Here is a 224,442-nt window from a genome sequence, read left to right as displayed (position 1 = left end):
TGGGTGAAGAGCTCGCCGTCCTCGTCGCGCCGGAGCGCCACCCGGGCCCGGCGCCCGTCCGGGACGGACGCGGTGACGACGTGCACGACCGACTGCTGGACGCGCTCGCGGAACGCCTGGCTGAAGGTGCGGGCGGCGGGCTCCTCGGGGAAGACCAGCTGGCTCGTCGAGCCCCACACCCACCGGACCGACAGCGTGCGGGTAGCCGGGTCGAGCGTGCCGCCGTCGATGTCGCACCACGGTGACCGGGCGACCTCGGTGCGGCCGATCACGTGCAGGGCGCGCCGCGACGCGACGACCCACTGCCCGTCGGCAAGCTCGACGCAGGCGAGCACTGCGTCGCCGGGCGACAGGTCGAGCCGTGCCCGTTCGGTGGCGGGGAGGCGTCGTCGGCGGGAGAACACTGGCACCCGATCACGGTACCGGCGGGCGACGGTCGGACCGCGCACCTCCGGCGGGCGTCGGCGTGGACGGATCGCCTGACGCGCGTGCTGAGACGACCGCACGGCGGATCCGTGGTCACCGGCCGAGCGCCGGGGCCACGGGAGGGGTGTCCTGGCGGACGCCCGACGGCGCTCCCGAGGGACGACGCAGACCACGAGGGTGGGGCAGGTGGGGCTTGAACCCACGACCCACGGATTATGAGTCCGCTGCTCTGACCGGCTGAGCTACTGCCCCGAGGACGCCGCTCAGGCTACGGCACACCGCCACCGCCCACCGCTCACCGGTCGCCGACACGGCCGGGGCCTGCCACTATCGGCGCGACCACCGCTGACCGACCAGAAAGGACGCTCATGACGACGCAGGAAGCCACGCAGCGCGCGGCACGCTCGTGGGAGGTCGCCGCCCGGTCCGGGTACGCGGTGAGCGGCGTGCTGCACGCCCTCATCGGGCTGCTGGCCCTGCGGCTCGCGTGGGGCGACACGTCGAAGGAGGCGGACCAGTCCGGAGCGCTGCAGACGGTGGCACAGACCCCCTTCGGTGCCGTCGTCCTGTGGTTCGCGGTCGTCGCGTTCGTGGCGTTGGGCGCATGGCAGGCGGCCACCGCACTGCGCAGGCGGCCGGCCGGCCGGTCGTCGGGCGGCTCGTCGAAGGGTGATCGTGCGAAGGCGGCCGGGAGGGCGCTCGTCTACCTGGCGCTGGCCGGGACGTCCTACGCCTTCGCGACCGGAGGGGGAGGGTCGAGCGACCAGCAGACGACCGACGCGACGACGAAGCTGATGGACGCGCCGGGAGGTCGCCTGCTCGTGGGGGCGGTCGGCGTGGCGGTGGTCGTCGTCGGTATCTATCACGTGGTCAAGGGACTGCGGCAGCGCTTTCTGCGCGACCTGCGGTCGCTCCCCACCGGGACCACGGGGACGGCGGTGCGGTGGGCCGGGATGGTGGGGTACGTCGCGAAGGGTGTCGCCCTCGGCATCGTCGGGGTGCTGTTCGTCCTCGCCGCCGTGCACGCGAACCCGCAGGAGGCCGGTGGGATCGACGCCGCGCTCCGGACCCTCCAGGGACAGCCAGCGGGTGGAGTTCTGCTGGTCCTCGTCGCGATCGGTCTGATCGCCTTCGGCGTCTACTCGTTCGTCCGGGCCCGGTTCGGCCGGGTGTGACGACGCGCTGACCTGCGAGGACACCTGGACGAACGTCCAGGTGTCCTCGCGGAGCATCCGGAGCGTCCGGATGCGTCCGATCTCAAATCACCCGTTTGCCGACGAAACCGGTGGTCGGGTTTGTTGCACAGGTGTCCAGTTTCGGGCATAGTTCCCGGTGTCAGCGATAAACCGGCAAACCCGCTGCAAGGCGGGGACGCAAAGCCACGGGGCCTACATGGCCAGCCGAGCTACCGAACGACAGGAGAACGACATGGCTCTGTCCACCCCCCTCACGGATGCCCCCCTCTCGCAGGGTGCCCTGCTCACGCCCGGCGAGGTCGCCGTGCTCTTCCGCGTGGACCCCAAGACGGTCACCCGCTGGGCACAGGCCGGCAAGCTCTCCGCCGTCCGGACCCTCGGCGGCCACCGTCGCTTCCACGAGTCCGAGGTGCGCCAGCTCCTCACGGGCGTCCCCACGCAGCGCGCGGGCGAGTGACCCTCACACAGCTCTGACTCCCGGTCTGTCCGGGACACGACGCCGCCGGTGGTGACGACCAGTCGCCACCGGCGTCGTGCTGTCTGCAGTTCGTTGCGCCGGCCCGGAACGGGTGTCTCGGTGGTCACAGCCGCACGGACGAGCGGGGACGCGCCCGGTGAGCGGGCCGTCCGTGAAAGGATCGGCCCATGGCCATGCGAGAGATCCGGACCGTCGGAGACCCCGTCCTGCGCACGCCGTGCGACCCGATCACGACCGTCGACGACCGTGTCCGCGCGCTCGTCGAGGACCTGCTCGAGACGGTGGACCACGACGGCCGCGCCGGTCTGGCGGCGAACCAGATCGGCGTGGGCCTGCGCGCGTTCTCCTGGAACATCGACGACGAGGTGGGCTACGTGCTCAACCCCGTGATCGTGGAGATGTCCGAGGACGAGTACCAGGACGGTGACGAGGGCTGCCTGTCGGTCCCGGGCCTCTGGTACCCGACCCACCGTGCCTGGTACGCGCGCGTCGTCGGCACGGACCTGGACGGCAAGGAGGTCGTCGTCGAGGGCACCGAGCTCATGGCCCGCTGCCTGCAGCACGAGGTGGACCACCTCGACGGCCTGCTCTATCTCGACCGGCTCGAGCGCACGGTGCGCAAGAAGGCGATGCGCGCGATCCGCGAGCAGCTCTGATGGCAGGACGTCGTGTCGCTGGCGCAGCGGCCCGGCGTCCGCCATAGTGTCCACAGCACACGGTCCGAACCTGTGTGCGAGCACGCCGCGAGTCCGTGAGTCACTCCCGGGAACGGGTGCGAGGTCGTTGGGGAAGGCGAACCTCGAGCCGTTCAGGAGGACGACATGGCAGGTGCGATCACCCGCGGTGTACTTTTCGTGCACTCTGCGCCGCGCGCGCTGTGCCCCCACATCGAGTGGGCGGCAGGAAACGTGCTGTCCGCACGTGTGATCTTCGACTGGACCCCACAGCCTGCGGGCCCCGGGTTCTACCGCGCCGAGTACTCGTGGCAGGGCGCCCAGGGCACGGGCGCACGGCTCGCCTCGGCACTGCGTGGCTGGGCGCACCTGCGCTACGAGATCACGGAGGACGCGAGCCACGGCGTCGACGGCTCGCGCTGGAGCCACACGCCCGAGCTCGGGATCTTCCACGCGGCGACGGACGTCCACGGCAACGTCGTCGTCCCCGAGGACCGGATCCGCGCGGCGCTCGAGCACGCCGCCGACCCCGCCCGGCTGCGCGCCGAGCTCGACCTCGCGCTCGGGCAGGCCTGGGACGACGAGCTCGAGCCGTTCCGCTATGCCGGCGCGGGAGCACCCGTGCGATGGCTCCACCGCGTGGGCTGACGCCACGATCGAGAGGCATCCCCGCAGTTCCTGAAGCGATTCGGACATGGACAGCCGATACACGGCCCCCACCAAGGTGTGATACCTACCGTCTGGCCCACACGGACCGGGCGGTCGCCCCGGGGACAAAAGGACTTCACCATGACCACGAATCGCAGGATGCCGCTCGCGCTCCTGTCCGGAATCTCGCTCGCCACGGCTCTCGCCGGCTGCGCCGCTCAGGCCGACGCCGGTGCGGGAGACGCCACGACGAACGACAGCGGTTACGCCGACGGCACGTACCAGAGCACCGGGACCTACGAGTCGCCGGCCGGCAAGGAGACCATCGACGTCTCCGTCACCCTCGACGGTGGCGTCGTGAGCGCGGTGGAGGTCACCCCCGAGGCCACCAACCCGACGTCCAAGACCTGGCAGACCGCGTTCGCCTCCGGCGTCTCCGACGAGGTCGTCGGCAAGGCGATCGACGACGTCCAGCTCGACGCGGTGTCCGGGGCGTCGCTCACCACCGGGGGCTTCCAGGACGCCCTCGACCAGATCGCCGCGGATGCCCGCGGATAGCACCACGTTCGACGCGATCGGCACCCGGTGGACGATCAGTGCCGACGGGCCGCTCGACGCCCGCACGCTGGCCCGCGTCCACGACCGTATCGCCACGTACGACGAGACCTGGTCGCGGTTCCGTGACGACTCGCTGGTCTCCCGGATCGCCCGGGAGGCCGGCACGTACCTGCTGCCGCCGCCGAGGGACCGGCCCTGCTCGACCTGTACGACCGGCTCGACGAGCGCACCGGGGGAGCGGTCACCCCGCTCGTGGGGCGCAGCCTGGTACGGCTCGGCTACGATGCCGCGCTCACGCTGCGCCCCTCGGGACCGCCGCTGGCCGCGCCGCGCGACGTCGTGGTGCGGGACGGGGAGGTCCTGCACGTCGCCGAGCCGGTGCTCCTCGACGTCGGGGCGGCGGGCAAGGGGCAGCTCGTCGACCTTGTCGGCGCCGAGCTCCGCGCGTGCGGTGTGCAGCAGTTCCTCGTCGACGCCGGAGGGGACCTCCTGCACGCCGGCGACCGCCCGGCTCGGGTGGGTCTGCGTCAGCCGGGCGACCCGACCTCCGTGATCGGCGTCGTCGAGCTGCAGGACGCCGCGTTGTGCGGGTCGGGCGTGGACCTGCGGAGCTGGGGCGACGGGTGGCACCACGTGCTCGACGCCCGCACCGGATGGCCGGTGCGGGACGTCGTGGCCACGTGGGTGGTGGCGGGGACCGCGATGGAGGCCGACGGTCTCGCGACCGCACTGTTCTTCGCCGACCCCGACCGGCTCGAGGTGGCGTTCGACCTGACGTACGTGCGCGTGCACGCCGACGGGACCGTCCGGTACTCGTTGGGACTGCCCGGAGAGGTGTTCGGATGACCAGGGTCGATGCGTGGCTGGGCCGCGTGACGATGTACCGGACGGTGTCGCTCGCGCTCGGGGCGGTCGTCGCGGTGGCCGCGGTGCTCTCCGCGGCGGGCGTCGTGCACGTGGACCTCGTCGCGCTCCTCGTGTCCGTCGTGGTCGCGGTCGGCGTCGTCCTGCTGCTGAGCCGCGCGTGCGGTGCGCTCTGGAAGACGCGGGTGCACACCGAGTCGTCGGTGATCACCGGTCTCATCCTCGTGCTCCTGTTCCGCCCGGGCCTCGACGTCCCCTCCCTGGGTGGGCTCGCCGCTGCCGCGGCCGTCGCCGCGGTGTCGAAGTTCGTCCTCGCGGTGCGCGCTCGCCACATCGCCAACCCTGCGGCTGCGGGCGCCCTCGTGGTCGGGGTCCTGTCGACCTGGCTCGGTGTCCTGCCCCCGATGTGGTGGGTCGCGACACCGGCGCTCCTGCCCGTCGTCGCGGCCGCCGGGGCCGTCGTCGTGCTGCGCACCCGCCGCGCGCTGCTCGTGGCGACGTATCTCGGAGTCGCCGTGTCGGCGGTCGTGATACGGCAGGTGGCGGACGGCACGGCACCTGTGGACGCCCTGTGGAGCACGATCACGTCGCACCCGCTGCTGTTCGCCGCCGCCTTCATGGTCACCGAGCCCCTGACGCTGCCGCCGCGACGATGGCAGCAGCTCACCGAGGCCGCGCTCGTCGGACTGCTCACCGCCGTGCCGTTCACCCTCGGGCCCCTGTGGAGCACTCCCGAGCTCGCGCTCGTGGTCGGCAACGTCCTGGCGTTCTCGGTCGGGCAGCGACGAGCCGTGCGGCTGAGGGTGGTCGGCCACCGGCAGGTCACGGGCGCCGTCCAGGAGGTGGCGTTCACGAGCGAGCGGGCCCTGCGGTTCCGGCCAGGCCAGTGGATCGAGCTGCACCTGCCGCACGACGGGACCGACGGTCGCGGGTCCCGCCGGGTCTTCTCGGTCGCGTCGCCGCCCGGTCCGCGCCACGGCCCGTCCGGCGGCGTCGCCGTGGCGTTCCGGGTCACCCCGGCACCCAGCTCGTTCAAGCGCACGCTGGTCGCGCTGCCTCCGGGCGGCATGGTGCGAGCCACCGCCGTCGGCGGCGACTTCCTGCTGCCCCGACGCGCCGACGTGCCGCTCCTGCTCGTCGCCGGCGGCATCGGCATCACGCCGTTCGTCAGCCAGCTCGGCGCGCTGGCCCGGTCCGGGGAGCGTCGCGACGTGGTGCTCCTGCTGCTGCTGAGTCCTGGCGACGAGCCGCCCTACGTCGAGGTCATGCAGGCGGCGGGCGTCAAGGTGGTCGTCGTGGCGCCGCACCGTCCCGCGTCGCTGCCCGAGGGTTGGCGGTACGTGGCGGGCCCGCTGCTCACCGACGAGGCCGTGGAACAGGTGCCGGACGCGCACCGGCGGCTCGCTTACGTGTCGGGCCCGCCCCGCATGGTGGTGCACGCCCGGCGCACGTTGCGCCGCGCCGGCGTACGTCGGGTCCGGACGGACGCTTTCACCGGGTACTGACGGCAACGCCCGGGCGACGGCCGCGACGTGCGGTCCAACGGCGAACGACGACGGCTCGGCACCTGGTGCGCAGGTGCCGAGCCGCGTGGCGTCAGACCGAGGCGACGACCAGGGCCACGTTGTGCCCCCCGAACCCGAACGAGTTGTTGACGGCGGCGATGTCCCCGTCACGCAGCGTCCGCGGCTTGTCCCGGACCAGGTCTAGCACCAGCTCGGGATCGGGGTTGTCCACGTTGATCGTCGGGGGCGCCAACCTGTCGTGGAGGGCGAGCACCGTGAAGATCGTCTCGAGGGCGCCGGCACCCCCGAGCAGGTGGCCGGTCATCGACTTGGTGGCCGAGAGGGCGACGTGGTCGGCCTCGTCGCCCAGCAGCCCCCGGATGGACCGTGCCTCGATGAGGTCGCCGACCACGGTCGACGTCGCGTGCGCGTTCACGTGCACCACGTCGGCCCGTGCGATGCCGGACTCCTCCAGGGCCTGCTTCATGGCGCGGACCTGGCCGTCGCCCGACGGCTCGGGGGACGTGATGTGGTACCCGTCCGCCGACAGGCCGACGCCCGCGATGCGCGCGTAGACCCGGGCTCCACGGGCTGCTGCGTGCTCCGCGCTCTCCAGGACGACGACGCCCGCACCTTCGCCGATCACGAACCCGTCGCGGTCGACGTCGTACGGCCGCGACGCGCGCTCCGGGTCGTCGTTGCGCAGCGAGAGCGTGCGGGACGCGGCGAAGGCGGCGATGGGCATCGGGTGCACGACCGCCTCGGTACCGCCGGCGATGACCACGTCGGCGCGTCCTGACCGGATCATCTCCGCCCCGTAGCCGATCGCCTCTGCACCGGACGCGCACGCCGAGACCAGCGCGTGGGCGCCGGCGCGTGCGCCGAACTCGAGGGACACGTACGCGGTCGGGGAGTTCGGCATCAGCATGGGCACGGTCATGGGGAGCACCCGGCGAGCGCTCTGCGGCTTGGCGAGCAGACCCTCCCAGGCGTCCAGGATCGTCTGGATGCCGCCGATCCCCGAGGAGACCACGGAACCCAGCCGGTCGCCGTCCACCTCGGGCGAGCCGGCGTCGGCCCACGCCTCACGGGCCGCGATGACCGCGTACTGCGCGGACGGGTCCATCTTCTTCATCTCGGGCCGCGTCAGGATCTCGGCCGGGTGGACCTTGATGGTCGCCGCGAACTCGACCGGGAGGCCGAAGCGCTCGACCCAGTCGTTGTCGAAGGGCCGTGCGCCGGACTCGCCGTTCAGGGCGGCGGACCAGGTGCTGGGAACGTCACCGCCCAGGGGCGTGGTGGCGCCCAGGCCGGTCACGACGACGTCGGGTACGTGGGTCATCGGTGCTCCAGGTCGGCGGTCAGGACGACGGTCGGGTCCCGGCGGGCGGGGGCTCCGCCGGGACCGACCTGCAGGGTGGGCAGGCTCAGGCCTGTGCGCCCGCGATGAAGGAGACGGCGTCGCCGACGGTCGCGAGGTTCTTGACCTCGTCGTCGGGGATGCGCACGTCGAACTTCTCCTCGGCGAGCGTGACGATCGTCATCATCGACAGCGAGTCGATGTCCAGGTCGTCGGTGAAGGACTTCTCGGGCAGGACGGAGTCGGTGGGCAGGCCCGTCTCCTCGCTGACGATCTCGGCCAGACCGGCCAGGATCTCCTGCTCGCTGTACGCCATGGGGTTTCTCCTCGTATGTCGGGTGCTGCTGATGGGTCGGACGAACGGTACAGCGAGCCGGTCAGGGCAGGACGACGACCTGGGCGGCGTAGACGAGGCCGGCGCCGAAACCGATCTGCAGCGCGAGCGCGCCGCTGGACACCTGGCCCTCGCGGAGCAGTCGCTCGGTGGCCAGCGGGATGGACGCGGCCGAGGTGTTGCCCGTGTCGGCGATGTCACGGCCGACGACCACGGTGTCGGGCAGCTTCAGCTGCTTGATCATCTGGTCGATGATCCGCATGTTCGCCTGGTGGGGGATGAACGCGTCGATGTCGTCCGCGGTCACGCCGGCGGCGTCCATCGCCTTCTGCGCGACGGGCGCCATCTGCCAGACGGCCCACTTGAACACCGACTGGCCCTCCTGGCGCAGCGTCGGCCAGCCGGCGCCCTCGTCGCGCGTCGCGAGCCACGAGTGCGTCTGGCGGATGGCCTGTGCCTGGCTGCCGTCCGAGCCCCACACCGTCGGTCCGATGCCCGGGGTGTCGGACGGGCCGACGATGACGGCACCGGCACCGTCGCCGAGCAGGAAGGAGATCGAGCGGTCCGTCGGGTCGACGAAGTCGCTCATCTTCTCGGCCCCGATGACGAGGACGTTGCGTGCCGTGCCGGCGCGGACCAGGGCGTCCGCCTGGCCGATGCCGTAGCAGTAGCCCGCGCACGCCGCGGAGATGTCGAACGCCGCGGCCGGCGTCGCGCCGATGCGGTCGGCGATGATCGCGGCACCGGCCGGCGTCTGGTGGAAGTACGTGACCGTGGACAGGATCACCGCGTCGATGTCCGCCCCGGTGAGCCCGGCGTGCTCCAGCGCCGCCCGGGCGGCCTCCTCGGCGAGGTCGAGGACGTCGGTGCCGGCGCCCGCGCGGCGACGCGTGACGATCCCTGTCCGCTGGCGGATCCACTCGTCGGACGACTCGATCGGGCCGACGAGGTCGTCGTTGGTCACGACGTTCTCACCGCGCGCCCCGCCGATGCCGAGGATGCGGGTGTGCGCGGGGCCGGTGGCCTGCGTGAGGGTCGGTCGGGTCACGACGGCTGCTCCTGGGGGCTGGCGAGGGAGGACGTTGCGGTGCGGGGGCGGCCCTGCCGCCTGAGCAGGTCGCGCGCCGCGTCCAGGTCGGCGGGGGTCTTGACGGCGACCGTCTCGACCCCGGGCAGCGTACGCCGGGCCAAGCCGGTCAGCACGCCTCCCGGTGCCAGCTCGAGCAGCCCTGTGACGCCGAGGGCCAGCATCGTCTCCTGGCACAGGTCCCAGCGGACCGGGTTCGCCACCTGGGCGACGAGCAGCTCGAGCGCGCGGGCGCCGGACGGTGCGACCGTGCCGTCGGCGTTGCTGAGGAGCGGGACGACGGGCTCGCCCGGCGTGACCGTGTGCGCGGCGGACCGGAGCTCCTCGACCGCCGGGGACATGTGCGACGTGTGGAACGCCCCGGCGACCTGCAGCGCCACGACGCGGGTGCGGGCCGGGGGAGCGGCGGCGAACGCCGCGAGCGCGTCGAGGGTGCCGGCCGCGACCACCTGGCCGCCACCGTTCACGTTGGCGGCCACGAGGCCGTGGGCGTCCAGCGCTGCGAGCACCTCGGCGGGATCGCCGCCGAGCACCGCGCTCATGCCGGTCGGCGTGGCTGCGGCGGCCCGGGCCATCGACGCACCCCGGACCGTCACGAGCCGCAGGGCCTCGTCGTCGGTCAGCACGCCCGCGATCACGGCGGCCGCGAGCTCGCCCACCGAGTGCCCGGCGGTGACGTCGACCGATCCGGCCGCGGACGGCCCGAGCGCCGCGTCCGCGTCGACGTCGAGCACGGCCCGGAGCGTCGCGAGCGCGGAGGCCACGAGCAGCGGCTGCGCCACCGCGGTGTCCCGGATCGTGTCCGCGTCGGACGTGGTGCCGTGCACGACGAGGTCGAGACCGGTGGTCCGGGACGCTCGTTCGATCGATGCGGCGACGGTGGGCAGCTCGAGCCAGGGGCTGAGCATGCCGGGGGACTGTGCGCCCTGACCCGGGCAGACGACGACGAGCACCCGACCACCTTCCCCCGGCCGTCGCACGGTCCGGGCCTACGGCGGGCACCAACCTTCGGCGGCACCCTTGTGCGTGTCCTACAAACCGGTCAGACGGCAGCGGCGCCGTTCGCGCCGGCAGCCTCCAGCCGGCCCAGGGCCAGGGCCGTCTGCAGCACGTACGACTCGCGGGCGTCGAGCGGGTCCCAGCCGGTGACGTCGGCCACCCGCCGCAGGCGGTAGCGGACGGTGTTGGGATGCACGTACAGCGTGCGGGCGGCGGCCTCGAGCGAGCGGCCCGTCCCGAGGTAGGCCGAGAGCGTCTCGAGGAGCGCGCCCTGGGTCGCGGCGAGCGGCGCGTACGCCTGGCTGACGAGGACACGACGTGCGGCCTGGTCGCCGACCAGCACCCGCTCGGGCAGCAGCTCGTCGGCCTGGACCGGCCGGGGAGCCTGCTCCCACGCAGCAGCGGCGAGCAGGCCCGACAGCGCCGCGCGGGCCGACCGCGCGCTGTCCGTGAGGTCGAGGACCTCCGGGCCGATGACGACGGGCCCCGGGCCGAACCGGTGCAGCAGGCTCATCGCCGCCGCACGCAGGTCCCCTTCGCCGCCGAGGAAGATCACCAGCCGGTCGCCCTGGATGCCGACGAGCGCGTCGTCGGCCGCGCGTCGGGTGGCGCGACGCAGGTCGGCGGCCCGGAGCTCGTCCAGCGGTGCGGCGGTGGTGCCGACCATGACGAGCGTCGACCCCCGACCTCCCCATCCGATGGCCGCGACCCGGGAGCGCAGCGAGTCGTCCACGTCACCGCGGACGAGAGCGTCCACGACGAGCGCCTCGAGGCGCGCGTCCCACGCGCCGCGCACCTCTGCGGCCCGGGCGTAGACCTCGGCCGCCGAGAACGCGACCTCGCGTGAGTAGCGGAGCACCGCCTCACGGAGCTCGCGCTCCTCGCCGGGCGCCGCGAGCCGGTCGCTGTGCGTCTCGACGACGTCGACCACGACGCGGACGAGCTGGAGCGTGTGCTGCAGGGAGATCGACCTGGTCAGCTCGGTCGGGGCCGCCGCGAAGATGTCGCTCACGCCGTGCGGCGGACGGGTGGGGTCGGCGAACCAGGTGACGAACGCGGTGATGCCGGCCTGCGCCACGAGCCCGACCCACGACCTGTCCTCCGCCGGCAGTGCCCGGTACCACTCCAGGTCCTCGTCGAGCCGGCGCATCGCCGCACCGGCGAGGAGCCCCGCGCCGTCGCGCACGCGGCGCTGCGTCTCGGCGCCCGTGCGGGCGTCGAGGGGCGCGGTCCGCAGGCGCGCGGAGGAGGACACGCGGGGGGCGGCGCTGGTCCCGGACGGCGTCGCGGCGGTGCTGTCGGCCTCGGGCGGGGTGGTCGGCATGGGGCGAGCATAGGAGGCGGCTTGTGGGAAGTCGACAAAGGCCCGCATCGGGGTGTCCCTTCTCACGAAGGGCGCCCGGGTGCGATCCGGCCTCCGGCGGATAGGGTCTCGACATGGCCTTGCTGCCCCGACTGCGCCAGCTCATGCGGCGACCGTCCTCGGCGTCGCGCGTCGGAGCGCGACGACCGACGAAGGCCGCGCGGCGCGGGGACACCCTGCACGAGGACGCCCTGCGCTCCATGCTCAGCGACGACCCGAACAACGACCGGGCGTTTCGTGCCCTGGCTGAGATCGTGCGCCGGCGTGCCGCCGAGTCGTCGGGCTCGACCGACGACCCGCTGGCGGCCGAGCCCACGCCCGACGAGCGGGAGCGCGCCGCCGACCTCGCCGTCTGGGCGCTCGGCGAGGAGCTCGCGGGCAACCCGCGGGCCTGGTACCCACTGATCGAGATCGCCCGCCTGTCGGTGCGCGACGACCATGAGGGCACCCTCCGCCGGCTCACGACGGCCGTGGAGCGCGACCCGTCGGGCCAGGCGCTCGTCGAGAGTCTGGCGCTCCTGCGCGGCGCCGGTCAGCCGGTCGAGGCCCTCGGGCTCGGCGTCGGCCACTGGCACCCCCGGGACCACGACCCCGAGGTCGCCCGCCACCTCGTGCTCGCCGCGATCGAGGCGGGTCGTCCGCTCGACGCCAAGCAGCACATCATGGCGCTCGACCTCTACCCGGACCAGGCGTCGATCGCCGACCTGCGCACGGAGCTCGGGCGACTGGTCGCCCAGGCCGAGCAGGCGATCCCCGGCACCTGACACCGGGCGGACGAAGGGCCCGCGGCGCACTCGCCGCGGGCCCTCGCCGTCAGTGCCGGTCGACCGTCAGGAGTCGCCGCCCGTGTTGCCGGACGTCCCGGCCGTGACGTCGTGCAGCCGGTACCGCTCGATCGCCTGTGCGGGCGCGTCGCCGGCCACGGCACCCGTGCGTGCCAGCTGCTGCAGCACGCGCACCGCCGTCGACGGGCCGTCGATCTTGAAGTGACGACGTGCGGCGGCACGGGTGTCGGAGAACCCGAACCCGTCGGCCCCGAGCGTCGCGTACGTGCCGGGGATCCACGCGCGCACCTGGTCGGGGACCAGGTGGTCGTAGTCCGACGTCGCGACGAACGGCCCCTCGGCACCGGCGAGCTTCTGCGTGAGGTAGGCCTCACGCGGCGGCTCGCCGGGGTGCAGGAACGCGTGCTGGTCGGCGGCGAGGCCGTCGCGGCGCAGCTCGTTCCAGCTCGTCACGGACCACACCGCGGCGCGGACGCCCCAGTCCTCGGCGAGCAGCTTCTGCGCCTCCAGCGCCCACGGCACACCGACACCCGACGCGAGGATCTGTGCGCGGGGACCGTCTCCGTCGGCGGGCGAGAGCAGGTAGATCCCCTTGAGGATGCCCTCGACGTCGACGTCCTCGGGCTCCGCGGGCTGCCGCATCGGCTCGTTGTAGACGGTGATGTAGTAGATGACGTCCTTGTCCCGGCCGTCCCCCTCGCCGTACATGCGCTCGATGCCGTCGCGCACGATGTGCCGGATCTCGTACCCGTACGCCGGGTCGTAGTGCACGACGTGCGACATCGCCCCGGCGATGAGCGGCGAGTGGCCGTCGGCGTGCTGCAGGCCCTCACCGGTCAGCGTGGTGCGTCCGGCGGTGGCGCCGACGAGGAAGCCGCGTGCCATCTGGTCGCCGGCGGCCCAGAACTGGTCACCGGTCCGCTGGAACCCGAACATCGAGTAGTAGAAGTAGAACGGGATCAGCGGCTCGCCGTGCGTGGCGTACGACGTGCCCACCGCCTGGAACGCGGCGGCGGAACCGGCCTCGTTGATGCCCGTGTGCATGATCTGGCCGGACTCGGACTCCTTGTAGGAGAGCATGAGCTCGCGGTCCACGGCCATGTAGTTCTGGCCGTTGGTGTTGAAGATCTTGGCGCTCGGGAAGATCGAGTCCAGGCCGAAGGTCCGCGCCTCGTCCGGGATGATCGGGACCAGCCGGTGCCCGAACTCCTTGTCCTTCACGAGGTCCTTGAACAGCCGGACGAGCGCCATCGTGGTGGCGACCTCCTGGTGTCCCGACCCCTTGGCGAGACCCTCGTAGATCTTCTCCTCGGGCAGCACCAGTGCCTTGTGCGTCGAGCGCCGCTCCGGCACGAACCCGCCCAGCTGACGCCGCCGCTCCAGCATGTACTGGATCGACTCGTCGTCCGGGCCGGGGTTGTAGTACGGCGGCAGGTAGGGGTTGGCCTCGATCTGCTCGTCCGTGATCGGGATCCGCAGCGAGTCGCGCAGCGTCTTGAGGTCGTCCGCCTTGAGCTTCTTCATCTGGTGCGTGGCGTTGCGCCCCGCGAACCCGGAGCCCAGGCCGTAGCCCTTGATGGTGTGCGCGAGGATCACCGTCGGCTGACCCGTGTGCTCGCGCGCCGACTTGTAGGCCGCGTAGATCTTCCGGTAGTCGTGGCCACCGCGCTTGAGCGCCCAGATCTCGTCGTCGCTCATGTTCTGCACGAGCTGCTTCGTGCGGGGGTCGCGACCGAAGAAGTGCTCGCGGATGAACGCGCCGTTCTCCGCGCGGTACGTCTGGAAGTCGCCGTCGGGCGTCGTGTTCATGAGGTTCACGAGCGCGCGGTCCTTGTCGGCGTTGAGCAGGGTGTCCCACTCGCGGCCCCAGATGACCTTGATGACGTTCCAGCCCGCTCCTCGGAACTGCGCCTCGAGCTCCTGGATGATCTTGCCGTTGCCGCGGACCGGGCCGTCGAGACGCTGCAGGTTGCAGTTCACGACGAACGTGAGGTTGTCGAGGCCCTGCTGCGCGGCGTGCTGGAGCATGCCGCGCGACTCGGGCTCGTCCATCTCACCGTCACCGAGGAACGCCCACACGTCCTGCTGGCTCGTGTCCTTGATGCCGCGGTTGTGCAGGTACTTGTTGGTCCACGCCTGGTAGATCGCGGACGCCGGGCCCAGGCCCATCGACACCGTGGGGAACTCCCACAGGTCCGGCGCGAGCCGCGGGTGCGGGTACGACGGCAGGCCGCCGCCCGAGTGGGACAGCTCCTGGCGGAACCCGTCGAGCTGGTGCTCCGAGAGACGGCCCTCCAGGAGCGCTCGGGCGTAGACGCCGGGGGAGGCGTGGCCCTGGAAGTAGACCTGGTCGCCGCCGCCCGGGTGGTCCTTGCCGCGGAAGAAGTGGTTCAGACCGACCTCGGTGAGCGTCGCGACGGAGGCGTACGACGAGATGTGCCCGCCGACCGCGACTCCGGGCCGCTGCGCGCGAGTCACCATGACTGCGGCGTTCCAGCGGATCCAGGAGCGGTACCGCCGCTCCATCGCCTCGTCGCCGGGGAAGTACGGCTCGTCGTGCACCGCGATGGTGTTCACGTAGGGCGTGTTGAGCGACACCGGGATGGCGACGTTCCGCTGCCGGGCGTGCCGCAGCAGGCTCAGCATCACGTACCGGGCGCGTGGACCGCCCTTGTCGTCGATGAGCCCGTCCAGCGACTCGAGCCACTCACCGGTCTCGGCGGGGTCGATGTCCGGTACCTGGCTCAGCAGGCCGCCGATGAGCGGTCCCGTCTCGTCGATCGAAGCCACCAGAGCTCCTTGCTTCTCGTCCGCGTGCGCGAGGCCGGTCGGCATCGGCGCGCATCTCGGGCCCGGCCGGTCCCAGCGCGCTGCTGCGCGGGCGGGTGCGGGTAGTCGCCCCATTCTCGGACTCTTCCGGCCCGAAAGTCACACCGGGCACCGGTCGACCCACGTGACGTCCGTGACATCCGGGCCCCACGGCGGGCGGGCCGCGGGTCGGCGGGCCCGCTCCGTGTCTTGCCAGGGCCGGTCGGTCTGCGGTGGGCTACGGTGTGCGGACATCAGCAGGTCGCCGCCCTGAGGGCGGCGCGAGGGAAGGGATCGGTCGGGACGTGTCATCCAGCGCGGACGACGCTGCCGGTCAGGCAGCAGCTCGTCTGGGATTCACCGCAGGACAGGTGATCCAGGAGTTCGGCTACGACGACGACGTCGACGGGGACCTGCGTTCCGGGATCGAGTCGGCCACCGGCAACGATCTTGCCGACGAGGACTACGACGACGTGACCGACGGCGCGGTCATCTGGTTCCGGGACGACGACGGAGATCTCACCGACCTCCTGGTGGACGCGATGACGGTCCTCGACGACAACGGCCCCATCTGGGTCCTCACGCCGAAGGCCGGCAGGGACGGGCACGTGTCCCACAGCGACATCGAGGAGGCTGCCACCACGTCCGGCCTGCACGCGATGAGCACGTTCTCCATCGCCGCCGACTGGTCGGCGACCCGCCTCGGCACCCGCGGACGAGGCAAGTGAGCATCGGGGTCGGGGACACCGCCCCGGACTTCTCCCTGCCGGACACGCACGGCACGCCCGTGACGTTGAGCGGTCTCCTCGGTGCCCCCGTGGCCGTGGTGTTCGTGCCGTTCGCGTTCTCCGGTACGTGCACCGGCGAGCTCTGCGACCTGCGCGACAACCTCGAGGCGTTCCAGGAGGCCGGCGTGCACCTGGTGGTCGTCTCCTGCGACCCGATGTTCTCGCTGCGGGCCTGGGCGGCGGCCGAGGGCTTCGCCTTCGACCTGCTGTCGGACTTCTGGCCGCACGGCGAGGTCGCCCGGGCGTACGGCGTGTTTGACGAGGAGCGCGGCCGCGCGGACCGCGGCAGCTTCCTGGTCGGCGCCGACGGCGTGGTGCGGTGGAGCGTGGTCAACCCGGCCGGCCAGGCGCGCGACATCAGTGCGTACCGTGAGGCCATCGGGGCGCTCGCCGCCTGAGCACGGGCGAGCGGTCAGGCCACGGCCCGGCGGCGCCGTGCGCCGGTAGGCTGTGCGCCCGTCGAGCAGCGTGCTCGTGGGGCCTGTAGCTCAGCTGGTCAGAGCGCCGCGCTTACACCGCGGAGGTCGCCGGTTCGAAACCGGCCGGGCCCACCCTGATGGACGCCAGATCAGGCACGCCGTCGCCGTGGGCCGCAGTGGTCCTTCGCCACGCACCGGCCACCCCGGACGTCGAGGGTGGTGCGGCAGCCGACGCGCCGCCCGAAATGTCCGGCTTCGGCCCGTTGCGAATCTAGGTTGGGTCCCACGTCGACCGGGCGTCGACCCGGCGAAGCGGGGACGGGGTGCGTCGCGTGGACCTGAACGACTTTCAGACCTTCCTCTGGTGGGCGGTCGGCGCGGTCGCCGTACTCGCCGCCGCCGGACTCACGCTCTCCTGGCTCCTCCATCGACGTGTGCTCCGGCGAGGCGCACTTCCCGAGGACGAGGCGGCAAGCCTTCGGGAGCGGCTCGTCGGCGAGGTGAAAGAGGCGTCGAAGGAGCCCGGGACCCATGTGAACACCCGGCGGTTCTGGAAGGGTTCCCGGTACAACGCTGCGCACCGGTTCGTGGTCGTGGATCCGCTCATCAAGGACGGGACACTCACCGCACCTCTGTCGTCGGACGGGCTCGAGCGGTTCCTGCAGGCGGTTCAGCGCGAGTTCTTCCATCGGGCGCCGATGACTTTGGTGCTCAACTCCCGGGACTGGACCAGGATGGCGCACGGCACGCCGGCTGGCGTCGTGGTGCACGGTCCGGTCGGAGTCGTCCAGACGGGCCCCGGCCACGTGCACGTGGAAGAGATGACCCTGAGTGTGGAGAGCGATCTTGACCCCGACTTCCTGCTCGCGCTGGTCGCCGCCATCCGGGTCGATGCCTCCGGGATGACCCCGGCCGATGCGGAGCATGCGCTGTCGCGTGCGGACTCCATCGAGAACGACGTGGCGAAGAGCCGGTTCGAGAGCGCCCGTGCGACCGCGAAGGAGGTCCTCGGTCTGGCCGCGACGGCGGCCGGGCTGTGGGCAACCGTGGTGGCGCTGCTGGCGCCGTGACGTCGGGAGCTGCGCGGCTGCGAGGGCATGAGCGGCAGGGTCGCTCAGGTCGGGCGCATGGTGTCTCCCCACCTCGCCGGGATGACCGTCTGTCCGGTGACGTCGTTCGCGGGGCATGCCCTGGACGCGATGGACGTCGAGGTGGCCAGCCCGCAGGGCGACCGGCGGTGGATGATCGTCGACCGGTCCGGGTCGACGATCACCGCCCGCAGCCATCCCCACCTGCTGGCCGCGCGGGCCGCACCCGAGCGCTGCGGTGCCGTCACGCTCTGCTCGTACGGGTGTCGCTGGCCGGCCCGGTCACCGTGGTGGCCTGAGCGGGCACGGTGAAGACGGCGGCCCGACGACCGCGAGCGGCCGGTAGCGTGCGTGCCGTGAGCGCTCCCCGGTTGGCCGACGTCGTGCAGCTGCTCGACCGGCGGTACCCGCCCCGCACGGCGGAGTCGTGGGACGCCGTCGGGCTCGTCGCGGGGGACCCGGACCAGGACGTCGAGCGGGTGCTGTTCGCGGTGGACCCGGTCGCGGCCGTGGTCGACGAGGCCGTCGAGTGGGGCGCCGACCTGCTGGTGACGCACCATCCGCTGCTGCTCCGGCCGGTGCACTCGATCGCGGCGACGACGTTCAAGGGTGCGCTGCTGCACAAGCTCGTGCGCTCCGGCGTCGCGCTGCACACGGCCCATACGAACGCCGACGCCGCCGAGGGCGGGGTCGCCGACGCGCTGGCTGAGGCCGTCGGGCTGCTCGACACCGTCCCGCTGCAGGCGGCGCCCGCGGAGACGCTCGACAAGCACGTGGTGTTCGTCCCGGTCGCCGACGCCGAGCGTCTGGTCGACGCCCTCGCGGCGGCGGGCGCCGGTCGGCTCGGTGAGTACGCGCGGTGCGCGTGGACGTCGACCGGCGAGGGCACGTTCACGCCCGGACCCGGGGCGACGCCGTCGATCGGGCGGCCCGGGGAGGTGACCCGGGTCGTCGAAGCGCGGGTCGAGATGGTCGCTCCACGCCGTTCGCGGGCCGCGGTGATTGCGGCGATGCGTGCCGCCCACCCGTACGAGGAGCCGGCGTTCGACGTCCTGGAGCTCGGCTCCTGGCCGGGGGGTACCGGGATCGGTCGGGTCGGACGGCTCGCCACGCCCACCACGCTCGCGGCGTTCGCAGCGGCCGTCGCGGCCGCCGTGCCGGCCACCGAGCAGGGCGTGCGGTTCGCCGGTCCCCCGGACGGTGTCGTGGAGCGGGTCGCCGTGGTCGGTGGGTCGGGTGACTCCCTGTTCGACGAGGTCAGGAGCGCCGGCGTCGACGTGTACGTGACGGCCGACGTGCGGCACCACCCCGCCTCGGAGCTCCGCGAGCGCGCCGAGTTCGAGGCCCGGGACGGGCGCTCGGCGCCGTACCTCGTCGACCTCGCGCACTTCGCCTCCGAGTGGCCCTGGCTCGCCCGCGCCGCCCGCACCCTGGAGACGGACGTGGCCGGCACGGGGGCTACGGTGGAGACCCGCGTCAGCACGCTGCGCACCGACCCGTGGACGGGCCGTGCCGCCAGCCCGGAGCCGATGCCGACCTCCTGACCACAGCACACCGATCCGCACACCCGATCCGCACTCCGTGCGGTCCCCGGAAGGACCCCCATGGCCACAGCCCCCGCAGCGGACCAGCGCCGCCTGCTCGACGTCCAGGCGCTCGACACGCGGCTCGACCAGCTCGCGCACAAGCGACGCTCGCTGCCGGAGCTCGCCCGACTGCTCGAGCTCGACGCGCAGGTCGCCGACCTCTACACGGCCCTCGTCACGTCCCGCACCGCTGCGGACGACCTGCGTCGCGAGCTGACGAAGGCCGAGGCGGACGTCGAGCAGGTCCGCGTGCGGGCGGCCCGCGACCAGGCCAAGCTCGACTCCGGCCAGGGCTCGCCCAAGGACCTGCAGGCGCTGCAGAGCGAGCTCGTGGCGCTCGGCCGCCGCCAGGGCGATCTCGAGGAGGTCGAGCTCGAGATCATGGAGCGGCTGGAGGCGCACGAGAGCGCGCTCGCCGAGGTGACGGCGGCGCACCAGGCGCTCCTCGAGCAGAAGGAGACCATCGAGGTGGCGCGTGACGCTGCCTTCCGCGAGATCGACGCCGAGGTGGAGAAGGTCCGCGTCGAGCGGGCCGCCGCGGCCGAGGGGCTCGACGCCGGCCTCGTGACGCTCTACCAGAAGCTGCGCACGCAGCTCAGCGGCGTGGGGGCGGCGGCCTTGCGCGGCCGCCGCTGCGAGGGGTGCAGGCTCGAGCTGAACCCGCTCGACCTCGACGGGATCCGTGGCAAGGCCGAGGACCACGTGGTCCGCTGCGAGGAGTGCGGCCGCATCCTGGTGCGGCTGCCCGAGCCCGCCCAGGGCTGACCGTGGCGCACCGGCTGGTCGTCGAGGCGGACGGTGGGTCGCGGGGGAACCCGGGGCCTGCCGGGTACGGCGCCGTGGTGCGGGATGCCGTCACGGGCGAGGTGCTCGCGGAGCGGGCGGACTACCTCGGCCTGACGACGAACAACGTCGCGGAGTACTCGGGGCTCGTCGCCGGGCTGCGAGCGGCCCTCGAGATCGACCCGGCCGCGGAGCTCGAGGTCCGGTTGGACTCGAAGCTCGTCGTCGAGCAGATGCGGGGCACCTGGCGGATCAAGCACGACGACATGCGCCGGCTTGCCGACGAGGTCCGCTCGCTCGTCGACCCGGCTCGCGTCGTGTGGACCTGGGTCCCGCGCGCGCAGAACGCCGCGGCTGACCGGCTCGCGAACCTGGCGATGGACCAGCGGACCGCGCTCGTGACGGACCACGACCCCGGGGGCCGGAGCCGCCCGGTGGCGGGCGGCGTCCCTGACACCGACCCGACCGGTGCGGGTGCCGTTGCCGCGGCACCCGTCCGTGCGCCCCGCCCGTCGGGCGCGGGAGTGCGGTTCGACGAGGAGCAGCCCGTCACCGTCGTCCTGGTGCGGCACGGCGAGACCACCATGACGGTGTCGCGCGGCTACTCGGGCTCGGGCGAGCCGGGGCCGCCGCTCAACGACCGCGGAGTCCGCCAGGCGCACGCGGCGGCCGACCTCGTCGACAGGGTCGGCCGCGACGTCTGGGGCGACGTCGCATACCCGAGCGAGGTCATTGCCTCGCCGATGGTGCGGACCCAGCAGACGGGCCGGATCATCGGGGAGCGGCTCGGCCTGCCCGTCCATACCGACGCGCTGTTCCAGGAGGCGGACTTCGGCGAGTGGCAGGGGCTGACCGCCGAGGAGATCGAGGAGCGCTGGCCCGGGCTCCTGGAGCCGTGGCACACCAAGGCGAACGTCCGCCCGCCCGGTGGCGAGTCGATCGAGGAGGTCGGCGAGCGGCTGCGTCGGGGCCTCGACGGGCTACGTGCCCGGGGCGGTGACCGCACCGTGGTCGTGGTGAGCCACGCGGTGTCGATCCGGGCCGCCCTCGGCGTGACGATGGGCGCGCAGCCGTCGTCGTGGAGCCAGCTGCGTGTCGCACCCGCGTCCGTCAGCATCATCCGGCTCTTCACCGACCGGCGGGACGAGATCGCGGTCGCGGGTGCGCCGAGCGAGGGCTGGTCGTCACGCGCCTGAGGGGCGTCAGCCCACGAGCCAGCGGACCCCGAGCGCCAGGAGGACGACCGCGCTCGCCCGGGTGACGCGCGAGCGCCACGGCCCGGAGCGGGTCAGGCGTCCGGCCGGTCCGAGCAACGCCGTCCACACCGTGAGCCAGGACGCCGTGAGTGCGGCGTGCGTGCCGGCGAGGGCCAGGAGCTGGGCGGTCCTCGAGCCGGTCGGGTCGACGAAGCGCGGCACCACGGTGAGGTAGATCAGCGCCGCCTTGGGGTTGAGCACCGTTCCCAGCAGCGCCTGGACGTAGCTCGAGCGCCGCGACGACGGCGGCCGTCCAGGACCGTCGTCGGCGGCCGGGGCGTCCGCGGACCGCCACATCCAGCAGCCGAGACCCACGAGGTACGCGGCGCCGGCCGATCGCAGGAGCACTCCCAGGATGCCTGGCGGTGCGACGAGGAGGGACATGCCTGCGAGCACGACGGCCGTGTAGACGGCCAATGCCGTCACGGTCCCCGCGACGACAGGCAAGGCCTGCCGGCGGCCGTCCGCCGTGACGCGCTGGACGAGCAGGGTCAAGCTCGCGCCCGGGGTCACCACGAGCGGCACGATCGTCGCGAGGAACGGCACCCATGCTCCGCCGCCGGGCACGGTCAGACGGTGCGGTAGTGCGTGGTGAGTCGGTGCTGGTCGTCGAGCACGTGGAAGGCGACCCCGGGCGGCTGCTCGGCGTCGACGACGTCGTCGCCCTCCCAGGGGAGCCGCAGCGTCCACGTGACGGCCGGTCCGACCCGTACCGGCCGTCCGGCGAACTCCGTCGCGGCGGCGGTGTGCGCGTGGCCGGTGATCAGGGCGACCACGGCGGGGTGGGCGGCGAGCAGGTCGGCGAGCGCGTCCGGGTCCTCCAGCCGGCAGCTGTCGGGGAGCGGGTGGTGCACCGCGACCGGCGGGTGGTGGAACGCGACGAGCGCCGGTGTCCCGGGGTCGAGGGCGCGCAGGCCGTCGTCCAGCCACGCGAGCGTCTCGGGCTCGAACCGGCCGGGATCCTTGCCGGGGATCGTCACGTCGCACAGGAAGACGGCGGTGCGAGGTGCGCCGCGCGTGCCCTCGACGAGGGCCACGGTGTTGACCGGGGTGCCGGCGGGGCGCTCGCCGAGCAGTGACCGGCGGTAGGCCGCGCGCTCGTCGTGGTTGCCGGGGCACGCCAGGACGGGGAAGGGGGCGTCGAGCAGCCCGGCTGCCTCGCGGTACTCGGCGTCCGTGCCGTGGTCGGCGATGTCCCCGGTCACCAGCAGCGCGTCGACCGGCGTCGGTAGGTTCCTCAGGTAGGCGAGGGTGCGGGAGGCCCGTTCGGACGTGCGTGTGGTGCCGTCGAGGTGCAGGTCGCTGATCTGTGCGATGACGGTCATGGCAACCTCCACGGATCGGATCTAACGGAATAAGCAACGGCAACCGTTAGAGACTGTAGGGTAGGACGTGACGGTCGTCCACTACGGCAGAACAGGTCCTGGGAGGCCCGATGACGACGGACGCAGACACTGCCCTGGCGCTCCAGCTCTCGGGCACCATCCGGCACGACGGGAACGGCGGCGTCGCCGACGACCTGACGACGCCCGCGGCGCTGGGCGAGTGGCTGGCCGCGCGCCCGGAGCTGCCGCAGCCCGTCACGTCCGACGGTGTGCTCGCCGACGTCCTCAGCGTGCGGCAGGCCGTCCGTGCGCTGTTCGCCCGCGCCGTCCGTGCCGGCGCCGCCGAGCCGCGCCGACGCCCACCGGCTGATCCCCGTCGGCGAGGCGGTCGAGCGCCTCAACGCCGGAGCCGCCGCGGTCCCCGTCGCACCGCGGCTCCGGTGGTCCGAGGACAACGACCCGGCCGCCTCGCTCGTCGCGGCCGGACGGCCGGCGAGCGCGGCCGACGAGCTGGTGGCGACCTTGGCCCGCGCAGCGATCGGACTGCTTGCCGGTCCCGACCGAGAGCGGCTGCGCGCCTGCCCCGCCCCCCGGTGCGTCCGCTACTTCCTGCAGGAGCACGGTCGCCAGGAGTTCTGCAAGACGTCGTGCAGCAACCGGGCGCGCGCCGCCCGGCACTACGAGAAGCACAGGGCCGGGGCCGGCCCCGGGTGACCGCACGTGCCATGTCGGCGCCGGGTCGGCTGCCGGGTCGGTCGCCGGGTCAGTGCGCGGCGACGAGCGCGAACGTCGCGACCGCCACGACCACCGGGGCGAGCAGCACGCCTTGCCCGACGATGGTCACCGCAGGCACGTCGAGCATCACCTGACGGCAGCGGTGCCACCAGAGCACCGTCGCGAGCGAGCCCCACGGCGTGATCAGCGGCCCGGCACCTGTGCCCACCAGCAGCGCGGCGATCCGGAGCGGACCACCGTCCGTGGCCGGCTCCAGCGCGAGGTAGGCGGGCAGGTTGTTGACCGCGTTCGCCGACGCGGCGCCGACCCCGGCGAGCCGCAGAAGGGCCGCCGGAGAGCTGCCCTGCCCGGCGACCGCCGCCAGGACGGTGCCGAGGCCGTGCGCGTGGGCCGTCTGCACCACCGCGAACAGGCCGAGGACCACGACGAGCGTGCGCCACGGCACGAGCCTGCGCGGCGGCACCGGCCACGGCCGCCCGCGGAGGCGGGTGGTGAGGACGAGGACCGCGGCGGCGGCCAGGGCCGTCGGAGCGGTGGGGAGGCCGGCGACGAACGCGACCGCCATCACCGCGGTGACGACGGCCGCGACGACGAGGAGCGGGCGGTCCGTGGCCGGTCTGCCCGGCAGGACGTCGTAGGTGCCGTGCAGGACGTGCCGGTCCCGGACCGCGAGCAGGGCCACCGTCGTCAGGACCGCCGCGAGCGCAGGCGCCCACATCAGCCCGACGAAGCCGATGCCAGCGGCCCGCAGAGCGTGGTCGGCGAGCAGGTTCGTCAGGTTCGAGACCGGCAGAAGCAGCGACGCGGTGTTGGAGAGGGCGAGCACGGCCAACGCGAACGGCAGGGGAGGCGTGCGGGTGTGCCGGGCGAGCGTCACCACCACCGGGGTCAGCAGCACGGCGGTCGTGTCGAGCGACAGCACCGCCGTGCTGAGGGTCGCGAGCAGGACGACGAGCGCCCACAGCACGGCACGGCGACCGCGTGCCACCCGGGCGGCCAGCCCCGCCGCGGCCTCGAACAGGCCGGCCCCGGCGCACATCTCCGCCACGACGGTCAGGGCCGCGAGGAACACCAGGATCGGCACCGCACGCTGCGCCGCAGCGCTCGCGCGTCGTCGGCCGGCAGCGCGCCCGTCGCCACCACGCCGCCGGTCACCACGGCCGAGACGAGCCACCACGGCACGTGCCGCTGCCACATCCTGGCGCTCAGGGGACGACGACCGAGAGCACCCGGGCGCCTCGGACGGCCGGGCCGAGCTCCACGGCCAGCAGCCCGTGGCCTACCAGCTCGGCCGCCACCCGGGCGAGCGACGCCGCGTCCGCCGGCGCCTTGCCCCGACGGCTCATCAGGTGCCGCGTGAGCACCCCACGGGTGTGCTTGGCGTGGTGCGACACCACGGACCGGACGCCGTCGACCTCCCGCTCGACCCGGACCGTGACCCACTGCGCCGAGCGGGGTGGGTGCCACGCGGCCAGGTAGGCGGCCGACCGGCAGTCGACGACGAGCTCACCGTCCGCCCGCCCGTCGAGCTCGTTCGCCAGGGGACCTCGCCATGCCGCCGACAGGGGACCGATGCCCGGCAGGTCGGTGCCCATCGACAGCCGGTACGCCGGGATCGCGTCCTCGGGCGTCAGCGCTCCCCACAGGCCGGACACGATCCGCACGCTCTCGGTGGCCCGGGCACGCCCCGTCGCCGTCAGCCGGTCGAGCCCCGCGGCGGCGTACAGCACACCCGTGTAGACCCGTCGGGCCGGCGCCGTCGGGGACTCCCGGAGGCGGGTGTTGCGGGCGACCTCGTCGGCCAGGCCGGCCCCGACACCCAGCACGGCCACGGCGTCGTCCCGCGCGCTCACGTCGTGGAGGGCGTCCAGGATCTTCTGGCGCAGCGGCGTCAGGCCGGGGGAGGAGAGGGCATCGAGGTCGAGGGCCGGGCCGGAGGCGCGCGGCGGCGTCTTTCCCTCTGAGGGAGGAAGGAGCACGAGCACGCCCCGACTGTAGGCTCCGCGCGGCGGGTGGGACGCATCGGACGGGGAGGACGGCGATGGCGCAGGTCAAGCTCTACGGTCGGCGGGACGTCTGGGGGTCTCGGCGCCAGGAGGTGTCCGACGCGGTCCATGCTGCGCTCGTCGGGGCCTGGGCGCTGCCGGACGACAAGCGGTTCCACCGGTTCGTCATGCTCGACCCCGAGGACCTCGTCGCGCCACGCTCCGAGGCGTACCTCGTGATCGAGGTGGTCTGCTTCACCGGCCGCACCCGTCGCGCCCGTCGCGCCCTCATCGCCGCGATGTTCGACGACGTCGCCCCCGCGCTCGGCCTGGGCCCGGACGACCTCGAGCTCGTCATCATCGAGAGCCCCGCCGAGAACTGGGGGATCCGCGGGGTGTCCGGGGACGAGCTCACGCTGCCCTACCGGGTCGACGTCTGAGCAGCTCCCGTCGAGCGACTAGGCTGTGCGGCGCGGATGAGTCAGTCAGGCGGCCGCGTCGGACCTCCGGGTCCGCCGAGGAACGTCCGGGCTCCGTAGGGCAGGGTGGTGGGTAACACCCACCCGGGGTGACCCGCGGGACAGTGCCACAGAGAACAGACCGCCTTCCCGGTCCGCCGGGGAGGTAAGGGTGAAACGGTGGTGTAAGAGACCACCAGCGTGCCGGGCGACCGGTGCGGCTCGGTAAACCCCACCCGGAGCAAGGCCAGACAGGGAGCGTTCGAGGGCTGCCCGCCCGAGCTCCCGGGTAGGCCGCTGGAGGCGTGCGGCAACGTACGTCGTAGAGGGATGGCCGCCACCCGCGCACGGGGTGACCCAGCGCGGGGACAGAACCCGGCGTATCGACTGACTCATCCGCCTCGTCCGTGCCGGGCACGCACGGCTCAGCCGACCGGCACGTCGCGCTGCTGGTAGGTGCGGCCGGGGAGCATCGACGCGACGTCCGACGTCCAGGGCAGGGGTGGTTCGGGCATCACGACGAGCCAGGACCCGTCCCGGTCGAAGAACCGCAGGTCGCCGTCGAACGCGTAGGTGTCGCGGACGTGCAGGCCGAGGTCGCTCGCCGAGAACGTGAGGTCGAAGAGCCACGACGACGGGTCCTGCAGCTGACCGTCGCTGTCCAGGTCCCGCGACGTCCACATCCGCACCCAGGCGATGCTGCGTGCCTCATGGGCGGGGATGACGAGGGGGTGCCCCGGCAGCAGCTCCAGCTCACCGCCGGCAGGTTGCAGGATGTCGATCTGGGCGGGGCAGTCGGAGACGTTCTCGAACCACAGCGTCAGGGCGGTGCGGAACGCGTACGCCTCGTCACGGCCCACCTGGAGCTGCCCGACGAGGGGCCGCCAGCGGTCCTGCCTGCCCGCCGTGAGCCGGCAGACCTCGAGGGCCGGTCGTCCGGCGGCGTCGGACACGCTCGGCAGCGCCCGCGCGATGATCGTGGGAGCGAGGGCGTCGAGGCGCGCCTCCTCCAGCATCCGCCGGGAGTGGTCGGTCTCGAGACGGAGACGGTCGGCGTCGGCGCGGGCGTCCCGGGCCTCGTGACGGGCGATGGCGATCGCCTCCCGGGCGATCGCGACCTGCTCGTCGAAGGCCTTGGCCTGTCGGGCGGCTGCGTCGGCCTGCTTGTGGGTCGCGTCGGCCTGCCGGGCGACCCGGCGTACGGCCTTCGCCGCCTGGCGCCACGCGAGCAGGGCGACGAAGAACGTCAGGACGGAGACCGCCAGCGGCAGCCACGTCGCCCAGTCCTCCAGCGGGAGGTCGCCGAGGACCGGGAGAGCGGCATTGGTCATCCCCGCAAGTTAGTGACCGGTTCGTCCGATTTCGACCCCTGGCGTGCCGATGTCACTCGTGCGGGGTAGTGCAAGGCCCTCTCCGGTGGCACGCAGGGGCGGCCACAGGCCACGACGAGCCGGGCTGACAGGCCGCTCCGCGGACGCGGGCACGGGACGTCCGCGGCTCGTCCGGCTGTCAGCTCCCCGCGGACGGCGAGGAGTCGAGCTCCGCAGCCAGCGCCGCTGCGGCCTCGGACACCGTCCGGTGCAGCAGGCAGAACTCGTTCCCCTCCGGGTCGGCGAGCACGTGCCACGGCACGTCTCCCTGACCGATGTCGAGCGGTGTCGCACCGAGCGACAGGAGTCGTGACAGCTCGCTTGCCTGGTCGGAGCCGTCGGCGGGACGCAGGTCGCAGTGCAGCCGGTTCTTCACGACCTTGTCGTCGGGGACGAGGACGAACAACCAGCTCGTCGCCGAGCCGTCGGCCGGGGCGATCTCGAACTCGTCGTCGTCGGGTGCCGGCTCCCACACGAAGCGCCAGCCGAGGACCTCCGCCCACCAGCGCGCGAGCCGTTCCGGGTAGGGCGAGTCGATCGTCAGCTGGGACACCACGAGCGCCATGCAGGCAAGGTAGAGGCACGGTCGGCCATCACGCGACCGGTGGCGGCGGATCGGTCCGGGCGGTCCCGGCGTCGAGGTCGACGGGCGGTGCGGCGTCCCCGGTGTGGTGGATCTCGAGCTGCTGACGCTCCTGCTCGGCGGTGAGGTGCACCCGGCTCGGCTGGAACACCTCGATCAGGTCGCCGAGCATCCCGCTCGCAGCAGGCGCCCCGGCGGGGCGGTGGTCCCGCGGCCGGCTGCGGTCGAACCAGCCCCGAGCGACGGCGCGGTCCAGGGCGAGGAGGACCGCGCCCACGACGACGAGCACGACGACCCAGCGCATGCTCCCATCGTCACACCTCAGCCGCGGACGGCGGCCACCTGACGGTGATGGGCGTCCGCGAGCCAGGTGGACGTGACGCGCGGGTCGCCCGTGTCCTGACGAGCGTCGACGAGTCGGGCGAGGTACTGCCGGTCCGAGGTCAGGCGACGGGAGAGCTCGGCGCCGTCGCCCGGCGAGCCGTGGCCGGGCACCACGACGCGGACGTCGACGCCGGCCGAGAGTGCGGAGAACGAGTCGAGCGCGCTGCGGTAGTCGGCGACCGGGTCCGCCGCGTCGAGGTCGAGCAGCGGGATCTCGACGTCCGAGAGCATGTCGCCCGCGACGAGCACACCGACGTCCGGCACGAGCAGGGCGCTGTGGCCGGTCGCGTGCGCGGAGTGCGTCAGGACGTGGACCGGGCGGGCGGTCCAGGCGACCGGCGTCCAGCCGGGCACGGGGGACGTGCGTGCGACATCGGCAGGGAACGGGACCGGGGGAGCGTCGACGAGGTCCGCACCCCCGTCGCCCGGGTGGGCGCGCAGGTGCGAGGCGAGCTCGTCGTCGCCGTCGCGTTCCGTCGCGGCGGTGCGCGACCACGACGGGCCACGGGCCCACGCGGCCCAGCGGGGCACGCCGTGCAGCCCGGGACCGTCGAGCGCGTGGTCCCAGTGCCCGTGCGTCGACCAGACGGCGACAGGCTGCCAACCGCGCAGGGTGACGGCACGGGCCAGACCGGCGACCTCCCGCGCCGTGACCCCGGGGTCGACGACGAGGCATGAACCGTCGTCGCCGACGACGACGGTCGACGTCGTCGCGTACACCGCGCTCGTCGCGACGTGGACCCCCGGCGCGACCTCCACCAGCGCGCGGGACGGTGCCTCGGTCAGCCGTGGGCCTCCGCGGCGAGTGCGGCCGCCCCGACGATGCCGGCCGCGTTGCGCAGCTCGGCGGGGATGATGCGCGTGCGGATGTCGAGGAGCGGCAGGAAGTCCTTGTGGTGCTTGCTGACGCCCCCGCCGACGACGATGAGGTCGGGCCAGAACAGGTTCTCGACGACCGTGAAGTACCGCTGCAGGCGCTCGGCCCAGGCCTCCCAGTCCAGCCCGTCGCGGTCGCGCACCGATTCGGCCGCACGCGACTCGGCGTCGTGCCCGTCGATCTCCAGGTGGCCGAGCTCGGTGTTCGGGACGAGGTGGCCGTCCACGACGAGCGCGGACCCGATGCCGGTGCCGAGCGTGACGACGAGGACGACGCCGTCGACGTCCCGCGCGGCCCCGTACCGCACCTCGGCGAACCCTGCGGCGTCGGCGTCGTTGACGGCCAGCACCCGGCGACCGGCGGCCTTCTCGACGGCGGCCTCGACGTCGGTGCCGATCCACGACTTGTCGACGTTCGCGGCGGACTGCGCCACGCCGTGCAGGATCACCGCGGGGAACGTCACCCCGATGGGCAGTCCCCGATCCAGGTCGAACGACTCGACCACGGCGGCGACGGTCTTCGACACGGCGTCCGGGGTGGACGGTGTGGGGGTGGGGATGCGCAGCCGGTCGGCTGCGAACTCGCCCTTCTCGAGATCCACCGGGGCGCCCTTGATGCCGCTGCCCCCGATGTCGATGCCGAACGCCAGCGGGTGCTTCTTCGACTTCTTGTGGTGGTGGCTCATGGCAGTGTCAGGATCTCCGCTCCGGTGTCGGTGACCAGCAGGGTGTGCTCGAACTGCGCGCTGCGTCGGCCGTCGGCCGTGAGGACCGTCCAGTCGTCGTCCCACATGACCCAGTCGGGGGTGCCGAGGTTGAGCATCGGCTCGATGGTGAAGACCATGCCGGTCTCGATCACCGTGTCGTACCCGGGCGCCGCGTCGTAGTGCGGGATCACCAGACCCGTGTGGAAGGCGGGACCGACCCCGTGGCCCGTGTAGTCGCGGACCACCCCGTACCCGAATCGGGCGGCGTACTTCTCGATGACCCGACCGATGACGTTGACCTCGCGTCCCGGCACCACCGCCTTGATGGCACGGTGCAGCGCCTCGCGGGTGCGCTCGACGAGCAGTCGCGACTCGTCGTCGACGTCCCCGGCGAGGAACGTCGCGTTGTTGTCACCGTGGACGCCGCCGATGTAGGCGGTGACGTCGACGTTCACGATGTCGCCGTCCTCGATCACCGTCGAGTCGGGGATGCCGTGGCAGATCACCTCGTTCACGGACGTGCACAGCGACTTCGGGAAGCCGCGGTAGCCCAGCGTCGACGGGTACGCACCGTGGTCGACCATGAACTCGTGCCCGAGCGCGTCCAGCGCGTCGGTGGTGACGCCGGGCTCGACCGCCCGGCCGACGACCTCGAGCGCCTGGGCTGCGATGCGGGCCGCGACGCGGACGCGCTCGATCGTGTCCTCGTCGAGCACGTTGTTGCCCCGCCACGGGGCTGGTCCCGGACGTCCGACGTACTCGGGTCGGGCGATGGACGACGGGACGGCGCGGCGGGCGCTCACCGTGCCCGGGACCAGGGCGGCGGAGCGTGGCGCGTGCACGGGCGACATACCTGGCAGTCTACGGAACGCAGTGCGGGGCGGCCGGACGGCCGGGCGCCCCGCGAGCCTCGACGAACGGAGTCCGACATGGCGACCGAGTACTGGTACAACACCGAGACCCACGAGGTCGAGGAGGGCAAGCAGAGCGTCGCATCGAAGCTCATGGGCCCGTACCCGAGCCGCGAGGACGCCGCCCGCGCCATGGAGATCGCCAAGGAGCGCAACAAGGCGTGGGAGGACGAGGACCGCCGGCGCTGAGACGGTCCGGGCCGGCCTCAGCGCCGCACGAGGCGGGCGACGATCGGCCGATGGTCGCTCCCGCCGGTCGGCGGCAGCACCTCGAAGGCGGTGACGCGCCACCTCCGGCCGTCCACGAGGACGTGGTCGATGGGAGCGGCCAGGCCGCTCGGCGCCGACGCGGGCCAGGTGCCGCGCCACGCCTCACCGGCCTGCCGCGCCGCGTCCACGCACGGTCCGAGGTCCTGGAGCCCGGGATGGTCGAGGGTCGCGTTCAGGTCGCCCGCGACCACCGCGCCCGGGGTCGACGCGCACTGGTCCGCGACCCACGCGGTCTCCGAGCGCCAGGTCGGCATCGCGGACCGGTGGCCGGGCGCGAGCGGGTGCGCCGCGACGAGCGTCGGGTCGGAGGGGTCGACCGGGACGGTGCGCACGCCGCCGAGGCGGGTCGGCAGCTCGGTGGACGACGGGTACGTGCCGAGCGCGGGGGAGACGAGGAGCGCGGTGCCCGCGATCCAGGTGCTGCTGCCGTCGGCGCTGTGCAGCTGCATCGGCAGCCCGGCGGCGTCGAGGAGGGCCGCGGTTGCCACGGCGGTCGCGCGCGACGTCTCCGGCAGGACCACCACGTCGGCCCGGAGCCCCTCGATCAGGGCCGCGAGCGTGTCCGCCGGCACGGTGTCCAGGGTGTTGAAGGACAGGACGACGACGCCCTCGTCGCCGGCGGGGCCCGTGGCGGGCGCCCCGCCGCGGGCGAGCACCGCCGCGCCGTCCTGACCGGCCGGGACGGCGCGCGCGGCGAGGACCGCGGCCTGGAGACCCACCCCGAGCGCGAGCGCCACCACCACCGGCACGGTCCGCCGCCGGACCCAGGGCACGGCGAGCAGCGCGAGCGCACAGCCCACGCCCGCGAGCGCCAGCACGGCCCGGAACGCCACGAGCTGAGCCACCGGGAACACACCCGACAGGACCGGGACCGCGAGCCCGACGCCGACCGCTCCGACGACGACGGCCGTCGCCCACGTCGCGACCCGGCGTGCGCTCACTTGTCGAACTGGTGGTCCGCGTCGGGGAACGTGCCCGCGCGCACCTCGTCCACGTAGGCGGTGGCCGCCGACGCGAGCGCCGCACCGACCTCCCCGAAGCGCTTGGCGAAGCGCGGGGACCAGTCCGTCATGCCGGCCATGTCGACCCACACGAGCACCTGCCCGTCGCAGCCCGCTCCCGCGCCGATGCCGATGGTCGGCACCTTGAGGATCTCGGTGATCTGCTCGGCGACGGGAGCCGGCACCATCTCCAGCACGACGGCCACGGCCCCGGCCTCGGCGATGGCGACGGCGTCCTCGCTGAGGTGCTCCGCGGCGAGGTCGCCACGACCCTGCACGCGCGGGCCGCCCAGGAGGTGCTCCGACTGCGGGGTGTAGCCGAGGTGCCCGACGACGGGGATGCCCGCGTCCGTCAGCGCACGGATCTGCGGGACCACGCGCTTGCCGCCCTCGAACTTCACGGCCGCGGCGCCCGTCGCCTTCATGACGCGGACCGCGCTCTCCAGCGCCTGCGTGGGCCCCGCCTCGTACGTGCCGAACGGCAGGTCGACCACGACGAACGCACGGTGCACGGCGCTGACGACGGCGCTGCCCGCCCGCACCATGTCGTCGAGCGTGACGGGCAGCGTCGTCGCGTGCCCGTGCATCGTGTTCCCGATCGAGTCACCGACCAGGAGCATGTCCACGCCGGCGGAGTCGAAGATGGCGGCCGTCACGGCGTCGTAGGCCGTGAGCATCGTCAGGCGCTCGCCGCGCTCCTTGGCCTCGCGCAGGTGGTGCACGCGCACTCGCTTGGGGGTCTGGGTCATCGGGCTGTGCTCCTGGGTGTCGTGCGGGTTGCCGGGCAGGTCAGGGCTCGCGCCACCGGGTCGTCACGGGCAGTCGCCGGTCGCGTCCGAACGCGAGCGCGGTGACCTTGGGCCCGAGCGGGTACTGCCGACGCTTCCACTCGGCGCGGTCGACGAGCGCGAGCACCTTGTCCACGACGGCGGGGTCGAACCCGCGCGCGAGGAGCTCGGCGCGGCCCTCGGCGTTCTCCACGTACGCGTCGAGCACCTCGTCGAGCAGGCTGTACGGGGGCAGCGAGTCCTGGTCCACCTGACCGGGCCGGAGCTCGGCGGACGGCGGCTTCGTGATGGACGACTCGGGGATGGGGGGCAGCTCGTCGGGGCCGAAGACGCCGTCGAGGGCGGCGTTGTTGCGCCAGCGGGCCAGTGCCCACACGCGCGACTTGTCGACGTCCTTGAGCGGCGCGTACCCGCCGATGCTGCCGGCGTCGTAGATCGTCGCGTAGCCGGTGGCGAGCTCCGACTTGTTGCCCGGTGCGATCACGAGGTGGCCCTCACGGTTCGAGATCGCCATCAGCAGGACGCCCCGGACGCGGGCTTGCAGGTTCTCCTCCGTCACGCCCTCGACCTCGAGCTCGCCGCGGAACGCCTCGACGATCGGCCCGATCGGCTGGACCCGGTAGTCCGCGCCCAGGCGCTTGGCCAGGTCCGCCGCGTCGTCCTTGCTGTGCTCGGAGGAGTACGCCGACGGCATCGAGACGCCGACCACGTTCTGGCCACCGACCGCGTCCGCGGCGATCGTCGCGGTGAGCGCCGAGTCGATGCCGCCCGAGAGCCCGAGCAGCACCGACCGGAAGCCGTTCTTGCGCACGTAGTCGGCCAGCCCGACGACGATCGCGCGGTAGACCTCTTCGTCGGCGCCCAGCGGTGCCGCGAGCGGGCCGGGCTGCGGCGGCGCGTCCGGGTCGGGCAGGTCCCACAGCAGCAGGTGCTCGACGAACTGCGGCGCGCTCGCCAGGAGCGTGCCGTCGGTCCCGACGACGAACGAGCCGCCGTCGAACACCAGGTCGTCCTGGCCGCCGACGAGGTTGACGTAGGCGACCGGCGCGTCGACCTCGCGCGCCCGTCGGGCTGCCAGCTCGGCGCGGACGTGCCCCTTGCCCTCCTCGTACGGCGAACCGTTCAGGACGACGAGCAGCTCGACCTCCCGCTCGTCCATCTGCGACACCGGGCCACCGTCCTGCCAGATGTCCTCGCAGACCACGACGCCGACGCGACGCCCCTGCACGTCGATCACGCAGACGTCGTCACCCGGCGTGAAGATGCGGAACTCGTCGAACACGCCGTAGTTCGGCAGGTGGTGCTTGTCGTACCGGTCCTGCACGCGTCCGTGCTGCAGGAGGACGGCCTGGTTGGTGGGGCGACGGGCGCCGTCCGGCGCGTCCTGGTCGCCCGTGGGCGGGAGCACCCGCTCGCCGACCGTGCCCACGATCACCGCGAGCTCGCCCAGCCCTGCCGCCTCGAGCTCCGTCGCCGTGCGCAGCAGCGCAGCCTCGGCGCCACGCCGGAACGACGCGCGCAGCGCGAGGTCCTCGACGGGGTAGCCGGTGATCGTCATCTCGGGGAAGACGACGAGGTCGGCGCCCTCGTCCGCGGCCCGCCTGGACCACCGCAGCACCGCGGCCGCGTTCGCGTCGACGTCCCCCACGCAGGTGTCGATCTGTGCCAGGGCGATGCGTGGTGCGGGCATGGCGTCGAGCCTAGTCAACGCGTGTGCGACCTGCCGCGACGCATCCACGGACGTGCCCTCGCCGAGGCCCCTTCATGAGGCAGGATGTGCCGCATGGACAGGCAGCAGGAGTTCGTGCTCCGCACGGTCGAGGAGCGGGACATCCGCTTCATCCGCCTCTGGTTCACCGACGTGCTCGGGATCCTCAAGTCGGTGGCGGTCGCACCCGCCGAGCTCGAGGCCGCGTTCTCCGAGGGCATCGGGTTCGACGGCAGCTCGATCGAGGGCCTGACCAGGGTGTACGAGGCGGACATGATCGCCAAGCCGGACCCGACGACGTTCCAGGTCCTGCCCTGGCGGGGCGAGCGGCACGGCACCGCGCGGATGTTCTGCGACCTGCTCACGCCCGACGGCGAGCCGTCGCTCGCGGACTCGCGCCACGTGCTCAAGCGCGCCCTGTCGAAGGCGAGCGACCAGGGCTTCACGTTCTACACGCACCCCGAGGTCGAGTTCTACCTGTTCGAGGCTCCGGCGGACCCGGCACTGCCGCTCGTCCCCGTGGACCAGGGCGGGTACTTCGACCACGTGCCGCGCGGCACGGCGCACGACTTCCGGCGCGCGGCCATCACGATGCTCGAGTCGATGGGCATCTCGGTGGAGTTCTCCCACCACGAGGCCGGCCCGGGTCAGAACGAGATCGACCTGCGTTATGCGGACGCGCTGACCACCGCGGACAACATCATGACGTTCCGCACCGTCGTCAAGGAGGTCGCGCTCGAGCAGGGCGTGTTCGCCTCCTTCATGCCGAAGCCGCTGTTCGACCAGCCCGGGTCCGGCATGCACACGCACCTCTCGCTGTTCGAGGGCGACCGCAACGCGTTCCACGAGGCCGGGGGACACCTCGAGCTGTCGAAGACGGCGCGCTCGTTCATCGCGGGCCTGCTGCGGCACGCCGCCGAGGTCACGGCCGTCACCAACCAGTTCGTGAACTCCTACAAGCGGCTGTGGGGCGGTGCCGAGGCGCCGAGCTACATCTGCTGGGGTCACAACAACCGGTCCGCCCTCGTCCGCGTGCCCATGTACAAGCCCGGCAAGGGCAACTCCAGCCGCATCGAGTACCGCGCGGTCGACTCCGCGACGAACCCGTACCTCGCGTTCGCCGTGATGCTCGCCGCCGGCCTGAAGGGCATCGAGGAGGGCTACGAGCTGCCCGAGGGCGCCGAGGACGACGTGTGGGAGCTCACCGACTCCGAGCGCCGCGCGCTCGGCATCGAGCCGCTGCCCACCTCGCTCGAGTCGGCCATCGCCGTGATGGAGAGGTCCGAGCTCGTCGCCGAGACCCTCGGCGAGCACGTGTTCGACTACTTCCTGCGCAACAAGCGGCAGGAGTGGGACGAGTACCGCGCCCAGGTCACGCCGTACGAGCTGCGGCGGTTCCTGCCGGTCCTGTGAGGCGGCTCGTCGACATGGTGACGGGAGCGGCCCGATGAGCGCCACGACCGCCGACGGGCGGGGTGGCAGCCTCGCCGGGCGGCTGACCCGTGCCGGGGTCACCGACGTGGCGCGCGCCGAGCGGATGCTCGCGGACGCCGCTCTGCTCGACGTGCTGCCCGATGCCGCGAGCCTGCTGCCCGGACCGCTCGCCGAGGTGGCGGACCCGGACCAGGCACTGCTCACGCTCGCCAAGCTCGCGGGGGCCGTCCGGTCGTCCCCGGCGGAGCGCGACCTGCTGCGGTCGATGCTGGAGCAGGACGACGAGCGCCGGGCCCGGCTCCTGGCGGTCGTCGGGGCGTCGGTCGCCCTCGGGGACACGCTCGTCGCGCACCCGGCCAACCTGCGCGTACTCGCCGACGACGAGCCGGCCCTGGGCGTCCCGGTCGGCGACGTCCGTGCCGAGCTGCTCGGCGCGGTCGGGGCAGACCCGGCGGATCCGGTGCCCGTCGCCGACCACGGCGGCCGCGACGGCACGGACGCCATGCGTCGCGCCTACCGCACGCGCCTGCTCCGCATCGCCGCGGCGGACCTGACCGCCCCCGACCCGCTGTCCAGGTTGCCCGGGGTGGCGGCGGCCCTCGCGGACCTCGCCGGTGCCGCCCTCGAGGCGGCGCTCGCCGTCGCGCGTGCCGACCTCGACGACCATGGCGCGGACGTCCGGCTCGCCGTGATCGGCATGGGCAAGGGAGGCGGCCGCGAGCTCAACTACGTGAGCGACGTCGACGTGGTCTATGTCGCGGAGCCGGTGGACGGCGCCGACGAGGCCGCGGCGCTCGCCGCCGGAGCACGGCTCGCCGCCGGCCTGGCTCGGGTGTGCTCCACCTCCTCCGGGGAGCCGGCCCTCTGGCCGGTCGATGCTGCGCTGCGCCCGGAGGGCAAGGACGGCCCGCTGGTCCGGACGCTCGCGAGCCACAAGGCGTACTACGAGCGGTGGGCCAAGACGTGGGAGTTCCAGGCGCTGCTGAAGGCCCGGCCGCTCGCCGGAGATGCCGCGCTGGGTGACGAGTACGTCGAGATGACGCAGCCCTTCGTGTGGGCGGCCGTGCAGCGCGACCGCTTCGTGGAGGACTCCCAGGCGATGCGGCGCCGGGTCGAGCAGCACGTTCCCGCGGCGGAGGCGGACCGGCAGCTCAAGCTCGGCGTCGGTGGCCTGCGCGACGTCGAGTTCACCGTCCAGCTCCTCCAGCTCGTCCACGGTCGCGCGGACGACACGATCCGCAGCCCGAGCACCTTGACGGCCCTGGCGGCCCTCGCGGCGGGCGGCTACGTGGGCCGCGAGCACGCCGGACAGCTGGCCGTCTGCTACCGGTTGCTGCGCGTGCTGGAGCACCGCATCCAGCTGTACCGGATGCGGCGCACGCACCTCATGCCGGACGCCGAGGCCGACCTGCGCCGGCTCGCCCGGTCGATCGGCATGCGGGCCGAGGGACCCGAGGGGCTCGTCGAGCGCTGGCGCACGGTTCGGCGGGACGTGCGGAGGCTTCACGAGGAGCTGTTCTACCGTCCGCTGCTCCCGGCGACGGCGCAGCTGTCGGCGGAGGAGGCGAGCCTCGCACCGGAGGCCGCGCGCGCCCGGCTGGCCGCGATCGGGTACCTCGACCCCGTCGGGTCCATGCGGCACATCGCCGCCCTCACCGAGGGTGTCTCACGCCGTGCGGCCATCCAGCGCCAGCTGCTGCCGGTGATGCTCGGCTGGTTCGCCGACGGTCCGGACCCCGACGGCGGCCTGCTGGCCTTCCGCCGGCTCTCCGAGGAGCTCGGCACCACGCACTGGTATCTCAAGCTGCTGCGTGACTCGGGCACGGTCGCCCAACGTCTGGCCCGGGTGCTGTCCACGTCGCGCTACGTGGCCGACGCGCTGAGACGTTCGCCGGAGTCCGTGACATGGCTCGCGGGCGACGGCGAGCTCGAGCCCCGGACGCACGCGCGGCTGTCCGCCGAGGCCGACGCCATCCTCACGCGGGCGCACGAGCGGGTGCCCGCCGTGACCGCGCTCCGTGGCCTTCGGCGACGCGAGCTCGCCCGCACGGCGGCTGCCGACGTGCTCGACGTGGTCACCGGCATCCGCGCGTCCCAGAGCCTCACGGTCGCGGCCGACGTCGTCCTGGCGGGCACGCTGCGGGTCGCGTTGTGGGAGGCCCGACAGGCGCGCCTGCTCGACGAGGACCCGACGCGGATGCTCGTCGTCGCGATGGGCCGGCTCGGCGGCCGGGAGGTGGGGTACTCCTCCGACGCCGACGTGCTCTTCGTGCACGACCCGAAGCCGGGCGTCGACGGGGTGCTCGCCCAGGAGTTCGCCCTGTCCGTCGCGACCGGGATCCGCGCGCTGCTGGGGGCGGTGGGGCCGGAGCCCGTCCTGGCCGTCGACGCCGACCTGCGGCCGGAGGGCCGCAACGGTCCGCTCGTGCGCACGTTCGACTCGTACGCCGAGTACTACGCCCGATGGTCGTCGCCCTGGGAGAGCCAGGCCCTGCTGCGTGCACGGCCCGTCGCGGGTGACGACGAGCTCGCCACCCGGTTCGTGCAGCTCGTCGCGCCGCTGCGCTACCCGGAGGGCGGCATCGACCCGGCCACCGTGCGTGAGGTCCGGCGGATCAAGGCGCGCGTCGAGTCGGAACGGCTGCCCCGGGGGGTCGACCCGGCCCGGCACCTCAAGCTGGGTCGCGGGGGGATCTCCGACGTCGAGTGGACGGTCCAGCTCCTCCAGCTCCTGCACGCGCACGACGTGCCGGAGCTGCAGACCACCGGGACGCTCGACGCGCTCGCCGCAGCCGAGCGCGCCGGCCTGCTCGATGCGGACGACGCACGGGTCCTGGCGGACGCGTGGCTGCTGGCCTCCCGGGTGCGGGACGCGAACGTGCTGTGGTCGGGCCGGCAGGAGGGCGCTCATGCCGACGTCCTGCCGCACGACCGGCAGGCGCTCGCCGGCCTCGCTCGCGTCATGGGGTACGCCGCCGGGTCGGGCGGCGAGCTCGAGGACGACTACCTGCGTACCGCCCGGCGCGCCCGGTCCGTGGTCGAGCGCGTCTTCTACGGCTGAGGCTCGTCCGCAGTCCCCGCCTCGGCGTCCGGCACGTCCTCGGGCCCCGGCTCGTCCTCGGGCCCCGGCGCGTCCTCGGGCACGTCGACCCAGTGGCGCTGGCGTCGCAGTGCCTGCTCATCTTCCTGGAGCAGGGGCGAGTCGACGAGCTCGTGCCGCCGCACGTACGTCGAGGACACCGCCTGGATGGTCGCGGCGACCGGGAGCGCGAGGAACGCGCCGATCGGCCCGAACACCGCCCCGAAGGCGAGCACCGCGAGGAACGACATCGCGGGGTTCAGCTCGAGCGACCGGGCGGACACCTTGGGGGAGAAGATCAGGTTCTCGACCTGCTGGTAGGCGATGATGAACGCCAGGACCAGCAGGCCCTTGACCGGGTCGACCGCCAGGGCGACTGCCACAGGCACGGCGCCGGCGATGTAGGTGCCGATGGTGGGGACGAACTGCGACACCACACCGGTGAACACCGCGAGGGGCAGGGCGTACGGGATCCGCAGGATCTCCAGGAAGACGAACGTGAACACGCTGGAGAGCGCGGCGAGGACGATGCGGGAGTTGATGAAGTCGGCGACCTTCTGCTGCGAGACCTCCCACAGCCGCAGCAGCTCGCGCTGGCGGTGGGGAGCGAACAGGCGCAGCACCGCCGCCCGGAACCGGGGTCCGGCGCTGGCCATGTAGTACACGACGAGGAGCACGGACGTCAGCGTGAACAGCCCGCCGATGATCGACGCACCGGCGCCCAGGAGACCGGGCGCGAGCGACTGCCAGTTCCGCGTGACGGAGTCCGTCGCCTCGTCGACCGTGGGCAGCGCGACGTCGAACGTGGTGTCCACCCACTCGACGAGCTGCGCGTAGTAGGTGGGCAGGGAGTCCACGAGCTCGGCGAGCTGGGCGACGAAGAGGCCGCCGAAGAGCCAGATGACGGCGATGATCACGAGCATCCCCGTGACCATCACGATGCCGGTCGAGCGGGTGCGCCGGACGCCGTGCGCCACGAGCCAGCGGACCAGCGGCTCCATCGCGAGCGAGACGAACCACGAGATGACCACGATCGTGAGCACGTGCCCGAGCAACGACAGGGCCCGCCACGTGAACGCCGCGAGGAACACGGCGACCACGGCCAGGGCCAGCGCCCGGGGGAGCCACGGCGGCGGACGGCGTGGGTCGGCGGCGACCGGGACGGTGCCCTCGGTGACGGTGCGTCGCGGCATGCGCTCCCCTGTGGAGGGCTCGGGACCAGTCGGCTCGTTCGCACCGTACCGCGCCACCTCTCGCGCGCTGACCAGCAACGCTGCCATGCTCGGGGAATCGGGCGTGTCGGACGTGTCGGGAGGACTCTCATGGCGGTGCCGAGCAAGCCGAGCACGGACGACGAGCCGCAGGCGCCCGACCCGGGCGACACCCAGCCCCTCGCAGGGCCAGGGGACCCGGTGCCGGTCCCCGTGCCCGTCCCGGACGACGAGGTCGCGCTCCTGCGGTCGCGGCTGGACGCCCTGGAGGCCGAGAACGCGCGCCTGCGTGCGGTCACCGCCGCCGCGCCGGTCGGGGTCGCGGAGCAGGCGCACCGCCGGCGGCCCGGGCGTGCGACCGCGGCCGTGGTCCTCGTCGTCGTCGCGGCCCTGCTCGCACCGGTGGCCGTGGTGGCCGTGTGGGCCCGGGGGCTCGTCGAGGACACGGACCGCTATCTCGCGACGGTGGCGCCGCTGTCCGAGGACCCGCAGATCCAGTCGGCCGTCACGAACCGGCTCACCACCGCGATCGTCGACGCCGTGAACCTCGACCAGCTCGCGGAGACGGCCACCGGTGCCGTGTCCGACCTGGGGCTGCCCCCGCGCCTGTCGGCCGCTGTCCTGGCACTCCAGGGGCCCCTGGTCGACGCCGCGACGAACTTCATCCGCAAGGGCGTGGACCGTGTGGTCACGTCGGACGCGTTCTCGACGGCGTGGGAGCAGGCCAACAAGGCCGCTCACGAGCAGCTCGTCGCCGTCATGCGCGGCGACCCCGACGCCATCGCGAGCATCGACTCGCAGGGCACGCTCACGGTGGACCTCACGAGCGTCATCGAGGAGGTCAAGACCGCGTTGTCGAATGCCGGCTTCACGATCGTCGACCGGATCCCGACCATCAACGCGAGCTTCCCGCTCGCGCAGAGCGCCGACCTGGTCCGGCTCCAGAACGCCTACCGGATGCTCGACGTGCTCGGGACGTGGCTCCCGTGGATCGTCATCGCGCTGCTCGCCGGCGGCGTGATGCTGTCCCAGAACAAGGCGCGGGCGCTCGTGGTGGCCGGTCTGACGCTCGGGGGCGCGATGCTCGTGCTCGGACTGGGCCTGACGGTCGGACGCTCCTTGTACGCCAACTCGCTGCCACCGGAGGTCCAACGTCCCGACGCCGCGGTCGTCGTCTACGACCAGGTGGTCTCGTTGCTGCGGATCTCGCTGCGCTCGGCGTTCGTGCTCGGGATCGTCGTGGCGGCGGTCGCCTTCGTGTCCGGGAGGACGGCGTCCGCGGTCGCGCTCCGGTCGGCCGCGTCGAGGTCCGCCGCCTGGGCGCGTGGTGCGGGGGAGCGGCGCGGAGTCACCACGGGCCCGGTCGGCCAGTGGCTGGGTGAGCAGCGCGTGCTCCTGCGCGTGGTGGTCGCCGTCGGCGCAGCGCTCGCACTCGTGCTCGGTACACCGCTGACTCCGGGGTACGTGCTCGGTGTCGCGATCGTCGCCATCGTCCTCCTGCTGCTTCTGGCGCTGCTCGCCCGGCCGGCGCTGGACGACGACCGGGTGTCGACGGCCTGACCGGGTGGACGCGGGAGCGGCCGAGCAGCCTCGGCACGTGCGGGCGGCGGCGGAGCCTCGGCCGTTGTCGGCGCGCGCGTGGTGGCTCGCGCGCGACTACGCCTTCGTGCTGCGCTGGCAGGTCGCCGGCGTCGCGACGCGGGTGGGCCCGCGGGACCTGCTCAGGCCCGAGCGACCGGCGGGTCCGCCCGTCGTGCTGGTTCCCGGCGTGTACGAGCCGTGGCAGTTCCTGCTGCCGCTCGCGACGGTGCTGCACGACCACGGCGTCCGGGTCCACGTGCTCCCGGAGCTCGGGATCAACCACCGGCCGATCCCGGACCAGGCGGCACTCCTCGGGAGATACGTCCGCGAGCAGGACCTGCGCGACGTCGTCCTCGTGGCGCACAGCAAGGGCGGCCTCATCGGCAAGCTCGCGATGCTCCGCGAGGACGCCGACCACCGGGTCACGTCGATGGTCGCCGTGAACACGCCCTTCGCCGGGTCGGCGTACGCCCGGTGGTTCCCCGCGGCGGCCGTGCGCGCGTTCAGGCCGACCGACGCGACGATCGTGGCGCTGCAGGCGGAGCGCGCGGTCAACCGGCGGATCACGTCGGCGTTCAGCTTCTGGGACCCGCACATCCCCGCCGGGAGCTCGCTCCACGACGGCCTCGACGTGGTGCTCGACACCCCGGGGCACTTCCGCCCCCTCGCGGACCCGCGCCTGCACGCGCTCCTGCTCGACCAGCTCGGGGTGGAGTGACGGACGGCTCGCCACGCGGCCCTCGGAAGCACGCGGCCGTCAGCACCGCCTGACCGCGTCGGGGGAGATGCCACGCGCACGCTGACCGCCCCACGTCCAGCTCAGGCCGTCGTCCTCGGACGGCACCTCGATGCCCTCGAGCAGGCACGACCGCAGCGGTTCGTCGAGCTGGTCGACGGCCGGGACGGCGTCCGCCGAGAGCCCACGGAGGTAGGACACGTCGAACGGTGTCGTCCGCTCGGTCGCAGTGTTGTGACGCAGGATCACGGCGTCGGGGTTCAGGAGCGCCAGCCCGAGCACCGCACCCGCCGCGACCCACACCGCGGCGCGCGGGAACCACCGGCCCGATCCCCGGGCACCTGCGACCAGCACGAGCGCGAGCACGACGCCCATCGCGAGCTCGCCGACAGCGACGAGCAGCCGCAGCCGGGTCAGCCCGAACGCGTCGACGTACAGGTCGAGCCGGCGCAGCGCCGACGCGACGACGCCGAGCGTCGCCACGCAGAGCACCCCGAGCGCGGCCCGGGTCAGCACCCGGTCGCGGGCGGCCGAGCGCGGAGCCCGTCGTGCGGCGACACCGACGACGACGAGGGTGAGCGCCGTCGCGACGACGAGCTGTGCGAACCCCTGGCGGGCGTACGACGCGAACGTGACGCCCGACGGGAGCACCCGCTCGGGGTCGCCCAGCAGCGTGATCGCCTGCGTGACGAGGAAGGCCACCACGAGCACGTCCAGGGCCAGCACGGGGACGAGCCACTCCAGGCGGCTCGCCGCGGGTGCCTCGGGCAGGCGGGCGCGTGACCAGACCGGCGGCGCGATCGTCAGGTGCGCTGCGGCGGCCGCGGCGAGCGCGAGGACCGTGCCGACGAGGACCTGACCGGGCAGCAGGTCGAGGTGCGGGCGCGGCAGGTAGCCCGCGAACACGCGGTCCGCACTCGCGAACAGCGCCCCGAACACGGCGAGCAGCACCACGGTGACGGCCGCGCTGCGCAGGACGACGAGCGCCTCGTGCCGACGACCGCCGAGCGCCGAACCGGCACCGTGCCGCACCCAGGGCACCGCACGCACGAGCCCGGCGAAGGCCGAGAGCGGTCCGAGCGCCACCGACGGCGCGGTCCGAGCCGACGTCGTCGCCACCACGCCGACCCACACCGCCGCCACGACGCTGAGGGCGACGACCCACCCGGCGGTCCGGACAGCAGTGACGGCGAGGAGCGCGGCACCGAGCCCGAGGAGCGCGAGGTCGCCGAGCCGCCGACGCCGCACGAGGACAGGCACCGCACCGGCGCAGAGGAGCATCCCGACGGCTGCCGCGCCGATCCCCGGCCGCCGCCCGACGAGCACGACACCGCCGACGAGGCCGACCGCCGCGCAGGTGCCGAGCACCCATACGGGTGCGGCTCGGCGTGCGCCCGACCAGAACGCCCCCAGCATGCGGTCGACGGCAGCGGGCGGCCGGGGCGGGAGCAGGACCGCAGGCCCCCCGAGCGCTGTGGGGGCACCCGCGCCGGCGAGCGCGGGAAGGGGGCCTGACCTGGGCCCGGATTGCGGGGACGGGCGCTCGTGATCGTTCATGGGGCGACGCTATGCACCGTCGTGGAACGGCGTCCGGCACTTGCGGGTGGGTCGCGTGCACGTTGTGTGGGACGACGTGCAGGCCTCATGTGCGACCAGCAGAGCCCATGGACCGGCACCGGTCAGACCCCGTCAGGGGCACACCACGCCGACGCACTGCGGCTCGTTGCCGTTGCGGCGGGCGGTGTTCCCCCCGAGGTCCGTGACGCCCGGCGCGTCGATGCCCCAGCCGGTGTTCCGTCGTGCCGTGTTCTGCCCGAGCCGCACGGACGGGTCCCCGTTCTCGACGACGATGCCGTCGCCGTTGAGCCGGAACACGTTGCCGCGCAGGGTGGTCGGCCCCTCGCTCGACTGCACGTGGTGGAAGCCGACGCCGTTGCCGCGGAACGTGTTGTCGTCGAACGTGCCGGCACCACCCGCGACCAGCACGCCCGTGCCGCTCCCGGTGAGCACGTTCCCCGTCATGGACAGCCGGCCGCTCAGCACCGTGGCGGCCACGTCGCCCCCGCGGAACCTGCTGTCGTCGACCGTCGTGCTGCCGACCCCGCCGACGGTGAGGCCCCGGTCGTTGTCCATGAAGGTGGTCCGATCGTCGACGACGACGCTGCTCTCGTAGACCCGGATGCCGACGCCGTTCCTGAGCAGGTCGGATCGGCCCACGTGCGCGGTGGCGCTGCTGACCCAGAGGCCGACGCGGTTGTCCGTGAAGGTCGTCCTCGTGATCGTCGGTGACCCGAACCACCCGGCGACCACTCCGGCGTCGTTGTCGGCGAACGTCGACCGCGCCACGGTCGTCGGCTTCGCGTAGGCGCCCGTGCCGCTCTGGCCGGACGCGTCCAGACCCCACCTGCTGTTCCGGACCGTGACCCGCTCGACCGTCAGCGGTCCCGCCAGCTGGTCCTCGTCGGACACGAACGTGCTGATGCCCGTGCCCCATCCGGCCAGCGTCCCGTTCACGACGGAGACCGTGCCCGCGGACGCCACCGAGACGCCGGTCCCGCGGCCGGATCCGGTGACGGTGTGGCCGCCCAGGTCCAGCGTGACGCCGGGACCGAGCGTGAGGCCGTCCCCGGTGCACTCGAGGTCGTGCCTGAGGGTCGAGTCGACGGTGACCGTCGTGCCGCACGTCGGCTCGGCGACGACAGTCGGCGTGGGGACGGTCGCCCACGGTCCGACGAGCACCGCGAGGCACGGGACGAGGACAGGCAGACGCATGGCTTCCCCCAGGGCGTCGTCGCCGGCGAGGTTCTGGGCCGACGGGATCGACACTGCCCGTCATCGACGGGGACGAGAAGGTCGCGACGAGCTCTGTGCCCTTTCGGGCAGATCGGTGCCCTGCCTTGCGCGCCGGACCCCGGGGGTGGAGGGTCGGACCGACGGCGTCGGCGACGTGGCCCGTGGGCCCGTGCGTCGACACCGTCGTCGTGAGGACACCAGGAAGCGGAGCGTTCTTCGGAGGTCGCCGTGAGGTCGTTCCGGTCGGGTCGAGCGCGCCGGTGGGCATGGCCGACCGTCGCCGTGCTGGGTGTCTCCTTCCTCCTCGGCGGGTGCACCGCGGGGGGGAGCGACGACGGGGACGACCCGACGACGGACCTCGAACGCGCGCAGGCACAGGTCGCCGCGAAGGAGAAGGACCTCGCCGAGGCGCAGGACGAGGCGCAGCGGGCGACCGACGCGTTCTGCGCGGGGAGCGTCGACTACGTCAAGGCGCTGGACCGCTACGGCGACGTGATCACCGCCGAGGCGCCGACCGTCGGTGATGTCGTCACCGGCGGCGCCGACCTGCGTGAGCCGCGAGAGGAGACGCTGGCCGCCGGGCAGACCGCCCAGGAGGCCCGGCAGGGCGTCGCGGACGCGGAGAACGCCCTCGCGGCGGCGCGCGCCGAGCTGGCTGCGCTCGAGGCGTCCGCGTCCGGGGAGCCCGCCGAGCCGGAGGAGTCGCCCACCGCGGAGGCGACGCCGCTCGCACCCGCCGACACCGTCACCAGGGTCAAGCAGGCGGACGCCGACCTCACCGCGACCCAGCAGGGCATCACGGAGGACACCCCGCTCGACCAGGCGTCGCAGCAGTTCAACGCCGCGGTCGTCAGCCTCGAGATGGCGTGGATGCAGCTCGTCGTCCAGGCCGGATGCCTCGACGACGACCAGCGCGTCGCGGCGCAGGAGGCGGCGCGGGCCTACACCACCGCACTGCAGCAGGGACTCGCCGACGCCGGGTACTACACGCTGGCAGTCGACGGGATCTACGGACCCGGCACGGTGCAAGCCGTCGAGGACCTCCAGTCCACGCACGGCCTGCCGGTCACCGGGACGGTGGACAAGGCCACCGACGCGGCCCTGCAGGCGGACCTCGCGGCGAAGGGTGCGACCCAGGCCGAGGCGGCCCTGACCTCGACGGCGGCGCTCCAGCAGACGCTCAAGCTGGCGGGCTACTGGGACGGCCCGGTCGACGGACAGTGGTCCGAGGAGCTGACCGCCGCGCTCGTCCGGTTCCAGACGGAGCTCGGCGTCGAGCCGACCGGTGCCGTGGACGCCGCGACCGTCGGTGCCTTCGAGGCTGCCATCGCCGCGCTCAAGGAGCCGGCGCCGAGCCCGACCGAGGAGCCACCGACCGACGACGAGACCGCCGACTCGTAGTCCGCCGCCTCGGGGGCGCTAGCGGGTCGGCGGGCCCAGCACCCGGTTGCGGCCGTCCTGCTTGGCCTGCAGCAGGCGGCGGTCGGCCAGGGCCAGGAGCTCGATGCTCGTCGCCGCCTCACTGCCGAGCGCCGCGCCGAAGCTCGCCGTGACCGCCAGCTGCGGAGCCAGCGCCGCCCAGTCGTACGACTCGATCCTCGATCGCATCCGCTCCGAGAGTGCCAGCACGGCGGGGACAGATGCGCCGTGCGTGACGAGCGCGAACTCTTCGCCCCCGAACCGCAACGGCGTGTCCGCCCCGCGGCAGCAGTCCCTCAGCAGCTTCGCGATCACCCGCAGCACGGCGTCGCCGAGGAGGTGGGAGTGCTCGTCGTTGACGCGCTTGAAGTGGTCGATGTCGAGCAGCACCACGGAGCAGGACCGCAGGTCGGACGCGAGCAGCTCGTCCAGCCGGCGACGGTTCGGCAGCCCTGTCAGCGGATCCTCCAGAGCCTGCCGGCGGAGGTCCTCGGAGTGCCTGCTGAGCGAGTCGTTGGTCAGCTGGAGCTCGGCCGCCCGGGTCTGCAGCTCCATCGCTCTGGCCTTGGCCTGCGCGGTCTCCAGGCGCACGGCCGCCACGCCTGCGGCTCGCTGGGCCTGCTCGGACATCTGCTGCGCCACCAGCGTGAACAGCCGCTTGTGGTGGTCCAGCGCGCCCCGCAGGTCGCCCATCTCCTCCTGCAGAGCGGCGAGGGCCCGTCGGGCTGCCATCTCGTGCTGCGTGGTCGGTGCCTCGGACACGCTCAGCTCCAGCAGCTCGGCGGCCTCTTCGCGCCGACCCAGACCCGCCAGGGCCACACCGCGGGCCATCCGGTGGTGCACGACGGTGCTCACCGGATCGAGCCTCGGGTCGATCGGCCGGTCGTCGAGCAGTGCCAGCGCCTCCGCGTGCCGCCCGACGTCCGCGAGCGACTCCGCCAGGTTGCCCAAGCAGGTCATCTCGCCCCGCCGGTTGCCCACGTCCCTGGCGATGAGCATCGCCGTCCGGGCCAGCATGACCGTCTCCGCGCTCCGGTCGGCCGCCCGGGCGTGGTCGCCCTGCCCGGCTGCCGCCACCGCCATGCCGCCGTAGACGAACGAGATCGTCTCGATCGCCGTCCCCTCCGCGACGCGGTCGCCGACGAGCCTCGCGATCTCGTGGTAGCGCTCGCCGAACTCCAGCGCCTTGTCCCACTGGTGCAGCGACGCGTAGACGTTCGTCATGGCCCGCATCGCCGACATGGTCGCGGTGAGGTCACCGGACCCCTCCGCTGCCTCGACCGCCTTGAGGCCCTCGTCGAGGGCAGGGCCGGTCTCTCCCACGTCGAGCAGGACGCGGGCGGCCACCTCGTGCGCCTCGGCGGCCGTGCTCAGGTCGCCGACCGCGTTGCTCAGGTCGACGGCGCGCAGGACGAACCCCATCGCCTCGGCGGACTCGCCGCAGACGTAATGGACCCGGGCACGGAGGGCGACGGCACGGGCGTGCATCAGGTCGTCGCCGACCGCGTCCGAGAGCGCCATCGCCCGGTCGACCAGGAGCTTCGCCTCGTCGAGGTCGGAGGCGATCAGTCGGGACTCCGCCTCGGCCAGGAGCGTGCCGGGCGACAGGGTCCGCGTCGCGGTCGATACGTCGGGCATGGGACCCAGGGCCTCCGATCAGGGGATCTGGGTTGTCATATCGACCGACGCCACCCATCCCTGAGCGAGGGCCGTGCAGCGGTCGGGTCGCTACAGCCCCGCCGCCACGAGCTGCTGCACCAGTGCAGCGCCCAGCTGCACCCGGTCGACCGAGTCGACGCCGTCGGTCTGAGGAACCGTGAGCACGATCCGATCGTCGATGACCGGCTCGTCGACGCAGAAGGCGATCCGGTCGGCGGCGTGCCCTTCGACGTCGGACGACGGAGACGTGACACCGATGCGGTCGCCGTGCTTGAGCGGCTGCGGGAACGTGAGCATGCGCGCCATCGTGCCAGCCGGACCCTGAACGCCCTCCGGAGACCTGGCCTGCGCACCGCCCTCACTCCGACCACGCCGAACGTGTGGCAAACGTGCGGCACCCCCGCCACCACGAGGGTGACGGGGGTGCCGTTACTGCAGGTCACCGGCCCCTGGGAGCAGCCAGGGGCCGGGACGATCACACGTCGAAGTAGAGCTCGAACTCCCCCCGCGCGTTGGTCCGCGTTGGCAAGTGGGGGCATTGGCGCCCTGACCTGCGGATCCGTTGCCGGTGGCGTTTGCACGCGTTGGTGTCGGCTGGACACCTTGCGGACTCTCTGCGGACCTGAGGTCGGGATCTGACTGACTCCTCGCGGCTCCACTAAGGATGAAAGGAGGCCCCGCCGATGCGACGCCGATTGTTCCGACTGTTCTGCGGCTGGTTGGGGCGCCACGCGCCGTTGGATCCGAGCTGGGCCGATGTGTCGCGGCTCGACGAACTGGACGGGGTCGATGTCGGACCCTCACGAGAGGCTTGAGCATCGTCGCTCAAGACGAAGGCGGCCCCCGCCGGTGTTGGAGCACCGACGAGGGCCTTGAAACCACCACTGACTGGGAGAGGTGATTCCCGTGAGCAAGAACATCACGACCGCCGCTGGATACGAGATGCCGACTTGGGCGATTGGTTCCTCCGCGGCGGCCGACTACACAGGCACCCAGTCGGGCGAGGTCTGGGACGAGGGGCAGACCATTGGCGACATCGAGGTCGAGAGCTTCGAGCCGCTCCGCCTGACCGTGCGGCGCGTTCAGACCTTCTACGGCGCCGAGGCCAGCCCGATCGCGATCCAGGTTGCCGACTGGGCCGACGGAGGCTTCGCGCGTAGCAGTCTCGAGATGACTGCTGCAGGCGCCCGCGAACTCGCTGCGGCTCTCCTGGCCGGAGCGGACGTCCTCGACGGAATCCAGGCTGCTCCGGCCTGACCTAACTGCAAGGGCGCCCGCCGCTCCCGTGTTGAAGGGGCGGGCGCCCTGCATCCACTCAGCCCATAGCGACGCAGTGCTGACAGCGGCGGTAGTTGTTGGTCCCGGACCGCCGGTTGCGCTCGGGGATCTGCTGTCCCGATGGGCAGTTGCTGTGGTCGTGGTAGACGTCTGGGTCCGTGGGGTCGATCGAGTAGTACGCCGCGACCTTCATGCTCGGCCTCCTTGCCGACGCACCCCGCGGGTGACGGGTCGAACATTGGCCTCGAGTCGGGTCGTCCGCATCCCCCGATGAGGGTGGGATCCGGGCAAGGGGGCTCTGCCATGCTCGAGGCTCTGTCTGGGAGGCACGCTGATGTTCAACCGCATGTACCCGCCGATCCTCTTCTCAGACGAGGACGCCGCCGCCTACATCGGTGTCTCGGTCACCAAGCTCAACCGGCTGCAGGCACAGGGTCGGATCATCCCGAAGGCGATCGATGGCAAGCGCGGGTTCCTCCGCGACGACCTCGAAGAGTTCGCCCGCTCACTCCCGGACTGGACCGGCCGGAAGTGACGGGCACGATCACAGCACAACAGGCGGCCGACGAACTTCACCTGGCCCGCTCGACCGTGATCGACTACCTGCGCACGGGTCGCATCCCGGGCGGGTTCCAGCCCGTCGAGGGCGGCCGGTGGCTGGTGGACGAAGACGTCTACCGGGCATGGCGCGACGAGCGACGGGCCGCGGTCGACCCTCACCGCATCGAGCCCAGGTCTGCCCGGTCCAAGGCCGCGCAGAACCGACGGAGGAAGTGACCAGATGCAAGAACGACCACTGGCGGTGGTGTCCTACTCGATCGACGGCGCCGCGGCGGCGACGGGGATGTCTGCTGACGTCATCCGCCGGGCGATACGCGCCGGCGACATCATCGCGCACTACCCGACGAGCAAGCCGTTGATCCTCGCTGACGAGCTGCGCGCTTGGGTTGAACGTGCTCCCACCGAGAAGCGATGACGACGAGTTCGCTCGCTCCCAGACCGGGAGGGCCGGAAGTGACCGCTCACGTGACGTCGGGCGCCAAGTCCGAGCCTGGCGTGCGCCTGGTCCCGTTGGCCTACACGCGACAGGAGGCAGCGGTCATGCTGCGGACGTCGAAGTCCCGCATCGATCAGGCGATCCACTCAAGCCAGCTCAAGGCCAAGCAGATGGGCCGTCGCATCGTCATCCCGGCCAAGGCGCTCGACGACTACCTCGACTCCCTGCCGGACGTCTGAGGGACGAGTGAACCAAGAGCCGCCCTCGCCTCTCTCCGTTCAGAGAGGGCGGGCGGGCCTCGTCGTATGGATGGGCTACAACTGTGCGAGGTCGCGCTTGAAGTAGCGCGAGTGAGTGCTGCGCACCGTTTCGATCGAGTCACTGGCGAGCGACACGATCTCCACGTCGGCATCCTCCCGCTCCACCTCAAGCTTGAGCCGGTACTGCAACGCCGCCCGATGGCCGTCCGCCGCGGGAAACTCGGTTACATCCGCAGCGCCGGTGCGACGGTTGTACACGATCACGAAACCAGCCATGTCGGTCACCCTATGCCTTGCCACTCGCCAGTGCCCGGAATCTCGCCTCAATCTCACCCAGCATCTCGGTGTACCTCGCCTCTCTGGCGGCAAGCTCCGTCTTCAGTGCACTGACCCGAGCGTGAAGTTGTGCAACCAGCGCGGGGTCCGCGTTCTCTACATCGGCACTCTCGAGGTTCGTCTCGACCTCGAAGAGCTCTTGTCGTGCGCGCTCGATCCCGGCACAGTCCACCGAGATGGCCCGCAGGCGCTGCACGAGTACCCGTGCGCTCGGATCGGCAGGGAGGTCATCGCTGTACCTGATCGATCTGCCGACCGCGTCTGCGGCAGCCTCGTAGGCGTTCGCCCACGCGCCTTGAAGCCGGGTCCGTACCTGCACTTCGACCCTGCCCTGAGGCAAGACAAGCTTCACGTGCACCGCCCGGTAGCCTGCGTGCGGCTTCTTGCGGATGTCATCGATGGCGGCGGGCTCGTCGCCGAATGCCGCTGCGATCGCCGCCGCGACGATGTCCTGCTCTTCCAGGGTCATGTCGCACTCGAACCGGACGCCGGCCACGTCCTGGACCCTGCCCAGTGGACCGTCGGGGAACCGTTGAAGTTTCTCGCGGAGCGTGTCGATCGTCTTGGGGCGCGAAGTGATCCGTGGCGCATCACGTCCAGAGAGGAGACTCTCCCAGTCGAGGCCGCGCAGGGCCTGCTGTACGCATGCCGCAAGGTCGTCGTACCAGACCATCACCGCGTTGTAGCTGGGACCGGCCGGCGGGTCAGGAGCGCCGTCCCGAATGGCCTTGCCGAGTGCGCGCAGCTGGTTCCCCGACCATGGGGGCTCGCCGAGGCTGGAGAACGGCGCCAACTCCTCGAGGCCCATGGCGCCGGATCGTATCGGACGTCACCGGCGAAGTGGGCCGATCTACGGCGGTGCCGGAACGAGCCGCCCGGCTTCGTCAAACGCGACCCACGAGCCGAACGCGATGCCGCGTTCGCGTCGGAGCGCCACCGGCACGAGCCACGCCTGGAACGGCTGGACCTCGGCGCCCTCGATCGCGTCTGCGGCTCGTCCGTGGGGAGAGCGGAACCGGATGCCGCCGTAGTCGTCTTCGTGTCGGGCGAAATGGGCTGCCCGGTCGCGAAGGTACGCAACGACGGCAGCGCGGTCGTCGACCGGCGACTCGGCTACCACCGGCGCGCGCCTAGCCACTACGACCATCCTGCCGAGCCCAGCGCGTCTGAGCGGCGCGGACGTGCCTGGCCGACTTCCCGGCGCCGAGCTCACTCATTGCCACCCCAGAGAGGACCCTGGACAGCGCTACAGCGTGTTGCCGGAGCTCGCCGGCCGCTGGGTGCAGCCGCACGACCCCGGTGGACGACACGACCCGCAGGCCGTCCTCCTCGATCGCTGCCGCGAGGTCGTCCATTCGGTCCCGGAGCTCGCCAGCCGTGAGCAGGAGCGCCGTCTCGCGCGCATCCGGCACCAGGTTGTCCGTCGCCATCTGCGCGACGATCGAGTCGACGAGCTCGCGCCCACCGGCCCCCAGGCCCTCGAAGTCGGCGCTCATGGCCGCACCTCGCTTCCTGAAGGTGCATTGCACGCGGCGGCATCATCCGCACCTCTTCGGTGTCCGCTCCCCGGGGGGCAGGGGGTCCCAGGAGGGGGCTGTGAGACCCGGGTTTCGGCGTCGCCGTTCACGCGTTGACACCCGACCTAGCGAAGGAGCTCAACGTCTGCTGCTCGTTGGGCGTGCGCCAGGTGATGACGATTCCGGGCGTTCGTGCCACGCGGGCCCACCACTCAGCCGAGTAGAGCTTCGTGCCGGCCGTCCGAGCGTTGAGGACGTTCATCGCCGTGTTCAGGTCGGGGAACGTGAGGTAGCGACCGTGGCGGTTCAGGGTGGGCATTCCGTTTCCCCCGCCGAGCCCGGTGTCTACGGGGGGCACGGTCGCCGCCAGAGCGTGGCGGAGGGCGGCGAGCTTCTCGAGTCGGCTCGCGGCGTCGGTGAGGGCGCGGCGGTCGTCGTCGAGGTGGGTGACGTTCGACCACTCGAAGTCCGTGTTGTAGGCGAGGACGTCAAGCGCGGCACGGTAGTCTGTCGCCGCCGTATCGAACGGCTTACGGAACGCCTGGAGGAGGTCCGCGCCGGCTGTGGTCCACGCCTCCAGCACGAGGTAGTCGGCCCGGACTTTGATGGCCTCGGCGGCCCGGGCGCGGTCGGCGTTCGTGAGTCGGGCGACCATCGCGGTGTGGGTCGAGCGGACAGTCTTGGCCGTGAGGGTCTCGAGCGAGGGCTCGGCCTCCGAGTTGATCTCGGCCACGAGGCGGTCTGCCTCGGCCTGCGTCGCCTTCGCGGCGATGACGGCCTTGGGGACTGTCACGTCGAACTGCTCGCACGCGGCTTCGATGGCGGGGACCGTGGTGGCGTCCAGCATGGTCAGGCTCCTTCGGGGTTGAAGAGGTGTTCGAGTCGTCCGGTCTGGCGGAGCTCGGCGATCTGCTCGTACTGGTGGTCTCGGTGAAGCTGCTGGAGGTCGTCGAGTGTGTAGAGGTGGTCTGAGGCGAACGGCAGGGGCATGCCGAGCAGCGCATTGAGGCGGCCAGCGGCCTTCGCGGCGACTATCTCGTCGTCTCGGCCCTCACGACGCAGGAGGGTGACGTCCTCCTGCGTGAGCTGGGGCAGGTCGTCGGTCATGGCTTCGTCCTCTCGGTAGTGAGCGCGTCGGCTACGGCTCGGGCATGGGGGCAGGAGGGATCTGGAAAGCGCCCGCAGGCTTCACAGCGCCAGGCGCGGACGCCAGAGGGGCGGAACCGGACCCGGATGTCCTCAAGCTCTGCGTCGGGCAGCGATACGAACGCGACGCGGTCGAGTGCGTCCGGGCGCCCGAGGAGACGAACCGTCGCGGGCGCATTCACGTGGTCACCTCCCGTCCCCGGACGAGACGCACAGCGCCACACTCGGGGCAGCGCAGCACGTGCCAGCCGCGCAGTGAGGCGGGAGCGGAAGTCCAGCCGGGGAGATTGCAGCCGGGTCGGTGGGTGACGCCGTGCTCGTCGATGATCTCGGGGCGAGTGGTGGTGTTCATGCCGCCTCTCCCTTCTTCGGCCGGCCGACCTTCGGATGACGTTCGGCATCTGTGAGGCCGCCGTACACGCCGACCTCGTCGCGGTGGGCCAGGCCGTAGGCGCGGCACTCGGCTACGGCCTGGCAGGGCACGCAGCGACGGGCGGCGTACTCCTGCTGGGCGGGGTCGTCCGACGTCCAGCAGGCGGTCGTGTCCGCTGGCCCCAGTCGGCAGGGGATCCGGAGGCCGTTGTCGTCGAGCCCTCGGAGGTAGGCCTCGAGCTCGGCCTTGTCCGCACGTCGCTGGTCGTCGGTCATGCCGCCTCCCCGTGGAGCACCCGGCACCGCGAGGTGAAGCCCGGGCCGTCGAGCGGCTCGCCGCACTCGTCGCAGGCGTGTGATGTGGGTGTGGTTTCCGTGGGGGTGTGGGTTTCGGTGACGTCAGATGCCCACACCCCCACACTCCCCACAGGGATGTAGAGCCCACGGCTCGGGTTTCGGATCCGGTCGCTTCCGACCAGACGACCCAGGTACGTGCTCGCCGCCTTCGCCGTGATCCCGACGGCCTCCGCCACGGCACTGGGTCCGACTCCGTCCGGATGGCGTCCGACGAACTCGATGATGTCCGCGGAGCGGTCGCTCAACCCCTCGGTGGCCTTCGCCTGCTGGGCGGCGAGGGCGGCGTCGGCGAGTGAGCTACCCTGGATCCGCCATGATCCGTCGCTGACGGTCAGGGCGTACTCACCCTCGGGGACGTCGCGGCCGGTAACGCGCAGGACGCCGTCCGTGTCGTTGCGCGACCGGGAGAGAGACACGGTGAAGTCGGCCGCTCCGTTGAGGCCGTTCGTACCGCTGGTCGAGTCCATCCAGTCGTCCGAGGTGGCCTTGCGCACGTGGTGCACGACGAGCAGAGCCGCTCCGGGGTGGGCGTCCGTGAGCCGCTTGAGAGCGCCTCCGATGCGGTAGTCGCGGGCGTAGGCGCTCTCCCCGGGCTGCGCCGGCGGCGACACCTTCCCGAGCGTGTCGAGGACGACAAGCGGGCGGGTGTCCGGGTGTTCGTCCAGCCATCCCTCGATGAGCGGGATGATGTCGCCCGGCGTCGCGTTCGTGGCGTAGTCGAGCAGGTTGGGGATGGGCTCGGTTCCGAGCAGCTTGCGGCACCGGCTCTGGAGGCGCCGGTCTCCGTCCTCGAGCGCGAGCAGTAGCACCGGTCGGGGATCACCCACAGGCACGCTTCCTAGTGCGTCGCCGCCCGCCGCGACGGCGAGGACGATGTCGAGCGTCGCCCAGGACTTGCCCACCTTGGGGGGCCCGGTGAACAGGCCGAATCCCTCGGGGATGATCCCGGGAACGGCCCACGAGAGCGCCGGGAAGGTCTGCTCGTCGAGCCAGGCGCCGCTACGGATCTGAGGCGTGCCACTCATGCGGCCACCCCGCGATCTCGCAGGATCGTCCGCTGACGGTCGGCCCGATCGTGCTCACCACGGCGGTCGCACAACTCGGCATACGGGACTGCTCCGGCGACCATGCGGGCCACGGCCGCGGAGACCTCCATACGTCCGCGCCACTCGTCCTCGACCTGCTGGCGTCCGATCGCGATGCCGTGGACTATGCCTGCTTCGTACCAGTCCAGGGGGTCAGCCACGGGGGTCACCGCCAACGAGCGGGGCGACGTCCTGCCGAACGAGGACGACCGTGGCTGCACAACCGCGAGCCACGGCGCGTTCCACAGCCCGATCGGCTGAGCCGATGTTCACGAACGAGCGCGTGAGGATGCTCCCGTCCGGCCGCTTGGTCAGGACGAGTACCGCGAGGCGGTCGCGGATCACGCGGCAGACCTCGGTTGGCGTCAACTCCGGCCCTTCGCCGACCGCCGCCGATACGATGGGGAGTGATCCGGCGCCCACCTGATCGTTGCGGCCCTCGTCCTTCGCCGGGACGGGGGCCGTTCTCTGTGTCGCCACCACTCCCATCTAGGCGACCCGACCGGCGCGGACGTCCTCCAACCAGGCCTCCCAATCGTCGACTGCGTACAGGACGCGTCGGCCGACCTTGAAGCTCTTGGGGCCCTTCCCGATGTGCCGCCAGTACCGAACGGTCTCGACCGGCGTGTGCAACTGCTCCGCGACCTCCGCCGTGGTCATGAACCGAGTAGCCACTGCATGCCCCTTCCACCCGACCGCGTCCGCCGCGGTTCACCGTTGACACTACGTGGAGTAGACCTCTAACATCCCTCTATATAGACGCCCGGTTGGATGGAGGGATGGGTGTGCGGAGTCAGTTCCAGAAGTACCCCGATCACTACGAGCGGCCGATCGCGGTCGCCGGTGGAACAGCGTTCGTCGCGTACTCGTACAGCGGTCCGAAGGTCGAGAGCCCGAACGGCACCGCCGTGCCCGAGCGCTTCTCCTACGTCGAGACGCCGAACGATCCCGCTGCGCCGATCTACGTGATCGAGTGCGGCCATGACGATCAGAAGCGGGTCAGGATCGAGGCCGTTCACGTTCGGCGACGGCCCGACGGTAGAGAGATCTGGTCCTCGGACTTGCGACGGATGCGGTCCCTTGAGGACGTCGTCGAGTCGGCGTGGCTAGCAGCCTCGTTCAGGACCGGCTTCGCGATCGGAGACTCGCTTGAGGAGGTCACGGACGCACTCGAGCGGGCCGTTGCGATCCAGCTCGCAGACGACAAGCGGGCCATCCGCGGTGTCCGACGTCAGCTGCGGCGAAAGGTCACGCCGGAGCTCCTGGCCGAGGTCGCAGAGGTGTACCGCGAGAACCTCCCGACGGGGAAGCCGACGCTTGCGGTTCGAGAGCACTTCGGGCTCGCCGAGTCGACCGCGTCGCTCTATGTGAAGCGAGCTCGCGAGGCACGACTCGACATGGGAGATGGCAACGATGGCTAGCATCACGAAGCGCCCGGACGGCAAGTGGCGCGCCCGCTACCGCGACGCCGCCGGCAAGGAGCACTCCCGGCACTTCGACCGCAAGGTCGACGGCCAGCAGTGGCTCAACACGGTCACGGCCAGCGTCGTCCGCGGCGACTACGTCGACCCGCAGACAGCCAGGACCACCGTCGAGGCGTGGTGCAGCTCGTGGCTCGAGGGTTACGGCACCCGCCGCCGGTCGACAGTGCGGCAGGCAGAGGTCCACGTCGCCAAGATCGTCGAGACGTTCGGGCCCATGCGCCTGGCGGACGTGAAGCCCTCCGCGGTGAAGTCGTGGTGCTCCAAGCTCAAGGCCGAGGGAGCGGCCGACTCCTACGTCTACGCCCTGCACGCGCGACTCTCGCAGATCATGTCCGACGCGGTGCACGATGGCGTCATCCCGCGGAACCCGTGCTCTCGGCGCACGTCGCCGGGCGCAGGCAAGCAGCGGCCGTACGTCGCCACCGTGGAGCAGCTCTGGGCGCTCCACGACGTCGTTCCCGAGCACCTGCGCGCGGCGATCCTCCTGGGCGCCTTCGCGGGCCTGCGGACGGCCGAGGCGTGCGGGCTACGGGTGGTCGACGTCGACTTCATGCGCGGCATCGTCAGCCCCGCAGTTCAGTACCCGGCCGACCCGCTCAAGACAGAGACCTCACGGACGCCCATCCCGATCCCGGCAGAGCTCGCGCTCGCGCTTGCGGCCGGCGCGGACCAGCGGACGTGGATCGTCGAGCAGCCGACGGGGGAGCAGGTCGGGCCGTGGCAGATCGAGCGGGCGGTCCGGTCTGCGCGGGTGGCGCTCGCGGCCGTAGCGGCGGACCTCGCCGACAATCGCAGCGCGGACGAGCGCGACATCGCGGCTGCGCGTGCGCGGGTGCTACCGGCTGCGTTTCGATTTCACGATCTCAGGCACCTGTACGCCTCGCTCTTGATCGCGTCGGGCGCGGACGTGAAGGTCGTCCAGGCGCGGCTCCGGCACGCGTCCGCGACGACGACGCTCAACACGTACACGCACCTGTGGCCGGACACCGAGGAAAGCACACGGGCCGCCATCGGAGCAGCGATGACGGCCCGTGCGGACCAGATGCGGACTGAGGGGGTCTCGTGACAGCGTCGCCGCAGGTGAGAGGCCCCCCATCTGTCACACGTCGAAGTAGAGCTCGAACTCGTGCGGGTGCGGGCGCAGCCGGATCGGGTCGACCTCGGCGGACCGCTTGTAGTCGATCCAGGTCGAGATGAGGTCCGGCGTGAAGACGTTCCCCGCGGTGAGGAAGTCGTGGTCGGCCTCGAGGTTGTCGAGCACCTCGGACAGCGAGCCCGGGACCTGCTGGATGAGGGCGTGCTCCTCGGGGGGCAGCTCGTAGAGGTCCTTGTCGACCGGCTCCGGCGGCTCGATGCGGTTCTGGATGCCGTCGAGGCCGGCCATCAGCATGGCGGCGAACGCGAGGTACGGGTTGGACGACGGGTCCGGCACGCGGAACTCGATGCGCTTGGCCTTCGGGTTGGAACCGGTGACCGGGATGCGGATGCACGCGGAGCGGTTGCGGGCCGAGTAGACCAGGTTGACGGGGGCCTCGAAGCCCGGGACCAGGCGGTGGTAGGAGTTCACCGTCGGGTTCGTGAAGGCGAGCAGCGACGGCGCGTGCTTGAGCAGGCCGCCGATGTACCAGCGCGCCATGTCGGACAGGCCGCCGTAGCCCTTCTCGTCGAAGAAGAGCGGCTCGCCGTTCTTCCACAGGGACTGGTGCACGTGCATGCCCGAGCCGTTGTCGCCGAACAGCGGCTTCGGCATGAACGTCGCGGTCTTGCCCGCGGCGTGGGCGATGTTCTTCACGACGTACTTGAACAGCTGCACCTTGTCGGCCGACTTGGCGAGCGTGTCGAAGCGGTAGTTGATCTCGGCCTGGCCGGCGGTGCCGACCTCGTGGTGGGCGCGCTCGACCTCGAGACCGAGGGCGTCGAGCTGCAGCGAGATCTGGTCACGCAGGTCGGCGAAGTGGTCGACCGGCGGGACGGGGAAGTAGCCGCCCTTGTAGGGCGTCTTGTGGCCGAGGTTGCCACCCTCCTCGACGCGACCCGTGTTCCAGGCGGCCTCGATGGAGTCGATGTAGTAGTACGACGCGTTCTGCTTCGTCTCGAAGCGGACGTCGTCGAAGATGTAGAACTCGGCCTCGGGGGCGAAGAACGCCGTGTCCGCGATGCCCGTCGAGCGCAGGTACGCCTCGGCCTTGGCGGCGACCTGACGGGGGTCGCGGCTGTACGGCTCGTCGGTGTACGGGTCGACGATGTGGAAGTTGATGTTCAGCGTCTTCTCCACGCGGAACGGGTCGACGTAGGCCGTCGTCACGTCCGGGATCAGCTTCATGTCCGACTCGTGGATCGCCTGGAAGCCGCGGATCGACGACCCGTCGAACATCTGGCCCTCGGTGAAGAACGCCTCGTCGACCGAGCCTGCCGGCACGTTGAAGTGCTGCATGACGCCGGGCAGGTCGCAGAACCGCACGTCGATGAACTTGACGTCGTCGCTCTTGATGAAGGCCAGGACTTCCTCGGGCTTGCTGAACATCCGCTGCTCCTCGGTCGGGGGTGCCCGGGGCGGGCACAGGTGACGCTAGGACGGCCCCGTTTCTCTCCCGTGTACCAATTGTTTCCGGCGTGTTACGAGGCGGGTGCTGGTGTAACGATCGTGCGAACTCCTGAGCGGACGTCCGGGTGTCGTGCGCGTCCTACGCTTGATCGGTGACATCACGCGAGGACATGGGGTCGTGGCTCGAGGGCGGGACGCCGTCGTCCGGCGCGGCGCACCGCGGAGCCCGGCTCGGACTTCCGGCGGACGGACCGGGCTCACGCGCGCCGCTCGGTCGCCGGGTCGTCGCGCTGGCGATCGACTGGGTCGCGTGCCTGGCGATCTCGGCGGCGTTCGTCCCCGCGGACGGCGCGTCCGGCTTCTTCCTGTCGCAGGGGGACCCGATGGCTACCCTGGGCATCTTCGCGCTCGAGAACGTGCTGCTCGTCGGCACGGTCGGCAACACCCTGGGCCACCGTCTCCTGGGCATGCACGTCCGCCGTGTCGTGGTGCCGCCGGTCGAGGACGCGCCCCCGGTCCCGCCGACCCTCCTCGCCGCGATCGTGCGCACCGCGCTGCTGGTCCTCGTCGTGCCCGCCGTGGTGTGGGACGGCGACGGCAGAGGCCTGCACGACCGTGTCGCCGGCACCGCCATCGTCCGCCGCTGACGTCCGGGCGACCTCACCCGCGAGGGGCCGTCCACACCAGGCTGTACCGCCAGTAGAGGTGCCGCCGCCAGCGGACGCCCGGCAGGACGTCACGGGCCAGGCGACGCACGTCGCCGTACCCGTGCGCGGGCTGCGCCATCGGTGCCCCGTGGTCCCAGACGCCGCGGGTGCGGTCCACGACGGCCGCCACGGGGAGGGCGGCGACGCTGAGAGCGACGTCTGACGGCGTCCGGACGCCCGCGAGGCCGACGACCACCAGGTGTCCACCGGGAGCCGTCAGCGCCGCGAGGCGCCGCAGACCGGCATCGAGGTCGAGATGGTGCAGCGTGGCGTAGCACGTGACCAGGTCGAACTGCTCGTCCGTGGGGGTGTCGAGCACGTCGCCCACGAGGTAGCGCAGCGCAGGTTCGCCGACCCTCAGTGCGCGGGCCTCGGCGCGGGCGCGGTCGACCTGGGACGCGTCGGCGTCCACCCCGGTCACCCGAGGGGTGCCGGCGGCGTGCAGCTCTCGCGTCAGATGGCCTTCGCCGCAGCCGACGTCCAGCGCGGACCGGGCCGTCTCGGCGTAGCGCACTGCCAGTCGGTGGTAGTGCGTGTTGTGGTTCCAGCGGTGGTCCGCCACCTCATGCCCCCATGCCGGTCGGTGTCGTGTCGTCGACAACCTAGCGGGTGGGGAGAGCCGGGGGGCAGGCCCGACGTCAGCGGCCGCGCATGCCCTTGCGGTCAGGACGGGCGCGCATCGGGTCGACGCCCTTCGGCACCGGCAGCCGCACCCCGCCGAGCGCGTTGAGCCGCTTGCTCACCTCGGCGACCTCCTGCTTGGTCAGCTGGGGGCGCAGCTTCTGGACGGCGCGGGGGAGCTTGCGCAGGGCGACTTGGCCCTCACCGTCGCCGACCTGGATCAGCGTGATCGGGGCGCCCGAGATCACGCGCGCCGTCCGCTTGCGCTCCTGCTCGAGCAGCTTCCCGACACGCGGGGCAGGCCCCTCGCCGATCAGCACCACGCCCGGACGGCCCACCCCGCGGAACACGAGGTCCTGTGTGCGAGGGTCGACGGCGACGGGCTCGTCACCGAACGTCCAGCCGCGCCGGATGGTTCCCAGGGCGGCTCGTGAGGCCCCCGGCTGACCCTCGATCTGCGTGTACGCGGCGGTCTCGGCGCGGCGGGCCAGGACGAACAGCGCAGCGAGGAGCGCGAACGGCAGGCTGAGGATGAGCACGTACAGCCAGTGGCCGACCAGGAGACCGACGATGAGGCCCACCACGACGATGCCGAAGAAGATCGCCAGCAGGATCCAGGTGACCGCGGGATCGTTCTTCCGGGTCATCTGGTACGCCTGCCACACCTGGTGGTACCAGCGGGTCTTCTTCACCTTGCCCGGGGTGCCGGCGGGCGTACCGGCGGGTGTGCCGGCGGATGCGGAGGAGTCACGGGCCATGACCCGGGAGTCTACCGAGTGTGCGCGGTGGCTCAGCGCGCCAGCAGGCTCGCCGCCTCCTGACGGGACGTGGTGGGCTCGCCCAGGTGCGCGAGCGCCTCGGGGATCGGCAGACCACGTCGTCGCATGGCCTGCCCCCACAACCTTCCGGCCCGGTAGGACGACCGCACGAGCGGTCCCGACATGACGCCGAGGAAGCCCAGCTCCTCCGCGTGCACCGAGAGCTCGACGAACTCCTCGGGCCGCACCCAGCGGGAGACGGGGTGGTGCCGGACCGACGGCCGCAGGTACTGGGTGATCGTCACGAGGTCGCAGCCTGCCTCGACGAGGTCGGCCAGCGCGGACTTCGCCTCGTCGAGGGTCTCGCCCATGCCGAGGATGAGGTTCGACTTGGTCACGAGCCCCTGCTCCCGGGCCCGGGTGAGCACCGACAGCGAGCGGTCGTACCGGAAGCCCGGCCGGATCGTCTTGAAGATCCGGGGGACGGTCTCGAGGTTGTGGGCGAGCACCTCGGGACGGGAGGAGAACACCTCGTCGAGCAGGTCGGGCGTGGCGTTGAAGTCCGGGATGAGCAGCTCGACGCCCGTCCCGGGGTTGACCGCGTGGATCTGGCGCACCGTCTCGGCGTAGAGCCAGGCGCCGCCGTCGGGCAGGTCGTCGCGCGCGACGCCCGTCACGGTCGCGTACTTCAGGCCCATCGCCTGCACCGAGGCGGCGACGCGGCGCGGCTCGTCGGCGTCGAAGTCGGCGGGCTTGCCCGTGTCGATCTGGCAGAAGTCGCACCGCCGCGTGCACTGGTCACCGCCGATGAGGAAGGTCGCCTCGCGGTCCTCCCAGCACTCGAAGATGTTGGGACAGCCGGCTTCCTCGCAGACCGTGTGCAGACCCTCGCGCTTCACGAGGCCCTTGAGCTCCGAGTACTCGGGGCCCATGGTCGCGCGGGTGCGGATCCACTCCGGCTTCTTCTCGATCGGCGTCTCGGCGTTGCGGGCCTCGACGCGGAGCATCCGTCGGCCCTCGGGTGCGATCGTCACGTCGGCCAGCGTAACCCGGTGCCCGCCGCGTGGTCGGCCGCGAGGTGCACGTCACAGACCTGGGACCTCGGTCCCGCGCGCGGGGCCAGTTCAGGGACGAGCGTGGTCAGATCGGACACAAGGGGGAGGGGACGACGATGCGTGTGCTGATGACAGTGGCGTCGCGGCACGGCTCGACGCGCGAGATCGGCGCGGAGGTGGCGACAGTCCTGCGGGAGGCCGGCCACGCGGTCGACGAGGTCGAGCCGGACGACGTCGAGCACGTGGCCGACTACGACGCGGTGGTGCTCGGATCAGCGGTCTACGTCGGCCGTCTGGCGGTGGCCCTGCGGGACCTCGTCGAGCGGCAGGGCGCCCAGCTGCGGTCCATGCCGGTGTGGCTGTTCTGGTCAGGACCGGTCGGGGACCCGCCGATGCCGCCGACCGTGCCCGACGACGTGGACGTCGTGGCGCGACACGCCGGTGTCGCGGACCCGAGGTGCTTCGTCGGTCGGCTGGACCGCGTGGGCCTCGACCTGAGCGAGCGCGCGCTCGTCGCGCTGACGAGCGCGCCGGCGGGTGACTTCCGGGACTTCGACGACGTGCGGGCCTGGGCGGTGTCGGTGGCCGACCGTCTGCCACACCCGGCCCCGACGGTCTGACCGCACGGGCCGGCCGCAGGCGAGCGACATGGTCAGACCAGGGCGGTGCTCCCGGCGGCGAGGAGCGGGGCGAGCACCGCGACGAGGTGGCCGCGCACCAGCGGCGTGACCTCCGCGACGGTCACGTGCCGGCCGGTCTCGACGGTCAGGGACGTCACGTCGGCGTCCGCGATGCCGCACGGCACGATCCGGTCGAACGCCGACAGGTCCGCGTCGCAGTTCAGGGCGAACCCGTGCATCGTCACGGCACGAGACACCCGGACGCCGATCGCGGCGACCTTACGGGCGCGCCGGGCACGAGCGTCGCCGGGCTCGTCCGCAGGGAACCACACCCCGCTGCGGCCCTCGACCCGCTCGGCGCGCAGGCCGAGGTCCGCGCAGGTGCGGATGACCGCCTCCTCGAGCGCGCGGACGTAGCGCACCACGTCGATCGGTGCCGAGAGCCGGACGATGGGGTAGCCCACGAGCTGACCGGGGCCGTGCCAGGTGATGCGGCCGCCGCGGTCCACATCGACGACCGGCGTCCCGTCGACCGGCCGGTCCCAGGTCGCGGTGCGACGACCCGCCGTGTAGACGCTCTCGTGCTCGACCAGCAGCACCGTGTCCTCCTGCTGGCCGGCGGCGACGGCCGCGTGGACCTCGCGCTGCAGCTGCCAGGTCGGCTCGTAGGGCAGATGCCGTGTGCCGAGGTCGAGCTCGTCGAACCGCATGCGGTCAGGCTAACCCGGCGGAGCCGTCGGGCCGGGCGACGACCGCGAGCAGGGTTCGGAGCTGGTCGACCTGGGCAGGGGTCAGCCCGCGCGTCACCAGCTGCTCGGCGAGCGCACGGTCGGAGGCGTCGACGAGGGCCCGACGGCCCGCGTCGGTGATGCTGACGACGTGGCGTCGACGATCGTCCGAGTGGCGGGAGCGCGTCGCGTAGCCGGTGCGTTCGAGCCGCGCGACGACCTTGCTCATCGTCTGCTCCGTCACGCCGCACCTGGCCGCCAGCTCCCGCTGGGACAGCGGCGACCGGACCAGATGGATGAGTGCCGGCTGGCTCGCGTGGTTGAGGTCCCACCCGGCCAGATGGGTGTCCCAGTCCCGCTCGACGCGACGAGCCGCGGCGGACAGCAGGCGTCCGACCGGCCAGTGCGCCGGGTCCGTGGACGTCGGGTCGGGCGACGCGGGGTCCGTCGAGGCCGTGCCGATGCCGTCGGGCGTCCGATCTCCCCGGTCCGTCCGCGGCACGCTGTCCTGCTCCACCGTCCGTCCTCTCCGTTTGACGGGTACCACTGACAGCCACACAATACTCAGCATGCTGAGTAATCGTCCGGTGGTCCGGTCCGTCGTCATCGCCGTGGTGCTGCTGGTCTGGCTCGGGATCGCGTCCGCCGGGGGCATGGCCCAGGGGAAGCTGTCCCAGGTGCAGACGAACGACGCCGCCGCGTTCCTGCCGTCGTCCGCCGAGTCGACCCGCGCCGCCGAGGCGAGCAAGGGCTTCGTCGACACGCAGACGCTACCCGCGCTCGTCGTGCTGCAGCCCGCGGACGGCTCGGACGTCACCCCCGAGCAGACCGCCGCCGTCGAGCAGTGGGCACAGGACGCGCCGTCGACGTCATTGCCGGCGGGCTCGTCGGGCACGTGGCAGGACTACCTCGTGGGGCAGCCCGTCGTGATCCCCTCGGAGGACGGGCAGGCGCTCCTCGTCGCCTTCTCGCTCGACGCGTCCCGGGCGAGCGACCTGGTCGGTGACGACCAGCGCGTGACCAACGCGTTCGTCCTCTCGCTCCGGGACTCCCTGGCCGCCGATCTCGGCGCGACCGCCACCTCGGCCGGTGAGCAAGGGCTGCAGGCCTGGGTCACCGGCCCCGCCGGGTTCGTCGCCGACCTGGTGACCGCGTTCGGTGGGATCGACGGCGTCCTGCTGCTCGTCGCGCTCGGCGCGGTGCTGCTCATCCTCGTCATCGTCTACCGCTCGCCGTTCCTGCCCTTCCTCGTGATCTTCACGGCCGTGTTCGCGCTCTGCCTCGCAGGGCTGGTCATCTACCAGCTCGCGCTGCACGGGGTGCTCACCCTGAACGGCCAGGCGCAGGGGATCCTGTCGATCCTGGTGGTGGGTGCGTCCGTCGACTACGCGTTGCTCCTGGTCGCCAGGTACCGGGAGGAGCTGCGGCACGTCGAGTCGCCCCCGGAGGCGATGGGACGGGCGTGGCGGGCGTGCCTCGAACCCCTCGCGGCGAGTGCCGGCACGGTCGTGGCGGGCGTCCTGTGCCTGCTGCTGTCCGACCTGGGGTCGAACCGCAGCCTCGGGCCGGTCGCCGCCATCGGCATCACCTCCGCGTTCCTCGCCGTGCTGACGCTGCTGCCGGCGATGCTGCTCGTGGGCGGGCGGCGGTCCCGCGCGCTGTTCTGGCCCCGGGCGCCGCACCCGGTCCCGGACGAGCCTGCGGCAGATCCGGCCGCCGTGCCGGCGGGGGTCTGGGGCCGGCTCGCCTCCTTCGTCGGCCGGCGTGCCCGCCCGGTCTGGATCGTCACCGCGCTGGCCCTGTGCCTCGGTGCTGCGTTCCTGCCGACGCTCGACGCCGGAGGCACCAACCAGGCGGACGTGTTCCTCACCCCCGTCGACGCCGTCGCGGGCGAGGAGGTGCTCAGTGACCACTTCCCGGCGGGTGGCGTCCAGCCGGTGATCGTCGTCGTCGACGAGCCCGACGCCGGAGCCGTGCTGGACGCGGTGCAGGCGGTGGACGGGGTCGACGCCGTCGCGCCCTACACGGGCGTCGGAGGGGCGCCGGGCGCCACCGACAACCGGCCGCCGAAGGTCGTCGACGGCCGCGTCCGCCTCGACGTGACGACGAGCGCGCCGTCGGACTCCCAGGAGGCGGTGGCCACGGTCGACGACGTCCGCACGGCCGTGCACGGCGTGGCAGCCGACGCGCTCGTCGGCGGGGCAGCGGCCGAGACGCTCGACAGCCAGCAGGCGTCCGAGCGGGACCTGCGGGTGATCGTGCCCACCGTTCTGCTCGTCATCGTCGTCATCCTGATGCTGTTGCTGCGGGCCGTCACCGCCGCACTCGTCCTGCTCGTGGCGAACGTGCTCTCGTTCGCGGCCGCCCTCGGCGTCTCCGCGGTGGTGTTCGAGCACGTGCTGGGCTACCCGGCCGCGGATCCGGTGGTGCCGCTGTACGCCTTCGTGTTCCTCGTGGCGCTCGGCGTCGACTACTCGATCTTCCTCATGACGCGCGTCCGTGAGGAGTCGATCCGGCTGGGCACGCGGGCGGGCGTGGTCCGGGGGCTCGCCGTCACCGGTGGTGTCATCACGTCGGCAGGGGTGGTCCTCGCCACCACCTTCGCGGCCCTCGGCGTGATCCCGTTGCTGTTCCTCGCGCAGCTCGCGTTCATCGTGGCGTTCGGCGTGCTGCTCGACACGCTCGTCGTCCGCTCGTTGCTCGTCCCCGCCCTGGTGCACGAGCTCGACCGGCACACGTGGTGGCCGAGCAGCCTGGGACGGCCCGTGCAGCCACCCGCCCGGGCAGCGGCCGCCTCCCTAGAGTGAGCGCATGGAGTCGTTGCGCGTCGGGCTGGTCGGGTACGGGGGAGCGGGGCGCGGGATCCACTCCCGCCTGCTGCGGCAGGCCGGGCAGCGGGTGACCCACGTGGTCACCCGCAGCCGGGCGTCACAGGTCGAGGCGGACTGGCCAGGAGCGGGCGTGGTGCCCGACGTGCCCGCCCTCCTGGAGCGCGCCGGTGAGCTCGACCTGGTCGTGATCGCGAGCCCCACGGGCGAGCACGTCGCACACGTGCTCGCCGCGCTGGAGGCCGGGGTGCACGTGATCGTCGACAAGCCGCTCGCCACCACGTCGGCGGAGGCGTCGAGCCTCGTCGACGCCTCGGTCCGCGCCGGTGACCGGCTGACCGTGTTCCAGAACCGCCGCTGGGACCCCGAGCAGCTCGCGCTCCTCGGGCTGATCCAGGGCGGTGCGCTCGGCCGGGTCCACCGGTTCGAGCGCCGCTGGGAACGGTTCCGCCCTCAGCCGCAGGACCGCTGGAAGGAGAACGACCCGGAGGCGGGCGGACTCCTGCTCGACCTCGGTGCCCACCTCGTCGACTCCGCCGTCCAGCTCTTCGGTCCTGTCGTGTCCGTGTACGCGGAGCTGGCTGCGCGTACGACCCCCGCGGTCGACGACGTGTTCCTCGCCCTGGTGCACGCCTCGGACGACGGTCCGGGCGTCATCAGCCACCTGCAGGCGGGCGCGCTCACGGGTGCTCCCGGGCCGCGCACCCGGGTGCTCGGAGAGCGGGCCGCGTACCTGGTGACGAGCTTCGAGGGCGAGCCGACACCGTTCGCCGCCCTCGACGACGCCTATGAGGAAGGGCGCCGGCCGGGCGAACCGGTCCACGAAGGCTGGCTGGTCCGCGGTGCGCAGCGCGAGGCCGTGCCGATGCCGACGGGCGGCCACCATGACGTGTACCCCGCCGTCGTGCGGTGGGTCGTCGACGGCGGGCCCGCACCGGTCGACCCGGTCGACGCGCTCCGGACCGCCCGGGTCCTCGACGCGGCACGCACGTCCGCGGCCGAGGGCAGGGTCGTGCGGCTCTGAGCCTGTGGACGACGCCGTCGTCCTCACCGCGGTTCGGGTTCGATGGCGGTCATGGACCGCTATCTCGTGCCGGGCGACGTCGCGACCGTGCTGGCCGGCGCCGGCTACCGGGTTGTCGGCACCGCAGGCCCTGACGGCTCGGGATTCGTCGCCCGACCGGTCGACGGCTCGGACGGTGCCATCGAGGTGCACGTTCTCGCGACTGCCCTCGACGACGTCATGCGGGCCCGGGTCGCCCGCCTGCGGGCCCTCCGCCACGACCACCTGAGCCGCCTCCACGACGTGGTCGAGCTGTCACCGGGCCGTGTCGGGCTCGTCGTGGAGCACGTCGTGGGCCCGACGCTCCACGAGCTCCGTGCCGCCAGGGCCCCGCTGTGCGACGGCGAGGCGGTCACCGTGACCATCCCGGTCGCCGGTGCACTGGCCGCGCTGCACGACGCGGGGCTGGCGCACGGCGCCGTCGACGCGGCGACCGTGGTGGTGCAGTCCGACGGGCGCCCGGTGCTGACGGACCTGCGTGCGGTGATCGTCGGGACCGGGACGCGCGAGGCGGACGTGCGCCGGCTGCTGGCGACCGTGCTGGGACTGATGTCAGGTCCCGACGCACACCTCGCGCCGTCCGCGGCTGGCGGGCCGACCCTTCGCGACTCGTTCGAGGCGCTGCTCGGCGAGCCGGACCTGCTCGCCGCGCAGGTCGTCGACGTGTGCTTCCGCGCGACCGATCCGGAGGCCGTGCGGATGCCGGACGCGGGGACGCAGGCCGCCGTGGACCTGCTCCGGGCCGGCCACCGTGGCGGCAGCTCGGAGGACGGGCGCCGACGGGAACGCCGACGTCGTCACCGCGTCCCTGCCGGCGTCCTCGCCACCGTCGTGCTCGCCGTGCTGGTGGCAGCCGCCGGGCTCCTCCTGCGGGACGGGTGGCGGCCGGGCGACGGCGCGACACCCGCGACCGCCACGACCGTCCGGGACGTGATCCACGACCGGGCCGACCCGGTGGCCGCCGCAGTCGCGCTCAGCGCGCGGCGCGCCGACGTCGTGGCCTCCGCCGACTCCGCGGCCCTGCGGGGCGTCGAGGTGGACGGTGGTCCGGCCTTCGCGGCTGACAGCCGTCTCCTGGCGGGCCTGGCGGGAGCGCAGGCCGAAGGGCTCACGGTCCACGTCGCGGACGCCCGGCTCGTCGATCCTCCTGGCCCTTCGACCGGCGTCGACGCGCAGGTGGTCGTGACCACGTCGATGTCGGCGCACACCCAGGTGTCCGCCGACGGGGCCACGCGTGCCGCTGTGTCGGCCGCCCCCGACCGGACCGTCGTCCTCGGCCTTCGATGGACGGACGACGGCTGGCGGGTCTGGGACGTCACCGCGCCGGGATGACGTCGCGCGCGTCCGCTCCCGTCACCGCGGCACCAGCCACTCCGCGGCCGCGCGCAGGTCCGGATGGTCCGGCCGGAAGCCGCTGGCGTCGAGCACGGCAGGCACCGCCCGGATCGATCCGAGCACCTCGGAGGAGAAGTCGCCGAGCAGGGTCCGCAGTGCGAACGCCGGCACGGGCACGACGGCGGGGCGGTGCATGGCATGCGCGAGGGTGTGGACCACGTCGGCGTTGCGGTCCGCGTGCGCCACGAGGTTCACCGGACCGTGCACGGGCGCATCGAGCAGGTGCGCGACGGCGCGGACCTCGTCCGTCAGCGTGATCCACGGCCAGAACTGGCGCCCCGAACCCAGACGACCACCGAGCCCGATCCGCAGCAGCGGGAGCAGCCGCCCGAGCGCCCCGCCGTGGCGGCCCAGCACGACGCCCGTGCGCAGGTGCACGACCCGGACCCCTGCGTCCTGGGCGGGCGCCGTGGCGGCCTCCCACTGCCGGACCACGTCGGCGAAGAAGGTGGTTCCGAGCGGCTCGTGCTCGTCGAGCTCGACCTCGCCGCGGTCGCCGTACGCACCGATCCCCGAGGCCTGCAGCAGCGCACGCGGGCGGTCGTCCAGACCGGCGAGCGTCCGGGCGAGCAGGTCCGTGGTGCGCAGCCGGGACGACAGGACCTGGCGCTTGCGCGCCTCTGTCAGCGGTCGGCTTCCCGGGTTGACCCCGGCGAGGTTGACGAGCGCGTCCGCCTCGCGGAGCGCCGACGGGTCGAGCCGTCCGGCGTCGGGGTCCCACCCGATCTCGCCGGGCGACCCCGGCTCCCGGCGGACCAGCACCCGGACGTCGTGACCCGCCCCCCGCAGGTGCGGGACGAGCGCGCTGCCGATGAATCCTTGCGAGCCTGCGACGACCACGAGCATGCGGTCACCCTAGGGTGTGCGACGGCCCGGGTCCCCTCGAGGGGACCCGGGCCGTCGTGGTCCGGTGGCCCAGGCTCCGGCCCAGCACGTCTGCGCCGGGAGACCAGGGCCGGCAGATCAGCCGGGATCAGGACCGGAGAGTCAGAGCCCGACCTCGGACTCGAACGCGCCCTCCTCGATCCGGGCCTTGACCGCTGACAGGTACCGGGACGCGTCCGCGCCGTCGACCAGGCGGTGGTCGTACGAGAGCGACAGGTAGCACATCGAGCGGATCGCGATGACCTCGGCCCCGTCCGCGTCCAGGATGACGACCGGGCGCTTGACGATCGCGCCGGTGCCGAGGATGGCGGACGTACCGCCGGGGACGATCGGCGTGTCGATGATGGCACCACCGGAGCCGGTGTTCGTCACGGTGAACGTCGCACCGCTGAGCTCGTCCGGCCCGACCTTGTTGCCACGCGTGCGACCCGCCAGGTCGACGATCTTGCGGGACAGCCCCGCGAGGTTGAGGTCGCCGGCCTCGCGGATGACCGGCACGACCAGGCCGCGCTCGGTGTCGACGGCGATGCCGACGTTCTCCTGGGCGTGGTACGTGATCGTGTTGCCCTCGAGCACCCCGTTGACCTTGGGGTAGGCCTTGAGCGCCTCGACCGCGGCGAGCACGAAGAACGGCAGGAACGTGAGGTTGACGCCCTCGCGAGCCTTGAACTCCTCCTTGGCCCGTGCTCGCAGGCGGGCCACCTTGGTGACGTCGACCTCGACCACCGTCGTGAGCTGGGCCTGGCTGTGCAGGGCCTCGACCATGCGCTCGGCGATGATCTGGCGCAGCCGGCTGGCCTTCTCGGTGGTGCCGCGAAGCGGGGAGACGGACGGGACCGACGCCGCCTTGGCAGCAGGGGCCGCGGCCGTGGGCGCGGCTGCCGGAGCGGCAGCGGCAGCCTTCGCGGCCTCTGCCTTCGCGGCGGCCTCGAGGACGTCCTCCTTGCGGATGCGACCACCGACGCCGGTCCCGGTGAGCGTGGCGACGTCGACACCCTTGTCCGCGGCGAGCTTGCGCACCAGCGGCGTCAGGTAGCTGCCTGAGGCCGACGGGGCAGGTGCAGCAGCCGCGACGGGAGCTGCCGAGGTCGGGGCCGGGACCGGTGCCGGCACCGGCGCAGAGGCGACCGGAGCCGGCGTGGCGGCCTCCTGCTCGGCGGCGGGCTCGGGTGCCGACTGCGGCTCGGGCGCCTGCTCCTGCTGTGCGGGAGCCTCCTGCGCGGGCTCCGCGGGCTCCGCGGGCTGCGCGGCAGGTGCGGCCGCCGCACCGGAGCCGATGATCGCCAGGACGGCGCCGACCTCGACCGTCTCGTCCTCCTGGACGAGGATCTGCTGGACCGTGCCGGCGACGGGCGACGGGATCTCCGTGTCGACCTTGTCGGTCGAGATCTCGAGCAGTGGCTCGTCCACCTCGACGCTGTCACCCACGGCCTTGAGCCAGCGCGTGACGGTCCCCTCGGTGACGGACTCGCCGAGTGCGGGCAAGGTGACCCGTTCGCCCTCGCCGCCCTGCTCGCCGGCCGCCGCGGGGGCGGCGCTCTCCTGCTCCGCCGCGGGCTGCGCGCCGCTCGGCTGCTCGGCGGGTGCCTCGTGCTCCTCGACCGACTGCGTCGAGGCGGCCGCGGCCGCTGGCTCCTCGGCAGGTGCCTGCTCCTCGGCCGCCGCGGGTGCGGGCTCGTCCTGCGCCGGGGCGTCGCCGCCACCCTCGCCGGTGCCGATGACGGCGAGCGACGCGCCGACCTCGACGGTCTCGTCCTCCTGGACCAGGATCTGCTCGAGCACGCCGGCGAACGGCGACGGGATCTCGGTGTCGACCTTGTCGGTCGAGATCTCGAGCAGGGGCTCGTCGACCTCGACGCGGTCGCCCACGTTCTTCAGCCAGCGGGTGACGGTGCCCTCGGTGACGGACTCACCGAGAGCGGGCAGCTGCACGTTGTCGGACATGACCGCGTGTCTCCTTCGATCGTGTGGTCAGTTGTGGGCGTGCAGCGGCTTGCCGGCGAGGGCCAGGTGGGCCTCGCCGAGCGCCTCGTTCTGCGTCGGGTGGGCGTGGACCAGGGCGGCCACGTCCTCGGGGTAGGCCTCCCAGTTCACGATGAGCTGGCCCTCGCCGATGAGCTCGCCGACGCGGTCGCCGATCATGTGGACGCCGACGACCGGGCCGTCCTTCTGGCGCACGAGCTTGATGAAGCCCTGGGTGTCGAGGATCTTGCTCTTGCCGTTGCCGGCGAGGTTGTACTCGAGGATCTCGACGGCGTCCTCGCCGTGCACCTCCCTGGCAGCGGCCTCGGTGAGCCCGACCGACGCGACCTCGGGGTGCGAGTAGGTGACACGCGGGATGCCCGACTCGACGATGACCGGCGGGTTGAGCCCGGCGATCTGCTCGGCGACGAAGATGCCCTGGGCGAAGCCGCGGTGCGCGAGCTGCAGTCCCGGGACGATGTCGCCCACGGCGTAGATGTTGCCCACGCCGGTGTGCAGGCGCTCGTCGGTGATGACGAAGCCGCGATCCAGCGTGACGCCCTGCTCCTCGTAGCCGAGGCCGCCGGTGCGCGGGCCGCGGCCGACGGCGACGAGCAGCACGTCGGCGTCGAACGTCTTGCCGTCCTCCAGCGAGACGTGGACGCCGTTGTCGTCCTGTGTGACGCCCTGGAACCGCACGCCGAGGTTGAACGCGATGCCGCGCTTGCGGAACTGCCGCTCGAACGCCTTGGACAGGGCGACGTCCTCGTTGGGCACCAGGTGCGGGAGCGCCTCGATGATCGTGACGTCCGCGCCGAACGACTTCCACACGCTCGCGAACTCCGAGCCGATGACGCCGCCGCCGAGGATGATCACCGACTTCGGCACCCAGTCGAGCTGGAGGGCCTGGTCGGACGTGATGACTCGTCCGCCGATCTCGAGACCGGGCAGCGACCGCGCGTACGAGCCCGTGGCGAGGACGATGTGCTGGCCGGTGTAGCGGGTGCCGTCGACCTCGACGGTGTCCTGGGCGACGAGCCGGCCGTAGCCCTCGATCACGGTGATCTTGCGGGACTTGATGAGCCCCTGCAGGCCCTTGTAGAGGCCGCCGATCACGTTGTCCTTGTACTGGTTCACGCCGCCCATGGTCGATGCGGTCGAGCGTGGTGTGCACACCGAAGTGCGCTCCCTCACGCGCGTTGTCCGCCAGCTCGGCGGCGTGCAGCAGCGCCTTGGTGGGGATGCACCCGTTGTGCAGACAGGTGCCGCCGACCTTGTCGGCCTCGACGAGTGCCACGGTCTTGCCGAGCTGTGCGGCACGGAGCGCGGCAGCGTAGCCACCACTTCCTGCGCCCAGGACGACGATGTCGAAAGCGGTGCCGGTGTCGGCCACGTGCAACTCCTCATACGCAGGCGTGTGGTCTCGAGCTCGCGGACCATCTTGTCATCCCGACCGGACGGGAACGACCGCGGCGACCTGCAGATCCGTGTGACTCTCGGAACAGTCGTCCCATGACTGACCGCTCGGGGTGACCGATCGGTGCAGGATGCAGCCCGACGACCCCGGCCGCCACAGGTCCGGCGGCTACCCTCGACCGGCATGGGCCTGTTCTCCCGACGACGCCGTCCGACCTCTGCCGCGGTGCCGGACGACCGCGCCGCCAAGGACGCGACGGTCGCGCACCTCACGGACTTCGTCCGGACCCGCGTGGGCGTCGAGGCCTACGTCGAGCCCGCCACGACGGCCGCCCCGATGACGGTGATGCTGGTGGCGACGGACGGGGAGTGGACGCGTCGGCGCGTGCCGGACGAGCGCGCCGCGGCTCAGCTCGCCCGTGACCTGGACATCCCGGTCTACGACGTCCAGCGGGTCGGCTACCCCCAGCGGATGCGCGACTACAACTCGCGCCAGAACATCCTGCGCAAGCGCGGCGTCGTCTGAGCCAGAGCATCCAGCGCGAGCGCGGCGTCGTCTGACCCGTTGTCGGTCCGGCTCCGCGTGCCGGCCCTGTCCGGCTCCGTCTGCGGGTCGGACGACGACGGCTCGCGTCAGGCGGCGGCGCGTGCCTCGATCAGTCGCAACAGCGTCCGCACCCCGACGCCGGTGCCGCCGACGGGGGTGTACCCGTGCGCGGCCTTCTCGTTGTACGCGGGGCCCGCGACATCGAGGTGCGCCCAGGGCGTCTCGCCCACGAACTCCTTGAGGAACACGCCGGCCGTGAGCATGCCGCCGAACCGGTCCCCGATGTTCGCGAGGTCGGCGACCTTCGACTTGAGGGACGCGCGCAGCTCGGCGGGGAGCGGCATGGGCCAGAACTGCTCGCCGGCCGCCTCGGCTGCCGCCACGACCTCGCCGCGGACGGCGTCGGTCCCCATCACGGCGGAGACGCGGTGGCCCAGCGCGACGAGCTGGGCACCCGTGAGGGTCGCGATGTCGATGACGACGTCGGGCCCCTCCTCGACGGCCGCGACGAGCCCGTCGGCCATGACGAGCCGGCCCTCGGCATCGGTGTTGAGGACCTCGACCGTCTTCCCACCACGGATCGTCAGGACGTCCGACGGGCGCTGCGCCGTACCCGACGGCATGTTCTCGGCGAGGCAGAGCCAGCCGGTCACCGCGACGGGCAGCCCGAGCCGCGCCGCGGCGACGACCGTGTGCAGCACGGCCGCAGCGCCGGCCATGTCGGACTTCATCGCCTCCATGCCGGCTGCCGGCTTGATCGAGATGCCACCGCTGTCGAACGTGATGCCCTTGCCGACCAGGGCTACCCTGGCCTTCGGCCGGGACGGTGAGTACGCCACCTTGACCAGGCGCGGCCCGCGGACCGATCCCTGGCCCACGCCGACGAGCCCGCCGTACCCGCCGGCCGCGAGAGCCTTCTCGTCGAGGACGGTGAGCTTGACGCTCTTCACGCCTGCGTCCTTCACCGCACCCCTGGCGGCATCGGCGAACGCCGCGGGGAACAGGTCGTTGGGTGCCGCGTTGACCAGGTCGCGGGTCCCGTGGACCGCCGCGGCCAGGATCTCGGCACGCTGGACGGCGTCCTTCGCGGCGCGCGTCCGCCCGAGCGACGTGACGACCTCGAGATCCCGCACCGGCGCCTTCGCGGCGTCGCCGGTGCGGTAGCGGTTGTAGGCGTAGGCCCCGAGCAGTGCTCCCTCGACCACCGCGGTCAGGGCGTCCTGGTCGTCGGCCGGCAGCGCGAGGGCGACGGTGGCCGTCCCGGCGAGCTCACGCGTGGCGGCCCCGGCCGCGCGGCGGAGGGTCTCCGGTGTGATGGCGTATGCGGCGCCGACGCCGGTGAGGACGAGGACGGGCGTGTGCAGCCCGGTGGCGGGAACTCGTCGGACCTCGTCGGCCGCTCCCGTGACACCGAGAGCGGCACCGTCCCGCTCCAGTGCGGTGCGCAGGTCCTTCGGGAGCCATGCACCACCGAGCACCCGGACACCGCCGTCCTTCTGGGCGACGGCGACGACGACGGCGTCGACGGAGAGGCGGGCAGGGTCCTGTGAGGTCAGCGTCACGGTCACGCCCCGATCGTATGACGGCGCCACCGTCGGACCGCGTGTCGCGGTGCCGGCACGGTGCATCCGCGCGACGCCGGTACGGTGGGGCACCGTGATCGCGCCCCTCGCCCTGGTCGTCGCGCTCCTCTGCGCGCTGCTCGCGGGGTGGGCGGGATGGTTCGTGATCCGTGACCGCGCCGTGGTGCTGCGTCAGCTCTGGGGCGGTGCCGTCGTGGAGACGGTGCTCGTCGTCCAGGCCGTGGTCGCGGCCGTGCTCGCTGCCACCGACCCGCCCGACGGCCTGAGCGGGGGGCTGTTCTGGGGCTACGTCGTCACGCAGGCGGTCGTGCTGCCGGTCGCGGCCGCGTGGGCGTTCGCCGAGCGGACCAGGTGGAGCTCGGTCGTCCTGCTGGTCGCCGCCCTGACCGTGGCCTTCCTCGAGTACCGACTGCTGCAGATCTGGGGGACCGTGTGACCGACCAGCGCCTGACGGGCGAGCCGGCCGACCGGCCGACCACTCGCGCCACGGGGACGGGGCCCGGCCGGGTGCTCGTCGCCGTCTACGGCATCCTCGCGCTCGCCGCGACCGCGCGGGGCGCGTACCAGGTGTCGACCAAGCTCGACGAGGCTCCCGTCGCGTACCTGCTGTCCCTCGCCGCGGGAGTCGTGTACCTCGTCGCGACGTTCGCTCTGGCGACGGACCGTCGCCGGCTCGCGTGGGCCACGGTCGGGGTCGAGGCGGTGGGCGTGCTGGTGGTCGGCACCCTCTCGCTCGTCGACGCGGCCGAGCTCCCCGACGAGACGGTGTGGTCGGGGTTCGGCCAGGGCTACGGGTACGTGCCGCTGGTGCTGCCGTTCCTGGGTCTGTGGTGGCTGTGGGTCTCGGGGCGTGCGGCTCGGACCGCGAGACACTCGAGCCCCACCAGCACCTAGGGTGAAGGCGTGTACCACCTGCTGTTCGACCTGGTGTTCCGGCGCATGGACCCCGAGCGGGCCCATGAGCTCGCCTTCGGCCTGATCCGCGGTGTCGCCCGGGTCCCGCTGCTGCGCGACGTCGTCCGGCGGGCGTTCGCCCCGCCCACCGGCGGAGCCGTCGAGGTGTGGGGCCGCCGGTTCCCGGCCGCGTTCGGTGTGGCCGCCGGCTTCGACAAGAACGCCACGGGCGTCGCGGGTCTCGCGATGCTGGGCTTCGGGTTCGTCGAGATCGGGACCGTCACCGCCCAGGGGCAGCCTGGCAACGAGCCTCCGCGGTTGTGGAGGGTGCTCGAGCAGCGGGCCCTCCGCAACCGGATGGGCTTCAACAACGAGGGGTCGGCCTCGGTCGCGGAGCGGCTCCGGCGGCTGCGCGCGACCCCGGCCGGCCGGCGGCTCGTCGTCGGCGTGAACATCGGCAAGACGAAGCTCACGCCGGCGGACCAGGCACCCGTCGACTACGCGACGAGCGCGGCGCGGCTCGCACCGTACGCCGACTACCTCGTGGTGAACGTCTCCTCGCCGAACACGCCGGGTCTGCGCGACCTGCAGTCGGTCGCCGCGCTCCGTCCGATCCTGGAGGCGACGCGTGTCGCGGCCGACGAGGCGACGACCGCCGCCGCCCGGCCTCCCGTGCCGCTCCTGGTCAAGATCGCCCCCGACCTCTCGGACGAGGACGTCGACGCTGTCGCAGAGCTCGCCGGCGAGCTGGGTCTCGACGGCGTCGTCGCGGTGAACACGACCATCGCGCACGATCTCGGGCCGGGCGGCCTGTCCGGGCCGCCGGTGCTCGCCCGCGGACTGGACGTCGTGGCGCGGCTGCGTAGCCGCCTCGGCGCGGACGCGGTGATCATCGGTGTCGGTGGAGTGTCCACACCTGCCGACGCCCGCGAGTACCTGGCTGTCGGGGCGACACTCGTGCAGGGCTACACCGGATTCGTCTACCGCGGTCCCGCCTGGGCCTCGCGCATCACCCGCGCGCTCGCCTCCGACGCTGCCCGACGCGCGTCCGACCGCAGCTCGGCGGCAGTGTGATGGTGGTGCGGCCGCAGTGGGAGTGGCGGTTCGACGACGCCACGGGCGGCGCGCTGGAACGACCGGTGAGCCCCGTGTTCACCACCCAGTTCGACGCCGAGCAGTGGCTGGGGGAGCACTGGCGCTCGCTCGCGGAGCAGGGCGTGCACGCCGTCGCGCTCGTGCACGACGGGGAGCAGGCCACAGCGGCGCTCGTGCTGCGCTGAGCGGTGCTGGACCGGGCCGGACCGGTGGCCGTCGGCGGCGTGCGGCAGGCCGTGCGGACGCTGCTCAGACGACTGCGCGGACCGTCCGGTCACGCGCCGCAGTCACGGAGCCGAGGCTGGCCCAGGCGTCGGCGAGCCCGCCGACCGCCCGGACGAGGGCCTCGGGTGTCTCGCTGAACGGCAGCCGCAGGTGCCGTTCGAAGTTCCCGTCGACCCCGAACGCCGGCCCGGGGACGACCCGCACACCGTGGCGCGGGGACACCGCCGCGAGCGCGCTCGACACCGGTGCGCCGAGGTCCGCCCACAGGGAGAGGCCCCCCGCAGGAACGGGGACGTGCCACGAGGGCAGCCGCTGGCGCAGCAGGTCGACGAGCAGGTCGCGACGTTCGCGGAGCACCTCGCGGCGGCGGGGGAGCAGGTCGCCGGCCCGCGCGAGAAGCTCCGTCGCCACCAGCTGCTCCAGGAGCGCGGTCCCGATGTCGACGTTGCCACGGACGGCGGCGAGCCGGGCGACCAGGTCGGGGTGCGCGCGGATCCATCCCACGCGCAGTCCGCCCCAGAACGCCTTCGACGCCGACCCGATCGACAGGACGAGACCCGAGGCGGTGCCGTCGCCCGAGAACGACTCGGGGGGGACCCCGTCGATGGTGAGCTCGGTGAGGACCTCGTCGCCGACGGCGACCGTGCGATGACGCCGGGCGATCGCCCGCACCCGCTCGCGGTCGTCGGCGTCGAGGCTCGTGCCCGTGGGATTCCGGTGGTCGGGGATGAGGTAGACGAGCCGCGGTGCGACCTGTCGGACGGTGGACGCGAGGAGATCCACGTCTAGCCCGTCGTCGCCGCTCGGGACGGGGACAGGACGGGCCCCGGCGCGGCGGGCGACGTCGATGGCGTGCGGGTAGGTGGGATGCTCGACGACCACGCGGTCACCGGGGGAGGCGTGGGCCGCGACGAGCAGGTGGATGGCCTGCTGGGCTCCGGTGGTGACGAGGACCTGGTCCGGTGTCGTGGGGGTGCCCCGGCCGGTGTACCAGTCGGCGATCGCGGCGCGGAGGACGGGAAGACCCAGCGGCGTGTAGCCGGTGCCGCTGAGATAGCGGGGGAGCGCGTCGAGCGCCGCGAGGTAGGCCCCGTGCAGCGCCGACGGTGCGGACGGGGCGGCGACCGACAGGTCGACGACGTCGTCGTCCACATCGGTCCAGGTCCGCGCCTCGGCTCCAGGTCCCGGCCCGGCGGGGAGGGTGGTCACCGTGCCGGAGCCCCGGCGGCTCACGAGGTAGCCCTCGTCGCGCAGCAGGTCGTAGGTGGCGGTGGTGGTGGTCCGTGACACCCCCAGCGACTCGGCGAGCTCCCGCTCGCTGGGCAGCCGGGTGCTGAGCGGCACGGTGCCCGAGAGGACCGCAGCACGGAGCGCGTCGGCGAGGGCCGTGTAGGCCGGCCCGGATCGCTGCCACGCCCCGAGGACGGCCGTCAGGCGAGACCCGGACATCCGGCGGTCGGTGGGCAGGTCGATGGTGCTCATGTGGCCACTATGCCAGAAATGGCTATGCAACAGGGGGCCATGCTCGCCCACACTCATGGCCATGGATACTACGGCGACGGCGATCACCGTCCTGGTCGGCACGGTGGCACTGCTCGGGTTGGTCGCGGCGTTGATCAGGGTGGTCGTTCGCGACGGGCTCGGGCATCGCCCGCCACCGGCGCACCGTCACGACTGGGCCGAGGGGACGTCGGTGGAGATCGACCGCAGCGCTCGGGTGGACGCGTGACGGCCGCGGCCCGCCGGGGCATCCAGCTGGTCGGCGGCCTGGTGGTGTACGCGGCGTCGATGGCGCTGCTCGTCCACGCAGGGCTCGGGAACATGCCGTGGGACGTGCTGACGGAGGGCGTCTCGGAGCGCACGGGGCTGTCGTTCGGGACGGTCACGCTCGCCACGAGCGCCGTGGTGCTGGCCTGCTGGGTCCCGCTCCGTCAGCGGCCCGGTGTCGGCACGCTCGCCAACGTCCTCGTGATCGGCCTGCTCGTCGACCCGTTCCTCGCGGGCCTCGACCGGCTGCCGGACCCGTTGCCGCTGGCCGTACGGATCGGTCTGGTGGTCGCCGGCGTCGTGCTCAACGCGCTGGCGACCGGCCTGTACGTGGGCGCGGGTCTCGGGCCCGGCCCGAGGGACGGCCTCATGACGGGTCTGGTGGCGCGGACCGGCCGCTCGGTGCGCCTGGTGCGGACCGGGATCGAGCTGGTCGTCGTGCTGGCCGGATGGGCGCTCGGCGGCACCGTGGGGATCGCCACCGCCGCCTACGCCGTCGTGGTCGGGCCCCTGGTCCACGTGTTCCTCACGCGCCTGACTCTCCCGCTGCCGCAGCCTGTGGAGCTCCACGCCGCAGCGCCCGCCGAACCGACCACCGAGGCCGTCGCCCCCCGGGTCGCCGGACCGGCCACCGAACCGGTGGCCTGCTGAACCGGACGACGAGGGGACCCCGGTGGCGCCGAGGTCCCCTCGTCCGTTGCTCAGCGGGTGCGCGCGGGCGAGTTCCTGGCCGTCTCGGCCGGGTCCGTGACGACCGAGTCGCCGAGAACCTCCTCGATGGTCGTCAACAGCTCCGCCGGGATCGTGACCCCTGAGGCCTTGACGTTCTCGGCGACCTGCTCGGGCCGCGAGGCGCCGATGATCGCCGAGGCGACGTTGTCGTTCTGCAGCACCCAGGCGATCGCGAGCTGCGCCATGGTCAGCCCCAGCTCGTCGGCGACCGGCTTGAGGCGCTGGACGCGCGCGAGCGTCTCCTGCTGCTCCAGGAAGCGCCCGATCATCCGGGCGCCGCCCTTCTCGTCCGTGCCCCGCGACCCCGCAGGCGCCGGCTGCCCGGGCAGATACTTGCCGGTGAGGACACCCTGCGCGACGGGGGACCAGACGATCTGCGACAGCCCCAGCTCCCGCGAGGTCGGGACGACCTCCGCCTCGATGACCCGCCACAGGGCCGAGTACTGCGGCTGGTTCGAGACGAACGGGATCCGTAGCTCCTGGGCGAGCTTGTGGCCCTCGCGGATCTGCTCGGCCGTCCACTCCGAGACCCCGATGTAGTGCGCCTTGCCGGCGTGCACGATGTCGGCGAACGCCTGCATCGTCTCCTCGATCGGTGTCGCCTCGTCCCACCGGTGCGCCTGGTAGAGGTCGACGTAGTCGGTCTGCAGCCGCTGCAGGGAGCCGTCGATGGACTCCATGATGTGCTTGCGGGACAGGCCCATGTCGTTCGCCCCGCCGGGACCGGTCGGCCAGAAGACCTTCGTGAAGATCTCGAGCGACTGCCGGCGCTCGCCCTGCAGCGCCTCGCCGAGGACCGTCTCCGCCTGGGTGTTGGCGTAGACGTCGGCGGTGTCGAAGCTCGTGATGCCGGCGTCGAGCGCGGCACGGACGCACGCCTTCGCGGTGTCGTTCTCGACCTGCGACCCGTGGGTCAGCCAGTTGCCATAGGTGATTTCGGTGATCTTGAGGCCGGACCGGCCCAGGTGTCGGTAAGCAACCATGGGCTCAACCCTATGTCGGCTCAGGAAGGGCGCTGCCCGTGCTTCACCTGAGGCTTGGGCATGCGGGAAGGGCGGATCTGGAAGGTGCGGACCACGGCGTACGAGACCGTGCCCTTGGGAGGCGCCTCCGGGCCGAACTTCGCGACGAGCGCCTTCTTGAGCCCGCGCCACATGAGCCAGCTGTCGACGATCGCGGCGAGCACGAAGACGTAGAGCACGAGGATCGCCAGCGCGGCGAGCACCGGCGCGGCCTTGCTCAGGGTGAGCTGGACGACGAGCAGCACGGCGGCCGCCGGCAGGATCAGCTCACCGAGGTTCCACCGGGCGTCCACCCAGTCGCGGACGAAACGGCGCAGCGGCCCACGGTCCTTCGCGGGCATGAACCGCTCGTCGCCGGTCTGCATCGCCCGGTACTCGCGGTCCCGCTGCTCCTTGGCCTGCTGGCGGCCTGTCTTGCCCGCCGTCTTGCGGTCGGTCGGCACGAGGGGACGCTTGTTCGCGGCCTCCGCCTCCTTGCGCTTGGGCGTCGGCCGCCCCTTGCCGTCGGGGGCCGGGGTCGCCTGGGCCGTCACCGGCGTCGCGCTCTGCGGGTCGTTGCTGCGTCCGAACACCCTGTCAGGGTAGTCGAGCAGCGTGGCGGCCCGTGACCTCCCCGACTTCCTCGCGCACGTCCCGACGGGCGGCGCCGGCGACGACGAGCCTGCGCCGAGGCCCGAGGCCCGAGGCCCGAGGCCCGAGGTCAGATGGGCGGTGCGGGGTCGTACTGGATGGCGCGGCGCACGTGCCGGGCCGTCTCCGCGGACTCGAGCCGCGCGACCAGGTGGAGCGCCATGTCGATGCCCGCCGACACCCCCGCGGACGTCACGATGTCCCCGTCGTCGACGAAACGGGCCTCGGTGTCCGCGAGGACGCTCGGGTCGAGCACGGCGAGCTCGTCGAAGGCCGCCCAGTGCGTCGTCGCAGGCCGGCCGGCGAGGAGGCCGGCGGCCGCGTACACGAGCGCGCCCGTGCACACCGAGGCCAGCAACGGGGTCGAGGCGCGCATGCCCCGGACCCACTCGAGGTGCTCGGGGTCCGCCGCGAGGACACGCGTGCCCTGCCCGCCCGGGTAGACGAGGACGTGCAGGAGGCCGACGTCGTCGGCGCTGCGGTCCGGGACGAGGCAGAGTCCCTTGGCGCACCGGACCCCGGCGCCGTCCGCCGAGAACGTCAGGACCTCAGGGCGCAGCGACGAGTGGTGGGTCCAGGAGCTGAGGACCTCGTACGGGCCGACGACGTCGAGCTCCTCGGCGCCGTCGAAGACGAACACGCCGATCCGCAGATGGCTGCCGGTGTTCACTCAGTACCCCGGGAGCGCCAGCATCTGGTCGAGCGCGACGCGTGCCCAGTGGGCGTCGTCGGCGTCGACGACGATGCGGTTGACGGTCCGGCCGGCCACCAGCGACTCCATCGCCCAGACGAGGTGCGGCAGGTCGATCCGGTTCATCGTGGAGCAGAAGCACACCGTCGAGTCCAGGTAGTGGATCTGCTTGTCGGGGTGCGCCGTCGCGAGCCGCCGCACCAGGTTGAGCTCGGTACCGATCGCCCACGACGATCCCGGCTCCGCCGCGTCCAGCGCGTTGATGATGTACTCCGTCGACCCGACCATGTCCGCGGCCTCGACGACCTCGTGCTGGCACTCCGGGTGGACGAGCACCGTGACGCCGGGCACTGCCGCGCGGATGTCCGCGACGTTGCGCGTCGAGAACCGGCCGTGCACCGAACAGTGCCCGCGCCAGAGGATCATCCGGGCGTCGCGGAGCTGCTGCACGGTCAGGCCGCCGCCGGGCTTGCGCGGGTCGAACACGACGCACGACTCGAGCGGCAGGCCGAGCAGCCGCACGGCAGTGTTCCGACCCAGGTGCTGGTCCGGCATGAACAGCACCTTCCCGGTGCCGTCGAGCCCGCCGACCTGGTCGAACGCCCAGCGCAGGGCCACGTGCGCGTTCGACGACGTGCACACCGTCCCGCTGTGCCGGCCGGTGAAGGCCTTGATCGCCGCTGTCGAGTTCATGTAGGTCACGGGCACCGTCTGCTCCGCGACCCCGGCCTCCACGAGCACGTCCCAGGCGTCCTCCACCTGGTCGATCGCCGCCATGTCCGCCATCGAGCAGCCCGCGGCGAGGTCCGGGAGCACCACCTGCTGGTCGTCCGACGTGAGGATGTCGGCAGACTCGGCCATGAAGTGCACGCCGCAGAAGATGACGAACTCGGCCTCCGGCCGGGCGGCCGCCTCGCGCGCGAGCTTGAACGAGTCGCCCGTGACGTCGGCGAACTGGATGACCTCGTCGCGCTGGTAGTGGTGGCCGAGCACGAACGCCCGGTCACCCAGGGCCGTCCGGGCGACACGCGCCCGCTCCACGAGGTCCGGGTCGCTCGCCGCCGGGAGGTCGCCGACGCACTCGACGCCTCGTTCCGACGCCAGGTCGACGCCGCGGCCGAGGAGCAGCAGCGCGGACGGCGCCGGCTCGGTGAACGGGCTGGTCCCGGGAGTCGTCAGGCTCACGGGCACGATCCTCGCACACGGGTCGGCGTGGGACCCGGACCGCCCGAGCGCTCGTGCGGCGATCGGTGGACGCCGTGCCACGATGCACGGCGTGCACGTGCTCATCGCCCCGGACAGCTTCGGCTCGAGCCTCACCGCCGCCCAGGTGGCGGACACCGTCGCGGCGGCGTGGCGGCAGGTCGCGCCGCACGACGACGTCCGGACGTGCCCGCTCGCCGACGGGGGCCCCGGCTTCGTCGACACCCTGCACGCGACGCTGGGGGGGCAGCTCGTGCAGGTGGCGGTGACCGGACCGCTCGGCGAACCCGCCCCGGCGGTGCTGCTCGTGGTCGACGACCCGGCCGGCCGGACGGTGTACGTGGAGTCGTCGCACGCCGTGGGCCTGCCGCTCGTGCCGGTCGACCGCCGGGACCCCACGCGGACCTCGTCGCGCGGCGTCGGTGACCTCCTGCGCGCGGCGCGGGACGCCGGCGCGCGCCGCATCGTCGTCGGGCTCGGCGGGTCCGCCACGAACGACGGGGGTGCCGGCCTGCTCGCCGGGCTCGGCCTCCCGGTCCGGCTCGGTGAGGGCGGGGGAGCGCTCGCGGGGATCACGGCGGACGACCTGGCGGACCTGCGCTCGGTGCGTGCCGAGTGGTCGAGGACGGAGATCGTCGTGGCCACGGACGTCGACGTCCCGCTCCTGGGCCTGCACGGTGCTTCTGCCGGCTTCGCGCCGCAGAAGGGCGCGACCCCGGAGCAGGCACAGGAGCTGGAGCGGGCACTGGGTGATCTCGCGCACGCCGCCGTGGCCGCGCTCGCGGACGTGCTGCGCCCGGACCTGCTCTCCGGCGCGAGGCCGGCGTCTGTGGCGGCGCGACTGGTGGCGGCCCCCGGAGCGGGCGCCGCCGGTGGCCTCGGCTTCGGGCTGTCGCTCCTCGGTGCGCGCCTGCTGCCCGGCGCCTCCCTCGTGGCGGACCGGTGCGGGCTCGACGCCCGCATCGCCGGCGCGGACGTCGTCGTCACCGGTGAGGGGCGCTTCGACTGGCAGTCGCTGCACGGGAAGGTCGCGGCGGAGGTGGCCGCGCGGGCGCTCGCGCACGGCGTGCCGACCGTGGTGCTGGCGGGCGAGGTGCTCGTCGGCAGGCGCGAGCTGTCCGCCGCCGGCGTGACGGCCGCGTACGCGGTCGCCGAGCACCCGGCGCAGGTCGAGGCCGCGCTCGCGGACCCGGCGGGATCGCTCCACGACCGGGCGCTGCGCGTCGCCCGCACGTGGTCCCGCTGAGCCGCGTGCGAGCATCCGACGCCCGTCGTCGTACCCTGGCGGGGAACATCTGCACGGCCGCCGCTGTTGGGCAGGTTTGACGTGAGGACGGGCGCTCCAGTGCTCTCCTCGATGACATCGCGTCGGGCAGCCCTCGTGAGACAACCAGGAGTGACGATGAGCGAGACCACCGAGACCACGACGCACGGCGTCCTGCTCACGGACGTGGCCGCGTCCAAGGTGCGCAGCCTCCTCGAGCAGGAGGGCCGCGACGACCTGCGTCTGCGCGTCGCCGTCCAGCCCGGCGGCTGCTCCGGCCTCATCTACCAGCTGTACTTCGACGAGCGCGTGCTCGACGGCGACGCCCTCAAGGACTACGACGGTGTCGAGGTCGTCGTCGACCGGATGAGCGTCCCGTACCTCGAGGGGGCGACGATCGACTTCGCTGACACGATCGAGAAGCAGGGCTTCACGATCGACAACCCGAACGCCGGCAGCGCCTGCGCGTGCGGCGGTTCGTTCAGCTGATCCGAACCCCGAGGGGCCCGGCACCGACCTTCGTCGGTACCGGGCCCTTCGTCGTCACCCGGTGCGGACCGTGATCGTGTGGACACCGTCGGCAGTCGTCGACGACACGAGGTCGTGACCCCGCATCCGCGCCCAGGCCGGGACGTCGTGCACCGCCGCAGGATCGGTGGCCAGGACGGTGAGGTCCGTCCCGGCCGGCACGTCGCGCGCCGCCCGCGCGAGCCGGATCACCGGCGCCGGGCAGCGCAGACCGCGGGCATCGACCACGACGGGCGTCGGCTCGCCGGGATCCAGGCTCCGCCCGGGTCCGCTCACAGGCCCGCCACGCCGAACGTCTGCCGGACGCGGGCGACCACCCCCGGCAGCGCGGCGAGGAACCGGTCGACGTCCTCCGCCGAGGTGCCGCGAGGCAGGGCGAGCCGGACGTTCCCGTGGGTCAGCGCTCCCATCGCCGCCAGCACGTGGCTCGGCTCGAGCGCGCCGGAGGTGCACGCGGAGCCCGACCCGACTGCGAAGCCCAGCGCGTCGAGGCCGCCGACGAGCGCCTCGCCCTCGACGTAGAGGCACGAGAACGTCACGACGTGGGGGAGCCTGTCGTGGGGGTCGCCCACCACGTCGACGTCCGGCACGTCGGCCGCCACCCGGTCGCGGACGCGGTCGACGAGCTCACGCCGGCCGGTGTCGTCCGAGGCCGAGCTCGAGGCGGCGACCTGCAGCGCGACGGCCGCCGACAGCGCGGCGGGCACGCTGACGCCGCCCGGGAACCAGCGGTCCTCGTCGTCGGGGCGTTCGGGGGAGCGACGCACGCCCGGCCTGGTGACGAGGACGCCGATGCCGGCCGGCCCTCCCCAGTCGCCGGCGTCGCCGGCGAGCAGGTCCCACTCCGGCCCGACCCTGACATGACCGAGGCTGGCTCCGGCGTCGACGAGCAGCGGCACGCCGGCTCGTCGCGCGGCCTCGTGCGCGGCTGCGACCGGCTGGAGCGTGCCGACCTCGCCGTTCGCGTGCTGCAGGGCGGCGAGTGCGACCCCCGGCCGGGCGACGGCGGCCGCGAACGCGTCGACGTCCACGCGAGCGAACGCGTCGACGGGGACCATCACCCTGGCTCCGGCGGCAACCCGGTCCGCGGCGGCGAGCACGGCCGCGCGCTCGACGGCACTCACCACGACGTGCGACCCGACCCGCCGGCGCCCGGCGGCGACAGCGAGCACCGCGGAGTGCAGGGCCGTGGTGTGCGACGACGCGAGGTCCACGTCGTCGGTGCGTGCACCGACGACCGAGGCGATGGCCTCGCGGGCGCCGTCGAGCAGCATCCGTGCCCGCCGGCCTTCGGTGTGCAGGCGGCGCGGGTCGGCCCAGCCCTGGTCGAGCGCCTCGACGAAGGCCGACCGTGCCTGCGGCAGCAGCGGCGCCCGTCCTCCTGCGTCCAGGAACGTGCGCGGGGGCGTGGCGTCCGTCACACCGGCGCCTGAGGTGCCGTCGTCGGGCTGAGAGCTCACCCGGGCACGGTAGTCCGCCGAGGCTCGTCGTCGAGCGTCCACCGCGGACACCACACCCGGACGCACGGATGTGGTGGCGCTGTGACGGTGCTGACACCGCGTCGCCAACTGGCGCCGTCGGGACGAAAGGCCGTGGTCGGCACGCTAGGCTGCACAGGTCGAGGACGAAGGTCCCGGGCGGTGTCCCCAGTACCAGGTGGGCAGGCTGACGGGACAGCGAGCGAGAGGTCCCCCGTGCACCCGGACACCCCCCGCCGGACGCGTCGTCCGGCCCTGAAGTGGGCCGGACTCGCAGCCGTCGTCACGGTCGCCCTCAGCGGATGCTCCGCCGAGGTCGAGCGCGGCTGGCTGCCCGGCAGCTCCGAACATGAGATCACCGACCAGACCGCCCGGATCGTCAGCCTGTGGCGCGGGTCGTGGATCGCCGCCCTGATCGTCGGCATCATCACCTGGGGTCTGATGCTCTGGTGCGTCGCGGTCTACCGGAAGCGGAAGAACGACAGCACGCTGCCCGTCCAGCTCAGGTACCACGTGCCGCTCGAGGTCATGTACGTGATCCTCCCGATCATCATGGTCGGCGTGCTGTTCTACTACACGAACAGGGACACCACGGCGATCCAGGACACGTCCGCCACGGCGGAGAACCACGTCCAGGTGATCGGCAAGCAGTGGAGCTGGGACTTCAACTACCTCGACGACGACGCGTACGAGACCGGCCAGCACGCACAGGACGTCGGCTCGGCAGGCACCGGCGTGCTGCGGGACCAGGTGACGCTCTGGCTGCCGGTCGACGAGCGGGTCGAGTTCACGCTGAACTCGCGCGACGTCATCCACTCGTTCTGGGTGCCGGCGTTCCTCTACAAGATGGACATCATCCCCGGCAAGACGAACACGTTCCAGGTCACTCCCACCGAGGTCGGCCTGTACGAGGGGAAGTGCGCGGAGCTCTGCGGCGAGTACCACTCGTCGATGTTGTTCAACGTCAACGTCGTGACCCGGGACGAGTACGACAAGCACATCCAGGAGCTCAAGGACAAGGGCCAGGAGGGGGCGCTCGGTCTCGAGTTCAGCCGCCAACAGGAGCTCGACGAGAGCGTCCCGCAGGAAGGTGACAACTGATGGCCGCCGTCGCGGAGCAGATCCCCGGCCTGGCGCCGTCGCGCCAGACGCTGGGTCGCACGGTGATCAAGTGGATCACCTCGACCGACCACAAGACGATCGGGTACCTGTACCTGATCACGTCGTTCGTCTGGTTCGCGATCGGCGGCATCCTCGCGCTGCTGATCCGCGCCGAGCTGTTCGCCCCCGGGATGGACGTCTTCCAGTCCCGTGAGCAGTACAACCAGGCGTTCACGATGCACGGCACGATCATGTTGCTGCTGTTCGCAACGCCGCTGTTCGCGGGCTTCGCGAACGTGATCATGCCGCTCCAGATCGGTGCGCCGGACGTCGCGTTCCCGCGGCTCAACATGGTCGCGTACTGGTTCTTCTTCTTCGGTGGCACGATCGCCGCCGCCGGTTTCTTCACGCCGCAGGGTGCCGCGTCGTTCGGCTGGTTCGCCTACGCGCCGCTCTCCGACACCGTGTACTCGCCGGGCCTCGGCGGTGACCTGTGGGTCTTCGGGCTCGCGCTCGCCGGGTTCGGGACCATCCTCGGTGCGGTCAACTTCATCACCACGATCGTCACCATGCGCGCCCCCGGCATGACCATGTTCCGGATGCCGATCTTCACCTGGAACACGCTGGTGACGTCGCTCCTGGTCCTGATGGCGTTCCCGCCGCTCGCCGCCGCGCTGTTCGCGCTGGGGGCCGACCGCCGGCTGGGCGCCCAGGTCTTCAACCCGGACAATGGTGGCGCCATCCTGTGGCAGCACCTGTTCTGGTTCTTCGGGCACCCCGAGGTCTACATCATCGCTCTGCCGTTCTTCGGCATCGTGACGGAGATCCTGCCGGTGTTCAGCCGCAAGCCGATCTTCGGCTACAAGGGCCTCGTCTACGCGACGATCGCGATCGCCGCCCTGTCGGTCACCGTGTGGGCGCACCACATGTACGTCACCGGCTCGGTGCTGCTGCCGTTCTTCTCGTTCATGACGATGCTCATCGCCGTCCCGACCGGTGTGAAGTTCTTCAACTGGATCGGCACGATGTGGCGCGGGAAGCTCACGTTCGACACGCCGATGCTGTGGACGATCGGGTTTCTCGTCACGTTCCTCTTCGGCGGGCTGACCGGCATCATCCTGTCCAGCCCGACGCTGGACTTCCACCTCTCGGACTCCTACTTCGTCGTGGCGCACTTCCACTACGTCGTCTTCGGCACGGTCGTTTTCGCGATGTTCGCCGGGTTCTACTTCTGGTGGCCGAAGATGACGGGCCGGATGCTCGACGAGCGCCTCGGCAAGATCCACTTCTGGCTGCTGTTCATCGGGTTCCACACCACCTTCCTCATCCAGCACTGGCTGGGCGTCGCCGGCATGCCCCGCCGGTACGCGGACTACTCGCCCGACGACGGCTTCACGTGGATGAACCAGGTCTCGACGGTCGGCGCGTTCATCCTGGCGTCCTCCACCCTGCCGTTCCTCTGGAACGTCTACTCGACGTGGCGCAACGCGCCCCTGGTCACCGTGGACGACCCGTGGGGCTATGGCGCCTCGCTCGAGTGGGCCACCAGCTGCCCGCCGCCGCGGCACAACTTCACGTCGCTCCCGCGCATCCGCTCCGAGCGGCCCGCGTTCGACCTGCACCACCCCGAGGTCGCGGCGATGGACTACGTCGAGCCGCACGCGGGCATCCTCGACTGGGAAGCCGACCGGCGAGGCGAGACCGACGTGGCGGCCGAGAGAGTGGCGAACGGCACCGCCGAGCCCGAGCAGTCCTCCACGACGATCGTCGAGGACCGTCCCGCCGACCTGCCCGACGAGGAGAACGACCGGTGAGGCTCGAGACCAAGCTCTTCCTGTACGGGGTGCTCTTCTTCGTCCCCGTGGGGCTGATCTACGCCTGGTGGAGCGGCGGTGAGCCGGTCGGGATGATCGGCATCCCGCTCGTCGGCGGGCTCGTCGGGATGATCGGCGCCTACTTCGCGCTGCTGTCCCGCCGCATCGACCCCCGTCCCGAGGACGACGAGCTCGGTGAGATCGAGCAGGGCGCCGGCGACCAGGGTGTGTACAGCCCCTGGAGCTGGTGGCCCCTGGTGATCGGCACCGCCGCCGCCATCGTCTTCGCCGGCATGGCCGTGGGGTTCTGGCTGTCGTACATCGGTCTCGCTCTCGGGATCATCGGCCTGGTCGGCTGGGTGTTCGAGTTCTCCCGGGGCCAGCACGCCCACTGACGCACCTCGTCCATGAAGGGCGTCGGACGCTGCACGCGTCCGGCGCCCCTCACGCGTCGTGCGGTGGCCGGTGCCCCGCCAGGAGCTCCAGGGCGGTTCTGAGGACGTCCTGAGGGGCCGTCCGCACCAGCGCGCCGCCCGTGAACCTCACGTCGCCGGTGACTTCCCAGAGTCCCGTGGGTGGCACGAACGAGGCGGCGGTGACGTCGTCCTCGAACTCGGCCTCCGCGAGGACGAGACCCTCGAGAGGCCCGCGGAACATGTCGTAGCCGAGGGCTGGCGCCGACCACCGCTCCTTCATCAGCAGAGCCGCGGGCAGGGCACACAGCAGGGTGTACTCCTGCTCGGACACGTACATCGTGGTCAGCTCACCCCACGGGTCGCCCGGAAGCTTCTGGGTGAGCTTGTGGACGGCGGGACCGGCACCGTCGACCTCCTCGACCCGACGCAGGCGCAGGCGCGTGCCGTCGATGTACCGGTCCTCGATCCTGCGGCGCCGGACCACGGCGTCGGGCGGCGGGGGAGCGGCGCACACGAACCGGCGCTCACGCTCCGTGCGGGCGTACTTCGATGGCATGGCGTGCTCTCCAGGTCTGGCTCCGCGGACGGGTCCGGGTGTGCGTCCCGGTCCGGGTACGGCAGAGGGCCGCCCGGCGTGCGGACGGCCCTCTGCGGTGCTCGACGACTCAGAGCGACGGGACGATGAGCCCCGAGGCCTGCGATCGGGCCCGCTCGAAGCGCGCGGCCGCATCGGTCCAGCTGACGATGTTCCACCACGCCTTGACGTAGTCCGCCTTGACGTTCACGTAGTCCAGGTAGAACGCGTGCTCCCACATGTCCAGGACCACGACCGGGACGAGGCCCAGCGCGATGTTGCTCTGCTGGTCGTACAGCTGCACCACGACCAGCTTCGAGCCGATCGAGTCCCACGCGAGGATCGACCAGCCCGAACCCTGGATGCCGAGGGCGTTCGCCGCGAAGTGCTTCTGGAAGCCCTCGAACGACCCGAAGAACTCGTCGATCGCCGCGGCGAGCTCGCCCGTCGGACGGTCACCGCCCTCGGGCGACAGGTTCTGCCAGAACACCGAGTGGTTGACGTGGCCACCGAGGTTGAAGGCGAGGTTCTTCTCGTGCAGGTTCACGGAGGCGAAGTCGTCGGCCTCACGCGCCGCCGCGAGCTTCTCGAGGGCGGTGTTCGCTCCCGTCACGTACGCGGCGTGGTGCTTGTCATGGTGCAGCTCCATGATCCGCCCGGAGATGTGCGGCTCGAGGGCCGCGTAGTCGTAGGGCAGGTCCGGAAGCGTGTAGTCAGCCATGCGTGAGTACCTCTCCTGCTAGGGCCGCGACCGTCTGCCACGGCCGCGGGGATCGACGAAGCGGGCGGCCCGCCGATCACGGCGAGCCGCCCGACTCCACGGTCAACTCTTGCTCAGGATCAGCGATTCCGCCCATCCGGGCTCGTCTCGTCCTGCGGATCGACGAAGTGCTGTCCACCGCCCACGGCACCGGCCAGCTGGCCGCGCTCCACGGCGGGCTCCAGCACGTCGTGCTCTCCGTGCGAGTGGGCTGCCGCCAGCTCCGCGGGGGTCACCGGCTCGATGCGGTCCTCGTAGAACACCTCGGACAGGCGCTGGCGGATGCGGTCCGTGCGGTACCCCTTGCGACGCACACCACGGGAGTCCTCGGCCGGCTCGATCTCGAGCGGGCGGATCGCGTCGTGCTGCACGCGCAGCCATCGCTCGTGCGCGTCGAGGCGGCTTGTGCACCTCGATGTACTCACCGCTGGCAAACCGGACGATGCGCCCGGTCTCGTGGCCGTGCAGCACCAGCTCGCGGTCCTTGCGCTGCAGCCCGAGGCAGATGCGCTTCGTGATGTAGAACGCGAACCACGGACCGAGGAAGAACAGGAAGCGGAACGTCCACGTGATGTCGTTGATCGACAGGTGGAAGTGCGTCGCGATGAGGTCGTTCGACCCGGCGAGGACCAGGATGAAGAACCCCGTGAGCAGCGAGACGCCGAACGCGGTGCGGAACGGACGGTTGCGCGGGCGGTCGAGCACGTGGTGCTCGCGCTTGTCGCCCGTCGCGAACGCCTCGACGAACGGGTACAGGGCGAGCAACGTGAACAGGATCCCGGGGATCACCATCGCCGGGATGATGACGTTGAGCGGGATCGAGAACCCGGCGATGACGATCTCGGCCTGACCGGGCATGAGCCGGAGCGAGCCCTCGAGGAAGAGCATGTACCAGTCGGGCTGGGCGCCGGCCGACACGGGGGAGGGGTCGAACGGGCCGTAGTTCCACACCGGGTTGATGACCATCGTCGCGCCCATGAGCGCGATGACGCCGAACACGAGGAAGAAGTAACCCCCGGCCTTCGCCATGTAGATGGGGAACAGCGGGTAGCCGACCACGTTCGAGTTGCTCCGGCCGGACCCCGGGTACTGCGTGTGCTTGTGGAGCACGACAAAGAACAGGTGCAGGCCGATCAGCGCGAGGATCAGGCCCGGCACCAGCAGGACGTGCACCGTGAACAGCCGCGGGATGAGGTCCTGCCCGGGGAACTCGCCGCCGAAGATGAAGTACGACATGTAGCTGCCGATGATCGGGATCGCCCGCACCACACCGTCGGTGATGCGCAGGCCGTTGCCCGAGAGCACGTCGTCAGGGAGCGAGTAGCCGGAGAAGCCGGCAGCGAGGCCGAGGATCATCAGCGTGAACCCGACGACCCAGTTGAGCTCGCGAGGCTTGCGGAACGCACCGGTGAAGAACACGCGCATCATGTGCGTGACGATCGACGCCATGAAGATGAGCGCCGCCCAGTGGTGGATCTGCCGCATGAGCAGACCGCCGCGGACCTCGAACGACAGGCGCAGGGTCGAGGCGAACGCCTCGGACATGTGCACGCCGTTCATCGTCGCCCACGGTCCCTCGTACACCGTCTCGTTCATGCTCGGCACGAAGAACATCGTGAGGAACACGCCCGAGATGAGGATGGTGACGAAGCTGAAGAGCGCGATCTCGCCCAGCAGGAACGACCAGTGGTCGGGGAAGATCTTGCGGGCGAACACCTTCACCGCGACGCCGAGCCCGGTGCGCTGGTCCAGGTAGTCCGCCGTGCCGGCCGCTGCGCGGGCGGTCGCTGTCGGGGTCGAGGTCGTCGTCACTTGAGACGCTCCCAGAATGTCGGGCCGACGGGCTCGTGGAAGTCGCTCTGCGCGACCAGGTAGCCCTCGTCGTCAACGGTGATCGGCAGCTGCGGCAGGGGCCGCTTCGCCGGTCCGAACACGACCTTCGCGCCGTTCGCCACGTCGAACGTCGACTGGTGACACGGGCAGAGGAGGTGGTGAGTCTGCTGCTCGTACAGCGCGACCGGACAACCCACATGGGTACAGATCTTCGAGTATGCGACGATCCCGTTGTACGACCAACCGGCGCGGTCGGGGGCCTCGTGGAGGTCCTCCGGTGCCAGCCGGATCAGCAGGACGATGGACTTCGCCTTCTCGTCGAGCGGGTGCTCCTCCTCCTCGAGCCCTTCGGGGATCACGTGGAAGACGGAGCCGATGGTGACGTCCGAGGCCTTGATGGGCCGGCCCTCGGGATCGGTCGTGAGCTTGAGGCCCTTGCGCCACAGCGTCCGCTTGAACTTCGAGACGTCCCAGTCCTCACCGACGTTGCCGATCAGCGGCAGGACGATCGAGAGCGGGAACAGGGCGAGCGCGCCGATCACCGAGACCTTGAGGACGCCGCGGCGACCGATGGCCGAGTCCGCCGCACCGTCCTTGAGCACCTCGATGGCCGCTGCGCGCGCCGCGTCGTCGCTGCGCTGCGCGTGCCGGTCCTCGGACTTCTCGTGGTCGTTCATCAGGGCCTTGGCCCAGTGCACCGCCGCGGTGCCGATGCCGAGCAGCGCGAAGGCCATGCTCAGACCGAGGGCGACGTTCGACCGCCGCATCGACTCCGGGGTCTCGCCCGGGGGCAGTGCGAAGTAGGCGACGATGAACGCGAGCGTGCCGAGGATCGAGATCGTGAAGAGGAAGACGACCTGCCGCTCGGCCTTCTTGTTCGCCTTCGGGTCGTTGTCGCCGACGCGAAGGTGGTGCTCCTCGTGCCCCGGATCGGTGAACCGGTCGGGCCCCGTCGTGTCGCGCAGAGCGACGTCGGTGGTGGCCTCGTGGCCGTTGTCGTGGTTGCTCACGAGGACTTCGCTCCGATCCACACTGCTGCGCCGATGAGCAGGCCGATGCCGACCACCCATGCCCACAGGCCTTCACTGACGGGTCCCAGCGCGCCGAGGGTGAGCCCCCCGGGCGCCGTGTCGCCCTGCTGGTCGATGAACGCGATGATGTCGCGCTTGCCCTCGGGCGTGATGTTGGCGTCGTTGAAGACGGGCATCGACTGCGGGCCGGTGAGCATGGCCTCGTAGAGGTGCTTGGGGGAGGTCTCCCACAGGCCGGGCGCGTACTTGCCCTGCGACAGCGCGCCGCCTGCGCCGACAGCGTTGTGGCACATCGCGCAGTTGGTGCGGAACAACGCCATGCCGTTCGCGGGGTCGCCCAGCGCAGGGTCGACCTGCTCCTCCGTGGGGATCGCGGGGCCGACACCGAGCGAGGCCACGTAGGCCGCCAGCTGGCTGATCTGCTCGTCGTCGAACTGGACCGGCTTCGCCTGGATCTGCGGTCCGTTCATCTGCGCGGGCATGCGACCGGTGCCGACCTGGAAGTCGACGGCGGCCGCGCCCACGCCGATGAGTGACGGGCCGCTGGCGGTGCCGGCCGCGGACGGGCCGTGGCAGGTGGCGCAGTTGGCCTGGAACAGCTTCTCGCCGGTCGCGATGTCGTCGGTGCTGGCCGTTCTCGGCGCCGCGTCGGCCGAGGAGGGCGCGAGCAGCGCGTACAGGGCACCGGTGAGCAGCAGCGCCAGCAGGAGCAGCACCACCGGCGCGCGCCGGTCGTGCCTGCGGGCTGCGAGTGCCTTCACGGATCGATCCTCGTCTCGCCTAAGGGGGGTGGGGTCAGGTGCGCGGGCGGCGACGCCCGCCGGTCACTTCAGGAGGTAGATGACAGCGAACAGCGCGATCCAGACGACGTCGACGAAGTGCCAGTAGTACGACGTCACGATCGCGGTGGTGGCCTCGTGGTGGCCGAAGCGCTTGGCGGTGAACGAGCGGCCGAGCAGGAACAGGAAGGCGATGAGACCGCCGACCACGTGCAGACCGTGGAAGCCGGTGGTCAGGTAGAAGACCGAGCCGTACGGGCTCGAGGAGATCGTGAGGTTCTCGCTGACGAGCGCGGCGTACTCGAAGATCTGGCCGCCGATGAAGAACGCACCCATGAGGTACGTGAGCGTCATCCACTCGTTCATGCCCCAGCGGTTGACCTGCAGCAGCTTGCCCGTGCGCACCGGCTGGAACCGCTCCGCGGCCCACACGCCCATCTGGCAGGTCACGGAGGACAGCACCAGCATCGTGGTGTTGACCAACGCGAACGTGACGTTGAGCTTCGCCGTCTGCACCGCCCACTCCTCGGGCACCGCTGCCCGGAGGGTGAAGTACATCGCGAAGAGGCCCGCGAAGAACATGAGCTCGCTGGCGAGCCAGACGATGGTCCCGACCGACACAGGGTTCGGTCGGTTGACGCTCACGTGGGGCGCGGTGCGAGGGGCAGCCATGGCGGTCGACACGTTCGCCATTATGGCTGATGACTGAGCCGCATGGGCCATAGGACCCAGGCCGCGGCGAGCGGTAAATGTCACACCGTCACGATCACGGCGCGCGTGAGGACGCATGCGGGCCTGTGTGGCCCGTCATCATGCGGTGGCGCGCACGTCCGGGACCCTTCACCCGGGTGTCCCCGGCCAGGCGCTGCGCGCGTGTGCGCCGGCGCCGGGCGTCCGCCGTGCTATGGCTGCGTCGGCCGCGTGCTCGCTCACCGCGCCGCGATCGTCGCGAGCCGTGCCAAGATTCCCCTCGGACGCACGTCGACGACGAGTGAGGGACGACCATGAGCACCGCGCAGCCCGACCGGACGACCGCTGCGGGCACCCCCGGTCCGCGGATCCTGCTCTACAGCGACGACGTCGACACCCGGGCCGAGGTGCGCCTCGCGGTCGGTCGCCGTCTCGGCCGTGGCGAGCCGGAGATCGAGTGGGTCGAGGTCGCGACGGCTCCGGTCGCGATCACGACCACCGAGTCCGGGAACCTCGACCTGCTCATCCTCGACGGTGAGGCGGACAAGGTCGGTGGCATGGGTCTGGGACGTCAGCTCAAGGACGAGGTCTACCGGTGCCCGCCGGTCCTCGTCCTGACCGGACGCCCCCAGGACGCCTGGCTCGCGTCGTGGTCCAACGCCGACGCCGCCGTGTCGCGCCCGCTGGACCCCGTCGAGCTCCAGGGTGTCGTCGCGCGGCTCCTCGCGCGCCAGGGCGTCACCGGATGACCGCCGCGTCGACGTGGTCGGACCTGCTCACGGCGCTCGTCGCCCGCCAGGACCTCACCGCGGCACAGACCGCATGGGCGATGGACGACATCATGCGGGGCGAGGCCACACCCGTACGCGTCGCGGGCTTCCTCGTCGCTCTCCGTGCCAAGGGAGAGACCGTCGACGAGCTGACCGGGCTGGCGGAGGCGATGCTCTCGCACGCGATCCGCATCACCGTCCCGGGTCGATGCGTCGACATCGTGGGCACCGGGGGTGACCGGTCGCACACGGTGAACATCTCGACGATGTCGGCGCTCGTGGTGGCCGGTGCCGGTCTGCGGGTCGTCAAGCACGGCAACCGGGCCGCGTCGTCGTCGTCAGGGTCGGCCGACGTCCTCGAGGAGCTGGGCATCCGCCTCGACCACCCGCCCGAGCGCGTCGCCGCGCTGGCCGAGGAGGTCGGGATCACGTTCTGCTACGCCCAGGTCTTCCACCCGTCGATGCGCCACGCCGCCGCGGCGCGCGCCGGCCTGGGCATCGGCACCGTCTTCAACTTCCTCGGCCCCCTCACCAACCCCGCCCAGCCGCAGTCGGGTGCCATCGGCGTCGCCGACCGTCGCATGGCTCCGCTGCTCGCCGGGGTCTTCGCAGGCCGTGGGAAGGACGCGCTCGTGTTCCGTGGCGAGGACGGGCTCGACGAGATCGCCCCGACCGGGCCGACCCGGATCTGGGAGGTGCGGGCCGGCGACGTGCACGAGCAGGTCGTCGACTGGTCGGCGGAGCTCGGCGTGGGCCATGTCGACCTCGAGGAGCTCCGTGGGGCCGACGCCGCGCACAACGCCGAGGTGGCACGCCGGCTCCTCGACGGGGAACGCGGTCCCGTGCGCGAGACGGTCGTGCTCAACACCGCGGCCGCGCTCGTCGCGGACGGCACGCTTCCGGGGCTGGCCGAAGGCACGCTGACGGAACGTCTGCGGGCTGCCACCGGGCTCGCCCGCGAGTCGCTGGACAGCGGCGCGGCAGCGGACGTGCTCGCCCGGTGGCAGAAGGCCAGCGCCTGAGCGCACGGGCTGGGACCTGGTGCCTGTGGTCGGCCTGAGCCTGCGCTCGACTGCGTCGACCTCCGGCTCAGTCCTGGTGCCAATGGTCGGCCCGAGCCTGCGCTCGACTGCGTCGACCTCCGGCTCAGTCCTGGTGCCAATGGTCGGCCCGAGCCTGCGCTCGACTGCGTCGACCTCCGGCTCAGTCCTGGTGCCAATTGTCGGCCTGAGCCTGCGCTCGACTGCGTCGACCTCCGGCTCAGTCCTCTAGGCCCAGGGCGAACGCCTGTTCCAGGTCGTGCTGCGAGTACGTGCGGAAGGCGATGTAGGTCTGCGTGCGGACGACGCCCTCGATCTTGCCGACCTTGTCGGCGATGACGTCCGCCAGGGCATCGTGCTCGCGCACGCGGACGACGGCGATGAGGTCGACCTCGCCGGTCACGGAGTACACCTCACTGACGCCACGGATCTCGGCGATCGCGGAGGCGACCTCCGGGATGCGGGCGGCGTCGGCGTCGATGAGCACGATGGCGGTCAGCATGCTCGTCATCATGCCGCGCCCGGCGACGGTGCGACGACCGGAACGGCGTGGTCGGCCCACGGGTGTGGGACGACGTCGTCCGCCGCGGCCGGTCGGGCCCGGATCAGGGATGCGACCGCCGCGACCGGGTCGCGGACGGCCTGCGCCGACCGCACGGGCGACGCCCAGCCGCCGACGACCTCGACGAGACGCACCCCCGGCTGCTCCAGCCAGGTGAGCACCAGGTCGGTCTCCTCGGGATGGGCGGCCGTGGACGGCGAGACGGGCGGGGGCACGTCCTCACCGGTGCTCTGGAGGGCCGCGACCAAGGGTCGAGGGTCGGTCCGCCGGTCCGACCGTGCTGTCCCGGCCAGCCTGCCGTACCGCACGAGGACGATCTCCCATCCTCCGTCGTCCACCCGCCGAGCAGCGATGAGCTCCGGGCACCGGGCCAGCGGCGCGAAGCGCTGTGCCCGGGTCGCGCCCCGCAGGAACGACGCCAGACGGTCGCGGACGGATGCGGCCTCCTCGAACCGCTCCTGCCGCACCAGCCAGGTCAGACGGTCGGAGTGGGTCCGGATGACGGCCTGCGGGTCGCCGAGCATCGCGGACCGCACGAGGTCGACGACGGTCGAGTAGTCGGCGGGGGACTGGTGGCCCGTGCACGGAGCGCCGCACCGACCGAGCTCCGCCAGGACGCAGGCCGACGCCGACGGCGGTGCGACGAGCGGGAGCCGGCGGGTGCACTGCCGCACCGGGAACGTCTCGTGCAGGGCGTCCACCGCGAGCTGTGCCGACGAGGAGCTCGCGAACGGCCCGATGTACGCGGACCCGTCGTCGGCCCGGACGTCGCGGACGACGGACAGTCGCGGGTAGGGCTCCGAGGTGAGACGTACCCACGGCATGCGCTCGGGGAACCGGGACCTGCGGTTGTACCGCGGCGAGTGCTCGACGATGAGCCGGAGCTCCCGGACACGCGCCTCGAGCGGCGTCGCGCACACGACGGGGTCCACACGCTCGGCGATGCGGACCATCTCGGTCATCCGGCGGCGCTTCTCGGAGGCGGTGAAGTAGGACCGCACCCGGTGCCGCAACGACGTCGTCGAGGTACCCACGTAGAGCACCTCGTCGCGTGGGCCGCGGAACAGGTACACACCCGGTGCGTCCGGCAGGCCGTCCGCGAGGGTGCGTTTGCGCCGCACGTCCGTGGGCACCGGATCCGTCGCGGTCGCGAGGTCCTCGAGGTGGGTCACGCCGAGCGGCGCGAGCCTGCCCAGCAGCGCGTGCAGCACGTCGACCGTGGCGCGGGCGTCCGAGAGGGCCCGGTGGTTGGGGGTCACCGCTGCACCGAACAGCGCGGCGAGGCTCGAGAGCTTGTGGTTCGGCGCCTCGTCCCGCGTGACGACCCTGCGGGCGAGCCGGACGGTGTCGACGACACGATGTCCGGGCCAGGCGTACCCCGTGCGGGCCGCGGCCGCCTTCAGGAACCCCACGTCGAAGGGCGCGTTGTGCGCGACGAGGACCGCGCCACGTGAGAACTCGAGGAAGCTCGGCAGCACCTCCTCGATCCGGGGCGCGCCGACGAGCATGGTGGTCGTGATCCCGGTGAGCACCTGGATGAAGGGTGGAACAGGTCCACCCGGGTCCACGAGCGTCTGGAACTCGCCGAGCACCTCCCCGCCGCGAACCTTGACGGCACCGATCTCGGTGATCTGGCAGTCGGCCGGTGTGCCACCGGTCGTCTCCAGGTCCACCACGACGAAGGTCACGTCCGACAGCGGGGTGCCGAGATCCTCGAGCGTCGGCTGCACGGCCCGGGCACCGGCAACAGGGGTGGCGTCCGCCCAGACGGGGCGCAGGCGGCGGACGGGCGACATGGCGGGAACGGTACCCAGGCCGTCTGACACCCTGGCCGCGCCACGCGGGAGGCCGGCCGCGACCTAGGGTGACGACATGACCGACCCGGGCACCGATGCCGACGCGCAGCCCGGCCGGCCGGAGCCGGCGGCCGCCCGCAACGTGCCCGCGTCTCTGCGCACGGTGCTCGTCCAGGTCGCGGCCGATGTGCTCGGTACCCTCGAGCCGCCCGAGGTGCCCGCGACGCTGCGCGCCGTGCGGCAGTTCGCTCCTCGCCGGCGGGCGACCGCGGGAGCGGGTCCGCTGTGGACGGCGTTGGCGGACGACGGCTTCCGTGCCCGGGTCTGGCGGACGTGGACGTCCGAGCACCCGGAGCCGGGGGCGGGGGAGCCGCCACCACGCGCACCGTCGTGGGATGCTGCTGCGGGCGCGTGGCTCGCCGGTGACCCCGGCTGGAGCGACCTGGTACCCACGGTGCCCGTGGACGACCCGGCACCTCGCACGCTCGAGGACCTCGCACGCGCGCAGGCGGACGTGACGCGTCTGCGCACCGAGCTCGAGCGCGCGCAGGGCGGCGCCCGGGACGCCGCCGACGAGCTGACGGCCCTCCAGCGCGAGCTGCGCCGGCTGCGGTCCGACGCGGACCGGGCGCGCAGCGAGGCGCGACGCTCCGCAGAGGACGCGCGAGCCGTGCTCGACGCCGCACAGGCCGAGCACCGGGCGGCGTCGCAGGAGCGGGCCGCGGCTGCCGACGACCGACGCACCGCGGACGCCGAGCGGACCGCGGCGCGGGCAGAGCTCAGATCGGCCCGCAAGCTCGCCGACGCCCGGGTACGCCTCCTGCTGGACACGATCGTCGATGCGGCGAGCGGGTTGCGCACCGAGCTCGCGCTGCCGCCCGCCGGAGACCTCCCGGCGGACCTGGTCGCACCCGCGCTCGAGCCCACGCAGCGGCGCCAAGGCTCGCGTGGGCGCTCCGTGGACGACCCGGCGCTGCTCGACGAGCTGCTCCGACAGCCTCGTGCCCACCTGCTCGTCGACGGGTACAACGTGTCGAAGTCGGGGTTCGGCGAGCTGACGCTCGCGGAGCAGCGGAACCGACTGGTCGACGGCCTCGGGCGGGTCGCTGCCCGGACCGGAGCGGAGGTGACGTGCTGCTTCGACGGCCAGGAGGGTCCGCCGGCGTCGGGAAGCCTCGCCCGCGGGGTCCGGGTCCTGTTCTCGGTCGGGGAGATCGCCGACGACCTGATCCGGCGGCTCGTCCACGCCGAGCCCCGCGGCCGCGTGCTCGTCGTGGTCACGAGCGACCAGGAGGTCGCCCGTGACGTCGAGGCCGCCGGTGCCTGGGTCGTGCCCTCCGCGACGCTCGTCGCGCGCATCCTCCGGCCCTGACCCGTGTCGGCGGTGGCCGCTACCGTCCCGCCATGATCATCGACTGCGACAGCTGCTCTGCGCGCGCCGTGGCGTGCGCGGACTGCGTGGTGACGTTCCTGACGGTCACGGTCCGCCCCGGAGCCGTCCCGGCGCTGCGTCCTCGTGCCGGGACCGTCGAGCTGGACCCGGCCGAACGCGCGGCGCTCGGCGTGCTCGCGGCGCAGGGGTTCGTGCCGCCCCTGCGTCTCGATCCCACCGGATAGCCGGCGTCAGCCGTGGTCGGACGAGTCGTACAGGGCCTCCACGTCGGCGGCGAAGTCCTTGAGCACCTCACGACGACGGACGCTGAGCTTGGGGGTCAGGTACCCGTCGGCGATCGTGAGGTCGCGATCGAGGATGCGGTACTTGCGGATCGACTCCGCACGGGAGACCGCCCTGTTCGTCTTGTCGACGGCCTTGTCGATGGAGGCGAGGACGTCCGCGTCCTTGGCGGCCGCCTCGAGCGACATGGCAGGCTTTCCGTGGGCTGTCAGCCAGCCGGGCACACCGTCGGGATCGAGGGTGATGAGCGCCCCGATGAACGGCTTCTGGTCACCGACGACCACGACCTGGCTGATGAGCGGGTGGGCGCGCAGACGGTCCTCGAGCACCGCGGGCGCGACGTTCTTCCCGCCGGCGGTGACGATGATCTCCTTCTTGCGCCCGGTGATCCGGAGGTAGCCGTCCTCGTCGAGTGAGCCGAGGTCGCCGGAGCGGAACCAGCCGTCGTCCATGGACTCCTCGGTGGCAGCCTCGTTCGCGTGGTAGCCCCCGAACACCTGGATGCCCTTGAGCTCGATCTCGCCGTCGGAGGCGATCCGCACCGACGAACCGGGCAGCGGCAGGCCGACGGTCCCGATCTTCGTCTTCTCGGGCCGGTTCACCGTGGCAGGGGCGGTCGTCTCGGTCAGGCCGTAGCCCTCGAGCACGTGCAGGCCCAGCCCGCGGTAGAAGTGACCCAGCCGCTCGCCGAGGGGGGCACCGCCCGAGATCGCCCACTTCGCCTGACCACCGAGCGCCGCCCGCAGCCTGTGGAGGACGAGCACGTCCGCGACCTTGTGCTGCAGCCGCAGCCACGGGCTCGGACCCTTCGGCGTGTCGAGTGCCCGCGAATAGACGATGGAGGTCTTGGCGGCGCGTTGGAAGATCGCGCCCTTGCCCGCGGCGGCCGCCTTCTGCTCGGCCGAGTTGTAGACCTTCTCGAACACGCGCGGCACGGCCAGGACGAACGTGGGCCGGAACGAGCCCAGGTCCTCCATCAGCGTCCTGGTGTCGGACGTGTGCCCCAGCACGGCGCCCGCAGGCACGCAGAGGACCTCGATGAAGCGCGCGAACACGTGCGCGAGGGGCATGAAGAGCAGCGTCCGGGCGCCGTCGGCCGCCACCACCTCGCCCAGTCCCGCCACGGTGTTGACCGTCAGCTCGGCGAAGTTGCCGTGCGTGAGCTCGACGCCCTTCGGTCGACCGGTGGTGCCCGACGTGTAGATGATGGTGGCGACGTCGGCGAGCACGGCGAGCCCACGTCGACGGGTGATCTCCGCGTCCTCGACCTCTGTGCCGGCGGCCACCAGCGCGTCGATCGCGCCGTCGTCGATGACCAGGACGTCGCGGAGGTCAGGAACGTCCGCGCGCACCTCGTCGACGACCGCCGCGTGCGAGGCCGACTCGACGACGAGCAGCGACACGTCCGCGTCGGTGAGGATCCAGGCCACCTGCTCGGCCGAGGACGTCTCGTACAGAGGGACGGGGACGGCGCCGACGGCCCATACGGCCCAGTCGAGCAGCGTCCACTCGAACCGCGTGCGCGACATGATGCCGACGCGATCACCGGGCTGGACGCCCCGGGCCACGAAGCCCTTCGCCACCGCCACGACCTCGGCGTCGAGCTCCCGCGCCGTCAACGGGATCCAGGGACCGCCGGACTGGGTCTTGTGCTCCACCACGACGCGGTCGGGGGTCCCCTGCACCCGCTGGGCGAGCAGGTCGTTGAGATTGCTCGAGGGGTCGACCTCGACGAGCAGGGGGCTGTGGAACTCGTCCATTCTGGCTCCAGTGACAGGTGGCGACGTGTGTCGAGGATACGGGACGTCCGATACCGGCCAGGGGAACCGCGCCGGTGCCGGAGGGCTCGGCGCGGGTGGTCTGCGCGCGCCAGCGGACGAGTGCACGAGTACGGTCCACAGGCCGCTAGCGTTGGTCCGAGCGGACCGCACGACGGCGGTTGCGGCACTGACGCGTAGGAGCACACACGGACATGCATGCCATCGGTGTGGACATCGGCGGGACGAAGATCGCGGCCGGGGTGGTCGACGAGCAGGGCACGATCCTGGCACAGACCCGCCGCGAGACGTCGCCGGACGACGCGGCCGGCATCGACCGCGCCATCGCCGACGTCTACGCCGAGCTGACCGCGTCGTATCAGGTCGACGCGATCGGGCTCGCCGCCGCCGGTTTCGTGTCCGCCGACCGCTCCCAGGTCCTGTTCGCGCCGAACATCGCGTGGCGCGACTACCCCTTGCGTGACAACGTCGCCGCGCTCGTGGGCCCTGGTGTGACCATCGTCGTCGAGAACGACGCGAACGCGGCGGGCTGGGCGGAGTTCCGGTTCGGTGCTGCCCGGGACGTCGACGACATGCTCCTGCTGACCGTCGGCACAGGTCTCGGCGGTGCGGTCGTGACGAACGGTGAGCTCGTCCGTGGCGCCTGGGGCGTCGCGGCGGAGATCGGCCACATGCGCGTGGTCCCTGGTGGCCACTACTGCGGCTGCGGCCACGAGGGCTGTTGGGAGCAGTACGCGTCGGGCAGCGCGCTGGTCCGCGACGCCCAGGCGGCGGCCATCTCGCAGCCCGACCGTGCGGAGCGTCTGCTCGCGCTGGCCGGCGGCGATGCCGACAGGATCGTCGGTCCGCAGGTCACGCAGGCGGCAGCGGAGGGCGACCCGCTGGCGATCGACCTGCTGGCCGAGCTGGGCCGCTGGGTGGGTGAGGGCGCCGCGTCGGCGACGGCGCTCCTGGACCCAGCGCTCATCGTGATCGGTGGCGGCGTGGCCGCGGCGGGCGACCTGCTGCTGGCGCCGGCTCGCAAGGCGTTCGACGAGCAGCTGTCCGGCCGCGGGCACCGGCCGGAGGCGGAGATCGTCACGGCGTCGATGGGCAACGACGCCGGCATGGTGGGCGCGGCGGACCTCGCGCGGCTCTGACCTCGACGAGGCGTTCGGCGCCGGGGCGGGGTCAGACCACCGCGCCCGAGTCGTCGTCCGGGTCGCGCCGGTGCGGCATGCGCCAGACGAGGACGCCGATGCCGAGCACGAACACGATGGCCGCCGCCTGCACGAGCGCGACGGGAGCCGACCGCCAGGCGACGAGCACCACGAGCAGGAACAGCGGCATCCCGACCGCCGCGAACCACGCCATGGTCAGCAGCGGGTCGCCGCCGAGCACCGGTCCGGGGTCCGGCGGGACGAAGTGCTCCTCGGCGTCGACGGCGGCCTCCGCGTCGTCGTACTGCGAGGTGCCGTCCCAGTCCCGGCCGGTCATGGCCTCGTCCGGCGCCGGACGCACGACGCGCGGCTCGGCGACCCAGGGGGCGACCGGGAACGACAGCGGCGGGCTCGCGACGTCCGCCGACGGTGGCTCGTCCGCCGGGGTCGCGACCGGGCCGGCGTCCTCCGGGCCCTCGACCTCGGAGCCGTCGTAGTCGGCGAGGTCGCCGAGCTGTGCGACGATCGCCGCCCATCGCTCGTCGTCGCCGACCGCGTCCCGGGACGCTCCGCCGGTATCGGAGGCGTCGTCGGACGGCGGTTCCGACGCTCCGGCGTCCGGCGGCGGAACGGCGTCGTCGGGGTCGTCGGGGCGTGCGGCCATGGGAGCACTCTAGAGTCGGACGAGGCGTGTGGGTCGGTGGAGAGGTGGGCTCTTGTTCTACTGGTTGATGAAGCGGGTCTTCGTGGGCCCGCTCCTGCACCTCATCTACCGTCCGTGGGTGCGAGGTGCGGAGCACGTGCCGCCGGAGGGCGCGGCGATCCTCGCGAGCAACCATCTCGCCGTGATCGACTCGTTCTTCCTTCCCCTCGTCCTCGATCGCGAGATCGTCTTCATCGGCAAGCAGGAGTACTTCACCGGACGCGGCCTCAAGGGCCGGGTGACCGCGGGCTTCATGCGCGGCGTCGGGACCATCCCGGTGGATCGTGGGGGCGGCAAGGCGAGCGAGGCGGCGCTCAACACGGGCCTGCGCCGGCTCGCCGAGGGTGACCTCTTCGGCATCTACCCGGAAGGCACGCGGAGTCCGGACGGCCGCCTGTACCGGGGGAAGACGGGGGTCGCCCGACTGGCCCTGGAGTCGGGGGCGCCGGTCGTCCCGATCGCGATGGTCGGGACCGACGTCGCCCAGCCGCTGGGCCGCAAGATCCCCAAGGTCATGCGGATCGGTGTGGTGATCGGCGAGCCGCTCGACTTCAGCCGGTACCGGGGCATGGAGAACGACCGGTTCATCCTGAGATCCGTGAGCGACGAGATCATGTACGCGATCATGAGCCTGTCGGGCCAGGAGTACGTCGACGTGTACGCGGCGACGCAGAAGGCCCGGATCGCCACAGGCCATCCCGCCGCGGCGGGCACGGCAGCCGACCACCTCCCCGCCGCTCCCGGGGGCCGCCCGGCGCCGGACGTCCAGGTGCCGGTACCGCCGCAGGACGACGCTCCCACGTCAGTAGGATGACGCGGTCGGCGCGAGCCGGCCCTGTGCGTGCCCTCGAACCTGCTCCGTGCGGACCTCGTGGGCGTCGCGCGTCCTGGTCGGGCACCCGGTGCCCGCCGTGAAGATCAACGAGAGGTGTGTCTCATGTCGGTTCGTCGCGTCGCCCTCCTCACCGCAGGTGGCTTCGCTCCGTGCCTGTCGTCGGCCGTCGGTGGGCTCATCGAGCGCTACACCGAGATCGCACCCGACATCGAGATCATCGCCTACGAGCACGGCTACTACGGCCTGCTGCGCGGGGACAAGATCGTCGTCGACGCGGACACGCGGGCCAAGGCCGGCATCCTGCACCGGTTCGGCGGGTCGCCGATCGGCAACTCGCGGGTCAAGCTCACGAACGCGGCCGACTGCGTCAAGCGTGGGCTGGTGCAGGAGGGTGAGGACCCGCTGCAGGTCGCGGCCGAGCAGCTCAAGGCCGACGGTGTCGACGTGCTGCACACGATCGGCGGCGACGACACCAACACGACCGCCGCCGACCTCGCCGCCTACCTCGCGGACAACGGCTACGGCCTCACGGTCGTCGGTCTGCCCAAGACGATCGACAACGACGTGGTGCCGATCCGTCAGTCGCTCGGTGCGTGGACGGCGGCCGAGGAGGCCGCCGGGTTCGCGGCGAACGTGATCGGCGAGCACCGGTCCGGACCGCGCATGCTGATCGTCCACGAGGTCATGGGCCGGCACTGCGGCTGGCTCACCGCCGCTGCCGCCGTGGAGTACCGCAAGTGGCTCGACCAGCAGGAGTGGGTGCCCGGCATCGGCCTGACGCGCGAGCGCTGGGACATTCACGCCGTCTTCGTGCCCGAGCTCGCGCTCGACATCGACGCGGAGGCCGAGCGCCTGCGCACGGTCATGGACGAGCAGGGCAACGTCAACATCTTCCTGTCCGAAGGCGCCGGCATGCACGAGATCATCGAGCAGCTGGAGGCCGCCGGGACCCCGGTGGAGCGGGATCCGTTCGGGCACGTCAAGCTCGACACCGTGAATCCCGGTCAGTGGTTCGCCAAGCAGTTCTCCAAGAAGCTTGGCGCCGAGAAGACCATGGTCCAGAAGTCCGGCTACTACTCGCGGGCGGCGGCGGCCAACGCCGAGGACCTGCGGCTCATCAAGTCCATGACGGACCTCGCGGTGGAGTGCGCGCTGCGTGGTGAGTCCGGCGTCATCGGGCACGACGAGGAGCAGGACGACGTGCTGCGCGCCATCGAGTTCCCGCGGATCGCGGGCGGCAAGGCGTTCGACGTGTCGCAGCCGTGGTTCGGTGCGCTCCTGTCGGACATCGGCCAGGACCTCGTCCCGGCGGTGCACTCGTGAGCGTGGAGCCGGATCCGAAGGTCGTCGCCGGGCTCGACGCCTGGCGCGACCTGCCGGCGGGCCAGCAGCCGCGGTGGCCTGACGCCCAGGCGCTCGAGGCGGCCACGAGCCGGCTCGGGACGCTCCCGCCGCTCGTGTTCGCCGGCGAGGCGGACGCGCTGCGCACCCACCTGGCCGCGGCCGGCCGGGGCGAGGCGTTCCTGCTGCAGGGCGGCGACTGCGCGGAGACGTTCGCGGAGGCGACGGCCGACAACATCCGGAACAAGATCAAGACGATCCTGCAGATGGCCGTGGTCCTCACGTACGGCGCCAGCCTGCCGGTCATCAAGATGGGCCGGATGGCAGGCCAGTACGCCAAGCCGCGGTCCTCGGACAGCGAGACGCGGGACGGGCAGACGCTGCCGGCCTTCCGCGGAGACATCATCAACGGGTATGACTTCACGCCCGAGGCACGCACCCCGGACCCGAAGCGGCTGCTCGAGGCGTACCACACGTCCGCCTCGACGCTGAACCTCATCCGCGCCTTCACCACCGGCGGCTTCGCATCGTTGCTGCGGGTGCACGAGTGGAACCGCGGCTTCATGGCGAACCCGTCGTACTCGCGCTACGAGGAGATCGCCGCGGAGATCGACCGCGCCATCCGGTTCATGGCTGCGTGCGGCGCGGACTTCGAGGCGCTGCGCTCGGTCGACTTCTACTCGAGCCATGAGGGGCTGCTGCTCGACTACGAGCGGCCGCTCACGCGCATCGACTCGCGGACAGGCCTGCCGTACGACTGCTCGGCCCATTTCGTGTGGATCGGCGAGCGCACCCGGCAGCTCGACGGTGCGCACGTGGACTACTTCTCCCGGGTGCAGAACCCGCTCGGGATCAAGCTGGGGCCCACCACGACGGGCGACGACGCGTTGGCGCTCATCGACCGGCTCAACCCGAGCGGTGAGCCCGGCCGGATCACGTTCATCACCCGGATGGGTGCCGGCAAGGTCCGCGACCTCCTGCCGGCGCTCGTCGAGAAGGTGACCGCCGACGGACGCCCGGTGACCTGGGTGTGCGACCCGATGCACGGCAACGGCATCACGTCGGCGTCGGGGTACAAGACGCGGCGCTTCTCGGACGTCATGGACGAGGTCGCGGGGTTCTTCGAGGTGCATCGAGGCCTCGGCACAGTCCCGGGTGGCCTGCACATCGAGCTCACCGGGGACGATGTCACCGAGGTGCTGGGTGGCTCCGAGGAGATCGACGACGAGGGCCTGGCGCTCCGGTACGAGACTCTCGTCGACCCGCGGCTGAACCACCAGCAGTCGCTCGAGATGGCGTTCCAGGTCGTGGAGCTCCTCCGCAGGGTCTGATCGGCGAGACGTGACGAGAGGCCGGGCGCAGCGATGCGACCCGGCCTCTCGTTCGTTCGGCCACAGCGCCCCGCGTTCACACGACGGAGAGCGTGGACCTCCGTACCCTTCGGGATCATGTCGCCCGCCTTGACGCTCTGCGAGAAGATGCGGTTCGCGACGGCGTAGCCGAGGGGTTTGCCGGTCTTCACCTTCAGTCCGAGGGCGTCGAGGGCGGCTTTGGCCTCGTCCACGGACTTGTTCACGACGTTCGGCATCTCCACGAGCTCAGGACCCAGGGACACGACGACGTTCACGGTGTCGCCCCGGTGCCCGGGCGTGCCGGACGGCGGGTCCTGGGAGATGATCCGGCCGGCCGCGACGGTGTCGTCGTGGACCTCGGTCGCGGCGAGCTTCATGTTGTCGGTGGCCAGCGCCGCCGTCGCATGGTCGACGGTGTCACCGACGACCGAGGTGATCGCGGCCGGTGCGGGGCCCTTCGACACCACGAGCGTCACGTCCGTACCGCGCGTGGACTGCGTCCCGGGGGCTGCAGGTGTGCCGTCGGGGAGCGTCGCGGTGAGCACGACCCCGTTGGGGGCGGCGTCGTCGTAGGCCGGCTCGTCGTAGACGGGCGTCAGCCCTGCAGTCGTGAGGGCGTTCGCGGCGTCCTTCTGCAGGACGGCGACGACGCCGTCGGGGACCTGCACGTAGTCGGGTCCCTTCGAGACCGTGAAGACGACGACAGAACCCTTGCGGACGCGCGACCCGGCCTCAGGGTCGGCGGCGAAGACGGTGTCGACCGGTGCGTCGGGGTCGAAGTCGGCGGTGGCGTGCCCCCGGAGGCCTGCACGTTCGAGCGCGGCCGTCACCGTGGCCTGGTCGCCGCCCAGGACCTCGGGGACCTTGGTGAATGCTCCCGGACCGGCTTGGACGTACCAGAGGGCGGCCCCACCGGCGGAGAGGACGAGCACCGTCAGTACCGCCAGCAGCACCCACCACCGCCGGCGGTGACGCGGCGGGAGCGCGACCGCGCCGACCGACGTCACGGCGGCCGGCTGGACGCCGAGCCCGATGGGCAGCGCGACCGTGGCGCCGTGGGGGGACGAGGTGTCGAGACGCGTCGTCTCCTGGCCGTCCTCGCCGCTCGGTCCACCGGTCTCGTCGTCGAGCTCGTCGAGCTCGGTCTCGTCGGGGTCGGTCGCGAGCGGCAGGACGATGGACGGCGCGACGTCGGCGCGTCGCGCCAGCGTGTCCGCGTCGAGCGCGGCACGGGTGCGACGCAGCAGCCCGAGTGCGGCCGTGGCGTCCACGGGTCGGTCCTCGGGGGAGCGGGCCGCGAGCGCCTGGACGAGCTCGTCGACCTCCACAGGAAGCCATGTGAGCTCGTCGCTGGGGGCCGGCACGTCCGAGTTGACGTGCTGGAACGCGACCTGGATCGGGGTCTCGCCGGTGAACGGCTGCCGACCGGTGAGCATCTCGAAGAGCAGGATGCCGCACGCGTACACGTCGGTGCGGGCGTCGCTGGCCCCCCGGACCACGAGCTCGGGCGCCAGGTAGGCGACGGTGCCGAGCACCGTGCCGGTCGTGGTGGAGGTGACCTCGGTGACCGCTCGGGCCAGCCCGAAGTCGGCGAGCTTCACTCGGCCGTCGGTGGCGAGCAGCACGTTCTCGGGCTTGATGTCCCGGTGCACGAGTCCGGCCCGGTGCGCCGCCGCGAGCGCGTCGAGCACGCTCTCGCCGACGCGCAGGGTCTCGTCCACCGTGAGCGCGCCGCGCTCGCCGAGGCGCCGTCTGAGGTTCGACCCGTCGATGTACTCCATGGTCAGGTAGCTGGTCTCGCCGTCGAGGCCCTGGTCGTAGACCCCGACGAGCCCGGGGTGGGTCAGCCGCGCCGCGGCACGGGCCTCGCGGCGGAACCGGGCGACGAAGTCGTTGCCGCTGGACCCTTCGGCGAGGTGCGGGTGCATGACCTTGAGCGCCACGTCCCGGTCCAGCCGGCGGTCGACGGCGAGATAGACCGTCGCCATGCCGCCGCGGGCGATCCGGGAGACGACCTCGTACCGCCCGTCGACCAGGCGGCCCACGAGCGGATCGGTGACGGTGGCTCCCACGCGCAGGAGTCTACGGTCGGCCCTGCCCGGTTCGTCGGAGCCCGGGCCGCTCAGCCGAAGCGCGTCATGTGGGTCTGCACGTTCGCGACGTAGCGGCGGGTGTCGGCGAACATGCCGTTGCGCTGCACGGACGCCGCGCCCTGGTAGTAGCCGGCGATGGCGGACGGCAGGTCCGGCGAGGTCTGGACGAGTGCGCGCAGGATGGCGACGCCCGCCGTGATGTTGTCGTCCGGGTTCAGCAGGTCGAGGCGGCGGCCGACCAGCTGCGAGGCCCAGGCGCCCGAGCTCGGGATCACCTGCATCACGCCGATGGCGTTGGCGGGGGAGACGACGGCGTGGTTGAACCCGGACTCCTGGAAGGCGACGGCCTGCGCGAGGGACGCGTCGACCCCCATGATGCGGGCGATCTCGGCGATCCTGGCCTTCATGCCGGCCTTCGACGGCACACCCGCGGCGCGCAGCGACGCCAGGTTCGCGTTGGCGGCGTCGACCACCGCGTCCGGGTAGGTCCGCCCGGCGAACGTGTTGCCGACCGTCTGGGCCGCGGTGCCGGGGATCGTGAGCCTCTGGCCGATGCGGATGGAGGCGCGCGCGTCGAGACCGTTGGCGGCGACGATCGCCGCGGTCGTGGTGCCGTGCCGGGCGGCGATGCTCGTCACGGTGTCGCCCTTGACGACCGTGTAGCTGCCCGCGGACGTCACCGGAGCGGCCGGTGCTGCCCCGGCGCCCCCCGCCGCCGCGACCCCGCCCGGGAGCGTGAGCGTCTGCCCGATCCGGATCGAGGCGCGCGCGTCGAGGCCGTTCGCCGCGACGACGGCGGCGACCGTGGTGCCCGCCCTGCTCGCGATCCGGCTCACGGTGTCTCCGGACCGGACCACGTACGTGGCGCCGGCGGGGGCGGTGGTGACGGGAGCGGTGCCGACCGGAGCGGCTGCGGTCCTGCTCCGGGCGCCGGCGGGCGGGATGGTGAGGACCTGGCCGATCCGGATCTTGGACACGTTCGTGAGGGAGTTCGCTCGAGCGATGGCGGCGACGGAGGTGCTCGTGCGCGCGGCGATGTGGCTCACCGTGTCTCCGGCCCGCACCGTGTACTGCTCGTCTGCGTGCGCGCCCGTGCCCGTGGCGGTGACCGCGACCGCGACGAGCGCGATCGTCGCGCCGGTGCCGGTCGCGGCGCGGCGCAGGACCTCGGACCGGACGGTGGCGGACTGCGACATGGCGGATCCTTCGATGGGGCTGGTGTGAACGTCTGATGCTGGTGTGACGAGAGTGACAGAATTCGAACGTAGCCCAGCCACTCGCTTTCCGAAAGCGCACGCAGGAATTGCGTGCGTGTAATTCGCTCGTGCGTACTCTTGTCGGGTGAATGACTCCCCGAGCACGCTCGATGCCCTTGTCGACGAGTGGTTGACGCTCCCGGACGTGTCGGACCGCCTCGGTCTCGACGTCGGGAAGGTGCGCCGGCTCCTGCAGGAGCGCCGCCTCGTCGGCGCGCGCCGCGGCGCGACCCCAAGGTGCTCTGCGTGCCTGCTCAGTTCCTGGTACCGGGACACCTGGCGAACCCGTCCCAGCCGTCGCGGACGGAGGACACCCCGCAGTGGACGGTGCTCAGCGCGCTGCAGGGCACGTTCACGGTCCTCTCGGACGCCGGCTTCTCCGACGAGGACGCGATCGCGTGGCTGTTCACCGACGACCCGTCGCTGCCGGGGACGCCCATCGAGGCGCTGCGGGTGGGGCGCAAGACGGAGGTCCGGCGCCGCGCGCAGGCCGAGCTCTGACCCTCGGCTCTGCCGCGCAGTCGGTCAGGAGCGCCGGTCGACCGCGGCGTGGGCCAGAGCCGTGAGGTGCGACCGTGCGGGCTCGGGCCAGGACAGCTCGTCCATGAGTGCGAACGCGCGGGCCGCCAGGTGCTCGATCAGCTTCTCCACCTCGTGCGGTGCACCCGTCGCGTCGATGGCGCCCGTCAGGCGTTCGACGTCGTCGTCGGACATGTCCCGGTTCCCGAGGTGCTCCCGCAGGAGGGTCGCGGTGCCCCGGTCGCCGCTCTCGAGAGCGCGCGCGAGCGAGCGGGCGACGAGCACGGTGCGCTTGCCCTCCCGCAGGTCGTCGCCTGCCGGCTTGCCGGTGGCGTCGGGGTCTCCGAAGACCCCGAGGAGGTCGTCCCGGAGCTGGTAGGCCTCGCCGAGCGGCAGCCCGAGCGCGCGGCACGCAGCGAGGTCCGCCTCGTCGGCGTCTGCCAGGGCGGCGCCGAGCACGACCGGGTGCTCGACGCTGTACCGCGCCGACTTGGCCCGGATCACCTCGCGGGCGCGCACCTCGTCACCGGTCGGGTCCTCGCCCCACGGGAGTGCCTGGGCGAGGACGTCGAGGTACTGGCCGACCGTCACCTCCGTCCTCATGAGGTCGAACACCGCCCGGGCACGCTGGATGCGCGGCCACGGGTGCAGCGCGAGGGCGCCCGCGAACTCCTGCTCGCTCGCGACCAGCGCGAGGTCGCCGAGCAGGATGGCTGCCGACTCGCCGAACCGGTCCGCGTCTCCCGTGTAGCCGTGCGTGGCGTGCACGGCGGCGAACGCCCGATGGGCGGCGGGAAAGCCGCGGCGCGTGTCGGAGTCGTCCATGACGTCGTCGTGGAACAACGCTGCTGCCTGGAACAGCTCCAGTGCCGCGCCGACGCGGAGGACGGTCTCGGCCTCGGCGGTGCCGGGACGGCCGCCGTGCGCCCGCCACGACCAGTAGCAGAAGGCGGCGCGCAGTCGCTTGCCGCCAGACAGCATCTGCTCGACGGCGTCCGCGAGGACGTGGGCGTCGGCGCTCGCGACGGCGAGCACGGCGCGCAGCTGGGCGACGTGCTGCTGAAGGATGGCGTCCACGCGGGGACGGACGTCCTCGACGTCGACGAGGGCGGGGACGTCGGGGGTCACACCGGCACCCTAGGGGACCGCCGTCCGGACCTTGCCGCCGAGCGTGAGGGTGCGCTCCTCGTCGCGGTCGAGCACGCCCACGACGAGGAGCTCGGAGCCGTCGCTGCGCGAGAACGTGGACTGGGCCGCAAGGCCGGGCTCGACGACGGGCGGAGCGCCCTCCACGAAGCCGGCGGCGAGCAGCGGCGTCCGGACCGCGTCCATGAGACCGGCCGTGTCCTGGGCGGTCCGGACGTTGAGGCTGATCTGCACGAGCTCCGTCGTCGGGACGGGGTCGGCCGACGACACCAGCACGGTCGCTCCCGGTGGTACCGGGACGAGGTCGGTGGGGAACCCGTCCGCGAGCTCGCCCACGGCCGAGACGTCGGAGTCCGACGTGCCGAGCAGGGTCTCCGTCGGAGTGGGGTCCGCCTGTGCCGCTGCTGCTGAACCGGACGGCGCGAGCGCTGCGGGCCCGCTCGAGGAGCAGCTCGAGAGCGCCACGGCGACGGCGACCGCGAGGCCGCCGACGAGACAGGCGTCGGCGGGTCGGAGGCGGGGCACCGGGCCAGGGTAGTCGGCGGGTGGTCGGCTCGCTGAGCTGACCACAGGCGTTCCGCCGTGCTCGTCGAGGCGACCACATGTCGGCGTCCGGGTGGGCCGCCCACAGGCCGCACCTGACGCGGACGGAACCGTGCCCACGGTGCGATGGGCTGCCGGACATGGAGCCCACGACCGTCACCACCCTCAGGATCAGCGAACCCGCCGAGATCCTCGCCCTCGTCCCGCACCGCCTGGGCTTCCGGCCCCGTGCGAGCGTCGTCGCGGTGAGCCTGCGACCGCCGCGCGGGACCGTCGGTGTCGTCGCCCGCGTCGACCTCGCGCAGCTGGCCGATCCCGTCGACGGGTCCGACCGTGCCCGAGCCCTGGTCACGCTCCTCGACCGCGACGGCGCCTCCCGAGCGCTCCTCGTCGTCTACACCGAGGACGACCCCCGCGGTGCGACGGCACACCGGGCGCACCGCGCGGCTGAGGTCTTTCGCGAGGCGGCGGCCGCCCCGCTCGGCGACGTCGCCGTCTGGGTCGTGACCTCCACCGGCTACCTCTCGCTCGACTGCCACGACGGTTGCTGCCCGCCCGGAGGACGGCCGCTGCGCGAGCTCGACGCGACGCAGGTGGGCGCCGAGCTGGTGCTGGCAGGCTCGGCCGTCGCCGACTCGCGGGCGGACGTCGCGAGGATCCGACCGGCCGCTGCGGAGCGCCGGCGCTCCGTCGCCCGGGTCCGCCGCCGTTGGGAGGTCCGTCGGGAGGAGGCGCTCGAGGCCGGTGGTGCCGTCACCGAGCGCTGGCGGCTCGACTCGGTGGCAGCGTGGCGGGCTGCTGTCGCTCACGCGTGCGAGGGGCCGTCGCAGGGCCCCGCGCCGTGGGGACGCGTGGAGGCCGGCCTCGCCGACCGGCGTGTGCGGGACAGCGTGCTCGTCTCGCTCGTGCCGGGGACGGGTGAGCTCGCAGAGCGGTGCGTGCGCGGTCCCGCGCCGGCGCCCGAGGACGAGGTCGAGCTGGCTGCCGCGGTCGCGTCGATCCTCGACCCCACGTGCGCCGTACCCCCGCCGGTGGTGGCGACCCGGGTGCACGAGGACGTCCTCGAGCACGTGGTGGCGCACGGTCGCGCGGGTCACCAGGCCCCCGCACTCACTCTGCTCGCTCTGCTGGCCTGGTGGCGGGGCGACGGGGCACGTGCCTCGGTCCTCGTCGACCGCGCTCTGCAGGCCGACGACCGGTACCGGCTGGCGCTGCTGCTGCACGGTCTGCTGGAGGCTGCGGTCGGCCCTGGCTGGACCCGGCGTGCGGTCTGACGTGGGGCGGGATGTGGTCGAGCGCTCGTCCAGCCCGCACGGCTCGGGTAGCGTCCGTTCCACGGCGTGTCAGGCCGCACCGACGAGGAGGACCGATGAGCATCGTGGTGGGCTACCTGGCCACTCCGGAAGGTCGGGCGGCCTTGGACGCAGCGGTCGACGAGGCGCGGCGGCGCAGCACGCGCGTCGTGGTGGTCGTGAGCGCTCGGCCCGACGAGCCGACGGACCAGCGGGCCGCGGTCGAGGCGGCGCTCGCGCAGGTCGACGCCGACCTCTCCGGCCAGGGCATCTCGCACGAGGTGCGACTCCTGGACGGCGGCGACGTCGCGGACGACCTCATCGCGACCGCGGAGGACGTCGAGGCACAGCTCGTGGTGATCGGCCTGCGGCGGCGTAGTCCGGTCGGCAAGCTGATCCTCGGCGCCAACGCCCAGCGAGTGCTCTTCGACGCCCCGTGTCCCGTGCTCACGGTCAAGCCCACCTCGGCCTGAGCCGCCGTCCGGCATCCACGGGAATCACCTGCGGGCCTCGCCCGTTGAAGTAGGGCGTTCACCCGTCCGGGGCCGTCCTCGACGCCTCCGACCGTGCCCGATGAACCGTCCTGCCGGGACTTCGTCGGTACAATGTCTGTCTACCTCCCGGACCCGTCCCGGGTGTCTTGCTGCCGAAAGGTCGTTCGTGTCGTCCCAGACCCCGCATCCCGCACTTCCGCGTGAGTTCGAGCACCCCGCCATGCAGGACCTCGTGCTGCGCGGCCGGACGCACGGCAGCGTCGGAGCCGAGGAGCTGCGCTCCGCGTGCGAGCAGGCCGACGTCCAGGACGCCAAGCGGCTGCGTGCCGTCGTCCGCGGTCTCGCGACCGCCGGCATCGGCGTGCGCGAGCCCGCCGTGCCGGCCGCGACCCGTTCCGTCGCCGCCACGAGCGCGAAGGCCAGACCGTCGGCGAAGGCCGTCGTCAGTGCCGCGGACGGCACGGAGGAGCCGGTCGTCGCCAAGACGGCCTCACGGCCGACCAAGGCCGCCGCGACCCGGACGCCGGCCGCCAAGAGCGCTGCCAAGGTGCCGGCGGCGGCGAAGGCGGCCCCCAAGGCCGGCGCACCCGCGGACGTCAACGCCGACGTGGACGCCGACGACGTGCCGGTGGACCTCGAGGACGTCGAGATCGACGTGACCGAGGAGGTCGTCGCCGACGACGTCGACGTCATCGAGGTGGTCGAGGTGGTCGACGCCGAGGACGGTGAGGACGGTGAGCAGGCCAAGCCCGCCGCCGCCGCCGAGGAGGAGGAGACCGAGGACAAGGGCTTCGTCTACTCCGACGCGGACGACGACGACGCCCCGGCGCAGCAGGTCGTGACGGCCGGCGCCACTGCCGACCCCGTCAAGGACTACCTCAAGCAGATCGGCAAGGTCGCGCTCCTCAACGCGGAGCAGGAGGTCGAGCTCGCCAAGCGCATCGAGGCGGGCCTGTTCGCGGAGGAACGGCTCAACGCGGGTGTGGCCATGGAGCCGAAGATCCGCCGCGAGCTCGAGTGGATCGCACAGGACGGCCGTCGCGCGAAGAACCACCTGCTCGAGGCGAACCTGCGCCTCGTGGTGTCGCTCGCGAAGCGGTACACCGGGCGCGGCATGCTGTTCCTGGACCTGATCCAGGAGGGCAACCTCGGTCTCATCCGCGCGGTCGAGAAGTTCGACTACACCAAGGGCTACAAGTTCTCGACGTACGCCACATGGTGGATCCGTCAGGCGATCACCCGCGCGATGGCTGACCAGGCCCGGACCATCCGCATCCCCGTGCACATGGTCGAGGTCATCAACAAGCTGGCGCGCGTGCAGCGGCAGATGCTCCAGGACCTGGGCCGTGAGCCCACGCCGGAGGAGCTCGCCAAGGAGCTCGACATGACGCCCGAGAAGGTCGTCGAGGTCCAGAAGTACGGCCGCGAGCCCATCTCGCTGCACACGCCGCTCGGCGAGGACGGCGACAGCGAGTTCGGCGACCTCATCGAGGACTCCGAGGCCGTCGTGCCGGCCGACGCCGTGAGCTTCACGCTCCTGCAGGAGCAGCTGCACCAGGTGCTCGACACGCTCTCCGAGCGCGAGGCCGGCGTCGTGTCCATGCGGTTCGGTCTGACGGACGGTCAGCCCAAGACGCTCGACGAGATCGGCAAGGTCTACGGCGTGACGCGTGAGCGGATCCGGCAGATCGAGTCGAAGACGATGTCGAAGCTGCGTCACCCGTCACGTTCGCAGGTTCTCCGGGACTACCTGGACTGATCCTCACCTCTCGCACCCGCGACGCCCCGTTCCGCTCATGCGGTGCGGGGCGTCGTCGTCCACGGGGCCGGAGGATGCTCCCCGCCCGACGCGACGAGGCCCGGACCGATACGGTCCGGGCCTCGGTCGCCGTGAGGCGGGTCAGGGCGTCCTGGTCAGCGTGCGGCGCCGGCTCCCGCGCCGTGCTCCTCGAGCAGGCGCTGGGTCTCGTCGTGCACGTGCGTGGCGAGCGCCTCGAACTTCGGGGCGTGCTCGCGAGCGTGGTGAGCACAGAAGAGCAGCTCACCGACGGGCAGCACCACGCGAACGTAGGCCTGCGCGCCACAACGGTCACAGCGGTCGGCTGCGGTCAGCGGTTCGGTCGTCGTCCCAGTCACGAATCCATACAACCATCCCGATCACAGATCCATGGCACCAAGAGCGGGTGGTTCGCTTGCGGCGTACCCGGGAACCGGGTGAACCGCCGCCGTGCGGCATGGTGCCGTGGGCGGCTCCGGCACTGCGGATACGATCTGCCCGTGACCACGACTTCCCCGCAGCAGGGCTACACGGCCCGGCACCTGTCGGTGCTGGAGGGCCTCGAGGCGGTCCGCAAGCGGCCGGGCATGTACATCGGCACCACGGACAGCCGCGGCCTCATGCACTGCCTGTGGGAGGTCATCGACAACTCGGTCGACGAGGCGCTCGGTGGTCACGGCGACCGCATCGAGATCGTGCTGCACGCGGACTCGTCCGTGGAGGTGCGGGACAACGCGCGCGGCATCCCCGTGGACGTCGAGCCGAAGACCGGCCTCACGGGTGTCGAGGTGGTCTTCACCAAGCTGCACGCGGGCGGCAAGTTCGGCGGCGGCTCCTACGGCGCCTCGGGCGGCCTGCACGGTGTCGGCGCGTCGGTCGTCAACGCGCTGTCGGCCCGGTTGGACGTCGAGGTCGACCGCGACGGCAAGACGCACCGGATGACGTTCCACCGCGGTGAGCCGGGAGTGTTCGACGACGCGGCGGGTCGCGGGCCGGAGTCCCCCTTCGAGCCGTTCGTGTCGGGTTCGGAGCTCGCTGTCGTGGGCAAGGTCCCCAAGGCGCGCAACGGGACCCGGGTCCGGTACTGGGCGGATCGTCAGATCTTCCCCAAGACGGCGGTCTTCTCCTACGACGAGCTCGTCACGCGGGCCCGCCAGACGAGCTTCCTCGTCCCCGGCCTCACGCTCGTGGTGCGCGACGAGCGGGGTGTCGCCGGTACACCGGGCGGGGACGGTCCGCACGAGGAGACGTTCTTCCACTCCGGCGGCGTCGTCGACTTCGTCGACCACCTCGCACCGGACGCCGCGGTGACGGACACCTGGCACCTGACGGGTACCGGGACGTTCACCGAGACGGTGCCGGTGCTGGACGACCGCGGCCACATGACGCCGCAGGAGGTGACCCGGACCTGCGAGGTGGACATCGCCCTGCGGTGGGGGACCGGCTACGAGACCGAGGTCCGCAGCTTCGTCAACATCATCTCGACCCCGAAGGGCGGTACCCATCTCGCCGGGTTCGAGACGGGGCTGCTCCGCACGCTCCGCAAGGCGGTCGAGGCGAACGCCCGCCGGCTGAAGATCACCGCCAAGGATGCCGCGACCGAACGGATCGAGAAAGAGGACGTCCTCGCCGGGCTCACCTCCGTCGTCACCGTGCGGCTCGCGGAGCCGCAGTTCGAGGGCCAGACGAAGGAGGTCCTCGGCACCGGCCCCGTCCGCAACATCGTCGCGAAGGTCATCGACACCGAGCTCGGCGGCATCTTCGTCTCGCCGAAGCGCGACCACAAGGCGCAGTCGAGCCTGCTGCTCGACAAGGTGGTCGGAGAGATGCGGGCCCGGCTGTCCGCACGCAAGCAGAAGGAGATCTCTCGCCGCAAGAACGCGCTCGAGACGTCGTCGCTGCCTGCCAAGCTGGCGGACTGCCGCAGCGACGACGTCGCCCGCAGCGAGCTGTTCATCGTCGAGGGGGACAGCGCGCTCGGGACCGCCAAGCTGGCGCGCAGCTCCGACTTCCAGGCGCTGCTGCCCATCCGCGGCAAGATCCTCAACGTCCAGAAGGCCTCCGTCACGGACATGCTGAAGAACGCCGAGTGCGCGGCGATCATCCAGGTGCTCGGCGCCGGGTCCGGGCGCACGTTCGACCTGGAGGCGGCGCGCTACGGCAAGATCGTCCTGATGACGGACGCGGACGTCGACGGTGCGCACATCCGCACGCTGCTGCTGACGCTGTTCTTCCGCTACATGAGGCCGCTCGTCGAGGCGGGGCGCGTCTACGCTGCGGTCCCGCCGCTGCACCGCATCGAGCTCGTGGGCGCCAGACGCACCGACGACCCGGCCGACAAGTACATCTACACCTACTCGGAGGCCGAGCTGGCCACGACGCTCAAGCGGCTGGACCGGTCCGGGAAGAAGTACAAGGACGACATCCAGAGGTACAAGGGCCTGGGCGAGATGGACGCCGACCAGCTGGCGGAGACGACGATGGACCCGCGGCACCGGACCTTGCGCCGGGTCACGGTCGAGACGGCGCAGCGGTCCGAAGAGATCTTCGAGCTGCTCATGGGCGCCGACGTCGCTCCCCGCAAGGACTTCATCGTCGCGGGCGCTCACGCCCTGGACCGCGGCCGCATCGACGCCTGACCCACGGCACCCCGTCAGCGGACCGGAGGGCGGAGGTCCGGCCGGCCGCCGCCGACGCGCGCAGGGCGGACCCGTCGAAAGTCGGTTGCCGCCCCGAACCTGTCGGGGAAGGGTGGCACGGGTGACCGAGACCGTGCTGTCCCCGCTCGCTCAGCGTGCTGCGGCGCCGACCGAGCTGCCCCACCCCTCCGACGCGTTCGGCCTGCACTGGCGGCCCTTGCGACGGACCGACGCCGAAGCGCTGACACCGCTCCTCAACGCCGTCGAGGAGGCCGACGGCGCCCCGTACCGGACGGCGGTGCCGGAGGTGGACGAGCGGTTCGACGGTGACTGGCACGACCCGGCGACCGACACGCTCGCCGGGTTCGACGCGGACGGCGTCCCGCGCGCCTACGCGTCCGTCTCCGCGCCGCCGGGAGACGTCCGCGTGATCCGCGCCTTCCTGGACGGCGGGGTGCACCCGCAGTGGAGGGGGCGTGGGGTGGGCCGGGCGGTGCTCACCTGGTCGGAAGGCCGGGGGCGCCAGCTGCTGGCCCGCTCGACGGCAGCCGTGCCGGGACGGATCGCGGTGCACGTCCAGGAGTCGGCGACCGCGACGGCCCGCCTCCTCGCCATGAGGGGTTTCCGCCCGATCCGCTACTACGACGACATGCGACGGCCACTGTCCGATCCGCTGCCCGTCGCGGAGCCGCCTGCGGGTGTCCGCCTGGTCCCGTGGAGTGCCGCCCTCGAGGAGAGGGTCCGACTGGCGCACAACGAGGCGTTCGCGGACCACTGGGGGAGCGAGCCACGCACGGCCGAGCAGTGGGCGCAGCACCGCAGCATGTTCGCGCAGGCGTGGAGCACCGTGGCGGTCGAGGACGCCACCGGGGAGGTCGCCGGGTATCTGATGTCGGGACGGTACGAGCAGGACTGGTCCGTGGTCGGCCATTCCTTCGGCTATGTCGAGCTGCTCGGCGTGCGGCCCGCCTGGCGCCGCCGTGGGCTCGCGCCCAGCCTGCTCGTCGCGGCCATGTCGGCGTACCGGACGGACGGCATGGAGTACGCGACCCTCGGCGTCGACAGCGCGAACCAGAGCGGCGCGCACGGCCTGTACGAGCGCCTGGGGTTCGAGCGGTACCACCGCGAGGTCATGTACTCGATCGAGCTCTGAACCCGTCGCCGGTCGGAGGGGAAGCCACCCGCTCACCGCGCCCGATCGGACCTCCGCCAGGCGGCGCCCACGTTAGCATCGGCCCACGCCCGGACGACGACGCCCGGGCACGGGCATGCCGGACGACGAGGTCCGGTCCGCGAGGAGGTCGCTGTGGTGCGCTCGCTGTCCACCGCCGCACGTGCATGGGTCGGGGTGTTCGTCGCCGTGAGCGCCGTGCTGCTCGTCTCCCTGCTCGTCGGTGCGGACGCTCTGGGGCAGGTGACGCAGTGGCTGGCGATGCCGGCGCTGGCCGGTGTGCTGCTCTCCGCCGCACGCTGGCCGCGGGGCCGGCTCGTCACCCTCACCGCGGTCGCGCTGGGCCTGTCGTGGCTCGGGGACCTGCTGCCGTCGTTCGCCGGGGAGCAGGCGTTCCTCGTGATGGTCGGGTGCTTCCTGGCCGCCCAGATCGTGTACGTCGTGGCGTTCTCGCCGTTCGTCCGCCGATCCGTGCTGCACCGCCGGCCCGTGGTGCTGGTGGCGTACGGGACGGTGCTGGTCGGGCTGGTGGGAGCGTGCGCGCCCCACGCGGGCGACCTGCTGCTGCCCGTGGCCGTGTACGGCGGCTGCCTCATCTCCATGGCGGTCCTCGCCACGGGCCTGGGGCGAGCCGCCGGGACCGGGGCGGCGGTCTTCGTCGTCTCCGACGCCTTGATCGCACTGGAACAGCTGGTGCCCGCCTGGCACCTCCCGGGCCAGGACTTCTGGGTCATGCTCACCTACCTGGCCGGGCAGGCGCTGCTCACGTTCGCGGTCCTCCAGCACAACCTCGCCGAGCGGAAGGCGCCGCCGGTCCCGGTCCGGCTCGCCCTGACACAGGCGGTGAAGCGGGACAACGTCATCGCGCTCGTGTAGCGGGTCAGCCGATCGCGTGGACGGGGGCGCCGAGCGGTGTCCCGGAGCCGTCGCGGCGAGGGTCCGACGCGGGCAGCTCGACCGCTTGGCCTGCCGATCCGCTCGCCCAGGCCGGAGCCGCACCGACCCAGGCGAGGATGAGGGCGTCCTCGCCCTTGAGGAACCGGTGCGACCGGACGCCGCCGGTCGCGCGACCCTTGGCGGGATAGGCGTCGAACGGGGTCACCTTCGCCGATCCTGCCTGCGTGCCCGGCAGCGCGGTGGACGACCCGGAAACGGTGACCAGGACGGCCCCGCCCGCCTCACCTTCGGCCACCGTCCCGAACGCCACCACGCGTTGCCCCGGAGCGAGCTTGATGCCCGCCATCCCACCGGCCGCCCGGCCTTGCGGTCGCACGGACGAGGCAGGGAAGCGGAGCAGGGACGAGTCGGAGCTCACCAGCACGAGCTCGTCCGTCTCGCCGACGTGGGCGGCCCCGACGACGGTGTCGCCGTCCTTGAGCGCGATGACCTCCCAGGTGTCCCTGTTGCCGGGCACGTCCCCCCGGGCGACACGCTTGACGGTTCCCTGGGCGGTCGCGAGCGCGAGGGTCGGTGCGTCGGCGGCGAGGGACGTCAGCGAGACGACGGTCTCACCCGGCTCGACGGCGACCACCTCGGCGAGCGGCACGCCGCCCGACAGTGACGGGTGGCCGTCGGTCGGCGGCAGCGCCGGGAGCTCGAGCACGGACAGCCGCACCACGCGGCCGCGGGAGGTCACCGCGCCGATCTCGGCGCGCGCCGTGGTCGGCAGCCGGGCCGCGAGCACGTCGTGCCGGGCCCGGCGGGTGGCGTCGTCGCGGACGGGCTCCTCGTCTCCCGCGGTGCGGGCCAGGAGCCCGGTTCCGGACAGCAGCACCCAGCACGCGGTGTCGGCGATCTCCAGCGGTGCGGCCGACCCTCGTGCGGCCGGCGCTCCTGTCACGGTCGCTCCGCCTGCCGACTCGAGCAGGACCGTGCGGCGCGGGGTGCCGTACGTCGCGGCGGCCTCGGCCATCTCGTCGGACACCAGGGTCCGCAGGCGACCGTCGTCGGCGAGGATCGCCTCCAGCTCCGCGATCTCCTCGACGAGCTGCTGCCGCTCGCGCTCGAGCTCGATCCGCGAGAACTTGGTGAGCCGCCGCAGCCGCAGCTCGAGGATGTACTCGGCCTGGAGCTCGGACAGGTCGAACACCGTGCGCAGCCGCCCACGCGCCTCCTCGGCGTCGTCGGACGTCCGGATGACCTGGATGACCTCGTCGATGTCGACGATCGCGACGAGCAGCCCTTCGACGAGGTGCAGGCGCTCCTGCCGCCGTCCGAGGCGGTGGGCCGTCCGTCGGCGCACGACCGAGATCCGGTGGTCCACCCAGACCTGCAGCAGCTCGCGCAGGCCGAGCGTCCGAGGCTGGCCGTCGACGAGCGCCACGTTGTTGATCGAGAACGAGTCCTCGAGCGGTGTGTACCGGTAGAGCTGCTCCAGGACGGCGTCGGGGTCGAACCCCGTCTTGACCTCGATCACCAGCCGCAGGCCGTGCACCCGGTCCGTGAGGTCCACGGCGTCGGAGATGCCGGAGAGCTTCTTGGACTGCTCACCCTCCTTGATCTTCTCGATCACCTTCTCGGGGCCGACGGTGTAGGGGAGCTCGGTGACCACGATGCCCTTGCGGCGCGGTGTCACGTTCTCGATGCGAGCCGTGGCCCGCGTCCGGAACGCGCCGCGTCCTGTGCGGTAGGCGTCACGGACCCCGTCCAGGCCGACGATCTTGCCGCCCGAGGGAAGGTCCGGCCCGGGCACGAAGCGCATGAGGTCCTCGAGCGAGGCGTCCGGGTGCAGCACCAGGTGGCGTGCCGCGGCGACGACCTCGACGAGGTTGTGCGGCGCCATGTTGGTGGCCATGCCGACCGCGATGCCTGACGCACCGTTGACCAGCAGGTTCGGTACCGCGGCCGGGAGGACCTCGGGCTGGGTGAGCTTGTTGTCGTAGTTCGGCACGAAGTCGACGACGTCCTCGTCGAGCCCCGCGGTCATCGCGAGCGCCGACGGCGCCATCCGGGCCTCGGTGTACCGGGCCGCGGCGGGCCCGTCGTCGAGCGACCCGAAGTTGCCGTGGCCGTCGACGAGCGGCAGCCGCAACGAGAAGGGTTGCGCGAGGCGCACCATCGCGTCGTAGATCGCGGCGTCACCGTGCGGGTGCAGCTTGCCCATGACCTCGCCGACGACCCGCGCCGACTTCACGTACGGCCGGTCAGGGCGCAGGCCCATGTCGGACATCTGGAACAGGATCCGACGCTGCACCGGCTTCATGCCGTCGCGTGCGTCGGGGAGCGCCCGCGAGTAGATGACCGAGTAGGCGTACTCGAGGAACGAGCCCTCCATCTCGGTCGCCACGTCGATGTCGACGATGCGCTCGACGAGGTCCTCGGGGGGCAGGTCGGGGGTCGCGGGGCGGCGCGCCATGCGTCTGTGCTCCTCGGTGCGGGGGGCGGTGCGGCGTCCATTGTGGACCGTCCCGCGCCCCGGCTCCGCACCGGCGCGCGGGTCCGTGCGGACGGTACGCCTCGGGCCCTCTAGCCTGGCGAGCATGGCAGTCGTCGCAGGAGACGCCGCCCCCGCCGGCCGACCGGCGTACCCGGCCGGGTGGGAGGCCGACGTCGTCCTGCTGGACGGCTCCACGACGCACGTCCGGCCGATCCGTCGCAGTGACGCCGACGCGCTCCAGGCGTTCCACGTCGGCCAGTCCGAACGGTCCACCTACCTGCGGTTCTTCGCGCCGCTCGAGCGGCTGCCGGACCGTGACCTCCTGCGGCTCGTGACCGTCGACCACGTCGACCGGGCGGCGCTCGTCGCGGTCGCCCGGGCCGCCACGGCCCAGGAGCAGATCATCGGCGTGGCCCGGTACGACCGGGTAGGGACCGACGAGGCCGAGGTCGCGTTCAACGTCGCGGACCAGATGCAGGGCCGCGGTCTGGGTTCCGTCCTGCTCGAGCACCTTGCCGCCGCCGCGCGGGAGCGCGGCGTCCGGCGGTTCGTGGCCGAGGTGCTCCCGCAGAACGGCCGGATGATCGGCGTCTTCCGGGACGCCGGCTACGAGGTCAGGCAGCGGACGGAGGACGGGATCGTCACGGTGTCCTTCGGCATCGACCCGACCGACCGGTCGCTGGCCGTGATGGCCGACCGGGAGCACCGCGCCGAGTCGCGCTCGATGCGCGCGCTGCTCGAGGCGCGCTCCGTGGTGGTCGTCGGGCCGGGGGAGCAGGCCCTCGGCACGATGCACGGCCGGCAGGCCGCGCGCGCGCTGGAGAACCTCGTGGCCGGTGGTCCTGCGGTCGCTGTCCACGCCGTCGGCGTCCCGACCGCTGTGGACGTGCCTCGCTACCCACGGGTCGAGGACGTACCAGGGCCGGTCGAGCTCGCCGTCGTCGCGGTGGCCGCGGCCGACTCGGTCGCTGTCGTGCGGTCCCTGGAGGCGCTCGGGGTGCGGGGCGTGGTCCTGCTCTCGGCCGGCTTCGGCGAGACCGGGGCGGACGGGCTGGAGCTGCAGCGCACCCTGCTGAGGGCGGCGCACAGCGCAGGCATCCGGGTGGTGGGGCCCTCCTCCTACGGCCTGCTGAGCCTCGGGGCGGACGTGACGCTCAACGCCTCGCTCGCGGCGGAGCCGTTGAGCCGCGGCCGGATCGGGTTGTTCTGCCAGTCCGCCCCGCTGGCCGTGGCGCTGCTGGCGGGTGCGCGGCGGCGCGGCCTGGGCATCGCTGCCCTCGTCTCTGCCGGTCACCGCGCCGACGTCTCCGGCAACGACCTCATGCAGTTCTGGGAGGACGACGACGGGACGGACGTGGTCGCTCTCTATCTCGAGTCCATCGGCAACCCGCGCAAGTTCTCCCGGGTGGCCCGGCGGCTCGCCGCCGCGAAGCCGGTCGTGGTCGTGACGGCGGGACGCTCGGGCCAGGTCGTCCCGCCCGGGCATGCCGTCCGTGCGACCCACGCACCACCGGGGACCCTCGAGGAGGTACTCCGGCAGTCGGGCGTGATCCGCGTGGAGAACACGCACCAGCTGCTCGACGTCGCCCAGCTGCTGGCCCACCAGGCCCTGCCGGCAGGCCGTCGCACCGCGATCCTCGCGTCGTCCGCCTCGGTCGCGGCGCTCGTCGCCGAGGCGGCGTCCGCGAGCGGCCTCGAGGTCTCGGGCCAGGTGGAGCTCCTGCCCGAGGACGCGGACGACGAGACGGTGCGGTCGACGGTCGCCCGGCTCTACGCAGACCCGGACAGCGACGTGGTCGTCGTCGTCCGCATCCCGACCGTCGGCGAGGGGTCGCCGTTGCTGCAGCAGGAGATCGCGCGGGCCGCCGCCACCACAGGCAAGGCCACGGTCGCGTGCCTGCTGGACCTCCACGGGATCACCCCCGAGCTCACGGCGTCCGACGACGGCGGCCGGTCGTGGACCGTGCCCGCGTACAGCACGCCCGAGGACGCTGCGCTCGCCCTGGGGCGGGCCGCCCGGTACGCCGTCTGGCGGGCGGGGGACCGGGGCCGGCCGCTGCACCCGGTGGGCGCCGACACCCGCGCGGCGCGGCGCCTCGTGGCCCGGTGGCTGAGCGACGGCGACGGGGGCACGGACGGGCACAGTGACGGGCACGGCGGCGCCCTCGCGCTCGACGCCGTCCGCACGCGGGAGCTGCTCGCCACGGTCGGCATCGACGTGCTGCCGTCGTACCCCGTGCGCGACGCGGACGAGGCCGTGGACGTGGCCAGGGCCATCGGCTGGCCGGTGGCTGTCAAGACGACGGTCCCCGCACTGCGTCACCGTGCCGACCTCGGCGGTGTGCGGCTGGACGTCGCGGACGAGGTCGAGCTCCGCGCCGACGTGGAGGAGGTCCTGACGCTCGCGTCGGCACACCGGGGCGGTCTCGCGGACGCCCCGCTCGAGGTGCAGTCGATGGCACCGCACGGCTCGGCCTGCGTCGTCAGGACGGCCGAGGACCCGCTGTTCGGCCCGATCGTGAGCTTCGGCCTCGCGGGCGACGCCTCGGACCTGCTCGGCGACGTGGCGTACGGGTTTCCCCCGGTCACGGACGTGGACGTCTCCGAGCTGGTCCGCTCCGCGCGCGCGGCGCCGCGGCTGTTCGGGTACCGCGGGCTGCCGCCCGTCGACGTCGGCGCACTCGAGGACGTCATCGCCCGCGTCGCCGTGCTGGCGGACGACCTGCCCGAGCTCAGGATGCTCGAGCTCAACCCGGTCGTGGTGTCCGAGCACGGCAGCGTGGTGCTCGGCGCGCGCGTCACGCTCGCACGCGCGGACCGGGCCGACGTGACGCGGCGGCTGGCCAGCACGTGACGCACGTCGTTCGCGGCGCTGCGGGCCCACGGGCCGCGAGGTGGGAGGATGACCGGGTGCCTGCCGTCTCCAACGACCTGCGCGGCGACCTGCACCGCGCCGGCTACTACCCGGATCTCGTGGCCGACGTCCTCGACGTCGCGATCGCCGACGAGCCGGTGGTCGCCCACCTCGTCCACCCCGAGACCACGTTCGACGCAGCCGAGGTCCGTCGCCACGTGACGGTGCTCGCGCTGACGCCGACCCGTCTCGTCGTGACGCACGTGGACGACCACCCGGCCGACTCCGAGCACCCGTCGGCCAGCGCGTCGGCCACCACGGAGGCCGTGCCTCTCTCGGAGCTCCGCTCGGTGGCCGTCACGCACGTGATGCCGACCCCGGAGCAGCACGTGCCCGGGAGCCCGGCGACCGAGCTGACGCTCGCCATCGGGTGGGGGGCGGTGTCGCGCGTCGATCTCGAGCCCGCGACGTGCGGCGACCCTGCCTGCGACGCCGACCACGGGTTCACCGGCACCATGACCCCCGACGACGTGGTGGTGCGCGTCAGCGCCGCGGCCGAGGGCCTCGACTCGGTCCGTGCCGCGGCCGCGTTCGCGCGCCGCCTCTCGGCGGCGACCGCCCGTCCACGATGACGGCGACCGAGCGGGCGTCGGTCGACCAGACCTCGACCGACCCCTTCGCCGCCGCCGACCTGGTCGCGCCCGGCTACTCGCAGCCGACCCTGGGGAGCGTGCTGCCCGCCGTGGCGGGTGCGATCGGGGCGGAGGTCGTCCCCGGGAGCGCAGCGGCGAGGACGGCCCTCGGTCTTCCGACGGCGTCGCGTGCGTGCGTCGTCCTCGTCGACGGTCTCGGCTACACCAACCTCGCCGAGCGCGCCGGGCATGCGCCGTTCCTGCGCGGCAGGCTCGCCGGTTCGCTGCCGCTGACGAGCACCTACCCGTCGACCACGGCGACCGCGATCGGCACGTTCGGCCTCGCTGAGCCGCCCGGCACCACCGGGATGCTCGGGTACACCGTGCGCGTCCCCGGCACCGGCGAGCTCGGGAACCTGGTCTCGTGGACCGGGCTGCCGTCCGCCCGGCAGTGGCAGCCGGCGCCGACGGTGTTCGAACGGCTCGTCGACGCCGGCACGCAGGTGACGAGCGTGGGTCCGGCGAGGTTCGCGGGGTCCGGCCTGACCGAGGCCGTCCTGCGGGGCGCGACCTACCGGGCGGCGGAGAGCCTCGCGGACCGGGTCGACGCGACCCTCGACGCGCTCCGCCGCCCGGGCGTCGCCTACCTGTACTGGGGCGACGTCGACAAGGCAGGCCACCGCCACGGTTGGGGCTCGAGCCAGTGGGGCGACGCGCTCGCCGACCTCGACGCCGAGCTCGGACGCCTGGCCCGGCGTCTCCCACGCGACACGGTCCTCGTCATCACGGCCGACCACGGGATGGTCGACGTGGACCGGGCGCGGCGCTGGGACGCCGGGACGCATCCGGTCCTGTCGACCGACGTCGCGCTCGTGGCGGGCGAGCCGCGCGCGTTGCACGTGCACCTGCGGGCGGGCGCGGACCCCGGCGTCGTCGCTCGGCGGTGGCGGGACGTCCTCGGCGACGCCGCGGTAGTGATGACGCGCGGCGAGGCGGTCCGCACAGGACTCTTCGGCGTGGTCGCGTCGCGCGTGGAACCCGTGGTGGGCGACGTCGTGGTGGCCATGACGGGCCGGGCCACCGTGGTGGACTCCACCACCCAGACGGCTGCGTCGCTGGAGCTGGTCGGCGTGCACGGCTCGCTGACGCGGCACGAGATGCTCGTGCCGTGCCTCGTGGTGGCATGACGACGGAAGGTGCGTGACCCGTGGCCGAGCTCGTGTTCTTCTCCGGCACGATGGACTGCGGCAAGTCGACCCTGGCGCTGCAGATGCACCACAACCACGCGGCCCGCGGTCGCGACGGGGTGCTGTTCACGCGGAACGACCGGGCGGGAGCGGCGACGATCTCGTCCCGCCTGGGCCTGACGCAGCGTGCACACGAGGTCGGTGACGAGACGGACTTCTGGGCCGAGGTCATCTCCCGCCGGACCCAGGGACGCGCGGTGGACTACCTCGTCGGTGACGAGGCGCAGTTCTACTCGGCGGCGCAGGTCGAGCAGCTCGCGCGCGTGGTCGACGAGCTCGCCGTCGACGTGTACGCGTTCGGCATCTCGACCGACTTCCGCGCCCGGCTGTTCCCCGGCTCGGCGCGGCTCGTCGAGCTGTCGGACCGGGTCGAGGTGCTCCAGGTCCGGGCCCTGTGCTGGTGCGGGGCACGTGCCACGCACAACGCGCGGACGGTCGCCGGCACGATGGTGGTCGAAGGGGCGCAGGTCGTGCTGGGCGACGTCGAGGCCGGGGCGGACGAGGTCGGCTACGAGGTGCTGTGCCGCCGGCACCACATGCGCCGGATGACCGCGGCGTCCGCGCGTGCGGCGTCACCGAGCCCGCAGACGCTCGACCTGGCCCGGCAGGACAGGCTTCCGCTCGACGCCTGACGGGCCGCTCCCGAGGGCTACTCCGGCTTGGCTCCGAACACGATCTCGTCCCAGCTGGGGACCTTCGCGCGGCCGCGTCGGGCACGCGGCCGTTCGGCGTGCACGTCCTCCTCGGCCGGCGCGACGGCGACGGGCGTCGGTGTCGAGGGCAGCACCACCGCCTCGGCCTGGTGATCGGCGTCCACGGGGTGCGCGCCCGGGACCGAGGTGTCGAGCCGTTGGAAGTCGAACGCGTGCTGCGGACCGAACCCCTCGAACTCGTCCGCGTCGTCGTCCATCTCGAGCGCCTGCCGGGTGCCACGTCGGGCGCGGAGGTCGTCGAGGAGGGAGTGGGTCTCGTCGACCGGGTCGGGCGCCGGGGCGTCGGGCACGACCGGGTCGCCCGGGATCATCGAGCCGTCCGCCTGGAAGTCGAAGACCACGTCGCGGACCGCCGCCAGGTGGCGGCGGGACACGGGCTCGTCGGCGATCTCGGTCTCCGAGAGCCAGCGCGCCTCGTCCTCGTCCGCCACGACCGTGCGCCGCGACGCGTCGAACGTCCAGCGCGCCTCACGCGTCTCGTCGGCCACGGAGAAGCGTGCGAACACGGTCCACGGCCCGGACGTCTCACGGGCCGCGTCCCACGCGAGCGAGGCGAGATCGACGCCACGCGCGGCGAGCCTGTCGGTCACGAGGTCGCCGAGCGTCGGCGCGCCGACCTCCCGGCCGACCCGGGTGCCGCGCGCCTGCTCGGCGACGTACTCCCGCTCCGCGAGCACCGGACCCTCGTAGCGGCGCACGTTCTCCACGGGGATGCCCGACGAGTCGGCCACCTCCTGCGTGGTGGCACCCGCCCGGATCCTCGCCTGGATCTCCCGCGGGCTCAGCGTGCCGGCGTTCTCCGCGCGCAGCTGTTCCAGCTGTGGCCGGTCACGGCGCACGGCAGCACGCAGCGCCTCGTCGATGCGCAGGCGGAACTGCTCGCCGCCCGGGCCGACGAGGACCAGATGCTCCCCGTCCTCGTGCAGCCCTCTGAGCTCGAGCTCATTCATACGACCTCCCGGTACCTCGGGAAGAGACTGCCACCTCCGGGCGCCCGCCGTGCGGATCCGCGGCGGTGCGCCGCCGGACGGGTGGGCGCTGCGATGATGCCGAACGTGATCACGGAGATCCCGCTGGAACCCGTGCTGGAGATCGGCGGCGTGTTCGTCGGCTCCATGGCCGGGGCGCTCGCCGGCGTGCGCAAGCAGCTGGACGCGTTCGGCATCCTGGTGCTGGGCTGGGCCGCGGGCCTCGGCGGCGGCATGCTGCGGGACGTGCTCATCGGCGCGGTGCCGCCGGTGGGGATCTCGGACTGGCGGTTCATCGCCACCGCCGTCCTCGGCGGCACGGTCATGTACTTCTTCCACCCGCGTCTCGAACGTGCCCGTCGCTTCATCGTGGTGCTCGACGCCGGAGCGCTCGCGCTGTTCACGGTCGTCGGCACGCTCAAGGGCCTCGACCTGGGTGCCACAGCGGTCGCCGCCGCGCTGGTCGGTGTGATGACGGGCGTCGGCGGGGGCGTCCTGCGGGACCTGCTCACCGCCGAGGTACCGGTCGTGCTGCAGGACCGGCAGCTGTACGCCATCCCGGCGCTGCTCGGCGCGTCCGTGACCGTGGTGCTCGCGGAGCTGGGAGTCCTCGGCACCGCGGGCAGCGTGGCGATCGTCCTCGGGGTGTTCGCGCTGCGGCTGGCCGCCCTGCGTCTGCGGCTCAGCGTGCCGGGTCCGTGGCGGGGGAAGGCGGGCGGCTGACCCGACGAGGCCGGCATCCGGCAGGATGGACCGCGTGGACGGGCTCTCGATGGCAGCGGACCAGGTGGCAGAGCTCGTGACGATCGCCGAGGAGCTCGCCCGCGAGGCAGGTCGCATGGTCCACGAGGGGCGCCCCGACCGGGTCGAGGTGGCCGCGACCAAGTCGAGCGCCGTCGACGTGGTGACGGAGATGGACCTCGCCTCGGAGGCGCTCCTGCGACGGCGCCTGGCGGATCGCCGGCCGCGTGACGGCATCCTCGGGGAGGAGCAGGGCTTCGTGCCGGGCACCTCGGGGGTCACCTGGGTGGTCGACCCGATCGACGGCACCGTGAACTACCTCTACGGCATCCCGTCCTACGCGGTGTCGGTCGCCGCCGTCGTGGGGCCCGTCGGGGACGACGGCAGGGCGCCCGACCCGGCGACGTGGACGGTGCTGGCGGGCTGCGTGCACGTCCCGTCCGACGGACGCACCTTCACGGCCGGCCACGGGCTGGGCGCCGAGCTCGACGGCCGTGCGCTGAGCGTCGGTGGACCACGGCCGCTGAGCGGCTGCCTGGTCGGGACGGGCTTCGGATACCTGGCGTCGCGACGACGTTCCCAGGCGCACGTGCTCGTGGAGCTGTTGCCCCGGGTGCGTGATATTCGTCGCAACGGTTCGGCGGCGATCGAGATCTGCACGCTGGCCCACGGGGGCCTCGACCTGTACTACGAGCGGGGCCTGGCGCCGTGGGACCTGGCGGCCGCGGGACTGGTCGCCCAGGAGGCGGGAGCCCTGGTCACAGGCCTGCACGGGCGTCGAGCCGGGGTCGAGATGACGGTCGCCGGCCACCCCGAGCAGGTCGCCGAGCTGGTGGCCCTCCTCGAGCGGGCAGGGGCCGACCGCGACATGTGAAAACAGGCGCGAGAGCCCGCCACCAAAGTGGTCACGCGTCCGTGTTCGCAACCGCGGCGGATGTGGTGCAGAATCCCACCGCGCGCGGGAACAAATCCTGTGTCGACGACATTGATCCCGCGTACGACAATCCACTGGACCACGGAGTGTGACGCCACACATGGCTACCGACTACGACGCCCCGCGCAAGACCGAGGAGGACCTGAGCGAGGACTCGCTCCAGGAGCTCCAGACTCGGCGCTCGGACAAGAACTCTGGCGTGGTGGACGAGGACGAGACCGAGGCCGCCGAAGGGTTCGAGCTCCCTGGTGCCGACCTCTCGGGCGAAGAGCTCTCCGTGCGGGTGCTTCCCCGCCAGGCGGACGAGTTCACGTGCTCCCACTGCTTCCTGGTGCACCACCGCAGCCAGCTCGCCTACGAGCGCGACGGTCACCCCGTCTGCTCGGAGTGCGCCGCCTGACGCTGGGTGCCGCACCGATCGACCACCAGACGGCCGATCACCCTGACGGGTGGTCGGCCGTCTGTCCGTGGGAGCGCGGCCGCGCCGCAGCGGGGTCCCAGCAGCACGGGGCCTCAGCCCTTGCGGACGGCAGAGACGAGCGCGTCCGGGTGCCGGCTCGAGACGACCCAGTAGGGCGTCGGGTCCTGAGGGTCCAGGAGCTCGAACCGCACCGCCGTGCGGACCCAGCCGCGGTGGCACAGGTGGGCGCGGGCGTCGAGCCGCGGGCCCAGCTCGGCACGGGTCTCGTCGCCGTCCAGCGCCCGCGCGGCGCCCAGCACCGCCAGCGGGACGTGTGCGGTCCCGGCGCGCAGCACACCGTGGTCGACCTGGACCGTCGGCGACGTGCGGAGCAGGACGACGGACCCGACCGCGACCGTGAGGAGCGCCACGGCCGCCCCGGTGCGGCCGTCGACCGGGACGAGCGCGATGCCGAGCATGCCCGCGAGCACCGCCAGCAGCACCCACGCCAGCCCGCCCGGCCACAGGCGCTCCGAGTACGCGGGCACGCCCGCGACCGGGCCCGGTCCGGCAGCGGGCGCAGGAAGTCGGTCGGGTACGTCGGGCATGGCCCCAGCATCCCATCCGTCCGGGTAAGGTCGGGCCCCGTGACGGCCGAACCCAGCACCGAGGTGCTCCTGCTCCGCCTGGATCCGGACCTTCCGGTCCCGGAGTACGCGCACCCGGGTGACGCCGGCGCCGACCTGGTCGCCCGGGTCGACGTGACGCTGCCGCCTCAGGGGCGCGCGACGGTCCCGACGGGTGTCGCGATCGCCCTGCCCGACGGGTTCGCGGCGTTCGTGCACCCCCGCTCGGGCCTGGCAGCCCGGCATGGCCTGACGATCGTCAACGCGCCGGGCACCGTCGACGCCGGGTACCGCGGGGAGATCGCGGTGACGCTGCTCAACACCGATGCCGAGCAGCCGCTGGTCCTGCACCGCGGCGACCGCATCGCGCAGCTCGTGGTCCAGCGCGTCGAGCGGGTGCGGTTCGTGGACGTCGAGCGGCTCCCCGGCTCGCACCGTGGCGAGGGCGGGTTCGGTTCGAGCGGCGGCTGGCAGGCGCCGTCCGAGGCCCGTGCGGCAGAGGTCGCGGGCTAGGTGGCCGCCGCGGGCGGGACTACCGTTGCCAGGTACGGCACGCACGTGCGTGCCGAGGAGGAGTGAGTCGTGGGTCTGTTCCGGCGTGGCGGCAAGGACACCGTCACCGACGACGTCACCGAGCCCACGGGCGCGGATGACGTGAGCATCGACGAGGCGACCGAGGAGCCGCCCGCCCCGCCGGCGCGCACCGCCGGCCCGTGGGACGTCGACGAGGTGGACGACGAGCAGCCGCGGGTCGACCTCGGCGCCATCAAGCTCCCCGGGGTCCCCGGCATGGAGCTCCGCATGGAGATCGACAAGGCCACCGACGTCGTCTCCGCCGCCTCCGTGCTGCTCGACGGCTCGTCGCTGCAGGTGCAGGCGTTCGCGGCACCCCGGCGCGAGGGCATCTGGGACGAGATCCGGGCGGAGATCGCCGAGTCGGTCACGCAGCAGGGCGGCACGGTCGACGACCTTCCCGGGCCGTTCGGTCGGGAGCTGCTCGCACGCCTGCCCGTGCGCACGCCCGAAGGTCGCACCGGACACCGCCCCGCACGGTTCATCGGTGCGGACGGCCCCCGGTGGTTCCTGCGGGGTGTCCTGTCCGGGCGCGCGGCGGTCGAGCCCGATGCCGCCCAGGCCCTCGAGAACGTGTTCGCCGGCATCGTGGTGGTGCGCGGCACCGAGGCGCTCCCGCCACGCGACCTGCTCCCGCTGCGCCTGCCCGGTCCGGCGGCACCCGGAGCCGAGGACGGCGACGCGGGTGCGGGCGGCGAGCGGGCCCCCGGCTTCGACCCCATGGCCCGCGGCCCGGAGATCACGGAGATCCGATGACCATCAAGGACCGCCTGCGCAAGGTCGTGGCGTCACAGGCCGAGATCGAGGCCGACGAGGAACGGGCCGACGCGGTCCGGGCCGTCGGCTGCACGCCCGTGGACCAGCTGTCGAACCGGTCGCGGGCGAGCGTGTCCGGGGTGATCCGGTCGGTGACGCTGCGTCCTCGGGAGGGCGTACCGGCGCTCGAGGCGGAGCTGTACGACGGCAGCGGGACGCTGGACCTCGTCTGGCTGGGCCGGCGGGAGATCGCGGGGGTCGCACCGGGCAGGCGGGCGAGGATCGAAGGGCTCGTGTGCCTCGTCGACGGGCGCAGGACCGTGTTCAACCCCAAGTACGAGCTGCGGCCGCGTCCCGGTGAGTGAGCACCCGGTTTCACACGAACCGCTCCACGACGGTGCCGCGGACCGCGCGCTCGAAGCGGTCGACGACGTCGTGCCGCCCGAGGAAGGTGGCTTGCGCGGCATGCGTGCCCTGACCGCCGACGAGTTCTCGGCGCTCGACGCCGTCGGTGGGGTGCGCGGCATCGTCGAGGCCGTCGCGCCGGGCCTGCTCTTCGTGCTCGTCTACCTGATCTCCGGGCAGCAGCTGACTCCAGCGCTCGTGGCGGCGTCCGTCGCCGCGGGGGTGGCGGTCGTCGCCCGACTCGTCCAGCGGACCCCGGTGACGCAGGCGTTCGCCGGTGTGCTCGGTGTCGGCATCGGCGTCTTCGTGGCGCACAAGACCGGCCAGGCGCAGGACTACTTCGTGTACGGGCTGTGGGTCAACGCGGTCTACTTCGTCGGCACGCTCGTGTCGATCCTCGTCGGGTGGCCGCTCGTCGGGCTCGTGGTGGGGCTGTTCCACAAGGACGGCCCGGTCACGGGCGGCACGTGGGGCGCGGCCGTCGCGTGGCACGACGACCGTGAGCTGCGCCGGCGCTACTCGCTCGCCACCTGGCCGTGGGTGGCGATGTTCGGCGTCCGTCTCGCCGTGCAGGTGCCGCTCTACCTCGACGCGGAGGTCGGCTGGCTGGGGACGGCGAAGGTCGTGATGGGGGTCCCGCTCACCGCGGTGGCGCTGTGGCTCAGCTGGATGCTCGTCCGCGGGTCAGGATCTTCTCCAGCTCGGTCTCGTCCGCGTCCCGCCCCGTGACGAACAACAGCTCGTCCCGGCCCTCGAGGGTGTCGTCGGGGCTCGGCGCGATCGGGCGGGTGTCGCGCACGATGCAGGCAAGGACCGTGTCCTCGGGCCACGCGATCTGACCGACGCGCACACCGGCGAGGGGGGAGTCGTCGGGCAGGGTCAGCTCGAGGATGTCCGCACGTGACTGGTGGAACGTGAAGATGCGCACCACGTCGCCGACGGTGACGGCCTCCTCGACCATCGCGGTCATGATCCGCGGGGTCGACACGGCGACGTCCACGCCCCACGCCTCGTCGAACATCCACTCGTTCTTCGGGTTGTTCACGCGCGCGACGGTGCGGGGCACCCCGAACTCCGTCTTGGCGAGGAACGCGATGACGAGGTTCGCCTTGTCGTCGCCCGTGGCGGCGACGACCACGTCGCACTCGTCCGTCTTGGCCTCGCGCAGCGTCGGGAGCTCGCAGGCGTCGGCGAGCAGCCAGTCCGCGTCGGCGACCTGCGCCACCCGCATCGCGGAGGGCTGGCGGTCGATGATCGTGACCTCGTGGTCGTGCCCGAGCAACTCGCGGGCGATGGACCGGCCTACCGATCCGGCCCCGGCGATGACGACCCTCACTCGGTCACCGCCGGCGGGTTCACGAGGGTGCGCTCCACGAGCGCGGCGTCGTCGGCCTTGAGCAGCACGTGCACGGTGTCGTTCTCCTGGAGGACGGTGTCCGGCGCCGGCAGCACGCCGTCGCCGTAACGGGTGAGGTAGGCGATCCGCGCGCCGCTCGCGGCCTCGAGCGCACGCAGCGGGCGGCCGATCCAGCCCTCGTGCACGTCGACCTGGGCGAGCTGGATCTGCCCGGAGGAGTCGCGGTAGTCGTCGGTGGCACCCATCGGGAGCATGCGGCGCAGCACCTGGTGCGCGGTCCACCGCACGGTCGCGACCGTGGGGATCCCGAGCCGCTGGTAGATCTCGGCGCGGTGCGGGTCGTAGATGCGCGCGACCACGTTCTCGATGCCGAACGTCTCGCGGACCACGCGGGCGGCGAGGATGTTCGAGTTGTCACCGTCGGACACGGCGGCGAACCCGAACGCGTCCTCGATACCGGCCTGCGTGAGGGTGTCGCGGTCGAACCCGAGGCCCGTGACCTTGTTGCCGCCGAAGTCGGCGTCGAGCCGTCGGAAGGCCTCGGGATTCTGGTCGATGACGGCGACGGAGTGGCCGTTGCTCTCGAGGTTCTGCGCGAGCGTCGCGCCGACGCGTCCGCAGCCCATGATGACGAAGTGCACGAGGCGTCACGCTATACCGTGCCGCACCGGCGCGGCGTCCGATGGAGCAGTGGTGCTCGCGGGCCCCCGGCGGCCTAGCATCAGTCATCGTGTCGGACCTCTCGGATGCCGCCAAGCGCTTGCTCCTCGGACGCCCCGTCCGGAGTGACCGGCTCGGCCATACCCTCCTGCCCAAGCGCATCGCCCTCCCGGTGTTCGCCTCCGACGCGCTCTCGTCCGTGGCGTACGCGCCGGACGAGATCCTGCTGACGCTCTCGCTCGCCGGTCTCTCCGCGCTCGCGATCTCGCCGTGGGTCGGTCTGGGCGTGGTCGTCGTCATGATCACGGTCGTCGCGTCCTACCGGCAGAACGTGCACGCCTACCCGTCGGGCGGCGGTGACTACGAGGTCGCGACGGTCAACCTCGGCCCCGACGCCGGTGTCACGGTCGCCAGCGCGCTGCTGGTGGACTACATCCTCACCGTCGCCGTGTCGATCTCGTCAGGTGCCCAGTACGCCTCGATCGCCTTGCCCGCGCTGCGCGGGCACGAGGCCGCGTTCGCGATAGCGCTCGTCGTGGTCATCACGCTCGTCAACCTGCGTGGCGTCAAGGAGTCCGGCAGCGCGTTCGCGATCCCGGTGTACCTGTTCATGTTCGCCATCGGCTCGGTCGCGCTCGTCGGTGGCATCAGGTTCTTCACGGGGACGCTGCCCGTGGCGGCGAGCGCGCAGTACGAGCTCGCGACCCAGCCCGGCTTCCAGGACGGCCTCGCAGGCCTGGCGGGCTTCTTCCTGATCCTGCGCGCGTTCGCGTCGGGCTGTGCGGCGCTGACCGGCGTCGAGGCGATCAGCAACGGCGTGCCCGCGTTCAAGAAGCCCAAGTCGAAGAACGCGGCGACGACGCTGGCGCTGCTCGGCGGGCTCTCGATCACGATGATCATGGCGATCCTGCTGCTGGCACGCGCCACCGGCGTGGTCTTCGCGGACGACGAGGCCAACCAGCTCCTGCTCGACGGGGTGCCGGTCGGTGACTCCTACGTGCAGCCACCGGTGATCTCGCAGCTCGCTCAGACGGTGTTCCAGGGCTTCACGCCGGCAATCGTGTTCGTCTCGATCGTCACCGGGATCATCCTCGTGCTGGCGGCGAACACGGCGTTCAACGGGTTCCCTGTGCTGGGCTCGATCCTGGCCCGTGACGGGTATTTGCCCCGCCAGCTGCACACGCGCGGCGACCGGCTCGCGTACTCCAACGGGATCGTCACGCTGGCACTGGTCGCGATCGCGCTGATCTGGGCGTTCGACGCCGAGGTGACGCGGCTCATCCAGCTGTACATCGTCGGTGTGTTCGTCTCGTTCACGCTGAGCCAGCTCGGCATGGTGCGGCACTGGACCCGGCACCTGCGCACGGAGCACGACCCGGGCACGCGGGCGCAGATGAAGCGCTCCCGTGTCATCAACTCGATCGGCCTGGCGATGACGGCGACCGTGCTCGTCATCGTCCTCATCACCAAGTTCCAGCGCGGCGCCTACATCGCCATCATCGCGATGGTCGTGGTGTTCGTGCTCATGAAGGCCATCCACCGGCACTACGAGCACGTGCGGGCCGAGCTGGCGCTCGGTGACGACGTCGAGGCGACGCGAGCCCTCCCGTCGCGCGTGCACGCCATCGTGCTCGTCTCGCACCTGCACCGGCCGACGATGCGTGCCCTGGCATACGCGCGTGCGTCGCGACCGCACTACATCGAGGCGGTCACCGTCGGTGTGGATCCGGAGGACGTCGAGCGGCTGCGCGCCGAGTGGGAGGCGATGAACCTGCCTGTGCCGCTCAAGGTCCTCGACTCGCCGTTCCGTGAGATCACCCGGCCCGTGCTCACGTACGTGCGGTCGATCCGGCGGGACAGCCCGCGGGATCTCGTCGTGGTGTACATCCCGGAGTACGTGGTGGGGCACTGGTGGGAGCAGCTGCTGCACAACCAGAGCGCGTTGCGCCTCAAAGGCCGGTTGCTCTTCACGCCGGGGGTCGTCGTCGCGTCCGTGCCGTGGCAGCTGGCGTCCTCCGAGGGGCAGACGGGGTTGGAGGACCCCATCCGGGGTACGGTTCCGCGTGGCTACTGAGGCGATCAACACTGACCTTGTCGAGCTGGAGGTCGGGCCTGTCGCGCACGGCGGGCACTGCGTGGCGCGGCACGAGGGACGTGTGGTGTTTGTCCGGCACACGCTGCCCGGCGAGCGGGTGCGGGCACGGCTGACCGACGCGGGGGAGACGTCGAAGTTCTGGCGCGCCGACGCGGTCGAGGTGCTCGAGGCGTCGCCTGACCGTGTGCCCTCTGCCTGGTCGGAGGCCGGCCCCGGCGGTGTCGGCGGGGGTGAGCTCGCGCACGTGTCGCTGCCGGCGCAGCGGGCCTGGAAGGCAGCGGTGCTCGACGAGCAGCTGCGACGGCTCGCGAAGCTGGACCGGGGCGTACCCGTGCAGGCCGCGCCCGGCGACGACGAGCGGGGCGGGCTGCGGTGGCGCACCCGGATCGACCTCGTGGCGGACGCCGACGGCCGGGCCGGGATGCGCGGGTTCCGGTCGCACGACGTGCACGCCCTGACCTCGATGCCCCTGGCGTCCGAGGCGATCGACGGGCTCGAGCTGTTCGCCCGTCGATGGGCGCCGGGCGCACAGATCGAGGCGGTCGCACCGGCCGACGGTGACGTCCCGCTCGTCCTCGTCGACGGCGCACCGTTCGACCTTCGTCGCGGCAAGCCGGACCTGCGGCCGAACGCGCGGTCCTCCGTCCGCGAGCGGCTCCAGCTCGGTGAGCGCACGTACGACTACCGCGTCGCGGCGGCCGGGTTCTGGCAGGTGCACCGGGAGGCTCCCACGGTGCTGGTGCGTGCCGTGCTGGCCGGGATCGGGGACGTCGCCGGTGCCGCGGTGCTGGACCTGTACTCCGGCGCGGGCCTGTTCACGGTCCCGCTCGCCGACGCCGTGGGGGACTCCGGTGAGGTCATCTCGGTCGAGGGTGACGCCAGAGCGGTGCGGGACGCCCGGCGCAACGTGCACGACCGGCCGCACGTCGAGCTCCACGCCGGTGACGTCGCCCGGGTGCTGACCGGTCGGCAGGACGCGGACTCCGACGTGGTGCACGCCGACGTCGTCGTGCTCGACCCGCCGCGGACCGGCGCCGGCCGGAAGGTCGTCGAGGGCATCACGGCGCTGCGGCCCGAACGCATCGTCTACGTCGCGTGCGACCCGGCCGCGCTGGCCCGGGACGTCGCGCTGCTCGGGGACGCGGGGTACGGGCTGGCGGACCTGCAGGCGTTCGACCTGTTCCCGATGACGCACCACGTCGAGGCCGTCGCCGTCTTCACCCGGTGACCGCAGGGCTTCGGCGCGCGCGACGACCGCCGTGCTGCGGACTACCGTGGGCGGGAGCCGGGCCGCGGCGGCCCGCGGAACAGGAGCGCACGGTGAGCGACAACGACGCGGCGCACCGGCTGGCGGAGGCGAGCCGGCTGGCGACGCAGGAGCTGCACAAGCAGGGGACCCCCGAGTACGACTCACGGGCGCACCGGCGGGCCGTCGAGGCGGAGCGCAAGGCGCTCGACGCGCTGCAGCACGAGAAGGAGAGCAAGGGCACCAGCTGACTGACCAGCACCTCGACCCCCGACCGTCCGGGCGACGGCGGGGGTCGAACTGCGCGACCTGCCGGACAACGGTGCGGGCGACCTCCTGGAGCATGTATCTTGACGTCGAGATAGTTTGCGACACCGGCCGACGTAGGCTGGCAAGGTCGCACATCATGGCCCGGGTGACCTCCCTCCCCGGGCGGACTCGCCAGCGAAGGAGCCCCACGTGAGCAGCGTCGACAGCTTCGGTTCGAAGGGAACGCTCGAGGTCGGTGACGCCTCGTACGAGGTGTACCGCCTCGCCGCGGTCCCCGGGCTCGAGCGCCTCCCGTTCAGCCTGAAGGTGCTCGCCGAGAACCTGCTGCGGACCGAGGACGGGGCCAACATCACGGCCGACCACGTCCGCGCGCTCGCCGGGTGGGACCCGGACGCGCAGCCCGACACCGAGATCCAGTTCACGCCCGCGCGCGTGATCATGCAGGACTTCACCGGCGTGCCCTGCGTCGTCGACCTCGCCACCATGCGCGAGGCCGTCGCGGAGCTCGGCGGTGACCCGTCGCGGATCAACCCGCTCGCGCCGGCCGAGATGGTCATCGACCACTCGGTGCAGATCGACGTGGCCGGTCGCGCGGACGCGTTCGAGCGGAACGTCGAGCTCGAGTACCAGCGCAACCGCGAGCGCTATCAGTTCCTGCGCTGGGGCCAGACGGCGTTCGACGACTTCAAGGTCGTCCCGCCCGGCACCGGCATCGTGCACCAGGTGAACATCGAGTACCTCGCCCGCGGCGTCATGGTCCGCGACGGCAAGGCGTACCCCGACACCTGCGTCGGGACCGACTCGCACACCACGATGGTCAACGGTCTCGGCGTGCTCGGCTGGGGTGTCGGCGGCATCGAGGCCGAGGCGGCGATGCTCGGCCAGCCGGTGTCGATGCTGATCCCGCGCGTCGTCGGCTTCAAGCTGACCGGCACCATCCCGGCGGGCGTCACCGCCACCGACGTGGTCCTGACGATCACCCAGAAGCTGCGCCAGCACGGCGTGGTGGGCAAGTTCGTGGAGTTCTACGGCGAGGGCGTCGCGGCCGTGCCGCTGGCCAACCGCGCCACCATCGGGAACATGAGCCCGGAGTTCGGCTCCACGGTCGCGATCTTCCCGGTCGACTCCGTGACGATCGACTACCTGCGCCTGACCGGCCGCTCGGAGGCGCAGCTCGCGCTCGTCGAGTCGTACGCCAAGGAGCAGGGCATGTGGCTCGACCCCACGCTCGACTCGTACGTCGAGCCGGTGTTCTCCGAGTACCTCGACCTCGACCTGTCGACGGTCGTCCCGTCCATCGCGGGCCCGAAGCGTCCGCAGGACCGCATCGAGCTGTCGCGGGCCAAGGAGCAGTTCCAGCGTGACCTGCCCACCTACGCGCCGGAGGCGGCCAACGGCGTCGACGAGGCCGAGGAGGAGTCGTTCCCGGCGTCCGACTCGCCCGCGATCACGTCGACCGCGACCCGCACGTTCCCCGTGACGGACTCGGAGGGCCGCGAGTTCGACCTGTTCCACGGCGCGGTGGCCATCGCGTCCATCACGTCGTGCACCAACACGTCGAACCCCTCGGTGATGCTCGCCGCGGCGCTGCTCGCCAAGAACGCCGTCGAGAAGGGCCTGACGGCCAAGCCGTGGGTCAAGACGTCGATGGCGCCCGGGTCGCAGGTCGTCACGAACTACTACAACAAGTCGGGCCTGTGGCCGTACCTCGAGAAGCTCGGCTTCCACCTGGTCGGGTACGGCTGCGCCACGTGCATCGGGAACTCGGGCCCGCTGGACGAGAAGGTCTCCGAGGTCGTCCAGGAGCACGACCTGGCCGTCGCCGCGGTGCTGTCCGGCAACCGCAACTTCGAGGGGCGCATCAACCCTGACGTGAAGATGAACTACCTCGCGTCGCCGCCGCTCGTCATCGCGTACGCGCTGGCCGGGACCATGGACTTCGACTTCGTCTCCGACCCGCTGGGTCGGACGGAGGACGGGCGGCCCGTGTTCCTCGCCGACATCTGGCCGTCGCCGGAGCAGGTCCAGGCGACCATCGACTCCTCGATCGACCGGCAGATGTTCACCGACGACTACGCCGACGTGTTCGCGGGCGACGACCGGTGGCGCGCGCTCGAGACGCCCGAGGGCAGCACCTTCGAGTGGGACGAGCAGTCGACGTACGTCCGCAAGCCCCCGTACTTCGAGGGCATCCAGGCGCAGCCCGAGCCGGTGACGGACATCAGCGGCGCCCGGGTGCTCGCCAAGCTCGGCGACTCGGTCACCACGGACCACATCAGCCCGGCCGGGTCGATCAAGGCCGACAGCCCGGCGGGCCTGTACCTCGCCGAGCACGGCGTGGAGCGACGCGACTTCAACTCCTACGGCTCGCGCCGCGGGAACCACGAGGTCATGATCCGCGGCACGTTCGCCAACATCCGGCTGCGCAACCAGCTGGTACCCGGGGTCGAGGGCGGGTTCACGAAGAACCTGCTCAGCGGCGAGCAGACCACCATCTACGACGCCTCCGCGGCCTACCAGGCCGCCGGTGTCCCGCTGGTCGTCCTCGGTGGCAAGGAGTACGGCTCCGGCTCGTCGCGCGACTGGGCCGCCAAGGGCACCCGGCTGCTCGGCGTGCGGGCCGTCATCACCGAGAGCTTCGAGCGGATCCACCGCTCCAACCTCATCGGGATGGGCGTGCTGCCGCTCCAGTTCCCGGAGGGCGAGTCGGCCGACTCGCTCGGCCTGGACGGCACCGAGACCTTCGACATCGCGGGCGTGACCGCGCTGAACGAGGGCACCACCCCGCGGACACTTGCGGTGACGGCGACGAAGGCCGACGGCTCGGTCGTCGCGTTCGACGCCGTGCTCCGGATCGACACCCCCGGCGAGGCCGACTACTACCGCAACGGCGGGATCCTGCAGTACGTCCTGCGCCAGGTGGCCGGCGTGGCCTGAGGGCCTGTACCGCACCACACGAGCCCGGCGCCGTCACGGCGCCGGGCTCGTGTCGTGCGGACGGCGGCAGGTCCGGATCGCTGCCGGCAACTGCGGCCGGCAGCGGTCCACGAGCACCGCCAGGCCGCGACGGCGACTCCGGTGCCGTCCGGGTGAGTGTGGTGGATGGCGCTGCTGTGCACGTGCGCGCGGCCCGTACACTCACCGCGTGTCCGGACCCGCCGCCCCTCCCGACCTGCGCGCGCGTGCGAGGGCCAGCGGCAGCGTCGTGGCCCGCCGTGCACTCGACCAGCCGCTCCGGCGCATCGGTATCGGCGGCGCCCTCGTGCTCCTCGCGGTCACGGCCGGGTTCGGGGGACTGCGGCAACAGGCCCAGGACGGCCTCGAGGAGCTCGCGGTCGACGCCCCGGTGGAGGTGGCTCCGTTCGAGCTCACCGTGCACCGCGTCGTGTGGACCACGGACCTGCCCGGGCAGTACCTGTCGAAGGACGGCAACCGCTGGGTGGGCGTCGTCGCGACGGTGCGCAACACGAGCGACGCCGGTGTCCTGGGTACCACGCTGACCGAGGCGCTGACGCTCGCCGACGTGGACGGGCTCGTCCAGGAGCCGACCACGGTGGTCCCGGGCGTGGCGGCGTCGTCGATCGCTCTTCTCGACGACGGATCGACCCTGAGCCCGGTGCAGCCAGGACTGTCCTACGAGGCGGTGTTCCTGTTCGAGCAGGACGGGTCCGTCCCGCCGCCCACCGGCGCGACCGTGCAGCTGCAGCAGCACACCTGGCGCAGCGGCAGCCTCGACCCGACCGTGGCGTGGTGGGACCCGACGACGACGCTGCGCGGCGAGCTCGACGTGCGCGAGGCGCGGTCGGACGCCGACGAGGAGGCCGAGGCATGAGCACCCCTGCCGTGCCGCCCGCCCTGCGCGTGCGCCGGCCCACCGCCCAGACCCTCGGCGCGGGCGCAGCGGTCCTCGCGGCCCTCGCCGTCGGCCACGTCGTCGTCACCGCGTTCCCCGTCGACGAGCGCGTGGAGGCGTCGTTCCAGCGGCCCGCCGTCGTCGGCGAGCCGGTGGACCTGCGGTACGCACGACTGACCGCCGGCGAGCCCGCGGGGTCGACGGTCCTCGACCCTGACGACGGCTCCCTGCTCTCCACGCCGGGCGTGTGGCTCACGGTCCCGCTGACGATCGAGGCGACCGGGCAGCCACGTCTGCTCGGCTTCGCGGAGCTGCGCGGTGGCGACGGGCGCACGTATGCGGTGAGCCTGGGCGGACGCTCGTGGTTCCTGCCGGGCACCGCCCAGCCGGGGGTGCCTCGCTACGCGACGCTCCGCGTCGAGCTCCCGCCCGAGGCTCTGGCAGGTTCGCACCTGCTCATCGGCCTGGATGGGAAGGACCAGCGTCGCGACGACGTCGCTGACATCGACCTGGGCCTCACCCGGGCGGACGCGGACGCATGGGCGGCGGACGACACCCCCGTGCCGGCCGGTTCGTGGTCCGACGCGCCGCCGGAGCAGCCATGAGCACACAGACGGTCGGGCCGGCGGTCGCCGACGGGTGGTGGCGGCGCAACCGGTGGGCGCTCGTCGCGCTGCCTGTCGCGCTCGCGCTCGCTCTCGTCGCGGCGGGCGACCGGGTCCGGACGCTGTGGTGGGTCCAGGACCTGCGTGTCCCGACCACGGTCGGGGCCGACGGGACCGCGGAGCTCCACCAGCGGGTGTACGACGGTGGCGACGGCACCGTGCCGATCGACGTGCGCGTGCACCTCGACGGTGTCCGAGATGCCACGAGCCTGCCGGACAACCTGGAGCTTCCGCCCGGCACCCGCGCGGTGCAGGTGGACCTCACGCTGAGCGCCGACCCGGAGGTCGGCCTGACCGGGTGCTCGCTCGCGGTGCGGGACGCCGGGGGCACGCGCTACGACTACGTGTCGAACGGCTGGGGTGCGCTGCAGCCCGCCCTGGCGTGCGTCCCGGAGGACGCTCCCGGTCCGAGGCCGTCGTTCGGCGATGCACCCGCCGACCCCGAAACCCGGCCTCGTCCGGGCACCTGGTCGGTCTCGCGGGTGATCGTCGTCCCGGACGGTACGGACGTCGCGGACGTGGTGCTGTGGTGGCAGAAGCCGCGGTACGTCCGGCTCGAGGTGCCGAGCTAGACCTCGGCCGGCTGCGGCTCGCGGGCCGCAGCCGCTGCCTGACCGGCGAGGATCCGGTCGACGCCCGCGGCGAGGAGCGCGATCGTCACGGTGAGGCCGACGGCGGTCGCGACGGACGACACCATCGGCTCGAACGCGAGCCACGTGTCGACGTCCTGCGGTCCGCTGATCCACCGCGCGAGCAGCAGGATGGCCTCCTCGATCCGGGTCGCGACGAGGAAGGCGAGCGCGAACACGAGCATCGGTCCCAGGCCGGCGACCGCGAGCCGGCGCAGTCCGTCGACGAGCGCCGAGAATCGCCCCCGGACGTCGCCCACGACGGGTGCGACCGCCTCGGTGGTCCAGCGCCGGACAGGGCCGGGTACTCGCTGCCAGGCCGCCGGGCGCAGGCGCGGCTCGCCTGTCGGGGGTGCGGCGAGCTTGTGCCCGTAGACGACCGCGCCGACGGTGAGCCAGGCGATCGGGATGACGACGAGGTCGTCGAGGTTGCCCAGCACTCCCGCGATGGCGTCGACGAGCGCGTCGAGCGGACGCGCCAGCGGGCCGATCGCCTCGAGAAGCGTGAGCCACCAGTCGAGGACGACCGCCACGGCACGCCGGTTCTCGACCCACTCCCACCCGCGGTCGAGAAGGGTGGTGGCGAACGCGGCGACGGCCAGCAGCCAGAAGGCCTCGACGTAGGCACCGGCGAACGCGAGCACGCGGCGGTGGCTCCGTCCCTCCCACCGGCCGAGGAGCCAGCGGACGGTGACCGCCACCACGACCAGGACCACCAGGCCCCAGCCCGTGGCGAGGTCGACGAACCCGCCGTCCGGGCCGTTGCCGGCGAGGGGAGACCGTTCCATGAACTGCCGGTATGCGGCGGTGTTGAGGAACCGCGCCCGGTCCTCCTCGAGCAGCCCGTAGGACGCGTACAACGCGAGGAACGGCACGAACACCGAGGCCAGGACGTCGATCAGACCGCGTTCGTGCCCGGACGCGGCATCGGGGCCACGCGACCGACCGATCGCGTCGAGCGCAGGGAGGTCGCGGCGCAGCAGGTGCAGCATCGCGACGATCCCCGCGACCATGCTCAGCGGCGCCAGCACGAGCACGGCCCAGCCGAGCGTGTTGTTGACGGTCGAGGCGTTGACGGCGGCCCACCCTGCCGCATGCCGCGCGGCGACCGCGAGCAGGGCGACGACGAGCAGCTGCGGCCACGTGCGCACCCAGAGCCGGGCTCCGTGCGCCACGACTGCGCCGAGGTCGCGCAGCCACGGCCGGAGTCCGGGCCCCGGCGCGGGAACAGTGGTCGGTTCGTCGCTCACGGCGGACATCATCGCGTGTCGAGCGCGTCTCTGGAGCCGCTGCCCGGCGTTCGGGTCGGACAGGCCCGCGCTTCACCCGTCGAGGACCTGCGCCACGCCGTGGCGGCCGATCTCCACGAGGGTCGGATGGTCGACCGGGTACATCTGCAGGACGACGGCCATGTGCAACGCCCACGCCTGCGCGCGTCGCCAGGTGTGCTCGTCCGGTCGGAGGCGGTCCCGGAACGCCGAGCGGCCGTCTGTGTCGAAGGTGAGCCAGGCGGTCGAGAGGTCCGAGGCCGGGTCACCCGAGGTGACGTCGCCGAAGTCGATCACCGCACGCAGCCGGCCGTCGGAGACGAGGAGGTTGGCCGGGTGCGGGTCACCGTGCAGCCAGAGGGCCGGCCCGTCCCAGGCGGGCGCGCTCGCGAGCTCGTGGAAGCGCGCGAGCATCCTGTCGGAGTCGGGCAGCGCGAGCTGTTCCACGCGCGCGACGAAGGCGTCGCGGCGGACGGGCGTGCCCCGGTACGGGTTCACGGGGGCGCCCACGGGTGCCGGTCGGTGGAGCGCGACGAACACCTCGGCCAGCGACTCGGCCCAGCACGACCGTGCGGCGACGGGCGTGCGATGGGCCGCGACCGCGTCGTACCAGGGCACGACGCTCCACGGCCACGGGTACGTCGACGATGCGGTGCCCACCCGGACGGGTGTCGGCGTGTCGACGGGGAGCAGCGGGGCCAGCACCGGCAACCACGCCTGCTCGTGCATGACGAGGGGGGCGGCGGCGGCTCGTACGGGGAAGCGCGCGGCCAGGTCGGTACCGATCCGCCACAAGGCGTTGTCCCAGCCGGTGCCTGCCCACGTCAGGGGCAGGTCGGCGAGGTCGGGATGCTGCTCACGCAGCAGGCTGCGGGCGAGAGGCTCGGTGACGTCGATCTCAGGCTTCGGGTGCACGGTTCCTCAGCGCGCCGGGACCACGCGACGCTCGTCGTACGGCACGGCCCAGCCCACGGCGTCGAAGATGCGTGCCAGGACGATGCCGGTGAAGCCCCAGACGAGCACGCCGTCCACGACGAACGCCGGTGTCCGCACGGTCCGGCCCCAGCGGGTGTGCTCGACGCTCGCGCGGTGCGCAGGATCGAGCAGGTCGGCGACCGACACCCTGAACACCTGGACCGTCTCGGCGTGGTCCACGGCGGCCACCTGCGACGGGCGCGTCCACCAGGCGGGCACCGGGGTGACGAGGTGGTTGCTGACGGGGACGGGCAGCGCCGGGAGCGTGCCGAGGATGTCGACGCCGGCCGGGTCCAGGCCGGTCTCCTCGACCGCCTCGCGGAGCGCGCCCTCGCGTGGACCGCGGTCGGACGGTTCCAGCCGACCGCCGGGGAACGCGATCTGCCCGGCGTGGCTGCCGAGCCCGGCGGCCCGTCGCTGGAGCAGGACGTCCAGGTCGTGCGCGGTCGCGAGCGGTCCGGTGCCCTCGAGCTCCCCGAACAGGACGAGGACAGCGGCCGGGCGCGCGCTGGACGGGTCCGGCAGGACGCGAGCAGGGTCGACGCGCCAGTCGATGCCCCGCTCGCACAGGTCGCGGAGCTCGTCGCGTGCTCCACGGACGTCGGGCGTGACGGGGCTCATCCTCGGGCCTGCACCTGCTCCCCGAACGCGGCGAACGCCTTCTCCGCGGCCGGTGCGAGCGTCGGCAGGTGCGTCGCTCCGCCGGCCCGGATCTGCGCGAGCTCGTCGGGGTCGAGGCCGCCGGTCATGTCGGGGGTCGTGAGCCAGAGGTCGAGCATGTCGGCGTCGAGCTCCGGGTGGAACTGGATGCCCAGCGCGCTGCCGGCACGGAACGCCTGGACGGGTGTCTGCTCGGTGGACGCCAGCAGCGTCGCACCGGTCGGCAGCCCCACCGAGTCGGCGTGCCAGTGCAGCACCGTGGGGCGGGCGCCGAGCGCACCGAGCACCGGGTCGTCCGCGAGCACGTCGACGGGCCCGAAGCCGATCTCCGTCCCGCTGCGGCGGTGCAGCTGCGCGCCCAGCGCGAGGCCGAGCAGCTGCATCCCCAGGCACACGGCGAGCACCGGGACGTCGGCGTCGACGGCCGCGGCGAGCAGCCGGCGCTCGGCAGCCAGTCCCGGGTGCCCGCGCTCGTCGTCGGCGTCCATCGGGCCGCCCATGACGACGACCCCGGACAGGGCGTCGAGTCCGGGCAGCCGGGGATCGGCGAGGTCGAGGACGGTCCGTACCTGCACCGGCGCGTCGAGCGCCGGTGCGATCCGGCCGGGACCTTCGTACGGGGCGTGCGTCAGGACCAGGACGGGACGCATGCCGCTCACCAGCCGTCCGGGAGCGGACGCCCCTCCTCGTAGCCGGCCGCGGACTGGATGCCCACCGACGCGCGCTCGTGGAGCTCGTCGAGCGTCGTGGCACCCACATACGTCGCCGCCGAGCGGACGCCCGCGGTGATGTGGTCGATCAGGTCCTCGACGCCCGGGCGGCGAGGGTCGAGGAACATCCGCGACGAGGAGATGCCCTCCTCGTACAGGGCCTTGCGAGCCCGGTCGAACGCGGAGCCGCCCCGGGTGCGCGCCGCCACGGCGCGCGCGGAGGCCATGCCGAAGCTCTCCTTGTAGAGGCGGCCGTTGCCGTCCTCGTGCAGGTCGCCGGGCGACTCGTGCGTGCCGGCGAACCACGAGCCGACCATGACCTGCGACGCGCCCGCGGCGAGAGCGAGCGCCACGTCGCGCGGGTGCCGGACGCCGCCGTCGGCCCAGACGTGCCTGCCCAGCCGGCGCGCCTCGGCGGCGCACTCGAGCACGGCCGAGAACTGCGGGCGGCCCACGGCGGTCATCATCCGCGTGGTGCACATCGCGCCCGGACCGACGCCGACCTTGACGATGTCGGCGCCGGCGGAGATCAGGTCGCGCGTGCCCTCGGCGGTGACGACGTTGCCCGCGACGACGGGGATCTGCGGGTCCAGCGAGCGCACCGCGCCGAGCGCCTCGAGCATCTTGCGCTGGTGGCCGTGCGCCGTGTCGACGACGAGCACGTCGATCCCGGCGTCGAGCAGCTCGGCCGCCTTCGACTTCACGTCACCGTTGATGCCGACGGCGGCCGCGACGCGCAGCCGGCCCTGGGCGTCGACGGCCGGGGTGTAGATGGACGAGCGCAGGGCCCCGACCTGGGTGAGCACGCCGACGAGCTCGCCGTCGCGGACCACGGGGGAGAACCGCCGGCGCGAGCCGTGCAGCTTCTCGAACGCCGCCTCCAGGCCGCGCGGGCCACCCTGCTCGACGACGGCGAGGTCGACGGTCGTCGGGTGCGCGGTCATCACGTCCGCGACCTGGGTGAACCGGTCGACGCCCTGGCAGTCGGCCTCCGCGACGACGCCCACGGGCCGGCCGTCCTCGACGACGACGGCGGCACCGTGCGCGCGCTTGCCGATGAGCGTGAGCGCGGTGTGCACGGTGTCGTGGGGTGAGACCACGACGGCGCTCTCGACCACCGTGTGCCGAGCCTTCACCGAGGACACCACGTCCGCGACGACGTCCGTCGGGATGTCCTGGGGGATCACCGTGATGCCGCCGCGGCGGGCGACCGTCTCGGCCATCCGCCTGCCGGCGACGGCGGTCATGTTCGAGACGACGACGGGGATGGTGGTGCCCGTGCCGTCGACGGAGGAGAGGTCGACGTCGAACCGGGAGGTGACCTCGGAGCGGGACGGGACCAGGAAGACGTCGCCGTAGGTGAGGTCGGAGGTGGCCGCGTGGCCGGGCAGGAAGCGCATGGGAGTTCCCCTTTCCGGTCCATGGTAGTCGGCGGGCGCGCCCGGAAGGGGGTCCTGCGCTCGGCCCCAGGGTCGTCCCCGTCTCTTCACGCAGCCTCCACCAGCACCCGGACGACCGCGGCGCGAGGAGGGCCGGTGCCGTCCTAGAGTGTGGGCAAGCCTTCGGCGTCCGCACCCGGCGGCATCGTCGCCGCCCCGAGGAAGGAGGCCGCCATGGGACAGCTCGACAGCATCGCGTCGCCTGCCGACGTGCGCGCGCTGACGCCCCGGCAGGTCGAGGACCTGGCCGACGAGATCCGCACGTTCCTGGTCGAGCAGGTGTCCCGCACGGGCGGCCACCTCGGCCCGAACCTGGGCGTCGTCGAGCTCACCATCGCGCTGCACCGCGTCTTCGAGTCGCCGCTCGACACGATGGTGTTCGACACCGGCCACCAGGCGTACGTGCACAAGCTGCTCACCGGCCGGTCCGACTTCTCGCAGCTGCGCCGCCGTGGCGGGCTCTCGGGCTACCCGAGCCGTACCGAGTCCGAGCACGACGTCGTCGAGAACTCGCACGCGTCCACCGCGCTCAGCTGGGCCGACGGGATCGCGAAGGCCAACGAGCTGCAGGGCCGCGGGGACCGGTCCGTCGTCGCGGTCATCGGTGACGGCGCCCTCACCGGTGGGATGGCCTGGGAGGCGCTCAACAACATCGCCGCCGGTCAGGACCGCCGCCTGGTCATCGTGGTGAACGACAACGGCCGCTCGTACGCGCCGACGATCGGCGGTCTGGCGCACCACCTCGACACGCTGCGCACCACGCAGGGCTACGAGAACGTCCTGTCCTGGGGCAAGCGGACGCTGCGCCGCTCCGGGACGCCCGGCCGGATGGCCTACGACGCGCTGCACGGGCTGAAGAAGGGCATCAAGGACGTCGTCGCGCCGCAGGGCATGTTCGAGGACCTCGGCATCAAGTACGTGGGGCCCGTCGACGGGCACGACGAGCCCGCCGTCGAGCGCGCGCTCGCCCGGGCGAAGGCGTTCGGCGGGCCGGTCATCGTGCACGTCATCACCGAGAAGGGGCGCGGGTACACGCCGGCCGAGCAGGACATCGCGGACCGGTTCCACGCCGTCGGGCGGATCCATCCCGAGACCGGCCTGCCGCTCGCCCCGTCGCGGTTCGGGTGGACGAGCGTGTTCGCCGACGAGATCGTGCGGATCGGCCGGCGGCGGACGGACGTCGTCGCCATCACCGCCGCGATGTTGCAGCCTGTGGGCCTCGCGCCGTTCGCCGCCGAGTTCCCGCAGCGGGTCTTCGACGTCGGCATCGCCGAGCAGCACGCGGCCACGTCGGCCGCCGGGATGGCCTTCGGTGGCCTGCATCCCGTGGTCGCCGTGTACGCGACGTTCCTCAACCGTGCCTTCGACCAGGTCCTCATGGACGTGGCGCTCCACAAGGCGGGCGTGACGTTCGTGCTCGACCGCGCCGGGCTCACCGGCGAGGACGGCGCGAGCCACAACGGCATGTGGGACATGGCGATCCTCGGCGTGGTCCCCGGCCTGCGCCTCGCCGCGCCGCGCGACGAGCCCACCCTGCGCGCCGCGCTGCGGGAGGCCGTCGACGTCGACGACGCACCGACGGTGGTCCGGTACCCCAAGGGTGCGATGGGCGACCCGGTGCCCGCGATCGAGGACGTGGACGGCGTGGACGTCCTCGCGCGGTTCGACGGCGACGGGCCGTCGGTGCTGGTCGTCGGCGTCGGCTCGATGGTCCCGAGCGCCATGCGGACCGCCGAGATCCTCGCCGCGCACCGGCTGCGGGTGACCGTGGTCGACCCGCGCTGGGTCATGCCCGTGCCCGCGGCCCTGACGAAGCTCGTCGGTGAGCACGATCACACCGTGACGATCGAGGACGGGGTGGTCGACGGCGGCGTGGGCGCGCTCGTCGGGCAACGGTGCCGCGAGGCCGGCATCGCGACGCCGGTGCAGAACGTGGGGATCCCGAGGCAGTTCCTCGACCACGCGACGATCGACCAGCTGATCGGCAGCCTCCGGCTGCGTCCCGAGGATGTGGCGCGCGACGTGCTCACCGCCCTCGGTCGCGCTGACTGAGACGCCTCTCACACGCTCGTGAACGCGCCGCGGCGGGTCAGTGGGCCGAAGGTCCTAAGACATCCCATCACTTGCTCCGTAGCGTCGAGATATCGACCCCCCACGAGGAGCTGAGATGTCGACCACCACCGCCCGCAGCCGCGACGACCTCGCGACCACCACGCCTCCTGCCTGGCTCGGGTTCGTTTCAGGCCCGTGGGCGGACCACATCGACGTGCGCGACTTCATCCAGCGCAACTACACCCCGTACGAGGGGGACAGCGCGTTCCTCGCCGGCCCGACGGCCCGCACCACGGGTGTCTGGGACCGGCTCTCGGCGATGTTCCCGGCCGAGCGCGAGAAGGGCGTCTACGACGTCGACCCGCACACGCCGTCGACCATCACCTCGCACGCCCCCGGCTACATCGACGAGGCGAACGAGCTGATCGTCGGGCTGCAGACGGACGCGCCCCTCAAGCGCGCGATCATGCCCAACGGTGGCTACCGGATGGTCGAGAAGTCGCTCGAGACCTACGGGTACGAGCCGGACCCCGCCGTCGGCGAGATCTTCGGCAAGTACCGCAAGACGCACAACGACGGCGTCTTCGACGTGTACCCGCCGGCCGTCCGGGCCGCCCGCAGCAGCCACATCATCACGGGCCTCCCCGACGCCTACGGCCGCGGCCGGATCATCGGCGACTACCGCCGCGTGGCCCTCTACGGCGTCGACGCGCTGATCGCCGCGAAGAAGATCGAGCGGGCCGAGCTCGACATGGAGCGGTCGGTCGAGGACGTCATCCGCGACCGCGAGGAGAACGCCGAGCAGGTCCGCGCGCTCGGCGAGCTCAAGACGATGGCCGCGTCCTACGGCTACGACATCTCCGGTCCGGCGACGACCGCCCGTGAGGCCGTCCAGTGGCTGTACTTCGCCTACCTGGCCGCCGTGAAGGAGCAGAACGGCGCGGCCATGTCGCTGGGCCGCACGTCCACGTTCCTCGACATCTACCTGCAGCGGGACCTCGAGTCGGGCGCGCTCACCGAGGAGCAGGCGCAGGAGCTGATCGACGACTTCGTCATCAAGCTGCGCATCGTGCGGTTCCTGCGCACCCCGGAGTACGACGCCCTGTTCTCCGGCGACCCGACGTGGGTCACCGAGACCATCGGCGGGCTGGGGGTCGACGGCCGGCCGCTCGTCACGAAGACGTCGTTCCGGTACCTGCAGACCCTCTACAACCTGGGCCCGGCGCCCGAGCCGAACATGACCGTGTTCTGGAGCGACCAGCTCCCCGAGGGCTTCAAGCGGTACTGCGCGCAGGTGTCGATCGACACCTCGGCCGTGCAGTACGAGTCCGACGACCTCATCCGGGACACCTGGGGTGACGACGCCGCGATCGCGTGCTGCGTGTCGCCGATGGTCGTGGGCAAGCAGATGCAGTTCTTCGGCGCGCGGGTCAACCTCGCCAAGGCCCTGCTCTACGCGATCAACGGCGGGCGTGACGAGGTCACCGGCAAGCAGGTCGCCCCGGTCGGTGCTCCGGTCGAGGGCGAGGTGCTCGACTACGACGACGTCATGGCGAAGTTCGACGTGACGATGGACTGGCTGGCGCAGACGTACGTCGACGCGCTGAACTGCGTGCACTACATGCACGACAAGTACGCCTACGAGCGCATCGAGATGGCCCTGCACGACCGCGAGGTCCTGCGCACGATGGCCTGCGGCATCGCCGGGCTGTCGGTGGTCGTCGACTCGCTGTCGGCGATCAAGTACGCGACGGTGCGCGGCCTGCGGACCACGGACGGGCTCGTCACCGAGTACGCCGTGCAGGGTGACTTCCCCACGTACGGCAACGACGACGACCGGGCCGACGACATCGCCGTCTGGATCGTGAAGACCTTCATGGAGAAGATCCGCAAGTTCCCGACCTACCGCGGGGCGACCCACACGCAGTCGGTGCTGACCATCACCTCGAACGTCGTCTACGGCAAGGCCACGGGCTCCACGCCTGACGGCCGCCGGCTCGGCGAGCCGTTCGCGCCCGGTGCCAACCCGATGAACGGCCGGGACACGCACGGGATGCTCGCCTCGGCGCTGTCGGTCGCGAAGCTGCCGTACGCGGAGGCGCAGGACGGGATCTCGCTCACGTCGTCGGTGGTGCCCGCCGGGCTCGGCCGGACGCCGGACGAGCAGGTCACGAACCTGGTGGGTCTGCTCGACGCGTACACGCTGTCGAACGGCTACCACATGAACGTCAACGTGCTGAACCGCGAGACGCTGCTGGACGCCATGGAGCACCCCGAGAACTACCCGCAGCTCACCATCCGGGTCTCGGGCTACGCCGTGAACTTCGTCCGGCTGACCCGCGAGCAGCAGCTCGACGTGCTCTCGCGCACGTTCCACGGCGCGGTCTGACGAAGCTGCCGTCACGAGGAGCGCGACGATGACGACCCGGACCGACGAGCGGACCGCGGGGGCCCCGGTGGTGCCGCTGGGGATGCCGCTCGTCGGCGGGTCGCACGACCGCGTCCAGGGTGCGGGCACGGCGGGGCTCGCCTCGGTCGAGCAGGAGCGCTCGGCTCGGCTCGCCGCCGTCCGGTCCGGCGAGGTCGGGTCGGTGCACTCGTGGGAGCTCGTGACGGCCGTGGACGGTCCGGGCACGCGGCTCACCGTGTTCCTGGCAGGCTGCCCGCTGCGCTGCCTGTACTGCCACAACCCGGACACGATGGAGATGCGTCGGGGCACGGACGTCACGGCCGACGAGATCCTCGCGCGGGTGAAGCGGTACCGCGGTGTGCTGACCGCGACGGGCGGCGGGCTGACCGTCTCCGGCGGCGAGCCGCTCATGCAGCCCGCGTTCGTGGCGCGGCTCCTGCGCGGCGCGCAGGCGATGGGCGTGCACACCGCCGTCGACACGTCCGGCTTCCTCGGGGCGCAGCTCTCGGACGCGATGCTCGACGACGTCGACCTCGTCCTGCTGGACGTGAAGTCCGGGCTCGCGGACACCTACCAGCACGTCACCGGCCGTCCCCTGCAGCCCACGCTCGACTTCGGCCGCCGCCTGGCCGCGCGGGGGACCACCATGTGGGTGCGGTTCGTCCTGGTTCCGGGCCTGACCGACGCCGTGGAGAACGTCGAGGCGGTCGCGGCCTATGTCGCGTCGCTCGGACCGGCCGTCACGCGCGTCGAGGTGCTGCCGTTCCACCAGATGGGCCGCGACAAGTGGTCCGAGCTCGGGATGACCTACGAGCTCGAGGACACCCCGCCGCCGACACCCGAGCTGGTGGCACGGGTGCGCGAGCAGTTCCGGGCGCAGGGGTTGACGACGTTCTGACGCCGCCGTGCGCGGCACCTCGCGGCCACGACAACCAGGCCCTCCGGACCGTGACGGTCCGGAGGCCCTCGTACTCGCGGCAGGTCAGCCCGCGGCGGGGACGTTCGCGACGCCGTCCGGCAGCAGCCGGTGCCCGAGCACACGCTCGGCGTACCCCGTGCGGTCGAGGTACGGCGTCAGGCCCCCGAGGTGGAAGCCCCAGCCGGCGCCCAGGATCATGCACAGGTCGATCTGCTGCGGCGTGGCCACGACGCCCTCGTCGAGCATGTGCCCGACCTCCACGGTCAGCGCCGTCAGGACCGAGTCGAGCACGGCGGCCTCGTCGAGCGGCGTCCGCGGGACCGAGGCCTCCCGGGCCTGGTCGAAGACCGCCTGGATGGCCGGGTCGACCGGCTTCGGCAGACCCTTGGCCGGTGCGGGCAGGACGACCCGGGTGCCGTCGGCGACGAGCTTCTCCAGGCCGGGCGACCGGGGGAACCGGTCACCGAGGTCCTCACGCAACGACGTCAGGACGTGCAGCCCGACGGCCGGACCGACCAGGTCGAACAGCTCGAACGGCGGCATCGGCAGGCCCAGAGGCCGCAGAGCGCGGTCGGCGACCTCGACCGGCGTCCCGTGCTCGACCGCGTCGACGATCACGCCGAGCAGCAGCACGAGCAGCCGGTTGACGACGAAGCCGGGCCGGTCCGCGACGAGCACGGCGGTCTTCCGCAGCTTCGCCACGACGGCGAAGCCTGTGGCCAGGGCCTCGAGCGACGTGCGCTCCGCCTCGACGACCTCCACCAGGGGCATCGCCGCCACGGGGTTGAAGAAGTGCAGCCCGACCACGCGCTCCGGGTGCTGCAGGTCGGCCGCCATCGCGGAGACCGACAGCGCGGACGTGTTGGTCGCGAGGATCGTCGTGGGGGAGACCACCGTCTCCAGCTCGGCGAACACGCGCTTCTTGAGGTCGAGGATCTCGGTGACCGCCTCGATGACGAGGTCGCAGGAGGCGAGCTCGTGCAGGTCCGTCGTCCCGTGCACAGAGCCCAGCAGGCGCGCGCCGGAGGCCTCGGTCATGCGGCCCGTGGACGTGAGCCGCTCGACGGTGGACCGGACCGCGTCCAGGCCCTTGGCCACGCGCTCCTCGTCGAGGTCCCGCATGACGACCGGGACGCCGAGCCGCTGGGCGAACAGCGTCGCGATCTGCGCCGCCATGAGACCGGCCCCGACGATCCCGACGCGGGTCACGGGCTGCGCGAGCGACCGGTCGGGGGCGCCGACGGGCCGCTTCCCGCCCGAGACCAGCCCGAACGCGTACACGGACGCGCGCATCTCGTCGCTCATGAGGAGGTCGGCGAGCGCCTCGTCCTCCGCGGCGAAGGCCGACTCCCGGTCGGCGTCCCGGGCGGCCGCCACGAGGTCGAGCGCCCGGTACGGAGCCGGGCGGGAGCGGTGGACGACGGCGTCGAGGCGCTGCCTCGCGGCCGCGACGACGCCGTCCCACACCGGAGCCGGGTCCAGAGGGCGCCGCTCGACGACGACCTCGCCCGACAGCACCCGGGCGGCCCATCGGATCGACTCCTCGAGGAAGTCGGCCGGGTCGAGCACGACGTCGACGAGCCCGATCGACGCCGCCTCGGTCGCCGAGTACGGCTTGTTGGCGGCCGGGCGCGTGAGGATCACGTCGAGCGCCTTCTCGACGCCGACGAGTCGCGGCACGAGGTACGCGCCACCCCAGCCGGGGACGAGGCCCAGGCCCGTCTCCGGCAGCGCCAGCGCCCGCACGTCGGACGCAGCCGTGCGGTAGTGGCAGTTGAGCGCGAGCTCCAGCCCGCCCCCGAGGGCGACCCCGTTGACGAAGGCGAAGGTGGGGACGCCCATGTCCTGCAGCAGCGCGTACGCCGCGTGACCGGCCCGGCCGAGCTCGAGCGCCGAGCTCCGTCCGGTCAGCGCGGTGGCCTGCGTGAGGTCGGCGCCGGCGGCGAGGAAGTACGGCTTGCCCGTCACCGCGACCGCAACCAGCTCGCGGGCGGCGACGCGGTCCCGGACCCCGGTCAGGGTGGCGGCCAGCTCGGCCATGCCGATCGGCCCCAGCGTCGACGGCTTGGTGTGGTCGAGACCGTTGTCCAGCGTCACCAGCGCGAGCGTCCCGGCGCCGCCGGGCAGGGCGACGTCGCGGACGTAGGAGTGCGTGACACGCTCGGCGCGCGGGCCCGCGGCGGTGTCGGTCGTCGCGGTCACAGCGTGTCCTCCTCGACGGCGGTCGGCCGGTAGTCGGCGTGGTGCGGGTTCTCCCAGATCACGGTGCCGCCCTGGCCGAGCCCGACGCACATCGTGGTGAGCCCGTAGCGGACGTCGGGATCCTCCTCGAACTGGCGGGCCAGCTGCGTCATGAGGCGCACGCCCGACGAGGCGAGCGGATGCCCCACGGCGATCGCCCCTCCGTAGCGGTTGACGCGAGGGTCGTCGTCCTCGATGCCGAACGCGTCGAGCAAGGCGAGCACCTGCACCGCGAACGCCTCGTTGATCTCGAACAGCCCGATGTCCTCGATGGTCAGACCGGCGCGCTGCAGCGCCTTGACGGTGGCCGGGACCGGGCCGATGCCCATGATCTCCGGCTCGACGCCCGCGTAGGCGAACGACACCATCCGCATGCGCGTCGGGAGGCCGAGCTCGGCGGCGGTGTCCTCGGCGGCCAGCAGGCACGACGCTGCGCCGTCCGTGAGCGGCGCAGACGTGCCGGCGGTCACGCGACCGCCCGCACGGAACGGGGTGGCGAGCTTCTGGATCGCCTCGACGGTGGTGCCGGGTCGCGGCGGCTCGTCGGCGGTGGCGAGGCCCCAGCCGCGTTCGGGGTCGCGCAGCGCCACGGGCACGAGGTCCGGCTCGATGCTGCCCGCGGCGAGAGCGGCGGCGTACTTGTCCTGGCTCGCGACACCGAACGCGTCAGCGCGCTCGCGGGTGAGGGCCGGGAAGCGGTCGTGCAGGTTCTCGGCGGTGACGCCCATGTTCAGCGCGTCGTTCGCGACGAGCCGCTCGGACAGGAACCGGGGGTTGGGGTCGGCGTCGAAGCCCATCGGATGGTGCCCCATGTGCTCGACACCGCCGGCGAGCGCGACGTCCTGCGCACCGACGCCGATGGCAGCCGCGACGTTGGTCACGGCGGTCATGGCTCCGGCGCACATGCGGTCCACGGCGTACCCGGGGACGCTACGTGGCAGGCCGGCGAGCACGCCGACCGTGCGGCCGAGGGTGAGGCCCTGGTCGCCCTGCTGGGTGGTCGCCGCGATCGCGACCTCGTCGATCCGCTCGGGAGCGAGCTGCGGGTGCCGGCGGAGCAGCTCGCGGACCGTCTTGACGGCCAGGTCGTCCGCGCGGGTGCTCGCGTAGATGCCGTCCTTGCGGGCGCGGCCGAACGGGGTGCGGACCCCGTCCACGAAGACGACGCGACGGACACGGGGCGCAGGGCGTGCGGATGCGGTCGGCATGGAGCCTCCAGGGCGGGACGACGGTGTCCGGGGACGGCGTTCTCAGGCGCTTTCACCGACCCGACGAGCGGGCCGCCGACGGCCGACGCTACCCGGGACCACCGTGCCGCGCCAGCCGAAGTTACTGAAGAGTAACACCGCGGCCGACGACGTCATCAGCCCTGTCGCACCGCCTCGAACGCCGTCGCGAGCCTGTCGGCGGTGAGCTCCACCTGCCACGGCCGGGCGCCCCCCGACTGCAGGAACTCCGTGATCGCCGACGCGTCGAGCGGCGTGGGAGGGGACCAGCAGAGCCGCCGCAGCAGGTCGGGCTGCAGGAGGTTCTCCGCCGGCACGGTGTGGGTCGCGGACAGGTCCGCCACGACGTCCCGGGCCGCCGCCAGACGGGCTGCCGCCGCGGGGTCCTTGTCGCCCCAGGCGCGGGGCGGTGGGGGCGCGTCGCTCTTCGGGCCCCGGACCGAGGGCAGCTCGCCCTCCGGGACGGCGAGACCACGGTCGATCGCCTGTTGCCACAGCGTCGCCCGGCGTCGCGTGCCCTTGCCCGAGAAGGCCGGCAGAGCCGTGAGCGCCGGGACGGACCGGGGGAGCGCCTGCGCGGCCGCCACGATCGCCGCGTCCGGCAGCACACGCCCCGGTGAGATGTCCCGCTGGCGCGCGTTCTGGTCCCGCGTCAGCCAGAGCTCGCGCACCACAGCGAGCCGCCGGGCGTCCCGGATGGTGTGCAGGCCCGACACGCGGCGCCACGGCTCGACCCGCGGCGGCGGCGGCAGCGCCGAGCGCACCGCCTCGAACTCCTGGGCCGCCCACTCCGCCTTGCCGGCGACGGCGAGGCGCTCGGCCAGGACCGTGCGCAGGTCCACGAGCACCTCGACGTCGAGCGCCGCATAGCGCAGCCAGTCGGCGGGCAACGGCCGGGTCGACCAGTCGACCGCCGAGTGCTCCTTGGCGAGGCCCAGGCCCAGCGCGTCCGCGACGACCGCCGCGAGCCCCACCCGCTCCATGCCGAGCAGGCGTGCGCCGAGCTCGGTGTCGAAGATGCGCGTCGGCCGCATGCCCTGCTCGACGAGACCCGGCAGGTCCTGCGACGCGGCGTGCAGCACCCACTCCACGCCGACGAGCGCCTCGGACAGTGCCGACAGGTCCGGCAGGGCGATCGGGTCCACGAGCGCCGTCCCGGCGCCCTCCCGGCGCAGCTGCACCAGATAGGTGCGCTGTCCGTACCGGTAGCCGGAGGCGCGCTCCGCGTCGACCGCGACGGGACCCGTGCCGGCGCCGAACAACGCCACGACCTCGGCGAGCGCCTCGGGCGTCTCCACGACGGGCGGGACGCCGTCGGCGGGCTCGGTCAGCGGGACGACGTCCGGTGCCGCCGGCCGCTCGGTCTCCTCGTCGGGCGTGCCGATGCCGAGGATGCCGTCGTCGGCGGTACCGGCGGAGGCGTCGGGCTGCATGAGGACCACGGTAAGCGACGTCGGCGCGCCGTTCGCGCAGGCAGACGCGGTGCGCCGCTCGCGTGCTGTCCGATCAGTCGATGACGCCGGCGCGGATCGAGATCGCGACGAGCTCCGCGCGGTCGCCGGTGCCGAGCTTGCGGGAGATGCGGGCGAGGTGGCTCTTGACGGTCAGCGCGGACAGGCCCAGCTCCACACCGATCGCCCGGTTGCTGCAGCCGTCGGCGACGTGCTTGAGGACGCTCACCTCGCGGGCCGTCAGGTCCGGGAGCGTCGGCCGCGGCGGCGCGGGTGCGACGGCTCGACGCAGGCTCGGCGCGGTCATCCCGGCCACCGCCCCGCGCAGGCCGCCCGCGAGGAGCACCACGATCTCGGACCGGCTCGCGCGTCGGGTCAGGACCACCACACGCTGGGCTCCACGACGGCGCAGGTTGCGCACGAGCACGGTGCCGTCGCCGTCGGCGACGTCCGTCAGGACGACGCACATCTGCTGGCCGGCAGCCGCGGGCGCACGTCGGACGGTCGGGACGGTGTGCCCCGCGAGGCTCCGGCGGACCGGGGCGACGTCGCGGCGCAGGGGCTCGATGCTCACGACCGGTCCATCGGCAGCGCCCCGCTGTGACTTGAGGCGACGCCGGGGGTGACAGGTGTTCCGAGGGGTCCGCTCAGCGGCGCGGGGCGAGCGGCACGACGCCTTCCGGGAGGGGTGGGAGGCCGGCCGCCGTGCACAGCAGGGTCGCCCACGCGCGCAGGTGCGGCCCCAGATCCTCACCGGCGGCCGTCCACGATGCCCGGATCTCGAGCTCCGTCTGCTCGGACCGGCGCTCGAGCGCCCCGAAGCTCTGCGACAGGACGCGCGTCACCGTGCCGCCCGCCGCGTGGGGGGTGAGCCCGGCCGACTCCAGCGCGTCGTTGAACCAGCTCCAGGCCACCTCGGCGAGCAACGGGTCCGCGCCGACCTCGGGCTCGAGCGTGCAGCGCACCAGCGTCACGAGCCGGAACGAGCCCTCCCAGGCCTCCTGGCCGTCGGGGTCGAACAGCACGACGAACCGCCCGGAGCCGAGCTCGGCCGCGTTGACGGACCGGCGGGCGGTCCGGACCTCCGCGGTGAGCGCAGCCGTGAACGGGGCGATCCGGGCGGGACCGGGCACCTCGTCGAGGATGACCTCGGGGCGGACCGCGACGCCGCGCAGCGATCGCAGTGCGCGGATGAACTCAGCGGGGACGTCGTCGGGTCCGGCGGGTGTCACGGGGTGGAGCGTACGGCCGGCGACGGGCGTCTCGCGGTCCGGCACGCCGCTTCGACGCCACGGGTCCGCCACTAGGCTGAACCGCGGCACCCACCACTCCGGTCGACGCCCCGAGGCATGCCGCACGAGCGCTGCACACGTCGACCGTCGACCGAAGGAGCACCTCCCGCATGGCGAACAGCACCGCGACCGGAACAGCGCAGATCGGCGTCACCGGACTGGCGGTGATGGGCCGCAACCTCGCGCGCAACTTCGCCCGGAACGGGTTCACCGTCGCGGTGCACAACCGCTCCTACGCGAAGACGCAGTCGCTGGTGGAGGACCACGGCGACGAGGGCACCTTCGTGCCCTCCGAGTCGGTCGAGGACTTCGTCGCGAGCCTGGCCCGCCCGCGCAAGGTCGTCGTCATGGTGAAGGCCGGAGGTCCCACGGACGCCGTGATCAACGAGCTCGTGCCCTTCCTCGAGGAGGGCGACATCGTGGTCGACGCCGGCAACGCCCACTTCCCCGACACCATCCGCCGCGAGGCCGCGCTGCGGGAGAAGGGCCTGCACTTCGTCGGGTCCGGCGTCTCCGGCGGCGAGGAGGGCGCACTGCTCGGCCCGTCGATCATGCCGGGCGGGACGGCCGAGTCGTACGAGTCGCTCGGGCCGATCCTGGAGAAGATCTCCGCGAAGGTCGACGGGGTGCCGTGCTGCACCTACGTGGGTCCGGACGGGGCCGGCCACTTCGTCAAGATGGTGCACAACGGCATCGAGTACGCCGACATGCAGCTCATCGCCGAGGCGTACGACCTGCTCAAGCAGGGGCTGGGGGCGTCCGCCGCCGAGATCGGGCAGATCTTCGCCGAGTGGAACACGGGCGACCTGGAGTCGTTCCTCATCGAGATCACCGCCGACGTGCTGCAGCACGTGGACGCCGCGACGGGGTCGGCGTTCGTCGACGTCGTGCTCGACCAGGCCGAGCAGAAGGGCACCGGCCGCTGGACCGTGCAGAACGGCCTGGACCTCGGCGTCCCGATCACCGGCATCGCCGAGGCCACGTTCGCCCGCGCGCTCTCGGGCTCCGTACCGCAGCGCACCGCGGCGGTCGGCGTCCTGCCCGCGCACACCACGCCGTGGGAGGTCACCGACCGCGACGCGTTCATCGAGGACGTCCGGCTCGCGCTCTACGCGTCGAAGGTCGTCGCCTACTCGCAGGGCTTCGACCAGATCGCCGCCGCCTCCGCCGAGTTCGGCTGGGACATCGACCGCGGTGCGATGGCCCGCATCTGGCGCGGCGGCTGCATCATCCGCGCCCGGTTCCTCAACCGCATCACCGAGGCGTACGAGCGCGACGCGCACCTGCCGCTGCTGCTCGCCGACGAGTACTTCACGGGGGCCGTCGGGAACGGCGTCCAGGCGTGGCGGCGGATCGTCGCGGGCGCCGCGCTGCACGGCGTGCCCACGCCGGCCTTCGCGTCGTCGCTCTCGTACTACGACGGCGTCCGTGCCGAGCGGCTGCCCGCCGCGCTCATCCAGGCGCAGCGCGACTTCTTCGGTGCGCACACCTACCGGCGCACCGACGGCGAGGGCACGTTCCACACGCTGTGGTCCGGCGACCGCACCGAGCAGACCGCGTGAGCGGGGCGCTCCAGCCCGTCATCCTCGGCGCCGACATCGGCGTCTACGCGCTGGCCCGCTCGTTCCACGAGCAGTACGGCGTCACGTCCGTCGTGGTGGCCGGGGCGGCCCTCGGGCCCGTCCAGCACTCGCGGATCGTGCGGCACGAGATCGTCGCCGACGGCCACGACCCACGGCAGCTCGTCGACCGGCTGCTCGAGGTCGCCCGCGGCATGCCGGACCGGCGGCTGCTGCTCATGGCGAACTCGGACTGGCTGGTCCGCGTCGTCGTGCAGCACCGTGAGGAGCTGGAGAAGCACTACGCCGTGCCGTTCCTGTCCCAGGACCTGCTCGACCGGATCTCGGACAAGGCGACGTTCGCGCAGATCTGCGACGACCTCGGCATCTCGGTGCCCCGCACCATCGTGCAGGACTTCGCGACCGGCGTGGCCGACGTGGCGGTGGACCTCGAGTTCCCCCTCATCGCCAAGGCCGCGAGCAGCGCGGACTACCAGGACGTCGAGTTCGCCGGGAAGAAGAAGGTCTTCGAGATCGCGACCCCCGCGGAGCTGGCGTGGCTGTGGGGTGCGCTGCGCGGTGCGGGGTTCGGCGGCCGCTTCGTCGTCCAGGAGCTGGTCCCCGGCGACGACACGCAGATGCGGTCGATCACGGCGTACGTCGACAGCCACGGGTCGATCACGCTGCTGTGCTCGGCGCACGTGCTTCTCGAGGAGCACACGCCGTCCGGGCTGGGCAACCCCGCCGCGATGATCACCGACCGGGACGACGCGATGCTCGACCAGGCGCGCACGTTCCTGTCGGCGACCGGCTACCGGGGTTTCGCCAACTTCGACGTGAAGGTGGACCCGCGCAACGGGGAGTTCCGCTTCTTCGAGGTCAACCCGCGCATCGGTCGGAACAACTACTACGTCACCGCTGCGGGGGCCAACCCGACGCGGTTCGTGGTCGAGGACGTCGTCGAGGGACGGTCCGTGCCGCCGGTCGTCGTCGACCGCGAGGTGCTCTACGCGGTGGTCCCGCACCGGCTGCTGCTGCGGTACGTGCGCGACCCGCAGCTCGCCGCGCGGGTGCGGCGGCTCGTCAAGGCGAAGGCGGTGGCGCACCCGCTGAGCTACCCCGGTGACCTCTCGCCGCGGCGACGGCTGTACATCGCGATGGCGCTGGTCAACCAGGTGCGCAAGTTCCGCAAGTACTACCCCGAGGTGACGTCGACGGGGTTCTGAGGCCGGGCGCCCTCGGGGTCCGGGCTCAGCCGAGCTCGCTCGTGCCCGCGTAGAGGTGCAGTACCGGGACCTGCAGCTCCTCGCGGGCGCGGGACGCCCAGTCACGGTGCAGCGTGTCCTCGACGGCGTGCGGGTACGTCACGACGGCGACCTCGCGCACGTCACCTGTGGCCACCGCCGCGCGGAGGGCCGGCAGCGGGTCGTCCTCGACGACCGCCCCCGTCGCTCCCCGGCCGGCGGCCGCGAACGCCGCGAGGGTGCCCTCGAGCTGCTCGGCGGCGGTCGCCCGTGCCTGGTGCTCGCTCGGCTCCTTGCCGCGTGCGCGGTCCCAGGCCTCGCGGATCTCGCCCATGCTGAGGTTGTCGATGATCGTCGAGAGCAGCGGGCGCTCGCTGTCCGCGGGCACGATCACCCGGTACGCCAGCACCTCGCCCTCGTGCAGGGACAGGATGTGGTCCACGTCGGCGGCGGCCAGGGTGTCCTCGACGAGGACCAGGATGGTGTCGGTCACGCGCCGAGCCTAACGACCTGCCACCGTCCGAGCAGCACTCCGCCCGCGTGGAGCAGGTGCAAGGTCCGCAGGTCGCGGGGCGGGTCGAGCCACATCGGCAGGTCGACCACCCGCAGCGCGGGTCCGCCCACCAGCACCGGGCTGAACGTCTGGCACAGCTCGTCGACGAGGCCCGCACCCAGGAGCTGGCCGAGCAGCCTCGGACCTCCCTCGGTGAGCACGTGCGACAGGCCGCGGGCGCCGAGGGCGGCGAGCGCGACCCGCAGGTCGACGGCGCCCGGCACGTCGGCCTCGGTGAGGATGAGGCGCTCCGGCCCGATGCGGTCCCGGAGCTCGTCGAGCCGTGGGCACGTCCCCGTGGTCAGGACCATCGGTGGCCGCTCGCCGTCGAGAAGCGCGTCCGGGACGTCCCCCGACGCCGACACGATCGCGAGCTCGATCTCCGGTGACCGGCCGAGCGCCGTCCGCGCCTCCCGGAGCCCGTCGGGGACGTCGAGCGCGCGGTACCGCTCCGCCCGGGCGGTGCCGGCGCCGATCAGCACGACGTCAGCCAGGGCGCGCAGCACGCGGAACACGCGGAAGTCGGCAGGGTCGTTGATGGAGCCGGACCGGTGGTCGGCACCGGTCGCGGCGCCGTCGACGGAGCTCACCATGTTGGCCCGGACGTGCACACCACGAGGTGGGTCGAGCGGCAGGCGGTCGGTGAACGCACCGAGGAGCTCCGCCTCGTCGGTGCGGGGCTCGATGCGGGTGCCGGCGCGGTCGAGGGGGAGGAGGACGTCGAGGGCGGGGAGGTCGAGAGGCACGTCGTTCACCCTAGGCGCCCCTGCGCCGGCCCCGTGGGGTGCGGCGCGTGCCGCCGAGCAGGAGGCCGCCCTCTGGAGCGCGGGACGCGCGGATCGGTCGACGACTACCTCAGGGGGCCGTCGGGTCCGAGCCGAGCACCTCGGCCAGCGCCGCCACGTCACCCACCACGACCACGGCCGGGTTGCCGACGCCGCGGGCCAGCGCCCGCGCGGCGATGTCCGCGAGAGTCCCGACGGTCGTGCGCTGGTCGGGCAGCGTGCCTCGCTCGACCACGGCGACGGGCGTGGACGGGTCGCGCCCGTGCTCGACGAGCGCTCGCGCGTGCCCGGCGAGCTGCGCGACGCCCATGAGCAGCACGAGCGTCCCGTCGAGGCGGGCGAGCGTGGCCCAGTCCGGGGCCTGGTCGTGCGCCGACAGGATCGTCACCTGGCGTGACACGCCCCGATGCGTCACCGGGATGCCGGCCGCTCCGGGGACGGCGATCGCGCTCGTCACCCCGGGCACCACCTGGACGGGGACGCCGGCCTCGACGCAGGCCTGGACCTCTTCGCCGCCCCGGCCCAGGACGAACGGGTCGCCGCCCTTGAGGCGGACCACCCGCAGGCCCGCCCGTGCGCGCTCGACGAGCAGCTCGTTGATCTGGGTCTGCGTGAGGGTGTGGGAGTGCGGGGACTTGCCCGCCTCGACGACCTCGACGTCCGCGTCCAGCTCGGACAGCAGCGCGCGCGGTGCGAGTCGGTCGACGACCACGACGTCCGCCTCGGCGAGGGCCCGCCGGCCGCGGGTCGTGATGAGCCCGGGGTCGCCGGGACCGCCACCGACGAGCGTCACGGTCCCCGTCACGGCGGGTCGTTGCCGGCGGAGCGGGAGGCCACCCGTGTCGAGGAGCACGGCGATGGCGTTCCGCAGCCGGGAGGCCCGGCGGGGGTCCCCGCCTGCGCCGACCGCGACGGTCACGTCCCCGGCGCGGGCGACCGCCGGCGTCCAGGCGGTCGACGCCGTCGCGTCGTCCGCACGGACGCACCACAGCCGCGCCGCCTCGGCGTCCGCCGCGACCGCGTCGTCGACCTCACGGACGCCCGTCGCGGTGTGCACGAGCCAGGCGCCGTCGAGGTCGGTGGCCAGGTAGTCGCGCGCGTGCCAGCGCACCGTGCCCTCGGCGGCCCGGTCGGCGAGGTCCTCGCACAGCGCGGGCGCGACCACGTGCACGTCGGCACCGTCCTCGACGAGGCGGGCTGCACGGCGTGCCGCGACCGGACCGCCGCCGACCACGACGACCCGGCGGCCGTGCAGGTCGAGGAGCAGCGGGTGCCGCGGCGTGCCGGTCAAATCCCGGCCCCGGCCAGCCAGTCGTCGTCGTCCGCGCGGGGCGGCGGTGCGGGGGCCAGACGGTCGAGCAGCGTCGGGCCCACCAGGCCGGCGGCCAGTGTGGTGCCGTCCGCCGGGTCGACCAGCAGGAACCCGCCGGTGCGGCGGTGCGCCGCGTAGTCGTCGAGCAGCACGGGCTCCGCGAGACGGACCTTCACGCGGCCGATCGCGTTGAGCGTGAGCGCCCGCGGCGCGACGTCCGACGACGTGTCGGTCGCGTCCACCGCGTGCAGGGTGTCGACGCCGTCCCACACCTCGACGGTCTGCGTGTCGACGTCGAGCCTCGCGTTGACCTCGCGCAGCAGGGCCCGGACCGTCCGGGTGCCGATCCGCACCAGCAGGCGGGCGCCCAGCACGCTGCGTCGCTCGGCGAGCCAGCACACGGTCCCCTCGAGGTCCTGACCCACGGTCACGGAGGGTCCGGCGGGCACCAGCACGTCGCCGCGGGCCACGTCGACGTCGTCGGCGAGCCGGAGCGTCACCGACTGCGGCGCGTGGGCCTCGTCGAGCGGGCCGTCGAACGTGTCGATCCCGACGACCGTGCTCGACTTGCCCGACGGCAGGACCGTCACCTCGTCGCCGACCCGCACGACGCCCGACGCGACCCGGCCCGCGTACCCGCGGTAGTCCGGGTGCTCGGGGGTGCGCGGGCGGATGACGACCTGCACCGGGAACCGGAAGGTCTCGGTGCGCGCGTCGCGGTCCACCGGGACGGACTCCAGGTGCTCGAGCAGCGTCGGACCGTCGTACCAGGGGGTGCGCACGGAGCGGTCGACGACGTTGTCGCCGTCGAGCGCCGACAGCGGCACGGCCTGCACGTCGGTGAGGCCGATCGCGGCGGCGTACTGCGCGAAGTCGCCGGCGATCGCCCGGAAGGTCGCCTCGTCGAAGTCGACGAGGTCCATCTTGTTCACCGCCAGGACCACGTGCGGGACGCCGAGCAGCGCGGTGATGGTGGCGTGCCGTCGGGTCTGCTCGAGGACCCCCTTGCGGGCGTCGACGAGCACGATCGCCAGCTCGGCGGTCGACGCGCCGGTCACCATGTTGCGCGTGTACTGCACGTGGCCGGGGGTGTCCGCGAGGACGAACGCGCGGCGGGCGGTGGAGAAGTAGCGGTACGCGACGTCGATCGTGATGCCCTGCTCGCGCTCGGAGCGCAAGCCGTCGGTGAGCAGCGCGAGGTCGACGGCCCCGCCTCCACGAGCGGCGGTCGCCGCCTCGACGGCCGCGAGCTGGTCGGCCAGCACGGACTTCGTGTCATACAGGAGGCGGCCGATGAGGGTGCTCTTGCCGTCGTCGACCGAGCCGGCCGTCGCGAGCCGCAGCAGGTCGCGCTGGGTGTGGTCCGTGTCGGGTGTGGCGGGCAGCGTGCTCGTGTCCGTCGTCATCAGAAGTAGCCCTCGCGCTTGCGGTCCTCCATGGCGGCCTCGGAGGCCCGGTCGTCTGCGCGCGTCGCCCCACGCTCGGTGAGCCGGCTCGCGGCCACCTCGGCGATCACGTCCGCCACCGTCGTGGCGGTCGACTCGACGGCGCCGGTGCAGCTCATGTCGCCGACCGTGCGGTACCGCACGACGCGCCTCTCGACGCTCTCGTGGGGGCGCGGGCCACCCCACTCGCCGGGAGCGAGCCACATGCCGTCGCGGGCGAACACCTCGCGCTCGTGCGAGTAGTAGATCGACGGGAGCTCGATCTCCTCCCGCTCGATGTACCGCCACACGTCGAGCTCGGTCCAGTTCGACAGGGGGAACACGCGCACGTGCTCGCCGGGCTTGTGGCGCCCGTTGTACAGGTCCCACAGCTCGGGGCGCTGCCGCCGCGGGTCCCACTGCCCGAACTCGTCGCGCAGCGAGAACATCCGCTCCTTCGCGCGTGCCTTCTCCTCGTCGCGCCGGCCGCCGCCGAAGACCGCGTCGAAGCGGTGCGTCGTGATGCCGTCCAGCAGCGGGACGGTCTGCAGCGCGTTGCGCGACCCGTCGGCCCGCTCGACCACGCGGCCGTCGTCGATCGCGTCCTGCACGCTCGCGACGACCAGGCGCAGGCCGAGCTCGGCGACGGTGGCGTCGCGGTAGTCGATGACCTCGGGGAAGTTGTGCCCCGTGTCGACGTGCATGAGCGTGAACGGCACCGGGGCGGGCCAGAAGGCCTTGCGCGCCAGGTGCAGCATCACGATCGAGTCCTTGCCGCCGCTGAACAGGAGCACCGGCCGCTCGAACTCGCCGGCGACCTCGCGCATGACGTGGATCGCCTCGGACTCGAGGGCGTCCAGCTGCGTGAGGGCGGTGCCGGTCGAGGTGCTCGTGGGGGAGACCGTCGTCGTCATGTGTGCAGACCGCATTCCGTCTTGGAGGTGCCGGACCAGCGTCCGGACCTCGGGTCCTCACCGGGGGCGACCGCGCGCGTGCAGGGCGCGCAGCCGATCGAGGCGTAGCCGGCCTGGCGCAGCGGGTTCAGCACCACGTGGTGCTCCTCCACGTAGGCGTCCACGTCGGCCTGCGTCCAGGCGGCCAACGGGTTGAGCTTGACCTTGCCGCGCCTGACGTCCCAGCCGACCACGGTGATGTCGGTGCGCGTCGGGGCGTCCTCGCGGCGCATCCCGGTCACCCAGGCGCTGTACGGGGCGAGGCCGCGCTCGAGCGGCTCCACCTTGCGCAGCGCGCAGCACAGGTTGGGGTCCCGGTCGTGCAGGCGCGGGCCGTGCTCGGCGTCCTGCTCGGCGACGGTGCGCAGCGGCAGGATCGTGCGCAGCGAGATGTTCGTGAAGTCCGCGTAGTAGTCGCGCGTGCCGAGGGTCTCCGCGAAGTGGTAGCCGGTGTCGAGGAAGATCACGTCGATCCCCGGCACGGCCTTCGCGGCGAGGTCGACGAGCACCTCGTCGCCCATCGAGGACGCGACCACGAGGTCCGAGCCGAACGTCCGGCCCGCCCACGCCAGGATCTCGGAGGGGTGAGCACCCTCCAGGTCCCGCCCGGCCTCCTCGGCGAGCTGCCGCAGGTCAGTCGTGTCGACGGTCATGCGCTGGTCACCCCCACGAACTTCAGGGCGAACGCTCGGGTGCAGGAGCGGCACTCCCACTCGCCGTGCCGCTCGCTCGCCGGCCACAGGTCCTCGCTCGCGCAGAACGGGCAGTAGTACGGCACCGCGCGCTGGGCGGACTCGCTCATCGCAGGTCCTCCTCGTCGGCCCGGTGCACCCACTGCGCGAACAGCTCGCCCTCGGTGCGCTGCTCGTCGAACTTCGTCGCGACGCGCTCGATGTAGTCGGGGAGCTCCTCTGCCGGAACGCGCAGGCCACGCAGGGTCTTCCCGAGCCCGCTGGTGAGTCCCAGACCGCCGCCGAGGTGGACCTGGTAGCCGTCCTCCCCGCCCGCGAGCGCACCCTTGAGCCCGATGTCGGCCGTCTGGATGCGCGCGCACGAGTTGGGGCAGCCGTTGAGGTTGATCGAGATGGGGTGCTCGAACGTCGGCAGGCGCTCCTCGAGCTCGCCGACGAGCGCCTTCGCGCGCGCCTTCGTCTCGACGATCGCGAGCTTGCAGAACTCGATGCCCGTGCAGGCGAGCGTCCCGCGCCGGAACGTCGAGGCCCGGCGGACCGCCAGGCCGGCCTCCTCGAGCCCGTCCACGAGCGCGTCCACCTTGTCCGGCGCGACGTCGAGGACCACGAGCTTCTGCTCGACAGTCAGCCGCAGCCGCTCGGACCCGGCCGCCTCGATCAGGTCGGCGAGCTGCGAGAGCAGCGGGCCGGACACGCGGCCGACCACGGGCGCAGCGCCGACGTAGAACCGGCCGTCGTTCTGCGGGTGCACGCCGACGTGGTCGCGGTGCCCGGTCGGCGGCGGGGGCGGCTCGGGGCCGTCCGGCAGCGTGTAGCCGAGGTACTCGCCCTCCAGCACCTCCCGGAACAGCTCGGCGCCCCAGTCCGCCACCAGGAACTTCAGGCGGGCACGGGTGCGCAGGCGCCGGTAGCCGTAGTCGCGGAAGATGCCGACGACGCCCGTCCAGACCTCGGGTACGCGGTCGAGCGTGACGAAAGCGCCCAGGCGGACGCCGAGCTTCGGGTTGGTGGACAGCGCGCCCCCGACCCACAGGTCGAAGCCCGGGCCGAGCTCGGGGTGCACGACGCCCACGAACGCGACGTCGTTGATCTCGTGCGCGACGTCCTGGTGGGGGGACCCGCTGATCGCGGTCTTGAACTTGCGCGGCAGGTTCGAGAACGCCGGGTCACCGATGTAGCGCTCGGCGATCTCCCGGACGGCGGGGGTGCCGTCGATGATCTCGTCGGCCGCGACACCGGCGACGGGGGAGCCGAGGATGACGCGGGGCGTGTCGCCGCAGGCCTCCTGGGTGGACAGGCCGACGGCCTCGAGGCGCCGCCAGATCTCCGGGACGTCCTCGATGCGGATCCAGTGCAGCTGGATGTTCTGCCGGTCGGTGATGTCCGCCGTAGTGCGGCCGAACTCCGTGGAGATCTCGGCGATCGTGCGCAGCTGCGCGAGGCTCAGGGCGCCGCCGTCGCAGCGCACGCGGAGCATGAAGTACTCGTCGTCCAGCTCGTGCGGCTCGAGCGTCGCCGTCTTGCCGCCGTCGATGCCGGGCTTGCGCTGGGTGTACAGCCCCCACCAGCGCATGCGACCGCGCAGGTCCTCGCCGGGGATGGACGCGAAGCCCTCACGGGAGTAGATCGTCTCGATCCGGTGCCGGACGTTGAGACCGTCGTCGTCCTGCTTGAACTTCTCGTTGCCGTTCAGGGGCTCGCGCTGGTCGAACGCCCACTGGCCCTCGGGGCGGGCTGCGGGCGGGGCGATCCTGGTCTGCGCCATAGGGCGCTACCTCCAGGGGATCATGGACGTGCGGCTGCACCCACCGTCGGGGAGGGACGGATTTCGGGACGCAGACCGCGCGCCCGAGGGGGGACGAGGGGCGGGGTCAGTTGCTCCGCGGACAGCAGCAGCACATGCACGGGTCCGCGACGACGGCACGCATGGGCCGACACGAGGCGAGGAACCCGGACGAGATCACCGGAAGAGGTTGTCATGCGGAGCCCGTCAGCGGGAGCCATCGTCCGGATGGTGAGATCTCTTCCCGAGATGTGGGACGCACGTCCAGCAGGGTGTATCGGACGCCCTCGCGGCGGGCCGGCCGGGTGGCCGGGCTGCTGCGTGAGGCTGGTCACGCCGCCGCGAGACCTGGTCCGGGCCGCCGTACGCTTTTCGACGTGACCTTTCCGGACGGTGCCGACGTCGCCGCGCGAGCCACGTCCGCTCTTCCCTCCCTCACCGCGCGGCGCCCGGTGGTCACCCCGGAGCGGCTGCTGGCCGAGCTCGTGCCGCCGCGCCACTTCGCGGACGCGTCGTTCGACTCCTACGTCCCCGACGACGACCACCCGTCACAGCGCGCCGCGGTGGATCGCCTGCGCCAGGCGGCCCGGACCGTCACGGCCGGAGGACAGCGCAAGGGGTGGCTGCGCAGGGCCCCCGAACCGGTCGCCGTGTACCTCGACGGCGGGTTCGGCGTCGGCAAGACCCACCTGCTCGCCGCCCTGGCCCGCGCGGTCGGGACGGACCGCTCCGCCTACGGCACGTTCGTCGAGTACACCCACCTGGTCGGCGCGCTCGGGTTCCGGCCCACCGTGGACGCCCTCGCGACGCGCCGACTCGTCTGCATCGACGAGTTCGAGCTCGACGACCCCGGTGACACCGTGCTGATGAGCCGGCTGCTGCGCGAGCTCACCGACCGTGGGGTCTCGCTGGCCGCCACGTCCAACACGCTGCCGGGCTCCCTCGGCGAGGGCCGGTTCGCGGCGGACGACTTCATGCGGGAGATCCAGGCGCTGGCCGGCCGGTTCGAGGTGCTCCGCGTGGACGGGGACGACTACCGGCACCGGGCCGTCGTGACGGACGCCGACGGGCTCGGCGCGGACGACGTCCGAGCAGCCGTCGCGGCGCGCCACGATGCGACGCTGGACGACTTCGAGGTGCTGCTCGACCACCTCGCGACGGTGCACCCCAGCCGGTACGGCGCGCTGCTCGACGGCGTCGGCCTCGTGGGCCTGACCGGGGTCGGGCCCGTGCCGACCCAGGACGTCGCCCTGCGCCTCGTCGTGCTCGTCGACCGGCTCTACGACCGTGATGTTCCCGTGCTGCTCGGCGGTGCGGGGGAGCGCGCGCTGTTCTCCGCGGAGATGCTCGCCGGCGGGTACCGCAAGAAGTACTACCGGGCGCTGTCCCGGCTCGGTTCGCTCGCGGCCGACGGCGCAGCGCTGCTGCGCTGAGGCCGGACCCTCAGCCGGCCGGTGGCGCCAGGACCGCCACCGAGTGCGGCCCCAGGCCGACGACGACGCCCCCGTCGGCGGCCACGTCGACGGCCACGTGCTCCCACGCCTCGACGAGGTCCACGGGTCCGTCGAGGGCGACGGGCACCCGCAGCGGCTCGTCCGAGAGGTTGACGACCACGCGGGAGCCGCCGCGACGCAGCACGAGCCAGCCGCGGAACGGCCCTTCGCCCTCGGCGCCACCCCACGTCAGGTCAGTCGCAGCGCGAGATCGCCCGAGGCGAGGTCGGGGACCGACCGGCGCAGGGCGACGAGCCGGCGGTACCAGTCGAGGACCTGTGCGTGCGGTGGCCGGCCGGTCTCGGCGCGGTCCAGCACCGACCGCCGGAACGTCCGGGGGTCCTGCGGGTCGGGAACCACGGGATCCTCGCCGTACAGGTCGCGCCAGCCGTGGCCGCCGAACTCGGACCGCCGCCCACGGCTCACCGCGTCGCCGAGGTCCGCGTCCGGGTACGACGTGAAGTACTGCCAGGGCGTCGACGCGCCCCACTCCTCGCCCATGAAGATCATCGGCGTGAACGGCGAGAGGAGCACGAGCGCCGCCTCGACGGCGAGCAGGCCCGCGCTGAGCCGCGCCGACGGGCGGTCGCCGAGCGCGCGGTTGCCGACCTGGTCGTGGTCGGACGCGAAGACCACGAACCGGTGCCCGTCCGTGCCGGGCGGCACCGGTCTGCCCCAGACCTGGTCGCGGAAGGTCGACCAGGTCCCGGCGTGCACGAAGACGCCGGTCAGCGCCGTGCGGAGGACCTCAGGGCTGCCGAAGTCGACGTAGTAGCCGTGCCGTTCTCCCGTGACGAGCGCGTGGATCGCGTGGTGCACGTCGTCCGCCCACTGGGCCGACATCCCGAGGCCGCCGTCGGCCGTCGGAGTGACGGTCGCCGGGTCGTTCGCGTCGGACTCCGCGATCAGCGCGAGCGGGCGGCCCAGCTCGGCGGCCAGTGCGGCGACCTCGTCGGAGAGCTGCGCCAGGAGGTGTCGTTCGGACTGGTCGACCAACGCGTGCACCGCGTCGAGGCGCAGCGCGTCCAGGTGGTAGTCGCGCAGCCAGCCGAGGGCGCTGTCGCAGATCCACCGGCGGACCTCGTGGGCACCCTCCTGGTCGAGGTTCACCGCCGCCCCCCACGGCGTGCGGTGCACGTCGGTGAAGTACGGCCCGAACTCCGCGAGGTAGTTCCCCGACGGGCCCAGGTGGTTGTGCACCACGTCGAGGCACACCCCGAGGCCGCGGGCGTGCGCGGCGTCGACGAACCGGTGCAGCGCGGCGGGTCCGCCGTACGCCTCGTGGACCGCCGAGATCGCCACACCGTCGTAGCCCCAGCCGTGCGGCCCGTCGAACGCCGCGAGCGGCATGAGCTCGACGACGTCCACGCCGAGGGAGACGAGATCGTCCAGGTGCTCGACGGCGGCGTCCAGCGTCCCGGCGGTCGTGAAGGTCCCGACGTGCAGCTCGTACAGCACCCGTCCCCGCACGTCGACACCGGACCATCCGGCGTCCGTCCACTCCCACTGCGACGGGTCGACCACCCGGCTGGGTCCGTGCACGCCGACCGGCTGCCAGCGGCTGCGCGGATCGGGGCGGACGGGGCCGTGGTCGAGCGAGAACCCGTAGTCCGTTCCGGGCTCGAGGGTGGCACCCTCCCACCAGCCACCGCCGACGCGCGCGAGGGGGAAGCGCTCGTCGTCCGACGTGAGGACGACGTCGACCTGCGCGGCCGACGGCGCCCACACGCGGGTCACTCGACCGCCCTGACGAGCAGGGCCACCGGCAGGCGGTCGAGGAGCGGGGCGACCTCGACGACGCCGCCGCGCACCTGCCGGTCCGACAGCACGTCGTGCCAGTCGCCGTCGGGCAGCGCGACCGTGTGGTCGGCCCAGCCGCCGAGCCGGTCCACCGAGGCGGCGAGCCGCGTCGCCACGACCGCGACCTGCGGGTCTCCGTCCACCGTCCGCGCGTACGTCAGGCTGTGGCCCGACGAGTGGGCCAGCGGGAGGAACCCGCTGCCGGGACCGACGAACGCCTCCGGCACCGCTCGACGGACCCGCAGCGTCCGGGACGTCACGAGCAGCTTCTCGTCGGCGAGGTCACGCGGTCCCGCACCGTCGTCGAGCCGGGCGAGCCGGTCCGCGAGCCCCTGGTGGTCCACCGGCCGGCGGTTGTCCGGGTCCACGAGGGTGACGGCGGGGACCTCGGTGCCCTGGTAGACGTCCGGGATGCCGGGCAGGGTGAGCTGCACCAGCTTGGTGCCGAGCGTCGCCGCGCGGACCGCCGGACGGGTCCGCACCTCCCAGTCGGCGAGCAGGCCGAGGGTCACCGGGTCCTCGAGCGCGCGGCGGGCGGACTCCAGGACGGCGCTCTCGTACGCCTCGTCGGGTGCCGTCCACGTGGTGTGGCTCTTCGCCTCGCGGACCGCCTTGATGAGGTACTCGGTGAGGCGGTCCACCGAGATCGGCCCGTCCGGGGTCCACGTGCCGGCCAGCGTCTGCCACAGCAGGTACTCGGTGCGACCGTCGAGCAGCGCCGAGCGGTACGGCGCCGACGTCGCACGCAGGGCGTCGACGAGCGCACCCCACTCGTGCGGCAGCTCGCTGAGCACGCCGAGCCGCGCGCGGGTGTCCTCGCTGCGCTTCGTGTCGTGCGTCGTCAGCGTCGTCATGCCCAGCGGCGAGGCGACCTGCAGGCGCGAGGCCCACGCCGCGAGATCGGTCGGCGTCAGGGCGAACCGCTCCGGCTCGCCGCCCACCTCGCACAGGCCCACCAGGTGCGTCCAGCGGTAGAACGCGGTGTCCTCCACGCCCTTGGCCGTGACGGCGCCGCAGGTCTGCTGGAACCGGACGACCAGCTCGTCGCGGCGCTTTCCCCGGGTCCGGCCGGCACTGCCGACCTCGCGACCGAGCAGGAGGTCGACGAGGACGTCCATGGTCTCCGCCCGCTCGGGCGAGAGGCGGGACCGCGCGGTGCGGGCGGCGTCCTCGACGACCTCGACCGCCTCCGTGGGCGCCGTCCGGCCGGGCACGACGTACGCGCGGTACCGGTCGAACGCCACGAGCAGCTCGACCAGGCACTCCTCCAGCGCACGCCACGTGTGGTCCCGCAGGCGCAGGTCCTCCCGGCAGATCTCCGCGGCCAGCGCGGTCAGCCGGTGCACCTCGGCGTAGAGCGGGCCGTCCACGATCTCCCGCTTGGCGTGCTCGGCGATCGCGGGGAACGCGTCGGAGGTGTCGCCGGTGAGCCGGTGCATCACGGCGCCGAGCCGTGCCGCGCCACCCGGGTCGACGAACGTCTGCTGGATGCGCCACAGACCGTCATAGCCTGTCGTTCCTGCCGTGTCCCAGTCGGGCGGGAGCTGCTCCTCGCCCTGCAGGATCTTCTCGACGACCACCCAGGCGCCGCCGCTGGCCTCGCGGAGCCGCGCCAGGTAGCCCGCCGGGTCCGCCAGGCCGTCGGGATGGTCGATGCGCAGGCCGTCGAGCGTGCCGTCGGCGAGCAGGGACAGCACGAGCGCGTGCGTCGCGTCGAAGACCTCGGGATCCTCGACGCGGATCGCGACGAGCGTGCCCACGTCGAAGAACCGCCGGTAGTTCAGCTCCTCGTCGGCGACCCGCCAGTACGCGAGGCGGTACGGCTGACGTTCCACGAGCTCGACGAGCGGCAGCTGCTCCGTCCCCGGCAGGACCGGGAACACGTGGTCGTAGTAGCGCAGCACGGTGCGCAGTCCCTCGCCGGGCACCTCGAGCTCGTCGAGACGCAGCTCGTCGCGCGCCAGCACGGCGCCGATCCGGTCGCCCAGCACCGGCATCAGCACGTCGCCCGCGCCGGCCGACCAGTCGACGTCGAACCACGAGGCGTACGGCGACGAGGCGCCCTCGGCCAGCACCGACCACAGCGGGCGGTTGTGCCACACGGGCGTCGGCACCGCCATGTGGTTCGGCACGATGTCGAGCACCAGGCCGAGGCCGGCGGCGTGCGCGGCGTCGGCGAGCCGGCGGAGCGCCGGCAGGCCGCCGAGCGACGGCGCGATCTCGTCGTGGTCGACCACGTCGTAGCCGTGCGTCGAGCCCGGTGCCGCCGTGAGGACGGGGGACAGGTACACGTGCGTCACGCCGAGGCGCGCCAGGTACGGCACGTGCGCGGCCACGTCGTCGAGCGTCAGCTCCGGCCCCAGCTGCACCCGGTAGGTCGAGACCGGCACCGGTCGGCCCTCCGCGGGCAGCCGCCGGGCGGGGGTGGCGCGCGCCTCGGTCATGTCGCCTTCCGGGCCGAGCCGGTGCGCCGCCGGGGCGGGTCCTGAGGCACCGGCTCGTTCCGGGCGCCCTTGGCCATCTTCGAGGCCTCGCGGGACGCGTCCGCGCCCGCGCCGCTGCCCGCGGCCGTCGCGCTCGCCTCGAGCGGTGGTCGGGTGAACACCACGACCGACCGGCCCGACAGCGTGAGCGCGGCGCCGGCCGCCGCGGTGTCCCCCGGCGTGAACTTCGAGTCCGTGTCGATGACCGTCGTCCACGTCTCGCCGTAACCGGCCGCCGGGAGGGTGAACGTCGCGTCGTCGGGCTGCCCGTTGAACAGCACGAGGAAGCTGTCGTCGACGATCTCCTCGCCACGCATGTCGGGCTCCGCGATGGCGTCACCGTTGAGGAACACCATCACGGCCCGGGCCTGGGCGGCCTGCCACTCGTCGTCCTCCATGTGGGTGCCGTCCGGGGACAGCCAGGCGATGTCGCGCAGGTCGGACTCGCCGCCGCGCTCCGGCAGCCCGGCGAAGAACCGGCGACGGCGGAACACCTGGTGCTGGCGACGCAGTCGGACGAGCCGCTGCGTGAACTCGAGGAGCGCGTTGCGGGTCTCGTCGAGCTCCCAGTTGACCCACGAGAGCTCGTTGTCCTGGCAGTAGACGTTGTTGTTGCCCTGCTGGGTGCGGCCCAGCTCGTCCCCGTGCGCGATCATCGGCACGCCCTGGGACAGGAGCAGCGTGGTGAGGAAGTTGCGCTGCTGACGGCCGCGGAGCGCGTTCACGGCCGGGTCGTCCGTCGGCCCTTCCGCACCGCAGTTCCACGAGCGGTTCCAGCTCTCGCCGTCGCGGTTGTCCTCGCCGTTGGCCTCGTTCCGCTTCTCGTGGAACGACACCAGGTCCGCCAGCGTGAACCCGTCGTGGGCGGTGACGAAGTTGACGCTCGCGATCGGCGCGCGGCCGGTGTGCTCGTACAGGTCCGACGAGCCCGACAGCCGGCTTGCGAACTCGCCGAGCGTCGACGGCTCGCCGCGCCAGAAGTCCCGCACCGTGTCGCGGTACTTGCCGTTCCACTCCGACCACAGCGGCGGGAACCCGCCCACCTGGTACCCGCCGTCACCCACGTCCCACGGCTCCGCGATGAGCTTGACCTGGGAGGTGACCGGATCCTGGTGCACCAGGTCGAAGAACGCCGACAGGCGGTCCACCTCGTGGAACTGTCGTGCCAGGGTGGCGGCCAGGTCGAACCGGAAACCGTCGACGTGCATCTCGGTGACCCAGTACCGCAGCGAGTCCATGATGAGCTGCAGCACGTGCGGTGAGCGCATGAGCAGCGAGTTGCCGGTGCCGGTGGTGTCGAAGTAGTGCGCCTTCTCGTTGTCGACCAGCCGGTAGTAGTTGCTGTTGTCGATGCCCTTGAAGCTCAGCGTCGGGCCCAGGTGGTTGCCCTCGGCGGTGTGGTTGTAGACGACGTCCAGGATCACCTCGATGTCGGCGGCGTGCAGCTGCTTGACCATCGTCTTGAACTCCTGCACCGCCTGCCCCGGACCGCGGTACGCGGCGTACCCGTTGTGCGGCGCGAAGAACCCGATCGTGTTGTAGCCCCAGTAGTTCGACAGGCCCTTCTCCTGGAGCGACGGGTCGTTGACGAACTGGTGCACGGGCATCAGCTCGACGGCGGTCACGCCCAGCGTGGTCAGGTGCTCGATGACCGCCGGGTGCGCCATGCCCGCGTAGGTGCCGCGCAGCTCCTCGGGCACGGCCGGGTGGAGCATGGTGAGCCCCTTGACGTGCGCCTCGTAGATCACCGACTCGTGGTACTCGTGGTCCGGCGGCCGGTCGAAGCCCCAGTCGAAGTACGGGTTGATGATCACCGAGGTCATCGTGTGCCCCAGCGAGTCCTCGTCGTTGCGCTCGTCGGGCGCGTCGAAGCGGTAGGAGTACAGCGACGGGTGACCGTCGATCTGCCCGTCGATCGCCTTGGCGTACGGGTCGAGGAGGAGCTTGTTGGGGTTGCAGCGCTGCCCCTGGGAGGGGTCGTACGGCCCGTGCACCCGGTAGCCGTAGCGCTGCCCCGGCTGCACCGCCGGCAGGTACCCGTGCCAGACGAACGCGTCGACCTCCTCCAGGTCGATGCGCGTCTCGGTGCCGTCGTCCGCGACGAGGCAGAGCTCGACGCGTTCGGCGACCTCGGAGAACATGGCGAAGTTGGTCCCGCTGCCGTCGTACGTCGCCCCGAGGGGATAGGGGCGTCCTGGCCAGATACGCATGGGCCCAGGGTGCCAGCCGCATCCCCGGACGTCGCGGGGTGTGCCCAGATGTGGGCCGCGTCACACCTGCGGCACGCCCGCCGGGCACCCGCACGGCGCCGGGAGGGGGTTGCACCTCGACGCCACGGCTGGTGCGCTGGGGCCGTCCGGCGGCGGGTCGACCAGACCAGGCGCGGCGCGAGTGGTGGAGGTCTCCCGGTGAGCGGTGCGGTCGTGGTGGTCGGCGCGGGCCTGGCGGGAGCGAAGACGGTCGAGGCGTTGCGCGACGGGGGGTACGACGGGTCGGTCACGCTGTTCGGCACCGAGACCGAGCGGCCCTACGAACGCCCACCACTGTCGAAGGGGTACCTGCAGGGGAGCGAGGAGCGGGACGCGGCCTTCGTCCACCCTGCCGACTGGTACTCCACCCACGACGTGGACCTGCGGACAGGGACCACCGTCGACAGGATCGACCTGGGCACGCACGACGTGGTCGACCAGACCGGCGTGCGCACCGGCTGGGACCACCTCGTCCTTGCGACCGGGTCGGAGCCGCGCAGGCTCGACGTGCCCGGGGCGGACCTCGCCGGCGTCGTGTACCTGCGCACCCTCGCCGACAGCGACCGGCTCCGCGCCGCGCTCACGCCCGGCCGCCGGGTCGTGGTGGTGGGTGGCGGCTGGATCGGGCTCGAGGTGGCGGCCGCCGCCCGAGCAGCCGACTGCGAGGTCAGCGTGCTCGTGCGCGACCCGATGCCGCTGCTCGGCGTCCTCGGCCCAGAGCTCGCGGCGACGTTCGCGGACCTGCACCGCAGCAACGGTGTCGACCTGCGCACGCGGACCGAGATCGGCGAGGTCGTCGCCGCCGAGGACGGCAGCCGCGTGGGCGGCGTCGCGCTCGCGGACGGCACGTTGCTCGACGCGGACCTGGTCGTCGTGGGCATCGGTGCCGCGCCCCGGGTCGACCTGGCCCGCGCCGCAGGCCTCGCGGTGGAGGACGGCGTGGTCGTCGACTCCCACCTGCGCTCCAGCCATCCACAGGTGCTGGCCGTCGGTGACGTCGCGCGCGCCGCGCACCCGCTGCTCGGCACCCACGTCCGGGTGGAGCACTGGGCCAATGCCCTCAACCAGCCGGCCACGGCCGCAGCGACGATCCTCGGCCGTGACGAGCCGTACGACCGCCTGCCGTACTTCTTCACCGACCAGTACGACCTGGGCATGGAGTACGTCGGGTGGGCCGGGCCGGACGGCTACGACGAGGTCGTGGTCCGAGGTGATCTCGCCGGCCGCGAGCTGGTCGCGTTCTGGCGTCGGCAGGGCCGCGTCGTGGCAGGCATGAACGTGAACGTCTGGGACGTCGTCGACGACGTGCAGGGACTGATCCGGTCCGGCGCGGTCATCGACCGGGACCGGCTCGCCGACCCGGGTGTCCCGCTGGGCGACCTGGCGTGACCTCGCGCGGACCGAAACGATTCCGTGCGGCCGTGCTCGCGGCTGCGCGCTCTCGCCCGCGTGAGCCGCTGATACGTTTCCCGACGTCGACAAGCACCCCGACCCTGGACACCCGTCGCCGGCGACTGGCGAGCGCGCCGTGACGGGTCACCCGGTCGGCGAGAGCGTCTCTGTGCGCCTCGCCGACCGGGATGTCGGGCCGCAGGTTCCGACCAGGAGCGCGGGTCAGGCCCGGGCTCTCACCGGCACCGTGCGATCGACGGCGCGGCGCACGACCTCGTCGTCGTCCGCACCGGCGGCTCGCCACGCCAGCTGTTCGACGGCCCCGTTGCCACGGCGCAGCACGTTCCCGAGCTGACGCTCGACGAGCTCGAGGTCGCCGCTGTCGACGAGTGCGTCGCGCACGTGCTCGACGAGCTCGCCGACCACGTCGGCGGCCGGTCGGGGGCACCCGTCCATCGGGCTGACGAGATCCCCCGACAACCCGCTGCGAGCCGCCCGCCACGTCGCCGCGCGCAGGAGCTCGGTCCGCGGATGCCCCTCGCGGTGCGGCCCGAGCCGCACCGCGGTCTCCGCGAGCGCCCGGACGAGGCCGGCCTGCAGCACCGCGTCGGCGGCGTCGAGGCACACGTCCGCCACCCGGACCTCGACGGTGGGGTAGTGGGCGGAGAGCCGGGCGTCGAAGTACACCATCCCGTCGTCGAGGATCGTGCCGGAGCGCAGCAGGTCGCCGATGACCGCGCGGTAGCCGGCGCCGTCGCCGAACGGCGCGGTGGGCCCGGCCGTCGGCCACCGCCCCCACACCTGCGACCGATAGCTCGCGTACCCGGTGGCGCGGCCCTGCCAGGACGGGCTGTTGGCGCTCAGCGCGAGGAGCACCGGCGTCCACGCCCGCAGGTGGTCGAGGACCACTACCCCCTCGTCGTCGTCCGCGACCTCGACGTGCACGTGGCAGCCGCACGTGAGCTGCTCCCGCGCGGTCTGCCCGAACCGCGCACGGATCTCCAGCGCCCGGCGGTCGGCGAGCACCGTCGACTCGACGGCCTGCGGGGCCGTCCCGAGGGCGGCGATCCGTGCACCTGCGCGACGGGCGTAGGCGTCCGCGAGCTCGCGGCCCGCGCGCACCTCGTCGAGCAGGTCGACCAGGGAGTGCCGCGGCCGCGTGGAGATCTCGACCTGTTCCTGCTTGAACTCCTTCTCCAGCGCGCCGCCGGGCTCGGCTCCGTCTCGCTCCGGCTCCGGCGGGTCGAGTGCGGCGAACCGCAGCACGGCACCCGCGACCGCCCGTGGCACCCCCTCGGGCGCGACCAGCAGGAACTCTTCCTCGACCCCGAGCGTCCGCACCCGCTCAGTGTGGGCGAGCCTGCGCCGTCTCGCCCGGCGCGCGGGCGTCGCCGGGGTCGGCCGTGGCGTCGTGGGCGTGCGCGTCGGGTGTGCCGGCACGCGCCACCACGACGGCGCCGGTGACCACCAGGGTGAAGGCGACCAGCGCGAGCCACTCCTGCCCGGACTGCGCCCGGTCACCCGCCAGGAGCACCCCGACCACGGCGCTCGCGACCGTCTCGACGCCGACCATCAGCGCCGTGACGACCACGACAGGGGCGCGCCGCAGCGCGAGCGCCGACAGACCGAGGCCCGTGACGCCGGCCACCCCGGCGCACCACGCGGCGGGGTCGACGACCAGGGCGTGCAGACCCGATCCCGGCAGCGTCCGAGCGGCGAGCGCCAGCACCGAGAAGGCCCCGCCGGCGAGGCACGCCAGGAGGAGGCCGCGCCGTCTGGTGGCGCGACCGAGGCCGGTGACGACCCCTGCCCCGACGAGCACGACGGTTGCGACGACCACGGCGACGGTCGTCGCGTCGTCCGTCGTCGCCGGGGACACCGACACGGACAGCGCGAGGAGCACGAGCCCCGCCGCCGTTGCCGCCAGGCCTGCCCACTCCAGCGCGCGGAGGCGCGCGCCCAGCACCAGGACGGACAGCACCGCCGCCACTCCCAGGCTCGACGCACGACCCGCCTGCACCACGAACAACGGCAAGGAGCGCAGCGCCACGGCCGCCAGCGCGAAGCCGGCAGCCACCAGGGCCATCGCGACCAGGTACGTAGGATCGGTCGCAAGGCGCCGGACCATGTGCGGGCCGAGACCCACGTCGGCGGGCAGCCGGCGGGCGGCGACGGCCTGCAGCACGATCGCCGTGCCGGAGCACAGCGCGGCGGCGGCGACGCAGACCAACGGGCCTACCACGTGGACCTCCCGGGCGAATCGGACCTGACCTGACCTCGGAGAGGCCGGAGACACCCTATGCTCCACCCGTCGGCGAGACCTGCCGGCACACCACTCGAGGGGGTCCCAGCGGTGCAGACGGCCGAGCGCGAGAGCGCGCCCGCGGTGCAGACCCCGCGAGCGCCTCTGCTGCACGTTCTCGGCGCCTTCGCCCTGGTCGCCGCCGTGCTCACCGCGGTGGTCGCGATGGCCGGCCGCGGGCGGCAGCGCGCCGACCCCGTGCTGCAGGGCCCGGCCTGGTTGGACGGCTGGTACCAGTACGACGCGGGCTGGTACAACGGCATCGCCGACCGGGGGTACTCCTACACGCCGGGCCAGCAGTCGTCGATCGCGTTCTTCCCCGTGTTCCCCATGAGCGTGCGGGCGCTGCGCGAGGTCATCGGCGACACCCAGGTGGCCGGCGAGCTGCTCGCGGTGCTCGCCGGTGCCGGTGCCGTGCTCCTGTTCGCCCGCTGGGTGTGGTCCCGCCTGCCGCGGCGCTCCGCGATCGCGGCCGTCGCCGTGCTGATGCTCTACCCGTACGCGATGTTCCTCTACGGCGCGATGTACGCCGACTCGTTGTTCCTGCTGTGCGCCATCGGGTCGTTCGTGCTGCTGGAGCGTCGGTGGTATCTCGCGGCCGGTCTGGTCGGGGCCCTGGCGACGGCGGGGCGTCCGGTGGGGGCCGCCGTGGTGGCCGGGCTCGTGGTCCGCACTCTCGAGATGATCGCGCAGGAGCGCGACGGGGATGCACCTGTCGGGTGGCGTGCCCTCGTCCACGCGGTCCGCGGCGTGCGCCTGCGGCACCTCGGCGTCCTCGCGTCCCTCGTCGGCATCGCGGGATGGTGCCTGTACCTCTGGCTCTCGTTCGGCGACCCGGTGGCGTTCGTCGCGGTCGAGTCGGCCCCGGGCTGGGACCAGGGTGCGGGACCGAAGACGTGGTTCAAGATCGTCTACGCGGGAACCCTCCTCAAGGGACCACGCGACATCGCCATCCTCCTGACGATCCAGGCGGTCGTGTGCCTGTGCGCCGTGCTCCTGCTGCGCCGCGTGTGGCAGCGCTTCGGCTGGGGCTACCTCGCGTACGCCGCGGTGGTCCTCGCGATCCCTATCCTCGGCACCAAGGACTTCATGGGCACCGGCCGGTACGTGCTCGTGGCGTTCCCGGTGCTCGCCGCCGCGGGCGACTTCCTGGCGACCCGGCGGCGCAGGTGGGTCCTCTACGCGGTGCTCGCCGTGAGCGCTGCACTGCTGCTCGTCCTGACCTGGTTCTTCGGTAGATCTGTCGAGGTGTCGTGACTGTTCAACACGAGCCGTTCAAGCGGCTGTCGATCTTCTTCCCCATGTGGAACGAAGAGCTCTACATCCGGCGTGCGATCGCAGCCGCCCGCGCCGAGTGCGAGGAGCTCGTCGCGTCGGGCCAGGTCCTCGACTACGAGCTCGTGGTCGTCGACGACGCCTCGACCGACACCACGGGCGCCATCGCGGACGAGCTCGCCGCCGACGACCGGCACGTCGTCGTCGTGCACCACGAGCGCAACCGCAAGCTCGGCGGCTCGATCAAGAGCGGGTTCGCGGCGGCGTCCGGCGACGTGGTGCTCTACACCGACGCGGACCTGCCGTTCGAGATGGCCGAGGTGTCGCGGGCGCTGCGCGTCCTGCGGACCTACGAGGCGGACATGATCAGCGCGTACCGGCTCGACCGCACCGGCGAGGGACCGCGGCGCGCCGTGTACTCGTTCTTCTACAACGGGCTGGTCCGGCTGCTGTTCGGCACCCGCATGCGTGACATCAACTTCGCCTTCAAGCTCGTCCGGCGGCAGGTCCTCGACAACGTCCGCGTGGTCAGCGAGAGCTCCTTCATCGACGCGGAGCTCGTGATCCGCACGCAGAAGGCCGGGTTCCAGATCCTGCAGATCGGCGTCGACTACTTCCCCCGCACCCGGGGGGTCTCGACGCTCTCGTCGCTCGGCGTCATCAAGGCGATGGTGCGGGAGATGCTCGAGCTGCGGGGCGAGCTGAAGCACATCTCGCCGGTCGTCACGCGCGAGGGCACGTGACCCGTCTGCTCGTCGTCACCGCCGACGACCTGGGGCTCACTGTCGGCGTCAACGAGGCCGTCCGCCGCGCCCACCTGGACGGCGTCGTCACGGCGACGTCGCTGCTCGCCGTGGGACGGGCGTTCGACGACGCGGCCACGATGCTGCGGGACCTCCCGGGGCTGGAGCTCGGGGCCCATCTCGCCATCGTGGGGGAGGACCCGCCGCTGCTCTCGGCCCGGGAGGTGCCGTCGCTCGTCGACGCGAGGGGTGCGTTCCCCCTGAGCTACCGCACGGTGGTGCGCCGCGGCCTGGCAGGGCGCATCGACCCCGACGACGTGCGGCGCGAGCTGTCAGCGCAGCTGGAGCGCGTGCTCGGCGTCGGCGTACCGGTCACCCACGTCGACACCCACCAGCACACGCACCTGTGGCCGGTCGTGGGCCGGGTCGTCGCAGAGCTCGCCTCCGCCGCCGGCGTCGCCGCGGTCCGGCTGCCCCGCAGCCACCGGCACGGTCCCGTCGGCCTCGGCGTGTCGGTGCTGGCGGCCCGGACCCGCCGCACCCTGGACCGCGCCGGACGGCTGTCGCCGGCGGACTACGCCGGCCTCGACGAGGCAGGGCGTCTCGACTCCGCGGCGTTCGCGCGAGCGTTCGACGCCCTGGTCCGTCGTGGGGCGGCGTCGGCCGAGATCAACGCGCACCCGTCGGTCCCGGCCGACCCGGACCTCGGCCGGTTCGACTGGGCCTACAGGTGGGCGGACGAGCTCGCCATGCTGACCGACCCGGCCGTGCGTGCGCGCATCGAGTCCGCCGGCTACCGGCTGGGTGGATTCACCGACCTGGCTGCGACCGACGGAGGACCGCGATGACACGACGCCCGGACGGGCCCGGTCGACGGGCCCTCGCCCTCTACCGGGACGCGCCGATGGGCGTCCGTGCACACACGAGGGTGCGGTGGTTCAGTGCGCCTTTCCCCGCGATCGCCGCTGCGCTCCCGGCGCGCGGCCGGATCCTCGAGATCGGCTGCGGCCACGGCCTGTTCAGCGCGTACGCAGCGCTGGCCGCTCCGGGACGTGACGTGCTCGGTGTCGACATCGACGCCGACAAGGTCGCGCACGGGCGCGCCGCGGTGGAAGGCGTGGACGGCCTCGAGCTCCAGGTCGCCCCCGACGGCGCGGTGCCCGCCGGACCGTGGGACGCCGTCGTCGTCGTCGACGTGCTCTACCTCCTGCCCGCCGACGCACAGCGGCGCCTGCTCACGGAGGCCGTCGGTCGGCTCGCACCGGGCGGCGTGGTCGTCGTCAAGGAGATGGGCGCGACGCCACGGTGGAAGGCGCGCTGGAACACCTTCCAGGAGACCCTGTCGGTAAAGGTGCTCCGGATCACGGAGGGGTCCTCGTTCGACTTCGTCCCGCCGGAGACCACTGCAGGCTGGCTCACCGACCTGGGCCTGGACGTGCGGGCGCACCGTCTCGACGCCGGCCGGGTCCACCCGCACCACATGCTCGTGGCGCGCCGAGCGGCGCGCGGCTGACGTCACGTCAGCAGCCCTGCGAGCAGCGCACCGACCACCAGGCCGGCGCCCGCCAGCCACAGCAGCGTCGGCAGCCGACGAACCAGTCGTGCCCTCACGTCCTGACCACCTCCCCGTCACGCACGTCGACGTCGACCGCCTGCAACGGCTCGTCCGCCGGCCCTCGCACCACCGCGCCGGTGGCCGCGTCGAACGCGCTGCCGTGGCACGGGCAGTGGATCTCGCCGTCGCGCACGTCCCGGACGAGGCAGCCCTGATGGGTGCACACGGCTGAGAACGCGTGCACCGTCTCCCCGTCGCGCGTGAGGACCACCTTCTGGTCGGTGACCACGAGCCCACCGCCGTCGGGGACGTCGGCCAGAGGGGCGAGGCGGTCCTCGGCCGGACCCGGACGGTCGTCGGCCGCGTACGGAGAGGGTCCGGCGCCGGCAGGTGGCGCGATCGCCCGGAACCCGGCGAAGCCGACCACGCCGGCGACCACGGCGACCCCCGTCCCTTCGAGGACCGCGCGCCTGCCCGGACCGGCCGCGCCCGTCCTTCGCTCGGCGTCCATGGATCACACCAGCCCGGACCCGGGCCGGCTGAAGAACCACAGCGCCGAGCTGAACCACACGACGACGAGGGTGGCGGCGAGCAGCCCGCCCAGCAGCGGGACGGTCCACCGCGGGAGGTCCGGCAGCCGCAGCGCGAGCATCTTGGCCGCGAACACCCCGTACAACAGGCAGCCGGCGACGGAGTGCACGACCGTGCGGGCGTCGTCGTCCGCGAACCCGAGGGACCACACGCAGTGGAACATGACCGGGAGGGTGAGCAGGAACGCGACGGTGCCCGCCCACCGGTGCACGGGGGCGACCCACCCGGCCGACGCCGCGACACGGGGCAGGCGTCCCCACATCGCCAGTGCGCTCAGCACCTGGACCACGACCAGCAGCGCCGCGGCGGTGGTGAGCCACGCCTTCATCTGGAGCATGCCGCTGAAGCCCAGCGTCGTCAGCGTGGCGCCGTCGCCGGGGTGCACCTGCGCGTACCCGGCGAGACCCGCAGAGACCGCGAGGCCGAGGGCCCCCACTCCGGCGAGGGCCCACTGCCGGGACGGGCTCACCCGTCCGCCGGCGACCGCTGTCTCGCCCATGCCGTCCTCCCGCCGCCGGTCCTGTCCAGGTATGCACCTTCCACGGCACGCGACGCAAGGGCGTCCCTGGAACGAGGCGTCGGGTGCGGCGTCGCTCACTTCGCCCGGCAGCGACTACCACCCGCGCGTGACCTGCGGCTAGCCTGCTGGCTACGTGCGTCGGAACACCGTGTCCGCGCACCCGCTCGGCGGGGACCTGACGGCTGGCTCTCGTCCGAGGGGCCGTCCGGTCCGTCCGCTGCCGTCATCAGTCGAAGGACGTCCGTGGTCACAGCCACCCAGGCCGCTCGGTCTGTCACCGCTCGCTCGCGGGCTGCCGCCCTCCGGGAGCTCGCGCTCCTCGTCGGCCTGTACGTCGCGTACAGCGCGACGCGGCTTGCCGTCGGCGGTCAGTGGAGCGCGGCCCGGGAGCACGCCGACCAGTTGCTGGCGGTCGAGCATGACCTGCACATGGACGTCGAGCTGTGGCTCAACACCGTCGTGACGCCGATCACGTGGCTCGCGGTGCCGTCGTCGTACTGGTACGCGACGATGCACTTCATCGTCACTCCGGTCATGCTCGTGGTCCTGTACCGGCGGCATCCGGCGCTGTACAGGCCCGCGCGCACGGCGCTCATGGCGGCGACCCTGGTGGCGCTGCTCGGCTACTACTTCTTCCCGACGGCGCCGCCGCGGCTGGTGGGCGGCGGCTACGTGGACACGCTCTCAGCGACCGCGCAGTACGGCTGGTGGCCGACGACCGCGGAGGCGGCAGCCGGGACCGGCTCGGCGACCAACCAGGTGGCGGCGATGCCCTCGATGCACGTCGGTTGGGCCCTCTGGGTGAGCATCGTGCTCGCGGCCCTCGCACGACGGCGCTGGCTCAAGGTCCTCGCCTTCGCGTATGTCGCGACGACGACCTCGGTCGTGGTGCTCACCGCGAACCACTGGGTCCTGGACGCGGTCGCGGGCGCGGGGCTGGTGTGGGCGTGCTGGGTCGTCGCCGGACGGGCGCACCGACCACCCTCGGCCGCGACGCAGGCACCCGTGCACGCCCTGCGTCCTTCCACGGGCGACGTGGGAGACGAACGGACGCTGGCTGCCAGCTGAGCCGGAACACCCCCGGCTCAGGACCGCAGGGCCGCCACCAGCAGTGCCTGGGTCAGCAGGAACCCCGTGGCGAGGTTGAGCCACAGGAAGCGGCGCCAGCCTCGGTTGGCCTGCTCGCAGTCGCGGTCGTCGAGGTGACGGAACGGCGCGACCGAGGCGAGGTAGACGAGCGGGACGACGGCCGCGAACGCCGCCGGCGGCCCGGCGGCGAGGACCAGCACGGCCGACAGTGCGTAGCCGGCCATCGCGAGCCGGACCGTGCGCCGGGCACCCAAGGCGGTGGCGACGGACGCGATGCCGCCCCGCCGGTCCGCGGCGATGTCCTGGACGGCGCCGAAGGCGTGAGACGCCGCGCCCCACAGGAAGAACCCGGCGAGCGTCGCCACGACCGGTGCGGTGAACGCGCCGCCCGCGAGGGCGATCGCGAACACCGCCGGGCTGACGAAGTGCGTGCTCGACGTGACGGAGTCGACGAAGGGTCGTTCCTTGAACCGGAGCCCCGGGGCGGAGTAGGCCACCACGGCGAAGACGCTCACGGCCAGCACGAGCCCTGACGCCGTCCCGCCGGCGACGATCAGCACCACGAGGAACGGGACGTTCGTGACCACCGCGGTCCACAGGGTGGCCCGGTGCCACCGGTCGGACAGGACGGCGCCCTCGATCCCGCCCTTGCGCGGGTTCGTGAGGTCCGACGCGTAGTCGAAGACGTCGTTGAGCCCGTACATCAGCAGGTTGTACGGGATGAGGAAGTAGAGGGTGCCGACGATCAGCACCCAGCCCGGCTCGCCGCCCGCGAGCAGGTAGGCGACGGCGAACGGGTAGGCGGTGTTGATCCAGCTCAGCGGCCGCGAGGCGAGCACGACCTGACCGGCTCCCACGAGCCTGCGCGGACGTGCACCGGTGTCGGTCGTCATGCGTCCACCGTCTCGCGGACCGGCACAGGCGTCAGCAGGAGCCAGACCGACGGCAGCGCGAGCGCTGCGGCGACGGGCCAGGCGAGGTCTTCGACGGGCGTGCGCCACACCCGCAGGCCGAGCAGCCGGGCGTCGTCGTACCGGAACAGGTCGGCGCCGATCATCAGGCTGTCGAACACGATGGTGAGCACCACCAGGACGGCGAGGGTGATCGCGACGGGTACGGCGAACGGCGTCGCGCGACGACGGGCGGCGCCTGCACCGACCACCGCGAGGGTGGCGGCGAGGGCCAGCATCACGAGGTCGAGCTGCAGGTACGTCACGAGTCGGCCGCCCGTGCCGCCACGAGCCGGTGCGTCGCGGTGAACACGACCATGGTCAGGTAGCCGAAGAACGTCACGAACAGGATCTCCTCGACGGGGAGGTGCGGTGCGACCTCGACGCCCAGCAGGGCGGCGGCCTGCCCTCGTCCGAAGATGCCGCGGGAGATCGCCAGGAGGTCCCAGGCCAGGAACATCACCACGCCGACCGCCAGGACCGCGAGCGCGCGGCGCGGGTGGTGCCACACGAAGAGGCGGTGCCGCGCATCGAGCACGACGACGCCCGCAAGGCTCACGAGCAGGGCGACGACGTACCAGCCCTTCATCGGGACCCCCGGTGCGGGGCGAGGTCGGCAGGTGCCGTCCTGGGGGGGACGCTTCGAGCGCTGGAGCGCGCGGTCGCCGGTGGCGGCGTCAGCGGGGTCGGGAGCGGTCCGGACGACCGGTCGCCGCGCAGCCGCTTGATCGCGAGCTCGGCGCTGATGAGACACATCGGCAGGCCGACGCCGGGGATCGTGGACCCGCCGGCGTAGAGGAGCCCGCCGACCTTCGCGGACGCGTTCCGCCCGCGCCACCAGGCGCTCTGCCGCAGCACGTGGGCGGGACCGAGGGCGCCGCCCGACCAGGACGACAGCTCGCGTGCGAAGTCCGCCGGGCCGACGGTGCGGCGCACCAGGACGCGGTCGGCGAGGTCGGGGATGCCCACCACGTGGGCCAGCCGACGGATCGCGGCGTCCGCGACGTGCTCGACGACCGGGTCGCCGCCGCCTCCGAGCGTGACGTCGGCGGGCACCGGGACGAGCAGGAACAGGTTCTCCGTGTCGGGCGGCGCCACGGTGGGGTCGGTGCGCGACGGAGCGCACACGTACATCGACGCGGGCTCGGGCACGTGGCGGTCGGGGCCGAAGATCGCGTCCACGTTCGCCTGCCAGTCGGCCGCGAAGAGCAGCGTGTGGTGGGTGAGCTGCGGCACCCGGCCGCGGATGCCCAGGTAGACGAGCACGGCGCCCGGGCCGGGGTCGCGCCGTGCCCACCACTCGGCAGGGTAGGTCCGCAGGTCCGGAGGGAGCAGGGCGGTCTCCAGGTGGTGCAGGTCTCCGGCGCCCACCACGACGTCCGCGTGCAGGACGTGCTCCCGTCCCGTGTCGTCGAGGTACTGGACCCCGCTGACCATCGGGGTGGGGGCGGTGGTGGTCAGCACGCCCACCACGCGGGCACCCGTGCGGACGGTCGCCCCCTCCCGCCGCGCAAGCCGCAGCAGCGCCTCGACGAGTGTCCCGAAGCCGCCACGCGGGTAGAGGACGCCGTCGGCCAGGTCGGCGTGGCTCATCAGGTGGTAGAGCGCGGGCGCGCGGTCCGGGGAGGTGCCCAGGAACACCGCGGGGTACCCGAGCACGCGGCGCAGCCGCTCGTCGCTGAACCGTCGTGCGACATACCGGTCGAGCGTCTGCGCCACCAGCGGCAGGAGCCGGCCGGCGTGGCGCAGGACGGCCGGTGAGAACACCCGCGGCACCGACTGGAACGTGGAGTACAGCAGATGTTCGCGGGCCAGCTCGGTCGTGGCCCGTGCCGAGGCGAGGTAGCGACGCAGCCGAGCGCCCGCGCCTGGCTCCACGGCGTCGAACCGGGCGGCGGCGTCGTCCGCGTCGGACCGCAGCTCGAGCGGCTCCGTGCCGTCGTCCACGTACGCCCGGTAGGCGGGGTCGAGCCGCACCAGGTCGAGCTCGGCGTCGGCGCTCGTGCCGAGCAGCGCGAAGAAGTGGTCGAAGATCTCCGGCATGAGGTACCAGGACGGTCCGGTGTCGAAACGGAACCCGTCCGACTCCCAGGTCCCGGCGCGCCCGCCGACCTCGCCGCGCTGCTCGAGCACCTGCACGTCGTAGCCCTCGCGGGCGAGGAGGGCCGCCGTGGCCAGTCCCGCGACTCCTGCGCCGATCACGACGGCGCGCGCCCGGTCGCCGCGGCTCACGGCCGTGCCGCCCAGGTGGGAAGGAGCCGTGCGGTCCGGCGTCCGACGACCGTCCGGGTGACGACGAGGAGCTTGACCGCCGCAGGGACCCGGACGCGACGTTGCTCGATGGTCGTCGCGGGCGTGGCCCGCAGCCGCCGGGACAGCGCCGCGAACAGGTCGTGCGCCGCCCGCACCCCACGTCGGCTGGACGCGGGCAGTGCGGCGATGGCACGGGCAGCGGCGGCCAGGTCGGCGTCGATGTCGTCGAGCAGCGTGTCGCGTCGCTCGTCGGTGAGTCGGCCGGTGCCGACGGCGGGGAAGTAGCTGCGCCCGAGGTCGTCCCGGTCGGCCGCGAGGTCTCGCAGGAAGTTGACCTTCTGGAACGCCGCACCCAGCCGGCGGGCACCGTCCGCGAGCTCGGCGTACCGCGCCTCGCGATCGGCAGGGGTCCCGGGCTCGGCCGCGAGGAAGGTCCGCAGGCACATGAGCCCGACCACCTCCGCGGACCCGTGGACGTACGTCGCGAACGAGCTGTCGTCGTGCGTGCAACGGTCGAGGTCGGTGCGCATGGAGGCGAAGAACGGGTCGACGAGGTCGGCACCGATCCCGCACCGGCGGGCCGTGAGCGCGAAGGCGTGCACGACCAGGTTGGACGAGAAGCCGCGCTCGACCGCGCGGGCCGTCTCCGCCTGCAGGTCGTCGAGGACGGACGCACGCTCGCTCCGCGAGAGCGGCAGGTCGGGTGCGTCCACGACCTCGTCGGCGAGCCGGACCAGGCCGTACACGTCCCGTACGTGCCCACGGACGGGTTCGTCGAGCAGGCGGCAGGCGCGCGCGAACGACGTGGAGTAGGCGCCGATGACGCATGTCGCGGTCGCCCGGGCCACCGTGTCGTAGAGCTCCACCGAGGAGGGCTGCGTGCTCATGCGGCCCGCCGGGTGACGGCGAGGAGCTCGTCGGTGAGCCGTTCGACGACGTCGGCGACAGGTCCCAGCTCGCGGGCGATCCGTCCCGCCTCGGCGAGGTGCTGCTCGACGAGGTCCTCGACGAGCTGTCGCGACCCGCAGCGCGTGAGTGCGTCGCGGACGTCGTCGGCGGCGGACCGGGTGAGGTCCGGGTCGCCGAGGTGCGCAGCGACGGTCGCCCACTCGACCGTCGTGCGGGCGTGGACCACGAGGGCGGTGACGGTGCCCTCACGGAGGTCGGACAGCGTGCTCTTGCCGGTGACGGCCTCGTCGCCGAACACGCCCAGCAGGTCGTCCTGGAGCTGGAAGGCGGTCCCGAGGAGACGTCCGAGCCGGTCGAGCGCGGGCAGGACGCCCCGGGGCGCACCCGCCAGGACCGCACCCGCCCGCATCGGCAGCGAGAACGAGTACACGGCCGTCTTGTGCTCCTCGACGGTCAGCACGTCGGCCAGCGCGGGCTCGTCGACCCCGATCCCGAGGCGCACGTCGCCGAGCTCGCCCTCGGCGGTCACCCGGACCGTCTCGTCGAGCAGGTCGAGCAGCCGGAGGACGGTCGAACGGTCGGTGTCGGCGGTGGCGACGAGCCGGGTGGCGCCCACGAGCGCGAGATCGCCGGCGAGGATGCCTGCGGCCTGCCCGTACCTGTGGGCACGGGAGGCCGAGGCCCCTGCGGCGCGGCCTCGTGCCTCGAACGCGCCGAAGACGTTGGGACGACCCCGCCGGTGCAGGTCGCGGTCGATGACGTCGTCGTGCATCACGAACGCCGTGTGCAGGAGCTCGACCGCGTCGGCGACATGCTGGGCCACCTCCGGGCGGGTCCCGCCGAACGCCTCGTACGTCGCCATGAGCAGCTGGGGCCGTAGCCGCTTGCCGCCGTCCGCGGCATCGGCCATGGCGTCCCACAGGGCACGGGGCTCGACCCCGGAGGCGCGGGCGGCGCCGGTGGCGAAGAACTCGGCGAAGGTCTGCCGGTCGAGCACCTGCGTGGTCATGAGACCCGCACCGGCGGTCCGAAGGTCCCGACGTCGACGAGCCGGCGCACCTGCTCGACCATCCAGGGGCTGAGCGCCCAGGGTGCCGCTGCGACGGCCCATCCGAGGTCCTCCTTGTCGACCCAGCGGACCTCGGCGACCTCGTCGGGGTTCGGGGTGAGCTCCTGGTCGGTGGTCGCCTGCCAGACGGGGCAGATCTCGTGCTCGACGATCCCGCTCGCGTCGGTCGCGCGGTACCGGAAGTCTGGGAGCAGCAGCTCAACGCGGCCGACCTCGACACCGAGCTCACCGAGCGCGTGCCGGGCGATCGCGTCCGTCATCGGCTCGCCGGGTCGGGGGTGCCCGCAGAACGAGTTGGTCCAGACACCGGGCCAGGTGGGCTTGCCGAGCGCGCGCCGGGTCACCAGGAGCCGGCCGGTGGGCGAGAAGAGGTAGCAGGAGAAGGCGAGGTGCAACGGGGTGGTGGCCGTGTGGACCGTCGCGCGCGCCGCGGTGCCGCACGGCTCGCCGCGCTCGTCGAGCAGCACGACGAGGTCGTCGTGGGGGGGCGTCGGGGTCATCGCCTGCTCCTCAGTTCGGGCCGCATGGGTCCACGGTAGGGCAACATCGCTAGACAGGCTAGATGTAACTCAGGCTAGCATTACACCGTGGACAACGAGCCGGCCCCTGGGCAGCCGACGCACTACTGGTACGCCGACGAGCCCTCGGTCGTCGAGGTGCTGGAGGCCGTGCGCCGTTTCCGGCGCGCCGACCAGGAGATGCGACGCCGCATCAGCGCAGGCATGGACATGAACGAGTCCGACCTGCAGGCGCTGCAGTACGTCATCGCGACCGAGTCCCGCGGGGGGCAGGCGCACCCCCGCGACATCGCCGCTCACCTGCGCATCTCGTCGGCGTCCACGACCAAGCTGCTCGACCGGCTCACGGCGTCCGGGCACCTGGTGCGCGCGGTGCACCCCACCGACCGCCGGTCCGTGGTCGTGTCCAGCACCTCGCACGCGCACGACGAGATCCGCGAGCGCCTCGAGCGCATGCACGCGGCCATGGCGGCCATCGTCCGTGACGTCCCGGTCGGGGCGCGTCCCCACGTCCGCGACTTCCTCCGGGCGATGGCCGCACAGCTCGACTCCGAGGGAGCCGTGGCGCCCCTGACCAAGGACCCGACCATCTGAGGGCCCGGCCGGGCTCTCTCAGCCGAGCTCGACGAGCTCCCGGACGTCGTCGTCGGGCAGCGAGTCCGCGACGGCGGTGACCACGAGCTCGTCGAGCCGGGCGTAGCCGTGGTGGACGTTGAGGAACGCGGTGTCCGACGCGTCGCGGCCGGTGGCGATCCGCACGAGCGTCGAGCGTGGCGCGAGCGTGGTCGCGTCGACGACGTACCACCGGCCCTCGAGGCAGGCCTCCGCGACGGCGTGGAAGTCCATCGGGGACAGACCGGGGGCGTAGACGGCGACGAGGCGCGCGGGCACGTCGAGCGCCCGCAGCAGCGCGATGACCAGATGGGCGTAGTCGCGGCAGACCCCCTGCCGGTCCAGCAGCGTCCGTACCGCGCCGTCCGTCGGCTGGCTCGACCCCGGCACGTAGGACAGCCGCGAACCGACCCAGGAGCTGACGGCGGCGAGCAGGTCGAAGCCGTGCAGGCCGGCGAACTCGGCGTGCGCCGTCGGACCCAGGGTGTCCGACTCGCAGTACCGGCTGGGCCGCAGGTACCGCAGCGTGTCGACGTCCTGGGCGGTCAGCCCGGGTGCGCGGCCGCGCACGGAGGCGGAGTAGTCGAGCACGAGCCGGCCGGGGTCCGCGCGGACCACGTGGACGCGGGTCCCGTGCAGGTCGATGACCTCGGTCGGGTCGAGGCGGCGGCCGTCGAGCGTGACGGCGAGGTCCTCGTCGGCCGCCACCTGTGTCGAGACCGCCAGCTCGAAGGCGAGCGTGACGGGGGAGGTGACGTCGAGGCTGATGTGGGCGGACAGGTCCCGTTGCACGCCTCATGGTGCGGGACCCACCGCGCGCCCGCCTGCTGGCCGCCCGGAATCCCATCCTCCGGACACGCCCGTCTCACCAGGAGGAGCGCACGTAGTCCTTCAGGAAGCACCCGAAGAGGGGCTCGCCGGCCTCGCCGCGGACGATCGGGTCGTACACGCGTGCTGCGCCGTCGACGAGGTCGAGCGGTGCGTGGAAGCCCTCCTCGGCGAGCCGGACCTTCGTGGGGTGCGGCCGCTCGTCCGTGATCCAGCCGGTGTCCACGCTCGTCATCAGGATGCCGTCGTCCGCGAGCTCGGTGGCGCTCGTGCGCGTGAGCATGTTGAGCGCCGCCTTCGCCATGTTGGTGTGCGGGTGGCCCGGACCCTTGTAGCCGCGGGAGAACACGCCCTCCATCGCGGACACGTTGACCACGTAGGCGCGGCCTGCGGCGGTGCTCCGCATGGCGTGGCGCAGCCGGCTCACCAGGATGAACGGCGCCGTCTGGTTGCACAGCTGCACCTCGAGCAGCTCCATCGGGTCGACCTCGTCGACCGTCGCGACCCAGCTGTTGGTCTCCGCGACGTCCGGCACGAGGCCGCCCGCGTCGATCGCGGTGCCGGCCACCAGGCGGGACAGGGAGGCGGCCTCGGCCGTGAGCGCCAGCTCGGCCACGCCGCCCGCGGGCGCCAGCCCGAGCGCCGGGCTCGTCAGCTCCGTCACCGAACCGGCGAGGGCCGCCGGGTGAGCGGCACTCGTCCGGCCGAACGTGGTGATCGGCGGCAGCGGCCCCTCGGGCAGCGGCTCGAGCTCGGCGTCGACGAGCCGCGAGTAGGCGCCGGGGGAGCGACGCACCGTCTGCGCCGCGTTGTTGATGAGGATGTCCAGCGGGCCCTGCGCGGCCACCGTGTCGGCGAGCGCCACCACCTGGGCGGGGTCGCGCAGGTCGATGCCGACGATCGAGAGCCTGTCGAGCCAGTCCGCGCTGTCGGGCATGGCCGCGAACCGGCGGGCGGCGTCCCGCGGGAACCGGGTCGTGATCGTCGTGGCCGCGCCGTCGCGGAGCAGGCGCAGCGCGATGTACATGCCGATCTTGGCGCGGCCGCCCGTGAGCAGGGCACGCTTGCCGGTGAGGTCCGTGCGCGCGTCACGCTTGGTGTGGTTCAGCGCCGCGCACGCGGGGCACAGCTGGTGGTAGAACGCGTCGACCTCGACGTACGGCTCCTTGCAGATGTAGCAGGGCCGGGCCTTGAGCAGCGTGCCGGCGGTGGCGCCCTGGACCGCCGAGACGAGCGGGATGCCCTTCGTCTCGTCGTCGATGCGCCCCGGGCTGCCCGTGGCCGTCGCGTGGACCACCGCGCGGTCGGCGGCGCTGATCGCGTCCCGCCGCTCCTGGCGACGCTGCTTCTTGGCGGCCTTGAACAGTGCCGACGTGGCACGTCGGCCCAGTGCGAGGTGCGGGTGGTCGGACGGGAGCCGGCTGAGCACGTCGGCGACCCGCAGGAACACGACCAGGTCCGCCGGGTCGACGCCGGGGACGTCGGTGCCCGGCCCGTCGCCGGTCACCTCACCGGGGAGGTCACCGGTGGTGTCGCCCGGCAGGTCGTCGGTCACGGGGGCGGAGCTGAGCGCGGTCATGATGGTCCTCGGTCGTCATCGGGGAGCCGACGAGCGGAAGGGCACGGGAGCCGGGCGCGCAGGCGCATCGAGTCTACCCGCCGCGTCCTGGCTGCCTCCGGGGACCTTCGTCTGCCCGGTCGCGTTCGTGACGACCTGCGCTGCTACGTTCGGGATCGCGAGCACCCCGCCGGAGGCGGCACCCAGGCCGGCCCTGACGGACGGACGAAGGAGCCAAGGTGAGCGAGACGCCGGACAGCACCAACCCGTTCGGGCCGATCCACGGTCGGGCGAGCTTTCGTCGGCACTTCGACCGGTCCACGTTCCCGCAGGACGGCTTGGGCGCCGACGAGACCTACGAGCTCCTGCACACCGGTCTGATGCTCGACGGCCGCGAGACGCTCAACCTCGCGTCGTTCGTCACGACGTGGATGGAGCCGCAGGCCGAGGCGCTCATCCACGACTCGCTGCGCAAGAACCACATCGACCACGAGGAGTACCCCGCGGCGTCGCTCGTCGAGGAGGCGTGCGTGCACATGCTCGGCGACCTCTTCCATGCGCCGGACCCGGCGAAGGTCGTCGGGGTCGCGACGATCGGCTCCTCCGAGGCGATCATGCTGGGCCTGCTCGCGCACAAGCGGGCCTGGCGGGACCGCCGGGTGGCGCAGGGGCTGCCGGTGGACCGGCCCAACGTGGTGTTCGGCGCGGAGACGCACGTGGTGTGGGACAAGTTCGCGAACTACTTCGACGTCGAGATGCGCAAAGTGCCCATGAAGCCCGACCGGTTCGTGCTCAGCCCCGAGGACGTCGAGCAGCAGGTCGACGAGAACACCATCGCCGTCGGGGCGGTGCTGGGCACCACCCACATCGGTGAGGCCGACCCGATCGAGGAGATCAACGACCTGCTCGTGCGGATCAAGGCCGACAAGGGCTGGAACATCCCGCTGCACGTGGACGGCGCGAGCGGCGCGTTCGTGGCCCCGTTCGCGGAGCCGGACCTGCGGTGGGACTTCCGGCTGGAGCAGGTGGCATCGATCAACGCCTCGGGCCACAAGTACGGGCTGGTGTACCCCGGGGTCGGCTGGCTCGTGTTCCGGGACGCGTCCAGGCTGCCCGAGGACCTCGTGTTCAGCGTCAACTACCTCGGCGGCGCCCAGCCGACGTACACGTTCAACTTCTCCCGCGGGTCGGCCATGATCCAGGCGCAGATGTACAACTTCCTGCGGCTCGGACGGTCGGGGTACACCGCGATCATCGAGACGATGCTCGCGAACGCCCGGCACCTCAACGAGGCGCTGGAGGCGTCGGGCCGGTTCGAGATCCTCAACCCGGGGCTCGCGGAGCCGGTCGTCACGTTCCGCTTCAAGGACGACCCGGGCTTCGACGTCTACCACCTCTCGGCGCGGCTGCGGGAGAACGGCTGGATCGTGCCGGCGTACAGCCTGCCGCCGGACGCGGACCACGTCCATCTCCTGCGGATCGTGGTCCGGCTCGACCTGAGCCGTCCGATGATCGACGTCCTGCTGCGTGACATCGACCAGGCGTGGGGCGCGCTCGCCGCCGAGCAGCCGGTCCAGCGGGCCGCCCAGAAGCCCGACGTGTGGACCTCACCCGACAAGGCCGCCGCCCACAGCAAGGCCCGCACCGGTCTGCGCACGTGACGCTGCCCACGGCACCGGCGGCGGTACCCGACACGGGGCCGCTGCCGGACCTGCCCGAGGGGTGGACGGCGGTCCGGACCGGTGGGCCCGGACCGTTCGTCACGCATGCCGTGCTCGAGCGACCCGACGGCGTGCAGGTGGAGTGGACGTCGCGTCGGCACCGCAAGGGCCTGGGCGTGCGCTCGCCCGCGCGTCAGGCAGCTGACCCGGCGCGCGGCGCGGGCCGGGCGACGGCGTCGAGCTGGTGGATCGGGAGCCTGTTCGCGATCGGGTCCGTCTGCTTCGCCCTCGGCTCGGTGCCGCTGTACTTCGATGCGGTGCCTGCGCGGGCGGTGGGCTGGACGTTCTTCGTCGGCTCGCTGTTCTTCACGAGCGCGGCGTACCTGCAGTACGACGAGGCGGTGCACGCCCCTGCCGACGTCGCCACGGTGCAGCGCCGGCCGTGGCGGGTGCGGACCCTCCTGCACTGGCACCCGCGCCGGATCGACGCGTGGGCGGCGGCGGTCCAGCTCGTCGGCACCGTCTTCTTCAACATCAGCACGTTCGTGGCGACGCAGACCGACCTGGCGGTGGACCAGGCCCGTCGTCTGGTGTGGGCGCCGGACGTCCTCGGGTCGATCTGCTTCCTCGTCGCCAGCTGGCTGGCGTACACCGAGGTCAACCGGGGTGCTCTGCCGCGCCCGGACCGGTCGGTCGGGTGGTGGGTCGCGGCGGTGAACCTCGCGGGGTCCGTGCTCTTCGGCGTCGCGGCCGTCGGGGCACGCTACCTGCGCTCGACGGGTGAGCTCGCCGACGTGGCGCTGGTGAACGTCGGGACGTTCCTCGGCGCGGTCGGGTTCCTCGTGGGGGCCGCGCTCCTCCCGGTGGAGTCGGCGCGGGACCGGTCGGCCGTCTGAGCAGCGCGGCAAGGCGCCCTGAACCGTTGACCGCCCCAGGGGCTGCACGTACCGTGCAGTAACGTTGCCGTCCGAATGGTGAGACCGCTGATGACGCTCTTCCCGACCGTGGTCCTGTCCGGCGGCCTGCCCGCCGCGTCGCGTGCGCATCTGGAGCGGTACGGCGTCACGGTCGTCGGACCCGACGACGCGCCGGACGTGGAGATCGTGGCGGGCGACGGCGTGCCTGTCGGCACGGGCCACGGCACGGTCGTCCTCGTCGGGCCCGGCTCGCCGCAGCAGGTGACGGAGCTGCTGCATACCCACGGGATGACCGTGCAGCACACCGCTCTCGGGCGTGTCACGCTCGGCCGCCCGGTCCCGGTCGCGGCCGCCCCGACCGACCTCGACCTGCTCGCCTGGACCTCCGACCTGCGGCTCGACGTGCCCGCGACGCTCCTCCTGCACGGCGAGGCGGTACGACCGGCCGTCCGGGTGCTCCGCGACACCGACGCGGAGGGCGCGACCGGACCCGTCGTGGTCGCCGTCGTGGACGCCGTCAAGGGCACCGACCGCCCCCGCCGTGCGGACGGCTCGGCAGGCGGCACCGTCGTGGTCTGCGCGGACCTCGCGCACGACCCGGGCGCGGCGCAGGTGCTGCTCGACCTCGTGCTGGCAGCGGCCGCCGACCGGCCGCTGACCACGGGGCCGCTGCTCACCGCGGGCGTGGGCACAGACCTGGCGTCGCACCCCGCCTGGACGCGGCTGCGCGACGACGTCGGCGAGCTGCGGGCGCTCCAGGTCAAGGACGGATCGATCCCCGACACCACCGCGCACCCGCGAGCCCGCGAGCTCGCCGCCGGAATCATTGCCGCCGTCGCCACCCTGATGACCTCCGTCCCGCACGACGAGGACTACCTCGCCGCCGTCACGAAGGACCTCGCGCGGTGGGTGGACGACGGGTTCGGCGTCCCGGACTTCCTCGACTCGCTGGTCCTGTTCCGCCCGGAACGGCACCGGGTCGACGGCCTGAGGCACGTGGTGCTGTTCCCGATGTACACGCAGAACGGCAGCACCGACCGCCGGTTCGAGGCCGTGCTCCTCGAGGTCCGCTGGCCGGACGTCGTCGCCGACCTGGAGTCGACACGGTTCTCCAACGCGATGTTCGTCCCTGTCCGCTTCCTCGACTTCACCGCCGGGTACGACACCAACTCGGCGGTGCTGTTCCCGGAGACCGTCGCCGTCCGCGAGGTCCCGGCGTTCACCTGGGGCGCGATCTTCGCCGACCGGGAGGCCGCGCGGTTCCGTCGCGTCGTGCGCGCCGCTGCCGACACCACCCGCCTCGCCCTGCCTCCCGACGCCGCCCGCCTGCTCGACGACCAGCGGCTCGCCGAGGAGACGTTCGTCCTGTGGGACCTGGTGCACGACCGCACCCACATGCGCGGCGACCTGCCGTTCGACCCCTTCATGATCAAGCAGCGGATGCCGTACTTCCTCTACTCGCTCGAGGAGCTCCGCTGCGACCTCACGGCGTTCCGGCACGCCGTCGCGCTCGAGCAGGACGGCGTGCCGCACGCGCGGTACGTGCAGTACGCCGTGCTGTTCGACCGCATCTTCCGCTTCCCCGTCACCGGCACCCGGGTGCGCAACTACGACGGCCTCGGTGGCCAGCTGCTGTTCGCGTGGCTGCACCAGCACCGCGTGCTCGACTGGACGGACTCGCGGCTGACCCTCGACTGGCCGCGCGTCCCGGCCTCGGTGATCGCGCTGGGTGAGCAGATCGAGCAGCTGTACTGGCGCTCCATCGACCGGCCCAAGACCGCGCACTGGCTGGCCGCATACGCGCTCGTCTCGGCGACGCTGACCCCGCACCCCGCCTCGGTGTGGGCCGGGGGAGCGGCCGCGCTGCCGGTCGACGGGCTGCCCAAGGAGCTCACCGACGCCGTGCTCCCGGACGAGTTCCCGTTGTCCATGTTCTACGAGGCGCTCGCCCGCAGGATCGGGGCGGTCGTGACGTCGACGTCCGGCATCACGGGCCGCTGACGGACCCGTCCGGCCCCCTGCGGCTCGTCGGCGACCGCTCCGCTCCGCGCCCGTCCCGGCGCTGGTTGACCAGCGAGCGACCTCTCCGACGACGGCTCACCGGACGGGTTGCCGCTCGACCTCCCGCGCGTAGGTTGTGCGTGGGCGGCGACCGCCGCGGACACCGGCTACGGAGGTTCCGATGGGCTCGATCAACGACGACGACATCACCACGAGCGCAGCGCCCGGCGGCGAAGGTGTCGCCGACGGCGGCGCCAACCCCGCCGGTCACGACGGCGGCGCGGACGGGTCGGCCGGCGAGGGTCCGGCCGACGGCGGCGCGAATCCCGCGGGCCACGACGGCGGCGCGGACGGGTCCGCCGGCGAGGGTCCGGCCGACGGCGGCGCGAACCCCGCCGGTCATGACGGCGGCGCCGACGGGTCCGCTTGAGGCCCCCTGTGACCACGCCCGGCGCGGGCCGGTCCACGGACCGGCCCGCGCTCGCGCGCTGCGTCGCCGTCGACACGGCGACGTTCGTGCGCGAGCACTGGGGTCGTGCACCGCTGCTCTCCCGTGCGGCGGACCTCGGTGACGGCTTCGGCGACCTGTTCTCGCTCGGCGCGGTCGACGAGCTGGTCTCGCGCCGCGGCCTGCGCACCCCGTTCGTGCGGATGGCGAAGGAGGGCGAGGTCCTCGACGCCGAGCGGTTCACGGCACCCGGCGGGTACGGCGCGGAGATCGGCGACCAGGTCAGCTCGGTCAAGGTGCTCCACGAGCTGGCCGCCGGGTCGACCCTCGTGCTCCAGGGCCTGCACCGCACGTGGGAGCCGATCGCCGACCTCACCCGTCGGCTGTCCGCCGAGATCGGCCACCCGTGTCAGGTGAACGCCTACGTCACGCCGCCGCAGTCCCGCGGGTTCGACCCGCACTACGACGTGCACGACGTGCTCGTGCTGCAGGTCCACGGCGAGAAGCACTGGACCGTCCACGCGCCCGTCCACCCCGACCCGCTGCGCTCGCAGCCCTGGTCCGGGCACCGCGACGCCGTCGCGGCGCGCGGGGCCGAGCCGCCCGTGATCGACGCGACCTTCAGGCCGGGCGACGCCCTCTACCTCCCGAGGGGCTGGATCCACTCGGCCACCGCGCTGGGCGGCATCTCGATCCACCTCACCATCGGGATCGCGGCGTACACCCGGCACGACGTGGTCCAGGAGGTGCTCGCCGGGCTCGCCGCGAGCCCGGCGCTGCGCACCTCCCTGCCGTTCGGGCTCGACCTCGCCGACCCCGCGACCAGCGCGCAGGCCGTCGACTCGACCCTCGGCGAGCTCGCCGCCGCACTGGAGAAGGCCCGGTCGGACCCCGCGACCGCCGAGGGCGTCCGCCGGCACCTCGCCGCACGGTTCGCGCGCGACGTCCCCGCGGCGCCCGTCGGTCCGCTCGCCACCGTCGAGGTGCTCGCCCGGCTCGGCGTCGACGACGTCGTCATGCGGCGCGACGGCCTGTCCGTGCGGCTCTCCGCCGAAGGGTCGCTCGCCGTCCTGCACCTCGACGGCACCCGGATCACGCTGCCCGTCGCAGCAGAGCCTGCCCTCCGGGTCCTCGTGACCGGCAGCCCGGTCCGGGTCGGGGACCTGCCGGGTCTCGACGACGGTTCCGCAGTGGTCGTCGCCCGGCGCCTGGTGCGCGAGGGCGTCCTCGTGGCGTGCTGACGAGCGGGCGGGACGACCGCGACCAGATGACCGCGACCCGATGACCGCACCCGCCGGACGGCCAGCGGGCTGGCGGCCGTGCAGCGACCTGTCGCTAGAACGCGGCGACCCGCTGCGCGGCACAGCGGGCCGTGGTGAGCGGTGGCTCCTCGTCGAGGTCGACGGTTCCTGGGGCAAGCACGCGTTCCTGAGCTCGCGCCTCGACCCCGAGACCGCCGACCGGCTCGTGTCCCACACCGAACGCGCCGGGATCCGGACGCTCGCGATCCGCCGGACCGGCCTGCGCGCCGACCAGCGGCGGGCGCAGCGCACCTGGTCCTGGGCGTTCGTGGACGCGCGCCCCGGCCACGAGGAGATCCGGTGGGGACGCGTCGACGACCCGGCGCACCTGGTGGACCTCCCGCTCGACGGCTCCGCAGGCGTCCCGTCGACCGACCCGGTCCTGTGCGTCTGCACCCACGCGCGGCACGACCAGTGCTGCGCGGTGCGGGGCAGGCCGGTGGTCGAGGCGCTCGCGGCGGCGTACCCCGAGCAGACGTGGGAGTGCTCGCACCTGGGCGGCGACCGCTTCGCCGCCACGATGGTCGTGTTCCCCGAGGCGCTCCTGTTCGGCCGGGTGCAGGCCGCCGACGCGACGCGGCTCGTCGAGCGGTACCGCCACGGGCTGATCGACGTCGCCACGTTCCGCGGCCGGACCTCGCTGACGAACGTCGAGCAGGCGGCGCAGGCGTTCCTGCGGGACCTGTCCGGCGACGACCGCGTCGCGGCGTTCACCACGGTGTCCCAACGTGAGCACACCCGCGGCTGGACGGTGGTGCTCGACCACGGAGGCGAGCGGGTGGTCGTGGAGCTCGGGGCCGAGCTGTCCACGCCCCTGCTCAGCACGTGCAGCGCGACGCACCCCGTCCAGGTACGCCAGTTCGTGCTGCGGTCCCTCGCGACCTCCAGGGCGCGCACCGGGGCGTGACACCGCACGTGCGGTTGCGGGGGTGCTCGACCGGCCCTGCAATGGCAGGGCGGACCGCGCCGGCCGGGCGGCGGTCCCCACAGGGAGTCCCGTGCGCCAGCAGCTGCGTCCCGCGGTCCTCCGGCTCGCCCTCTCGGGTGCGTCGTGACCGTCCCGGAGAGTGTCCGGTCCGCCGCGAGGGCGGAGCTGACCGGGGCGAGCGCGGACCGGCTGGACCTGTTCGAGCTGCGCCTGGAGCGGTGGTGGGACGACCTCCTCGACGGAGTGGCGGCCGTCTACCCGGACCACGCGGACCTGCTCGTCGAGCTCGTTGCCGCCGCCGCGAAGGCGTACGCGGAGCGCGATCCCGAGCTGCACCGCCTGGACCAGGAGCGGACGCTGGCCCCCGACTGGTTCCAGCGTCCGCACATGCTCGGCTACGCGGCGTACGCGGACAGGTTCGGGGGTGACCTGGCCGGGGTGGGGGACCGCATCGGCTACCTGCGCGACCTCGGCGTCACGTACCTGCACCTCATGCCCCTCCTGCGCCCGCGGGACGGGGACAACGACGGCGGTTACGCCGTCGCCGACTACCGGGAGGTCCGCCCGGACCTCGGCACCGTGGACGACCTGCGGGCGCTGGCCACCCGGCTGCGACGATCGGGCATCAGCCTGGTGCTCGACCTCGTGCTCAACCACGTCGCCCGGGAGCACGCCTGGGCGCAGGCGGCCCGTGCGGGCAGCGAGCAGCACCGGGCGTACTTCCACGTGTTCCCCGACCGCACGGTCCCGGACCGGTACGAGCGGACGCTGCCGGAGGTCTTCCCCGACTTCGCCCCGGGAAGCTTCACCTGGGACGCCGAGCTGCAGGGCTGGGTGTGGACGACGTTCCACTCGTGGCAGTGGGACCTCGACTGGTCGAACCCGAGGGTCTTCGCCGAGCTGGCCGGCGTGGTGCTCTTCCTCGCGAACCAGGGCGTCGAGGTGCTGAGGCTCGACGCGATCGCGTTCCTGTGGAAGCGACTGGGCACGTCCTGCCAGAACGAGCCGGAGGTCCACGCGATCACCCAGGCGCTGCGGGCGCTCGCCCGGATCGCCTGCCCGGCGGTGATCTTCAAGGCCGAGGCGATCGTCGGTCCGGCCGACCTCGTGCACTACCTCGGAGCCGGCGCGCGGCACGGGAAGGTGAGCGACCTGGCCTACCACAACGCCCTCATGGTGCACGTGTGGTCGATGCTCGCCGCACAGGACGTCCGGCTCGCGTCGCACGCGCTGCGGGCCCTGCCGCCGGTGCCGTCGACGACGGCGTGGGTCACCTACGTGCGGTGCCACGACGACATCGGCTGGGCGGTCGGCGACGAGGACGCCGCCGCCGTCGGGCAGGCGGGCCACCTGCACCGCGGGTTCCTGTCCGACTGGTACTCCGGGACGTTCCCGGGGTCGGACGCACGCGGGCTCGTGTTCCAGCACAACCCGGCGACCGGTGACCGGCGGATCAGCGGGACGGCCGCGAGCCTCGTCGGGCTCGAGGCGGCGCGGGCCGCGGGCGACGCCGACGCGGTCGACAGGGCCGTCGACCGCCTGCTGCTGGCGCACACGGTCGTGATGGGCTGGGGCGGCATCCCTGTCCTCTGGTCCGGCGACGAGCTCGCACTGCCGAACGACCCCGCGTGGGCGGACGACCCTGAGCACGCGGAGGACGACCGCTGGGCGCACCGGCCGCCGCTCGACCCGGACGCAGTGCGGCGCGCGCACGACCCGACCACCGTCGAGGCCCGCGTCCTGGACGGGCTCCGGCACCGGGCGGCGGTCCGCGCGGCGCTGCCCCACCTGCACGCCTCGGTGCGGCCCGACGTCCTGGGGCCCGACGACCCCGGTGTGCTGCTCGTGGCGAGAAGACACCCGCTCGGCACGATGCTCGCCGCCTACAACGTGACCGACGAGTGGCGGCCCGTGCCCGGGTGGCGGTTGCGCGAGCACGGGCTCGGACGGGCGGTCGACGCACTGACCGGTGCGGACCTGGCGCCCGGTGACGACGACAACCTGTGGCTCGCACCGTGGCGCGCCGTGTGGCTGACCGCCGAGAGGTGACGCACACCCGCACCCGACGCTCAGCCCGTGAAAGCGCCGATCGCGGTGAAGACACCGTCCGGGTCGTAGCGGTGCTTCGTTGCCAGCAGCCTGGCGGCGTTCGCGCCGAAGCCCAGCCTGGCCCTGTCGGCGTCCTGCGGCCCGAGGATGTTCGGGTAGCCGCCCGGCAGCGCACCGGGGGCGAGCGCGGCACCGACCTCCCGGACCCACGTGAGGTGCGGCGCGTCGTCGGTCACGGGGCCCGGCCGCCACCCGGCGATCACCTCGGCCAGCAGGTGCTCGCTGCGGAGCGCGAACGCGGTCGTCTCGGGTGCGACGCGTGTCGCCGCACCGTGGAAGTGGTGGAGCGCGAGCAGCGACCCGGGCGACGAGAAGTGCGCGGCGGCGTCGACGAGGACGGCGATCGCGTCGTCGGTCAGGCCAGGCAGCCACCGTGTGCCCAGCGCGTACCTGTTTCCGGCTGCCGCACCCGCGTCGAACATCCGGAGCAGCTCCGCGTAGGGCGTGGGGCCCGCTCCGCCGGCGACCGGTGTGCCGAGCCTGCTGAGCGCCGCCACGACCGGCTCACCCTCGGCGAGGTCACCGCACCAGGTGGGCGCCACGAACACGGCCGGCTCCCCGGTCGGACCCGTGAGGAGCCCGGCCATCACGGTCAGCTCGTCGGGCGCGTCGGCCAGCACCTCCCGGTACCCGCGCAGCACCTGGGCCGCCTGCTCGAACGGGTAGAGCACCATCCCGCCCAGCACCGGTCCGAGCGGGTGCAGCTTGACGCGAGCCGCGGTGACGACCCCGAAGTTCCCGCCGCCGCCGCGCAGGGCCCACAGCAGCTCGGTGTTCTCCTGGGGTCCGGCCTTCACCCGGGTGCAGTCGGCGAGGACCACGTCCGCTGAGACCAGGTTGTCCGCCGCGAGGCCGAACCGCCCGAGAAGGCCGCCGTAGCCGCCCGCCATGGTCATCCCGAGCATCCCCACGCTGCGGACCACCGCGGTCGCCGCGCCGAGACCGTGGGCGGCGGCCGACCCGACGACGTCGGAGACGAGTGCGCCGCCCAGCACGTGTGCCACGCCGCGCGAGCGGTCGACGACCACGTCGCGCATCGCGGACAGGTCGAGCGTCACACCATGGTCGGTCAGCGCCCGACCGGCCCAGTCGTGGCCGCCTCCGCGCACGGACAGCGGCAGGTCGTGCTCGCGGGCGACGAGCAGAGCCGCACGGACGTCGGCCTCGTCGAGGCAGCGCACCAGGGCGGCGGGCTGCCGGTCCACCGCGCCGTTCCACACCCGGCGCGCGTCGTCGTACCCCGCGTCTCCCCGCTCCCGGACCTCGCCGCGCACCCGCTCGCGCAGCCGTGCCGCCACCGCGAACCCCGTGGACTGCGTCATGACCAGAAGGAACCACTCGTCCGTGCGGTGATACGGCGCGGGGGTCAAGGGTTCGCGCTGGGGTTTCCCCGCTGCCGGGCGAGGGCCCTCGCTCCCTAGCGTCGGTGCACCGGGCCGGCACGCAGCCGCGACCGGAGAGGCCCGGACGTGAGTCCGCACCACTACCTGCCCGACACGACAAGCCGCGCGCTCCTGGCGGCCCGCACCGAGGAGAACACCGATGGCCGCCAACGTGAGGCATGTGCACTTCAGCTTCTTCGACGTCGCCGGCTTCCAGCCGGGCGACACCCGGACCGTGAAGCTCTTCCTGCCCGGCATCGCCCCAGGTCAGTACTTCCAGACGGCGGTGGCCGTGACGGCCGCACCGTTCGCCGCGGCCAACCAGAACCGGCAGCTGAGGGTGGTCACCACGTCGATCAAGGCGGAGGACCCCAACCCCGGCAGCAACAACCTGCCGACGATCCGCGTGAAGGTGGAGAGCGTCGGCCCGGACGCACCTCAGATCTGGTACCTCAACCTTTCCCTCGTCCAGTAGGAACGGAGCACGACCATGAAGGCGCACGTGACGTACACGCAGGACGGCAGGATCGTCTCCGTCGCTCTCGGCGACGGCGTCGTGCTGTCCGAGGACGGCGAGCTCGGCACCGACGTCGAGCTCCCCGACGGCTTCCCCAGCATGGCGGGACCCGACGCGGAGCGGGAGGTGGCCGCGGCCGTCGCCCGGCTGGACGTCGGACCGGGAGGTGCCGACGCCTGAGCCCTCGCCGCCGCCGAGCCTCACCGACCCGGGTGCGGTCGGTGAGGCACCGGTCAGGCGGACTTTCGGTCGCGGTCCGCGACCGGCACGAGGAGCCCCGAGTCGAGCGCGACGGCCGTGTCCAGCGTCACGTAGCCGCGCTCGTCGAACAGCACGGTGACGCGGTCGACCTCGACGGCGCTGACGACACCCGGACCCCAGGCGCTGTGGACGACGGCCTGACCGCTGCTCAGCGGGGCGTCGGCCACGTCCACGCTCGTGCCGGCGTCGCACGAGTCGCACCGGCCGCAGCGGCGAGGGTGCGACTCGCCGAGCAGCTCCAGAAGTAGCCGTCGACGGCAGTCCGACGTGTCGGCGTAGGCCCGCACGAGCTCGACGCGGGAGCGCTCCAGGAGCCGCAGGCGGTCGCGACGCTCCAGCAGCGCACGCGTGGCCGTCGGTGCATCCGCGCCGGTGCGACGGTAGGTGGCACCGTCGAACCGGACCGCGCCGACGTCCACGAGCGCGCCCAACGTCCGTGCCACCGTCCGTCCGGCCAGTCCGGTGGCCGCGACGACCTGACCTCGCGCGGCCGGCTGGACCAGCGCGTCGAGCACCGCCCGGACGGACGCAGGCCGCGGTCCGGCGGTCGAGGACAGGAACCGGTTCAGCGCGTCCTCGCCCGGTGTCACCACGGCGCACGCCCGTGCGGCGGCGCCGTCGCGTCCGGCCCGGCCGACCTCCTGGTAGTACGCGTCCAGGGACGGCGGCAGACCGGCGTGCACCACGAGCCGGACGTCCGCCCGGTCGACTCCCATGCCGAACGCGCTGGTCGCGACCAGCAGATCGCTCTCGCCGCTCATGAAGCGGTCCTGAGCATCTGTCCGGCGCGCGGCAGGCAGCCCGGCGTGATAGCTGTCGGCGACGCGGGCGCCCTCGGAGAGGGTCGCCGCGAGGAGCTCGACGTGCCGTCGCGTCCGCGCATAGACCAACGTCGGCCCTGTCTCCTCGGCGACGAGGTCGCGGACCTTGTCGTCACGGTCCTGCTGGGTCGCGGTGTGGTGGACGCCGAGCCAGATGTTGGGCCGGTCGGCGTCGTGGACCAGGACCCGGGCGTCGGGGACGCCCAGGCCCTCGACGATCTCGGACCGGACGCGCGGTGAGGCGGTGGCGGTCAGAGCCAGGACCCGAGGACGTCCCAGTGCTCGCACGACGCCCGCGACGGCCAGGTAGTCGGGGCGGAAGTCGGGGCCCCACTCGCTCAGACAGTGCGCCTCGTCGACGACGAGCAGGCCGATGTCCGCGCGGGTGAGCGCGTCGAAGACCTCCTCGCGGACGAGCTGCTCGGGAGCGAGCAGGAGCACGTCGAGATCCCCGTCCGCGGCGCGCTGCAGCACCCTGCGTCCGTGGGCGGCGCTGCCTGCGGAGCTGATCGAGTCGGCGCGCAGGCCGGCCGCCAGCAGCGCCTCGCGCTGGTCGCGCTGCAGGGCGAGCAGGGGCGAGACGACCACGGTCAGCCGTCGCACGAGCAGGGTGGCGATCGCGTAGACGGCCGTCTTGCCCGCGCCGCTGCGGGCGACGAGCAGCGTGTCGGCGGTGCTGAGCCCTTCGAGCGCGTCCTGCTGGACGTCCCGGAGCCGTGCGTCCGGGCCCAGCACCCGGGCGACGGCATCGGCGAAGGGCAACCCGCGTGCTCCCGTCACAGCCGCCCGCCGTAGCGGCGCGGCGGCCGGTCGTCGCAGCGGCACAGCGGCCGGTCGCCGAGGGCGCCGGTGACGGGCGTCTGCCCGCCGACGTGCCCCGTCACGAGGTCGGCGGCGCCGCCGAGATGTCGGCGAGCGCGGAGTCGGCGTCGAGTGCCACGGCCAGGTCGCCGAGCGTCACGATCCCGACGGCCTGCCCGCCGTCGACCACGGGCACCCTCCGCACGGCGTTCTGACGCATGAGGTCGACGACCGTCGCGACGTCGTCGTCCGGTCCGACGCTGATGAGGCGCGACGTCGCGAGCTGGCCCACCGGGGCGTCGAGCCCGACGCCCTCCGCAAGCCCCCTGACCACGAGGTCGCGGTCGGTGACGATGCCGACGACATCGCCGTTCTCGGCGACCACCAGGGATCCCAGGTCCTGCGTCGCCATCGTCTGAGCGACGGCACGGAGTGTGTCGGTGACCTCGACGACGGTCGGGTGCGGCGTCATGTAGTCGGCGACGGTGTGCGCCATCACGGCTCCTCTTCGTTCGCCGGGACCGCCCTGGTCACCGCGTCGCGACGCGGGCTGGCCCCGTTCGTGCCGGCGGGTTGCTTCGCCGTGCGACCACTGTCGGGCATCACCGCAGCGTTCGCATCCGGGGTGCCACCGTCCGCCCCACGTGCCCGCTCTCTGTCGCGGGATCGGAGGCCACGGCCCGAAGTCCCGCCGCGACCATCGGCAACGACGTCGGCACGGTGAGGTCAGCGCCGGAAGGCGAAAGGCCCCCGACCGCGCGTTTCCGCAGGTCAGGGGCCTTTCCGTTCGGTGGGCGATACTGGGATCGAACCAGTGACCTCTTCCGTGTCAGGGAAGCGCGCTACCGCTGCGCCAATCGCCCCAGGTGGTACCCGGGGAGTGCTACCGAGGTGGAGATGGGATTCGAACCCACGTATACGGCTTTGCAGGCCGCTGCCTCGCCTCTCGGCCACTCCACCCTGAGACCGCAGTCCTCAGCGGCTGAGAGCCGATCAGGAATGTCTGCCTCGAGCGGACGACGGGATTCGAACCCGCGACCCTCACCTTGGCAAGGTGATGCTCTACCACTGAGCCACGTCCGCGCTGCACGACCTGCCGGTTCTCACCGGCGTTCCGTGTGCGTCCCAGACTCTAACCGAGTTTCTCGGCGAGAGTCCAACTGGCTCCTGTCGTCCGGGTGATCGAGCAGATGCGGCCGTCGGATCGGCGCGATCGGGCCGGGGGAGCGCCCTGAACAGGCGCTTTCGGGTGCCAGACTGGCTGCATGAGCGTCGTGATCTGGTCGGACGGCGTCCTGCACAGCCCCACTGAGGCGCTGGTCACAGGAGTCGACCACGGCCTGACCGTGGGGGATGGGGTGTTCGAGACGTGTGCGGTGTACGGCGGCGAGGCGTTCGCCCTGAGCCGTCACCTGCGCCGGCTGCGGCGCTCCGCAGTGGGCCTCGGGCTGGCCGAGCCGGACCAGGACGCGATCCGTGCCGGCGTGACCGCCGTGCTCGCTGCGGCGGGCCCCGACGCAGGCCGTCTGCGCATCACTCTGACGGGCGGTCCGGGTCCGCTCGGGTCCCACCGGTTCGCGCCGACGGAGCAGCGGCAGACGGTCGTGGTGCTCGCGGGCCCGGCAGTCCGGGCGGAGACGTCACGGGTCGTACGCGTCCCATGGGTCCGCAACGAGCGGTCGGCCGTCGCGGGTCTCAAGACGATCTCCTACGCGGAGAACGTGGTCGCCCTGGCGGCGGCGTACCGCCGGGGTGCGGACGAGGCGGTGCTGGCCAACACGGTTGGTGAGCTGTGCGAGGGGACGGGTTCGAACGTCCTCGTCGAGCGGGGCGGCGAGCTGGTGACCCCGAGGCTCGACAGTGGCTGCCTCGCGGGCATCACCCGAGAGCTGCTCCTGGAGTGGAGCGCCGAGGCGGGACTCCCGGTCCGCGAGGCGGCACCGGGTGAGCTGCCGTACGGCGTCCTGGACGACGTCGTCGCCGGCACGGCGTTCCTGACACTGAGCGGATCGATCCGGAACGTGTCGCCGGTGGCGTCGCTGGACGAGGTGGACGTCGGCCTCGGCCCCGTCTCGGTGGAGGCGCAGCGGTTGTTCCAGGCGAAGATCGCCGAGAATGTCGACCCGTGACATGCGACGACCGGCCCTGCCGTGTGGCAGGACCGGTCGACGACGTGTGTCAGGCGGTGAGGAGGGCGGCGATGAGGGCCGTGATCTCCGTCTCCATGCGGGCGCTCTCGGTGCCGAGCGGCACGAGCGCCTCGGTGGCGGCGAGGAATCGCGTGATGGGCTCGGTGGGCGCCGCGAGCAGCGCGCTGCCCTCGACCCCACTGAGCGAGATGAGCGTGTAGTCGGGGTCTTCGTCGCGCCACACCTGCACGTCACCCGTCCCGGCGGGAGCATCGGATCCGGCGTGCATCCCCAGAGAGAGGAGCTCGCGGCCGAGCAGCCACGTCGACATGGTGTGCGGGCCGGTAAAGACTGCGCGCACCGTGTATGGATCGGTTGTCCGGAAGGAGAACTCGGAGCTGACCGGGATGACACTGGCGTCGGACCCGATGAGCTGCATGGCGACGACCTCGACGACGTCGTACGACGGCTGCGTCATCGGGTCCTCCTGTTCGCAAGGGCTGGAGGTCCCATCATGGCAGGCCAGGTAGCGGATTGGACCGGTCCCTGCCCCGAGTTCACCCGGAGGGACGCGATGACAGGGCCCCAGACGCCGTGCCACCACCCGTTCGGTCGGTCGGCCCGGTGCGAGCCGGCCCGTGGAGGGACCGGTTCGGAATATGCGCGCAGGTTGGGTAACATCCTGTTCGACGTCACCCCAGGGTGGCACCCGACCTCGTGCTTTGCACGGTGATCCGCATGGCGGTCCCGTGGTGACCACACGAGGGACGGGGCGATTGGCTCAGTTGGTAGAGCGCCTCGTTCACACCGAGGAGGTCATCGGTTCGAGTCCGGTATCGCCCACAGGCAGAACGACGAAGGGCCGGTCCCCAGGGGGCCGGCCCTTCGTCACTTCACTCCTGTCAGATCAGCCGGGTATCGGTCACGAGCAGCTGACGGTCGGCGTCCCGGAGGCGCCCTGCGTCAACGTCGTGAACCCGAAGCTCGTCGAGGAGCCTGCTCCCAGCGTGCCGTTCCCGTTGGGCTTGACCGTCATGACGTTGGAGGTCGGCCAGGAGAAGGTGCCGCCGCCCCACGTCGCACTGACCTTCTGGCCGGACGGGACGTTGACGGTGACCGTCCAGCTGGTGATGGCCGTGTTCGCCTTCACCGTGACCGTCGAGTTGTACCGGTCGCTCCAGGTGTCGGTCTTGGCGTAGGTCGCCGTGCAGGCCGCGGACGTCGGCGAGGCGGTGGGCGTGGAGCTCGGCGAGCTCGTCGGCGTGCCGCCGGCGTTCAGGGCGTTGAGGACGTAGGTGTAGGCGGTCTTCTTGTTGCCGGAGCTGTCGAACAGCAGCGGGGTGCCCGAGGAGCGCCAGGAGTCCGAGTCGCGCACGCCCCAGACGGTGATGCCGGTGCAGCGCGAGACGGACAGGCAGGCCTGCACGACGCCCTGGAACTGCTGGGCCTGGTTGGTGCCGGAGCCCTCGATGTCGAGCTCGGTGATCTGCACGTCGACGCCGAGGTTGGCGAAGTTGCGCAGCGTGGTGTCGTAGTTCGAGGGGACCGGGCTCTGGGAGTTGAAGTGGGCCTGGAACCCGACGCAGTCGATCGGCACGCCGCGGGACTTGAAGTCCTTGACCATGTTGTACACGGCCTGGGTCTTGGCGTCCGACCAGTTGTCGGTGTTGTAGTCGTTGTAGCAGAGCTTGGCGTTGGGGTCGGCGGCGCGGGCGGCCTTGAACGCGGCCTCGATCCAGTCGTTGCCGGTGCGCTGCAGGTTGGAGTCACGACGCGCGCCGGAGCTGCCGTCCTGGAACGCCTCGTTGACCACGTCCCAGGCGTAGACCTTGCCCTTGTAGTGGGTGGCGACCTGGGTGACGTGGTTGAGCATCGCGTTGCGCAGCGAGGTGCCGGACATGTTCTGCATCCAGCCGGGCTGCTGGGAGTACCAGGCCAGGGCGTGGCCGCGGACCTTCTTGCCGTTGCTGGCGGCCCAGTTCAGGATCTGGTCGCCGCTGGTGAAGTTGAACTGGTTCTGGTTCGGCTCGGTCGCGTCGGCCTTCATCTCGTTCTCGGCCGTGATCATGTTGAACTCACGGTTCGCGATCGTGCTGTAGGTCGAGTCGCTGAGCTTGCTCGCGGCGATCGCGGTACCGAAGTAGCGCCCGCTCTCGCCTGCCGCGGCCTGCAGCGTGGTCCCTGCTGCCGAGGCGGGCACGGCGACTGCGACGATGGTGCCGAGCACCGCTACGGCGCCGAGCGACGCCCATGCTGCGCGGCGTGGACGGGGTGTGGTTCTGGACGTCATCGTCGTTCCTCCGCTGTCGGGGCTGTCATGCGACCGGCGTCGTCACCGGTCTCGCCCGGGGCTCACCGTGGACCTCGTCCTGAGGCCGGTCAACGCTGTCTGTACGGTTTCGGCAAGTTTCGGAACGATATTCATGCCTTCGTGCAGGACAGAGCCGGGCAATTCCCCCAGGAATGCTGTTGGGCCGTTCGAGCGACCTCTCCGCCGCTGGGGACCGGCCGAAGTATTCGGAGAAGGCCCCGATATTCTCGGTGCCCCCGGGCGAGCCTGCCGCAGGACAGGTCCACCGTCGGCGGCTGAGGATCGAGGTCGGTCAGGGTGTGGTGCGCCGGTAGCATCAAGGGGCCCTCCGTCCGGGTGGGCAGCCACGAAGGAGACAGCACCGGTGCCCGAGCTGATGACCCTCACCGTCGACGGATCTGCGACCACGACGGAGCCGGGAACCACGGGCGCCGACCTGTACGGCGGCCGCCGCGACGTCCTCGTGGTCCGCGTCGACGGGGAGCTCCGCGACCTGCACCTCCCGCTGCCGGACGGCGCCGTCGTGGAGGCCGTCACCGTCGAGGAGCCCGACGGTCTCGCCGTCCTTCGGCACTCGGCCGCGCACGTGCTGGCGCAGGCGGTCCAGGAGGTCCACCCGACGGCCAAGCTCGGCATCGGCCCGCCCATCACGGACGGCTTCTACTACGACTTCGACGTCGACACCCCCTTCACCCCGGAGGACCTCAAGGCGATCGAGAAGGTCATGGGCCGGATCGTCAAGGAGGGGCAGACCTTCCGGCGCTGGGACGTCACCGAGGACGAGGCCCGCAAGGAGCTGCGCGACGAGCCGTACAAGCTCGAGCTCATCGGTCTCAAGGGCGACCCGGCGGCGGCGGACGGCGCGTCCGTCGAGGTCGGGCTCGGCGGGCTCAGCATCTACCAGAACGTGCGCGGCGCCGGCCGGGAGAGCGAGCAGGTCGTCTGGCAGGACCTGTGCCGCGGCCCGCACGTTCCCACCACCCGGGTGCTGGGCAACGGGTTCCAGCTCACCCGGTCCGCGGCCGCGTACTGGCGCGGGTCGGAGAAGAACCCGCAGCTGCAGCGCGTCTACGGCACCGCGTGGCCGACGAAGGACGAGCTCAAGGCCTACCTCGAGCGGATCGCCGAGGCCGAGCGTCGTGACCACCGCCGGCTCGGCACCGAGCTCGACCTGTTCTCGTTCCCGGACGAGATCGGGTCCGGCCTCGCCGTGTTCCACCCCAAGGGCGGCATCATCCGCATGGAGATGGAGCAGTACAGCAGGCTGCGACACGTTCAGGCCGGGTACGACTTCGTGAGCACCCCGCACATCACCAAGGCGAAGCTCTACGAGATCTCGGGGCACCTCGACTGGTACGCGGACGGGATGTACCCGCCCATGACCCTCGACGAGGAGCGCGACGCCGACGGGCACGTGCGCAAGCAGGGGCAGCAGTACTACCTCAAGCCGATGAACTGCCCCATGCACAACCTGGTGTTCGCGGCCCGGGGCCGCTCCTACCGGGAGCTGCCGCTGCGGATGTTCGAGTTCGGCACGGTGTACCGGTACGAGAAGTCCGGCGTGGTGCACGGCATGACCCGGGCGCGCGGATTCACGCAGGACGACGCCCACATCTACTGCACCCGCGAGCAGATGAAGGACGAGCTGGCCAGCCTGCTCACCTTCGTCCTGGACCTGCTCAAGGACTACGGGCTCGACGACTACTACCTGGAGCTGTCCACCAAGAACCCCGAGAAGTCCGTCGGGTCGGACGAGATCTGGGACGAGGCCACCGAGACCCTGCGCGAGGTCGCCGAGGCGTCGGGGCTGGACCTCGTGCCGGACCCGGGCGGTGCGGCGTTCTACGGGCCGAAGATCTCGGTGCAGGTGAAGGACGCGCTCGGCCGCACCTGGCAGATGTCGACGATCCAGCTGGACTTCAACATGCCGGCGCGGTTCGACCTCGAGTACACGGCCGCGGACGGCACCCGGCAGCAGCCCGTCATGATCCACCGGGCGCTGTTCGGCTCCGTCGAGCGGTTCTTCGCGGTCCTCACCGAGCACTACGGCGGCGCGTTCCCGGCCTGGCTCGCGCCGGTCCAGGTGCTCGCGGTGCCCGTGGCGGAACCCTTCGAGGCATATCTCGACGACGTCGTGCGGCAGCTGCGCGAGCTGGGCATCCGGGCCGAGCTGGACCGTTCCGACGACCGGTTCGGCAAGAAGATCCGCAACGCCAGCACCCAGAAGATCCCGTTCGTGCTGATCGCCGGTGGCGAGGACGCCGAAGCGGGCGCCGTGTCCTTCCGCTACCGCGACGGCCGCCAGGACAACGGGGTGCCGGTCGCGGAGGCCGTCGAGCGGATCGTCTCCGCCGTCCACGAGCGCGTCCAGGTCTGACCCGTGGCCGAGCCCATCGAGCCGGCAGCCGCGTTCGCCGGTGAGGCGGACGGCTTCCAGCGGTTGTGGACCCCGCACCGGATGGCGTACATCGGCGGCCAGGACAAGCCGACCGACGACCAGCCCGGGGACGGCTGCCCGTTCTGCCGGCAGCCGACCCTGGGCGACGAGGCGGCGCTGATCGTCGCCCGCGGCACCGTGGCGTACGTGGTCCTCAACCTGTACCCGTACAACTCGGGCCACGTCCTGGTCTGCCCGTACCGCCACGTGGCGGACTACACGGACCTGACGGACGACGAGGTCGCCGAGGTGGCGTCGCTGACGCGCACCGCGATGCGCGTGCTGCGCGAGGTGTCCTCGCCGCACGGCTTCAACCTGGGCATGAACCAGGGGCCCGTGGCGGGTGCGGGGATCGCCGCGCACCTGCACCAGCACGTGGTGCCGCGGTGGGGCGGCGACTCGAACTTCCTGCCGATCGTCGCCCGCAGCCGGGCGCTGCCGGAGCTGCTCGCGGACACCCGGGCGAGGCTCGCCGCCGCGTGGCCTGACCCGACGACGACCGATCCGAAGGGATGATCGAGACGTGCTGAACCGACTGCGGGGCCTGATGTCGCGCATCATGACCCCGCCGGCCGACGCCCTGCTGCGCGCCGGGGTGTCGCCCGACGCGGTGACGATCACGGGCACGCTCGTCGTGGTCGTGACCGCCCTGTGGGCCTTCCCGACCGGGCACCTGTTCACCGGGGCGCTCATCATCGGCATCTTCGTGCTCACGGACTCGCTCGACGGCGTGATGGCACGCCGGTCGGGCCGGTCGGGGCCCTGGGGAGCGTTCCTCGACTCGACGCTCGACCGGTTCGGTGACGGCGCGATCTTCTCGGGGCTTCTGCTGTGGTTCGTCGGCGGCGGGGACGACCGGCTCACGGCCGCGCTCGCCCTGGGGTGCGTCGTGCTCGGGTCGATCGTGCCGTACGCGCGGGCGCGCGCCGAGGGTCTCGGCATGACGGCGTCCGGTGGCATCGCCGAACGGGCCGACCGGCTGCTCGTCGCCCTCGTGGCCACCGCGGCCGTCGGTCTTGGAGCGTCTCCGGCGGTGCTCACGGTCGCGCTCGGCCTGCTCGCCGTGGCGTCGGCAGTCACGATCGTGCAGCGCATGGCGAAGGTGCACCGGCAGGCCGTGCGGGTGCCGGAGTGAGGCTCGACGTCGCGCGGCTCTACTCCACCGCCTGGCGCGTCGCCGGCCGCGTGCCCGGTCCCGTCCTGCGCGGACTGTGCAACCTCGCGGCGGACGTCGCCTGGCTGCGGCACGGCGAGGGGGTCCGTCGACTGGAAGGGAACCTCTCCCGGGCGCGACCGGCTCTCGACGCGCGAGCGCTGCGCCGGCTGAGCCGTGCGGGCATGCGCTCGTACATGCGCTACTTCGGTGAGACCTTCGCGCTGAGGACGATGACACCGGCGCAGGTCGACGCCCGCGTCCGCGCCGTCTACGACTCCCGGTTGACGGACGAGCTCGGCGCGGGCCGCACCGTGCTGCTGGCGCTCGGTCACGTGGGCAACTGGGACCTCGCCGGGGCGTACTGCACCCGTGCGCTGGCGCCCGTCACCACGGTCGCGGAGCGGCTGGAGCCCGAGGAGCTGTTCCAGGAGTTCGTGGCGTTCCGTGAGTCCATCGGGCTCCGGATCTTCCCCCTCACGGGTGGCGGCGGCGACGTGTTCCGCGACCTGGTGCGGTCGGCGCGCCAAGGACCGGGCCTGCTCCCGCTGCTCGCGGACCGGGACCTGACCGCACGGGGCGTCGAGGTGGACCTGTTCGGTCATCGCGCCCGGGTCGCGGCAGGCCCGGCGGCTCTCGCCGTGACCACCGGCGCCACGCTGATGCCCACCGTGGTCAGCTACGAGCGGCTCCACGGGGATCGGCGGCGGGCGGCCGGCTCGCCGTGGGGCGTCGTCGTCGAGTTCCGCACGCCCGTCGAGGTGCCGGCAGGCGTGCCGCGGGCCGACCAGGTGCGGGCCGTCACCCAGGCGTGGGTGGACAGCGTCGCCCGTGGCATCGAGGAGCACCCCGAGGACTGGCACATGCTCCAGGCGGTGTTCGTCGAGGACCTCGACCCTGTCCGCTACGCCGCGACGCTCGAGGCGGAGGGGAGCGTCCCGTGACGTCGCCCGTCGGCGCGAGCCGGACCGAGGGGCGACCGCTGCGCGTCGGAATCGTCTGCCCGTACTCCTTCGACGTGCCCGGCGGGGTGCAGTTCCACGTGCGGGACCTCGCGGAGGCGATGCTCGCCCGCGGTCACGAGGTCTCGGTGCTGGCGCCGGCCGACGACGACACGCCTGTCCCGCCCTATCTCACGGCCGCCGGCCGTGCGGTCCCGGTGCGGTACAACGGGTCGGTCGCGCGCATGACGTTCGGGCCGGTGACGGCGGCGCGCGTGCGCAAGTGGCTCGCCGCGGGGCAGTTCGACGTGCTGCACCTGCACGAGCCCGTGACGCCGAGCCTCGGCATGCTGGCGCTGTGGATCGCCGACGGCCCCGTCGTCGCGACGTTCCACACCTCGCTCATCCGCTCGCGCCCCCTGCAGATGGCGTACCCGCTGGTCAAGCAGTCGCTCGAGAAGATCTCCGCCCGGATCGCGGTGTCGGAGGACGCCCGTCGCACGCTCGTCGAGCACCTCGGCGGCGACGCCGTGGTGATCCCGAACGGGGTGTACGTCGACCGGTTCGCCGACGCCACGGCGGACCCGCGGTGGACCGGGACCGTGGAGGCGCCGACCATCGCGTTCCTCGGTCGTCTCGACGAGTCGCGGAAGGGCCTGCCCGTCCTCCTGGGGGCGATGGGCCAGGTCCTCGACTCCGTCCCGGGCGCACGGCTCATCGTCGCGGGCCGCGGCGAGACCGGCGAGCAGCAGGCGCGCGAGCTCCTGGGGGACCGGGCCGGAGCCGTCGAGTTCCTCGGCGGGGTGTCCGACGAGGACAAGGCACGGCTCCTCGCCTCGGTGGACGTGTACTGCGCGCCCCAGACGGGCGGTGAGAGCTTCGGGATCGTGCTCGTCGAGGCGATGAGTGCCGGCGCGGCCGTCGTGGCCAGCGACCTCGGCGCGTTCAGCCGGGTGCTCGACGACGGCGCGGCAGGCGTGCTGTTCACCGCGGGGGACAGCGCCGACCTCGCTGCCACGCTCGTCCGCGTGCTGAAGGACGCGGACCTGCGGTCGACCGTCACGGAGCGGGCCAGGACGGCCGTGCGCCGCTACGACTGGTCCGCCGTCACGGACCAGGTCCTGGCGGTCTACGAGATGGTCGTGGCGGGCGCCGGCGCTCCCGTGGGCGAGGATCCCTCGTCGCTGCGCGGTGCGAGACTGCTCGAGCTCCGCCGCAGTCGGGGGGAGACCCGGTGAGCTGGTCGGAGATCACCGTCGTCATCACCGCGCTGATCGGGCTCGGCCTGTGGTGCGTGTGGGTCGCCGCCTCTCGTCTGGACCGGCTGCACCGCAAGATGAACGCGTCCAGGGCGGTCGTCGAGACGCAGCTCGTGCGGCGCGCGACGGTCGCGGCCGAGCTGGCCACGTCGGGTCTGCTCGACCCCGTCAGCTCCGTGCTGGTCGGGGAGGCTGCGTGGGCGTCCCTGTCCTCGGGGGTCTCGGACGTCACGGCGCTCCCGCCCGACCTGGCGGTCCTCATCGCGGGCGACGAGCACGACGAGGCGGCCGGCACAGGTGTGCTCCTGGACCGGTCGCGGGTGGAGAGCGAGCTGTCCGCGACCCTGCGGGAGGCCCTGGACGACGAGGGCGAGGTGGAGGTGCTGCGCGCCGAACCCGCGGGCGACGAGCTCCTCAGCGCCCTGGGCTCCGCCTGGTACCGGCTGCAGCTCGCCCGGCGGTTCCACAACGAGGCCGTCGCGCAGGCCGCCCGTGCGCGCCGTGGGCCGGTGGTCCGTGCGCTGCGGCTCGCGGGCCGCGCTCCGACGCCCCGCACACTCGACCTGGACGACGAGTGGCCCGAGAGCCTGGGCCGTCCAGGCGTGCGGGCGCACGGTGCCGAAGGGGCCCGTCCGGGCGCCTGAGACCGTGCGGATATCGGCTTCGGCCACGGACTACGATGACTCGATCGGGCCGCCGGACGGCGCGGCCGACCCATCCCGCACCATGATGTGAGGCTTGACGTGACCAGCGAGAACAGCCAGCCCACCACCACGACCGGCGCACCGGCGGCCGGCGTCATCGGCACCGCGCGGGTCAAGCGTGGGATGGCCGAGATGCTCAAGGGCGGCGTCATCATGGACGTCGTCACCGCGGAGCAGGCGAGGATCGCCGAGGATGCCGGAGCGGTCGCCGTC

218 protein-coding genes, 6 tRNA genes, 1 other RNA gene, 5 pseudogenes and 1 riboswitch (2 of these 231 cut by a window edge) are annotated in these 224,442 nt (G+C 72.7%); of the genes and pseudogenes, 114 read left to right on the top strand and 116 right to left on the bottom strand.

What is annotated here, in order from left to right; genetic code table 11:
• Both ACVW07_RS03555 and ACVW07_RS03550 read right to left on the bottom strand, forming a co-directional pair.
• Positions 1-410, bottom strand: partial view of a hypothetical protein gene (locus tag ACVW07_RS03555; RefSeq protein WP_456817902.1) — the 5' portion only. Its footprint begins 103 nt before the window's first position; only the first 410 of its 513 coding nucleotides appear in the window; the start codon lies at positions 408-410; the stop codon falls past the left edge of the window.
• A 194-nt stretch (positions 411-604) separates the two neighbouring features.
• A tRNA-Ile gene (locus ACVW07_RS03550) sits at positions 605-678 on the bottom strand.
• A 116-nt stretch (positions 679-794) separates the two neighbouring features.
• On the opposite strand from ACVW07_RS03550, the gene ACVW07_RS03545 reads away from it, so the two are divergent.
• The 7 genes from ACVW07_RS03545 to ACVW07_RS03515 all read left to right on the top strand — a co-directional run bounded on the left by ACVW07_RS03545 (position 795) and on the right by ACVW07_RS03515 (position 6,349).
• Positions 795-1,601 carry a DUF1206 domain-containing protein gene (locus ACVW07_RS03545; RefSeq protein ID WP_456817901.1) on the top strand — a complete coding sequence of 269 codons (807 nt, stop codon included), beginning with the start codon at positions 795-797 and terminating at the stop codon, positions 1,599-1,601.
• A 163-nt stretch (positions 1,602-1,764) separates the two neighbouring features.
• Positions 1,765-1,839: riboswitch (cyclic di-GMP riboswitch) on the top strand.
• Positions 1,840-1,854: 15 nt separating this feature from the next.
• Positions 1,855-2,079, top strand: coding sequence for a BldC family transcriptional regulator (locus ACVW07_RS03540; protein ID WP_456817900.1), 225 nt, complete (start codon positions 1,855-1,857; stop codon positions 2,077-2,079).
• 188 nt (positions 2,080-2,267) lie between these two features.
• Positions 2,268-2,756, top strand: a complete 489-nt coding sequence (gene def, locus ACVW07_RS03535) for a peptide deformylase (RefSeq protein WP_456817899.1) — start codon at positions 2,268-2,270, stop codon at positions 2,754-2,756.
• Positions 2,757-2,921: 165 nt separating this feature from the next.
• Positions 2,922-3,422 (top strand): DUF3145 domain-containing protein, encoded by a 501-nt coding sequence (locus tag ACVW07_RS03530; RefSeq protein ID WP_456817898.1) that lies wholly within the window; start codon positions 2,922-2,924, stop codon positions 3,420-3,422.
• 141 nt (positions 3,423-3,563) lie between these two features.
• Positions 3,564-3,980, top strand: a complete 417-nt coding sequence (locus ACVW07_RS03525) for an FMN-binding protein (protein WP_456817897.1) — start codon at positions 3,564-3,566, stop codon at positions 3,978-3,980.
• Between the two features lie 252 nt (positions 3,981-4,232).
• Positions 4,233-4,826: an FAD:protein FMN transferase gene (locus ACVW07_RS03520; protein ID WP_456817896.1), complete on the top strand. Its 594-nt coding sequence runs from the start codon at positions 4,233-4,235 to the stop codon at positions 4,824-4,826.
• Positions 4,823-6,349 carry an FAD-dependent oxidoreductase gene (locus tag ACVW07_RS03515; protein WP_456817895.1) on the top strand — a complete coding sequence of 509 codons (1,527 nt, stop codon included), beginning with the start codon at positions 4,823-4,825 and terminating at the stop codon, positions 6,347-6,349. The genes ACVW07_RS03520 and ACVW07_RS03515 overlap by 4 nt, the downstream gene beginning before the upstream one ends.
• A gap of 91 nt (positions 6,350-6,440) precedes the next feature.
• On the opposite strand, the gene ACVW07_RS03510 is transcribed toward ACVW07_RS03515, so the two are convergent.
• The 5 genes from ACVW07_RS03510 to ACVW07_RS03490 all read right to left on the bottom strand — a co-directional run bounded on the left by ACVW07_RS03510 (position 6,441) and on the right by ACVW07_RS03490 (position 11,453).
• Entirely contained in the window at positions 6,441-7,691 is a 1,251-nt protein-coding gene (locus ACVW07_RS03510; RefSeq protein WP_456817894.1) for a beta-ketoacyl-[acyl-carrier-protein] synthase family protein, read from the bottom strand.
• An 85-nt stretch (positions 7,692-7,776) separates the two neighbouring features.
• Entirely contained in the window at positions 7,777-8,025 is a 249-nt protein-coding gene (locus tag ACVW07_RS03505; RefSeq protein ID WP_191786067.1) for an acyl carrier protein, read from the bottom strand.
• A gap of 61 nt (positions 8,026-8,086) precedes the next feature.
• Positions 8,087-9,091: a beta-ketoacyl-ACP synthase III gene (locus ACVW07_RS03500; protein WP_456817893.1), complete on the bottom strand. Its 1,005-nt coding sequence runs from the start codon at positions 9,089-9,091 to the stop codon at positions 8,087-8,089.
• Positions 9,088-10,083, bottom strand: a complete 996-nt coding sequence (locus ACVW07_RS03495) for an ACP S-malonyltransferase (protein WP_456817892.1) — start codon at positions 10,081-10,083, stop codon at positions 9,088-9,090. Before ACVW07_RS03495 ends, ACVW07_RS03500 begins: the two co-directional genes overlap by 4 nt.
• A gap of 89 nt (positions 10,084-10,172) precedes the next feature.
• Positions 10,173-11,453 (bottom strand): PucR family transcriptional regulator, encoded by a 1,281-nt coding sequence (locus ACVW07_RS03490; protein ID WP_456817891.1) that lies wholly within the window; start codon positions 11,451-11,453, stop codon positions 10,173-10,175.
• A gap of 113 nt (positions 11,454-11,566) precedes the next feature.
• Here ACVW07_RS03490 and ACVW07_RS03485 point away from each other — a divergent pair, with 113 nt between their 5' ends.
• Positions 11,567-12,256: a hypothetical protein gene (locus tag ACVW07_RS03485; protein WP_456817890.1), complete on the top strand. Its 690-nt coding sequence runs from the start codon at positions 11,567-11,569 to the stop codon at positions 12,254-12,256.
• A 66-nt stretch (positions 12,257-12,322) separates the two neighbouring features.
• Here the strand turns inward: ACVW07_RS03485 and aceE are convergent, their stop codons facing one another.
• Entirely contained in the window at positions 12,323-15,067 is a 2,745-nt protein-coding gene (gene aceE / locus ACVW07_RS03480; protein WP_456817889.1) for a pyruvate dehydrogenase (acetyl-transferring), homodimeric type, read from the bottom strand.
• Between the two features lie 323 nt (positions 15,068-15,390).
• On the opposite strand from aceE, the gene ACVW07_RS03475 reads away from it, so the two are divergent.
• From ACVW07_RS03475 to ACVW07_RS03440, 8 genes are all read left to right on the top strand, one after another.
• Positions 15,391-15,813 (top strand): DUF3052 domain-containing protein, encoded by a 423-nt coding sequence (locus tag ACVW07_RS03475; protein ID WP_456817888.1) that lies wholly within the window; start codon positions 15,391-15,393, stop codon positions 15,811-15,813.
• A complete protein-coding gene (locus tag ACVW07_RS03470) occupies positions 15,810-16,271 on the top strand; it encodes a peroxiredoxin (protein ID WP_456817887.1) in 462 nt (153 codons plus the stop codon). Before ACVW07_RS03475 ends, ACVW07_RS03470 begins: the two co-directional genes overlap by 4 nt.
• A 79-nt stretch (positions 16,272-16,350) precedes the next feature.
• Positions 16,351-16,424 (top strand) — tRNA-Val (locus ACVW07_RS03465).
• Between the two features lie 200 nt (positions 16,425-16,624).
• Complete coding sequence (locus ACVW07_RS03460) at positions 16,625-17,362, top strand: hypothetical protein (protein WP_456817886.1); 738 nt, start codon at positions 16,625-16,627, stop codon at positions 17,360-17,362.
• 57 nt (positions 17,363-17,419) lie between these two features.
• The gene (locus ACVW07_RS03455; RefSeq protein ID WP_456817885.1) at positions 17,420-17,692 is read left to right on the top strand and encodes an MOSC N-terminal beta barrel domain-containing protein; all 273 of its coding nucleotides are present in this window, start codon (positions 17,420-17,422) and stop codon (positions 17,690-17,692) included.
• 44 nt (positions 17,693-17,736) lie between these two features.
• Positions 17,737-18,924: a Nif3-like dinuclear metal center hexameric protein gene (locus ACVW07_RS03450; RefSeq protein ID WP_456817884.1), complete on the top strand. Its 1,188-nt coding sequence runs from the start codon at positions 17,737-17,739 to the stop codon at positions 18,922-18,924.
• A gap of 60 nt (positions 18,925-18,984) precedes the next feature.
• On the top strand, positions 18,985-19,731 hold the full coding sequence (locus ACVW07_RS03445) for a zinc ribbon domain-containing protein (RefSeq protein WP_456817883.1): 747 nt from the start codon (positions 18,985-18,987) through the stop codon (positions 19,729-19,731).
• Positions 19,732-19,733: 2 nt separating this feature from the next.
• Positions 19,734-20,945: a bifunctional RNase H/acid phosphatase gene (locus tag ACVW07_RS03440; protein ID WP_456817882.1), complete on the top strand. Its 1,212-nt coding sequence runs from the start codon at positions 19,734-19,736 to the stop codon at positions 20,943-20,945.
• A 6-nt stretch (positions 20,946-20,951) separates the two neighbouring features.
• Here the strand turns inward: ACVW07_RS03440 and ACVW07_RS03435 are convergent, their stop codons facing one another.
• A complete protein-coding gene (locus ACVW07_RS03435; RefSeq protein ID WP_456817881.1) occupies positions 20,952-21,572 on the bottom strand; it encodes a LysE family translocator in 621 nt (206 codons plus the stop codon).
• 2 nt (positions 21,573-21,574) lie between these two features.
• Entirely contained in the window at positions 21,575-22,330 is a 756-nt protein-coding gene (locus ACVW07_RS03430; RefSeq protein ID WP_456817880.1) for a metallophosphoesterase, read from the bottom strand.
• 110 nt (positions 22,331-22,440) lie between these two features.
• On the opposite strand from ACVW07_RS03430, the pseudogene ACVW07_RS03425 reads away from it, so the two are divergent.
• Both ACVW07_RS03425 and ACVW07_RS03420 read left to right on the top strand, forming a co-directional pair.
• A pseudogene (locus ACVW07_RS03425) lies at positions 22,441-22,680 on the top strand (ABATE domain-containing protein); the annotation flags it as partial.
• Complete coding sequence (locus tag ACVW07_RS03420) at positions 22,598-23,044, top strand: CGNR zinc finger domain-containing protein (protein WP_456817879.1); 447 nt, start codon at positions 22,598-22,600, stop codon at positions 23,042-23,044. The pseudogene ACVW07_RS03425 and the gene ACVW07_RS03420, both read left to right, overlap by 83 nt.
• Positions 23,045-23,093: 49 nt before the next feature.
• Here the strand turns inward: ACVW07_RS03420 and ACVW07_RS03415 are convergent, their stop codons facing one another.
• Together ACVW07_RS03415 and ACVW07_RS03410 are read right to left on the bottom strand one after the other, a co-directional pair.
• Positions 23,094-24,149 carry an SLC13 family permease gene (locus ACVW07_RS03415; RefSeq protein WP_456817878.1) on the bottom strand — a complete coding sequence of 352 codons (1,056 nt, stop codon included), beginning with the start codon at positions 24,147-24,149 and terminating at the stop codon, positions 23,094-23,096.
• Between the two features lie 121 nt (positions 24,150-24,270).
• Positions 24,271-25,050 (bottom strand): YaaA family protein, encoded by a 780-nt coding sequence (locus ACVW07_RS03410; protein ID WP_456817877.1) that lies wholly within the window; start codon positions 25,048-25,050, stop codon positions 24,271-24,273.
• 56 nt (positions 25,051-25,106) lie between these two features.
• Here ACVW07_RS03410 and ACVW07_RS03405 point away from each other — a divergent pair, with 56 nt between their 5' ends.
• Together ACVW07_RS03405 and rnpB are read left to right on the top strand one after the other, a co-directional pair.
• A complete protein-coding gene (locus ACVW07_RS03405) occupies positions 25,107-25,490 on the top strand; it encodes a tautomerase family protein (protein WP_456817876.1) in 384 nt (127 codons plus the stop codon).
• A gap of 37 nt (positions 25,491-25,527) precedes the next feature.
• An RNA gene (gene rnpB, locus ACVW07_RS03400) (RNase P RNA component class A) lies at positions 25,528-25,907 on the top strand.
• Positions 25,908-25,933: 26 nt separating this feature from the next.
• On the opposite strand, the gene ACVW07_RS03395 is transcribed toward rnpB, so the two are convergent.
• From ACVW07_RS03395 to map, 6 genes are all read right to left on the bottom strand, one after another.
• Entirely contained in the window at positions 25,934-26,839 is a 906-nt protein-coding gene (locus tag ACVW07_RS03395) for a hypothetical protein (RefSeq protein ID WP_456817875.1), read from the bottom strand.
• A gap of 178 nt (positions 26,840-27,017) precedes the next feature.
• Positions 27,018-27,443 (bottom strand): VOC family protein, encoded by a 426-nt coding sequence (locus tag ACVW07_RS03390; protein ID WP_456817874.1) that lies wholly within the window; start codon positions 27,441-27,443, stop codon positions 27,018-27,020.
• A gap of 28 nt (positions 27,444-27,471) precedes the next feature.
• Complete coding sequence (locus tag ACVW07_RS03385; RefSeq protein ID WP_456817873.1) at positions 27,472-27,765, bottom strand: DUF6191 domain-containing protein; 294 nt, start codon at positions 27,763-27,765, stop codon at positions 27,472-27,474.
• 17 nt (positions 27,766-27,782) lie between these two features.
• On the bottom strand, positions 27,783-28,604 hold the full coding sequence (locus ACVW07_RS03380) for an MBL fold metallo-hydrolase (protein WP_456817872.1): 822 nt from the start codon (positions 28,602-28,604) through the stop codon (positions 27,783-27,785).
• Between the two features lie 23 nt (positions 28,605-28,627).
• Positions 28,628-29,407, bottom strand: a complete 780-nt coding sequence (gene ppgK / locus ACVW07_RS03375) for a polyphosphate--glucose phosphotransferase (protein WP_456817871.1) — start codon at positions 29,405-29,407, stop codon at positions 28,628-28,630.
• Positions 29,404-30,279 (bottom strand): type I methionyl aminopeptidase, encoded by an 876-nt coding sequence (gene map, locus ACVW07_RS03370; RefSeq protein ID WP_456817870.1) that lies wholly within the window; start codon positions 30,277-30,279, stop codon positions 29,404-29,406. The genes ppgK and map overlap by 4 nt, the downstream gene beginning before the upstream one ends.
• A 78-nt stretch (positions 30,280-30,357) precedes the next feature.
• Here map and ACVW07_RS03365 point away from each other — a divergent pair, with 78 nt between their 5' ends.
• Positions 30,358-30,528, top strand: coding sequence for an SPOR domain-containing protein (locus ACVW07_RS03365; RefSeq protein ID WP_456817869.1), 171 nt, complete (start codon positions 30,358-30,360; stop codon positions 30,526-30,528).
• A gap of 17 nt (positions 30,529-30,545) precedes the next feature.
• Here ACVW07_RS03365 and ACVW07_RS03360 read toward each other — a convergent pair whose 3' ends face one another.
• Genes ACVW07_RS03360 through ACVW07_RS03350 form a run of 3 tightly spaced genes read right to left on the bottom strand, consistent with a single transcriptional unit; the run spans position 30,546 to position 34,088 of the window.
• A complete protein-coding gene (locus ACVW07_RS03360) occupies positions 30,546-31,550 on the bottom strand; it encodes an endonuclease/exonuclease/phosphatase family protein (protein ID WP_456817868.1) in 1,005 nt (334 codons plus the stop codon).
• Positions 31,547-32,359 carry a 3-methyl-2-oxobutanoate hydroxymethyltransferase gene (gene panB, locus ACVW07_RS03355; RefSeq protein WP_456817867.1) on the bottom strand — a complete coding sequence of 271 codons (813 nt, stop codon included), beginning with the start codon at positions 32,357-32,359 and terminating at the stop codon, positions 31,547-31,549. The genes ACVW07_RS03360 and panB overlap by 4 nt, the downstream gene beginning before the upstream one ends.
• Before the next feature lie 40 nt (positions 32,360-32,399).
• Positions 32,400-34,088, bottom strand: a complete 1,689-nt coding sequence (locus ACVW07_RS03350) for an NAD+ synthase (RefSeq protein WP_456817866.1) — start codon at positions 34,086-34,088, stop codon at positions 32,400-32,402.
• Between the two features lie 93 nt (positions 34,089-34,181).
• On the opposite strand from ACVW07_RS03350, the gene ACVW07_RS03345 reads away from it, so the two are divergent.
• Positions 34,182-35,519, top strand: coding sequence for a glutamine synthetase family protein (locus ACVW07_RS03345; RefSeq protein ID WP_456817865.1), 1,338 nt, complete (start codon positions 34,182-34,184; stop codon positions 35,517-35,519).
• Positions 35,520-35,553: 34 nt separating this feature from the next.
• On the top strand, positions 35,554-38,601 hold the full coding sequence (locus ACVW07_RS03340) for a bifunctional [glutamine synthetase] adenylyltransferase/[glutamine synthetase]-adenylyl-L-tyrosine phosphorylase (protein WP_456817864.1): 3,048 nt from the start codon (positions 35,554-35,556) through the stop codon (positions 38,599-38,601).
• Here ACVW07_RS03340 and ACVW07_RS03335 read toward each other — a convergent pair.
• Complete coding sequence (locus ACVW07_RS03335; protein ID WP_456817863.1) at positions 38,592-39,812, bottom strand: AI-2E family transporter; 1,221 nt, start codon at positions 39,810-39,812, stop codon at positions 38,592-38,594. The two genes, ACVW07_RS03340 and ACVW07_RS03335, sit on opposite strands and share 10 nt — an antisense overlap.
• A gap of 129 nt (positions 39,813-39,941) precedes the next feature.
• Between ACVW07_RS03335 and ACVW07_RS03330 the strand changes: the two genes are divergently transcribed.
• Positions 39,942-41,390, top strand: coding sequence for a hypothetical protein (locus ACVW07_RS03330; protein WP_456817862.1), 1,449 nt, complete (start codon positions 39,942-39,944; stop codon positions 41,388-41,390).
• Positions 41,391-41,454: 64 nt separating this feature from the next.
• Positions 41,455-42,129 (top strand): esterase/lipase family protein, encoded by a 675-nt coding sequence (locus tag ACVW07_RS03325; RefSeq protein ID WP_456817861.1) that lies wholly within the window; start codon positions 41,455-41,457, stop codon positions 42,127-42,129.
• A gap of 39 nt (positions 42,130-42,168) precedes the next feature.
• Here ACVW07_RS03325 and ACVW07_RS03320 read toward each other — a convergent pair whose 3' ends face one another.
• Both ACVW07_RS03320 and ACVW07_RS03315 read right to left on the bottom strand, forming a co-directional pair.
• Positions 42,169-43,704, bottom strand: coding sequence for a DUF4153 domain-containing protein (locus tag ACVW07_RS03320; protein WP_456817860.1), 1,536 nt, complete (start codon positions 43,702-43,704; stop codon positions 42,169-42,171).
• A gap of 132 nt (positions 43,705-43,836) precedes the next feature.
• Positions 43,837-44,973, bottom strand: a complete 1,137-nt coding sequence (locus ACVW07_RS03315) for a right-handed parallel beta-helix repeat-containing protein (RefSeq protein ID WP_456817859.1) — start codon at positions 44,971-44,973, stop codon at positions 43,837-43,839.
• Between the two features lie 195 nt (positions 44,974-45,168).
• Here ACVW07_RS03315 and ACVW07_RS03310 point away from each other — a divergent pair, with 195 nt between their 5' ends.
• On the top strand, positions 45,169-46,341 hold the full coding sequence (locus ACVW07_RS03310; protein WP_456817858.1) for a peptidoglycan-binding protein: 1,173 nt from the start codon (positions 45,169-45,171) through the stop codon (positions 46,339-46,341).
• Positions 46,342-46,359: 18 nt separating this feature from the next.
• Here the strand turns inward: ACVW07_RS03310 and ACVW07_RS03305 are convergent, their stop codons facing one another.
• Both ACVW07_RS03305 and ACVW07_RS03300 read right to left on the bottom strand, forming a co-directional pair.
• Positions 46,360-47,997, bottom strand: a complete 1,638-nt coding sequence (locus ACVW07_RS03305) for a tetratricopeptide repeat-containing diguanylate cyclase (RefSeq protein WP_456817857.1) — start codon at positions 47,995-47,997, stop codon at positions 46,360-46,362.
• A gap of 90 nt (positions 47,998-48,087) precedes the next feature.
• Positions 48,088-48,315 carry a hypothetical protein gene (locus ACVW07_RS03300; protein ID WP_456817856.1) on the bottom strand — a complete coding sequence of 76 codons (228 nt, stop codon included), beginning with the start codon at positions 48,313-48,315 and terminating at the stop codon, positions 48,088-48,090.
• Positions 48,316-48,924: 609 nt separating this feature from the next.
• Between ACVW07_RS03300 and ACVW07_RS03295 the strand changes: the two genes are divergently transcribed.
• From ACVW07_RS03295 to ACVW07_RS03275, 5 genes are all read left to right on the top strand, one after another.
• On the top strand, positions 48,925-49,275 hold the full coding sequence (locus ACVW07_RS03295; RefSeq protein ID WP_456817855.1) for a hypothetical protein: 351 nt from the start codon (positions 48,925-48,927) through the stop codon (positions 49,273-49,275).
• 355 nt (positions 49,276-49,630) lie between these two features.
• Entirely contained in the window at positions 49,631-49,831 is a 201-nt protein-coding gene (locus tag ACVW07_RS03290; protein WP_456817854.1) for a helix-turn-helix domain-containing protein, read from the top strand.
• Complete coding sequence (locus tag ACVW07_RS03285) at positions 49,828-50,073, top strand: helix-turn-helix domain-containing protein (RefSeq protein WP_456817853.1); 246 nt, start codon at positions 49,828-49,830, stop codon at positions 50,071-50,073. Before ACVW07_RS03290 ends, ACVW07_RS03285 begins: the two co-directional genes overlap by 4 nt.
• Before the next feature lie 4 nt (positions 50,074-50,077).
• Complete coding sequence (locus tag ACVW07_RS03280) at positions 50,078-50,272, top strand: hypothetical protein (protein WP_456817852.1); 195 nt, start codon at positions 50,078-50,080, stop codon at positions 50,270-50,272.
• A gap of 38 nt (positions 50,273-50,310) precedes the next feature.
• On the top strand, positions 50,311-50,532 hold the full coding sequence (locus ACVW07_RS03275; RefSeq protein ID WP_456817851.1) for a helix-turn-helix domain-containing protein: 222 nt from the start codon (positions 50,311-50,313) through the stop codon (positions 50,530-50,532).
• Between the two features lie 75 nt (positions 50,533-50,607).
• Here the strand turns inward: ACVW07_RS03275 and ACVW07_RS03270 are convergent, their stop codons facing one another.
• The 10 genes from ACVW07_RS03270 to ACVW07_RS03225 all read right to left on the bottom strand — a co-directional run bounded on the left by ACVW07_RS03270 (position 50,608) and on the right by ACVW07_RS03225 (position 56,026).
• Positions 50,608-50,829, bottom strand: coding sequence for a hypothetical protein (locus ACVW07_RS03270; protein ID WP_456817850.1), 222 nt, complete (start codon positions 50,827-50,829; stop codon positions 50,608-50,610).
• 10 nt (positions 50,830-50,839) lie between these two features.
• Positions 50,840-51,697, bottom strand: a complete 858-nt coding sequence (locus ACVW07_RS03265) for a hypothetical protein (protein WP_456817849.1) — start codon at positions 51,695-51,697, stop codon at positions 50,840-50,842.
• Positions 51,698-51,739: 42 nt separating this feature from the next.
• Positions 51,740-52,036, bottom strand: coding sequence for a hypothetical protein (locus tag ACVW07_RS03260; RefSeq protein WP_456817848.1), 297 nt, complete (start codon positions 52,034-52,036; stop codon positions 51,740-51,742).
• On the bottom strand, positions 52,020-52,385 hold the full coding sequence (locus tag ACVW07_RS03255) for a hypothetical protein (RefSeq protein ID WP_456817847.1): 366 nt from the start codon (positions 52,383-52,385) through the stop codon (positions 52,020-52,022). The genes ACVW07_RS03260 and ACVW07_RS03255 overlap by 17 nt, the downstream gene beginning before the upstream one ends.
• Before the next feature lie 127 nt (positions 52,386-52,512).
• Positions 52,513-53,253, bottom strand: coding sequence for a hypothetical protein (locus ACVW07_RS03250; RefSeq protein WP_456817846.1), 741 nt, complete (start codon positions 53,251-53,253; stop codon positions 52,513-52,515).
• Positions 53,254-53,255: 2 nt separating this feature from the next.
• On the bottom strand, positions 53,256-53,513 hold the full coding sequence (locus tag ACVW07_RS03245; RefSeq protein WP_456817845.1) for a hypothetical protein: 258 nt from the start codon (positions 53,511-53,513) through the stop codon (positions 53,256-53,258).
• 387 nt (positions 53,514-53,900) lie between these two features.
• Positions 53,901-54,200, bottom strand: a complete 300-nt coding sequence (locus ACVW07_RS03240) for a WhiB family transcriptional regulator (protein WP_456817844.1) — start codon at positions 54,198-54,200, stop codon at positions 53,901-53,903.
• On the bottom strand, positions 54,197-55,306 hold the full coding sequence (locus tag ACVW07_RS03235) for an AAA family ATPase (protein WP_456817843.1): 1,110 nt from the start codon (positions 55,304-55,306) through the stop codon (positions 54,197-54,199). Before ACVW07_RS03235 ends, ACVW07_RS03240 begins: the two co-directional genes overlap by 4 nt.
• Entirely contained in the window at positions 55,303-55,527 is a 225-nt protein-coding gene (locus ACVW07_RS03230; protein ID WP_456817842.1) for a hypothetical protein, read from the bottom strand. The genes ACVW07_RS03235 and ACVW07_RS03230 overlap by 4 nt, the downstream gene beginning before the upstream one ends.
• A 328-nt stretch (positions 55,528-55,855) precedes the next feature.
• The gene (locus tag ACVW07_RS03225) at positions 55,856-56,026 is read right to left on the bottom strand and encodes a helix-turn-helix domain-containing protein (protein ID WP_456817841.1); all 171 of its coding nucleotides are present in this window, start codon (positions 56,024-56,026) and stop codon (positions 55,856-55,858) included.
• Positions 56,027-56,151: 125 nt separating this feature from the next.
• Here ACVW07_RS03225 and ACVW07_RS03220 point away from each other — a divergent pair, with 125 nt between their 5' ends.
• Together ACVW07_RS03220 and ACVW07_RS03215 are read left to right on the top strand one after the other, a co-directional pair.
• The gene (locus ACVW07_RS03220) at positions 56,152-56,787 is read left to right on the top strand and encodes a hypothetical protein (protein WP_456817840.1); all 636 of its coding nucleotides are present in this window, start codon (positions 56,152-56,154) and stop codon (positions 56,785-56,787) included.
• Positions 56,780-57,916: a site-specific integrase gene (locus tag ACVW07_RS03215; protein ID WP_456817839.1), complete on the top strand. Its 1,137-nt coding sequence runs from the start codon at positions 56,780-56,782 to the stop codon at positions 57,914-57,916. Before ACVW07_RS03220 ends, ACVW07_RS03215 begins: the two co-directional genes overlap by 8 nt.
• A gap of 33 nt (positions 57,917-57,949) precedes the next feature.
• On the opposite strand, the gene glnA is transcribed toward ACVW07_RS03215, so the two are convergent.
• Entirely contained in the window at positions 57,950-59,374 is a 1,425-nt protein-coding gene (glnA, locus tag ACVW07_RS03210) for a type I glutamate--ammonia ligase (RefSeq protein WP_456817838.1), read from the bottom strand.
• 173 nt (positions 59,375-59,547) lie between these two features.
• Between glnA and ACVW07_RS03205 the strand changes: the two genes are divergently transcribed.
• Positions 59,548-60,042 carry an RDD family protein gene (locus tag ACVW07_RS03205; RefSeq protein ID WP_456817837.1) on the top strand — a complete coding sequence of 165 codons (495 nt, stop codon included), beginning with the start codon at positions 59,548-59,550 and terminating at the stop codon, positions 60,040-60,042.
• Between the two features lie 13 nt (positions 60,043-60,055).
• On the opposite strand, the gene ACVW07_RS03200 is transcribed toward ACVW07_RS03205, so the two are convergent.
• The 3 genes from ACVW07_RS03200 to lipA form a co-directional block, all read right to left on the bottom strand.
• On the bottom strand, positions 60,056-60,664 hold the full coding sequence (locus tag ACVW07_RS03200) for a class I SAM-dependent methyltransferase (protein ID WP_456817836.1): 609 nt from the start codon (positions 60,662-60,664) through the stop codon (positions 60,056-60,058).
• A gap of 76 nt (positions 60,665-60,740) precedes the next feature.
• The gene (locus ACVW07_RS03195) at positions 60,741-61,481 is read right to left on the bottom strand and encodes a DUF4191 domain-containing protein (protein ID WP_456817835.1); all 741 of its coding nucleotides are present in this window, start codon (positions 61,479-61,481) and stop codon (positions 60,741-60,743) included.
• Positions 61,482-61,513: 32 nt separating this feature from the next.
• Positions 61,514-62,515 carry a lipoyl synthase gene (gene lipA, locus ACVW07_RS03190; RefSeq protein ID WP_456817834.1) on the bottom strand — a complete coding sequence of 334 codons (1,002 nt, stop codon included), beginning with the start codon at positions 62,513-62,515 and terminating at the stop codon, positions 61,514-61,516.
• A gap of 137 nt (positions 62,516-62,652) precedes the next feature.
• Here lipA and ACVW07_RS03185 point away from each other — a divergent pair, with 137 nt between their 5' ends.
• Positions 62,653-63,156, top strand: a complete 504-nt coding sequence (locus tag ACVW07_RS03185) for a flavodoxin domain-containing protein (protein ID WP_456817833.1) — start codon at positions 62,653-62,655, stop codon at positions 63,154-63,156.
• A 32-nt stretch (positions 63,157-63,188) separates the two neighbouring features.
• Here ACVW07_RS03185 and lipB read toward each other — a convergent pair whose 3' ends face one another.
• Entirely contained in the window at positions 63,189-63,866 is a 678-nt protein-coding gene (gene lipB / locus ACVW07_RS03180; protein ID WP_456817832.1) for a lipoyl(octanoyl) transferase LipB, read from the bottom strand.
• A gap of 4 nt (positions 63,867-63,870) precedes the next feature.
• Positions 63,871-64,401, bottom strand: coding sequence for a MarR family winged helix-turn-helix transcriptional regulator (locus ACVW07_RS03175; protein ID WP_456817831.1), 531 nt, complete (start codon positions 64,399-64,401; stop codon positions 63,871-63,873).
• 52 nt (positions 64,402-64,453) lie between these two features.
• Here ACVW07_RS03175 and ACVW07_RS03170 point away from each other — a divergent pair, with 52 nt between their 5' ends.
• From ACVW07_RS03170 to ACVW07_RS03160, 3 genes are read left to right on the top strand one after another with little or no spacing between them, the layout of a single operon-like run.
• Positions 64,454-66,691: an MMPL family transporter gene (locus ACVW07_RS03170; protein ID WP_456817830.1), complete on the top strand. Its 2,238-nt coding sequence runs from the start codon at positions 64,454-64,456 to the stop codon at positions 66,689-66,691.
• 4 nt (positions 66,692-66,695) lie between these two features.
• On the top strand, positions 66,696-67,736 hold the full coding sequence (locus tag ACVW07_RS03165; protein ID WP_456817829.1) for a Gfo/Idh/MocA family protein: 1,041 nt from the start codon (positions 66,696-66,698) through the stop codon (positions 67,734-67,736).
• Between the two features lie 51 nt (positions 67,737-67,787).
• Positions 67,788-69,107 carry a hypothetical protein gene (locus ACVW07_RS03160; RefSeq protein WP_456817828.1) on the top strand — a complete coding sequence of 440 codons (1,320 nt, stop codon included), beginning with the start codon at positions 67,788-67,790 and terminating at the stop codon, positions 69,105-69,107.
• Between the two features lie 21 nt (positions 69,108-69,128).
• Here ACVW07_RS03160 and ACVW07_RS03155 read toward each other — a convergent pair whose 3' ends face one another.
• The 3 genes and pseudogenes from ACVW07_RS03155 to lpdA all read right to left on the bottom strand — a co-directional run bounded on the left by ACVW07_RS03155 (position 69,129) and on the right by lpdA (position 73,410).
• Positions 69,129-70,016, bottom strand: a complete 888-nt coding sequence (locus tag ACVW07_RS03155; RefSeq protein WP_456817827.1) for a TIGR01777 family oxidoreductase — start codon at positions 70,014-70,016, stop codon at positions 69,129-69,131.
• A 141-nt stretch (positions 70,017-70,157) separates the two neighbouring features.
• Positions 70,158-71,999: a 2-oxoglutarate dehydrogenase, E2 component, dihydrolipoamide succinyltransferase gene (gene sucB / locus ACVW07_RS03150; protein ID WP_456817826.1), complete on the bottom strand. Its 1,842-nt coding sequence runs from the start codon at positions 71,997-71,999 to the stop codon at positions 70,158-70,160.
• A 27-nt stretch (positions 72,000-72,026) separates the two neighbouring features.
• A pseudogene (gene lpdA / locus ACVW07_RS03145) lies at positions 72,027-73,410 on the bottom strand (dihydrolipoyl dehydrogenase).
• 207 nt (positions 73,411-73,617) lie between these two features.
• On the opposite strand from lpdA, the gene ACVW07_RS03140 reads away from it, so the two are divergent.
• Complete coding sequence (locus ACVW07_RS03140) at positions 73,618-73,959, top strand: oxidoreductase (protein ID WP_456817825.1); 342 nt, start codon at positions 73,618-73,620, stop codon at positions 73,957-73,959.
• A 107-nt stretch (positions 73,960-74,066) separates the two neighbouring features.
• Here the strand turns inward: ACVW07_RS03140 and ACVW07_RS03135 are convergent, their stop codons facing one another.
• Complete coding sequence (locus ACVW07_RS03135; protein WP_456817824.1) at positions 74,067-75,548, bottom strand: leucyl aminopeptidase; 1,482 nt, start codon at positions 75,546-75,548, stop codon at positions 74,067-74,069.
• A gap of 88 nt (positions 75,549-75,636) precedes the next feature.
• Here ACVW07_RS03135 and ACVW07_RS03130 point away from each other — a divergent pair, with 88 nt between their 5' ends.
• From ACVW07_RS03130 to ACVW07_RS03115, 4 genes are read left to right on the top strand one after another with little or no spacing between them, the layout of a single operon-like run.
• Positions 75,637-75,999: a hypothetical protein gene (locus tag ACVW07_RS03130; protein WP_456817823.1), complete on the top strand. Its 363-nt coding sequence runs from the start codon at positions 75,637-75,639 to the stop codon at positions 75,997-75,999.
• Positions 75,996-76,457 carry a hypothetical protein gene (locus ACVW07_RS03125; RefSeq protein WP_456817822.1) on the top strand — a complete coding sequence of 154 codons (462 nt, stop codon included), beginning with the start codon at positions 75,996-75,998 and terminating at the stop codon, positions 76,455-76,457. The genes ACVW07_RS03130 and ACVW07_RS03125 overlap by 4 nt, the downstream gene beginning before the upstream one ends.
• Before the next feature lie 9 nt (positions 76,458-76,466).
• Positions 76,467-77,531, top strand: a complete 1,065-nt coding sequence (locus tag ACVW07_RS03120; protein ID WP_456817821.1) for a quinone-dependent dihydroorotate dehydrogenase — start codon at positions 76,467-76,469, stop codon at positions 77,529-77,531.
• Positions 77,531-77,737: a hypothetical protein gene (locus ACVW07_RS03115; protein ID WP_456817820.1), complete on the top strand. Its 207-nt coding sequence runs from the start codon at positions 77,531-77,533 to the stop codon at positions 77,735-77,737. Before ACVW07_RS03120 ends, ACVW07_RS03115 begins: the two co-directional genes overlap by 1 nt.
• Positions 77,738-77,801: 64 nt before the next feature.
• On the opposite strand, the gene yczR is transcribed toward ACVW07_RS03115, so the two are convergent.
• On the bottom strand, positions 77,802-79,259 hold the full coding sequence (yczR, locus tag ACVW07_RS03110; RefSeq protein ID WP_456817819.1) for a MocR-like transcription factor YczR: 1,458 nt from the start codon (positions 79,257-79,259) through the stop codon (positions 77,802-77,804).
• A gap of 61 nt (positions 79,260-79,320) precedes the next feature.
• Between yczR and ACVW07_RS03105 the strand changes: the two genes are divergently transcribed.
• Together ACVW07_RS03105 and yczE are read left to right on the top strand one after the other, a co-directional pair.
• Positions 79,321-79,506, top strand: a complete 186-nt coding sequence (locus tag ACVW07_RS03105; protein WP_456817818.1) for a hypothetical protein — start codon at positions 79,321-79,323, stop codon at positions 79,504-79,506.
• 59 nt (positions 79,507-79,565) lie between these two features.
• Complete coding sequence (gene yczE, locus ACVW07_RS03100; RefSeq protein ID WP_456821019.1) at positions 79,566-80,195, top strand: membrane protein YczE; 630 nt, start codon at positions 79,566-79,568, stop codon at positions 80,193-80,195.
• A gap of 50 nt (positions 80,196-80,245) precedes the next feature.
• Here the strand turns inward: yczE and ACVW07_RS03095 are convergent, their stop codons facing one another.
• From ACVW07_RS03095 to nadA, 4 genes are all read right to left on the bottom strand, one after another.
• The gene (locus ACVW07_RS03095; RefSeq protein WP_456817817.1) at positions 80,246-81,259 is read right to left on the bottom strand and encodes an aldo/keto reductase family protein; all 1,014 of its coding nucleotides are present in this window, start codon (positions 81,257-81,259) and stop codon (positions 80,246-80,248) included.
• Positions 81,260-81,279: 20 nt separating this feature from the next.
• Entirely contained in the window at positions 81,280-81,870 is a 591-nt protein-coding gene (locus tag ACVW07_RS03090; protein WP_456817816.1) for a DUF3043 domain-containing protein, read from the bottom strand.
• A gap of 128 nt (positions 81,871-81,998) precedes the next feature.
• Positions 81,999-82,598, bottom strand: coding sequence for a DJ-1/PfpI family protein (locus ACVW07_RS03085; RefSeq protein ID WP_456817815.1), 600 nt, complete (start codon positions 82,596-82,598; stop codon positions 81,999-82,001).
• Entirely contained in the window at positions 82,599-83,798 is a 1,200-nt protein-coding gene (gene nadA, locus ACVW07_RS03080) for a quinolinate synthase NadA (protein WP_456821018.1), read from the bottom strand.
• An 88-nt stretch (positions 83,799-83,886) separates the two neighbouring features.
• Here nadA and ACVW07_RS03075 point away from each other — a divergent pair, with 88 nt between their 5' ends.
• Positions 83,887-85,068, top strand: a complete 1,182-nt coding sequence (locus tag ACVW07_RS03075; RefSeq protein ID WP_456817814.1) for a glycerate kinase family protein — start codon at positions 83,887-83,889, stop codon at positions 85,066-85,068.
• Between the two features lie 156 nt (positions 85,069-85,224).
• Positions 85,225-85,575 carry an iron-sulfur cluster insertion protein ErpA gene (gene erpA, locus ACVW07_RS03070; protein WP_456817813.1) on the top strand — a complete coding sequence of 117 codons (351 nt, stop codon included), beginning with the start codon at positions 85,225-85,227 and terminating at the stop codon, positions 85,573-85,575.
• 54 nt (positions 85,576-85,629) lie between these two features.
• Here the strand turns inward: erpA and ACVW07_RS03065 are convergent, their stop codons facing one another.
• Both ACVW07_RS03065 and ACVW07_RS03060 read right to left on the bottom strand, forming a co-directional pair.
• Complete coding sequence (locus tag ACVW07_RS03065) at positions 85,630-85,890, bottom strand: sulfurtransferase TusA family protein (RefSeq protein ID WP_456817812.1); 261 nt, start codon at positions 85,888-85,890, stop codon at positions 85,630-85,632.
• Entirely contained in the window at positions 85,887-87,074 is a 1,188-nt protein-coding gene (locus tag ACVW07_RS03060; RefSeq protein WP_456817811.1) for a cysteine desulfurase family protein, read from the bottom strand. The genes ACVW07_RS03065 and ACVW07_RS03060 overlap by 4 nt, the downstream gene beginning before the upstream one ends.
• A gap of 234 nt (positions 87,075-87,308) precedes the next feature.
• Here ACVW07_RS03060 and ctaC point away from each other — a divergent pair, with 234 nt between their 5' ends.
• The 3 genes from ctaC to ACVW07_RS03045 are packed head-to-tail and all read left to right on the top strand — an operon-like array spanning position 87,309 to position 90,402.
• On the top strand, positions 87,309-88,193 hold the full coding sequence (ctaC, locus tag ACVW07_RS03055; protein ID WP_456817810.1) for an aa3-type cytochrome oxidase subunit II: 885 nt from the start codon (positions 87,309-87,311) through the stop codon (positions 88,191-88,193).
• Positions 88,193-90,007, top strand: coding sequence for an aa3-type cytochrome oxidase subunit I (ctaD, locus tag ACVW07_RS03050; protein ID WP_456817809.1), 1,815 nt, complete (start codon positions 88,193-88,195; stop codon positions 90,005-90,007). Before ctaC ends, ctaD begins: the two co-directional genes overlap by 1 nt.
• Positions 90,004-90,402, top strand: coding sequence for a cytochrome c oxidase subunit 4 (locus tag ACVW07_RS03045; protein WP_456817808.1), 399 nt, complete (start codon positions 90,004-90,006; stop codon positions 90,400-90,402). Before ctaD ends, ACVW07_RS03045 begins: the two co-directional genes overlap by 4 nt.
• 49 nt (positions 90,403-90,451) lie before the next feature.
• Here ACVW07_RS03045 and ACVW07_RS03040 read toward each other — a convergent pair whose 3' ends face one another.
• From ACVW07_RS03040 to ctaE, 6 genes and pseudogenes are all read right to left on the bottom strand, one after another.
• On the bottom strand, positions 90,452-90,979 hold the full coding sequence (locus tag ACVW07_RS03040; protein ID WP_456817807.1) for a hypothetical protein: 528 nt from the start codon (positions 90,977-90,979) through the stop codon (positions 90,452-90,454).
• Between the two features lie 109 nt (positions 90,980-91,088).
• The gene (locus ACVW07_RS03035) at positions 91,089-91,718 is read right to left on the bottom strand and encodes a superoxide dismutase (RefSeq protein ID WP_456817806.1); all 630 of its coding nucleotides are present in this window, start codon (positions 91,716-91,718) and stop codon (positions 91,089-91,091) included.
• Between the two features lie 119 nt (positions 91,719-91,837).
• Positions 91,838-93,569, bottom strand: a pseudogene (gene qcrB, locus ACVW07_RS03030) (cytochrome bc1 complex cytochrome b subunit).
• Positions 93,566-94,600, bottom strand: coding sequence for a cytochrome bc1 complex Rieske iron-sulfur subunit (gene qcrA, locus ACVW07_RS03025; protein ID WP_456817805.1), 1,035 nt, complete (start codon positions 94,598-94,600; stop codon positions 93,566-93,568). Before qcrA ends, qcrB begins: the two are co-directional and overlap by 4 nt.
• Entirely contained in the window at positions 94,597-95,382 is a 786-nt protein-coding gene (gene qcrC, locus ACVW07_RS03020) for a cytochrome bc1 complex diheme cytochrome c subunit (protein ID WP_456817804.1), read from the bottom strand. Before qcrC ends, qcrA begins: the two co-directional genes overlap by 4 nt.
• 63 nt (positions 95,383-95,445) lie before the next feature.
• A complete protein-coding gene (ctaE, locus tag ACVW07_RS03015) occupies positions 95,446-96,093 on the bottom strand; it encodes an aa3-type cytochrome oxidase subunit III (protein WP_456817803.1) in 648 nt (215 codons plus the stop codon).
• Positions 96,094-96,404: 311 nt separating this feature from the next.
• On the opposite strand from ctaE, the gene ACVW07_RS03010 reads away from it, so the two are divergent.
• Together ACVW07_RS03010 and trpD are read left to right on the top strand one after the other, a co-directional pair.
• Positions 96,405-96,839: a hypothetical protein gene (locus tag ACVW07_RS03010; protein WP_456817802.1), complete on the top strand. Its 435-nt coding sequence runs from the start codon at positions 96,405-96,407 to the stop codon at positions 96,837-96,839.
• Positions 96,836-97,882 (top strand): anthranilate phosphoribosyltransferase, encoded by a 1,047-nt coding sequence (trpD, locus tag ACVW07_RS03005; protein ID WP_456817801.1) that lies wholly within the window; start codon positions 96,836-96,838, stop codon positions 97,880-97,882. The genes ACVW07_RS03010 and trpD overlap by 4 nt, the downstream gene beginning before the upstream one ends.
• Before the next feature lie 238 nt (positions 97,883-98,120).
• Here trpD and ACVW07_RS03000 read toward each other — a convergent pair whose 3' ends face one another.
• A complete protein-coding gene (locus tag ACVW07_RS03000) occupies positions 98,121-98,402 on the bottom strand; it encodes an Lrp/AsnC family transcriptional regulator (protein ID WP_203750043.1) in 282 nt (93 codons plus the stop codon).
• A gap of 8 nt (positions 98,403-98,410) precedes the next feature.
• Entirely contained in the window at positions 98,411-100,258 is a 1,848-nt protein-coding gene (locus ACVW07_RS02995) for a DEDD exonuclease domain-containing protein (RefSeq protein ID WP_456817800.1), read from the bottom strand.
• A 76-nt stretch (positions 100,259-100,334) separates the two neighbouring features.
• Between ACVW07_RS02995 and ACVW07_RS02990 the strand changes: the two genes are divergently transcribed.
• Both ACVW07_RS02990 and ACVW07_RS02985 read left to right on the top strand, forming a co-directional pair.
• Entirely contained in the window at positions 100,335-101,630 is a 1,296-nt protein-coding gene (locus tag ACVW07_RS02990) for an NYN domain-containing protein (protein ID WP_456817799.1), read from the top strand.
• A 32-nt stretch (positions 101,631-101,662) separates the two neighbouring features.
• Complete coding sequence (locus tag ACVW07_RS02985) at positions 101,663-101,875, top strand: hypothetical protein (RefSeq protein ID WP_456817798.1); 213 nt, start codon at positions 101,663-101,665, stop codon at positions 101,873-101,875.
• Positions 101,876-101,881: 6 nt separating this feature from the next.
• On the opposite strand, the gene ACVW07_RS02980 is transcribed toward ACVW07_RS02985, so the two are convergent.
• Entirely contained in the window at positions 101,882-103,693 is a 1,812-nt protein-coding gene (locus ACVW07_RS02980) for an AMP-dependent synthetase/ligase (RefSeq protein WP_456817797.1), read from the bottom strand.
• Between the two features lie 212 nt (positions 103,694-103,905).
• Between ACVW07_RS02980 and ACVW07_RS02975 the strand changes: the two genes are divergently transcribed.
• Positions 103,906-104,850 (top strand): ROK family glucokinase, encoded by a 945-nt coding sequence (locus tag ACVW07_RS02975; protein ID WP_456817796.1) that lies wholly within the window; start codon positions 103,906-103,908, stop codon positions 104,848-104,850.
• A 31-nt stretch (positions 104,851-104,881) separates the two neighbouring features.
• On the opposite strand, the gene ACVW07_RS02970 is transcribed toward ACVW07_RS02975, so the two are convergent.
• Positions 104,882-105,514 (bottom strand): hypothetical protein, encoded by a 633-nt coding sequence (locus ACVW07_RS02970; RefSeq protein WP_456817795.1) that lies wholly within the window; start codon positions 105,512-105,514, stop codon positions 104,882-104,884.
• Between the two features lie 52 nt (positions 105,515-105,566).
• Here ACVW07_RS02970 and ACVW07_RS02965 point away from each other — a divergent pair, with 52 nt between their 5' ends.
• The 3 genes from ACVW07_RS02965 to ACVW07_RS02955 all read left to right on the top strand — a co-directional run bounded on the left by ACVW07_RS02965 (position 105,567) and on the right by ACVW07_RS02955 (position 109,060).
• A complete protein-coding gene (locus ACVW07_RS02965; RefSeq protein ID WP_456817794.1) occupies positions 105,567-106,367 on the top strand; it encodes a lysophospholipid acyltransferase family protein in 801 nt (266 codons plus the stop codon).
• 123 nt (positions 106,368-106,490) lie between these two features.
• Positions 106,491-107,711 carry a pyrophosphate--fructose-6-phosphate 1-phosphotransferase gene (locus ACVW07_RS02960; RefSeq protein ID WP_456817793.1) on the top strand — a complete coding sequence of 407 codons (1,221 nt, stop codon included), beginning with the start codon at positions 106,491-106,493 and terminating at the stop codon, positions 107,709-107,711.
• On the top strand, positions 107,708-109,060 hold the full coding sequence (locus ACVW07_RS02955; protein WP_456817792.1) for a class II 3-deoxy-7-phosphoheptulonate synthase: 1,353 nt from the start codon (positions 107,708-107,710) through the stop codon (positions 109,058-109,060). Before ACVW07_RS02960 ends, ACVW07_RS02955 begins: the two co-directional genes overlap by 4 nt.
• Positions 109,061-109,155: 95 nt before the next feature.
• On the opposite strand, the pseudogene pknB reads toward ACVW07_RS02955, so the two are convergent.
• Positions 109,156-111,153 (bottom strand): annotated as a pseudogene (pknB, locus tag ACVW07_RS02950) (Stk1 family PASTA domain-containing Ser/Thr kinase); the annotation flags it as partial.
• Positions 111,154-111,203: 50 nt separating this feature from the next.
• Positions 111,204-112,370 carry a LysM peptidoglycan-binding domain-containing protein gene (locus ACVW07_RS02945; RefSeq protein WP_456817791.1) on the bottom strand — a complete coding sequence of 389 codons (1,167 nt, stop codon included), beginning with the start codon at positions 112,368-112,370 and terminating at the stop codon, positions 111,204-111,206.
• Between the two features lie 145 nt (positions 112,371-112,515).
• On the opposite strand from ACVW07_RS02945, the pseudogene ACVW07_RS02940 reads away from it, so the two are divergent.
• A pseudogene (locus tag ACVW07_RS02940) lies at positions 112,516-112,931 on the top strand (Rv2175c family DNA-binding protein).
• Positions 112,932-112,955: 24 nt separating this feature from the next.
• Here the strand turns inward: ACVW07_RS02940 and ACVW07_RS02935 are convergent.
• Both ACVW07_RS02935 and ACVW07_RS02930 read right to left on the bottom strand, forming a co-directional pair.
• Positions 112,956-114,077 (bottom strand): polyprenyl synthetase family protein, encoded by a 1,122-nt coding sequence (locus tag ACVW07_RS02935; protein WP_456817790.1) that lies wholly within the window; start codon positions 114,075-114,077, stop codon positions 112,956-112,958.
• A 9-nt stretch (positions 114,078-114,086) separates the two neighbouring features.
• A complete protein-coding gene (locus ACVW07_RS02930) occupies positions 114,087-114,620 on the bottom strand; it encodes a hypothetical protein (protein ID WP_456817789.1) in 534 nt (177 codons plus the stop codon).
• Between the two features lie 158 nt (positions 114,621-114,778).
• Here ACVW07_RS02930 and ACVW07_RS02925 point away from each other — a divergent pair, with 158 nt between their 5' ends.
• The 3 genes from ACVW07_RS02925 (at position 114,779) to ACVW07_RS02915 (ending at position 118,183) form a co-directional block, all read left to right on the top strand.
• Positions 114,779-115,912, top strand: coding sequence for a DUF4192 family protein (locus ACVW07_RS02925; protein ID WP_456817788.1), 1,134 nt, complete (start codon positions 114,779-114,781; stop codon positions 115,910-115,912).
• 95 nt (positions 115,913-116,007) lie between these two features.
• Positions 116,008-116,403, top strand: a complete 396-nt coding sequence (locus ACVW07_RS02920; RefSeq protein ID WP_456817787.1) for a universal stress protein — start codon at positions 116,008-116,010, stop codon at positions 116,401-116,403.
• 187 nt (positions 116,404-116,590) lie between these two features.
• Positions 116,591-118,183, top strand: coding sequence for an RNA polymerase sigma factor (locus tag ACVW07_RS02915; RefSeq protein ID WP_456817786.1), 1,593 nt, complete (start codon positions 116,591-116,593; stop codon positions 118,181-118,183).
• Between the two features lie 155 nt (positions 118,184-118,338).
• Here ACVW07_RS02915 and ACVW07_RS02910 read toward each other — a convergent pair whose 3' ends face one another.
• Complete coding sequence (locus ACVW07_RS02910) at positions 118,339-118,560, bottom strand: DUF7455 domain-containing protein (protein ID WP_456817785.1); 222 nt, start codon at positions 118,558-118,560, stop codon at positions 118,339-118,341.
• Positions 118,561-118,701: 141 nt separating this feature from the next.
• Here ACVW07_RS02910 and ACVW07_RS02905 point away from each other — a divergent pair, with 141 nt between their 5' ends.
• The 3 genes from ACVW07_RS02905 to ACVW07_RS02895 all read left to right on the top strand — a co-directional run bounded on the left by ACVW07_RS02905 (position 118,702) and on the right by ACVW07_RS02895 (position 122,887).
• A complete protein-coding gene (locus tag ACVW07_RS02905) occupies positions 118,702-120,840 on the top strand; it encodes a DNA gyrase/topoisomerase IV subunit B (RefSeq protein WP_456817784.1) in 2,139 nt (712 codons plus the stop codon).
• Between the two features lie 121 nt (positions 120,841-120,961).
• Positions 120,962-121,993 (top strand): GNAT family N-acetyltransferase, encoded by a 1,032-nt coding sequence (locus ACVW07_RS02900; protein WP_456817783.1) that lies wholly within the window; start codon positions 120,962-120,964, stop codon positions 121,991-121,993.
• Between the two features lie 153 nt (positions 121,994-122,146).
• Positions 122,147-122,887, top strand: a complete 741-nt coding sequence (locus ACVW07_RS02895) for a lysoplasmalogenase (RefSeq protein ID WP_456817782.1) — start codon at positions 122,147-122,149, stop codon at positions 122,885-122,887.
• 4 nt (positions 122,888-122,891) lie between these two features.
• On the opposite strand, the gene ACVW07_RS02890 is transcribed toward ACVW07_RS02895, so the two are convergent.
• On the bottom strand, positions 122,892-125,366 hold the full coding sequence (locus ACVW07_RS02890; protein WP_456817781.1) for a DNA gyrase/topoisomerase IV subunit A: 2,475 nt from the start codon (positions 125,364-125,366) through the stop codon (positions 122,892-122,894).
• A 124-nt stretch (positions 125,367-125,490) separates the two neighbouring features.
• On the opposite strand from ACVW07_RS02890, the gene ACVW07_RS02885 reads away from it, so the two are divergent.
• The 4 genes from ACVW07_RS02885 to ACVW07_RS02870 are packed head-to-tail and all read left to right on the top strand — an operon-like array spanning position 125,491 to position 130,752.
• Positions 125,491-128,241, top strand: a complete 2,751-nt coding sequence (locus ACVW07_RS02885) for a bifunctional acetate--CoA ligase family protein/GNAT family N-acetyltransferase (RefSeq protein WP_456817780.1) — start codon at positions 125,491-125,493, stop codon at positions 128,239-128,241.
• 56 nt (positions 128,242-128,297) lie between these two features.
• Entirely contained in the window at positions 128,298-128,873 is a 576-nt protein-coding gene (locus tag ACVW07_RS02880; RefSeq protein WP_456817779.1) for a DUF5998 family protein, read from the top strand.
• The gene (locus ACVW07_RS02875; protein WP_456817778.1) at positions 128,870-130,060 is read left to right on the top strand and encodes an alkaline phosphatase family protein; all 1,191 of its coding nucleotides are present in this window, start codon (positions 128,870-128,872) and stop codon (positions 130,058-130,060) included. The genes ACVW07_RS02880 and ACVW07_RS02875 overlap by 4 nt, the downstream gene beginning before the upstream one ends.
• Before the next feature lie 20 nt (positions 130,061-130,080).
• A complete protein-coding gene (locus tag ACVW07_RS02870; protein WP_456817777.1) occupies positions 130,081-130,752 on the top strand; it encodes a thymidine kinase in 672 nt (223 codons plus the stop codon).
• A 17-nt stretch (positions 130,753-130,769) separates the two neighbouring features.
• Here the strand turns inward: ACVW07_RS02870 and sepH are convergent, their stop codons facing one another.
• Entirely contained in the window at positions 130,770-131,783 is a 1,014-nt protein-coding gene (gene sepH / locus ACVW07_RS02865; RefSeq protein WP_456817776.1) for a septation protein SepH, read from the bottom strand.
• Between the two features lie 105 nt (positions 131,784-131,888).
• Between sepH and ACVW07_RS02860 the strand changes: the two genes are divergently transcribed.
• The 3 genes from ACVW07_RS02860 (at position 131,889) to ACVW07_RS02850 (ending at position 133,876) form a co-directional block, all read left to right on the top strand.
• Positions 131,889-132,524 (top strand): trimeric intracellular cation channel family protein, encoded by a 636-nt coding sequence (locus ACVW07_RS02860; RefSeq protein ID WP_456817775.1) that lies wholly within the window; start codon positions 131,889-131,891, stop codon positions 132,522-132,524.
• A 25-nt stretch (positions 132,525-132,549) separates the two neighbouring features.
• The gene (locus ACVW07_RS02855; RefSeq protein WP_456817774.1) at positions 132,550-133,416 is read left to right on the top strand and encodes an inositol monophosphatase family protein; all 867 of its coding nucleotides are present in this window, start codon (positions 132,550-132,552) and stop codon (positions 133,414-133,416) included.
• 160 nt (positions 133,417-133,576) lie between these two features.
• Positions 133,577-133,876: a DUF4193 domain-containing protein gene (locus tag ACVW07_RS02850; protein WP_203749977.1), complete on the top strand. Its 300-nt coding sequence runs from the start codon at positions 133,577-133,579 to the stop codon at positions 133,874-133,876.
• A 113-nt stretch (positions 133,877-133,989) separates the two neighbouring features.
• Here ACVW07_RS02850 and ACVW07_RS02845 read toward each other — a convergent pair whose 3' ends face one another.
• Entirely contained in the window at positions 133,990-134,484 is a 495-nt protein-coding gene (locus ACVW07_RS02845) for a DUF3093 domain-containing protein (RefSeq protein WP_456817773.1), read from the bottom strand.
• A 39-nt stretch (positions 134,485-134,523) separates the two neighbouring features.
• Between ACVW07_RS02845 and dut the strand changes: the two genes are divergently transcribed.
• The 4 genes from dut (at position 134,524) to ACVW07_RS02825 (ending at position 136,965) form a co-directional block, all read left to right on the top strand.
• Complete coding sequence (gene dut, locus ACVW07_RS02840) at positions 134,524-135,015, top strand: dUTP diphosphatase (RefSeq protein WP_456817772.1); 492 nt, start codon at positions 134,524-134,526, stop codon at positions 135,013-135,015.
• 69 nt (positions 135,016-135,084) lie between these two features.
• Positions 135,085-135,831 (top strand): DUF3710 domain-containing protein, encoded by a 747-nt coding sequence (locus tag ACVW07_RS02835; protein ID WP_456817771.1) that lies wholly within the window; start codon positions 135,085-135,087, stop codon positions 135,829-135,831.
• Positions 135,828-136,196, top strand: a complete 369-nt coding sequence (locus ACVW07_RS02830) for an OB-fold nucleic acid binding domain-containing protein (RefSeq protein WP_456817770.1) — start codon at positions 135,828-135,830, stop codon at positions 136,194-136,196. Before ACVW07_RS02835 ends, ACVW07_RS02830 begins: the two co-directional genes overlap by 4 nt.
• A gap of 100 nt (positions 136,197-136,296) precedes the next feature.
• Entirely contained in the window at positions 136,297-136,965 is a 669-nt protein-coding gene (locus tag ACVW07_RS02825; RefSeq protein WP_456817769.1) for a DUF3159 domain-containing protein, read from the top strand.
• Here ACVW07_RS02825 and ACVW07_RS02820 read toward each other — a convergent pair.
• On the bottom strand, positions 136,898-137,572 hold the full coding sequence (locus ACVW07_RS02820; protein ID WP_456817768.1) for a potassium channel family protein: 675 nt from the start codon (positions 137,570-137,572) through the stop codon (positions 136,898-136,900). The two genes, ACVW07_RS02825 and ACVW07_RS02820, sit on opposite strands and share 68 nt — an antisense overlap.
• Complete coding sequence (locus tag ACVW07_RS02815) at positions 137,569-138,219, bottom strand: potassium channel family protein (protein WP_456821017.1); 651 nt, start codon at positions 138,217-138,219, stop codon at positions 137,569-137,571. The genes ACVW07_RS02820 and ACVW07_RS02815 overlap by 4 nt, the downstream gene beginning before the upstream one ends.
• Positions 138,220-138,323: 104 nt before the next feature.
• Here ACVW07_RS02815 and ACVW07_RS02810 point away from each other — a divergent pair, with 104 nt between their 5' ends.
• The 7 genes from ACVW07_RS02810 (at position 138,324) to ACVW07_RS02780 (ending at position 146,954) form a co-directional block, all read left to right on the top strand.
• Positions 138,324-140,327 carry an APC family permease gene (locus ACVW07_RS02810; RefSeq protein WP_456817767.1) on the top strand — a complete coding sequence of 668 codons (2,004 nt, stop codon included), beginning with the start codon at positions 138,324-138,326 and terminating at the stop codon, positions 140,325-140,327.
• On the top strand, positions 140,317-141,576 hold the full coding sequence (locus tag ACVW07_RS02805) for a class I SAM-dependent RNA methyltransferase (protein ID WP_456817766.1): 1,260 nt from the start codon (positions 140,317-140,319) through the stop codon (positions 141,574-141,576). Before ACVW07_RS02810 ends, ACVW07_RS02805 begins: the two co-directional genes overlap by 11 nt.
• Positions 141,577-141,668: 92 nt before the next feature.
• Positions 141,669-141,845, top strand: a complete 177-nt coding sequence (locus ACVW07_RS02800) for a translation initiation factor 2 (RefSeq protein ID WP_456817765.1) — start codon at positions 141,669-141,671, stop codon at positions 141,843-141,845.
• Positions 141,846-142,053: 208 nt separating this feature from the next.
• Complete coding sequence (gene acnA / locus ACVW07_RS02795; protein WP_456817764.1) at positions 142,054-144,801, top strand: aconitate hydratase AcnA; 2,748 nt, start codon at positions 142,054-142,056, stop codon at positions 144,799-144,801.
• A gap of 208 nt (positions 144,802-145,009) precedes the next feature.
• Positions 145,010-145,696, top strand: a complete 687-nt coding sequence (locus tag ACVW07_RS02790; RefSeq protein WP_456817763.1) for a hypothetical protein — start codon at positions 145,010-145,012, stop codon at positions 145,694-145,696.
• Positions 145,693-146,322: a hypothetical protein gene (locus tag ACVW07_RS02785; RefSeq protein WP_456817762.1), complete on the top strand. Its 630-nt coding sequence runs from the start codon at positions 145,693-145,695 to the stop codon at positions 146,320-146,322. The genes ACVW07_RS02790 and ACVW07_RS02785 overlap by 4 nt, the downstream gene beginning before the upstream one ends.
• Positions 146,319-146,954 carry a hypothetical protein gene (locus ACVW07_RS02780; protein WP_456817761.1) on the top strand — a complete coding sequence of 212 codons (636 nt, stop codon included), beginning with the start codon at positions 146,319-146,321 and terminating at the stop codon, positions 146,952-146,954. Before ACVW07_RS02785 ends, ACVW07_RS02780 begins: the two co-directional genes overlap by 4 nt.
• Here ACVW07_RS02780 and ACVW07_RS02775 read toward each other — a convergent pair.
• The 5 genes from ACVW07_RS02775 to ACVW07_RS02755 all read right to left on the bottom strand — a co-directional run bounded on the left by ACVW07_RS02775 (position 146,951) and on the right by ACVW07_RS02755 (position 152,024).
• Positions 146,951-148,261, bottom strand: a complete 1,311-nt coding sequence (locus tag ACVW07_RS02775) for a hypothetical protein (protein ID WP_456817760.1) — start codon at positions 148,259-148,261, stop codon at positions 146,951-146,953. The genes ACVW07_RS02780 and ACVW07_RS02775 overlap by 4 nt on opposite strands.
• A gap of 72 nt (positions 148,262-148,333) precedes the next feature.
• Entirely contained in the window at positions 148,334-149,194 is an 861-nt protein-coding gene (locus ACVW07_RS02770; protein ID WP_456817759.1) for an aminoglycoside phosphotransferase family protein, read from the bottom strand.
• Positions 149,195-149,200: 6 nt separating this feature from the next.
• Positions 149,201-149,875: an NUDIX hydrolase gene (locus ACVW07_RS02765; RefSeq protein ID WP_456817758.1), complete on the bottom strand. Its 675-nt coding sequence runs from the start codon at positions 149,873-149,875 to the stop codon at positions 149,201-149,203.
• The gene (locus ACVW07_RS02760; protein ID WP_456817757.1) at positions 149,872-150,564 is read right to left on the bottom strand and encodes a type 1 glutamine amidotransferase; all 693 of its coding nucleotides are present in this window, start codon (positions 150,562-150,564) and stop codon (positions 149,872-149,874) included. Before ACVW07_RS02760 ends, ACVW07_RS02765 begins: the two co-directional genes overlap by 4 nt.
• 5 nt (positions 150,565-150,569) lie before the next feature.
• Entirely contained in the window at positions 150,570-152,024 is a 1,455-nt protein-coding gene (locus tag ACVW07_RS02755; protein ID WP_456817756.1) for a GuaB1 family IMP dehydrogenase-related protein, read from the bottom strand.
• A 213-nt stretch (positions 152,025-152,237) separates the two neighbouring features.
• Here ACVW07_RS02755 and dxs point away from each other — a divergent pair, with 213 nt between their 5' ends.
• From dxs to pflA, 3 genes are all read left to right on the top strand, one after another.
• On the top strand, positions 152,238-154,115 hold the full coding sequence (gene dxs, locus ACVW07_RS02750; protein WP_456817755.1) for a 1-deoxy-D-xylulose-5-phosphate synthase: 1,878 nt from the start codon (positions 152,238-152,240) through the stop codon (positions 154,113-154,115).
• 115 nt (positions 154,116-154,230) lie between these two features.
• Positions 154,231-156,504 carry a formate C-acetyltransferase gene (pflB, locus tag ACVW07_RS02745; RefSeq protein WP_456817754.1) on the top strand — a complete coding sequence of 758 codons (2,274 nt, stop codon included), beginning with the start codon at positions 154,231-154,233 and terminating at the stop codon, positions 156,502-156,504.
• Between the two features lie 28 nt (positions 156,505-156,532).
• A complete protein-coding gene (gene pflA / locus ACVW07_RS02740) occupies positions 156,533-157,423 on the top strand; it encodes a pyruvate formate-lyase-activating protein (RefSeq protein ID WP_456817753.1) in 891 nt (296 codons plus the stop codon).
• 84 nt (positions 157,424-157,507) lie between these two features.
• On the opposite strand, the gene ACVW07_RS02735 is transcribed toward pflA, so the two are convergent.
• The 5 genes from ACVW07_RS02735 to ACVW07_RS02715 form a co-directional block, all read right to left on the bottom strand.
• Positions 157,508-159,646, bottom strand: a complete 2,139-nt coding sequence (locus tag ACVW07_RS02735; protein ID WP_456817752.1) for a 3-hydroxyacyl-CoA dehydrogenase NAD-binding domain-containing protein — start codon at positions 159,644-159,646, stop codon at positions 157,508-157,510.
• Complete coding sequence (locus ACVW07_RS02730) at positions 159,643-160,893, bottom strand: thiolase family protein (RefSeq protein ID WP_456817751.1); 1,251 nt, start codon at positions 160,891-160,893, stop codon at positions 159,643-159,645. Before ACVW07_RS02730 ends, ACVW07_RS02735 begins: the two co-directional genes overlap by 4 nt.
• Positions 160,894-161,048: 155 nt before the next feature.
• Positions 161,049-162,344 (bottom strand): HRDC domain-containing protein, encoded by a 1,296-nt coding sequence (locus ACVW07_RS02725; RefSeq protein WP_456817750.1) that lies wholly within the window; start codon positions 162,342-162,344, stop codon positions 161,049-161,051.
• A 73-nt stretch (positions 162,345-162,417) separates the two neighbouring features.
• On the bottom strand, positions 162,418-162,936 hold the full coding sequence (locus ACVW07_RS02720; protein ID WP_456817749.1) for a response regulator transcription factor: 519 nt from the start codon (positions 162,934-162,936) through the stop codon (positions 162,418-162,420).
• A gap of 73 nt (positions 162,937-163,009) precedes the next feature.
• Entirely contained in the window at positions 163,010-163,594 is a 585-nt protein-coding gene (locus tag ACVW07_RS02715) for a DUF3000 domain-containing protein (RefSeq protein WP_456817748.1), read from the bottom strand.
• 170 nt (positions 163,595-163,764) lie between these two features.
• On the opposite strand from ACVW07_RS02715, the gene gndA reads away from it, so the two are divergent.
• Complete coding sequence (gene gndA, locus ACVW07_RS02710) at positions 163,765-165,216, top strand: NADP-dependent phosphogluconate dehydrogenase (protein ID WP_456817747.1); 1,452 nt, start codon at positions 163,765-163,767, stop codon at positions 165,214-165,216.
• A complete protein-coding gene (locus ACVW07_RS02705) occupies positions 165,213-166,439 on the top strand; it encodes a carboxylate--amine ligase (protein WP_456817746.1) in 1,227 nt (408 codons plus the stop codon). The genes gndA and ACVW07_RS02705 overlap by 4 nt, the downstream gene beginning before the upstream one ends.
• A 25-nt stretch (positions 166,440-166,464) precedes the next feature.
• On the opposite strand, the gene ACVW07_RS02700 is transcribed toward ACVW07_RS02705, so the two are convergent.
• The 8 genes from ACVW07_RS02700 to ACVW07_RS02665 form a co-directional block, all read right to left on the bottom strand.
• Positions 166,465-166,950, bottom strand: coding sequence for a hypothetical protein (locus ACVW07_RS02700; protein ID WP_456817745.1), 486 nt, complete (start codon positions 166,948-166,950; stop codon positions 166,465-166,467).
• Entirely contained in the window at positions 166,947-167,756 is an 810-nt protein-coding gene (locus ACVW07_RS02695; protein ID WP_456817744.1) for a dihydrofolate reductase family protein, read from the bottom strand. The genes ACVW07_RS02700 and ACVW07_RS02695 overlap by 4 nt, the downstream gene beginning before the upstream one ends.
• A 109-nt stretch (positions 167,757-167,865) precedes the next feature.
• The gene (gene cobA / locus ACVW07_RS02690) at positions 167,866-169,086 is read right to left on the bottom strand and encodes a uroporphyrinogen-III C-methyltransferase (protein WP_456817743.1); all 1,221 of its coding nucleotides are present in this window, start codon (positions 169,084-169,086) and stop codon (positions 167,866-167,868) included.
• Positions 169,083-170,513: a sulfate adenylyltransferase subunit 1 gene (locus ACVW07_RS02685; protein ID WP_456817742.1), complete on the bottom strand. Its 1,431-nt coding sequence runs from the start codon at positions 170,511-170,513 to the stop codon at positions 169,083-169,085. The genes cobA and ACVW07_RS02685 overlap by 4 nt, the downstream gene beginning before the upstream one ends.
• Positions 170,513-171,445 carry a sulfate adenylyltransferase subunit CysD gene (gene cysD / locus ACVW07_RS02680; RefSeq protein WP_456817741.1) on the bottom strand — a complete coding sequence of 311 codons (933 nt, stop codon included), beginning with the start codon at positions 171,443-171,445 and terminating at the stop codon, positions 170,513-170,515. The genes ACVW07_RS02685 and cysD overlap by 1 nt, the downstream gene beginning before the upstream one ends.
• Positions 171,442-172,137 (bottom strand): phosphoadenylyl-sulfate reductase, encoded by a 696-nt coding sequence (locus tag ACVW07_RS02675; protein ID WP_456817740.1) that lies wholly within the window; start codon positions 172,135-172,137, stop codon positions 171,442-171,444. The genes cysD and ACVW07_RS02675 overlap by 4 nt, the downstream gene beginning before the upstream one ends.
• Positions 172,134-172,286, bottom strand: coding sequence for a hypothetical protein (locus ACVW07_RS02670; RefSeq protein WP_456817739.1), 153 nt, complete (start codon positions 172,284-172,286; stop codon positions 172,134-172,136). The genes ACVW07_RS02675 and ACVW07_RS02670 overlap by 4 nt, the downstream gene beginning before the upstream one ends.
• Positions 172,283-173,941 (bottom strand): nitrite/sulfite reductase, encoded by a 1,659-nt coding sequence (locus ACVW07_RS02665; protein WP_456817738.1) that lies wholly within the window; start codon positions 173,939-173,941, stop codon positions 172,283-172,285. The genes ACVW07_RS02670 and ACVW07_RS02665 overlap by 4 nt, the downstream gene beginning before the upstream one ends.
• A gap of 395 nt (positions 173,942-174,336) precedes the next feature.
• On the opposite strand from ACVW07_RS02665, the gene zapE reads away from it, so the two are divergent.
• Complete coding sequence (zapE, locus tag ACVW07_RS02660; protein ID WP_456817737.1) at positions 174,337-175,392, top strand: cell division protein ZapE; 1,056 nt, start codon at positions 174,337-174,339, stop codon at positions 175,390-175,392.
• A gap of 10 nt (positions 175,393-175,402) precedes the next feature.
• Here zapE and ACVW07_RS02655 read toward each other — a convergent pair whose 3' ends face one another.
• From ACVW07_RS02655 to glgX, 4 genes are read right to left on the bottom strand one after another with little or no spacing between them, the layout of a single operon-like run.
• Positions 175,403-175,597 (bottom strand): hypothetical protein, encoded by a 195-nt coding sequence (locus ACVW07_RS02655; RefSeq protein ID WP_456817736.1) that lies wholly within the window; start codon positions 175,595-175,597, stop codon positions 175,403-175,405.
• A 44-nt stretch (positions 175,598-175,641) separates the two neighbouring features.
• Positions 175,642-177,189, bottom strand: a complete 1,548-nt coding sequence (gene treZ / locus ACVW07_RS02650) for a malto-oligosyltrehalose trehalohydrolase (RefSeq protein WP_456817735.1) — start codon at positions 177,187-177,189, stop codon at positions 175,642-175,644.
• Positions 177,186-179,696 (bottom strand): malto-oligosyltrehalose synthase, encoded by a 2,511-nt coding sequence (gene treY, locus ACVW07_RS02645; protein WP_456817734.1) that lies wholly within the window; start codon positions 179,694-179,696, stop codon positions 177,186-177,188. Before treY ends, treZ begins: the two co-directional genes overlap by 4 nt.
• Complete coding sequence (glgX, locus tag ACVW07_RS02640; protein WP_456817733.1) at positions 179,693-181,945, bottom strand: glycogen debranching protein GlgX; 2,253 nt, start codon at positions 181,943-181,945, stop codon at positions 179,693-179,695. Before glgX ends, treY begins: the two co-directional genes overlap by 4 nt.
• Before the next feature lie 198 nt (positions 181,946-182,143).
• Here glgX and ACVW07_RS02635 point away from each other — a divergent pair, with 198 nt between their 5' ends.
• Complete coding sequence (locus ACVW07_RS02635; RefSeq protein ID WP_456817732.1) at positions 182,144-183,373, top strand: NAD(P)/FAD-dependent oxidoreductase; 1,230 nt, start codon at positions 182,144-182,146, stop codon at positions 183,371-183,373.
• A 225-nt stretch (positions 183,374-183,598) separates the two neighbouring features.
• Here ACVW07_RS02635 and ACVW07_RS02630 read toward each other — a convergent pair whose 3' ends face one another.
• Together ACVW07_RS02630 and ACVW07_RS02625 are read right to left on the bottom strand one after the other, a co-directional pair.
• On the bottom strand, positions 183,599-184,717 hold the full coding sequence (locus tag ACVW07_RS02630) for a carboxylate-amine ligase (RefSeq protein WP_456817731.1): 1,119 nt from the start codon (positions 184,715-184,717) through the stop codon (positions 183,599-183,601).
• Between the two features lie 4 nt (positions 184,718-184,721).
• Positions 184,722-185,618 (bottom strand): hypothetical protein, encoded by an 897-nt coding sequence (locus ACVW07_RS02625; protein ID WP_456817730.1) that lies wholly within the window; start codon positions 185,616-185,618, stop codon positions 184,722-184,724.
• Between the two features lie 111 nt (positions 185,619-185,729).
• Here ACVW07_RS02625 and ACVW07_RS02620 point away from each other — a divergent pair, with 111 nt between their 5' ends.
• The 4 genes from ACVW07_RS02620 to ACVW07_RS02605 are packed head-to-tail and all read left to right on the top strand — an operon-like array spanning position 185,730 to position 189,209.
• Entirely contained in the window at positions 185,730-186,935 is a 1,206-nt protein-coding gene (locus ACVW07_RS02620; RefSeq protein WP_456817729.1) for a hypothetical protein, read from the top strand.
• Positions 186,932-187,696, top strand: coding sequence for a glycosyltransferase family 2 protein (locus tag ACVW07_RS02615; protein WP_456817728.1), 765 nt, complete (start codon positions 186,932-186,934; stop codon positions 187,694-187,696). Before ACVW07_RS02620 ends, ACVW07_RS02615 begins: the two co-directional genes overlap by 4 nt.
• Positions 187,693-188,544: a ChbG/HpnK family deacetylase gene (locus ACVW07_RS02610; RefSeq protein ID WP_456817727.1), complete on the top strand. Its 852-nt coding sequence runs from the start codon at positions 187,693-187,695 to the stop codon at positions 188,542-188,544. The genes ACVW07_RS02615 and ACVW07_RS02610 overlap by 4 nt, the downstream gene beginning before the upstream one ends.
• On the top strand, positions 188,541-189,209 hold the full coding sequence (locus ACVW07_RS02605) for a class I SAM-dependent methyltransferase (protein WP_456817726.1): 669 nt from the start codon (positions 188,541-188,543) through the stop codon (positions 189,207-189,209). The genes ACVW07_RS02610 and ACVW07_RS02605 overlap by 4 nt, the downstream gene beginning before the upstream one ends.
• Positions 189,210-189,303: 94 nt before the next feature.
• Here ACVW07_RS02605 and ACVW07_RS02600 read toward each other — a convergent pair whose 3' ends face one another.
• Both ACVW07_RS02600 and ACVW07_RS02595 read right to left on the bottom strand, forming a co-directional pair.
• Positions 189,304-189,762 (bottom strand): Rieske (2Fe-2S) protein, encoded by a 459-nt coding sequence (locus ACVW07_RS02600; RefSeq protein WP_456817725.1) that lies wholly within the window; start codon positions 189,760-189,762, stop codon positions 189,304-189,306.
• Positions 189,763-189,765: 3 nt separating this feature from the next.
• The gene (locus ACVW07_RS02595; RefSeq protein ID WP_456817724.1) at positions 189,766-190,341 is read right to left on the bottom strand and encodes a DUF6529 family protein; all 576 of its coding nucleotides are present in this window, start codon (positions 190,339-190,341) and stop codon (positions 189,766-189,768) included.
• Positions 190,342-190,605: 264 nt separating this feature from the next.
• Here ACVW07_RS02595 and ACVW07_RS02590 point away from each other — a divergent pair, with 264 nt between their 5' ends.
• A complete protein-coding gene (locus tag ACVW07_RS02590; RefSeq protein WP_456817723.1) occupies positions 190,606-191,430 on the top strand; it encodes a phosphatase PAP2 family protein in 825 nt (274 codons plus the stop codon).
• 17 nt (positions 191,431-191,447) lie between these two features.
• Here the strand turns inward: ACVW07_RS02590 and ACVW07_RS02585 are convergent, their stop codons facing one another.
• From ACVW07_RS02585 to idi, 7 genes are read right to left on the bottom strand one after another with little or no spacing between them, the layout of a single operon-like run.
• Positions 191,448-192,344, bottom strand: coding sequence for a prenyltransferase (locus ACVW07_RS02585; protein WP_456817722.1), 897 nt, complete (start codon positions 192,342-192,344; stop codon positions 191,448-191,450).
• Positions 192,341-192,667 (bottom strand): lycopene cyclase domain-containing protein, encoded by a 327-nt coding sequence (locus ACVW07_RS02580; protein WP_456817721.1) that lies wholly within the window; start codon positions 192,665-192,667, stop codon positions 192,341-192,343. The genes ACVW07_RS02585 and ACVW07_RS02580 overlap by 4 nt, the downstream gene beginning before the upstream one ends.
• Positions 192,664-192,990 carry a lycopene cyclase domain-containing protein gene (locus tag ACVW07_RS02575; RefSeq protein WP_456817720.1) on the bottom strand — a complete coding sequence of 109 codons (327 nt, stop codon included), beginning with the start codon at positions 192,988-192,990 and terminating at the stop codon, positions 192,664-192,666. Before ACVW07_RS02575 ends, ACVW07_RS02580 begins: the two co-directional genes overlap by 4 nt.
• Positions 192,987-194,633 (bottom strand): phytoene desaturase family protein, encoded by a 1,647-nt coding sequence (crtI, locus tag ACVW07_RS02570; RefSeq protein WP_456817719.1) that lies wholly within the window; start codon positions 194,631-194,633, stop codon positions 192,987-192,989. Before crtI ends, ACVW07_RS02575 begins: the two co-directional genes overlap by 4 nt.
• On the bottom strand, positions 194,630-195,541 hold the full coding sequence (locus tag ACVW07_RS02565) for a phytoene/squalene synthase family protein (RefSeq protein WP_456817718.1): 912 nt from the start codon (positions 195,539-195,541) through the stop codon (positions 194,630-194,632). Before ACVW07_RS02565 ends, crtI begins: the two co-directional genes overlap by 4 nt.
• Entirely contained in the window at positions 195,538-196,572 is a 1,035-nt protein-coding gene (locus tag ACVW07_RS02560) for a polyprenyl synthetase family protein (RefSeq protein WP_456817717.1), read from the bottom strand. Before ACVW07_RS02560 ends, ACVW07_RS02565 begins: the two co-directional genes overlap by 4 nt.
• A complete protein-coding gene (gene idi / locus ACVW07_RS02555) occupies positions 196,569-197,132 on the bottom strand; it encodes an isopentenyl-diphosphate Delta-isomerase (RefSeq protein ID WP_456817716.1) in 564 nt (187 codons plus the stop codon). Before idi ends, ACVW07_RS02560 begins: the two co-directional genes overlap by 4 nt.
• A gap of 87 nt (positions 197,133-197,219) precedes the next feature.
• Here idi and ACVW07_RS02550 point away from each other — a divergent pair, with 87 nt between their 5' ends.
• Positions 197,220-197,744, top strand: coding sequence for a MarR family winged helix-turn-helix transcriptional regulator (locus ACVW07_RS02550; protein WP_456817715.1), 525 nt, complete (start codon positions 197,220-197,222; stop codon positions 197,742-197,744).
• Between the two features lie 18 nt (positions 197,745-197,762).
• Here the strand turns inward: ACVW07_RS02550 and ACVW07_RS02545 are convergent, their stop codons facing one another.
• Both ACVW07_RS02545 and ACVW07_RS02540 read right to left on the bottom strand, forming a co-directional pair.
• A complete protein-coding gene (locus ACVW07_RS02545) occupies positions 197,763-198,554 on the bottom strand; it encodes a transglutaminase-like domain-containing protein (protein WP_456817714.1) in 792 nt (263 codons plus the stop codon).
• Between the two features lie 73 nt (positions 198,555-198,627).
• Entirely contained in the window at positions 198,628-200,169 is a 1,542-nt protein-coding gene (locus tag ACVW07_RS02540; protein ID WP_456817713.1) for an SDR family NAD(P)-dependent oxidoreductase, read from the bottom strand.
• A 218-nt stretch (positions 200,170-200,387) separates the two neighbouring features.
• On the opposite strand from ACVW07_RS02540, the gene ACVW07_RS02535 reads away from it, so the two are divergent.
• From ACVW07_RS02535 to ACVW07_RS02505, 7 genes are all read left to right on the top strand, one after another.
• Positions 200,388-201,809, top strand: a complete 1,422-nt coding sequence (locus ACVW07_RS02535) for a glutamate decarboxylase (RefSeq protein WP_456817712.1) — start codon at positions 200,388-200,390, stop codon at positions 201,807-201,809.
• Positions 201,806-202,705 carry a hypothetical protein gene (locus tag ACVW07_RS02530; protein ID WP_456817711.1) on the top strand — a complete coding sequence of 300 codons (900 nt, stop codon included), beginning with the start codon at positions 201,806-201,808 and terminating at the stop codon, positions 202,703-202,705. Before ACVW07_RS02535 ends, ACVW07_RS02530 begins: the two co-directional genes overlap by 4 nt.
• Before the next feature lie 675 nt (positions 202,706-203,380).
• Entirely contained in the window at positions 203,381-204,727 is a 1,347-nt protein-coding gene (locus tag ACVW07_RS02525; protein ID WP_456821016.1) for a DUF6421 family protein, read from the top strand.
• Positions 204,728-204,908: 181 nt separating this feature from the next.
• A complete protein-coding gene (locus ACVW07_RS02520; RefSeq protein ID WP_456817710.1) occupies positions 204,909-205,157 on the top strand; it encodes a BatC protein in 249 nt (82 codons plus the stop codon).
• An 8-nt stretch (positions 205,158-205,165) separates the two neighbouring features.
• Positions 205,166-206,416 carry a cupin domain-containing protein gene (locus ACVW07_RS02515; protein ID WP_456817709.1) on the top strand — a complete coding sequence of 417 codons (1,251 nt, stop codon included), beginning with the start codon at positions 205,166-205,168 and terminating at the stop codon, positions 206,414-206,416.
• 40 nt (positions 206,417-206,456) lie between these two features.
• Positions 206,457-207,383 carry a sucrase ferredoxin gene (locus ACVW07_RS02510; protein ID WP_456817708.1) on the top strand — a complete coding sequence of 309 codons (927 nt, stop codon included), beginning with the start codon at positions 206,457-206,459 and terminating at the stop codon, positions 207,381-207,383.
• 144 nt (positions 207,384-207,527) lie between these two features.
• Positions 207,528-209,453 (top strand): alpha-amylase family protein, encoded by a 1,926-nt coding sequence (locus tag ACVW07_RS02505; protein ID WP_456817707.1) that lies wholly within the window; start codon positions 207,528-207,530, stop codon positions 209,451-209,453.
• Positions 209,454-209,473: 20 nt separating this feature from the next.
• Here ACVW07_RS02505 and ACVW07_RS02500 read toward each other — a convergent pair whose 3' ends face one another.
• Positions 209,474-210,835, bottom strand: coding sequence for an FAD-binding oxidoreductase (locus ACVW07_RS02500; RefSeq protein ID WP_456817706.1), 1,362 nt, complete (start codon positions 210,833-210,835; stop codon positions 209,474-209,476).
• A gap of 220 nt (positions 210,836-211,055) precedes the next feature.
• Here ACVW07_RS02500 and ACVW07_RS02495 point away from each other — a divergent pair, with 220 nt between their 5' ends.
• A complete protein-coding gene (locus ACVW07_RS02495; RefSeq protein WP_456817705.1) occupies positions 211,056-211,370 on the top strand; it encodes a hypothetical protein in 315 nt (104 codons plus the stop codon).
• 15 nt (positions 211,371-211,385) lie between these two features.
• Positions 211,386-211,592 (top strand): hypothetical protein, encoded by a 207-nt coding sequence (locus ACVW07_RS02490; protein ID WP_456817704.1) that lies wholly within the window; start codon positions 211,386-211,388, stop codon positions 211,590-211,592.
• Between the two features lie 53 nt (positions 211,593-211,645).
• Here ACVW07_RS02490 and ACVW07_RS02485 read toward each other — a convergent pair whose 3' ends face one another.
• The 5 genes from ACVW07_RS02485 to ACVW07_RS02465 form a co-directional block, all read right to left on the bottom strand.
• Positions 211,646-213,256 (bottom strand): RecQ family ATP-dependent DNA helicase, encoded by a 1,611-nt coding sequence (locus ACVW07_RS02485; RefSeq protein ID WP_456817703.1) that lies wholly within the window; start codon positions 213,254-213,256, stop codon positions 211,646-211,648.
• A gap of 118 nt (positions 213,257-213,374) precedes the next feature.
• Positions 213,375-213,791: a CBS domain-containing protein gene (locus ACVW07_RS02480; RefSeq protein WP_456817702.1), complete on the bottom strand. Its 417-nt coding sequence runs from the start codon at positions 213,789-213,791 to the stop codon at positions 213,375-213,377.
• 295 nt (positions 213,792-214,086) lie between these two features.
• A tRNA-Val gene (locus ACVW07_RS02475) sits at positions 214,087-214,158 on the bottom strand.
• Positions 214,159-214,184: 26 nt separating this feature from the next.
• Positions 214,185-214,255: transfer RNA gene (locus ACVW07_RS02470), tRNA-Cys, on the bottom strand.
• Between the two features lie 51 nt (positions 214,256-214,306).
• Positions 214,307-214,378: transfer RNA gene (locus tag ACVW07_RS02465), tRNA-Gly, on the bottom strand.
• Positions 214,379-214,560: 182 nt separating this feature from the next.
• Here ACVW07_RS02465 and ACVW07_RS02460 point away from each other — a divergent pair.
• Positions 214,561-215,424, top strand: a complete 864-nt coding sequence (locus tag ACVW07_RS02460; protein ID WP_456817701.1) for an aminotransferase class IV — start codon at positions 214,561-214,563, stop codon at positions 215,422-215,424.
• A 49-nt stretch (positions 215,425-215,473) separates the two neighbouring features.
• Here the strand turns inward: ACVW07_RS02460 and ACVW07_RS02455 are convergent, their stop codons facing one another.
• Positions 215,474-215,902: an SsgA family sporulation/cell division regulator gene (locus ACVW07_RS02455; protein ID WP_456817700.1), complete on the bottom strand. Its 429-nt coding sequence runs from the start codon at positions 215,900-215,902 to the stop codon at positions 215,474-215,476.
• Between the two features lie 292 nt (positions 215,903-216,194).
• Here ACVW07_RS02455 and ACVW07_RS02450 point away from each other — a divergent pair.
• Positions 216,195-216,267 (top strand) — tRNA-Val (locus ACVW07_RS02450).
• Between the two features lie 79 nt (positions 216,268-216,346).
• Here the strand turns inward: ACVW07_RS02450 and ACVW07_RS02445 are convergent.
• On the bottom strand, positions 216,347-217,714 hold the full coding sequence (locus ACVW07_RS02445; protein ID WP_456817699.1) for an endo-1,4-beta-xylanase: 1,368 nt from the start codon (positions 217,712-217,714) through the stop codon (positions 216,347-216,349).
• 397 nt (positions 217,715-218,111) lie between these two features.
• On the opposite strand from ACVW07_RS02445, the gene thrS reads away from it, so the two are divergent.
• The 7 genes from thrS to pdxS form a co-directional block, all read left to right on the top strand.
• Positions 218,112-220,112 (top strand): threonine--tRNA ligase, encoded by a 2,001-nt coding sequence (thrS, locus tag ACVW07_RS02440; protein WP_456821015.1) that lies wholly within the window; start codon positions 218,112-218,114, stop codon positions 220,110-220,112.
• A 3-nt stretch (positions 220,113-220,115) separates the two neighbouring features.
• A complete protein-coding gene (locus ACVW07_RS02435; protein ID WP_456817698.1) occupies positions 220,116-220,688 on the top strand; it encodes an HIT family protein in 573 nt (190 codons plus the stop codon).
• Positions 220,689-220,695: 7 nt separating this feature from the next.
• The gene (gene pgsA / locus ACVW07_RS02430; protein WP_456817697.1) at positions 220,696-221,307 is read left to right on the top strand and encodes a phosphatidylinositol phosphate synthase; all 612 of its coding nucleotides are present in this window, start codon (positions 220,696-220,698) and stop codon (positions 221,305-221,307) included.
• Positions 221,304-222,269, top strand: coding sequence for a phosphatidylinositol mannoside acyltransferase (locus ACVW07_RS02425; protein ID WP_456817696.1), 966 nt, complete (start codon positions 221,304-221,306; stop codon positions 222,267-222,269). Before pgsA ends, ACVW07_RS02425 begins: the two co-directional genes overlap by 4 nt.
• A 38-nt stretch (positions 222,270-222,307) precedes the next feature.
• The gene (locus tag ACVW07_RS02420) at positions 222,308-223,504 is read left to right on the top strand and encodes a glycosyltransferase family 4 protein (protein WP_456821014.1); all 1,197 of its coding nucleotides are present in this window, start codon (positions 222,308-222,310) and stop codon (positions 223,502-223,504) included.
• Positions 223,501-224,169, top strand: a complete 669-nt coding sequence (locus ACVW07_RS02415; RefSeq protein WP_456817695.1) for a hypothetical protein — start codon at positions 223,501-223,503, stop codon at positions 224,167-224,169. Before ACVW07_RS02420 ends, ACVW07_RS02415 begins: the two co-directional genes overlap by 4 nt.
• Before the next feature lie 99 nt (positions 224,170-224,268).
• Positions 224,269-224,442 carry the 5' portion of a pyridoxal 5'-phosphate synthase lyase subunit PdxS gene (pdxS, locus tag ACVW07_RS02410; protein WP_456817694.1) on the top strand. The gene runs 759 nt beyond the window's last position, so only the first 174 of its 933 coding nucleotides appear in the window; the start codon lies at positions 224,269-224,271; its stop codon lies off the right edge, out of view.

This window comes from Cellulomonas sp. URHB0016 (assembly GCF_054057935.1).
This window is presented reverse-complemented; position numbering and strand designations above follow the sequence as displayed.

Excerpts from the sequence above, each read along its gene's own strand:
- ACVW07_RS03545 (WP_456817901.1), top strand. The coding sequence starts at position 795 with ATGACGACGCAGGAAGCCACGCAGCGCGCGGCACGCTCGTGGGAGGTC.
- ACVW07_RS03540 (WP_456817900.1), top strand. The coding sequence starts at position 1,855 with ATGGCTCTGTCCACCCCCCTCACGGATGCCCCCCTCTCGCAGGGTGCC.
- def (WP_456817899.1), top strand. The coding sequence starts at position 2,268 with ATGGCCATGCGAGAGATCCGGACCGTCGGAGACCCCGTCCTGCGCACG.
- ACVW07_RS03530 (WP_456817898.1), top strand. The coding sequence starts at position 2,922 with ATGGCAGGTGCGATCACCCGCGGTGTACTTTTCGTGCACTCTGCGCCG.
- ACVW07_RS03525 (WP_456817897.1), top strand. The coding sequence starts at position 3,564 with ATGACCACGAATCGCAGGATGCCGCTCGCGCTCCTGTCCGGAATCTCG.
- ACVW07_RS03515 (WP_456817895.1), top strand. The coding sequence starts at position 4,823 with ATGACCAGGGTCGATGCGTGGCTGGGCCGCGTGACGATGTACCGGACG.
- ACVW07_RS03510 (WP_456817894.1), bottom strand. The coding sequence starts at position 7,691 with ATGACCCACGTACCCGACGTCGTCGTGACCGGCCTGGGCGCCACCACG.
- ACVW07_RS03505 (WP_191786067.1), bottom strand. The coding sequence starts at position 8,025 with ATGGCGTACAGCGAGCAGGAGATCCTGGCCGGTCTGGCCGAGATCGTC.
- ACVW07_RS03490 (WP_456817891.1), bottom strand. The coding sequence starts at position 11,453 with ATGCCGACCACCCCGCCCGAGGCCGACAGCACCGCCGCGACGCCGTCC.
- ACVW07_RS03485 (WP_456817890.1), top strand. The coding sequence starts at position 11,567 with ATGGCCTTGCTGCCCCGACTGCGCCAGCTCATGCGGCGACCGTCCTCG.
- ACVW07_RS03455 (WP_456817885.1), top strand. The coding sequence starts at position 17,420 with ATGGTGTCTCCCCACCTCGCCGGGATGACCGTCTGTCCGGTGACGTCG.
- ACVW07_RS03445 (WP_456817883.1), top strand. The coding sequence starts at position 18,985 with ATGGCCACAGCCCCCGCAGCGGACCAGCGCCGCCTGCTCGACGTCCAG.
- ACVW07_RS03430 (WP_456817880.1), bottom strand. The coding sequence starts at position 22,330 with ATGACCGTCATCGCACAGATCAGCGACCTGCACCTCGACGGCACCACA.
- ACVW07_RS03405 (WP_456817876.1), top strand. The coding sequence starts at position 25,107 with ATGGCGCAGGTCAAGCTCTACGGTCGGCGGGACGTCTGGGGGTCTCGG.
- ACVW07_RS03395 (WP_456817875.1), bottom strand. The coding sequence starts at position 26,839 with ATGACCAATGCCGCTCTCCCGGTCCTCGGCGACCTCCCGCTGGAGGAC.
- ACVW07_RS03390 (WP_456817874.1), bottom strand. The coding sequence starts at position 27,443 with ATGGCGCTCGTGGTGTCCCAGCTGACGATCGACTCGCCCTACCCGGAA.
- ACVW07_RS03385 (WP_456817873.1), bottom strand. The coding sequence starts at position 27,765 with ATGCGCTGGGTCGTCGTGCTCGTCGTCGTGGGCGCGGTCCTCCTCGCC.
- ppgK (WP_456817871.1), bottom strand. The coding sequence starts at position 29,407 with ATGAGCCACCACCACAAGAAGTCGAAGAAGCACCCGCTGGCGTTCGGC.
- map (WP_456817870.1), bottom strand. The coding sequence starts at position 30,279 with ATGTCGCCCGTGCACGCGCCACGCTCCGCCGCCCTGGTCCCGGGCACG.
- ACVW07_RS03365 (WP_456817869.1), top strand. The coding sequence starts at position 30,358 with ATGGCGACCGAGTACTGGTACAACACCGAGACCCACGAGGTCGAGGAG.
- panB (WP_456817867.1), bottom strand. The coding sequence starts at position 32,359 with ATGACCCAGACCCCCAAGCGAGTGCGCGTGCACCACCTGCGCGAGGCC.
- ACVW07_RS03350 (WP_456817866.1), bottom strand. The coding sequence starts at position 34,088 with ATGCCCGCACCACGCATCGCCCTGGCACAGATCGACACCTGCGTGGGG.
- ACVW07_RS03345 (WP_456817865.1), top strand. The coding sequence starts at position 34,182 with ATGGACAGGCAGCAGGAGTTCGTGCTCCGCACGGTCGAGGAGCGGGAC.
- ACVW07_RS03340 (WP_456817864.1), top strand. The coding sequence starts at position 35,554 with ATGAGCGCCACGACCGCCGACGGGCGGGGTGGCAGCCTCGCCGGGCGG.
- ACVW07_RS03335 (WP_456817863.1), bottom strand. The coding sequence starts at position 39,812 with ATGCCGCGACGCACCGTCACCGAGGGCACCGTCCCGGTCGCCGCCGAC.
- ACVW07_RS03330 (WP_456817862.1), top strand. The coding sequence starts at position 39,942 with ATGGCGGTGCCGAGCAAGCCGAGCACGGACGACGAGCCGCAGGCGCCC.
- ACVW07_RS03320 (WP_456817860.1), bottom strand. The coding sequence starts at position 43,704 with ATGAACGATCACGAGCGCCCGTCCCCGCAATCCGGGCCCAGGTCAGGC.
- ACVW07_RS03305 (WP_456817857.1), bottom strand. The coding sequence starts at position 47,997 with ATGCCCGACGTATCGACCGCGACGCGGACCCTGTCGCCCGGCACGCTC.
- ACVW07_RS03300 (WP_456817856.1), bottom strand. The coding sequence starts at position 48,315 with ATGCTCACGTTCCCGCAGCCGCTCAAGCACGGCGACCGCATCGGTGTC.
- ACVW07_RS03290 (WP_456817854.1), top strand. The coding sequence starts at position 49,631 with ATGTTCAACCGCATGTACCCGCCGATCCTCTTCTCAGACGAGGACGCC.
- ACVW07_RS03280 (WP_456817852.1), top strand. The coding sequence starts at position 50,078 with ATGCAAGAACGACCACTGGCGGTGGTGTCCTACTCGATCGACGGCGCC.
- ACVW07_RS03270 (WP_456817850.1), bottom strand. The coding sequence starts at position 50,829 with ATGGCTGGTTTCGTGATCGTGTACAACCGTCGCACCGGCGCTGCGGAT.
- ACVW07_RS03265 (WP_456817849.1), bottom strand. The coding sequence starts at position 51,697 with ATGGGCCTCGAGGAGTTGGCGCCGTTCTCCAGCCTCGGCGAGCCCCCA.
- ACVW07_RS03260 (WP_456817848.1), bottom strand. The coding sequence starts at position 52,036 with ATGGTCGTAGTGGCTAGGCGCGCGCCGGTGGTAGCCGAGTCGCCGGTC.
- ACVW07_RS03255 (WP_456817847.1), bottom strand. The coding sequence starts at position 52,385 with ATGAGCGCCGACTTCGAGGGCCTGGGGGCCGGTGGGCGCGAGCTCGTC.
- ACVW07_RS03250 (WP_456817846.1), bottom strand. The coding sequence starts at position 53,253 with ATGCTGGACGCCACCACGGTCCCCGCCATCGAAGCCGCGTGCGAGCAG.
- ACVW07_RS03245 (WP_456817845.1), bottom strand. The coding sequence starts at position 53,513 with ATGACCGACGACCTGCCCCAGCTCACGCAGGAGGACGTCACCCTCCTG.
- ACVW07_RS03240 (WP_456817844.1), bottom strand. The coding sequence starts at position 54,200 with ATGACCGACGACCAGCGACGTGCGGACAAGGCCGAGCTCGAGGCCTAC.
- ACVW07_RS03235 (WP_456817843.1), bottom strand. The coding sequence starts at position 55,306 with ATGAGTGGCACGCCTCAGATCCGTAGCGGCGCCTGGCTCGACGAGCAG.
- ACVW07_RS03225 (WP_456817841.1), bottom strand. The coding sequence starts at position 56,026 with ATGACCACGGCGGAGGTCGCGGAGCAGTTGCACACGCCGGTCGAGACC.
- ACVW07_RS03215 (WP_456817839.1), top strand. The coding sequence starts at position 56,780 with ATGGCTAGCATCACGAAGCGCCCGGACGGCAAGTGGCGCGCCCGCTAC.
- glnA (WP_456817838.1), bottom strand. The coding sequence starts at position 59,374 with ATGTTCAGCAAGCCCGAGGAAGTCCTGGCCTTCATCAAGAGCGACGAC.
- ACVW07_RS03195 (WP_456817835.1), bottom strand. The coding sequence starts at position 61,481 with ATGGCCCGTGACTCCTCCGCATCCGCCGGCACACCCGCCGGTACGCCC.
- ACVW07_RS03185 (WP_456817833.1), top strand. The coding sequence starts at position 62,653 with ATGCGTGTGCTGATGACAGTGGCGTCGCGGCACGGCTCGACGCGCGAG.
- lipB (WP_456817832.1), bottom strand. The coding sequence starts at position 63,866 with ATGCGGTTCGACGAGCTCGACCTCGGCACACGGCATCTGCCCTACGAG.
- ACVW07_RS03170 (WP_456817830.1), top strand. The coding sequence starts at position 64,454 with ATGCTGAGTAATCGTCCGGTGGTCCGGTCCGTCGTCATCGCCGTGGTG.
- ACVW07_RS03165 (WP_456817829.1), top strand. The coding sequence starts at position 66,696 with ATGGAGTCGTTGCGCGTCGGGCTGGTCGGGTACGGGGGAGCGGGGCGC.
- ACVW07_RS03160 (WP_456817828.1), top strand. The coding sequence starts at position 67,788 with ATGGACCGCTATCTCGTGCCGGGCGACGTCGCGACCGTGCTGGCCGGC.
- ACVW07_RS03155 (WP_456817827.1), bottom strand. The coding sequence starts at position 70,016 with ATGCTCGTGGTCGTCGCAGGCTCGCAAGGATTCATCGGCAGCGCGCTC.
- sucB (WP_456817826.1), bottom strand. The coding sequence starts at position 71,999 with ATGTCCGACAACGTGCAGCTGCCCGCTCTCGGTGAGTCCGTCACCGAG.
- ACVW07_RS03140 (WP_456817825.1), top strand. The coding sequence starts at position 73,618 with ATGGGCCTGTTCTCCCGACGACGCCGTCCGACCTCTGCCGCGGTGCCG.
- ACVW07_RS03115 (WP_456817820.1), top strand. The coding sequence starts at position 77,531 with ATGGTGGTGCGGCCGCAGTGGGAGTGGCGGTTCGACGACGCCACGGGC.
- yczR (WP_456817819.1), bottom strand. The coding sequence starts at position 79,259 with ATGAGCACCATCGACCTGCCCACCGACCGCCGGATGTCCGGGTCTCGC.
- ACVW07_RS03105 (WP_456817818.1), top strand. The coding sequence starts at position 79,321 with ATGGATACTACGGCGACGGCGATCACCGTCCTGGTCGGCACGGTGGCA.
- yczE (WP_456821019.1), top strand. The coding sequence starts at position 79,566 with ATGGCGCTGCTCGTCCACGCAGGGCTCGGGAACATGCCGTGGGACGTG.
- ACVW07_RS03095 (WP_456817817.1), bottom strand. The coding sequence starts at position 81,259 with ATGGTTGCTTACCGACACCTGGGCCGGTCCGGCCTCAAGATCACCGAA.
- ACVW07_RS03075 (WP_456817814.1), top strand. The coding sequence starts at position 83,887 with ATGCACGGCGTGCACGTGCTCATCGCCCCGGACAGCTTCGGCTCGAGC.
- erpA (WP_456817813.1), top strand. The coding sequence starts at position 85,225 with ATGAGCGAGACCACCGAGACCACGACGCACGGCGTCCTGCTCACGGAC.
- ctaD (WP_456817809.1), top strand. The coding sequence starts at position 88,193 with ATGGCCGCCGTCGCGGAGCAGATCCCCGGCCTGGCGCCGTCGCGCCAG.
- ACVW07_RS03040 (WP_456817807.1), bottom strand. The coding sequence starts at position 90,979 with ATGCCATCGAAGTACGCCCGCACGGAGCGTGAGCGCCGGTTCGTGTGC.
- ACVW07_RS03035 (WP_456817806.1), bottom strand. The coding sequence starts at position 91,718 with ATGGCTGACTACACGCTTCCGGACCTGCCCTACGACTACGCGGCCCTC.
- ctaE (WP_456817803.1), bottom strand. The coding sequence starts at position 96,093 with ATGGCGAACGTGTCGACCGCCATGGCTGCCCCTCGCACCGCGCCCCAC.
- ACVW07_RS03010 (WP_456817802.1), top strand. The coding sequence starts at position 96,405 with ATGAGCACCGCGCAGCCCGACCGGACGACCGCTGCGGGCACCCCCGGT.
- trpD (WP_456817801.1), top strand. The coding sequence starts at position 96,836 with ATGACCGCCGCGTCGACGTGGTCGGACCTGCTCACGGCGCTCGTCGCC.
- ACVW07_RS03000 (WP_203750043.1), bottom strand. The coding sequence starts at position 98,402 with ATGCTGACCGCCATCGTGCTCATCGACGCCGACGCCGCCCGCATCCCG.
- ACVW07_RS02995 (WP_456817800.1), bottom strand. The coding sequence starts at position 100,258 with ATGTCGCCCGTCCGCCGCCTGCGCCCCGTCTGGGCGGACGCCACCCCT.
- ACVW07_RS02990 (WP_456817799.1), top strand. The coding sequence starts at position 100,335 with ATGACCGACCCGGGCACCGATGCCGACGCGCAGCCCGGCCGGCCGGAG.
- ACVW07_RS02985 (WP_456817798.1), top strand. The coding sequence starts at position 101,663 with ATGATCATCGACTGCGACAGCTGCTCTGCGCGCGCCGTGGCGTGCGCG.
- ACVW07_RS02980 (WP_456817797.1), bottom strand. The coding sequence starts at position 103,693 with ATGGACGAGTTCCACAGCCCCCTGCTCGTCGAGGTCGACCCCTCGAGC.
- ACVW07_RS02975 (WP_456817796.1), top strand. The coding sequence starts at position 103,906 with ATGCATGCCATCGGTGTGGACATCGGCGGGACGAAGATCGCGGCCGGG.
- ACVW07_RS02970 (WP_456817795.1), bottom strand. The coding sequence starts at position 105,514 with ATGGCCGCACGCCCCGACGACCCCGACGACGCCGTTCCGCCGCCGGAC.
- ACVW07_RS02960 (WP_456817793.1), top strand. The coding sequence starts at position 106,491 with ATGTCGGTTCGTCGCGTCGCCCTCCTCACCGCAGGTGGCTTCGCTCCG.
- ACVW07_RS02945 (WP_456817791.1), bottom strand. The coding sequence starts at position 112,370 with ATGTCGCAGTCCGCCACCGTCCGGTCCGAGGTCCTGCGCCGCGCCGCG.
- ACVW07_RS02925 (WP_456817788.1), top strand. The coding sequence starts at position 114,779 with ATGGAGCCCACGACCGTCACCACCCTCAGGATCAGCGAACCCGCCGAG.
- ACVW07_RS02920 (WP_456817787.1), top strand. The coding sequence starts at position 116,008 with ATGAGCATCGTGGTGGGCTACCTGGCCACTCCGGAAGGTCGGGCGGCC.
- ACVW07_RS02890 (WP_456817781.1), bottom strand. The coding sequence starts at position 125,366 with ATGGCGCGCCGCCCCGCGACCCCCGACCTGCCCCCCGAGGACCTCGTC.
- ACVW07_RS02885 (WP_456817780.1), top strand. The coding sequence starts at position 125,491 with ATGGCAGTCGTCGCAGGAGACGCCGCCCCCGCCGGCCGACCGGCGTAC.
- ACVW07_RS02875 (WP_456817778.1), top strand. The coding sequence starts at position 128,870 with ATGACGGCGACCGAGCGGGCGTCGGTCGACCAGACCTCGACCGACCCC.
- sepH (WP_456817776.1), bottom strand. The coding sequence starts at position 131,783 with ATGAATGAGCTCGAGCTCAGAGGGCTGCACGAGGACGGGGAGCATCTG.
- ACVW07_RS02855 (WP_456817774.1), top strand. The coding sequence starts at position 132,550 with ATGGACCGCGTGGACGGGCTCTCGATGGCAGCGGACCAGGTGGCAGAG.
- ACVW07_RS02850 (WP_203749977.1), top strand. The coding sequence starts at position 133,577 with ATGGCTACCGACTACGACGCCCCGCGCAAGACCGAGGAGGACCTGAGC.
- ACVW07_RS02845 (WP_456817773.1), bottom strand. The coding sequence starts at position 134,484 with ATGCCCGACGTACCCGACCGACTTCCTGCGCCCGCTGCCGGACCGGGC.
- ACVW07_RS02830 (WP_456817770.1), top strand. The coding sequence starts at position 135,828 with ATGACCATCAAGGACCGCCTGCGCAAGGTCGTGGCGTCACAGGCCGAG.
- ACVW07_RS02825 (WP_456817769.1), top strand. The coding sequence starts at position 136,297 with ATGCGTGCCCTGACCGCCGACGAGTTCTCGGCGCTCGACGCCGTCGGT.
- ACVW07_RS02815 (WP_456821017.1), bottom strand. The coding sequence starts at position 138,219 with ATGGGCTGCGGACGCGTCGGCGCGACGCTCGCGCAGAACCTCGAGAGC.
- ACVW07_RS02785 (WP_456817762.1), top strand. The coding sequence starts at position 145,693 with ATGAGCACCCCTGCCGTGCCGCCCGCCCTGCGCGTGCGCCGGCCCACC.
- ACVW07_RS02780 (WP_456817761.1), top strand. The coding sequence starts at position 146,319 with ATGAGCACACAGACGGTCGGGCCGGCGGTCGCCGACGGGTGGTGGCGG.
- ACVW07_RS02765 (WP_456817758.1), bottom strand. The coding sequence starts at position 149,875 with ATGAGCCCCGTCACGCCCGACGTCCGTGGAGCACGCGACGAGCTCCGC.
- ACVW07_RS02760 (WP_456817757.1), bottom strand. The coding sequence starts at position 150,564 with ATGCGTCCCGTCCTGGTCCTGACGCACGCCCCGTACGAAGGTCCCGGC.
- ACVW07_RS02755 (WP_456817756.1), bottom strand. The coding sequence starts at position 152,024 with ATGCGCTTCCTGCCCGGCCACGCGGCCACCTCCGACCTCACCTACGGC.
- dxs (WP_456817755.1), top strand. The coding sequence starts at position 152,238 with ATGGGACAGCTCGACAGCATCGCGTCGCCTGCCGACGTGCGCGCGCTG.
- pflB (WP_456817754.1), top strand. The coding sequence starts at position 154,231 with ATGTCGACCACCACCGCCCGCAGCCGCGACGACCTCGCGACCACCACG.
- pflA (WP_456817753.1), top strand. The coding sequence starts at position 156,533 with ATGACGACCCGGACCGACGAGCGGACCGCGGGGGCCCCGGTGGTGCCG.
- ACVW07_RS02730 (WP_456817751.1), bottom strand. The coding sequence starts at position 160,893 with ATGCCGACCGCATCCGCACGCCCTGCGCCCCGTGTCCGTCGCGTCGTC.
- ACVW07_RS02725 (WP_456817750.1), bottom strand. The coding sequence starts at position 162,344 with ATGCAGCCCGACGCCTCCGCCGGTACCGCCGACGACGGCATCCTCGGC.
- gndA (WP_456817747.1), top strand. The coding sequence starts at position 163,765 with ATGGCGAACAGCACCGCGACCGGAACAGCGCAGATCGGCGTCACCGGA.
- ACVW07_RS02685 (WP_456817742.1), bottom strand. The coding sequence starts at position 170,513 with ATGACGACGGACACGAGCACGCTGCCCGCCACACCCGACACGGACCAC.
- cysD (WP_456817741.1), bottom strand. The coding sequence starts at position 171,445 with ATGACGACGACGGTCTCCCCCACGAGCACCTCGACCGGCACCGCCCTC.
- ACVW07_RS02675 (WP_456817740.1), bottom strand. The coding sequence starts at position 172,137 with ATGACCGTCGACACGACTGACCTGCGGCAGCTCGCCGAGGAGGCCGGG.
- ACVW07_RS02670 (WP_456817739.1), bottom strand. The coding sequence starts at position 172,286 with ATGAGCGAGTCCGCCCAGCGCGCGGTGCCGTACTACTGCCCGTTCTGC.
- ACVW07_RS02665 (WP_456817738.1), bottom strand. The coding sequence starts at position 173,941 with ATGGCGCAGACCAGGATCGCCCCGCCCGCAGCCCGCCCCGAGGGCCAG.
- treY (WP_456817734.1), bottom strand. The coding sequence starts at position 179,696 with ATGACCGAGGCGCGCGCCACCCCCGCCCGGCGGCTGCCCGCGGAGGGC.
- glgX (WP_456817733.1), bottom strand. The coding sequence starts at position 181,945 with ATGCGTATCTGGCCAGGACGCCCCTATCCCCTCGGGGCGACGTACGAC.
- ACVW07_RS02605 (WP_456817726.1), top strand. The coding sequence starts at position 188,541 with ATGACACGACGCCCGGACGGGCCCGGTCGACGGGCCCTCGCCCTCTAC.
- ACVW07_RS02600 (WP_456817725.1), bottom strand. The coding sequence starts at position 189,762 with ATGGACGCCGAGCGAAGGACGGGCGCGGCCGGTCCGGGCAGGCGCGCG.
- ACVW07_RS02595 (WP_456817724.1), bottom strand. The coding sequence starts at position 190,341 with ATGGGCGAGACAGCGGTCGCCGGCGGACGGGTGAGCCCGTCCCGGCAG.
- ACVW07_RS02585 (WP_456817722.1), bottom strand. The coding sequence starts at position 192,344 with ATGACGACCGACACCGGTGCACGTCCGCGCAGGCTCGTGGGAGCCGGT.
- ACVW07_RS02575 (WP_456817720.1), bottom strand. The coding sequence starts at position 192,990 with ATGAAGGGCTGGTACGTCGTCGCCCTGCTCGTGAGCCTTGCGGGCGTC.
- ACVW07_RS02565 (WP_456817718.1), bottom strand. The coding sequence starts at position 195,541 with ATGAGCACGCAGCCCTCCTCGGTGGAGCTCTACGACACGGTGGCCCGG.
- ACVW07_RS02560 (WP_456817717.1), bottom strand. The coding sequence starts at position 196,572 with ATGACCACGCAGGTGCTCGACCGGCAGACCTTCGCCGAGTTCTTCGCC.
- idi (WP_456817716.1), bottom strand. The coding sequence starts at position 197,132 with ATGACCCCGACGCCCCCCCACGACGACCTCGTCGTGCTGCTCGACGAG.
- ACVW07_RS02540 (WP_456817713.1), bottom strand. The coding sequence starts at position 200,169 with ATGACCGCGCTCAGCTCCGCCCCCGTGACCGACGACCTGCCGGGCGAC.
- ACVW07_RS02520 (WP_456817710.1), top strand. The coding sequence starts at position 204,909 with ATGGGCTCGATCAACGACGACGACATCACCACGAGCGCAGCGCCCGGC.
- ACVW07_RS02510 (WP_456817708.1), top strand. The coding sequence starts at position 206,457 with ATGACCGCACCCGCCGGACGGCCAGCGGGCTGGCGGCCGTGCAGCGAC.
- ACVW07_RS02500 (WP_456817706.1), bottom strand. The coding sequence starts at position 210,835 with ATGACGCAGTCCACGGGGTTCGCGGTGGCGGCACGGCTGCGCGAGCGG.
- ACVW07_RS02495 (WP_456817705.1), top strand. The coding sequence starts at position 211,056 with ATGGCCGCCAACGTGAGGCATGTGCACTTCAGCTTCTTCGACGTCGCC.
- ACVW07_RS02490 (WP_456817704.1), top strand. The coding sequence starts at position 211,386 with ATGAAGGCGCACGTGACGTACACGCAGGACGGCAGGATCGTCTCCGTC.
- ACVW07_RS02480 (WP_456817702.1), bottom strand. The coding sequence starts at position 213,791 with ATGGCGCACACCGTCGCCGACTACATGACGCCGCACCCGACCGTCGTC.
- ACVW07_RS02460 (WP_456817701.1), top strand. The coding sequence starts at position 214,561 with ATGAGCGTCGTGATCTGGTCGGACGGCGTCCTGCACAGCCCCACTGAG.
- ACVW07_RS02455 (WP_456817700.1), bottom strand. The coding sequence starts at position 215,902 with ATGACGCAGCCGTCGTACGACGTCGTCGAGGTCGTCGCCATGCAGCTC.
- ACVW07_RS02445 (WP_456817699.1), bottom strand. The coding sequence starts at position 217,714 with ATGACGTCCAGAACCACACCCCGTCCACGCCGCGCAGCATGGGCGTCG.
- thrS (WP_456821015.1), top strand. The coding sequence starts at position 218,112 with ATGACCCTCACCGTCGACGGATCTGCGACCACGACGGAGCCGGGAACC.